Raw genomic sequence first — 230,686 nt, 5'->3', positions numbered from 1 at the left:
GGACAAATCCTGAAACCGGTACAGCTGCCGTCGAACCTGCTCCTGCAGCTCATCCATCGACGAGACCACGAGCCCCCCTCTCAAACAGTCCTGAGCCAACTCTGCGGTTCAGTATCGTAGTCCTGCTCCTCGACAATCTCCTGCCGAGCGACCTCCGCCTCGGTGGGCAGACCGGTACGCGAGAGACCCGCCGCATCCAGGCCCGCTTCCTCCAACTGCTTGCGCAACGCCAGCCCCGCCCGGTTCGCCGTGCGCTGGCACAACCGCAGCACCTCCCCGGCCAACTGTGCCGGATCCCGCCGCAGCTCAGCCGGATCCACCTTGATGGCCAGCGGCAATCCCTGCTCGGTGGTGCGCACGCGGATAGAGCCGCTCAATGTGGCGCCGGTCACGGCAGGCCAATCCTGTTGCCCGGCCTGCGGACTCACGTCCCCCTCTGGCGTCATCGCGAACTCCCTCCCAGTTTGCTTGACGTATCAGTACCACACGGCAAGGCGAACATCCATTCACTTTCATTGAGCCGCACCGCGGTCGACCCGACGGCCCTGGTCAGGGCGCACGCTCTTCCCGGATCGCCTGGATCACCGCGGCCACCCGGCCGTTGATGGCGGCGACCATTCGCTTGGCGTCCGCGGGCGTGGCCACGTACGGCGGCTCGCCACCGATCACGTAGCGGCCGTCGTCCTGCACATCACGCCAATCCAGTTGCCGTGTGGTTATTCCGCGCGGGCCGAACTTGGAGTAACCCTGAACGATCTCGATCGTTCCCATATACGCCATCGGCGCATTCAGGAAAGACAGTGCGCGGCGATCCATCGAATCGACAGAAATGTCGTCGACGATGGATCGACTGTATTCCACGTCATTATTCTGCGGCCCAGCGGAATCCGGTAGCACGACATCTCCCCTGCTACCCGGCTCCGCCTCGGGCAGGGCCGAGACGATGGCATCCGCCAAGGCGATCGGATCGCATTCGGTGACGGTGAATCCGCCACTGTGCAGATAGGTCTCACCCGGAGTCTGCTGGATCAGATAGCCGTAGGTTCCGCGCCGCAGGCCCATCATTCGCACTCGGCCATCGGCACGCTGGCGATCGCGGCCGTCGAATCCATTGACGGTGATCCGCACATCGGGTTCCACCATGGCGTTGGAAAGCAGGTCGAAGGGGTCGGTCCAGCGCGCGTCCAGCTGCTCGAGCACCTCGCGCTTCTCACGCAGGAAGTCGTAGTACATCTCGGTCTTGCTGGTGAACACGAACGGCGCGGGCATCGGCTCGCCGGTCGCCTGTTCCCACAGCACGACGAACTCCAGATCGTCGAAACGCAAGGCAGCGGTCATTTCTCGGCCACCGGGGTGACTGCCTCCGGCACCGCCTCGAAGACCTCCTCGAGGTGCTGGCCGCTCTTGAGGAACTCGGCGCGCTTGTGGTCCTTGCCGCCGCCCTGACCGGCCGCACCGGCGCCGCCCATCGGGGCGCCGGACATACCGGTTCCGGTGCTGGAAGTGGTGGCCGCGGTGGTGGCGAGGCCCGCGCGGGTGGTCGTCGCTTCCGTCTCTGTCTCGGTCTCGGTCGCGACGGTCGCGCGCGGGTAGAGCCGCGCCGCCGGGGTTTCCGGAGTGCTGGGGCTGCCGCCGGTCGGACTGCCGCCCGTGGGAGATCCGCTCGGGGAGCCCGTGTCCGTGGTCGGGAGGGTCGAAGTGGGCAGCGATACGGGCTGCGTGCCGGTCTCGGTCGTCTTCTGGGTGTTCGTCGCGGCCGACACCAGTGACTGGATCAGGCTCGAGCCTTGGGAGGCAACGGATTCCACCAGCTGGGTGCCGTTCTGCGCCAGTGTGGACAGCGCGGACGTGAGCGTGGAGAGGGTGGAATCCGTGGTCGTCGACGGCGTCTGCGTCGTCGTCGGCGACTGAGTGGTGGTGGGCTGCTGGGTGGACGGGGTCTCCGTGGACGGGGTTTCGGTCGACGGAGTTTGTGTGGAAGGTGTTTCGGTGGAAGGGGTTTGGGTTGACGGTGACCCGGACTGGGTGACGCTCGGCGAGCCGGATTTGTCCGGCGTGCCCTGATCCTTGGGCTGCTGGGCACCCGGGGCCGCGGGCTGATCCACCTTCGGGGCCGTCGGCTGCGGTAGGGCGAGGGTCAGGCCGTTGTACTCCATGACACCGGCGACGTAGTAGGCCTCGCAGTCCTGGCGATATTTGGAGACGACCGCCTCGACGCAATCCTGCGGGCTCGCAGCGCCGTAGGTCTTGTCGGCATCGGTGTCGGTGATGATGTAGCGGGTGTTGCGCTTTCCGTCGGTCATCGTGGTGGCCTCGGGCGACTTCTCCTGCTTGGGCATACGAGCCTTGGTCGACTCCAGCCAGCCCTCGGCCTTGTACAGGGCGGATTCGACGTCGCCCATCTTCGAGGTCAAATCGCTTATGCCCGTAGCGACACCGTCCGCGGCGGTCACGGCCTTGCTGCCCGATTCACCCGTCCACGAGTTCCGGAAATGCCCGTCGGTGATGTCCGTCTTGAAGGCGGTGACCGCAGCGGTCAGCTGGTCTTTCATCCACCCCCAGTCGACCGCGAGGTTGCCGGGGACCTTCTCGATGCTCTGGCCGAGCTGGTAGAGGTCGTTCCAGGACTTCGCATACGGGTTCTCCGGCCACGCGGGATGCTGGCCCTTGATATTGAGATCCGAATACGAATACGCCTGTGTCCGCTGCTTGGTGCTGCGGTTGTTGGTGAACTTCTCGACCGGATCCGGCTTCGGCACCTTGCCGCTGAGTTTCGTGTAGTCCGGCTGCGAGGTGACCGCAGCCGCCTTGTCCGGCATCGTCGCGTTCAAGAAGCCCTGCATGGACGTCTCTTCGGCGTTCTTGAACTCCTTGATGGCGGCCTTGAAGGTGTCCGAGAGCGCGGTCACGACGGCCACGTGAGTGGTGAGTGCGTTGGTGAGGTCGGTGTCGAGGCTGCGAAAGCCGTCGGTCCAGGCCCGCCCCGAGTTGAAGATCGTTTCGGGACCGGCGAAATCCTTGATGTTGCGCGACCCCAGAAAGTCCTTCACAGCCAATAGCTGACCGATCAACGTGCTGCAGGTACTGATCGCCTTGGATGCCACCGCAGGCTCGAACGTCAGTTGACCGTTGTCGACCATTCTGAATCCCCCCGACTTCGAACCCCTACGGAATCAGCCCGCGCAGCTGCCGCGGGCGGTCTCATCTTGCCCGACGCCCCATCGGTCCGCCACCGGTCCCCGGTGGTCCGCCAGGCGGACCGCTAGGGTGATGATCAGCGCAGCAGCGGTAAACCACAGCCGCACAGCCGATCCGTTGACCTGCATTCGATGAAGGACAACCGTGGAATTACGCGACGATCCGGCCGAGGGTGAGCGGCAGATCACAAACGAACTGGCCGGAATTCTGACGGACGGCTGGCAGCGGTTGGATGCCGTATTCGCATTCACGGTGAGTGACGAAGCGGCGCAGGTGATCTTGTCCGATGGTGAACGGGTAGTGCCCGCCCGGCCTTCCGCGCGGGTTGTCGAGCTGCTGCGCGCACATCGGCACCAATGCGCCGCGACCGAGAACGGGCCCTGGTGGCGTCTGCTCGTTTCCCTGACGAATACCGGTGAGCAGTCGATCACCTACGACTACGGCACCGAACCGTTTCCCGATGAGCAACTCTTCCCGGCTGCCGCGTATCTGGCGGATCTGCAGGTCTATCCACGCAAGCGTCTGCCCGTCTGGCTGGCCGCGTATGTCGGGCATCAGGGCAGTCAGATCCGCACACCGAGAACTGCTTTCACGCAGGCCCGGGCGGACCTCGCCGACAATATCGGCGCGGTCCCCGTCACCACGCTGCCGCCGCTGTCACGGCTCTGGGCGCGCTGGGCCGCGATCTCCGCCGCGTTCGTGGCGGTGAATTCACCGCGCGGCCCCCGGATCACGACCGCGGTCGGCTGGTTCGAAGGCGCCAAACACAGTGGTGCGACGCTGTATCGGCTGCCGCAGGGACGTGCGGTGCTGTCCGGCGGCGTGTGGGACGCACCGGAGCTGGAGGCGGTGTACAACCACGGTGGCCCGATGCCGAGGTTCTATCGGGGCGCTCCCGAATGGGTGGCGGATCCGGTCCTCAATCCGCGCGCCGGAAGCGGTCTCATGTCGTTCTGCTATTGGTGGGACGGGCAGGGCTGGTATCGAGGGGAATCGCCGGATCCTCCGGCGGTACGGGCCGCGCTGCCCGGCGTGTGGTCCGCGCGCGTCGCGGCCGACGTGATCGGACAGGTCATCGACGCGGAGGGCACGGACGCGGTGGATCTGGTGGCCGCTGCCGAATCCGGTTCGGCCACACGGTCGCTGCTGGTTGACGCGTTGGGCACGGACCGTCCCGAACTCGACGGCGCCTACTATCAACTGCTGCTGGCAGGGGTTGTCGCCGCGGATTCCGCGCGCGCCAGGTGAGTGCACAGCGGTCGTGCTCGAAGAACGATGCGGATATGCTCGCGGCAGATTTCGGGATCGATCATCGAACCGGGGGGTTGGCATGGCGGAAAAGGTCGAAGTCCAGGTGGCCGGGATGCGCACCACCGCAACCGGACTCGAAGGCGTATCGACTCGCATCGACACGATCCTCGCCGCGGTGTCGGCGGCATCGGATTCCCACACCGGTTGCTGGGGCGATGACGAATTCGGCCGACCCTTCGCCGAGGGCGACAGCGGCTACACGAATCGCGATGGGGCACTGCAGGGTGTGCTGAAGGCCAGGGCCGCACGGCTGCGCGAGTACGCGACCGGTCTGCGCGACGGGGCCACCACCCTCGAGACCACCGAGGCGAACAACACCGACAGCTTCGAATCCTGATCGGTGGCCAACGAAGCGGAGAAGGCGCGGTTGGCGGAACTGCTCGACACGGTGCAGAGCGGATTCGCGTCGGTGGCGCGCGCCCAGGAGGAGCGGGCGCGGCTGACCGCCACGGCGCAGGCCGGTGGGCGGCGGGTGACGATCACCGTCAATGCCGACGGTGTGGTGATCAAGACCGAATTCAGTGCTGACGTGGACGATCTGCCCTTCTCCGAGATCGCGACCGCGGTGACCAGTGCGACGCAGCAGGCGGCCGCCGAGGTGCGGCAGAAGTCGCAGGACATCATGAACGCGCTGCGGAGCGAACAGGAACGCCAGCCCGCCATGTCCGAGTTCTTCCCGGCAATGCCCGATATTCGGGAGATGATCCCGACGCCGCCCGAGGTCTCGACCGCGCCCCCGGGGTCGCCCGAGCGGGATGCTCCCGACGGATCCGCGATGGAATTCACCGATGTCGAGGACTGGGAGCACGACGAGCAGGCCCGGAATCGGTCGAATATCGCCGCACCGGAGTGGTGAGCGGCGATGTCTGGATGGACTGCGGGCGGAGACTTCCTGCCGGGTTGGCTCATGCAGGCGCTCAACTTCGGAATGGCCTATCCCAAGGGTGATCAGGACGCGCTGTTCGCGCTCGGTGACTCCTGGAACAAGGCGGCATCCGACCTCGAGGCCCTGGAGCCAGACCTCCGGTCGGTGACCGACAAGGTTCCGCAGTACTACGTCGGTGATGGAGCCACCCAGATCTCCGCGGAGTTCGCGACGCTGTTCGACGGCAAGGATTATTCGATCCAGAAGCTGGTGAGCAATCTTCACTCGCTCGGGCACGACACTCGGTCCACCGCAACGACTATCGAATACACCAAGCTGCAAGAGGAGGCGTTCGCGCTCATAACCCTCGCGACGGTGGCGTCGCTGATGGCGTCGCTGTACGGGGAGGTGCTGGTACCCGCGTATCTCGCGATCGCGCGTGAGGGTCTGGCGGTCTTCGCGGAGACGATGATGAAACAGATTGCGGCACTTGCCAGTCGGGCGGCGCTGGAGTCGCTGGCCAAGCCGTTGTCGAAGGAGATCGCCGTTCCGCTGGCCAAGCGGATCGGTGCGGTGGGGCTGCAGATGGGCAAGGGAGCCATCATCGCCGGGGGGATGGGCGCGGGGCTCGACGCGGGGATCCAGGGGTTGCAGATCGGACTGCACCGTCGCGATGACGGGTTCGACCTGAAGCAGACCTTCACCACCGGATTGGAGTGGGGCGCGGGCGGATTCGTCGGGGCGCCGGCGCACACGCTGGCGGAATCGGTGTTGAAGCGGACGTTGCCGGGGCTGCCATCTCGGTTGGGCGGGTTCGTCTCGGGTAGTGCGGGCGGGGTCGCGGGCGGGCTGGGGATGTACGGGGCCGGGCTGGGTACGCAGTACTACGACAAGGGGAAGTGGAGCGACGTCGACAAGACGTTGCATATGCAGTTGCTCGCGGGTGGGCTGGCGATGGGCGGGCTCGGCGGGTTGAAGGGCGGGGCCAAGCACGGCGAGGTGCCCGTGACCGGTGATCCGGCGAGTTCGATCGCGAAGATCGCGCCTGCGGATACTCAGGTTAAGACGGTGCCGAATGTTGTTCCGGCACATGAGAATCCGGTCGTTTCTAACGAGCCGGGTGGGCGTGGTCAGCATCCGGCGAACACAGACGTCGTGACCGACACCGAACGCCGCGTCGCTCCGGCGAGTTCGACGGTGCCGCACGACACCGCGCCCGCACATACGAATCTGGGCGATCACGGCCATACCGGCGATGCCGGGACCAGAGCTGGCGACACGACCAGTCGAACCGCACCCGCGAACGGCCAGGTCACCGACGCTGCCAACCGGCACAGCGATATTGCGAGCAGAAACGGCGACAACGGCCGGCCCACCGAACCCGGGACCAGGCCGGGCGAAACACGGCCCACCACCGACCAACCGGCCAGGCCCGGCGAGACACGGCCCGTCGGCGACCAACCGGCCAGGCCTGGGCACACCGACCAACCCAACCGCTCCGCCGGACCCGAACGCGCGAGCGAGCCCGCTTCCCTGCGCGATGCCACCCCGGCGAAGCAACCGACCGCCGACAGCCCGGCGCGCCCCGCAGCCACGACGACAGCTCCGGCCGCGAATGTCACTGCGGCAGTGGCAGACAAGCCGCTGACGGGCATCCGGGATATTCGGCCCGCGTCGGTCACCGCACTGCCCGACGTGCGACCGATCGGGCTCGAACCGACTCCACGCGTGGTTGATCCGGTGTCTGCGCCACACAGTTCGGTGCCGACCGTGGACCACGCACCGACGCGGGACATTCCAGCCGATCGGGGTCCGGCAGATCGCTCCCCCACGGACCGCGCCCCCGCCGACCGCGCCCCCGCCGACCGCGCTCCGGCTCCTGCGGATCGGTCGCCCGGGATCGCGCACGAGCCACCCAAACGCGCACCCGAGCCGCAAAGCAAGCACCCGCACGACCCGGGTACCCAACCGGTCAACGGCGACCATCAACCAGCCGCCGATGTGAACCCGCTGGGGTCGGATCACGTTCCCGGGCAGGACAATTCGCCGCCGAACGCACCAGCCGTGATCATCACGACCTCGCACGCCACCCCGGAGCACCCCCAAGAGGTCCGCCGCCGCATCGAAAAGCTCACCGGCGTCGACCCCGAACTCGACAGCTTCAAGGCCCGCGACGAGTTCGAGGACTTCTACAGCGACCAATACTCGGAGGCCGCCAAGCCCACCGAGGTAATGCCTCGCGACAGCGGATCCCCCACCGCCGAACCACTTTACGACGCCCGCCGCTTCACCTACGACAACGACAAGCTCACCGTCCTCACGGTCAAAGTGCATCTCGACGACAGCGGCAAGGTCCCCGAAACCGACCTGCACTCGATCGCCGACTCCCTCCACAAATCCGCCGACCGCACCTTCAACACCGGCGAACACCAACTACTGAGCGGCGACCGCTTCCGAGTCGAACTCGAATTCGTCGACGATCCGGCCGAAGCGCATCTGAGGCTGCCGGTCGAGAACCCGGGCAAGAGTGCGGAACCCGCTGCCCTGAACCGCAATACGCCCTCCGACGCACTTGCCGAACACCTCCGCGACCATCTGGGTCTGCCCAAGGATGATCCGGCGCTGACGGATGTCGACCTTCGGCACATCAGCAATGACATCGCGTTGTCGAACACCGACAACCAGCTCCGGGGGCTGCCGGGTACGCGCGTCGTGGCACCACACGAATTGGGGGTCCTAGAGTCCGCGAAGTTCCAGTGGGATGTGGAAGACGCGCTGCGCGACGGAGACCGGTTCATAGTCGGCGCGGACCCTCGCACCAATCCGTATGGCGAATTGATCAACGACGGTGGACCGTTCACAGACGTACGCCGTTTCAACTGCCTCGACCAGAGCCTCGCCGCGCTGTCCTCGTTTTATGGCGACCCACAGGTCGGTCTACCCCGCTACTTCGACAAGCTTGCCGACGGAACGTTCGATGAACACGGTGAAGCCGGAGGGATCCCCCGCGCCAAGCACTGGCTTGGGGACAATATGCTCGGCTGGAACGTCAAGAGCCAGACTCCGGTTCATGAGCAGTTCAATTGGCTGCACCAGCACATCGAACAACAGGGCGAGCTCTCCGCCGCGCTGGTGATCAACGAATGGCATGCCCGGGACGACTTCGGTAACAAGCTGTACGAGCCGGACGGCACCCCCATAGCCGATGGATCGCACGCGACCGTCATCGTTTACCCCCGCGGGGCGTCAAGCCCGGTGTGGTGGGACCCCCAGTCGAGGACCATGTCGGACCATCCGCCAGCTGATCTGACGCTAGGGTCGGCCTCGCTGTACTTCATGGAAATCGATCCGAACGGAGGTATCTCAGGTGCCGGAGCTGCGCACTCGGGAACAGGTGGAGGAGTACCTCCGACAGGCGGGCCTCATCCCGGAGAACCGAGCAGTCAACATTTATCAGACCGAATTCGCATGGGTCTGCTGGACTCCGATGAACCCGCAGGAACAAGCGATAGCGTTGGAGAGGCCGGGCACCGGGGGCTGCCGGATCGTGGACGCGAGGACGGGAGTGGTGACGGGCTACGGCAGCGCGAGACCCCCGATCCTCTGGGGAGAGATGTACGACCAATCGATTCGGACCGGCCAGCCGATGATCGCAGGCAATCAGATCTACCCGCACCGGTGGAAGCTGACCATCCAGCAGACACGGCAGGACCAGACCGAGATCGAGTACCGAGTGACAGCGGAGTCCCTGACCGAACCGCCGGAACCGACCACGGATCTCCAACTGATCGTGAACAAGGAAACCCACCGGTACCGGACGAACACGGGCGAGATTCCGCCCTCGGCGACCCACGCACTGGGCTGGGTGAACGTCAACCGGCAGAACGGGATCTGGCCGGAACACCTGACCCACGAGTATTAGGGGCCGATGCTCCGACGCCCGGGCATCGACTCGACGATGTGCACGATTTGCACGCCGCTTCGAGCGACAGGCCCGGCGGACCTGCGGGCGAGAACGAACCGCTCGGCTCCCACGACAATCCCCCGAGGCAGACTGCCCACCCCGCAAGTGAATCCGTTCCCGGGCGCTCCCCTGCCGACGAGCACAGGTCCATATCGCCGCATGCATCCAACACCCACCCATCCGATCCGGTCGGACCGCACTCGACCGAAGCGCTTCCCACACAACCCCATTCGTCCGAAGTCGGCTGGGCGCCACACATCGACGACGAATGGTCTCAGAAGACCGCCCACGAGATCTCGGATGCGCTGAAGAGCCGCTGGGGCATCGACACCCAGGGCTTCCACAACCCCGACCTGCATCCAGAGGTCGTACGCGAATTCGCCCGCGCCGTAGACGATATGAAGTCTCGGTACCCGGATGCGAACGTGCCCAAGGTCGTAATCGACAAGCTTCCGGACGAATACCACGCCGCGGCTGAATGGCAGGTCTTGCCCGACGGTCGATACTCCCTCGAAGCGCTGATTCTGAACGAGATCCCCGCCCTCGATCCGGAGTTCATGGCCAGTGAGAGCGCCAGATTGGAGGCCAACGGACACTACGTACCCGGTTCCGGTGACCGCCCCATCCATGCCGCACTCGTGCACGAGTTCGGCCATGTCATCGACATCGAGGGTCAGCGAAGCGCCGAGGATACCGCTCTGGACACCCTGGATCGGTACTACCGATCCACCCGTGGCGAACTGGACAAGGCCGAATACCAGAAATGGCTCGACCAGCTCAGCGACTACAGTTTCGACACCGACGGCCAGCTCGATCCCCCGGAGGCGCTCGCTGAGGCATTCGCGGACGTGGAATTCAATGGCGAAGCCGCGAGTGAGCCTGCCAAGGTGCTGTATTGGCACCTCCTCGACAGCGCGAATGCGCACAGCATCGCTCCAGACGGCTTCCGGCACATCCCTGAAGACGTAATCGCGCGCCCCACCGGTCCGCATGTCGCCGAACCGCTCGAGCCAGTCCACCCACCGTCATTGCAAGACAGGTTCGAAGACCTTCGGTCCCGTGCATCGGAGATCTTCGACGCCCACACGGATCCCGCGCGGGCCGAAGAGCTCGCGACCTTGCGTCAGGAGTTTGCCGACCGATTCGACAGACTCGGCCTTCGTGATCGCGATGCCGGTGTTGCCGTCTGGCAGTCCTTCCTCGAGCACGATCCCACGCTGGCCAAATACCTTGTCGACAACGCCCGGTTTCTCTTGCCGGAAGCAGCCGAGGCATCGCCGGTATCCCCCGCCAACACCGATCCGCACACCGCAGGCTCGGAACCCAAATACTTCCCACGGAAGTCTGAACCCGACAACCCAACATCGGCGGCAGGTCACTCCGCAGAGGGCGCGACTCACAGCGCTCCCCGCAAACCTGACGCCGAAACACCACAGTCGGCAGTCGGCCGCGTCGAACCTGGCGGTGCGCACGAGGTTGAAAACGGCGAACACGGCTATCCGCGGGCGTCACTCGACGACTTGGGCTTCCCGGATGGCGAGGGCATCGCCGACGTCGATCTGCCCGGCTTCGAGCAAGCGTTGACAGTTACGGAACTCGTTCCTACACAGGAGGTTCGGTTCACGCAGCGCAGTATCAGCCGTGAGACATCGGATGGACTTCCCATTCAGGTGCTAGCCGACCGTATGGCCGATGGTGGATGGCGGGGCGGACCGATCCACGCAGTGGTTTCCGAGGACGGCCGTATCACGAGCCTGGACAATCGGCGTCTGACCGCCGCGCAGTTGGCCGGGCTCGATCGGGTACCGACCGCGTTGCATGCGGCGAGCGAGCGGCTGGCAGATTGGCCACACGAATGGGATGAGGATCGACGACAACGCAACCCTCTCCGTGTCGACATCCGCCAGCTTCCCGACGGCACGCTCCGCGTCGGCGGCGACACGGGAGAGATCGTCTATCGACGCGGACAAGTCGCTGAAACTTGGGGTGACATAGCCCTTTTCCGCTCTGCCGAACAGCGGAGTCTGCTGCCCGGTGATCTGGGAGGTTCCGATCAGCGGCCAGTGTTCGCCGCGAAACCAGCACCCACGATCGAAGTCCACCTGGCACCGGCCGATCACCAGATGATCACTGAAGCCGTACACACCGCACGCCCTGAGGCCGATCGAATCCTGGCAGATCTGCACGAAACGCTCGACAGCATCAACCAGGACCTGGGACTCGACCACCATCGAGTCGAGACGCTAGGAGAAGACCACCGAGTCAAGTCGTCGGACTCCCTAGCTCGAAAGTTCGAAACTGAACGGCATTCCGGGGAGACCGCCGACAGCTTCCTCAACCGCGTCAACGACCTGGTGCGCTTCTCGACTCGATTGCCCGAGGGCGAAGGGTATCGCCCCGCACTGGATGCCGTGCTGAGCAGGCTGGAAGAACGTGGATACGAGGTGGTCGACGTCAAGAACTTCTGGAAGGAGGGAAACCGCTATCTCGGATTGAACACCACCCTGAGATCTCCACACGGGCGCGAGTTCGAGCTGCAATTTCCCACCGACACCGCTTGGCGGGCAAACAAACTCACCCACGAACCCTATGAGGTGTTTCGCCGAACCAACGACCCAAGCCCGGAACCGATCGAACGGCGTATCCACTCGTTCTTCGAAATATTGCGCATCAATGAAGAACTCGGCCTCGACGGGATGGTCCCAGCCGGTGTCGAAGAACGTTGGAGCCCCTTGGACTCGAGCCTCGCGAAATGGGTTCGAAAGAACCCTGGACAGTGGCGGCTGTACGAAAGCTGGCTCCAGGAGAACAACCGCGAACTCAGTTGGGTCACAGATCAGTTCGGGCTCGATCTGCACAAGCATCTGCCCGGATACGAACCGTCGACGTTCGCTCACGACATGGAGCCAACCACTTCGCCGCACGGCCCGACAGATGCACCGCCGCAGCCCGGTTCGGCCGAGGCAGGGCCGAAGCCCACGTAGGGCTCGATCTGCGGGAGCACCCTAGACGGCTCGAACCCGGCTATTTGCCGTCGCCGCCTTCTTCCTTAATTTGCCTGACATGGTAATCGTCGTTCCAAGAGACATCCTCATGGTCAGGCGGATCGCCCTTCCAGGAAAAGAACCACTCGATCCAATCCTCCGACGGCAGCTCACTGACTGCCGACCCGTCCACCGCCAGCTGCCTCGAAAAGGCCTCGGCGCTGGCTCGATCCACCATCTCCCAGCGGTCATCATTTCGAAAGTCGCTGGTAAAACCGATGACCCGCCCAGGATCGTACTGCCACATCTGGATTCCCTGCGCCCACACGAGCGCATCCTGCGTCTTATCCGACGTTACGAACATGGTAAAAGGAGGCGAATTCTCGTACTCCGCTTCATAAACCGCGTGGTAATAAAGCAACGCCCACTCCTAATCGCTCAGCGCGAACCGAGCTCAAACCCGGACGGATCCATACGCCTAGACCTTGAAACTCTATCAATGCATCGCGAAGCCCTGTGGCGCCGTCCGACTAGGAGGGTTTCGACCCATCTTCCAGCTCGGCGAGCACGCGATCCCGCTCCGCACGCCGTCGCGCCGCATTGGTGCCGTCCAACTGCTCGGCGAACGCGCGGCGAGCGGCCTCCACAAGCTCATCGGTGACATTCGGCCTGACACGGGCGATCGCCTCCAATGCGGTCATCGTTTCCCTGTCCAACCCTGACCCGCTCAGGAAACCTTTTCCCGCCAGGATCCGCGCCAACGTGAAGTCGAAGCTGCCCCGCAGCTGCTCCTCCGTGAGGCGACCACGCACAGCTGCCCCCTTCCTCCGTCGAATGGATCCAGCATTACATACGGGTGTCCTGGGCGGCAGTTGACGGCGTTGCTCGACGAGCGGCCCCGGCACTCGGGCACAGCAACCGTGATGCACACACCTGCTCGAAGATCGGCGGCCGCATGCGGTCACCACTGCTGCGCGGGTCCAACGTTGCACGGGATGACCTACGCGACTCTTGTCAGCGAGATGCTGTCCATCGTTTGCGTGTCCAGATATGTGCCTGAACCAGCCGATCGACCAGTGCGCGCTCGCAGCCGAGGCCGACGGCGCGCAGATCACCATGGCCGTGGCGGCCAGTGTGGCCACGGATGATGTACTCGGCCGCAAGACATTTGGAGCCCGATACGGCCACCCGACCAGTTCGGGCATTTTCGAGGGTGCAAGCAGGTGCGAAACGGTGGGACATCGTTCAGGAACTGGCTCGCCGAACTGGCTGAGTCTCTGCCCGGCGCAATCGAGCTCCGGCGAGATCTCGGTCTGCCATAGCTGACGCGATCATTCGGAACACGACTTTCGGCGGGGAGCGCGTGACAGTCGTTGGGCCAGCTGGAAATTCGCTCAGCGTGTCACCGAAAGCCTTCTGGCGTGTCTCATTACACGCGAATATCATCGAACATGTGAACGAAACCGCTGCTGACAGCCTCAGCGCCACCGAACTGGTGGCGCGGCTGCGCGCGGTGCACTCGACGATCGCTGTAGCCCAAGCCGAAGAAGTCGAGTTGATGACCGCGCTCTACCGGATGCGCCGCGAACAGCAACTCGAGCGCGGGGTACGCGCCGTCTACGCAGGGGAAGACGCTGCCACCGAAATCGGTGTCGCCCTGCACATTCCGCAACGCACCGCCGACAACCTCATCGCCCTCGGTTTGAGCCTCGAACACCGGTTGCCGTGCACGCGTGAAGCATTCGAAAGCGGCCGGATCGACCTGCCGCGAGTACGGGCCCTGCACGAGGTGTTCCGCAACATCGACCTCGAGCTGGTCGCGGCCCTCGAACCACGCATCGTCGCCTATGCCGAAAACGCCGACCCGTCACGGGTCAAGCGCACTCTGCGCCGCTGGCTGCTGGAAGCAGACCCGGCCGGTCAGGCCGAGCGCCGCAAGACCGCTGAATCCGACCGGTATGTCAACGTCACCGCCGCGGACAACGGCACCGCCGTCCTGGATGCTGTTTTGCCTGCCGCCGACGGCGTGGCCCTCTACGAACGCCTGCGGGAAATGGCGCAAACCCACTGCTGCGCAGCCGATCCCCGCACCAGCAACCAACGCCGCGCCGACGCCCTCATCGCCCTCACCACCGGAACCGGTCAATTGAGTTGCGGCTGCGGCCACCGCGACTGCCCGCGCGCCGGATCTACGGTCGCACCCGCACGCAAAGCGCTTGTGCAGGTGGGTGTTTCGGCTGAAACCTTGGCGGGTCTGGCTGATAACCCTGCTCTGCTGGCCGGTTTCGGTGCCATCGACGCCGACCTGGCACGCAAGCTGGCCCGCCAAGCCCACTTCGACATCATCACCGAGCACCCCACCACCAACCACACACAAACCGGCACCAGCCACACCGGGCACGCCACCACCGACACCCTGGCGCGTTCAACCGGCACCAACTGTGCTGGACAGGCCACGGCCGCCGACCGTTCGGGCTCGACAGGCACCGACCACGGCCAGCGGGCCAACTTCGACAACCCGGCGGACGCGTGCGAGACCCGCTACCGCCCCGGCACCCGCCTGGCCCACCGGATCCGTGCCCTCGACGGCGGCTGCCGCGCCCCCGGATGCGCGATCCCCGCCGCGGCCACCGACATCGACCACCAGGACCGCTTCGACCACCGCTCACCCGAATCCGGTGGCCGCACAGTCGAATCCAACCTCGGCTGTCGGTGCCGACGCCACCACCGCACCAAAACCCTCGCCGACAACGGACTCAACGGATGGCAGGTCATCCACCACCCGGACCGGCGTGTGGAATGGCGCAGCCCTTCGGGCGGTTCGATCACCACCACACCCGAGGGAGCGAAGTTCCTGTTCCCCAACACACCCGTACCGCCGGTCACCGGCGCAGGCATTCCGGAACCGGAACAGGTTGAGCCACTGTTGAATCCGGGCGGAGCGGTCAACGAACTCACCGAACTCCTCCACGTCTACCACCCACCCGCACAACGCCGACACGCACGCAGCACCCGCACCGCCAGGGAATCCGGAACGGCGCAACAGGCGTCGACTATCGATATGCCCGTATCGCGGTACGAGGACCCGGCACCGTTCTGAGATGAGACGCTCGCCTCAACCGTCGAACTAAGACGATATCTGTCCTAGCTGATCTCTAGCGTGGTGTTCGACCACCGATCCGAGACGATGGCATCGTTGTCGCCCCAGACGATTTGCTTGAAATAGCGGTTCATCCTCATGCGTCCCTCCGGTCGTTCACCCCGCACCTGCGCGAGGACAGGCGAACACTAACGCTCCCCAACTATGAAGTGTTGAGTTTTCACAACCGGGGACAGCTATCCGCCAGCCCGCGGTCCGACGACCGCTCTCCACTGTCAGGTGTCAGTGGGTCTCGTTACCGTGCGTCCGGAACGATCTACCGGAAGGTCAGGCGCCTTCCGGGTTTCGCTCGCAATGGGTTTTACCAGCGTTGGTTGGCTTGACCGTTGCACGGGTACGTGACGACCGGTGCCGGGTCAGGGTTTGCCCCTTGGATATCGAGGCAGAAGTCATTCAGATTGCTGTGGATCTCCGCGCCGTTCCGGTACCAGGATTGGTTGGCTTGACCGTTGCACGGGTATGTGACGACCGGTGCCGGATCGGGGTTCGCTCCCTGGATATCGAGGCAGAGGCCATTCATGCCACTACGGATTTGTGCGCCGTCCCAATACCAGGCTTGATTGGACTGACCGTTGCACGGGTATGTGACGACCGGTGCCGGATCAGGGTTCGCCCCTTGGATATCGAGACAGTAACCATTCATGCCACTGCGGATCTGCGGGCCGTCAGCTGACGCCGTCGACGCGACAGTCAATGCGGCAATAGCCGCCAGCAATAGAATGACAGATCTACGAATGCCTTTCAGCACGTTCTTCCCCCTCTAGCTGCAGCCCCAATGGCAGCGTCTCCGGACGGAGGCTAGCACAGCCGCCCGGCGCCGTCTCGGTAGTTCTCCGAGCCAGAGAATTGACGAAACACACTGCTGCGGTGCAGCTTTCATCCTTCGAGCTGTTGATAAGGGAACGCCAAGATTTCGTTAACGCCGCTCCCGCAAAGTGGCCTTGTCAGACGACGAAGGGAAACACAGTGAAGGCACTCGCGAGCACAGCCGTCCTCGGCGGAGTCATTGCGGCGGCGGTCATCGGATTGGCCGGGGCGGCGTCGGCGACGGCGACTCCGGTAGTGAACACCTGGTGTCCACACAGTGAGTTGATGCATCCGACATGGGATGTGAACACCGGGGAACCTGTCATCTGCGTCAACACCGGGATCAGCGGGTACATGTGGGTTGCTGACGCCACCCGCTGATTCCCCACTGTCGCGAATTCACGTGGTGACCTGACGGCATATGACTGTATCCGCGGCACGTCAGAACAGTCAGTTTCGCTCGTCCTCGATGGTGCGGAGGACTCTTTCGATGCAGTCGTCGAGGATCGAGGCGAAGCGGGGTTCGTCTACCGCGAGGGCTTGGGCGGGGTTTTCTACCAGGGCGTAGCGGCCGTCGTCTTCCAGGTCTCGGAAGCGGATCAGGTGGCGGGTTATGCCTCGGGGGCCGTAGGCGGATCTGCCTTGGACTATGTGGATTTCGCCGGCGGTGGTGGCGGGGGTGGTCAGGAATTCTTTGGTTTTGGATAGGTCGGCGCCGGAGTCGGCGGCGATTCTGGAGTGGCCGAAGATGTGGTCCAGGCCTTCTTCTTCGGTTACCAGGGGGATGTCGCCTTGGCGGCCTCGTTCGGCAGAGGGGAGGGCGGCCACTACGGCGGCGGAGAGGAGGGCGGGGTCGCATTCGGTGACCGTGTAGCCGCCTCTGCGCCAGAGGGTTGCGCCTGGGAGTTGGGTTATCACATAGCCTTTGGCGGCTTTGCAGAGGGCACGGACGCGGACCATGGCGCCGGTGCTCCAGCGGTCCTGTTCGTTCCAGCCGTAGGCGGTCAGGTAGAGGTCGGGGTCGGCCATCGCGTCGAATACGGCGCGGAAGTTCGGGCCCAGCTTGTGGCTCAAGGACTCTCGCGCGTTGCGCAGTTCCGCGTCGAAGTCCTCGGCGGTGCGGGTGGCGGAGGTGAACATGAACGGGTCGGGGGGTTCTTCGCCGGACTGGTCCATCCATAGGACGTAGAACTCGGCCTCGCTGAACTGCCAGTCTTCCGTCATTGTTCCGCCACGGGGATGACGGCGGACGGCGTCTCGCCCAGTGCGGCTTCGAGATTCTCTGCGGCACTGAGGTATTCGGGGCGGGTGTATTCCTTCTCCTGGCCCTGCGAGGCCGCGTGCATGGGGGAACCCATCCCGCCCGTGGTGCCGGTGGTGGAGGCGGACGGGGCCAGGCCCGCCTGGTGAATGATCGAGGTGTCGGGGGTGTCGACCGTCGGGACCGAGGAACGCGGGAACAGCTGGGACGCCAACGTCACCGGGGAGTCGGTGGGGATGCCCGCGGTGGGGACGCTCGCCGCAGGGGTCTCGGGGCTGCCGCCGGTGGGCACGTCGGCCGGGGTGGTGGTACTGGGGAGCAGGCCCGCCTCCTGCAACTTCTTCGTCACCAGACTCTGCAAATCCTGACTCTGCGTACCGGTTTGAGTCGTCTGCTGCGACTGCACGGCCGACACGATCGACTGAACGAGGCTCGAGCCTTGCGTAGCAAGGGATTCGACGAACTGGGTGCCGTCCTGCACCAGGGTGCTGATCAACGACGTGATCGTCGACAAGGTGGTGTCCGACGTGGTGGACGGAGTCGTGGTGGACGGGGTCGTCGTCGAAGGCGTTGTGGTGCTGGGGGTTGTCGTCGCCGGAGTGGTCGTGGCGGGCGTGGTCGTGGCGGGCGTAGTCGTGGTGGCCGGAGTGGTCGAACTCGGCTTCTGGGTGCTGACCAGGACCGGATTCTGGCTACCCGGCGACTGCTGCTTGTCCCCCGGCTTCTGATCCCCGGGTGAGGGCTTACCGGTCGAAGGTTGGCCTTGGATAGTCGATTTCGGATCCGAAAGCGCCGGAACAGCACCGCTGGAATCCTTGACGCCCTCGCCGTACCAATCGTCCCAGGCACGCCGCAGATCCCGCATGGCCTGATCGACGGCGGCTTGGGAAAGATGCTGCCCGTTGCCGACCGCACTGTCGTAGGTGTCGCTGATGCTGTTGTGCGGCAGGAAACTCTGCAGCTTCTTCACCCATCCCTCGGTGAAGGCCAGGTTGGCGCTCATGATCTCCATCGAGCTGACCAGCGTCCCCACATTGTCCAGATACTTGTTGACCGCGGTCTTGGCCTGCTTCGCGGAATCCGATGCCCAGACGCCCGCGACAGCGGCACCCTGATAGTCCTGAAGATATTTGTCCGCAGCCGAGTGGAAACCGCTCAACTGCGAGCTCAAAGTCTGACCGGCAACATGCCAGTGCTGCGCGCGAACCGAGAGCATCTCGACCACGTTCTGGCCCTCGATGTACTCCCAGTGATTGTGGAAGTCGTCCCACTCGTACTGGGCACCGGGCTCCGGCTGAATTGTGGACCCCTCCATCACGGTCCCGTTCTTACCGAGCATGGACGTCAGATCGGTCTGCTCCTTGGTGCCAGCGAGCGAGTCGTCATAGTCCTGCTTCGCGGTTCCGGACCACGCGTAGCCCTTGTCGGCTCCGCTCCAGGTGGACGGCCCCCACCCGGGCAACTGCACCGGGGTGACACCTGAGGGAACCGCGAGCCCGGGCTGGCCGGTGGGCGCGGCCAGACCGGGCTGCGCACTCTTCGGCTTACTCAGGCTCTCGAACTTCTGTGACAGTTGCTGGTCGGTGAACAGCGCGGTCGAATTCTGCTCGGTGTGGTCGTACAACTTGCCCGCCGCGATGAAGGACTCACCCATCTCGGTCAGGATGCTCTGATGGCTCGGCAGCACGCTGTGCAGCAGGTTCGTCATCGCGACATTGAATTTCGAGGCCAGCAGCGCACCGGAATTCCGCTGATTCAGTGCGGGCAGATCCTTGTCGGACCCCATGGTGGCAATGGCTTCCCCCACTGTCCTGTACATGTCCGAGCATTGCTGCGCCATCGTGGCCGCCGCGTCATGGTCGAACGAAACCCCCGCACGCGCATCGCTCTTGAGACCAGCTAAGGCATCATCGGCCATCGTCACCCTCCTGAAGATCCCGCTCGCAGCCTAGCCAGTCGGACACCGCAATACCCGCCCGAACTATCGCTACGACATCACAGGGAACGACGACCCGCCGGTCTCAATCGAAATTCACCCGCAACGCGATTGAGCCCCAATGCTCTTCACGTCACCACGAGTAGCACCACGGCGGGCCCAGCGTCAATCCCCGGAAGTGCCGACGCTGGGCGTGAATCACCGAATGCCGCTGGTATCCCAGAGCCTGACCTTCTGATCGTCGCCGCCCGACGCCAGCGTCGAGCCATCCGGTGAGAAGGCGAGCGTGTTCACTGATCCGGAGTGAATGAACCATGGGTAGCCACGCCGGGTCCGCTTGGACACGTCCCACAGCGTGATTCCCCAGTCGCCGGAGCCGTAGTTGTGGGCAGCCGCCAGCGTTCGACTGTCGGGGCTGAATGTCATCACGGGTACCTCCCGCACGCTGTCACTCATCTCGCCGATCTGCTGTCCGGATTTCGGATCCCAGAGCCGCACCATGCCGTCCGAGCCGCCCACCGCGATAGTCGTGCCGTCCGGACTGAACGCCATTGTCCGCGACTGCACCCCCGCGGGCGGTGTCATCATCCTGATTCTGGCACCTGTGCGAACGTCGTACACCTGGGCAGAGGCCTGCAGGGTTACGACCTGCGCACTGTCGGGGGTAAAGGCGACGAGATCAGTGCTTCCGATGAAGCCGTCGATCTGTCCGATGCGCTGTCGAGTGCGCATGTCCCAGAGCCTGATTCCCGCATCGCCCGCGACAGCCACCATCGCACCATCCGGACTGATGGCGATCATGCTCATACTCATCTCGGGATCCGGTACGAGGTCACCGATCTGCGCACCGGTGGTCGGATCGAAGAACTGGAGACACCTCGAAAAGCGGCCGGTGACCATGGTCTTTCCGTCCGGGCTGAAGGCCAGGCCCACCACATCGCTATTGCCCTTGATCTCCCTGATCTCGGTGTGGTTCTTCGTATCCCACAGATCCACCGGGCCCGAAGGCGACACTCCGACCGCCAAGGTCGACCCGTCCGGGGTGAAGGCGAGCCTGGTGACGGGGTCCGAGGCCTGAAGTACGACGGGTGTCGGAGCGGGGTTCGCCGATGGTGTCGGTTTCGACGGCTGAGCACCGGAGTCGTGCAGCGCGAATGGCACAGCGACACCCGCCACCGCGAGCGGCACGGCGACGGCACCGATGGTCAAGAGCCTCCGGCGTCCGAAAGCGTGGGACTTGGGGGCGTTCGCGTCGGCCGTTGGGGCCGCTGATCGCAAGGCCGGGCGGGGATCCACCGGCTCCGGGGCGAAGGGCCGAGCAGTCGACATCGGCTGGGGTGCTGATGTCAGGCTGAGGCCGGTCCCCACTGGACTATGGAGGGAAGCGGCTGCGGCCATGGCGAATTCGGTGCAGCTGGCGAAGCGCGCTTCGCGGCTCTTGGCGGTCGCGCGGGCGATGACCATGTCTAGTTGGGGCGAGGAATCCAGTCGGATGCTGCTGAGCAGCGGGAACGGTTTGGTGAGATGCCCGGCGATTACCTGGCCGGGAGTGCTTCCAGCGAAAGGCGGTTGGCCGGTCAGCAGGGCAAAGAAGGTGCAGGCCAACGAATATTGGTCCGACCGGTGGTCGACTCGGTCGCCCGAGAGTTGCTCCGGGGACGCGTAAGCCAGTGTGGCCGTGACCATTCCGGTTGAAGTGATCTCCGTTGCCGCGTCCAGGAGCCGGGCTATGCCGAAGTCGGTGAGGATCGCTCGTTCCTCGCGGGCGGTGTCGGGGGCGGCGAGGAGGATGTTGGCGGGTTTGACGTCGCGGTGGAGGATGCCTCGGCTGTGGGCGTAGTCGAGGGCGGCGGCGGTTTCGGCGATGATGCGGACGGCTCGGGTTACTCGGACCTGGCGGGGGTCGAGGCGGGAGGTGTCGGTGCCCTGGATGTACTGCATGGCTATCCAGAGTTGGCCCTCGTGGACGCCGCGGTCGTGGATGCCGACGATGTTCGGGTGGTCCAGGCGGGCAATGGCATTGGCCTCCTGGTCGAAGCGGCGGCGCAGGGCGTCGTCGGCGGAGACCTCGGGGGCCAGGAGTTTGAGGGCCACCTGTCGCGGCAGGCGGGGGTGGCGGGCCAGGTAGACGCTGCCCATGCCACCCTGGCCGAGGATGCCGTCGATCGTGTAGTCCGCGAAGACCTGACCTACACACAGACGCACCACGAAACCCCCTCCTGCCGACCAGCAACGCGCCGACAGCTTAACGAGGCGGGACGCCCCGGGCAGCGGTCAGCAGTGGCCGCCGCTGAAGGTGGACAGGTCCACGGTGTCGGCCATCTTCCGGTAGCCGGTGGGGTTGGGGTGCAGGTTGTCGGGGCCCGCGTAGGCGCGGTCCATGGTCGAGGGGTTGGCCGGATCACGCAGGGCCGCATCGAAATCGATGAACGAATCGCTGAGCTGCTGGGTGCGGATCCAGTCGTTGACGCGGATGCGGACCGGGTCGGCGGCGGGCATGGTGAGGATGCCGTCGGTGAGGGCGTTCGAGGCGGGCAGCAGGGTGCCGAGGTGGACGCGCAGGCCCGCGGCGTGCAGGCGGGTGATGAGGGTGGTGTAGGCGGCGACCAGCTGGTCGTACCCGGCGGCGATCGGGATGCCCAGGTCGTTGATGCCCTCCGCGACGATGACATCGGTGACGCCCGCCTGCGAGATGGCGTCGGCGTCGAGGCGATCCAGGCCGCTTGGCCCGAACTCGGGGATGAATCCGCCTGCCTGGACCCGGTTTCCGGAGATTCCGGAGTTCAGGACGGAGACCGGGACACCGGCGTCGTCGAAGCGGCGCTGCAGGAAATCGGTGTAGCGGGCGTTGGTGTCGATCGCCTCGGGGTTCTGCGGGGTGCCGATCACATTGCCGGAGATGTAGCCGTCGGTGATCGAATCGCCGAACGCGACCACGGTGGCGACGTCGGCGGGAGCCTGCACGTCGACACCGGAGGCGATGAGGGCGGCGGTGGTGCTCAGACCGAATGCCGCGCCGTCGGGGTCGGCGGTGTGATCGCCGGTGTCGGGCGGGGTGTAGTAGCTGGTGGCGTCGGCGTTGAAGTGCTCTGTCGGAATCGGTGCGATACCAGCGGCATTGATGCCGACGACGATCGGCTGCCAAGCGGTGAGCGGGAAATCGACCGGGTCGCTGACGATGTCGGCTCCGGGGGCGAGAGTCACGTCCTGCGCGCCGTCGAAGGTCAGGGTGCGCAGCGAATCCGGTTGCACGCCAGCGCCATCGGATCGCAGGGCGACGGTCGCGTGCGCGATGGTCAACGGCAGCGGGCGGAATCGGTTGGTGAGATGCACCCGGACGCTACCGCCACCGCGATGTGGGGTGATGACGATGCGATACGTCTGATCCCCCACCGCCAGCGTCGGCGACAGGTACGGGTCGACCAGGCTGGTGGTATCGCTGGGCGGCGCGAACCAGCTGCCCACCCAGTGCGTGGCACCGCATTCGGCGTGCGCCGCACCGGGCGCACCCCCCAGCAGCGCCGACGCCGATACCGTTGTGACGAGCAAGCTCCGGAGCGCACGCATGCTCCCACCCCTTCCGGATTCTCTCGATAACCGGCTTGCACCGTAAGTCAGCGACGGCGCGTGTGAAGGGGGATTGCGAAAAGGTACGCCCCCACACTTCCGGTGGCCCGGCGGTAGGATCGCCGCGCCAGGCGTGGTCGCAGCGGGCAGCAGGGCCACGGTCACCGGCTCCACGGCGGAGCGGCTGATGCGCGAGGCCACTTTCGCCCTCGTCTGCACCACCCGTGATCCCATCCGGGCCGCCCTCCTGGGCCGTCTCGCTCCCTAGTGCACAGACCAAGATCAGGGAGCTCCCACTGTGAATTTTTGTCCGGATTCCCACGGTGAGAGCTCCTTGATCTTCAGGTGAATGCTGGTGCGGCGGGGTCGGGCTCGATCACTTAGGGTCCGTAGGAGTGAGCAGCTTTCAGCAGGGGCCGGTGGGCGGGGTGCCGGGGCACGGGGGAAATGCCGGGCGGGTGGCCGGGTGGATGCTGGTCGGGGTGGCCGTGCTGGTCGCGGGGGCGGCGGTTCTACCGCTGGCTTCGGCCGGGCGCGGGCAGATCAAGTGGTATTCGTGGCGGATCACCGAGAACCACAGCGCTGTCCCCGGGCAAGCTTTCCTGGGGACCGTCTTCGGGTATGTGCTCGCCGTGCTGCTGGCGGGCATCGCCGGCGCGATGCTGGCCGCAGGGGGCGGGGACCGGCGCAACGGGGTGCGGTGGCTCGGGGCGTTCGCCGCGGGGTTCGGCACCGCGATCGCCGGTGGCGACGTGCTCGCGTTCGCGTCGCCGGGGAACAATGTGTCGCTCGGCCCGGGCTACTGGCTGCTCGCGCTGGCGCTGCCGATATCGCTGGCGGCCTTCGTTATCGGCGTTCGAGCACTGCCGGACAACACCGCGCTGCGGGCTCCCGCGCACGGGCGCGTGACCGACGGGCTGACCGGTGGGTTTCTGCTGTTGGCGTCGATCGTCGGCCTGGTGGCATCGTTTCTCCCGCAGAGTGAGCACTACGGGATGGAGATGACCGTCTGGCACGAGGAGGGATTCGATGCGACGCCACTGCGGGGCATCGTGCTAGCCGTGGCGATCTTCCTCTCGGTGGTGCTGGCGATACTCCTGTTCTCCGGGCTCGGAGTGCGCGATTCACGGGTGCGGATCGCCGGAGGGTTCGTTGCCGCAATGCTTTTCGGGGCGGTGCTGACGCTGATGCTGCCCTCCGGAGACGACAACGGCTGGCTGAATCTCCAGCACGCCACCTCGGGGTTCTGGGTGATGTTGCTGGCTACGCTGGCGTCGATCCCGGCGATCATCGCCAGCGTGGTCGCGAACATCAGCGGGCCACGCACCGGAGTGCCTGGGCCGCAAGGATTTTCAGGGGTGCCGTACGGGCAGCCGCACAGTCCCGCGCCGGGTGGTTACGCACCGGGGGCCCTGGTCGATCCGGCCGCTTCGAATCCGTTCAACCCCACCGTGATCGTGGCCAACCCGTTCGCGCCCGCGCCGTTCGCGGCCGATCCCTCGGCTCCCGGCGTAGAGGTGCCCAATGGGTTCGCGCCCGTCAATGCTCAGAATCCCTTTGCGACGGGCGGCAATCCCCAGGTGGTGGTGAACCCGTTCGCGCACGGTCCGGCGGTGGCGAATCCGTTCGCACCCAACCTTGCTGTGCCGAATCCGTTCGCAGCGAACCCCGCAAACCCGTTCGGGGGCGGTCCGGCAACACCGAACCCCTTCGCGGCCAGTCCGGCGATGCCGAATCCCTTCGCGGCCAACCCCGCAACTCCGAACCCGTTCGCGGTCGATCCCGTCGCGGTCAACCCCGCCGAGCAGACCGTGGTCAACGATCCCGAGCTGCGGATGGCGAAGGTGTACGACGGGCGGGACGGGCAGGGGCGGCCGGTGGTGAATCGGTCACCGCTGGAGGAGAATTCGAGGTCCGCCGTGCTGGCGTATCTGGAATCCGCGCCGATCGTGCTGGCGGCGCGGAGCACCGATCAGGACGAGTTCGTGCCGGGTGATAGGGATGTGCCGTTGACGTTCCGGACCGACGGGGTCTGGGTGTGGGCGGGCGCGGTGCCGCACTATCTGCACAAGCACGGGCTGCCGCCGGAACCGGAATTGGTGGCGCACATCGTGGCTCGCGGGTTCCGGGTCGGCGAGGTCAGTGACGCCGCCAAGGATCGCGCGGTGCGGGCGATCACCACGGGCTAGGTACAGCCCGTGGTGACGACCGGGTCAGAGGTTGGTGAAGTCCGTCGCGTTGCTGGACTCGACCTGACCGAAGGCGTCGGCCTGGCCGCGCACGACCGCAGCCAGCTTGCGTAGTTCGTCGACACCGGACGCGCCCTGCGTGACATACGACGCGCCGACCGCGGTCAGCGTGTCGGCCGCGGTCAGCGAGACCGGGTCCGAGCCCGCGGCGGGCACGGCCAGTGCCGTCCCCTCGCTGCCGAGCGCGGACTCCAGACGGTCGGCCATGGCGTCCAGACTCGCGGCGGCGGCCCGTACCGCGTCCGCGTCGAAACGCACACCGCGCACATTGAATTCGCTCATCGTCCCTCCCTTTCGGGGCATCCTATCGCGTAGACCGGGCCCGCACCGACCAGGTTTCCGGATCGGCCGGTTCGATCACGAAGCCGGACGCGGACCGTTCGTGCCGACCGCACCCACCACCGCCACGCCGGTGTGGCCCAGTTCGCCGACCACCTCGTCGCCGTGTTCGGCGGTGACCAGCTGGGTGCGCACCTCCTCGTCGGCGTCACCGGCTCCGGCACCGGCGGACATGCCCCCGGCACCCATCGGCGGCACCATGCCGCCGCCCATGCCCGAACCGGTGGAGGCGGGCACCACGGTGGGGGTCGTGGATTCGGCGGCCACGGGGGTCGCGCTCATGGCACGCGGACCGGCCGGAGCCAGCGGGGTGGAGATCGTGGGCAGACCGCTCATCGGCATCAGGCCACCACCGGTGAACACGCTCGTATCCGTGGCCGCGGCAACGGGTTCCGCGACCGGCGTGAGCGGTGCCTCCGAGGTCTGGCTGATGGACTGCAACTGCTGGATGGTCTGCGCGCCGGTGCTCGCGGCGGTGCCGAGCGGGGAGATCATGCTCAGCAGCTGCGACACCTGCGACATCGGGTCCACGCCCTTCGGGGCGTCGGTGACCTTCACCTTCTGACCGGCCGCCGTCATGGTCGCGCTGTGCACGGTCATCTCGGTGCGGGTCTTGGCCACCGTGGCGGTCGCCTCCGCACCCGTCTCGGATGCCAGCGACAGCAGGAACGCCTGTCCCGGCGGGGTGGCGATGAACGGGGCGGCCAGCGTGACCCCGGTGACGAACTTGGTGATGATCGCCGACATGGTGGCCGCGCCGGTGGCCACCGAGGCCGCCGCGCCACCCATCACCGTCTTCTGTTGCACGTTCTGGGTTTCCAGCTCGACGGCGTTGCCCTGCGCCGCGGCGCCCTTCTCGGCCGCACCGGTCGCACCGTCGCCCTGCCACGAATTCGAGCCCGCCAGCGACGAGATCGACTGCGCGATCGACATGATCTGCTGCAGCGCGGACGAGACGCCGGAGAGCATGTTCGACGCGTCCAGACCCTGACCCAGCTGGCCGGTGCCGAAGGACGACGCCAGATCGGTGAGCGGCTTGGTGAGCGCGGTCAGATCCAGGGTGGGCAGCGGCGGCAGCTCGGGTAGCGGCGGGAACGCGGGCAGTTGTGGAAGGGCGGGCAGACCCAGGGTGGAGAGGACATCGGCGACGGGGCTGTCGAGCAGGGGTGCGAAAGCCGTGTCCCGCAGGGCATCCGCCACGGTCTGCCCGTCCGGCAGCGAGGGTAGGGCGCCGGGCGACGGGGTGGCCGCGCCCGAATCGAACGGAGTGCTCACAGGTCCTGCGACAGGGAGAGGAAATCGACCCCGGCGGACTCGTCGACCGCCTGGTAGGACGCGGCCGCCTCGTGCGCGGTGACAGCGGTGCCCGCGTGCACGGCGGCCAGCTCGGCCACCGAGGACAGGTGATTGCCCTGCGCGCCAGCGAAACTCAGCAGGAAATCCTGGCCGATCAGACCGAAGACCGGGACCAGACCGACAACCGTGGCAACCTGATCGACCGCGGCGGCACCGGCCACCGTGGTGGCCATGGCGGCAGAAGCGTCTCCGTAACCGCGAATCGCGTCCGGCGTGGCAACGAGGTTGCTCATGAGACTCCCATCCGGAAGATCATTTCGAATCGAACGATACCGAGCGGTGTCTCGCCCGGCATGACAAAGACTGCACCAACCGGCGAACACTGCGGTGAACACCAGATGTTCCGCAGGTTACCGAGGGTGCCCCCAATAACGTTGTCTCACTTACATATTTCATTCGCGCCGGACGGGTCGGCACTATCCGGTCAGATCGGGCGCAACCAGCTGTCCGGTTCGGTCTCGTACTCCTGCTCCTCGACATACTCCTGACGGGTCACCTCCGCCGCCGTCGGCAGACCGGTCAGCGCCAGCAGCTCCGGCGCGAGACCCGCGGCCACCAGCTGCGCGCGACGCTCGATCCCGGCGCGGGCCGCGGACTGACGGCACAGCCGCACGATCTCCGCCGCCAGCAGTTGCGGATCCTCGCGCAGGCGATCGCGATCCACCGAAATCGCCCGGGGCAGGCCCTGTTCCGTAGTGGTCACCACGATCGAACCGGTCCGCGAGGACTGGGTGAACTCGGTGGGGAACGGCAATTGCTCGGAGGTCATCGTGTGCTCCCGCTCACTCGTCTTCGATCGCCAGCAGCACCTCGGCGATATGGGTTTCCAGCGTGGTGATCATCCGGCGACGATCGGCGGGCGCGGCCACCGGCGGATGATCACCGGTCACCACGTAGCGCCCCTCGTCGACCAGATCGCGCCACTGATAGCGATAGCGGGCGATGCCGCGCGGCCCGAAGCGCGAAAGACCCTGCACCACTTCGACGGTGCCCAGACACGCCGCTGGCGTATCGAGGAAATCGACGGCCCGGTGCACGGTCGTGCCCTCCAGCGTCTCGTGCGCCGGGGACAGGCCGAAGTCGTAGTCGACCTCGTCGACGTCCTCGGCCTCGGCCAGCACCAGGTCACCGCCGCGCGCGGCACCGACCTCCGGCAGGGCCGCCACCACCCGCTCGGCGAGCGCGTCCGCGTAGAACTCGGTCAGGGTGAAACCGCTGCTGTGCCTGACGGTTTCACCCGGATGCTGCACCACCAGGTATCCGGCCTCGCCCGAGCGGACCGCCAGCATGCGGATACTGGACGCCGCGGCGAGCCGGTCGCGGCCGTCCCAGCCGCGCACCTCGACCCGGATCTGCGGCCGCAGCAGGGCGGGCAGCACCTCGGCGTAGTCGTCGTCGCGGTGGCGCAGACTCTCCCGCGCGCGAGCCATATTGGCCAGATGGTCGTCCCACCACTGCGTCCGGCTGGCGAAGGTCAGCGGCTGCGGCAGGAACTCCTCACCGAGCTGCTCCCACAGCGCCAGGAACTCCAGATCGGTGAACTTCCAGGTCCGAAGCACCGAATCAGCCCTCCACCACGGGTTTCGCCACGATCGGTGCGGTGCCCATGGCCTCGTCCAGGTATTCGGTCGACTCCAGGGCCTCGAGGCGCTTGTGCTCCTTGCCCTGGTTCCCGTGCCCGCCGGCGCCGTGGCCCATACCGCCGCCCATGCCGCCACCGCCCATCGCGCTCGCCGGACCGGTCGCCAGCCCGGCGCGGGCCACTCCGACGGACTCGGCCTCCAGCTCACCCGCGATGGCGGCGGCACGCGGAAACAGCTTGGCCGGTTGCACGGCATCGAGTTTGGGCCCACCACCACCGCCGCCGACGCCGTTGGCGCCCAGCGGTGTCTTCAGGTCATTGAGCAGGTTGGGCAGCGAGCCGAGCGGAGAATTCTGCAATTGGTTCTGCAGATTCTGCTGGTTCGCCGACTGCGCCGACTGCAAGCCCTGCATGCCGGACTGCATCGCGCTCTGCAACTGGGACAGGCCGGATTGGCTCGAGTCCGAGGAGGACGGGCTGCTCGAACCCTGGTTGGAGCCACCGGAATCCGTGCCGCTCGGGTTCGAACCGTCGGGGTTGGATCCGCCCGGGTTGGAACCGGACGGATTGGAGCCACTCGGGTTGGAGCCGTTCGGATCAGTGCCGCCGGAACCATTGGCCCCGCCAGGAGTTCGGCCGCCACCGCTCGGCGTCGACACGGCCTTGGCATTGAGCAGAGGTATCGCGCTCGCGGACACCGTGCCCTGTGGTCCGCCACCGGTCGGGCCCCCACCGGTCGGGCCGCCCCCGGTGTAGTCGGAGGTCGTCGAACCACCGTTGTCGGTCAACGCGGGAGGCTGCGCGGTCGGGTCGACCAGTTTGGGAATCATGGTGCTGGAGTTGGCGATTCCCGGGATGTACCAGGATTTGAAGGCGGCGACGGCGACCTGGATGACCCGGGTCTCCTCGGCGGAACCGTTCAGCTTGTCGCCGTCCCAGCCGATCGGCATGCCGGCCTTCGTCAGATTCAGCCAACCGGAGGTGTAGAGCAGGTTCTCGGCGATGGCATGCAGATCCGTCGACAGGTCGGCGGCCTGTGCCTCGAAGGCCGCGGCCGCCTTGACCGCGCCGGCGGCGCCCTTGCCGGTCCAGCTGCCGGCGGCGGTCATCTGCTTGATACGGCCGGAGAGCAGCTGGAAATCGGAGCTGATGTGGTCGGCCATCCAACCCCACAGGCCGCTGATATCCGCGATCGGCTGCGGGTTGATGCCCTGACCGACCGCGAGGAACCATTCGGGGTCGTGACCGGTCGGGTCCTCGGAGCCGATGGCATCGGTGTAGCGGCCCGACTTCGCCTGGCTGACGGTCGCCATGTCGCCATTGCCGTTGCCGTCGTTCGGATCCGGGGTCGAGGTGGGCCAGGAGGGAATCTGGGTGGCTCCGGCCAGGGGAATCCCCGTGTTGTCCCAGCGGGCGACGGCGTCGCGCTTGATCGCGTCGAAGGCGGTCGCCGCGTCCTCGTCCTTGGACTTGTACAGCTTGCCCGCGGTCACGAAGGTGTCGCCCATGGCGTTCACCAGATCCAGATAGTGCGCGATGATCGTGCCCATCTGGCCGCCCTGCGCCGCGAACCGGTCACGCAGCGTGAGCGCGGAATGCAGCATCCCGTTGTCGCTGAATCCGGTGTACTGGGTGAGCAAATGGGTGTAGCCCTGCGCCGCGCTCAGGGATGCCGCGCAGTCGGCGGCGTAGGCGGCCGCGTCCCCCGCCACATCCGGCGCGATGGTGAGTCGGCCGTTGTGCGCGTCCTTGGCGGTGTCGAGCCAGGGATCGTAGACCTTGTCACCCATGATGTGCTCCGATCCTGGCCACGCCGGACAGCGTCAGCTGATAGTGGGCGGTGTCCACATCCGCGGTGTCACCGAAGGCCGCCGCGAGCACGGCGGGCGTGACATCGCGGCGCTCGGCGGCAGCGACGAAAGACGTGATGGCGGAACGCTGTTCGGGCGTCGGGGTGCCGGGGATCAACCCGCTGATCACGTCCGCGACGGTGACGGCGGTCCAGATGCCGGGTACGGCGGCGGTCAGCTCCGGTGCGGACGGGGAGTCGCCGCGATGCCAGCGGCCGTGCTCCCACCAGTAGCAGAAGGTCAGCAGGCCACCGGCCGCGCGGGTGTTGAGCACCGGGTTGGCGACCCAGTCCGGAGCGCCCCGGTACAGGTCGGGCAGTGCGGTCTTCCGGCGGTAGGCGGTCGCCAATTCCCTTGCCTCCCAGACGCCTCCGGACAGCACCGCGCGGTCACCGGGCAGCAGATAGAGGGAGGAGCCGGAACGGCGGGAGCCCTCGAACCAGCCGCACGAGGGCAGCACCCGGGGGCCGCGTTCGGAGCCCACCGCGACGAAAGCCGCGGAGACGGCGGTCCAACGCGACCACAGCATCGGAAGATTCGGGAAGTCGTTCTCGGAAACCACCGGGAGACGGTCGGATTCGCGATCGGCGCGGGCCGTCACCGCCGCCAGGCGCGGCGGACGGGACTGGCGGTCGCCGTGGAAGATGTGGGCGGCAAGCCAAACCTGAAGGGTGGCACGGGGATAGACCTCGAGATCCGCCAGATAGTCCTGCGGCGAGAACAACTGGTCGGCGGGGAACGGCTCGTCACCGTAGTCGTGGTCGACAGTCAATTCGCCCGCTGGATTCAGTACCAGCTCCAGTCGCCACCAGGGGCCGTCACCGAGGGTCGCCGACAATGCGCGGTGCTCGACAACGAGATTCAGCACCGCACCCGACGGGATCACCTCGGCGCGGCGCTGCTCGCCGTCGAAGAACGAGACCCGGGACAGGTGGCCGGTCACCGTCACCGCGAACGAGGCGCGCAGCTGCTGCCAGCCCTCGGGCGGCTCGCTGATCAACTCCTGGGCGATGCGATGCACCAGGCGGCGCGCCTGCTCGGCGATCTCGGGTTCCTCGGCGGCCATGGTGAAGCCGACATCGGGATCCGGTGTCTCGGGCACGGCGGTGATGACCGCGGCGGTGACAGCGGGCTCCGGGGTGGCGACGGCCGGAACTGCCTCGGGCGCAGCGGATTCCGCGTTCTGAATCGGATGCACGCTACTCCGCGCGCTCCTGCTGCTCGCGAGCGAGCTTGCGCTGCTCACGTTCTTGGAACCACTTCTCCATGTCCGCCTCCCAGCGGGCGGCATTGCTGCCGTCGAGCTGACCGGCCAGGCCCCGCTTCGCGGCATCGACCAACTCGGGGGTAACGTCCGGGTAGGCCTTGAAGATCGCCCACAGGGCGGTCTGGGTGACGTCGTCGAGCCCGGTCGCGGTGCGCGGACCGTCCCCGGACAGCACGGCTGCCAGCACCTCTTCGAAGTTCTCCCGCAACTCGTCGTCGCTGGGATAGCCGTCGCGCACGTCCGCATCCTCCCTAGTTGGAACCAGATCTCAGCATCACATATGCCGCGTGGCCGGGGAGTGGACGAGATCGTAAAAATGGGCGAACTCACCACGGTCACCCGAAGATTCCCGACCGGCGAACCGGATCGGCGAGCACGTCGCGGATGAGTATTCCGAGGTCCGCATCGCTGGGCACCGGACTGTAGCGCACCTCGCATTGCGGGCGGCCGTCCACGCGCACCACGAAGCGATGGAAGTCCCTGGTGCGCTCCCACACCGCGTCCGCGCCCAGACGATCCACGGGGAAGGCCTGATCGGCGACCCGGAGCACCAGACCGTGCTGGGCATCGCGGTAGAGGACCACCGGCACCCCGTCCATATCGCCGTACACGCCGGACAGCGAACCGCCACCGGCCGGAGCCGCACGCATGGCGCCCGTCGCCGGATCGAGCATGGCGAACTCGCCGAATCCGGAATGCGAACGCAGATACAGATCTCCGCCGCTGGTGGCCGGACCCGTGGCGCGGGGGAAGCGCGGGCGCTGCTTACCGCCGTTGGCCGAACCCGGGGCACCACCGGACGGCCCACCGCCGCCCATCGGCGAACCACCCAGGGGCTGACCGCCCGCGCCACCGGTCGAATCCGTACCGCCAGGCGCGAATCCGCCCGGACCGCCGAACCCACCCGGCGCGGAACCGTAAGGGCTGCCCGGGATATGCGGTGCGCCACCGTTCGGACCGCCACCGGGACCGGTCGGCGAACCGTCCGGCGGTTGCGGCACACCACCATTCGGCCAGGACGGCGTGGGCGGCTGTCCGCCGTTGGGCCACGACGGTGTGGTCGGCTGTCCGCCGTTCCACGGCGTGCCGCTACCGGGGGCTCCCCCGTTCGGCGGCTGCGAACCGACAGGCCAGGTATCGGTTGGAGGGGTCGTCGGTGGAGTCGTCGAGCCCGGCGGCCAGTTGCCTGAGGGCGGGGAGGTTGAGCCCGGCGGGCACGACTCGCCCGGCGGGGACGACGGCGGCGGAATCGTCGGGGGCACGGGCGGCGGAATCGTCGGGGGCGGAATCGTCGGGGGAACCGGCGGCGGCGGAATCGTCGGCGGGGCAATCGGTTTCGGCGTCGGTGCTACCGGCGCGGGGTTCGACGGCGGTGCCGGAACGTGCGGCGCACCGGTCGGTCCCGGTCCCGGTCCCACCGGAGTTTGCGGCGGCGCCGGGGGATGTGGTGGCGCCGGAGGTTGCGGCTGCTCCGGACCGGGCACCAGACCAGCGGGCGGCGTCCACGGATACGGCTGCTGCGACGGCTGCGGCGTGTAGTTCGGGAAGTTGGTCCGCAGGTTGTGCGGCACATTCAGCACATGCGTGCGCTCCCGAGCGAAAGCTCGACGCCGCGCCTCATCATCCGAGACGTCCTCGTCCGGCCCCGCCCCATCGGAACCGGAATCCCCGGCCCGGCCACGCCCACCCGAATCGGCGCCCCCAGCCGAATCGCCACTATCCGGCGACTCACCATCGGCCGACAGGGACTCACCATGAGCGACAACAGGACTACGAGGTGCGACCGGCTCCAGAGGCTCGGAGCCGGAGCCATCCGCGTCATCCGACGAAGCTTCCGGCTCAGATCCACGAACAACAGGCTGCACCGGCGCAACCGGATCCGGCGCCGGCGCCGGTGCCGGGTCGGCGCCGGTCGGGGACGCGGGGCTTTCCATGCCGAAGGCTAGGCGTGGATCCGATGGAGAACTGTTGCCTTGCGGTGGTTTCGGGTCGTCTCCAGCTGGGGGTACGGCGTTCTCCATGCCGAATGCGAGGCGCGGGTCCGGTTGGGAACCGTTGGCTTGCGGGGACTTCGGGTCGTCTCCGGCTGAGGACATGGGGTTCTCCATGCCGAACGCGAGGCGCGGGCCCGGTTGAGAACCGTTGGCTTGCGGGGACTTCGGGCCTTCGGGTGTGGAGTTGCCGATGCCGTATGCGAGACGCGGATCTTGGGGAGAGGTGCTGCCGGGGCCTCGGCCGGTGGGGTGTGAACCGGGGCCGGGGGTTGGGCCGCCGCCACCGCCGCCGTTGGGGCCGGGGGTTGGGCCGGGGCCGGAGGGGTGGGGGCCGGGACCTGGGGTGGAGGGGGTGGGGGGTTTGGGGATGTTCTGGTCTACCCAGGTTACGAGGGCGTCGGCTTGGTGCAGGCGTTCGGCTGCGGTGCGGAGGTCTTGGAAGGCGGTGGAGCTGCCGGGGGCGTTGGCCAGGACTGTTTCGCCCTGGAGGGCGGTCAGGGTGGCGTCGAGATGGGCTGGGGTGAGGTCGGATTCGGCTACTCGGTTGAGGCCGGTTGCGGTGCGGAAGTCCTTGATCGCCTGTTTCAGGGCGGTGTGGGCTTCGGTGCGGGCCTGGGCGGCGGCCTCGTGTGGAGTGACGGCGGCTCGGTCGGCGGCGGACTGGAGGCGATCCGTTTCGGCCGACCAGCGATCGGCAGCGGCCTGCGCTTGGTCGACGCGGTCGACCGCTGCGCGCAGGGCATCCGTGTGGGCAGCGAACTCCTCGGCGCCGGTCGGCTTCGGGGCGGTCATCACCGCGTCGCGTGCCGCCTTCGCCGCGTCGAGTTCCCGCTGCGCGGAGGCGGATTCACGTTGCGCGGTCTCCATCGGAGACTCCGCGGAGCGGGCCCGGGACTGTGCTTCGGCCTGGTGCCGGGCTACCAGGTCCTCGAGCTGGTGCGCCCGCACCGTCGCGTCGTACAGCTTGCTGATTCGATCGGCGGCCGCGGCCTGCTCGGCGGGCGTATGGGCGTGCTGCGCAGCCTCATCCAGCGCGTCGCGGAAGTGCTCCGGCGTCAGATCCGATTCGTTGACGCGTACGCCGCTGGTGGCGGCCTTGCGGTCGGCCAGGGCCTGATCGCGCTCCCGGGTCAGGGTTTCCACCGGAGTCTCGCCGGGCCGGGCACCTGCCAGTACGGCGGCCTCGAGACCCTGCTCGGCGGTTCGCACCCGGGCCTCGACGGCGTTGTACCGGTCCGCGGCCTGCCGGAACTCTTCGGCACGCGCTGTCTGCTCCGCCCGAAGGGGTTCCTCAACAGGAAGATTCGACAGGTGCTCGATGGTGCCGGGGAGTCGCAGCGGCGTCAGGTCCGCGTCGGTGAGCGGACGGCCCGGTGCGTCGTCGAGGTGCGATGCGTGGTCGTCGGGCTGCTGTAGCAGACGCTGCTGCGCGGCCTCACGCTGTTTGAGTGCGGAGTCGAGTTCTGTTCGTGCACTGTCGAGTTCGGACGCGGCTGCTCGGGGTGTAGCGGGGACCGGATCCGGGACGGGCGGCGTGATCGCGTCGTTGTACTGCTCGGCGAGCTGCTTCAACGCCTCGATATCCGCTGCGCGCGTGCGCACTTCGGCGCGCAGCTCGTCGAGCTTCGCCTGGGTCGCCTTGCCGTCCAGGATCTCGTGCGCCTCGATCTTGCCGTCGCGATACTGCTCGTACCGCTTGTGCAGATCGCCCGGCTCCAGACCGAGATCCTGCAGCTGCGACCACAGCGCCGCACCCCGGTGCGGTTCGTCCGAAGTCGGTGCCTCACCCAGGTATTCAGCCAGGAAGCCGCGCAGCTGTGCGGGCCCCTTCGGGTCGTGAATGGGCAGCTCGCCCTCGGCGATGCGCGGGTCCAGCTCCGGATCGAAATGCATCTCCGGGTGGAAGGGATCCACCTTGGCGAGACTCTGCGCATACTCGGCCAGCGCGACAAGCAGTTCCGGCTGCTGCTCCGAACGCCGGACCAGCTCGTCCACCAGGCGCACCACCGCCTTGGTGTCGGTGCGCTCGTGATCCGGCTGCCACACATCTTTTTTCGCGTCGAACTTCTCGCCGAACAACTCCTCGGGCGCGAGGCCGAGCCGTTCCGCGAGCCGCGCCCGGGCCTCCAGCACCTTCGGCTGGTCCAGCTTGCGCAGCGCCTCGGCGTACTTGACCAGGTCCTCCACGGCCTGCAAGCGACGCGCGCTCTTCACGGCCGGGTCGGCCATCGCCACGGCCATCCGCTTCGGAGTGAGCTCGGTCGGGTCGATGTTCAGTCGCTCCGCGAGCTTGTGCAGACGGTCGTTGAGGCCGTAGTAGGACTCGATGGCCTTGGCCGTGCCGATGTAGTCGGCCATGCCCTCGATCTGCCCCGCGCGCAGGGCCAGCTCGTGCTGCATGGCCTTGATCGACCCGTCCAGCGCCGCGGGCGTGATGTCGTCGTGGTAGACGGCCAGCTTCTTGGCCAGATCATTACGCGCGGCGAGCAATTCGTCCACGCTGCGCGGCGGCGGGGCAGGCTCGGCGGGGGTCGCGGTCGGCTCGGTGCGGTGCTCGGCGAGGTGCCACGGTGAACCCGCACCGTCGCGCACCATGGTGACCGGTGTCTTCTCGCCACCGAGATCGAGCTCCTGGAATCGCACCTCGGGAGTCGGCCGATCGAGCACCGACGGACGGCCCTGCGCATCCACGTCGACGTCCTGGAAGGCCAGCCCGAGCCGACCGTCATTGAGTTGACGCCCGATCTCGGGATGCTCGGCGAGGTAACCGGCCAGGACCTCCGCGTGATCGACATCGCCCCTGATCACCGTGAGCCGCGGCGGCTCTCCCGGCATGATGCCGACACCGTCGCCCAGGGCCGCGCCACCGTGCTCCTCGATCCAGCCGCGAGCCACGTCATCGGAGAACTCGACGCCGCGCGCGTCGGATTCGGCACGGGCATGCAGGTAGTCGTCGACGGCATGACCCAGATCGACCATCTGTCGGGCCTGCTCGCGCACCGCCATGCGCAGTTCGGACACCGTGTGCGACAACCGTTCCGGAGTCAGCTCGTCGAGCCCGACACCCAGCAGCTGCGCCCAGTTCGATCGCTCCTCACGGATCTGATCGCGCCGCACGGCCGCCTTGAACAGCCGGCCTTCCTGCGACAGCAACAGCTCCTCGGGCGACTCCACCCGGAACCGCTTCTGCTGCTCCTCACCATTGGTGACGCTCTCCCAGTCGAGCACCGACAACGGCGGGGAGTCGCGTGACAGCAGCCGCAGTGCGCGACCCATCCGGGTCAGCAGGCCGACCTCACGATCCGGATTGTTGCGGAACGCGTCGCTGGCCATCATCTCGCGGAGCATCCGGCCCAGCGGATCGTTGTCGAAGTGGTTGATCTCCCGGAAGTACCGAATGCTCGCGTCTTCGTGGTTGTAGCGGGACGAGGCGTGCAAGAGCGCCTCCACCGCACCCGCCCGGCGCAGCAGCACGTAGTGGGCCGCGTCCAGCCGCTCGCGAACCGCCTTCGGATCCGCCGAGGACAGGTCGAGGTGTTGCCGCGCAGCCTGTTTCAGTACTTCCTTCAGCGCCTGGTCACTCAGGTCCAGCGCATCGGCGTAGGACTTGGGCAGCAGCTCGCGGGGGGTGTCCGGTCCCTTCGGGCCCTCGATGGCGCGCGGCTGCTCGCGCGGGGACAGTTCATTGGAACGGTAGTCCGGGCGTTGCGCCGCACCGGTTTCCAGTTCCGCCGCGTGCAGTTGCCCGTTCATCTCCGCGAGCACCTTCGGATCGACCTCGGTCAGCCACGGCTCGTACTCGCGGGGGGCGCGCTGCCACATCGGCTCCGAGATGCCGCTCGCCTCGTGGACGCGACCCACCCAGCGCTTGAGGAACGGGATGTGCTCCCGCTGCTGCCACATGGCGAGGAGCTCTTTCGCGACACGGAAGGGGTTGCCGTCCGGCTTCTCGTGCAGCTTGACCTCGTGCGGCTGGGGCCCGTGCGGGGCGACGCCGCCGTGCGGGGTGCCCTCGTGCGGCTCGACCTGTGTCCCGAACACGATCTGGTCGTTGTGCAGCAGCACACCCGGCCCCGACAGGACCCTGCCCCAGCCATCGGTGTCCTCACCCGAGCCCGACGGGTACTTCGGGTACGGGTCCTTGAAGCCGGCGCGGATGAAATCCCAGAGACGGCGACGGAACGGCGGACGGGTCTGCTCGGCGGGCTCGGGCCGGTGCTCGCCCGGCAGGGCGGGGCGGGCGGCCGGGTCGAGATGCCGGACACCGTTCTCGTCGGTGCGGACCACGACATGGACGCGATCGCCGTTCGCCTCCAGCACCAGGCGCAGCGGGTCCGACGGGTCGGTGGTGTGGAAGGTGGCGGCCACCAGATCCGCGACATCGGCTGCGCGACGGAGGGTTTCATCTCGCAGTGCGGACAGCGTGGCGTCCCGCAGCTCGGGGGCCAGCAGGTCCGGATCGACGCGCAACAGGCGCGCCCACTCGTCGCGGATCTCCGCCAGTTGAGCGCGCGCCTGTGGATCGGTCGCCGCGTCATGGTGCGCGGATGCGGCGTCCAGAGCCTCGATCGCACCGGCCCGCAACATATTCCGCTGCTGGAGGATGCCCGCGACCTCCGGCAGATGCTCGGGCGCGACCTGCTCGTCGGTCAAACCGAGACGACGGGCGATGTCCGCGCGCAGGTCGTCCAGGGTCATGGCGCGCGGGGTATCGCCCGGCCGCTGCACCGGATCCGACCACGGTTCCAACGGCAGCGCGCCGTGCTCGTCGGGAGACGGGGCCGCCCTGCGCTCCAGCGGAGGACGCTGTGCCGCAGCCTCTTCGACGTTCGCATTGTGCAGACGATCCGCGATGCCCAGCCTGCGGAACTCTTCCTCCTGGGCGCGCAGCACCGCAGGATCGACCTCGCTGCGCCAGTACTCCTTTCCGCCGTAGCGCTCGTCGAGTGAGAGCGGACCGAAATCCTTCGGGTCCTGCATCGGCCTCGGCGTGCGCCCGGCATCGGGATCGCCGAAGAAGCCACGCGCCCTGGCCATCTCGGCCAGTTCCTGCAGCGACGCTATCGGGTCCATGCGTCTGGTGAGCGCTTCACCCACGCCCAGCGCGTCCGCCAGGCGGGCCAGATAGGTCTCCTCCTGCGGACTCCGGGCCTGGGCGTTGTGCTCCAGCGGAGCCTTCATCAGGAAGTCCACCACTGCCCGCAGCGCCCGCGAAGCCTTGGTCGGATTCACCGAGGGAGGCTCTTGCTCAGGCTCGCCCTCACCCGCGCGAGAGATCTCCGCGGTCTGAGTCTCGGCCTCGGACAGGGGAACACCCGCCGCGGCCTCGTTCGGGACCGTCGCTTCCCGGACCGTCGCGGACGCGGTCGCTTCGTGAGCGGGCTCCGACTCGGCGCGCGCCGCCTGCGGGCCGGTGGCCTCGCCCTCCGGGGTGGTGCGCGGACCACCCGGCTTCTCAGCGTCGGGCTGTTGCGGACGGTTTTCCGCAGCGGGCTTCTCGCCACCGGCTTCGGGCTCCGGATCGGGCCGGGCAGCACCGCCGCGCGGCGGTTTCGGGGGCTCCTTACCGCCTGCGCCGGAACCAGCGGGCGCGGGCGGTTCCGGGTCGCCACCGCCCGAATCCGGGCGTGGGCCGGACGGATTCGAGCCCGGTGGCATGGTCTCATCAGGTCGGCCACCCGCCATGTCCCACAGCCAGTCGGCGCGGTCGGCGGAGATCCGCGCCAGCAGATCCGCGTTGTCGGCACGCAGCCGCGCAGCCAGCTCCGCAGGACTACCCGGCACCTCGAAATCAGCCATCTCATGCAGGAACTGCGCGTACCTCGCATCCGACTGCGCCGCCAGATCCGCCTCCGCAGCCCGCTCCCGCTCGTACGCGGCATCCGGATCGTGCGGATCGGCCGGCTGACGCAACAGCGAGCCATCGAGCGAACCAGGCTCGCCACCACCCGAATTCGGCTCCTCAACCGGCCGCACACCCGACTCCTGCGGCGTCTCCGGCTGTTCGAGCACCGGCTGTTCAGGAGTCCCCGGCTTCTCGGGGGCCTCCCCTTGCTCGGACTTCGCCGCCGCGTCCGGCTTCGCCGTCTCCTCAGACCTGGCCGCCTCGTCGGGCTTAGCTGCCTCGTCGGGCTTGGCTGCCTCTTCCGGCTTAGCTGCTTCCTCAGGCTCAGCCGCCTCTTCAGGCTTGGCCGCCTCTACGGGTTTGGCCGCCTCTTCCTGCTTAGCTGCCTCTTCCGGCTTAGCTGCTTCCTCAGGCTTAGCCGCCTCTTCGGGCTTGACCGCTTCTTCAGGAGTCGGCTGGGCTGGGGGCTTGTTTTCGGGAGCGGCTGGGTCGGGGTCGGGGGTGGAGCGGGCTGAGGGGCCGGAGTTGGGTTCGTTCGGGTTGCGGGGGTGGGCGAGGGCGGCGCCGGTGGGGCCGTCTTCGCCTGGGTCGGGGGTGTGGGCGGGGGATGAAGGGTCGGTGGGGTGGGGGATGTTTTGGTCTACCCAGGTGGCCAGGTCGTCGGCGCGGTGGGAACGCTCGGCGGCGGCGCGGAGGTCTTCGAAGGCGGTGGCGCTGCCGGGGCCGTTGACGAGAACTGTTTCGCCCTGGAGGGATTCGAGGGTCTCGTCGAGGCGTTGGGGGGTGAGGTCGGATTCGGCGACGCGGTTGAGGCCGGTGGCGGCTCGGAAGTCCGTGATCGCCTGTTTCAGGGCGGCTCGGGCTTCGTCGCGGGCCTGGGCGGCGGCCTCGTGCGGGGTGACGGCTGCGCGGTCGGCGGCGGACTGGAGGCGATCCGTTTCGGCCGACCAGCGATCGGCGGCGGCCTGCGCCTGGTCGACGCGGTCGACCGCTGCGCGCAGGGCATCCGTGTGGGCGGCGAACTCCTCTGGGCCGACCGGCTTCGGAGCGTTCATCACCGCGTCGCGGTCCGCCTTCGCGGCGTCGAGTTCGGTTTGCGCGGCGGCGGATTCACGCTGGGCGGACTCCAGCGGTGTTTCCGCTGCCCGGGCCCGGGACTGCGCCTCGGCCTCGTGCCGTGCGATCAGGTCATCGAGCAGGTGCACCCGCACCGTCGCCTCGTGCAGGCGAGCTATCCGCGGACCGATCTCCGCGTGCTGCTCCGGTGTGCGGGCATGCTGGGTGGCCTCGTTCAGCGCGTCGCGGAAATGTTCGGGCGTCAGTTCGGATTCGTTGACCCGGAGACCGACCATCGCTCGCTTGCGGCCGCCGATCGCGAATTCCCGTTCGCGGCGCAGGGTATCGAGCGGCGACTCACCAGGGCGCGCCGCCGCCGCGAGAGAACGATCGAGTTCGTGTTCGGCGGCCTGTACCCGAGCTTCGGCCGCATTGTAATTCTCTGCGGCGGCGCGCAATTCGGTGATACGCGCCTCGTGGCTGGAGCGCAGCGCCTCCGGCACGGGCAGGGCCTCGAGGTGCTCGAGCGTGGACGCCAGTCGCCGCGGCGTCAGATCCTCGGGGCGGATCGCCCGGCCGGGCGCACCCTCCAGATGCGGTGCGTGCGCATCCGGTTGCGTAACCCGACCCAGCGCGTAGTCGCGACCGTTGCGGGCACGCTCGAAATCGGCTCGGGCACTGTCGAGTTGGGCTGCGGCCAGCCTCGGACGCGGGGGCGGGAGTTCCGCCTCGACCGGCGCGGTGGCCCGGTTGTACTCCTCCGAGACCTGCTTCAAGGCCTCGATATCGGCTGCGCGCGAACGGACCTCGGCTCGCAGATCGTCGATCGTCTGCTTGGTCTCGGCATCGGTCGGGCGCTCGAACTTCTCGATCTTGCCGTCGAGATAGGCCTCATAGGCCTTGGCCTGCCGGACCGGATCGTCACCGAGCTCGAGACCCTGCAGTCGAGCCCACACCGGACCGTCCTGCGGCGGCTCGTCCACCCGCGGGGCCTCACCCATCAGGTCGGGGTCGAAACCACGCAGCTGACCGGGCGCATCCTTGTCGTAGACGGGCAGTTCACCCTCGACGATGCGCGGATCCGCGGCCGGGTCGAATTGCATGTCATTGTGGAACGGATCGAGATTGCCCAGGCTGCGCGCGTATTCGGTCAGCGCCGCAAGCAGTTCCGGCCGATCCATCGAGCGGTGCAGCAGATCGTTGATCGCGCGCAGTGTCGCCTTGGGATCGGTCGCCTTGGGATCCGGTTCGAACAGATCCGCCTTCTTGTTGTACTTCTCGTCGTACAGATCCTCGGGTGCGACGCCGAGCCGTTCCGCCAGCCGGTTACGGGCGGCCATGGCGGCGTCGGGATCCAGTTTGCCCAGCGCCTTGGCATAATCGAGCAGATCCTCCACCGCCTGCAGGCGACGCACATTGCGCACCCCCGGATCGGCCATGGCCTCGGCCATCCGCTCGGGCGTCAGCGTGCCGGGATCCAATCCGAGCCGGTGCGAAAGCTCCTGCAGCGCCGTGTTGAGATCGTGGAACGCCTCGATCTTGTCGCTGCTGCGGATGTAATCGGCCATGCCCTCGATCTGGGCGGCACGCAGGGCGTTCTCGTGCTGCATGGCCTTGATGGTGTCGGCCAGCTCGGCCGGGGACAGATCATCGCGGTAGACCAGCAGCTTCTTGGCGAGATCGTCACGCGCCGTGCGCAATTCGTCGACCGTGCGCGGCGGGGTGTGCGCCTCGGGTGTCGACGTCGGATGCGGCTCGGACAACTCGGCCACCCGCCACGGCCCGGCCGGATGGTCACGCAACGTGGTGACCGCGACCCGCTCACCGTTCAGATCGAACTCGTGGAAGCGCACCTCGGGGGTCGGCTCCTCGACCACCACCGGGCCGTGCTCATCCAGGGAGACCGTGCGGAAGTCCAGTCGCAGCCGGCCATCCGCGAGCTGATGCCCGATCTCGGGATGCTCGGCCAGGAAATCGGCCAGCACCCGGGCGTGATCGGTGCTGCCGCGAATCACCGTCAGTCGCGGCGGTTCGCCACCGAGGATGCTCACGCTGTCACCCAGCGTCGCGCCGTCGTGCTCCTGCACCCAGGCCCGACCGACGTCCGCGGCGATGCTCTCGGCCGCCGTGCGCACCTGATCGTCAGCATGCACGTAGTCGTCGACAGCGTGGCCGAGATCGACCACCTGATCGGCGTGCTCGCGCACCGCCATGCGCAGCTCGGCCAGGGTGTGCGGCAAGCGCTCCGGCGTCAGTTCGTCCAGGCCGAGACCGAGCATCTGCGCCCAGTTCGACCGCTCCTCACGAATCTGGTCGCGCCGCAACGCCCGATCGAAGAGGATGCCCTCCTTGCGGGTCGACATCTCCTCCGGCGACAGGGAATCGAAGTGCCGGGCCGGATCGCCACCGTTCGGCTTGCTCTCCCACTCGAGCATGGTGACGAGCGGATCGTCCTTGCCGACCAGGCCGAACTTGCGGGCGAGCTTGGTGAGCGCCCACTCCTTGCGCGTCGGATCGCTGTGCACCAGCTCGCGCAGGTAGCGGCCCAGCGGGTCCTTGTCGAAGAAGTTCATCTCGCGGCTGTAGGGAACCAGGCCGTCCTGGAGGTTGTAGCTGCGGGCGGCATCGGCCAGCGCTTCCACCGCACCGGCGCGGCGCATCATCACGTACTTCGCCTCGTCGACCAGCCGGCGCAGCGTGGCCGGTTCGGCCGTCCGCAGGTCGATGCCTTGCCGCGCAGCCTGTTTCAGCACCTCGCGCAGCGCGTCGTCACGGACGTCGAGCTGATCGGCCAGGGTCTTCGGCAGACCGGCGCGCTCGGCGGCCGGATCGCTCGGCGGGGTGGAGTGCGGATCCGGTTGTCCGCCAGCGGCTTCGGCGGGGTGCTCGCCGGAGGTCAACTCCGGCAGCGCCGGACGCTGGGTGACGGCGGCCGGATCCTCACCCGGGGGCAGCGCGGGCTGATGCTGCCCGGTCGGCGGATCCTCGTTCGAGATCCCCGCCGCGGCCAGTTCCGCGGCGACCTTGGCACGAGTGGCCGGATCGACCTCAGTGAGCCACGGCTGGTACTCGCCGCCGTCCCGGGTGCGCCTCGGAACCCATTCCGACACCACATTCGCGATCTTGCCGGTGAGGCGGTTCACCAACGGCAGATATTCGCGCGCCTTCCAGAAGGTCGCGAACTCCTTCGCCAAACGCGACGGGTTGATATCGAGTTCGTGCAGGAAGTCGTTGTGCAGCCACCCACCGATCTCGTGGATGATCTGCTTCTGACCGGTGCCGTCGAGACCCGAACCCGAGGCGTACTTCGGGTACTGGTCGCTGAATCCGCTCCGAATGAAGTTCCACAGCCGTTTTCCGAACGGCAGCAGCACCGGATCAGGCTTGGCCGGAAGCCGGTCCTTGGGCAGCGGCGGACGCTCGGCGGGCTCGAGATGCTTGACCCCGTTCTCGTCGGTGCGCACCGTGACGTGGACGCGCTCGCCGTTGGCCTCCAGCACCAGATGCTGCGGGCCCGACGGGTCGGGGGTGTGGAAGGTCGCAGCCATGAGATCCGCGATATCGGCTGCCCGACGGACTGTTTCGTCACGTAGCGCGGTCAGCGTCGCGTCTCGCAGTTCCGGGGCCAGCAGGTCCGGATCGACGCGCAGCAGACGCGCCCACTCGTCGCGGATCTTCGCCAGCTGTGTGCGCTGGACGGGATCCGTCGCCGCGTCATGGCGGGCGGAGGCCTCGTCGAGGGCCTCGATCGCACCGGCGCGCAACATGTTCCGGTACTGGAGTTCGCCCGCGGTCTCCGGCAGGCGATCGGGTGCGATCTGCTCATCCGACAGGCCCAGCCGCTCGGCGATATCCGCGCGCAGCTCATCGAGGGTCAGGGCGCGCGGCGGATCACCCGGACCGTAGGTGGGATCCGACCACGGCTCGAGCGGCAGACCGGCGTGTTCGTCCGGCGTCCGAGAAGTATTGCCTTCCAACGCCGGTCGGGCGGCTGCCGCTTCTTCGGCCGCAGCGCGATTGAGGCGGTCGTCGAGGCCCAGCTTGCGGAACTCGGCTTCCTGGGCACGCAATACATCCGGATCGACCTCGTTACGCCAGTACTCCTCGCCGCCGTAGCGCTCGTCGAGTGAGAGCGGGCCGAAATCCTCCGGATCTCGCATCGACCTCGGGGTGGCACCGGTGTCCGGATCGCCGAAAAAGCCGCGCGCCCTGGCCATCTCGGCCAGCTCCTGCAACGAGGCCAGCGGGTCCGGACGACCGGACAGCGCATCGTTCATGCCCAGCGCGTCGGCCAGGCGAGCCAGATAGCGCAGCTCCTCCGGAGTGCGCTGATGGGCGTTGTGTTCCAGCGGGGCCTTCGACAGGAAGTCCACCACCGCCCGCAACGTGGGAGACATCTTCGCGGGATCCACCGAGAGCGGGCGTGATTCGCTCGCCGGGGCCTCACCGGCGGGGGTGAGTTCCACCGTCGGGGCCTCCGACGCGGGCACCACGGCGGTCGGAGCCGTGTTCTCCTCCGTAGTCGCGGCCGGATCCGGATCGGGTGCGTGAGCGTTGCGTGCGGTCTGCGGCGTGGTCGCCTCGTTCTCGCCAGCAGGCGTCGACCGCGCTGTGGGCGTGGACTTCTCGCCCGCTGCGGGCTTTCCGCCGTCCGGCTCGTTCCGGGCCGAAGGCGTGGACTTCTCGCCGCCGGTGGACTCGGGATCCGGTTGCGGGTCGCCCGCGCGCGGCGGGGTGGGCGGCTTCTTGCCGTCGTCGCCGCCTCCGCTCGCGGCGGCCGGGGCCTCGCCGGCTTCCGGGGTGGGCGGGTTCGGCTTGCCGCCCTGCGTCGGTTCTTCACCGGCGGAAGCGTTTTCGGCGGTGGGGGTGGCAGCGGACTCGTCCGGGCGGCCGCCTGCCATCTCCCACAGGTAGTCGGCGCGCTCGGCGGAAATACGCGCGAGCAGATCGGCCTGTTCGGCGCGCAGTCGAGCCTCGCGCTCCGCCGGAGTACCCGGGACCTCGTTGTCGGCCAGAGCGTGCAGGTAGCGAGCGTCGTTCGCGTCGGCGCGGGCCGCGATGTCGGCGTGCTCGGCATTCATGCGATCGACCCAGCTGTCCGGATCGTTCGGGTCCGACGCGCGGCGGAAGAGTCGCTCGTCCGGCGACTCCTGTTGCTTGACACCGAGATCCGGTTCGCTGCCGTCGGACGGGTGCGACTGGTGCGACGGATCTTGATCCGCGGCAGGATCGCCGTGGGTGCGCGAATTGTCGCCGGGGGCAGCCTGATCCTTGGACGCGGCGTCATGCGGAGCCTCGGACGGATGCGCGGCCTCCGGGTTCTCGGCGCGCGGCTCGCTTCCTTCGACCGGATCTTGGGTGCCGGTCGGGCTCCGGCCCTCCGCAGGGGCATGACCGGCGACGGGGCTGCCGGAGGCTCGCGAATCGTCGTTGGTGGCAGATGAATTGGGCGACTCCCCAGGTCTTGGCAGCTCGGCTCTGGGGGCCGACTCCGGACCGTGGTTGCCGGGCCGAGCGGTGGAGTCGGTCCGAGGGTTGATCGACGCCAGGTGGTCGTTGAAGGTGTCCACCAGCAATTTGTGCAGCAGCTTGGAGGCGACGCTCGCGTTGTCGCCGTTGAGTTCGACATCGGTGAAGGCCTCGGCCAGCGCCTCCGGGCGATCGAGCAAACCATGCTCGTCGAAGCTGTAGCCGCTGAGCGATTCGCGCACCCAGGAGGTGAAGCCGCCCTTGAGCTTCTGAGCCATGAAGTGATCGAGCAATGCCTCCATCACCTTTTCACGGGCCTTGGCCTCGCTGGTGAAGTCGATGGCGTGCGCGAACTCGTGCACGATCGTCGAATAGACCGGGCGCTCGCCCGAGCCGGGCACCAACTCGCCCTCGCGCACCTTCTGCGAGACCCGTGCCGCAAACGTCTCCGGGTCCAGGGCGAGCTTCTTGTTCAGGACGATCTTGCGGGCCAGCTTGCGTCCCGACGCATCGGTGGTCGGATGCGTCTCGGCGTAGACGTCATTCGGCAGATCGTCGATACGGACCGCCAGCAGCCGCGTGCCCGGGTACTTGTTCATCATGTCGTCGATGCCACGGGCATACTCGCGCAGCACCTCGACATCGATCGAGGAATCGAAGCCGTGCGCCTGGATCCGGTAGAGCTCCCGGAGCTTGTCGGTGATCTGCTGCGCGTCCCGATGCGACCACTCGTCATCGGGTCTGGGCGACCAATCCTGGTGCGGGCCCGCGGAATCCCCGTCACCGCCACCCCACAGCCGCCTGCCGAACCTACGACGAGGCCGAGGACGCTCCTCATCCTGAGGTGACCGGTTACCCGGCTCAGGGGTATCGGTGGCATGACGCGCCGGGCTGCCGTCGTGAGCGGGGGCGGCATCATCGCCGGACGCACGGCGCGCCGCGGGATCCGAATCATGCACGGGCTCAGCGGCATCCGGCTTCACCGCCTGCGGATGCTCCTCGGCGGGCGCTTCGGAACGCGCCGGGCGCGGCCCACCCTCCGGCTCACCGGACCGTGGCGTCTCATCCGGCGACCGCCGCTCGCCGACCTGGCCGTCATCCTTCGGCGCGACCTTGTCACGCGGCGAAACCTCTTCGCGCGCAATGACATCCTCACGCGGCGGCACGGCGTCGCGGGGCGGAACCTCGTCCCGCACCGGGATCTCGTCGCGCGGCTGCGGGCCCTCACGCGGCGGTACCTCATCGCGGGGAGCAACATCATCACGCGGTCGCGCATTGTCCCGACCCGGAACTTCATCACGCGCTGGGATCTCGTCACGCGGAACGACGTCATCACGCGGCAGAACCTCGTCCCGCACCGGGATCTCGTCACGCGGCAGCGGGCCCTCACGCGGCGGTACCTCATCGCGGGGAGCAACATCGTCACGCGCCGCGATTTTGTCCCGCGGGACGACATCATCACGCGGCTGTACGTCATCACGCGGCGGAACCTCATCGCGCGGCGGAACCTCATCGCGCGGAACCACATCATCACGCGGCTGTACGTCATCACGCGGCTGTACGTCATCACGCGGTGCGACGTTGTCGCGCGGCTGTGCGTCATCGCGCGGCTGTGCGTCATCGCGCGGCGAAACCTCTTCTCGCGGTTCGATGTTGTCGTGTGGGTCAGGTGTGGCCGCGGGGTCGTTGGCGGGGGTTCGGGGGTCGTTCGGGGGCTGGTTGTCGGGGTGTTCGGGGGTGGGGGCGTGTTCGTTGGCCGGGGCGGCCTCGGGGGGTAGTTCGGTGGGCGTGGGCTCGGGGCCGGTGGGGCGGGCGATCGCGTCGGCGGGGACGTGGTGGGCGGATTCGGGGTCGGGGCCGAATCTGGTGACCTCGTCGAGGAGGTGCCAGTAGAGGACCTTGGCGGGTTCACTCGCGCGTTCACCGTTGAGTTCGACATCGGTGAAGGCCTCACCCAGCGCCTCGGCCGGATCCAGTGGGCCGCGCTTGTCGAAGGAATAGCCGCTGAGCTGGTGCAGCCACTCCTGGTACTTCGTCTGGAATTCCTGCTCGTCCATGGTGGAGCGGGTGTTCTCGAAGTAGTCGCGCAGGGCGCGCTCGGCGGTGTGCCAGATCTCGTTGCCCTCGGCGTCGAGAGCGTGCGCGAACTCGTGCACGATCGTCGAATACGCCGGGCGCTCACTGGAACCCGGAACCAGATGCCCGCGGTTCTCCGCCTTGACCATCTGGTCGGCGAAGACCTCGGGGTGCGTCGCGTGATACAGGCTCAACGTGATCTCGCCCGCGGCGTGGCGCAGATAGCGTTCCGGGCCCACATACTCACGGCGGGGCCTGTGACTGGCGAAAGTGTCGTGGTCGAGCATCGCCCCGATCCGGACGATCTGCAGCTTTCTGCCGTCCGGATAGCGAGTCAGCATGTCGTCGATGGCACGTGCGAACTCGCGCGCAACCTCGGGGTCGACACCCGGTGTCTCGAAACCCTTCACCTGGAGGCCGATGTCCGACCAGAGCTCGGCGAGCTTCTTCTGCACCTCCTCCGGGCTCAGACCCGACCACATGTCGTCGGGTCGCGACGACCAATCATGCGGAGCCTCAGCGGTACTCGGCTCGGTGTGCGCGGCCGGAGGCTTCGCGGCCTCGGCCGGGCGGGAGGTCGGGTGCTCCACCACGGGATCCAGGGGCACCAGCGGAACAACGCCAGTGGCGGCATCCGCGCCCCAGTTGTCGTCGCCGAAATACTCGGGGCCGTCGCCGTCGTGGGCACCGACCGGATGCTCAGGCTCGGGACCACCGGCGTGTTGAGGCGTGTGCGCCGCATCGCCCGGGTGAGAAGCGTCGGGCCGCTGAGTTTCCGGGCGGACATCCCCGACCTTGGGTTCGCTGGCGTTCGAAAGATCTTCGGGCCGAACATCTTCCGGCCGAACATCCACTGGCTTCCCGCCATCGGGCCGAGCGTCCTCGGGCCGCGCATCCGCTGGCGGGGTGCCGTCCGTCGGCTGCCGGTCCGCGAAGGGAACTTCATCCTGCGGGGTCGCCTCATCCGGAACGCGATCCTGCGGCTTCGCATCATCAGCATGCGGCTCTGCGATGTCACGCGGTTCAGCGTCAAGCGGTTCGGCATCACGGGGTTGCGCATCGCGCGGTTCGGCGTCACGCGGTTCAGCGTCGCGGGGTTCCCCGTCACGCGGTTCAGCGTCGCGGGGTACGGCATCGCGCGGTTCAGCATTGCGCAGTTCGGCATCGCGCGGCTCGGCATCGCGCGGCTCGGCATCGCGGGGTTCCGCATCACGCGGCTCGGGTCTGTCGTCGATCACCTGGTCGTCGGGGTGCGGTTGGGGTGCTGCGGGCTCTTCGTCGAGTGGGCGGGATCGGCCAGTCGCGGGATCGGGGTCGTCGGCGACACCAGCGCGCGGGCGGTCGGGGTGGGGTTCGTCGGGGGCTGCGGGGACGTGTGGCTCGGCGAGGGTGCCGGGGTGGGCGGAGGTGCCGTCGGCGTCGGGAGTGTGGCCGGGCGAATCGGTGGCGCGGTTGTCGGACTGCACGCCGATCGCGGGGTCGTGCGGGGATTCCGTTGTGGTGGTGCCGATTCCGGCCTTGGTGTCGGCGGCACCGGTACGCGCGGGGCCGCTGGCGGCTCGCGTGTCGTCGGATCGACCAGCGCCGGATGCCCGGGTGTCGGCGGCACCGGCACGCGGCGCGGCCGGGTCCGAAACACCCTGGGGCTTGGCCGAATCCAGCCGCGGAGCCTCGGGGGTGCGGGGGGCCGCCGGGGTTCGGGACGCGTCCGGGTTGGCGGTCGTGGGACGCGATTCGGCGGCGGGGGCACGCTGCTCCGCCGGAGCCGCCGCATGATCGGTGCCGCTCGGCGCGACCACCGGCCCCTCGGCCACGAACGGCACCGACGCACGGGAATCCGGTGCGGCGGTGGGCGTGGACGCGTCGGCGGACGGGGCGGGCGAGTGCGAGGGGGCGACGTGGGCGGCACTGCCGTCCGGCGCGGCGCCGGACCCGGTCGGCTCGGCGGCGCCATCGTGGGGTGCGGCCGGATCGGCGGGCGCCACCGGAGGCGGAGCGGACTGGACGTCCGGGGCGGGGTGCGCACTCTCGGCGGGCGCATCTGAAGTAGGTTGCGGCTGCGCCTGCGGCGCGGCCTCCGAGGGCGCGGACGCACTCGCCGGAGACAGCGACGGGTTGGAGCCGGACGAGGATCCCTGCGAGCCCGCCGACGGTGCCGAATCACCGGTATTCACACCGGAATTGCCCGGGCTGGCACCGGTGTTCTGCGGCTGGACCGGCTGCGAATCGCCACCCTGCTGCGGAGCCGCGGGCTGATGGGAATCACCCGCGTTGACACCGGGCTGGGGACCGGCGGGCTGATGCGCGCCGTCCCCGTTGACACCGGGCTGCGAGCCCGCCGGTTGATGAGCGTTGTCTCCAGGCACACCGGACTGCGGGCCTCCAGGCTGCTGAGCCTTGTCCCCCTCGGCATTTCCCGGATCGGGGGCCGCGCCGTGATGAGCGTCATTGCCGGGAGCAGTACCGGTCTCCGGCTCCGACGGCTTGGATGCGTTGTCCCCGTTCGAATTTCCGGGGTCGACACCCGAACGATGACCCGAATCGCCACCGGGGTCGCCGGTCTGCGGATCACCGGGCTGATGACCGGTACCCGTATCACCGGTGTGCTCACCACCGGAGCCGTTCGGATCACCCGCCGGAGTTCCCTCGGGAGCGCCGGAATGCGTTCCGTCGGTTTTGATTCCACCGAGATCGCCCACCCCGGGGTGAGTTCCGTCGCCCGTCGGCAGTTCAGCGACGTGCGGTGTCACCGCCGGACCGTGACCTCCGAAGGCATGCGCCCCAGCATGATTCAGCGACGAGACGACACCCGCGCCGAACCCCGCCGTCAGCATGCGCGGGTCGAACTGGGTGTTCTCCAGATTCTTCACGGCGTCGTTCAGCCCGTGCTGCGCGACATCGAAACCGAACTGGGTGGCGGTGCCGCCGACGAATCCCGCTCCGGCGCCGACCAATCCGGACGTGGCGTGCGTCGCCAACTGGCTGAGCAGACCGGTCATCCCCCGCGCGGCCAATTTGCCGCCCAGCCAGCCGCCGAACGGACCCGCGACCGCACCACCCATACCGGCGCCGACCGCGGTGACCGCCGTCTGCTGCCAGTTGATGCCGCTGCGGTGCCCCTCCAGCACCTGGATCTCCTGCGCACCGAGATCCTGGATCGTCCCGATCGCCATATTGAGAGCGATGTGCCGCAGCAGGAACTTCGCCAGCGCGGGACCGACGAGCTTGGCCATCGCCTTCTCGATCGCGTTCATGGCATCGCGGGCGATGATCCGCACCGCCACCCGCGTGGACGCCACCGCGATGGCCTCTTCCTCGGGCGCGGTCGGCGGAAACACCCACACCGCGATCATTTCCGCCGCCAGCCAGGCCAGCGTCGAATAGAACATGATCTTCGTGTATTGAATCTGGGTGCCCGTGTCGTCCACCGAGCTGCCGACCTGATCGAAATATCCCGCCAGATCGACGATCGAGGTGTTCCCATCGGCGCTGGCCTGGCCGCTGAGCAGGTCGAAGGACTTCGACATCGCCGCGACACCGTCGCCGTCCGGATACGCGGCCAGCGTGGTCGACTTGGCATCGGCGATGGCGTCGAGCAGATTTCGCAGCCCGTCCCCGCCGGTACGCCAGTCCTGGGCCAGGGCCCACATCTGGTCCTCGTTGCCCTGCGGCCACTCCATGCCGACCAGATAGCCCAGGTCTTCCAGCCAGGAGGGAAATTCCATCATGCGGGGCTGGTCACCATCCGGAATCGAGGGCGCCGCCGCGCGGGCTCACCTCTGAACTGCCCGAATCCTTGCGCACCTCACCGCGTTCGGCCGCACCCGGCGGCGCCAGGGAGACCACCGGGGGCGGCGGCGCGACCAACTCCTTGCTCAGATCCGGCATGCCCGGAATCAGATCGTTCAGCTTGGGCAGCCGCTTGCGGTTCTGCGACACCGGCGCCATCAGTTCCGAACTCAGCCGCGCCACCTCGGCGGCGGCCTGCTGCGCGGCCTCGGTGACGGCCTTCGCGATCTCCGGATAGTCGAGATCCTCGATGCCGGAACGGAAACGGGTCTCGATCACCGTGCCGTCGGCATTCACCGTCACCGTGACCCGCTTGCCCCGCACCGTCGCGGACGCGGTCAACGCGGCCCGCTCGTGCTGCAGACGGGAAATGGTCTGCATCTGATCCGCGAAACCCTCGAGGATCGAGTTCAGATCGGCCTGGGCGAATTCATTCGTCACGCGGCGAACTCACTCGAAACCGGTGGCGTTGGTGTGGTCCATGGCGGCCAGCTGATTGGCCGAATCCGTCTGACCCTGAGAGAAATTGGCGAAGGTGCCGGCCATGTTGTTCGCACCGTCGAGAATGTTCGTCTTGCTCGCGAGGTAACCGTTCTTGCCGTTGGCGAACTGGTTACCCATCGAATCGTCACCCCAGCAGTCGCCACGCGCCTCGGCGGAACTCACCAGCGTGTTCACCACCTGCTGGACGCCTTCCCGCACCGCATCCGTCTTGCCTGCCGCCGTACGCAACAGATCCGTGTAGGTCGTCAGCCGATCGGCCATGAGAGAACCACCTCCAGAACTCGGACGCGCAGCGCGGGCACGCCGACCTTTCCAGGCCCGTGCAACCTGACAGTTGCCGGAATATGAACGCAGAGTGCCGATTCGAACCGGACAAGACCGGCACGGTCATTCGTCGTACTCGCCGCGCCATTCCATCTGCTCGATGATCTGCGCGATCGAGCGGGTGAACCGGTCGGTGAACTGCCGGGCGTCCACCGCGACAGCCAGCGGCTCCGGCTGCCCCAAATCGATCAGATAGCGGCCGTCGTCGGCCACGTCCCGCCAGTGCAACACCACCTCGGCGACCCCGCGCGGACCGTACTTGGACCGCCCCTGCGCCAGCCGCAGCATCCCGGCCAGCGTGACCGGCTCGGAAAAGAAAGCGGCCGTGGCCGATCTGTCCGATTCCTCGAAACTGTCGAACGCGCCCGACCCCGACGTCTCCTCCGGATCCGGCGCGGCCGTGTCCACCACGATCGGAATCGAGGTCCGCCGACCGGCCTTCGTGGGCGGCAGCTGCGCCACCAGCAGACCCGGCAGTTCCTCCGGATCACATTCCAGCAGTGTGACATTCCCGCCGTGATCGAACGTCTCGCCCGCCGCCTGCGACACCAGCAGCGCCCGGCGACCCAGCCGCGCACCGTGTATCCGCACCGAGGCGGTCGGATCGTCCGACCGGCCATCGACACTGGCGTGCAACCAGAACCAGACCTCCGGACGCGCCAGCACCTCCATCACGGGCCGGATCTCCGGGCCCAGCTCGGCATCCAGCCGCGCTTGGATCTCGGCGACCTCACGCTCGTAATCGGCCAGCAGCGGAGTACGGCTGAGGTAGGTCAGGGGCGCGGGCAGCGCGCCCTCCAGGTACCGCGTGCACAGCACCTGGAACTCGTCGTCGGTGAACTCCCAGCGGGTCACGACTCGACCACCGGCACCGATGCCTCGAGGGTGTGCGCGAGCATGTCGGCGAAGTCCGGCTCCGGGTATTCGGCTCCGGCGGCGACTGTTTCGGTCGGCGCGCCCAGCACGGGCGAAGTCGCAATCGACGCCTGCCGCACCACGCCGTCGTGGTCCAGACCCGCCCGCACCACGCCACCGTGGTCGATATCGGCGCGCACCACGCCACCGTCGGACAGACCCGAACCGGGGACACCGGAGACCACATCGGGCAGGCCCGCACCGCCGAACAGGTTGGTGAAGGACGGCGGGCCGGTGACCTGGCCGGTGGCCGGGGTCGGCAGCGCAGCACCCGAAGGCGTGGTGGTCGTCGGCGTGGTGGTGGTCGTAGTCGGCGTGGTGTCGACCGGAGTGGTCGTGGTGGCCGGAGCGGCATCCGTGGGCAGGCCGAGCAGCTGCTTCAACTGATTCAGTTTGTCCGGGGACGCCTCGAGCGACGTGAGCGCGGCGGTCACCGTGTCCTGCGGGACCCCGAGCGCCGTCGCCAGCTTCGCGATATCGCCTGTGCTCATGGCGGATTGGACCTGCTGCAACGCCGTGCCCAGCGAGGACAGGCCCTGCACGCCGGTCGACGCCGCGCTGACCAGCGAGCTCAGCGTGCTCGCGAGCGTGGAGAGCGCGTCCGTGCCACCGGAACCCGACGAGCTGGTCTGCGGCACCGAGGCACCGGTGGAGGTGGCGGGCGGATTGGAGCCGGTGGGATTCGTCCCCGTGGGATTGGTGCCGGTCGGGTTCTGCCCGGTGGGATTCGTGCCGGTGGGGTTGGTACCCGGGGGCTTCGTACCGTTCGGGTTGGTGCCGTTCGGATTCGTCCCATTGGGGTTGGTGCCGTTGGGATTCGCACCCGTCGACTCGTCCTTGATCGGCGGGATCTTCGGGGCACCCGAAGCCTTGGCACCACCGGTGTTCGCACCTCCGGTGTTCGCACCACCGGTGTTCGCACCACCGGTGTTCGCACCACCGGTGTTCGCACCACCGGTGTTCGCACCACCGGTGTTCGCACCACCGGTGTTGGCTCCACCGGTGTTCGCACCTCCGGTGTTGGCTCCGCCGGTGTTCGCACCTCCGGTGTTGGCTCCGCCGGTGTTCGCACCACCGGTCTTGTCACCACTGGTGTCGACGGGCGGCTTCTGCACGGGCGCGAGCGGCGCCGGACCCGACACCACCGGGATCGTGCTCGCGGTGTCCTTCATCGGCGTGCAGTAGTAGTCATTGAAATGCCCCTGGTACCAGGGCAATTCGTAGGATGCGTCGCCACCGAGTCCCGTGCTCTCCGGATAGCCCCCGGGCCCGATGTAGTAGCTGCTGACATACGTCGTACTCGCGGACGACGTGTACGGCATGTTATTGCGGGTCTGCACCATCCAGCGCGACGTGTACTCCAACAGCGAACCCGTGGTGCGCATGGCGGCGAGCATCGGCGCGAGACCGGCACAGTAGCTGGTGACCGCGGCCTGCGCGGCCTCGGCGCCGCCCGCCACCGGGCTCTGCCACGAACCGGTCAGCGACTGCACATTGTTGGAGAAGGTGCCGATATTCGACTCGAGCTGATCGGCGAGCCACTTCCAGACGCCGCCCGCCGTAGCGTACGGATCCGGCTTCAGCGACTGGCCCAGGTTGTAGAGCTGCTCCCAGGTCATCGCCTTCGAGTTCTCGACATACACACTGACGCCCTGTTTGACCTGGGTCGCATCACCCTGGGCCTTCTTCAGATCATCCGGGAACTTCACGTCGACCTGGGTATCGGTGGGCGCCTTCTCCGGCGGGGGCAGTTGCAGCCCCACCGATGCCGGTGCGGCAGCGGGCATCTGCAACCCGAGACCGTCGAAACCGGCCGCCGACTTGTGGTCCGCCGCGAGATACGCCTTGCCCGCCGCCTCGAACGTGTCGCCCATATCGGTGAGGATGGCGACGTGGGTGTCGAAGATGTTCAGCAGCGCCGTACCGGACTTGCTGAACTCACTGGCCATGAGATTTCCCGAGGAGAGATCACCGATGGGATCCAGCTGGTCGAGTTTGGCGCCACCGGCCAGGTTCTTCAGATACAGCAGCTGACCGATCAGAGTCGCGCAGTACTGCGCACCCTTCTCGGCGGCACCCGGCTCATAGCTCAGCGCCCCCGTACCGGCCTGCTGCTTCAAACCGGACCAAGCCGAATTGTCTTTGTTCGTGTCAGGTGCCATCGGTAACTACTGCCACTCCGCCCAGTTTTCAGATGTCTGTGCCAGCACACCGTATTGTCGTTAACTCCCGGTGGCGCACAAGGAAATTCGGGGCATGCGCGCAGGTCGGGGGAAGCTCACGGCGGTGTCGCGGCCACGCCGGTGACCCATCTGGGAAGATCGAGCACCATGCGGGTACTGGTGCAGCGGGTGACATCGGCTCAGGTGACGGTCGAGGGCGAGGTGGTCGGGCGGATCGATCCGGCCGGACACGACACGGCCCACGGGCTCGTCGCGCTGGTCGGGGTCACCCACACCGACACCGAAGCCACCGCGAAGGCCCTCGCCGACAAGCTGTTCCGGCTGCGGATCCTCGACGGGGAACGCTCGGCCGCCGATCTCGGCGCACCGATCCTGGTGGTCAGCCAGTTCACGCTCTACGCCGACACCGCCAAGGGGCGGCGGCCGTCATGGAACAACGCCGCGCCCGGGGCGGTGGCCGAACCGCTCGTCGACTCCTTCGCGGCCACACTGCGTGAGCTCGGGGCGACCGTGGCCACGGGGCGGTTCGGGGCGCACATGCAGGTCGAGCTGACCAATGACGGGCCGGTCACCATTCTGCTGGAAGGCTGACGGCCGGATCAGGACTCGACCGGGACCACGCGGTCCAGGACGCGTTCGACCAGGGCGGTGTCGCAGTGCTCCACCACCTCGATGATCCGGGCATCCGCGAGTTGGAAGACGAGACAATAGGTTTGGTGGTACGCCTCGCCTCGGACAGTGGTGCCGTAGCCGCGAGCCTGCACCACCACGCGATCCTCATCGCCCAGGATCAGATCCGCGTACATGCGGTAGCCGCCCTCGAACTGGGTCAGCAGCGGGCGTAGCAGTCCGTGTAGGACAGCGGTTTTCGGTTCCCAGGTGGCAGCCCAGGACCACTCACCGGGGAAGGTCCAGCTGCACTCGTCCGCCAGCGCCTCGGTGAGCGCGGCACCGTTGCCCAGAGCCAGCTCGTCGAAGATCTTCCGGATCGATTCCTTGTTCTCCACAACGCTCATACCTGCGAAATTACGGCTCCGAGAGCCATGCGACCAGCGAAAGTCCCGCATAGCTGGTATCACGGATACGCATGGGAGAGTTCACGATCTCCGGACTGCGGGTGGTCCGGGAAGCGGCGCGCACCGAATCCTTCACGCGTGCGGCCGAGCGGCTCGGATATACGCAGTCGGCGATCTCACGGCAGATCACCCTGATGGAACAGGCGGCGGGGCAGGCACTGTTCGAACGCCGGGCACGCGGGGTGCGACTCACCGCGGCCGGACGCATCGTGGTGCGGCACGCGGACACCGTGCTGGATGTCCTCGACACCGCCCGTGAGGAACTGCGGACGCCCTTGCCGCCCAGCAGGATACGCATCGGCGCGTTCCCGACCGCCAACGCGGCACTGGTGCCACGCGCGATAGCCGCAGCGACACAACGCTATCCGGGCTCGGAAATCACCCTGCGCGAAGGCACCAGCCCCGGACTGCTCAGCGCACTGCGGCGCGGGCGGCTCGATCTCGCGGTGCTCTCGGGCCTCCTCGATCCGCTCGAGGGCGTGAACATTGTTCCGCTGCTGGAGGATTCCCTGTATCTCGCGGTGCCGCTGGGGCATCCGCTGGCCGGACGCGGCGCGGTCACGATTCCCGAACTGCGCGACGAACGCTGGATCACCGGCAGCGACGACTCCCGCACCACCCTGCTGGGTGCGTGGAACACCGCCGGGTGGCAGCCGATCATCGCCTACACGGCACGCGACTGGGCCGCGAAACTCGGCCTCGTCGCGGCCGGACTCGGCGTCACCATCGTGCCGGGGCTGGTCATCAACGCGCTGCCCGCAACGGTTTCCACCGTCCGCATAGACGACCCCGCCGCCATCCGGCCCACCGTGCTGGCCTTCCGGGACGGCGGACCCGACGGCAGCCACCCGTTCACCGAGGCGCTGCGCGACATCGCCGCCCAGCTCACCGCCGAGGCCCGGCAGCGACTGCGGGCATAACCCTATTTGTGCCAGTAGTTTTCGGGACCCGCCTTTTGCTCACCGGCCTGTGCGGCCGGGTCCAGCCATTCGCTGACGGTGGGGTCCCTGGACAGATTGATGTACAGCGAGGTGGTTTCGAACAGGTAGCGGTTGCGCTGGGCGCTGTAGCCGCTGCGTTTCGCCCGGGCCGGATCATTGCCGCAGACATCGGAACCCGCGCCCGTGTGCGGACACCAGGTCGACCAGTCCTGGGTCTGTCCCTTGATCGACTCGTACAGGCGGCTCGCGTCGGCGGCGGTGTTGAAGGCCATCACGTTCACCGACACCAGAATCTTGTTGGAATCGTCCACATACGAGCCCGCCACCTGCTGATCACAGTGGTAGCTCTGCAGCAGGGACCGCACGTTCTGCGACATGTCGGGGGTGATGCAGTCCATCACGCCGCTGGAACGCAGGGTGTAGTTGACGTTCTTGGCATCCCGGAACGATTGCGGCAGTAGGGCACTCGCGGTGAACGGGGTCTTGTCGGTGGCCGCCAGATCGAGTGAAGTCCGGTCGAAGGCCGGGGTAGTGGAAGTTGGCGGGTAGGTGGAGGGGCTGCTGTAGGAGTAGGAGGTGTAGGTCGAATTCGACGACGCGCTGTGGCTATCGGGGTCGGTCACCGACCGCACCCCGAGCACGACGCACACGACGGCGACGATCGCGGCGGCGAAGGCGGCCAGCAGCTTCAGGCTCGAGTTCTGCTGCGGCTCCGATGGTTCCGACCCTCGCGCTTCGGCGCTCACGCCGGTGAACGGCGGAATCGTCGCGCCCTCCCCCAGGGTCGGCGACCCCAGTGACTCGGGCTTCTCCCGAGCGCTCGCTGCCCCGAACAGCGGGAGCACCCCACCCTCCGCCAAGGTCGGAGATCTCGGCGTGTCGGATTCCGTGCTCGGTACCGTCGGCACCGGGCGCTCGTCGAGCAGGGCGAGTGCGTCGGCACGGAAATTGACACCGTCCGGGCTGCCGAAAGCGCCGTTCAGCGCGGCGCGCCACTCACCCGCGATCGGCCGATCCGCGGTGGCCGACGGATCATCGAAGGCCCGCTCGAACAGCGAACGCAGCCACGGGTCCAAACCGCTCGGCAGATCGGACGGCTTCTGCCAGCGTTCATCGACCAGCGCCGGTGCGGAACCGTCCCGAAACAGCGTGCGATACACCAGCATCGCGACACCGAGCCGGTCACTGAACGCGTCGTGACCGGGAACAAGCCCGAAGTGCACCCGCGGATCACGCCAGGCGTCCGCGATCGGACGACGGACCGGAACCGCGCGCGCCGAGCGCAGACCGTCACCGCCGAGCAGATACACGCCCGACCGCGACCAGAGCAGGTTCTGCGGCGCGATATCGCCGTGCACCAGCTCCCGCTGCCCCAGCGCCTCGAACAGCTCACACAGCCGGATCGCCACCGCGACACGGTATTCCGGGCCGATCGGCGGCTCCGCGGAATACAGCTGATCGAGAGTGAGCGGGGTGCCGTCCGGACCCAGGAACTCCGGCGGAATGACCGGCAGGACCACACCGGCCAGACCATCCGGCTGCCAGACGCGATCGATCGGCCAACTGATCGGCACCGTCACCGGGTTCGGCGACTGCTCGGCGGCCAGCACGATCGCGCGACCCGCCTCCGCCGCCTTGCCGACCCACTCCAGTTCCTCGGCATCGGTGAGCGGCAGCGTGTACTGCCGATACAGGCGCTCGCGGCCGTGCCGATCGCGGCAACTGTGCAACCATGAACGACCGTAGGCGGCACTGACGGCATCACCGGCGACGTCGTAGACGTCACCGGACGCACCGGTCACCGAGAAACGCTGCGGGACTTCGACTTCCGGAGCGGTATTCGAGGAGTTCACTGGATACGGGTGCTCACTGCCTGTTCGGATCACGGGCCGGGGTGATCAGCGCCGCCCCGAACCCGAGCACACCGAGTACCAGAATCACGATCGGCCACACCACGCTGGTGGTGAGGATCAGGGCGAGAATGCCCAGGATCAGCGTGAAAGCGCCGAAAGCCAGGCTGCGCGGGTCGCGGTTCATCGGATCACTTTCCACTCTGGAACGACTTCGCCTGGCAGACAGCGCGAATCGACGCGGTCGCGTCGTCCAGCTGCGATTCCTTCACCCAGTGGAAACCGGAACCGGTGTACGCGCCCAGCTTCTTGGCATCGTCACGGACACCCGACTGGTCGTCACCTCGATAGTTGCTCGCGGCGTCCCGCAGATCCTTCACCGGACTGGTGAGCTCCGAACCCGCCTTCTGCACCGCCGACAGCTTGTCGCACAGCTCCGACCGGTCCACCGGCCAGCTGTTCGCGCACGCGATCACGAAGGCGATCACCGCGATGATCGCGAACGCGATATTGAACCCGCGCACCGTCAACCGACGATCGAAGACCTTGCCCGCCGACTCCGGCAGATTCGGCAGCAGCTTGCGCAGAAGATACTGGAACAGCAGGAAATTGGGGAATTTGTCGATGCTCTTGGTGATGCGGATGTCGTCGCGGGCCTCGATGGTCACCTGACCGCCCTTCACCCGGAAACCGCGCAGCTCCGTGAGCGCGAAGGTGTGCTTGTCCGTCCCGGCCTGCGTCGCCGAGAGCCACCACGGGCCGAACTCCAGCCGCTGCCCCGCCCGCAACGTATCGATCGCGGCGCCCGCCTGATACGAAGCGATTGCCTCCACCAGCTGCGGACCCCACTGCTCCGGACAGCAGATGGCCTCCGTCAGCAGCACCTCCTCACCACGCACATCGGTCACCCGATAGTGGTGAGTCGTGCCGGTGTGCACACCATTTCGGGTATGCCGCGTCACCTTCTGCGTGATCTTCGCAATCTCATTGCGCACCACCCGAAGCTGCTGGCCACCCAGCACCACCACCGCGCCGCGCTCGTAGATATCCAGCCGCGCACCGATTTTCCGCCCCAGGTGATGCGTGCGATGCTCCCCCAGCTTGTACTCCGTCGCGGTATCCCCGATGCGCCGCATCAGATCCGGATCATTGCCCACGTCAATGCCGAGACCGGACACTCCCCCTCCTAGCTTCATCCGTTCGCGGCCCACGTTAACGGGAGCGCCGACACTGTGCCAACCGCAAATACGGCTGCCCGCGACCACGATCGAGCGCGGCGGCCGGTTCGAATCAGGACTTCGGCGGCGGAACGAACAGCACGGAGTCGTAGGCGAGCACGTAGACGGTGTGCGACTGCGGATCGACGCCGACGCCGTGCACCGACTCCTTTCCGCAGTCGATCGTGGCGGTGACCGACCCGGTGCGGGTGTCCAGGACCAGCAGCTTCGTCGAACTTTCGAAGACGGTCACATAGGCGGTGTGCGCCACCGGGTCCAACGCGATCGACGAGTAGCCCTTCGCATCGAACGCCCGCACAACGGATTTCGTGGCCGGGTCCACCACCATCACCCTGTCGCCTCCCGTCACGTACACGGTGTGGAACGTCGGATCGACCGCCAGATCGAAGGTGTTGTTCACGTCCTTGCCGACGCCGAAGGAATCGATCACCCGGTTGGTGTCCAACCCCACCGCGACCAAGGTGTCGATGGCGTTCGACGAATTGATGTGCTGTGCCGCGATATACGCGGTCCGGGTGCCGGGATCGATGGCGATGTTCATGGCGTTGGCCCCGATGTCGATCGATGCCACGATGCTCTGGGACTGCGGATCGATCACCGACAGGGTGCTCGCCCCATTGGGGTTCGTCCGGTGCACATCGGTCGACGTTTCGAACCCGTAGAGGTTCACCACGTACACCCGGTGCGAGGCGGAATCGACTGCGACACCCCAGGACTGACGTCCGGTGACCAGCGTTCGCACGATCTGGTTCGACCCGGTGTCGATGATGAACAACGAAGCCTTGTCGGCGCTCGGGCTCGAACCGTCACCACGCCCCACCACATAGAGCCGATGCAGGGTGGGATCGACGGCTACGCCCATCGGATGGTCCGGCAGCGGAATCGTCGCGACCGCTGTGCGATTCGCGGTGTCCACCACCGATACCGACCTGTCCTGCTGATTGCCGACATAGAGGCGACCGGCACCGGCATCGACGGCCGAGTAGTTGAAGTCTCCCGACTTGCCCACCGCAGCAGTCGGATAGCGCGGATGATCGTCACCGCCGCTGGTCACGAAGAAGCCGATCGCCCCGACGGTCACGACCAACGCCGTAACGGCCGCCGCGATGATCCACACCAACCGGGGAACGGCGGCAGAGCCAGTCGACGGCAGAGCAGCCAGTTGCGCCCGAGGAGACGGAACGGCGGGGCGCGGGAGTACCGAAACCGGCTGCGGTGTCACATATCTCAACTGCTGGTTCGCACAGAGCGGCTGAAATGCCTGTCGCACAGCAGGATCAGCGGCCACCTCTCCCGAGAGGTACAGACCGTGCAGGTCGCTCGGGGAGGAGATACCCGCGACCCGCAACACCTCGACCACCGCCGCCACGATGGCCGCGAGCCCCACTGCGGTCACGTCCGCCGCCGAAACCGGTGGGAGCGAACGCGAATCGATCGCGTGGAACACCCCGTCGGTCGTGGCGATCAGCAGCGACACCTCCATCGCCCCCGGACCGAACTCGATGAGCGCCGTCCGCGAACCGGCCGGAGCGATCGCCAGTCCGTCGAACCGCCCGGGCACACCGACTCCCGCCACCGCGATCCCCTCTCACCGGAACTCGCTCGATCGTAACGGGCCGAAACGACCGCACCCGCCCCGTTCGAAAACCGGGGCGGGTGCGGGATGTCTTGCGGGAGAACTACTCCGAACTGTTCCGGAGACTACTCCGGGCGCAGGGTCAGGATGCGCGGACCGTCCTCGGTGACCGCGACCGTGTGCTCCCAGTGCGCGGCGCGGGAACCATCCGTGGTGACGACCGTCCAATCGTCTTCCAGCGTCTTGGTTTCCGTGGTGCCCAGCGTGAGCATCGGCTCGATCGCCAGCACCGAGCCGACCCGCAGCAGCGGGCCCTTGCCGGGCGCGCCCTCATTGGGCAGGAACGGATCCATGTGCATCTCACGGCCGATGGCGTGACCACCGTAACCGTCGACGATGCCGTAGGCGCGGCCGTGCTCGGCCTCCGCGGCATGCGTGCCCAGCTCGATGGCGTGCGAGATGTCGGTGAGCCGGTTGCCGGCGATCATGGCGGCGATACCCGCCTCCATCGACATCTTGGTCGCCTCACTGAGCAGGCGATCCGCCTCGATGATGTTGCCGACGCCGAACGTCCACGCCGAATCACCGTGCCAGCCTTCGAGAATGGCGCCACAGTCGATCGAGACCAGGTCACCCTCGGTGAGCACATCGGCCTTCGACGGGATGCCGTGCACCACACGGTCGTTCACCGACGAGCAGATGGAACCCGGGAACCCGTGATAACCCTTGAACGACGGAATCGCACCCGACTCACGAATGAGCTGCTCGGCGACCTCGTCCAGCTCCAGGGTCGAAACCCCGGGCTTCGCGGCGGCGCGAACCGCCACCAGGGCGCGACCGACGATAGCGCCGGCCGCCGCCATGGCGTCCAGTTCACCGGCGGTGCGGAAGGGCACCACCTTCTTGCTCTTGCGGCCGAAGACCATTCAGCGACCCAGCGCGTGCAGCGCTCGCTCGTTGACCTCGCCGATCTCACCGACACCGTCGACCGCCACGACGTGACCGTCGTAGTGATCCAGCAGCGGCTCGGTCTCCTCGCGGTAGACGCGCATCCGGTTGCGAATGACCTCTTCGGTGTCGTCGCCGCGGCCACGACCCATCAGACGCTCCACCAGGATGTCCTCGGACACCGTGAAGGAGAGCACGGCGTCGAGCTCGTGGCCCGACTCCTTGAGCATCTTCTCCAGGGCCACAGCCTGATCCACGGTGCGCGGGTAGCCGTCGAGCACGAAGCCGTTGACGGCGTCCGGCTCGGCGATACGCGCCTCGACCATGCGGTTGGTCACATCGGAGGGCACCAGATCGCCCGCGTCGAGATACTTCTTCGCTTCGAGACCGAGTGCGGTCTGCTCCGAGATGTTGGTGCGGAACAGGGCTCCGGTGGAGATGTGCGGAACACCGAGCTTTTCGGACAGCAGTTCGGCCTGGGTGCCTTTACCGGCGCCGGGCGGTCCGAGCAGTACGAGTCTCACTTCAGGAACCCTTCGTAGTTACGGTTCATCAATTGGCTCTCGATCTGTTTCACGGTATCGAGGCCGACGCTCACAATGATCAGCACGGAGGTACCACCGAACGGCAGGCTCGACATGCCACCACCGCTGGAACCGATGCCCAGCAACAGGTTCGGCAGCACGGCCACCGCACCCAGGTAGAGCGAGCCGGGCAGCGTGATGCGGCTGAGCACGAAGTTCAGGTAGTCCGCCGTCGGCTTGCCCGGACGGTAACCCGGGATGAACCCGCCGAACTTCTTCATCTCGTCCGCGCGCTCCTCCGGATTGAAGGTGATCGCGACATAGAAGTAGGTGAAGAACACGATGAGCGCGAAGTAGATCGCCACGTAGACCGGGTTCGTCGGGTTCACCAGATACTTCTGGATGTACTCCTGCCACTTGGCGGGGTTACCGGAAGTCTTCTGGGTCAACTGCGCCAACAGGTTCGGCAGATACAGCAGCGACGAGGCGAAGATGACCGGGATGACACCGGCCTGGTTCACCTTCAACGGCAGATAGGTCGAGGACCCGCCGTACATCTTGCGGCCGACCACGCGCTTGGCGTACTGCACCGGAATTCGGCGCTGGCCCTGCTCCACGAAGATGACGCCGACGATCACGACCAGGGCGGCGACGCCGACCAGGACGGTGGTCATCAGGCCGCGGCTGTCGTAGATCTGCTTGCCCTGCGACGGAACTCGCGCCGCGATACCGGCGAAGATCAACAGCGACATGCCGTTACCGATGCCGCGCTCGGTGATCTGCTCGCCGAACCACATGACCATGGCCGCACCAGCGGTCATGACCAGCACGATGATGATCATGCCGAAGATCGAAGAGTCGTCCAGAATGGGCTTCTGGCAGCCTCGCAGCAGCTGACCGCGGGAGGCGAGCGCGACCAGACCGGTCGCCTGCAGCACAGCCAACGCGATAGAGAGATACCGCGTGTACTGGGTCATCTTGTTCTGACCCGATTGGCCTTCTTTGCGCAGTTCCTCGAACCGCGGGATCACGACCGTCAACAGCTGGATGATGATGCTCGCTGTGATGTACGGCATGATGCCGATCGCGAACACCGACAGCTGCAGCAGCGCGCCACCGGAGAAGAGATTGATGAGCTGGTAGATACCGGCGTCGTTACCGCCGTTGACCAGGTTGATGCATTCTTGAACGTTCTTGTAACTGACGCCCGGCGAGGGCAGAGACGCACCGAGCCGGTAGAGCGCGATCAGTCCCAGCGTGAAGAGAATCTTCCGCCGTAAGTCCGGGGTCCGGAAAGCCGACACGAAGGCGGAAAGCACAGATCCTCCTGGCTAACGACATGGGTAAGGCCAGGGATTCAGCGTGGACCCTAGAGCCACGAAACGCCGCACCCATGACAGTGTTTGGCAGACAACACTTGAACTTTAACAGCGACACCGGGCGAGCTCGCGACTCGCCCGGTGCCATTGCTACTTCAGGTTACCGTCCAGCCAGTTCGGTGACAGTGCCACCGGCTGCGGAGATCTTCTCCTTGGCGGATCCGGAGAACTTGTCAGCCGAAACCTGCACGGCGACAGCGATATCGCCCTCGCCGAGCACCTTCACGAGCTCGTTCTTGCGAACGAGACCCTTGGCGACCAGTTCGGCCTTACCGATGGTGCCGCCCTCGGGGAACACCCGGGCGATGTCCGACACGTTCACGACCTGGTACTCGGTGCGGAACGGGTTGGTGAAGCCCTTGAGCTTGGGCAGACGCATGTGAATCGGCATCTGACCGCCCTCGAAGCGGACGGGGACGTTCTTGCGAGCCTTCGTACCCTTGGTACCACGGCCCGCGGTCTTACCCTTGGAACCCTCACCGCGACCCACACGGGTCTTCTCGGTCTTGGATCCCGGGGCAGGACGCAGGTGGTGAATCTTGATGGTCATGCGGAAACCTCCTCAACGACAACGAGGTGGCGCACGACGTTGATCAGGCCGCGGTTCTGCGCGTTGTCGTCACGCAGCACGGTCTGGCGGATACCGCGCAGCCCGAGGGTGCGCAGCGAGTCCCGCTGATTCGACTTGGCGCCGATGCTCGACTTGATCTGGGTGACTTTCAGCTGTGCCATATCAGTGCGCTCCCTGTCCCGCACGCGCACGCAGCATGCCCGCCGGAGCCACATCCTCGATCGGCAGACCGCGACGCGCGGCAACCTCTTCGGGACGCTGCAGCATCTTCAGGGCAGCAACGGTGGCATGCACGACGTTGATGGCGTTGTCGCTACCGAGCGACTTCGCCAGAACATCATGGATACCGGCACATTCGAGCACGGCACGGCACGCGCCACCGGCGATCACACCGGTACCCGGCGAAGCCGGACGCAGCATGACCACACCGGCAGCCGCCTCACCCTGAACCGGGTGCGTGACGGTCGAGCCGATCATCGGAACGCGGAAGAAGTTCTTGCGAGCCTCTTCGACGCCCTTCTGGATGGCCGCGGGAACTTCCTTGGCCTTGCCGTAGCCGACGCCGACCAGACCGTTGCCGTCACCGACGATCACGAGGGCGGTGAAGCTGAAGCGACGACCACCCTTCACGACCTTGGAGACGCGGTTGATCGCGACGACGCGCTCGAGCTGGTTCTTCTCGGCAGCGTTGTCCCGGCGATCGTTACCGCCGCGACGGTCGCGACCGCCACCACGCTGATCGCGGTCGTTGCCGGTACCGGCATTGTTGTTCTGTCCGGCGGGACCGTTGTTTCCGCCGTCACGCCGCTGACGTCCCGGCATCAGACGTTCCCTTCGTTCGCAGAGTTGATCATCAGAACTTCAGCCCACCTTCACGGGCGGCGTCCGCGAGAGCCGCGATACGGCCGTGGTAGTCGTGACCACCACGGTCGAACACGACCGCCTCGACGCCGGCAGCCTTGGCGCGAGCCGCGAGCAGCTCGCCGACCTTGGCACCCTTGGCGGACTTGTCACCATCGTGGGCACGGACATCAGCCTCGATGGAGGACGCGGCGGCAATGGTCTTGCCCACCGAGTCGTCGATCAGCTGAGCGTGCAGGTGACGGGAGGAGCGGTTCACGACGAGGCGCGGACGCTCCGTGGTTCCGACGACCTTCTTCCGCAGGCGGAAGTGGCGACGCGTCTTCGACAGACGACGCGCGGTCGACGCGTCCTTGCCGATCGGCAGGCGCTTGGCCTTCTGGATATCAGTACGTGCCATGGCTTACTTACCCGTCTTTCCGACCTTGCGGCGAACGACCTCGCCGGCGTAGCGGATGCCCTTGCCCTTGTACGGGTCGGGCTTACGCAGGCCGTGGATCACCGCAGCGATCTGGCCGACCTTCTGCTTGTCGATACCCGACACCGAGAACTTGGTCGGGGACTCCACCGCGAAGGTGATGCCCTCGGGGGCGTCGACCGGAACCGCGTGGCTGTAGCCCAGGGCGAACTCGAGGTTCGAGCCCTTGGCGGCGACACGGTAACCGACGCCGAAGATTTCCATCTTCTTCTCGTAGCCCTTGGTCACGCCCTCGATCATGTTGCTGATCAGAGTGCGGGTCAGGCCGTGCAGTGCGCGGTTCTGGCGCTCGTCGTTCGGACGAACGACCTCGAGCTCACCGGATTCGGCGCGGTTGACGAGGATCGGCTCGGCGACCACGTGCGACAGGGTCCCCTTGGAACCCTTCACCGTGATGTTCTGGCCGTCGATGGACACCTCGACACCGGCGGGAACCGGGATCGGCTTCTTACCGATACGCGACATTAGTTCCTACCTCCCTTACCAGACGTAGGCGAGGACTTCTCCGCCCACGCCCTGCTGCTTGGCCTGACGGTCAGTGAGCAGACCAGCGGACGTGGAGATGATCGCCACGCCGAGGCCGCCAAGCACCTTGGGCAGGTTGGTGGACTTCGCGTAAACCCGCAGACCCGGCTTCGACACACGGCGCACACCCTGCAGGGAGCGCTCACGCGAGGGGCCGTACTTCAGGTCGACGATCAGGTTCTTGCCGACAGGCGCGTCTTCGGTGCGGTAGTCGGAGATGTAGCCCTCACGCTTGAGGATCTCGGCGATGTTCACCTTGATCTTCGAGTGCGGTGCCTTCACCTGATCGTGGTACGCCGAGTTGGCGTTGCGCAGACGGGTCAGGAAGTCTGCGATCGGATCAGTCATGGTCATGTGTTTGACCGGTACCTTTCTCGCCGCGGTTCCCATACAGCACCGTCAAATTCGGCGGCAGTGGGCCTACGACAATTCGGGGCGGTCCAGCCGGGAATGCCCGACCGGATTAGCGCTTGTGCTGGAGCAACGCCACACGCGAGACCGCGTGCGGACACAGATGTGCCCGAAGCAACCGGTCTAGTGTAGACAACCCCCAGGTCTGACCCAAATCGGGGTAGCGAACGCCACAGCGCGATCGGCCGCCGCGTTGATTGCGCGGGCGAGGCGGAGCCGACCATAGTGAAGCCCATGGCGGGGAACAGCGGCAACCATCTCGAGGTCAACGTCGACGACGTATCAGCGGCGGCCGACTGGATACAGACATCGGCACAGGACTTCCGCGACACGGTAGAGAAGCTCATGACAGACGTCGGCAGCCTCATGGAGAAGTGGCAGGGCAGCGCCGCGGACACCCATCAGACCGCATGGGACGACTGGGCCTCGGCCGCACGCAACCTCTCGGGCGCACTGGCAGACGACGCGGACGCGCTGCGCGCCGCCGCCAAAACCTTCGACTCCGTCGATTCCGGTTCTGCCACACAGATAAACAGCACAGTCGAAGGACTGAACCTGTGAGCGGCGACTCCGACGGCTACCGCACCGACCTCGGTGAAATGCAGCGACTGATCGATCGGGCCACCCAGATCGAGACGGCGATCGAGCAGCGGCTCGACGACATCGACCAGCGCGTCACCGCACTGCATGTGCAGTGGTCCGGAGTCGCCGCCGAAGCACACGCGGCCGCCCACACCCGCTGGATGACCGCCGCCCGAGACCTCCACCAGGCCCTCACCGATCTGCGCACCGGAACAGACCGCGCACGCACCATCTACTCGAACGTGGTGTCCACCAACCAGAAGATGTGGCCGGCGTGAGTCCAACGGGCACAATCGATGTCGTAGCCGAAGCCTTCAATTCCGCCGCCACGAATTGCGCCAACGCGCACAAGACCGTCACCGAACTCGTCACCACACTGGCCAAGACCCTCGACGACAACTGGGGCTGCGCCGGAACCGACAACACCGGGCACAGCTTCGCCAACAGCTACGACCCCGCAGCGTTCAACGCAGTGGCCTCCGGGTCCGACATCGCCAACGGCCTGGGCAAGCTGTACGACCTGCTGAAGTACACCAGTATCAACCATGCCAACGGAAACACTTCCGCCGCAACAGATCCCAACCTCGCAAACCTCATACCCGCGCCTCTGCCGATTCCCGCTTACGCGACCCCGACGTTCCGCGGCTCATACGGCGGCGACAGCGACGCACCACTGGGTTGGGGACTAATCACTCGCTGGTTGCAAGGTCGGATGTGGCCCAACGGCCATCAAGACGGGCTCGACAACCTCTCCAGCGCTTGGTCGAAGGCCAAAGATGGACTCAATAGCGTCATTCAGGAGCTGAGGGATGCCCGCGGGTTTGTCGGTCAGCAGGTCTCCGACGAGATCCCGCAGATCCTGGCGCAGATCGATCTGGTCATAGGCGATATTACGAACCTCGCCAACCATTGCGAGGTGCTGTCCACAGCGTGCTGGGACTATTCGAAGGCGCTCACTCAAGCACACCACGATATCGAGAAAGCAATGCTCGAGTTCGGCCTCACAGTCGGTGGCGTGGCGATACTCTCGTCGATAATCGGTCCCGAAGGTACCGCCGGGGGCGGGGCGCTGGCTGCGGGCCTCCGCGGCGAGGCCACTGCGGCGCGGGTGATCACTATCGTCGATGCGCTCGCCGACGCAGTAACGGCCAAGAACGTGGCACTGGCAGGAACAGCGCTGGCGGCCGGACGGCTGACCGCCAATTTGCAACCGCTGCTGGACTCCACACCCACCCGATTCAATGCCGACACCCCGCCTGGAAATGGCGGGGATGGGCTGAAACCACCCAGCCGCCCAAGCCATGTTCCAGACGACTGGATTGCACGCAAAGCCGACAACGGTAAGGGCTGGGTGTGGCAGAAGCCCGGGTCCTCTGGAAACGCCAATATATTCCGTGACGCCGACCCTAATGCACGATACCCGAATGGCTATGTGAGATTCTACAACGATCAAGGTCAACCGATAAAGCTCGACGGGAAGCCGGGATCCAACGCGGAAACCCACATACCAAAGAATCCAGACGGAACATACCCGACACCCCAAGGTTGGTGAACATGCTGTTGAAAATTATTGGACAGAAGGTGTCCGAAGTTATCGTAGGATTCACGGTGACCATACGCATGGGCCAATCCTCCGAGTTCGAACTGCAGATCGAAGGAGAAATCGACCTTCGCCTGCCAACCGGCGACATACATCACGTCACGGCCGAGAAATATGCTGACATCCAGCCAGAATTAAATGCGATAGTCGGCTCGGCAGTGCTCGCCGCCGACGCGGACGAAGTCCACGGCCTGGTCATCGATTTTGAATCGGGAAATCGCATCACTATCCCAGTCGACCAAGACTATGAAGCATGGAACGTGACCGGACCTGACGGATACCGAGTTATCAGTCTCCCCGGCGGGGAATTGGCCTTCTGGTCCGCGAAGAACTAAGTGGTATAGATTGACGCCAATAGTCTGATTCGGAACGTCAATCAGCTCTGATGTAGAAGGAAGAACCCATGCACGATCGGCCGATCAGCGCGCGCAACGAGCGCATTCTCAATGCGATCGCGCAGGTCCGAGGTACCGCCGAGACCACGGGCGGAGCGGTGGTGGTGGAAACGGACGTGTACGGGACGATCACCGATCTTCGACTCACGCCTGCCGCGATGGCTGTCGAGGGCAGCAGACTGGCGAGCGCCATTTCGCAGTGCCATCAGACTGCGAAGGGTCGCGCAGAGGCTGAAGCCAACCGGATCTATGCCGAAATGATGGGCGTTTCAGCGCCTTCGGAGCAGGTAGTGGAGTCCGCGCAGTGGGAGCAGCGCGGTTCCGGCGGCACGATCTACGCGGTTTGAGCTCACGCCCGCTTCAGGTTCAGGTGGTGGCCGTCGTCGCTGGCGGTCTCGCGTAGCGAGGTCGAGATCATGCCCGGGGTTCCGGCGATGCCCGGGATGGTGGTGGATGGGCCGTCCGGCAGCCACATCAGGATGTCGGCGCTGACAGTGTGGTCGGCGGCCGGGAACGCGCCGTCGAACTGGACGTCGAAGGTGTGCTCGACGCCGTCGCAGGTGACGGGGAGGTTGTCCTTGTCGCTCCAGTGGACGTTCGTGTTGTTCTTGCTCAGGTGGGCGGTGAGCTTGCCGCCGGATAGTTGCGAGGACGGGCAGCGGTAGGTGAAATGCACTGTAGCCGTGGTTGTTTCGTTCGTTGTGCCGTCCAGGATGATGGCGTGCATATCCTCGGTTCCGTCGCCCGCCTCCGGCGAGTACCAGGGGCGCGCGACCTCCTGCTTGCTACAGGCCGCCGCGACCAGGCAACCGATCGCCACCACGACAACACTGGTGCCACGTTTCGAGATCATTCCGAACCTCCCCCGGCCCCGGAACCTTCGCCGCGACCTCTTCCCGCAGCCACGCTAGCGCCGTGACGCGTCCCGGACCAACCGCAGGTAGGTGGCTCGGGCTGGGGATTTCTCGGCTAATTCGGAACTTACTTGTACGTAGGTGTGATCTGGGGCGCATTCTGGACTGTATGGAAGGAGTTTCCGCAGTTCGAGGAGGTTGATCATGGTCAAGGTGACGGCTGTTGAGCCGAATGGGGAGCACTGGCATCCGCATCCGGGGGATGCGTTGGAGGATCCGGGCGAAGTTCCGGCATTGGTGTTGTGTGCGCTCGGGATCGTGGGGCTGGCGCTGACGATCGTGGCGGCGGCGTCGAGTTCGTGGGGGTGGGCGCTGGTCGGGGGGATCGTGACGGCGGCGCTGTTCGGTGCGGGGCTGTTGCTGATCCGGTTCGAGTATTTCCGCGAGTTCAGGGCGGAGCAGCGTGTTGGGCGCCACGGCCACAATCCACTGGGACCGGGGCAGTGGCGGCCGGGGCAGATCAGCGCGTACCAGGAGCGGCACGGCGTGACGCCCGTCTAGGTGACCGATTCCAGCGAGGAGTAGACGACCACGTTGGAGAGGTAGCTCTTGGCGGTCTGATCGAAATCGCCTCCGCAGGTGACGATTTGGAGGGTTGCGCCACCCCGCGCGCCGAAGACGGTCTGGTCGGGGAACTGCGACTTGAGGTACATGCGGACGTCGGTGACCTTGAAGTGGGCGGTCTTGCCGTCCGCTCGGGCGACGTCGATCATGTCGCCGGGCTTCACCTTCTTGAGTTCGAAGAAGATGCCCTCGCCCTTGTAGGAATCGACGTGGCCGAGGATGACCGCGGAGCCTTCTTCGCCGGGGGCCGGGCCCTTTTGATACCAGCCTGCCTGCTGGTAATCCGCGGGTACCTGGACCGAGCCGTCCGCGTTGAGGCCCACGGAGATCAGTGAGCCGGACGCGTTGATCGAGGCGATCTTGAACGAGGTCGGGGTCGATCGGGTGATCGGAGTTGCGGTCTTGACGGCGGCTGCGGGCTGCACGGCGGCGCTCGTGCTCGGGTTCGCCGCCGGATGGGTGCCGCTCGAGGACGAGCAACCGGTGAGCACGGTCATCCCGATCGCCATCGCCGCAGCTAGCGGAAACCATAGCGGCCGAACAGGTTTCATGGCTCTCGACCCGTTCTCGAATACCGTCTTCACTTCGCGCTCACCTCGTGGGACATCCCGCCCGCACCGGTTTCCGGCGCGCCCTTGGGAATCACGTAGCCGCCCGCGGGCACCTGATCGGTGACCGCCGTCCCACCTGGAATTCCGGTGGTCGCGCCCGCCGGAATGGTCATGCCGTTCACCACGTCGGCACCGGCCGCACCGGCTCCGGCGACGGTCAGGTCGACGCCGCCCAGGCCACCGGTCTGGACACCGCCTCCGACATTCGCGTCGCCGCCGGCCTGTACTCCGCCGTTGGCGTTCCCTCCGGCCTGCACGCCGAGGCCGCCGCCGATACCTACCTGGGCGCCACCACCGAGATTGGTGTTGCCGCCGGCCTGTACGCCACCATTTCCGTTGCCTCCGGCCTGAACTCCGCCGCCGACCTGCACACCCCCTGCGCCGGTGCCGCCAGCTTGCACGCCCCCGTTCCCGCCTGCCTGCACTCCCCCATTGCCGCCCGCTTGGATGCCGCCCCCAAGGTCCCCATTACCTCCGGCCTGAACTCCGAGACCGCCATCGATCCCGGTCTGTGCGCCGCCACCGAGATTGGCGTCTCCCCCGCCCTGTACCCCGGTGTTGCCTTGCGCCCCAGCGTCCCCGTTTCCGCCGACTTGCACTCCGCCACCGGTGTTTCCGTTACCGCCAGCCTGCACACCGCCGCCGGTGTTTGCATTGCCGCCAGCCTGCACGCCGGTGTTCCCGTTACCACCGACCTGCACCCCGCCGCCCGCTTGCACGCCGGTGTTCGCGTTACCCCCGACCTGCAATCCGCCGCCGCCGTCGGCACCCGCGGACACGCTCGGCTGTGCGGACGCGCCCCCGTTCCCCTGGGCCCCGCCATTGGCCTGCCCACCCGCCTGGCCGTTCGCCCCGACATTCACTCCCCCACCGACGGTGAGCCCGTCACCCCCGACCCCGACATTGACGCCCCCGCCGACCTGAAGTCCCGGAGCGTCGGGCGTCGTGGTCGTCGCGGGATCCGCAGCAACCGTCGGGGCGCAGAGCGCCGTCGCGGCCACGAAAACCGCCACAGCGGCGAGTGTTCTTGTCGACATCGATGAATTCACTTCCAAGCGTTGAAGAACCGATGCCTTGCTTTCGCCCAGTTCAGACCGCTCGTTACCCCATACCTGCAGCTAGGGACCTATTCAAACGTCCAGTATCAAACACCCCCGGTTAAGAACTGATAGCCCTAGCGCCCCGCTCAGTGAGATACCCCGAAAACCAAAAGTGGGGCACCCCCAGCCACCGCCAGGCATGCCCCACCGATTTCAGCTACCGCGCAGCGCACCCATCCGCCACCAGATCACCAGGCGCAGAAGGAATCCCGATCGTCGCGATCCCGGCAACGCAGTACCACACGCTGTTCCGATCCTGCTTCAACTGAACATAGAACTTATCCACAGGCCCCCTCTTCGGAAATCCCGGCGAAGCCAAACACCCATACCCCTCGAGCTGATTACTCCCCGAAACCTCCACCCGATCACAGGCAAAAGTCCCACCCTGCGGATACTCGGCACCCGCAGCCCCCGACCACACCACCCCACTACCAACGACCACAGCCCCACCCGCCACCCCGACCAAAACCCGAACCCCACTGCGCCACATACGAATTACCTCCCACAAATACGCACGCCACGAGGACTTCCCCCGCACCAGGAATCCCTTTTGTCCGATTCCACCCACAGCGTATCGAGCCCCACCGACAACCCCGAAGACCTCCAGCAAGGCGCATCCCCCTGGGGGCCTTCAGGTTTGACGAAATCAGTTCACGAACGACACCGGCTCACTCATCAGAGTGCATCCTCACGTTCAGCGCTGCTGCAACAGACAGAACAATTCAGCAGACCCCGCCGCAGAACCGGTCTCGCCGGTCTGGCAGGGCCGATTGGCATCCCGAGTCTCGAGATACAGCGCGTAGTTGTAATCCCCCGTCGCGGAATTCGGCGAGGTGGCGCTACACCGATAGCCCAGCACCGAACCACCCACCCGCCCCTGCCCCGCCCGCTCACACGCGGCACGCGTCGAATACGACCCGGCATCAACAGTGCGAGCAGCCGCAGTCCCCATCGCGAACCCAGAAACAGCGATGCCCGCCAGCACCACCGGAACAAGACGCTTCAATCGATTTCCCTTCCATACCAACCTGATTCAGCGCAGGTGTCGCCGAATCGAGGAACGGTACCAACCCAACCCGAAGCCCGAATCGGACCACCGATCGGTCATCCCCCATCACGGGTTCACGCGTTCACTGGCAGGTTGGTCTCGGCTGCGGTGACGGCGGCCAGGATGTCGACGGGCGGTAATTGCGCTTCTCGAGCAGGATGTCGAAGTCGCCTCGGTTGCCCATCTCGACGAGTTCGGCGAGGGCGGCGGCATATTCGAGCTGCCTCGACTCTTCGATAGAGGCGGTGCCCAGAGCTTCTTCCTCAGACATGTGATCACCTCACGGTCGGCGACGGAAACGCCGAAGGCCCCCGGCGAGTCGAGACTCGTTGGGGGCCTTCGGGTTTTGAAGCTGTCGGCTCCAGAGGAGCGCTAGCTCACCAGGACGACTTGTGGACGCCCGGGAGTTCGCCGCGGTGGGCCATCTCGCGCAGGCAGATGCGGCACAGGCCGAACTTGCGGTAGACGGCGTGGGGGCGGCCGCAGCGCTGGCAGCGGGTGTAGGCGCGCACCGCGAACTTCGGCTTGGCGTTGGCCTTGTTGATCAGAGCCTTCTTAGCCATGGATCAGTTCTCCTTGAACGGGAAGCCGAGGTGCTTGAGCAGAGCGCGACCTTCTTCGTTGTTGGTCGCCGTGGTGACCACGGTGATGTCCATACCGCGGGGGCGGTCGATGCGGTCCACGTCGATCTCGTGGAACATCGACTGCTCCGAGAGGCCGAAGGTGTAGTTGCCGTTGCCGTCGAACTGCTTCGGGGACAGGCCCCGGAAGTCGCGGATACGGGGCAGCGCGATGGAGATCAGGCGATCCAGGAACTCCCACATGCGGTCGCCACGAAGGGTGACCTTCGCGCCGATCGGCATGCCCTCGCGAAGCTTGAACTGCGCGATGGACTTGGTGGCCTTGCGGATCTCGGGCTTCTGGCCGGTGATCAGGGTGAGGTCGGCGACTGCACCGTTGATCAGCTTCGCGTCACGGGCGGCGTCGCCGACACCCATGTTCACGACGACCTTCACGACGCCGGGGATCTGCATCACGTTGGCGTAGTTGAATTCGGTGTTCAGCGCGGGCTTGATTTCCTCGCGGTAGCGAGTCTTCAGCCGGGGCTGGACCTTGTTCTCGGTAGAAGTCATCTCAGATGTCCTTCCCGTTGCGACGGGAGATGCGAACGCGCTTGCCGTTCTCATCGGTGCGGTAGCCGACGCGAGTCGGGTTGCCGTCGGAGTCGACGACCATCACGTTGGAGGCCTGGATAGCGGCTTCCTGGGTGACAATGCCGCCCGAGCTGGCGCCACGCTGGTTCGCGGAATCCGCGACGTGCTTCTTGATCCGGTTGACGCCCTCGACCAGGACCTTGCCGGTCGCCGGGAAGGCCTGAATGACCTTGCCCTTGGCGCCCTTGTCCTTACCCGAGACGACGATGACGGTATCGCCCTTGTGCACCTTCATAAGTCAGAGCACCTCCGGAGCCAGCGACACGATCTTCATGAACTTCTTCTCACGCAGCTCACGGCCGACCGGGCCGAAGATGCGGGTGCCGCGCGGATCGTTGTCCGCCTTGATCAGCACCGCGGCGTTCTCGTCGAACTTGATGTACGAGCCGTCCGGGCGACGACGCTCCTTGACGGTGCGCACGACGACGGCCTTGACGACCTCGCCCTTCTTGACGTTGCCACCGGGGATGGCGTCCTTGACAGTGGCAACGATGATGTCACCGATGCCGGCATAGCGACGCGACGAACCACCGAGAACGCGGATGCAGAGGATCTCCTTGGCACCCGTGTTGTCGGCGACGCGCAGTCGCGACTCTTGCTGAATCACTTCAGCTCCTCCTAGACCTGGACGAAATGCGCGCCGGATTGCCGACCCGACGAGCATGGTCAGTTGCCCTTCAGCTGAGCCGTAATGGCCCGCTCCGCGACATGCACGGGGCAGCGCCTGCCAGCGGTTTCATGAGCATCGAGGATGCTCAACCACTGTGGGTTCGCGGCCGAATTGCGGGCATAGCTCCCGCAGGCAACCGGTCTAGTGTAGCCAAGCCCCAGGTCGGACCCAAATCAGGGTGACCGACGTCCCTCCGCGTGGGTTCAGGAGTTCCTCAGCCGGTTCGATTAGCGTCGGCGCGAGCAACGTCCGAGTAGTACCCGATCATCCGGTAGAGGAGATTCGCGTGACGTCTGGGCACCCTCGTTTGTCAGCGAAAACGACACGTCCCATGGCTCTCGACCGTCGGAAGTTCCTGATCGCGCTGGGGTTGGTGCCCGCGGTCGCGGTACTGCCCGCCTGTTCCAACAACTCGGGCGCGGAGAAGGCACTGACCGGCCCGGACATGTCCGGGTCCGACGCGGCGATCCGGCCGCAGGACGACCTCTACCGGTTCGTCAACGGCAAGTGGCTCACGGAGTATCAGCTGCCGCCGGACAAGGTGTCCTACGGCACCTTCAACGAGGTGGGCGAGCGGGTCGAGCAGCAGCTCAAGGACATCATCGAGGCCATCCACAATCCGAAGTCGGGCACCGACGAGCAGCGCATCCGCGACCTGTACGACGCGCGCATGGACAAGGACGCGATCGAGCAGCTCGGCATGACGCCGCTGCAGGATCTCTTCGACGCCATCGACAAGGCCGCGACCAAGCCGGATCTCGCGCATGTGATGGGCGGGCTCCCGGGGGTCGGGCTGATCGGCCTCGGCATCGGCTCGGACCCCAAGGATTCCAACGCCTATCTGCCGTCGGTGGGGCAGGCCGGGCTGGGCTTGGGCGAGCAGTACTACCGCAAGCCGGAACTGGCCGACAAGTTCGCCGCCTACCGGACCTTCATGCAGCGCATCGCCGCGGGCGCGGGATTCCCCGACCCGACCGCGTACGCCAACCGCGTCGTCGATCTGGAAGCCCGGATCGCGCCGCTGCACTGGGACAACGTGAAGACCCGCGACACCGACGCCGTCATCAACGAGCGCAGCTGGAACGAATTGGTCGCCCTCGGACCGCAATTCGATTGGGATCCGTGGCTCGCGGGCAGCACCGACCGGCCCAAAAATCTCTTCGACAAGCTCAATGTGTCCGAGCCGTCGTTCATCACGGGGGCGGCGGCGCTGTGGGCCGAGGTGGATATCGCGGCCTGGCGCGAATACCTGAAGCTCGGGCTGGTGCGCGGGTTCGCCGCGTATCTTCCCAAGGCCATCGCCGACCCGAACTTCGATTTCCGGGGCAAGGAGATGTCGGGGCTGAAGCAGCGGCCGGAACTGTGGCGCTCGGCCGTGGACACGGTCAACGGCACGGTCGGTGACGCGCTCGGAAAACTGTACGTGGACAAGCACTTTCCGCCCGAGTCGAAGAAGCGCGCGCTGGAGATGGTCGACGATCTGCGTGCGGCGTACAAGGTGAACTTCCAGAATTCGAGCTGGATGTCGCCCGCCACCAAGGACGCGGCGGTCGCCAAACTGGAGAAGATCAACGCCAAGATCGGCTATCCGGACAAGTGGGAGGACTACGCCAAGCTCACCGTGACGCGCGGCAAGCTGATCGAATCCTTGCGCGCCGCAGACGCTTTCGAGACCAAGCGCGGTTTCGATCGGCTCGGGACGCCGGTGGACAAGACCGAGTGGGGCATGTCGCCGCAGACGGTGAACGCCTACTACAACGCCAGCGGCAACGAGATCGTCTTCCCGGCGGCGTTCCTACAGCCGCCGTTCTTCGATCCGGAGGCCGAGCCCGCCGTCAACTTCGGTGCGGGCGGCGCGGTGATCGGCCACGAGATCGGCCACGGATTCGATGACCAGGGCTCGAAATTCGATGGCGACGGCAATCTGAAGGACTGGTGGACGCCGGCGGACAAGGCCGCGTTCAAGGCCAAGACCGATCAGCTCATCGCGCAGTACAACGCGCTGGTGCCGGAGGGTCTGCCCGCTGACCAGCATGTCAACGGCGCGCTGACGGTCGGCGAGAACCTGGCGGATCTGCGCGGGCTGGAGATCTCGTTGGCGGCGTTCGCGATGGCGCAGAAACGCGATGGCGTCGACAATCCCGATTACCTGCCGATGTTCGAGTCGTGGGGCCGGACCTGGCGTACCAAGATGACCGATCAGGCACTGGAGAGCCAGATTTCGGGCGATCCGCATTCGCCCGCGGAGTTCCGGTCCAATCAGGTGGTGCGCAATCTCGACCAGTTCTACAAGACGTACGGGGTGAAGGACGGCGACAAGGAGTATCTGCCGCCGGATCAGCGCGTCACGCTCTGAGTCGCTTTCGGCCCCGCGCGGGGCTGCCATCACCGGTAGCCTCGCGTCGGTATCGCAGTTTCGGGGAGAGGTTGTGCCTGTGGCATCGTCGGGTCGTCCGGCCGGTTTGGACCGTCGTCGTTTTCTGATCGCGCTGGGTCTGGCGCCCGCTATCGCCACGCTGGCCGCCTGCGGTGACGATGCGAAGAACGCGGCGAACTCGGGGCCGCTGTCCGGTCCCGACATGTCGGGTTCCGACGCGGCGGTGCGTCCGCAGGACGATCTGTTCCGCTTCGTCAACGGCAAGTGGCTCAACGAGTATCAGCTGCCGCCGGACAAGACCTCCTTCGGCACCTTCGATGAGGTGAACGATCGGGTGCAGGGGCAGCTGCGGGAGATCATCGACGGCATCAAGGATCCCGCCGCGGGTTCCGAGGAACAGCAGATTCGCGACCTATACGACGCGAAAGTCGATCTGGCGCAGATCGAGAAGCTCGGCCTGACCCCGCTGCAGGATCTGTTCGATCAGATCGACAAGGCCCCGGGTAAGCCGGAGCTGGCGAAGGTGATGGGCGCGCTGCCGATCGGCGGGCTGATCGGGCTGGGCATCGCGGTCGACCGCAAGAATTCGACCGCCTACATCCCCTCGGTCGGGCAGTCGGGGATCGCGCTGGACGAGCAGTACTACCGCAAGCCCGATTACGCGGCGAAGGTCGCCGGATACCGCACCTGTCTCGAGAAGTTCGCGACCGCGGCGGGTTTCCCGGATGCGGCCGGAATGGCCGGGCGCGTGGTCGATCTGGAGACGAAGATCGCCGCGGGCTGGTGGGACAATGTGAAGCTGCGCAATTCCGAGGCCACCTACAACAAGATGTCGTGGAACGACATGGTGGCGCTGGCACCGCAATTCGACTGGGAGCCGTGGCTGGCGGGTTCCACCGACCATCCCAAGCAGTTGTTCGACACGATGCTGGTGGACGAGCCGTCCTATCTCACCCACGCGGGCGGGCTGTGGCACGACGTCGATGTGAACACCTGGCGCGAATATCTGAAGCTGTACCTGGTGCGCACCTACGCGCCGTATCTTCCGCAGACCATCGTCGATGCGAACTTCGAGTTCTTCGGCCGTCAACTGCGTGGTCAGCAGCAGCGCCGCCAGCAGTGGGAGTACGGGGTCTCGGTCGTCGATTCCAGTCTCGGCGAGCAGCTCGGAAAGCTGTACGTGGCCAAGTACTTTCCGCCCGAGGCCAAGAAGCAGGCATTGCAGATGGTCGCCGATCTACAGGAGGCCTACCGCGATAACTTCCGGACCTCCACCTGGATGTCGCAGCCGACCCGCGACCTGGCCATCGCCAAGCTCGCGAAGATGGGCGTGAAGATCGGCTATCCGGACAAGTGGGTGGACTACTCCGGGCTGAAGATCATTCGCGGTCAGCTCATCGGATCCCTGCGCGCCGTCAGCGCTTTCGAGAGCAAGCGGGACATGGATCGGCTCGGCAAGCCGGTCGACAAGACCGAGTGGGGCATGACCCCGCAGACGGTGAACGCCCAGTATTCGCCGGTCAACAATGAGATCTCTTTCCCCGCGGCGTTTCTGCAGCCGCCGTTCTTCGACCCCAAGGCCGAGGCCGCGGTCAACTACGGCGCGGGCGGCGCGGTGATCGGCCACGAGATCGGGCACGGCTTCGACGATCAGGGTTCCAAATACGATGCCGACGGCAACCTGAAGGACTGGTGGCCCGCCGCGGACCGGACCGCGTTCGAGGCCCGCACCAAGAAGCTCGTCGACCAGTACAACGCGCTGGTCCCCGCGGGCCTGGACCCCAGCCATCACGTGGACGGCGAACTCACCCTCGGCGAGAACGTCGCCGACAACCGTGGCCTGCAAATGGCTTTCGCGGCCTACCGCATCAACCAGAAGCGCGCCGGAGTCGACAACCCCGACTTCACCCCGATGCTCGAGGCCTGGGGCCGCAACTGGCGGGAGAAGGCCACCCAGGAAACCACCGAGGCCCAGCTCACCGGAGATGTCCACTCCCCCAGCGAGTTCCGCGCCAACCAGGTGGTCCGCAACCAGGCCGAGTTCTACGCGACCTACGGCACGAAGGACGGCGACAAGCTGTTCCTCGCGGAGGACCAGCGCGCCGTCTTCTGAACCGGCGCAGGGTTGTTCGACGCTACCGAGTCGGGTCGGTCAGTTCGCGGGGTGCGGCCTGGCGCCAGGAGTCGGTGATGATGGCTTCGAGTTCGTCCAGGTCGTCGAGGGCGGAGAGGCGAACTCGGACCCAGGCGTTCATGACTTCGTGCGGAGCTATCCAGAATTTGTCGGGTTCGGCGAGGACGAGTTCGTCGCGGTCGGCGATGGGGCAGCGGACGGCCATGGAGGTTTCGTTCTCGGGCAGGGTGAGGAAGAGCTTGCCGTCGACTCGGAAAACGGGCATCTGCCACTGGAATTGCTCGGTCGTCTTCGCCAGTGCGAGCGCCAGCGCTCGCACGTCGTCACCGCTCACCGTCATGCCGGGATCTTCGCAGCCGGGTCCGACACCCGCGAGCGGGGCCGGTGCTCAGTGCGGGGTGGCCGCGTTGACCAGGGCCGGTTCGAGTTTGGTGAGCAGGTAGGGCAGCGACAGCGCGGTGGGCTGGGTGAGGGCGGTGAGTTCCTGGGTGGTGAGCAGGGTGACGGCGTGCTTGCGGGTGGCGGGGAGGTCGGCGAATCCCGGTAGGCGGCCGTAGGTTTCGTCGAGGCCCGGGGAGTAGGCGGCCAGCAGCAGGTCGGCGTCGAGGCGGGAGAGCTGCTCGGCGGGGAGGGTGAGGCGGCCGGAGGTTCCGCCCTCGTCGACGAGGTGCGCGGGGATGGTCATGCCGAGGCGGGTGAACAGGCTGCCGGAGGGGTCGGCGGGGTCGGTGAGGACCAGTAGGCGGGTGGGGACGGTGAGCCAGGCGTCGACGAAGGTGGCGGATTTCAGGGTCGGGGTGCGCTGGGCGATGCCGTCGATGCGGGCGTTGATCCCCGCGATCAACTGGTCGGCGGCAGCGGGTTTGCGCAGCACCTGGCCGAGGGCGCGCAGTTGGTCCGGCCACGGGGTGACGGGGTCGGCGGTCAGACCGGGAAGCGTAGGGGCGATTTTCGACAGGTCGGCGTAGTGGGTGGCCGCCAGGAAAGGATCGACGAGGATCAGGTCCGGGTGCAGGGCGGTCACCTCGTCGACCAGGTTGCCGCTGGTGGCAAGGGCTTTCGAGGCCGAGAGCGCGGCGGGTTCCCAGGGGGGCGTGCCGGTGCCGGGTCCGGTCATCTCGTCGAGGTAGGCGATCGGTGTCACGTCGAGGGCCTGCGCGGCGTCGAGCCAGCGGCTGCCGAGGGCCACGATGTGGGCCGGGGTGCCGTCCACCGTGGTCTGCCCGAGGGCGTGCGTGACGGTGACGGGTGCGAGGACCGCGGGCGGCGGGGTGGCCGTCCGGTGTTCGCCGGCGCAGCCGGTGAGTCCGAGGATCAGGACTCCGGCGAGTGCCGCGTATGCCGACTTCATCGTGACTCCTTCTGTGACGAGTCTGATTTTTCCGGTATTGCCGCTGGTTGTCGCCGATTCGATTCGATAGGGGGTGGCTAATCGTGCCCTTCATCGGTTAGGTTAGGGTTGCATAAGTTAGAGCCCCGGGGGTTTTGGAACGATGGAGCGTGCGGTGCCGAAGATGTCCACCGTCGAGCGATACCGGCTCGTGGACGAATGGGCCAACGGCGTCGAACTGTACGACGTGCCGTCGGTCTCGTGTCTCATCGACTGCGGCCGGCGTGTGCCCGCGCTGCGGACCGCCGTGCGCTGCGGCGACCACATCCTCACCTATGCCGAACTCTACGAACGACTCGACGGCGGTGTCACCGGACCCGCCGGACCGACCCTCGACGATCTGGCCCGCCTGCTGTGCGCCATCGCCGCGGCCGCGGAAATCGGTGCGGTGCTGGCCGAGCTGGGTCCCGAGGGCGCGGGCCTGAAGCCGGTCGCGGTGGCGGCCGCCGCCGACGACCGCCGGGCCGTGGCCGCCGATCAGCCGTCCTGCCCGATCGACCGGGCCTACGGTTCCGCGGATGTGCGGCTGCTGGCCACCCGCTGGGACACCACCGACGCCGCGGTGGAACTGCTGGCCGCCCTGGCCGACGGCGCGACCCTGGTGCTGAGCACCGCGACCCAGCGCACCGACCCCGCGGCCCTGGCCGAGTTGATCGCGGTCAGCGCGCCCACCCACGTGGTCGCCGACGCCGACACCCTGGCCGCGCTGGCCTTCGTGACCGCGCCCGCGCTGCCGACGGTGCGCCGCTGGGACGTGTTCGGAAACGACTGCCCGGCCGCCCTTTCCGCACTGCTGCGTGACCTGTCGCCGGGTTCGTGCACCGGATTCGCCTACACCGCACCCGAATACGCCGGTGTCGCCGCGCGCGGTCCGCTGGACGGTTCCGGTCGGGTCCGGCCCATCCCGGGCGCGCGTCTGCTGGTGCTGGACGAGGACATGAACCTGGTCGCGCCGGGGCAATCCGGTCGCGTCTACCTCGGGGGCGCGGCGCTGGCTCTCGAACTCGACGGCGCCACCGAGGGTTTCGTCGACGATCCCTTCGTCCCCGACTCCCGGCTGGTCCGTACGGACGCCTTCGGCGGCTGGACCGCCGACGGCTGGCTGGTGCTCGAGGTGATCGAATCCGCTTCGGTCGCCGGGATTCCCACCGCTACGCCGGTGTCCGTCCTGGACGTCGACGGCTACGCCGCCGCCTGACGGTTTCGGGTCGAGGTTCGTGGGAAGAAACCACGGAACCCATTCGATATGTCGTATTCAGGTGATCGACGGGGATATTGTGGAACTCACCCAATGGCTGCCGAGCGCGATGACGCGCCCGGGGTGTCCGCGGGCCTGGTCTCACCGTGTCCGATCCGGCGGTGACGGCCTCATCACAGGTGCTGAAGTCGCTTTCGCCATCGGTATGCGGTTTCCAGGCGTGACACCGACCGGTGCGACGATCATCGAGCGTTCCTAGTCGTAAATACTTCGCGGCTCCGTCGCCTTCGATCTTCCGTGGTTCGGCCACCAGATCGGCGTCCCGATGTCCGGGCACCGATGGTTGTGTCCCTGGAAGGAAGGGCTGTCATGAGCACGGATTTTCCGTTGCCCGTTCCGGCAAGCACCGCAATCGAATTCCCGTCGGTCGAAGGTGACCGGCTCCGTATCGCGATGGTGGTGCCACCGTATTTCGATATCCCGCCGAAGGCGTACGGCGGGGTGGAGGCGGTGGTGGCCGATCTGGTGGACGCGCTGGTGGCGCGCGGTCACCGGGTGACGCTGCTGGGAGCCGGGGTGAACGGCACGGCGGGGGAATTCCAGTCGCTGTGGGATCGTGCGCAGTCCGAGCGGCTGGGTGATCCGTTTCCGGAGGTGTTGCACGCCATGAAGGTCCGGCGCGCGCTGGAGCGGCTGGCGGCGACCGAGGGCCTGGATCTGGTGCACGATCACACCTTCGCGGGCCCGCTGAACATCCCGGTCAGCCGGGAGTTGGGCCTGCCGACGGTGGTGACGGTGCACGGTCCGGTGGACGGCGATCCGTACCACTACTACCGCGAGCTCGGCACCGACGCGCAGCTGGTGGCGATCAGCGATCGGCAGCGTGAGCTGGCTCCGGACCTGAATTGGGCGGGCCGCGTGCACAATGCGCTGCGAGTCGAGGATTGGCCGTTCCAACCGGAGAAGCAGGACTACGCTCTTTTTCTGGGCCGGTTCACCGCGGAGAAGGCGCCGCATCTGGCGGTGTGGGCCGCGCACGAGGCCGGTATCCCGCTGATCTTGGCCGGGAAGTGCGCGGAGCCGCCCGAGGTGAGCTATTTCGAGAGCTCGGTACGGCCCCTGCTCACCGAACGCGATCACATGTTCGGCATGGCCGATGCCGCGGCGAAGCGGGAGTTGTTGTCCAACGCCAAATGTCTGCTGTTCCCGATCCGCTGGGAGGAACCGTTCGGCATGGTGATGATCGAGGCGATGGTGTGCGGGACGCCGGTGGTGGCGTTGCGCGGCGGGGCGGTCAGCGAGGTCATCGTGGACGGGGTCACCGGCCGCATCTGTGACGATCCGGCCGAATTGCCCGCTGCCGTGGCCGAAGTCGCCGGATACGACCCGGAGAAGATGCGTGCGCACGTAGCAGCGCATTTCGGCGCGGACACCCTCGGTCGGGGCTACGAGGACATCTATCGCAGAGTGGTGCGCGCGCATCGCCGCCGCCATGCCGGACGGGTCACCGTGCACGGCTGGAATCCGGCCGCCGCGCTGCCCGCACTGCCGCCGGTGCGTACGGCGGGTGCCGGTCCGGGCCGGACGCCGGTCGCGCCGTCGGGGCGCGCGACAGGCACCGCGTCGAATCGGGTTCGGCCGCATACGCATCCGCCGACCAGCGCGGTTCCCGATTCGGTCGCCGAGCTCGGGGTCGATCCAGACCTCTTGACCGGAGGCGAGGCGATGCCGGGCCGTAAACGTGTGTCCGACAGTGGTTCCACTTCCAAGGCCGTGCCCTCGGGGCGGTCGCCACGGCGAAAGGGTCTTCATGAACAGTGACGCGCCATCCACTCTGAATTCCGGCGAGCCGTCCACCCTGGGCGGTTTCGGCGGGGCGGTGACGCTGGTGGAGGGCAGTACGTTCTGCCTGTCGGATCGGCTGGGGGATGTCGAGCAGGGGACGCCGTACGGGTTGTTCTACCGGGATGCCCGGGTGCTGTCGCGCTGGGAGTTGCGGATGGACGGGCAGCGGCCGGAGCCGCTGTCGGTATTGAGCCCGGAGGCCTTCACCGGCCGGTTCATACTGCGCCGGCCTCCCCGGGCCGGCGCAGCGGATTCGACGGTGCTCATCATCCGGGAACGGCTGGTGGCGGATGGCATGCGCGAGACCATCACGGTGCAGAACCTGGGCCGCGAGACCACGGCGGTGGATCTGCAACTGCTGGTGGACGCGGATTTCGTGGATCTGTTCGCGGTGAAGGAGGGTCGAAGCGGCAACGCCCGGGCCGAGGTGCTGGTCGCGGATCTGGAGTTGGTGCTGCACGATCGTTCCGACCGGTCGCGGGGGCTGGCGGTGTCGTCCTCGGAACCTCCGCTGGTGCTGCCGGGTTCGCTGTCGTGGCGGGCGGTGGTACCGCCGCGCGGCAGCTGGCAGACCGAGATCGTGGCGCAGCCGACGCTGGGCAATCAGCCCATCCACGCACCGCTGCGGCCGGGCGAGCACTACGAGACGAGTGAGCCCAGCCGCAAGATCGCCGCCTGGCGGGATACCGCCACCAAGATCACCTCGGCGGATCCGCTGCTGGCCTCGGTGCTCGAACGCACCGAAAGTGACCTGGGGGCCTTGCAGATTCACGACGACGCGCGGGGCGGACGACCGTTCGTGGCCGCGGGCGCGCCGTGGTTCATGACGCTGTTCGGCCGCGATTCGCTGCTCACCGCGTGGATGGCGCTGCCGATGGATGTCGGCCTGGCGGTGGGCACCCTGCAGCAGCTGGCCGAGATGCAGGGCCAGCGGGTGGATCCCATGACCGAGGAGGAGCCGGGCCGCATCATGCACGAGATGCGGCGCGGGCCCGCCAGCGGGCAGGTGCTCGGTGGTGAGACCTACTACGGAACCATCGATGCCACACCGCTTTTCGTGATGCTGCTGGCGGAGGCGCGGCGCTGGGGCGCGGACGAGGAGTCGGTGCGGGCGCTGCTGCCCGCGGCGGACGCGGCGCTGAACTGGATCGCGGACTACGGCGATCGGGACGGTGACGGGTTCGTGGAGTACCGCCGCGCCACCGATCGCGGGCTGATCAATCAGGGCTGGAAGGACAGTTTCGACGGCATCAACGACGCGCTGGGTCGGCTGCCGGAACCGCCGATCGCCCTGTGCGAGGTGCAGGGCTACGTGTACGCGGCGTTGCGGGCGCGCGCGGATCTGGCGGAGGAGTTCGACGACGCCGCCACGGCCGGGCATCTGCGGGATCGGGCGGCGGAGTTGCGCACCAAGTTCGCGGAGGCGTTCTGGCTGCCCGAAAAGGGTTGGTTCGCCATCGGTTTGGATGGAAACAAGCGTCGCCTGGATGCGCTGAGCAGCAATATCGGGCACTGCCTGTGGTCGGGGATCATTACCGACGAGCATGCGGCGATCGTGATCGCCAACTTGTCGACCGAGGCGATGGACACCGGATTCGGGGTGCGCACACTGGCTTCCGACATGGGCGCGTACAACCCGATGAGCTACCACAATGGTTCGGTGTGGCCGCACGACACCGCGATCGTGGTGGCGGGGCTGCTGCGCTACCGCCATATCCCCGGCGCGCTGGAGTTGGCCACCCGGCTGGGTGAGGGTCTACTGGACGCGGCGGACGCGTTCGGTGGGCGGCTGCCCGAATTGTTCTGTGGTTTCCCGCGTTCGGAGTTTCCGGTGCCGGTCCCCTACCCCACCTCGTGCTCACCGCAGGCGTGGGCGAGTGCGGCGCCGCTGCTGCTGGTGCGCTCGTTCCTGGGGCTGGAACCCGATGTGCCGCACCGGACTTTGACGGTGCTGCCGCATCTGCCGCAGCGGTGGGGGCGGGTGGAGCTGACCGATCTGCGGCTGGGTGGCACGGTCGTGGATCTGGTGGTCTCGGGTGATCACGTGACCGCCTCCAACCTGCCCGATGATTGGCGACTGGTCACGAATTGACGGTGCGCCGCGCCGCGAACGGTTGTTCGCGGCGCGGCCGCTGTCAGCTTTCCGCGGCGGCGCGGTAGCCGCGTACCGCGAGTGCGCCGAATCCGGCGGCCAGGCCCAGTGCCCAGGCGACGGTTTGCAGCAGCGGGGTGGCGACCGGGCCGCCGAGGATGAAGCCGCGCATGGCTTCGATGGCGCAGCTCATCGGCTGGGCGCGGACGATCGGCTGCAGCCAGTCCGGATAGTTCTGCACCGGAACGAATCCCGAGTTGAAGAACATGCCGATGAGCACGACGATCGCGAACAGCTGCACCACCTTGTCACCGATGCGGCTCACGCCCACCAGGATGACCATGGGGGTGAATCCGGCGATGACCAGCACCGGAATGGCGAGCGCGCCGAAGAATCCGGGCCAGCCCTGCTGGAAGCGCAGACCGAGGGCCAGGCCGAGCAGGATCACCGCGAGGGCGACGACCGCGGCGCGCACGCATTCGGCGAGCAGGCGGCCGAGCAGTCCGGCGGAGCGATGGATGGGCAGCACCCAGAAACGGCGCAGCAGTCCGCTCTGGCGTTCGCCGTAGAGGGACAGGCCCGTGCCCATCGCGCCGTACATGGCTCCGGCGATGGCGATCATCGGGACGAAGCCGTAGATGGGGTCGGCGTCGGAGGAGATGCCGAGGGAGCGGTCCAGCACCAGGTCGAACATGAGCAGCAGCAGGATCGGGAGGACCAGGGTGCTGGTCATGACTTCCTGCTGGCGGGACCAGCGCCGCAGCAGGCGTCCGGTTTCGACCAGGGATTGGCTGAGCAGGGAGCCGCGGGCGTGCGGAATTCCATTGTCCCCAGCAGGTTTACCGGTCACTTCGGCTGACTGGACCGGGTTCTCGGCGTTCATGCGCGGCGTCCTTCCGCTCGAATGGCCAGCACCGCGCCCACCGCGAGCAGGCCCACGATCCATCCGGCCGCGACACCGAGTTCGGCCGGATAGCGTCCTTCGGCGAGCCCGCGCAGGGCGGCGGTCACCTGGGACACCGGCTGATTGCGCACCCACGGCTGAATCCAGCCCGGAAAGCCCTGGGCGGGAACGAATCCGGTGGAGGTCATCACCAGCAGCAGCTGCGGCACGAACAGCACGGTCGCGCCGAGCTCGGGATTGCGGGTGGCGGTGCCGAGCGCATCCGCCCCGATCACCACACCCGCCCCGAAGGCCAACGCCACCAGCACGAAGACCAGCGCGGTGACGGGATCGTGGAAGCGAAACCCGAAGAGGCTTCCCACGATCAACGCCCCCGCCAGCGCGGCGACACCACGTACCAGGTTGGCCGACATGCGCGCCGCCACCGGTACCCACGACCGCACCGGCAGCGACCGCAGCCGAGTGGCCATGCCCCCGGCCTGTTCTCGCCCGGCGCGATCACCGGCGAACATGGCGGTGAAGAACATGGCGTACACCGCGATCAACGGCAGCAGGTACTGCGCGAAGTCGATTCCGGCCGCCGACATGGACTTTCGCAGCGGGATATAGAAGCAGATGTAGAACGCGATGGGCGCACCGACCGCCAGGATGACGTCGCCTTCACGCAGCGCGGCCCGAATCCCCCGCTCGCTCAGCGCCCGCCACTGCATTCCGGCTGGAACCCGCACCGGAGCAGTCTCGTTCACGAGTTCACCTCCGAGCTGGTGGCAATCGCGGTGAATCGTCCTGCGGCCCGCACGGTTCCGGCGGATCGCCGAGTGCGCCCGCTCACGCGTTCACCTCGGCCGTCGGCTTGGTGAGTTCGATGAAGACCTCGTCCAGGGAGGGGCGGCGCAGTGCGATGTCGATGAGTTCGATGCCCGCGCCGGTGATTCGGGCGAGGGCCTCGGTGAGGGTGGCCGCACCGTCGGGGGCGGGCAGCGAGACGCGGTCGGCGGAGTCGGGGACGGTGACCTCGCCGAGGCCCGAGAGGGCGGTGGCCAGGCGGGGGACGTCGGCGGCGTCGACGGGCACGACCTCGCAGTAGCTGGAGCCGCTGCGGGCCTTGAGCTGGTCGGCGGTGCCCTCGGCGATGACGGTGCCCTTGTCGACGACGATGATGTTGTCGCTGAGGGCGTCCGCCTCCTCCAGGTACTGGGTGGTGAGCAGGACGGTGACGCCCTGCTGCTTGAGTTCGCGCACCAGCGCCCACAGGCCCTGACGGCTGACCGGGTCCAGGCCGGTGGTGGGTTCGTCGAGGAACACCACGCGCGGGGAGCGCACCAGGCCGCAGGCGATGTCGATGCGACGGCGCATGCCGCCGGAGTACTGGCCGACGCGGCGGTCGGCGGCCTCGGTGAGCGAGAAGCGTTCCAGCAGTTCGTCGGCGCGCACCCGGGCGGCCTTGCGGTGCAGGCCGAGCAGACGGCCGAAGAGCACCAGGTTCTCGCGGCCGGTCAGTACCTCGTCGAGGGCGGCGTACTGGCCGGTGAGCATGATGCTGGCGCGCACCTCGTCGGGTTGGCGGACCACGTCGTAGCCCGCCACCGTGGCGCGGCCCGCGTCGGGCCGGACCAGGGTCGACAGCACCGACACGGTGGTGGTCTTGCCCGCGCCGTTGGGTCCGAGCACGCCGAGCACGCTGCCCGCCGGGGCGCGGAAGCTGATGCCCCGCAGGGCCTTCACCTCCCCGAAGGACTTCTCCACCGCTTCGACGACGATGGCGTCGTCCGGCTGCGGCGCCCGGTTGTCGGTACTCATGGTCGGGTGTTCCCCCTGCACTGGTGTTTTCGGAAGGATCGGGTCAGGCGAGCAGTGAAACCACGTCGTCGAGCGACGCGCCGCCGAGGATGGCGGTGACGGGCAGGTCGCGCTGTAGGTCGGCTTCGATCCGCTTGCGCAGATCGAGGGCTTGCAGGGAGTCCAGGCCGAGGGCGACGAGCGGCAGGGTGCCGTCGATGGTTTCGCCCGCGTCGAGGCCCATGACGAAGCGCAGGGCATCGCGAACCTGTTCGGCGACATCGGGTGTCGGAGTGACCGGTGCCGCCACCGTAGGTGCGGCGACCGATCCGGCAGCGCCGTTGCCAGCAGCCGCCGGTACCACCGATACCGGTGCGGCGCTACCAACGGAAACGCCCGGTAGGGATGCGTTCGACACCGCAGTGGGCGCAGCGGGAACCATTGCGACGGGCTCGTCGGGGAGTTCCGCGAACAGCGGGTCCTGGCCGAAGAGCGCGAAAATGGCGCGCAGCGTGGACCATTCGGCGGCCACGACCACGCGGTTGCCGGTGGCGGCGAAGCCGGTGGTGACGGCGGCGACGGGGTCCATCGGGAGCAGCCCGGTACCGCTGATGCGGGCAATGGCCTCGTCGTGATCCGCGCCGACGGCACGCCACAGACCCCACTGGATCGCGGTGGCGTGAATTCCGTTGCGGCGGTAGCCGGTCGCGGCGGCGTCGAGCATGCGGTTGACCGCCGCGTACACGGCATGGCCGCGGCCGCCGATGGTGGCCGAGAGCGAGGAGCAGGCCAGCACCCGGGCATTCGGAGCGAGCGGCAGGGTGCGAACCAGGCGATCGAAGGCGAGCACCTTGGATTCGGCTGCGGCGAGCACGGTTTCGGCGGTGGGTTCGGCGGCGGCCGCGTCGTAGTCGACGGCGGCGTGCACGAGCAGGGTGACCGGCGCGAGCGCTCCCGCCAGCTCCGTCACCGCCGCGTCGTCGGTGACGTCGCAGCGCCGGATCTCGACGGCCGCGCCGGAATTCGCGAGCTCCCGAACCCGGGCCTGCGCCTCGGCGGAGCCACCGGACCGGCTGATCAGCGTGATCCGCCGCGCACCGGAATGCGCGAACTCCGCGCAGAAGTCCAGGCCGAGTTTCCCTGTCCCGCCGACGATCACGACCTCGGCGAGATCGTCACGGGTCAGCGGCCGATCCTCGGCCTTGCCCGTGTCGATGACCAGCCGCTTGGCGTAGTGCTTGCCGTCCCGCGCGGCGAGCTCCGGCTCCCCGGCGGTGTGCACGGCCCCGATCACCGCCTTCGCCGCGGCCGGAAGCTCCTGTCCGGCTTGCAGATCCACGTGCCGGAACCCGACACCCGGATGCTCGGACGCCAGGCACCGGAAGGCCGCCTGCGCGGCGGCGTGCACCAGATCCGGTGTCTCCCCGTCCAGTACAGCCTCGCCGGCGGCGGTCACCAGCCAGACGTCGCGGACCCCGGTCAGATCCGGTAGCCAGCCGCGCTCAGCGACGAAGTCGGCGGCAGCGGCAACCTGTGCGGCGAGATCCACACTCGCGGAGGCTGCGCCATTCGACGACCCGCCCGCCACCTCGGTCCGCTGTCCGGGCAGCAGGATGACCGCGGTGTCGTAGGTCGCACCGTCGCCGGGGGTGACGACTGTCGCGCCGTGGCGGCCCGCGGCGTGCTCGACAGCGGCGGCGAGGTCGGCGCAGCCGCCAGTGTGGTCGAGGATGGCGAGGGTGCGCGGGGGCACCAGCTTGCGCTTCTCCAGGCGGACCCACCGCTCGGACAGACGCTGCGGCACGGCGATCGGTGCTGCGGCGCTCGAGGTCGAGCCGACCACGGCGGCCGAACCCGGTGCTGCCGAGCCACTTCCGCTCTCGTTGGAGACCGGTGCGCCCGACTGCTGTTCTGCGGTGACGGATGTCGCGGTGGCACGAGTATCCGAGGTCGCGCTGGCGACAGCTCCCGAGCTGGGCACCGCTGTGCCGTCGGGCGCGGCAGGCGCCGCGACGTAGTTGAAGGGGGCCCAGAGCTTCTTCGGAGTGGTCTGCGTGTTGGGGAATTCGAGGAGGGGCAGGCGGACCGTATCGGTGTTCGTGCGCAGCGCATTCCAGGTGAAGCTGCCGTGCAGGACCGCGATCTGGGCCAGGTTGCGGGTGAATTCGCGGAGGTCCTGGGCGGTGCGGCGGGAGGTGCCGATGGTGTGGAAGGCGCGTTTGGGGGTGACGCCGCCGAGGGTTTCCTGCATGGCGAGCATGAGAGCGGGGTGGTCGGCGATTTCGACGAAGATGTCGACGTCACGGTTGGCGGCTTCGGCGATGGCCAGGTCGAAGCGGACGCGGTTGCGCAGGTTCCAGTACCAGTAGCCCGCGACGGGGAGGTCGGGGGTGACGGGTTCGCCGAGGGTCGCACCGAGGCACGGGATTTCGGTGGGGAGGAATTCGGTGTTGTCGAGGGTGTCGCGCAGGGTGGTCTCGAGCTCTTCGCGGAACTTGGAGACGAAGGAGGTGTGCGCGGGGTATTCGACGCGGATCTCCTTGGCGAACTTGCCCTGTGCGGTGAGGGTGGCGACCAGGTCGGAGACTGCGGGGCGTTCGCCGGAGACGGCGAGCACGTGCGCGGAGTTGACGACCGCGAGTTCGGCCCAGCCGGAGTTGCGGGCCAGCAGTGCCTCGCATTCGTCGCGGTCGACGCCGAGGACCGCCATGGCCCACTGGCCGCTCCAGTCGTTCGCCTCTTCCAGCGAGGCGACCAGGTTGGCACGCAGGGTGACCACGCGGATGCCGTCGGCGAGGGAGATGATGCCGGACACCACGGCGGCGGCGATCTCACCCTGTGAATGTCCCACCGTCACATCGGGTTCCACGCCCGCGGCCCGCCACATGGCGGCGAGGCCGAGCATCTGCATGAACAGGGCGGGCTGGACGATGTCGACGCCCTCGTTCGCCTCGCCCTCCTCGTGCAGCAGGTAGGTGAGTGGCGAGATGTCGTGCAGTTCCTGGAATTTCGCGTCGCATTCGTCGACGGCGGCGCGGAAGACCGGGGAGTTGCGGTAGTAGAGCAGGCCCATGCCGGGGCGCTGGCTGCCCTGTCCGGGGAAGACGTAGGCGATGCGCCGGGCGGTCGCCGCGCCGAGCCCGGTGATCACGGCCGGGTGCGGGCGTCCGGCGGCGACGGCGTGCAGCGCGTCGATCAGCTGGTCGCGTTCGCTCACCATGGCCAGGGCCCGATGCCTGCGCGCGCCCCGGGTGCGCTGGAGCATGTCCGCGACCTCGTCGGGGGTGACGGCGGGATGCTGTTCCAGGTACGCGGCCACGGCGGCGGCCTCGCGGGCGAGGGCGTCCGGGGTGTCGGCGGACAGCGGGATCGGCGTGCTGCCGTCGGGAAGTCGGTAGTCAGGCATGGGCTTCCTTCAGTGATGCGGCCTGCACGGACCCGGTCTCGTCGAGTGCGGGCATGGCGAGGACGGCGTGCGCGTTGGTGCCGCTGACGCCGAACGACGACACGGCGGCGTAGCGGACGCCATCGCGCGGTGCCCAGTCGCGGAGTTCGGAGGCCAGCCGCAGTCCGGATCCGTCCCAGTCGACGCGGGTGGTGGGCTGGGCGGCGTGGCGGGTGGGCGGGATCTGCCCGTGCAGGCCGCTGAGCAGCACCTTGATCAGGCCGAGCAGTCCGGCGGCGGCCTGCGCGTGGCCCAGGTTGGATTTGACCGAGCCGAGCAGCGCGTCACTGCCGTCGGTGCGCGGTGCGCCGTAGACCTGTTGCAGCGCGGCCAGTTCCAGAGGGTCACCGACGGCGGTGCCGGTGCCGTGGCCTTCGATCAGATCGACCAGCTCGGGTGCGACGCCGGAGGCGGCGACGGTGGCGCGGATCAGCCGCTCCTGCGCCGAGGTGCTGGGCACCGCGATGGGTGCGCCCTTGCCGTTGTGGTTGACGCGGGAGCCGAGCAGCCGGGCGTAGATCCGATGCCCGAGGCGGCGGGCCCGCGATTCTCGTTCCAGGACAACGACTCCCACGCCTTCGCCCCACAGTGTTCCGGAGGCGTCTTCGGCGTAGGGCCTGCACTGTCCGTCGGCGGCGAGCGCGTTGTTCTTGGAGAATTCGAAGAACGCGCCGGGTGAGCCCATGATGCAGGCGGCACCGGCCAGCGCCCATTCGCATTCGTCGTTGCGAATCCCATTGGCGGCCATGTGCACCGCGGCCAGCGAGGACGCGCAGGCGACATCGACCACGACCGAGGGTCCGGTGAGTCCCAAGCAGTTGGAGATCCGCCCGGCCACCGCGCCGAGGGCCGCGCCACCCGCACGGTAACCGGTGTAGTCGTTGACCTCCGCGCCGTGCGGACCGTATTCGGTGTTGGAAGCGCCCATGTAGCAGCCGATTTCATCGTCACCGAGATCGGACGGGTTGATGCCCGCGTTCTCCAGCGCCCGCCACGCCACCCGCAGCGCCACCCGCTGCTGCGGGTCCATGGCCACGGCCTCACGCGGGGTGATGCCGAAGAACTGCGGATCGAAATCGGCTGCGGTGTCGAGGAATCCGCCCGCGTCGCGCACGGTCCCCCAGCCTTCGGTCTCGGCGAGTCCGAACAGCCGCTCGAGCGGCCAGCCGCGATCGCGCGGGAAAGGTCCCAGCAGGTCGCGGGATTCGGCGAGTGCCGTCCAGTAGTCGGCGAGGGTCTCGACGCCGCCGGGGGCCTCCACGGCCATGCCGACGATGACGATGGGGTCGTCGTGGTTCGTGCTCATCGTGCCACCAGTTCCCGACTCGGATCGGCGGCAATGGTTTCCGCGATGGCGGCGACGTGGTCGTGCAGGTAGAAGTGCCCGCCTTCGAACATGGTCACCTGGAGTTCGTGGTCGGTGTGCGTCTGCCAGCCGTACAGGTCGCCGAGGGTGACGAATTCGTCGTCCTCGCCGCCGAGGGCATGCACGGGAACGTCGAGCACCACGTCCTTCGGGCAGGTGTAGGCGTCGAAGGCGGCGTAGTCGGCCTTCAACGCGGGCAGCGCCATGCGCATGAGTTCACGGTTGGCGAGCACGTCCGCGCCGGTGCCCTGGAGTCCGCCGACGTGATCGAGCAGCTGTTCGTCCTCGGTGGGGTGCGGCGGCATGTCGATCACCCGCCACGGCGCGACCGCGCCGGACACCGCGAGCAGCCGCACCGGGATGCCGGATTCCCGTGCCAGGCGCGCGAATTCGAAGGCGACGACGGAACCCATGCTGTGCCCGAACACGGTGATCGGGGTGCGCCCGTTCTGCGGGGACCGCTCGAATTCGGCGAAGGCCCCGGCCGCGATCTCCGGCACGCTGCCCAGTGCCGCTTCGCGGCCGCGGTCCTGCCGCCCGGGGTACTGGAAGATCGACACGTCGAAGTGCTCGCTGAGCGCCTTGGAGAACGGGCGGTAGGTGGACGCGCCGCCGCCCGCGTGCGGGCAGATCACCAGCGAGGGGCTGCCCGCGGTGCGGGGGCGATGGAATTTGCGGATCCATCCGAGGGTGTTGCTCATGGGTTTTCGCTCCTGATTCTCTGCGGCGCTCACTGCCACATGCGGCGCATGACCAGCAGTCCGTGGTCTTCGTCGTCGATGACCGCGGTGTCGTCGACGGTGCGGTCGGGGTCGGCGGCGATGGCGCGCAGGGTGTCGTGGAAGGCGGCCTCGACGATCTCGGCCTCGGTGGGGTCGAAGGAGTCCTCGGCGTAGAAGACGACCGCTTGCACGCCGTCGGCGGGCAGCAGCGAGTTGGCCGGGAAGATCATCACCAGCAGCGCGTTGTCGGTCGCGCCGCCGCCTTCGAAGGTGACCAGTTCCAGGTTCGCCTGGGCCAGCAGGCTTTCCAGCTCCTCGCGGCCGGGCGGGTAGGACTGGAAGACGAACATGGAGTCGAACAGCTTGCGTACGCCGGTGGCGCGGATGGCGGAGGTGAGTCGGTACTGGTGGAACTCCATGAGTTCGACTCGGCGGCGCTGGATTTCGGCGAGCAGTTCGCGCCAACTGGATGCGCCGCGCAGGCCGACGGCGACCGGGATGGTGTTGGCGAAGCAGCCGATGGCATTGTCGACCTCGTCGAGGTCGGCGGGGCGACCGGAGACGACCTCACCGAAAACGGCTGTCTCCGAACCGGTCACGTAGCGCAGCACATTGGCCCAGGCCAGCTGGCAGACGACGCTGAAGGTGGTGCCGAGTTCGGCCGCCAGCGCGGTGAGCCGGTCGACGACCTCCGGGTCGATGGCGGCGGATCGGCCGGTGGGCACTCCCCCGCCCTCGGGCACCCGGTTGGGGGCGACCAGGCACGGCTGCACGCCGTCGAGGTAGCCGGACCAGGCTGTCTCGGTGGCGGTTTCGCGGTCCTGGGTGAGGCGCAGGAAGTCGGCGAAGGTGTCCGGGCTGCCCAGCGGTGCGGCGGCGCCGTCGCTGAGGTACGCGCCGAAGATCTCCTGCGGCAGCAGCTGTCCGGACCAGCCGTCGGTCAGCAGGTGGTGCGAGGTGAGCACCAGCATGTGGACCGCATCGGGCAGGTGCACGACGGTGGCCCGGGTGAGCGGGCCGCGCGCGAGGTCGAACTGCTCGCCCTGGTCGGTGAGCAGGAAGTCGCGCAGGCGCTCGTCGGCGTCGGGGCGGTCGGCGAAGTCGACCTCGCGGACCTCGACGTCGACGTGGTCGGCGACGATCGCGTACGGCTGTCCGGCGTGCGAGACGGAGATGCGGATGCGCAGGTTCGGGTAGCGGTTGACCACGGTGTCCAGGGCCGTGCGCAGACGCGGCACCTCCAGCGCGCCGCGCACCGCGATCATGGTCTGCACGTTGTAGAAGTCCTTGCCGCCGGACCCGAGCGCGGTGAAGTACAGCCCGGCCTGCATGGGTGCCAGCGGGTGCACGTCGGCGAACGCGCCGTAAAGGGTCTGCCAGCGGTCCAGATCCAGCTGGGTGACCTCGCGGGCGAGCACATCGCTGGGGGTGAAGCGGCGGCTGGAGTCGTCGCGCACGGTTTTCGCGAAGTCGCGCAGGCCACCGGCCCACAGGTCGGCGAATTCGTGGACTTCGGCGTCGGTGAGGATCCCGGCGGGGAAGCGGAAGGAGGCGCGCAGGGTGGCATTGTCGCCGTCGGTGACGGTCACCGTGTTCACGTCCAGGACCGCGGCCACCGGCATGGCCGAGTCGGCGTGACCGCCGAGGTATCCGAATTCCGGTGCGGCTTTCCAGGTTTCGGCCTGTTCGGCGACGGCGAAGCGGCCCATGTAGTTGAAGCTGAGCTGCGGCGCGGGCTGCCCGGCGAGCGCGGTGCGGCCCTCGACGTTCAGCCAGCGCAGCAGTCCCCATCCGATACCCGCGTCGGGCACGGCCAGCAACTGCTCCTTGACCGCCTTCACCGCGTCCACCACGTCCGCCTCGCCGCCCCTCAAAACGGCGAGAGCGACCGGGTAGGCGCTGGTGAACCAGCCGACGGTATTGGCGAGATCGGTTCCGGCGAAGAGGGATTCGACGCGCCCGTGGCGTTCCATGGTCAATGAGACGGTGTCGGCGTCGTTGTCGCGGGAGCGCCGGAAGCGGTGCACGGCGACGGCGAGCGCAGCGACCTGGATGTCGAGGAAGTCGCAGCCGAACGCCTGTGCGCCCGTGGTCATCAGGAACCGGGTGTCCTCGGCGTCCAGCTCGGCGGTGACCTCGTGCAGGGTGGCGATGGTGTCCACGGCCGGGTCGAAGGCGCGGCTGCCCAGCAGCGGATCGCCACTCTCGGCAACGGTCTGCCAGCGCGGCAGCTCCGCGACCAGTTCGTCGCGGTGTGCGGCCTGAATCAGGCTGGTGTTCCACGCTTTCACCGAGGTGCCGGTCTCCGGCTCGAGCGAACCGTCCCGCCAGAACTGGCGCAGGTCGTCGTGCAGGATGCGCCAGGAGACACCGTCCACCACCAGGTGGTGCGCGACCAGCAGCAGGCGGCCGACGGCACGGTCCGGCGTTCGCACCCACACGGCGGCGACCATCCGGCCCGCGGTGGGATCCAGACCCGCACCGGCAGCGTGCAATTGCTGTTGCAGCAGGTCGGGGGTGACGGCCTCCCACTCCTCGTCGGCCACGACGACCTCGAGCAGCTCGACGGCCGGGCGCGGCTCGTCGAGCGCCGGAACGTAGTAGGCGGCAAGGCCTTCCGAACCAGTGGCGTTGCCGACCGGGACTGGTGCGGCATCCTCTGCGCCGTGCTGGGGCACCGGGAGTTCACCCGCAGGGGCCACACCCATCCGGGCGCGCAGCAGCGGATGCCTGACCAGCAGGGCGTCGATGGCGGCGGTGAGGCGTTCGGCGGTGGCGTCGGCCGGGGTGACGATGGTGGTGGCCTGGCTGTAACCCGTGCACTCGCCGACCTTTTCGACCAGCATGGCGGCGATCGGGTTGAGGGGGATCCAGCCGGTGTCGCCGGTGGCGGCCAGGGCGGGTGCGCCGGTGTCGGTGATGGTTTCGGTGGCGGCGGCGATGGCGGCGATGGTGCGGGCGTCGAACAGGGCGCTGGTGGTGATGGTCAGGCCGCGCTTCTTGAGGGCGGAGGCCATGCGGATGGCGGTGATGGAATCGCCGCCGAGGGCGAGGAAGTCGTCGTCGGCCGCCAGGTCCAGATCGTCGGCGAGGCCGAGCACCTGGCGGGTCACCTCGGCGACCAGTTCCTCTGGGCCGGAGCCCAATTCGCGGCCGCGGCCGGTGCTGCCGCCGAGATCGGGCACGGGCAGGGCGCGGCGGTCGAGCTTGCCGTTGGCGGTGAGCGGCAGGGCGGGCAGGCGCACGAAGGCGGCCGGGATCATGTAGTCCGGCAGGCGTTCGGCCAGGTAGGCGCGGATGCGGTCGGCGACGGTGGCCTCGGAGTCGTCGGCGGACTCCGTGTTCGGATCGGCCACGTAGTAGGCGACGAGTACGGAGTCGGTGACCCGGGGCAGTGCGACGGCGGCGGCCGAGCCGATGCCGGGCATGCGGCGCAGCGTGGTGCCGATCTCGCCGAGTTCGATGCGGTGGCCGCGGATCTTCACCTGATCGTCCACGCGGCCCAGGTATTCCAGGCGGCCACGGGAATTCCAGCGCACGATGTCGCCGGTGCGGTACATGCGGGCCCCGGGTTCGGGCGCGAACGGGCAGGCCATGAAGGTGGCGGCACTGAGTCCGGCGCGGTGGTGGTAGCCCTGCGCCAGCTGGACGCCGCCCAGGTACAGCTCGCCGGTGACGCCGGGCGGCACCTGGCGCAGCTGCTCGTCGAGGACGAAGACCGACGAATTCCATTCGGGGACACCGATGAGCGCGGAGCGGATCTCGTCGCCGCCGTGCGCGCCCTCGAAGTCCTCGTGGGTGAGGTCCATGGCGGCTTCGGTCGGGCCGTAGAGGCCCAGGACCTTGCCACCGAAGACGCGGCTGGCCTCTTCGACCAGGGCGGGCGGCACGGATTCGCCGCCGAGGTACACGTAGCGCATGGATTGCAGCCGGATCGGGTCCGGACCGGCGTCGAGGAAGGCGCGGGTCACGCTGGGCACCAGGGACAGCTGAGTCACCCGGTGCCGCTCGATGATTCCGGCCAGGGCCTCCACGTCGGCCTGCCACCACTGCGGGTGCGGCAGCACGGTGGCCGAGCCGGTGCACAGCGCGTTGACGAGCTCGAACACCGAGACGTCGAAGCCGATGGGGGCCTTCTGGAGGATGCGTTCCTCGCCGAAGCCCAGGTAGTCGCGCATCCACTGGACGTGGTTGACGATGGCGCGGTGGTTGATGACCACGCCCTTGGGGCGGCCTGTGGTGCCGGAGGTGTAGAGCAGGTAGGCGGCGTCCAGGGGGTGGATCGGCCGGGTGAGTTCTTCGGCACGGACCGGTGCGCGGTCGGCGGCGGCCAGCTCGGCACGCACCTCGGCGGACGCGAGATCCATTACCGGAATGGCGATTTCGGCCGCAAGGGCTCGCTCGACCGACACCGAGGTGATCAGTAGCCGGGGGTCGGCGTCACCCAGCATGTACTCGATGCGATCGACCGGGTAGCTGGGGTCAGCGGGCACGTACACCGCGCCTGCCCGCAGCACGGCCGCGAACACGACCGGCAGCCATTCACTGCGTTCGGCATAGACGCCGACTCGATCCCCCGTGCGCACACCGCGTTCCAGCAGCATGCGAGTGAGTCCATTTACCCGCGAATCGAATTCGGCATACGCCAGCTCGATGTCCTCGAACACCACGGACACTCGCTCCGGATACCGCTGCGCGGAGTCACGGATCATGGCGTCGACGGTCTCGGCCTCGATGGCCGGGCGGTCACCGAAGGACCAGTCGTCCAGGCGGGCACGGTCGGACGCCGACAGGGTTTCCAGCGCGCCCAGGGTCGCGCCGGGCGCGGCGGCGGCCAGCACCTGGTCGATGTACTCGTGCAGCCGCTCGATGGTGCCGTGATCGAAAAGGTCGGTGCGGTAGGTGATCTGGACGTCGGTGCGATCGTGGTGCATGAAGGTCTCGACGACCAGCGGCAGCAGCGCACCGCCGTTGTCGATGAGTTCCCAGCTGGTGCTCGCGCCCGGCAGCTGCGGGCCGTCGATCTTCTGGTGCAGGAACAGCACCATGGTGTCGAAGAGTTTGGAGCCGACGTGCCCGGTGGCGCGGTTGGCGGCCCGCACGATGCCTTCCTGCGGGAAGTGCTTGTGCCGGAACGCCGCCGTGGTGGTGGTGCGCACCTGGGTGACGAGGTCGGCGAAGGTGGCCGCGCCCGCGCCGGTGAAGCGCAGCGGAATCATGTTGGACAGGTTGCCGATCAGCAGTTCCTGGCCGGACTCCTCGCGGTTGGCGACGGTGGTGCCGACGATGATGTCGCGCTGGCCGGTGGTGGTGCGCAGGGCCAGGTAGTAGGCGGCCAGGAACACCTGGAACGGGGTGGCGTTCAGGTCGGCGGACAGGCGGCGCAGGTTGGCGTCGGCGCGGTCGCCGAGCAGCCGGTCGAAGCGGTCGCCGCGTTCGCTGACGGTGACCGGGCGGCGGTCGTAGGGCAGCTGGAGTTCGGGGACCTCGCCGTCGAACTGGCTCTCCCAGAACGCCGTATCGGTGCCGTGGTCGTCGTCGCGGTAGTGGTCCTGCTCCCATTCGGCGAAGTCGGCGACCTGTAGGCGCAGCGGTTCCACGGTGACCTCGCCGGCGCGGGCCTGCCGGTAGAAGTTCTCGATGTCCGGCGACAGCGCGGGCAGGGTCATGCCGTCCCAGGCGATGTGCTGGATGGTCAGCACAACCACCAGGCGGTCGGGGCGGGTGCGGGCGAACAGCACGCGCAGCGAGGATTCGGTTGAGAGATCGAAGGTTTCGTACGCGGCGGCGCGGGCCAGCTCGGCCAGGATGCGGTCGGCCTCGGCCGGGTCGTGGCCGGTCAGGTCGGTGTCGGTGAGCCGGGGCGGCAGCTGGTCGTGGATGAGCTGGTAGGGATCGCCCTGCTCGTCGTTGTGGTAGGTGGTGCGCAGCACTTCGTGGCGGCGGACCAGGGCCAGGAAGGCGCGGCGCAGGGCGTCGGTGTCGACCTCGCCGTCGAAGGTGAGGGCCAGGCACAGGTTGTAGGCGGCGCTGTCGGGCGAAATCTGCTGGTGCGCCCAGACATAGCGTTGTCCGAAGGACAGGGCGGCGCGGGTGGGGTCACGGCGCACCGGGACGGTGGGAGCCGCGGCCAGGCCCTCCTGCGCGAGCCGGGCCAGCATGGCGGCCTGTAGGTCTTCCAGCGATTTCATGTGTCGAACCAATCCTTGTTGTCGAGAATGCCTTGCGCCGCAGCGTGTTCCGCTGGGTCAGCGGGCGGCCACCGGTTCGGGCAGGGCGATCTCGGCGAGTTCGAGCAGGATCCGGGCCACCTGGTCGAGCCGGTCCGGGGTGGGTTCACCGGCGAGCAGGGCAGCGGTGATGCCGCGCACCGTGCGGCCCTCCAGTACGCCGGTGACGCCGAAGCGTTCCACGGCGAGCAGGCCGCGCAGCTTGGCGGTGAGGGTGGTGGCGAGGATGGAGTCGCCACCGGCGGCGAAGAAATCGGTTGTCGCGCCGAGCTTCTCGATGCCCAGCACCTGGGAGGCGATGTATTCGACGGCGGCTTCGACCGGGGTCGCGGGCGCGGTGTAGGTGTCGTGGGCGGTGTCGTCACCGGCGGCGACCAGGCGGCGGATGGCGGCGCGATCGAGTTTGCCGTTGCCGGTCAACGGGATCGCGGGGGTCAGCTCCAGGATCTCCGGGATCATGTGCGCGGGCAGCAGTGTGCGCAGGCCGTCGAGGACCGAGGACGCGGCGCTGCCGGACAGCGCCGCCTCCCCGGTCGCGGCGACCGCGGCCAGTCGGCCGGAATCGGTCACCAGCGCAACGGCTTCCCGGATGCCCGGCTGGGCGGCGAGTGCGGACTCGACCTCGCCGAGCTCGACCCGGAAGCCGCGGATCTTCACCTGATGGTCGGCGCGGCCCAGGAAGTCGAGGGTGCCGTCGGGCAGGTAGCGGGCCATATCGCCGGTGCGGTACCAGCGGATGCCGTCCACGGTGACGAAGCGGTCGGCGCTGCGCTCCGGGTCGCCGCGGTAGCCGTCGGCCACGCTGACGCCGCCGATCCACAGCTCGCCGGGCACCCAGTCCGGGCAGTCCTCGCCGCGCGAATTGACCACGCGGCAGCGAACATTCGCCATCGGGGTGCCGTAGGGGACGTTGGCCCGGTCGGCCGGGTAGGCGTCGGTGAGCTCGCAGACGGTGGAGTGGATGGCGGTCTCGGTGGTGCCGCCCAGGCCCGCGAAACGCACGCCGGGGACGGTGGTGCGGAAGCGGTGGCCCTGCTGGGATTTCACGCGGTCGCCGCCGGTGATGACGGTGCGCACGGTGCGCAGCTGAGCGGGTGAGGCGGTGTCGAGCAGCATGGTGATCAGGCCGGGGGCGCAGTTCACCACGGTCACACCGGTTTCGGCGATCAGCGTCGACCAGGCGACGGCGTCGCGTTCGACGGCGGCCTCCACGGCGACCACCGCGCCGCCCAGCGACAGCGGGGAGAAGATGTCGAACACCGACAGGTCGAACTCCAGGGCCGACAGGCCGATGGTGTGGTCGTCCGCGCCGAGTTCGAAGTGGGTGATGATGGCGTCGATGGTGTTGGCGGCCGCGCGGTGGCTGACCTCCACGCCCTTGGGTTCGCCGGTCGAGCCGGAGGTGAACAGCACGTAGGCGATCGAGTCGGCGGGGGCGATGTGCGCGGCGTCCAGGCGCGGGCCCGCGACGGCGTCGGCCAGCAGCAGCGGGGTGATCTGCTCGGGGAGTTCCACCGGGGAGTCGGTGAGGATCACGCGTGCGCCGCCGCGCTCGAGGATGCGGTCGCGGCGCAGTTGCGGCTGCTCGGTGCTGATCGGCAGGTAGGTCGCGCCCGCGGCGAGGACACCGAGGACGGCGGGAATCTGCTTGTGGCCCTTGGGGATCATGACCGCGACGGTGTCGCCGGGACGGACTCCGGCGTGCTCGAGCGCCTTCCCCACCGCGAGGGCCTGCGCGGCCAGTTCGCTGTAGCTGAGGGCGGCCACGCGGGTTTCCTCCGCGGCGGTCGCGGCGTCGGCCAGCCAGCGCAGGGCGGGGCGCTGCGGGTGGCGCTTGGCCAGCGCGAAGAAGGCTTCGTGCAGGGTGCGCGGGCCGCCGAGGTCCAGGTCGGTGGCGTTGACGCGGTCGCGGACGGCCTGCTGCGCGGCGGGCAGGGCGATCGACAGGTCGGCGTTCCAGTCCGCGCCGGGTTCGACGAGAGCGTCCAGCAGGGAACGGAATTCGGTGAACATGGCCTCGGCGACGCCCTCGGGCAGGGCGTCGCGGCGAATGTCCCAGTTCACCAGCAGGCCGCCGTTGAGTTCCACGACCTGGGCGTCGAGGTCGACCTGCGGGCCCTGCGAGATGATCCACACCGGTTCGCCGAAGGCGTGCAGGACTCGTTCGGAGAACAGTTCGCCCAGGTCCAGGCCGGAGGTGAACACCACCGACGGGGTGACGGGCGCGCCGCGCAGGCGACCCAGGTCGCGCAGTACGTCGAGGCCCTCATAGACGGAATGTGCTGCGCAGGTGTGCAATTCGCGCTGTAGCCGCTTGGCGCGGGCGACCGTGGATTCGCGGCGGGCGGCGTCCACGTCGACCAGCACCGAATTGGTGAAGTCGCCGACGACCTGGTCGATATCGGCGTGCAGCGGTTCACGGTTGAACAGTGGGACATTGAGCAGGAAGCGCTGCCGTGCCGACCAGCGGGCGATGGCCTCGGCGAAGACGGTGGCCAGCGCGACCGCCGGGGTCACGCCGTGGCCGTGCGCGGCCTGGTGCAGGCGGGCCTTGGCGGCGGGGTCGAACCAGTGGTGCAGGCGGATGCTGGCGGCGGGGTCGCGGCGCTCGGTCTCCGGCAGCACGGGCAGCGCCGGGATGTCGGGCAGGTCGGCCAGTCGCTCGCCCCACCAGCGGCGATCCGCCGAATTGTCGGGCGCGGTCTGCTCTTTCGCGGCCAGGTAGCGGCGGAAGCTGTAGGCCAGCGGCGAGAGGGCGTCGTCGTCGGCCGTGTAGAGGGTGGCCAGGTCCTCGAGGATGCGGCGGTAGCTCTGCGCGTCGGCGGCCAGCATATCCACATCCACGTGCAGGCGGTGGCGGCCGTCGGTGCGGGTGGACAGGGTGATGTCGATGACCTGTCCGGCGGCCACATCCATGCGCTGGTGGCTCTTGGCCTGGCGGATGCGTTCGAGCTCTTCGGCCTCGGAATCGGCTGCGAGGGTGCGGGATTCGAAGACCGGATGCTGCGGCTCGGGCAGGGTGAGCTGGGTGCCGCTGTCGGTGAAGCCGGCCCGCAGCTGCTCGTGGCGGCGCACCAGGCGGGTGACGGCGCGGCGCAGGCGCTCGGAATCCAGGCCGGTGCCGTCGAATTCGACGTAGAGGTGTGCGGCGACGCCACCGAGCGCCTGATCCTGGCGGCGACCCATCCAGTAGGCGTGCTGCATGGTGGCGAGCCCGAATTCCCCGGTGGCAGCCTCGGATCCGCCGTTCGCGGCGCCGCCCTCCGACACGGTGGCGGCGGAGCTCGCCCCACCCTCGACCTGCCCCGCGCCCAGCAGCGCCGCCCAGACACCGAGGGTGGGTTCCAGCGCGAGCGCGGAACTGCGCACCTCGTACCCTTGCTTGCGCCACTTGGCCGAGAGCTGCATGAGCATCATCGAGTGCATTCCCAGGCTCACGAGATCGTCGTTGTCGCCGATCGTTTCGGGGGCCACGTCGAGCGCCGCTGCCACCATGTCGCGAACCTCAGCAATGTCGAGCATCGAACTCCCTCATCAGCGAACCGTCAGCCGTCGGCCTATTCTGTAGGCAAGGCTTGCCTAACCTCAGAGGGATGGTAGCCCATGCCCACCCGCCGGGTACAGCGCTGTGGTTTGGCTAACCTAATCTCCCCACTTCAACCCTCTGACAAGCCACTACGGTGCACGAGAATGGCGCAATCACGCCTCTGCGCACCCGGATAGCCGACAGTTGACTGCCCGGTGTCCACACAGACCACATCCGCGATCTTGACCAGCGCGGCCACCTCACCGTCCGCGAAATGGTCGAGGCTCGGCGCGACAACTTCCTCCACGTACCTGCCGTAGGCGAGATTCATCAACTGATTGATCACCGTCACCGGCCCCTGGTCGTCACCGAAATACATCAGCATCACCAACCACCCACGCTGCTCGGCCAACCCGTGAATACGCGCAACGTCCCGCTGCCACGACTCCCCCGAAACCTCCCGCCGCAGCTTCCACATTTAGGCTTCAGGCTTTTCGCGTAGCAGGTGGCAGGATCCCGCAATGCTGCGGGCGAATTGGCGTTTAGACGCCTCTCGGGGGCGAACATTGCGGGATTCTGCTCGATGACCGGACTTATCGACTCTCACTCGAACCCTGTTCAACAGGGTCGAGAAGGCAAGGGCGATAAACGCTGCGAGGCATACGAACTCGGTCGATGGCCGGGCCTCACTTGGACAGCTCAGAAGCCCGCTAGCCCGAGGACTTTCGCACGGTACACGAGTGCTTCCATTCCCCAGTGGATTCTCGGCATCGACTCGGTCCGCAAGCTTTCGCAAGCCACCCGTATCGCGTGGATCCGGTGTCCTTCCAGCAGCAATCGGTCGAACTCGGCCCGCACCTCGGCAGGCAACGTCGGCCACTCGGCGCGCACTACGCATTCGCTACAGATCTCGGAAAACTCGGCCTTCGAGGAGGTTTGCAGCAGACCGCATTCCAGGCACCGAGCGGAGACATACCGCTCGGAACAGCCGGGACACAGGACCGCAACTCCAGGCTCAGCCGCCTGCCCCGGCGCTCCGCATGTCGGGCAATCGAGTCTCATCGCTTCAGTCTGTCCTACCTGCTGGTCAGATGTCGTGACGCGTGACCACACCCAGCCACGAACGAGTGTCGTCCATACGCCATTCGATCGTCAGCTGACGACGAGTGAAGGCTTGGGCTGCTTCCAACACCGCGGCTTGCGCCTGCTCCGGGCAGTCCAGAGGCCGATCGACTGATCCGCACACGACACCACCGGATTTCAGATGGACGCTTATCTGTGCTCACGCGGTCAGTCCCATGCGCGCCCGCAAACCCATCGAGGAGCTGATGTCACACTCTCGTGTGCTGTCGCGTCATGTTGGTGAACCGGTCCGATCCTGGACCCACTTACAGAACCGAGATCGACATGCATACCGCCTACATCATCGTCACCATCGCCGCTGCCGCCTGGGTCGGATTCTCGGCGGTGTCGCTGCTGCGCCGGGCCGCGTTCGTGGTCGATCCGCTCGTGGAATACGGTGTGCCGCAGTCGTGGTGGAACCCGCTGGGTGTCGCCAAGGCGATCGGCGCGATCGGACTCATCGTCGGACTGTTCGTTCCCGTGATCGGGGTGGCGGCGGCGATCGGCCTGATTCTCTACTTCGCGGGTGCGGTGGTCACCGTGCTGCGGGCCCGCTCGTACAAGACGGTTGCGTTCCCGGTGCTGTACCTGATCCCGGTCGCGGTCGCGCTGGGACTGGGAGTGGCGGCGTAGCTCGCTGACGAACACGATCTCGGCCTGATCCCGCACTACTGCTACGGAATTGGGCTACTGATTCCGGATTGCGGTGGATAGTGCGCGATCAGGCCGGAGGGAATGTCTGAATCGGTTGGCTGCACTCCGGCACGGTATCGGGATGTTGCGGTGAAAGGCCCGGAGCTGAGCTGCTCCGGGCCTTTTGCGTTTGTCAGCCTTGGCACTTGTTGTCGATGACCTTGACGCTGTAGCCACTGTTCTTGACTATGGCGTCGTAGTCCGCCTCGCCGATGGAGCGGCCGAGCCCGACCGAATACGTGCCGCTGCTGTCGTCGATCTTGCCCTGCGAATCCAACTGCAGGCCTTTGGCATACGCGGCGCACCAGCCGGTGGGGATCACGGCGTCGTAGGTGCAGCTCGCGGTCACACCCACGTGGCCGTTGCCGGAACCGGTGTCGATCCAGTGCGCGGGATTCTGGTCACGGCAGTACTGTTCCACCGCGTCCACGGCTTCCTGCTTACTGCCGTGATCGGACGAGGTGTAGGTGTAACCGCCCTCATCGAAGATAACCGCGGTCCACAGGTCTTGAGCCTGGGCAGGCGCAGCGCCCGCGACGCCCACGACAGCAGCTCCGGCAACGGCCAGCCCGATACCAGCGAAACGTGAAATCACTTTTCCCCCTTGATTTTCCCCGCTCACCCGACGGTGAGATTCCCTCCGCGAGGAAGGCTAACGGGTCCGCCGCGCCGCGCCAAGCGAGATTTCGACCACCTGGCAACCAGTCGACTCGCAGAGGGTTCGGAGGCAAGATCGATAGTTATGAGTGGTATCGCCCTGGTTACCGGTGGGAATCGCGGGATCGGGCGGGAGGTCTGTCGGCAGTTGGTCGATCAGGGGTTCACCGTGTTGCTGGGTGCACGGTCGGAGGAGGCCGGGAAGAGGGCGGCTGCGGAGGTGGGGGCCATCTCGGTGCCTTTGGATGTCACCGATGGTGCGAGTGTTGTTGCGGCGGAAGCCGAGGTGCAGTTGCAGCATGGGCGGCTGGATGTGCTGGTCAACAATGCGGCGATCAGTTACGACACCTGGCAGCGGGCGGCGACTGCGGATCTGGATGTGGTGCGGGAAGCCGCGGAGACCAATTTGTACGGGCCCTGGCGAATGGTTCAGGCCTTCTTGCCTTTGCTGCGCAAGAGTTCTCATCCACGGATCGTGAACGTTTCCAGCGAGGCCGCCTCGCTCTCGGGGATGGGTGGCGGGACTCCGGCCTACAACACGACCAAGGTGGGGCTCAATGCGCTCACCCGCATGTTGGCTGCGGAGCTGCGCTCCGATCGCATACTCGTCAACTCGATCTGCCCGGGATGGGTGGCTACCGATATGGGTGGCGCAGGCGGTCGACCTGTGGCCGAGGGGGCGCGCGGAATCGTGTGGGCGGCAACGCTGCCGGACTCCGGACCTACTGGAGGATTCTTCCGCGACGGCCAGCCGCTGCCCTGGTAAACGAATGCAATCGAGGAGACGTAATGAAGTACCTGATCATCGGTGGCACCGGCCGCACCGGTCGGCATGCCGTCGCACAGCTCGGCGAACTCGGGCATGACGTCGTCGTCGGCACCCGCCGTCCCCGCGACGAGCACAGCGTGGCAGTCGATTTGGCGAACCCGCTCGATGCCGGGTTGCTGGACGGATTCGACGGCGTCATCGTGTCGGTCGAGCCGCCCACGGACGACACCGGAGCCGATGCGGTGATGAACGGCGGAGTCGAGCGGCTGGCCGAACTCGCTGCGGCACAGCAGATTCCCGTCGTCCTGCTCTCGCAGATCTACATCACCCGCGCGGCCGAACATCCCGAACTGGCGGGCATCATCCGTGCGCGTGGTGCCGGTGAACAGGCGCTGCGGAACAGCGGTGCTCCGTACACGATCGTGCGGCCGGGATGGCTCACGAATTCCGCCGCAACCGGAGTCCGCCTCGAACAGGGTGATCGCGGTGAAGGCAACGTCAGCCGCGAAACCGTTGCTCAGGCAGCGGTCGCGGCCCTGCTCGAGCCCGAATCCCGTGGCAGGACTTTCGAAATCTACGACGGACCCCTCGCCGATTGGTCCACAGCCTTCACAGGCCTGGCCGCGGACTGATATTCACGGTCGAATGGGCCTATTCCTGCAATCGGACCACCGGACTGTCAGGAAACTGATTCTCGCGCCCAGGGTTTGCAGGAATCGGCCCATTGCTCAAACCGATTACGGGTGGACAGCGAACTCATCGGTGCGGGGTGCGGCAGCCGTCGAGTAGCAGGTCGATGGTGCGGTTCAGCTGGTAGTCCGGGTCGGGCATTTCCGCGCCCGCGCACAGGTCGCCGATCGCGCGCATGAGCTGGTAGGCGGAGACGTCGGCGGTGATCTCACCGGCGTCGCGGCCTGCGGTGAGCAGGCTGTCGAAGACCGGGACCAGACGGTCGAGGAACAGGGTGTGCAGGGCGGTGAAGTTGTCGGGGTCGCTGCGCATCGCGGCGGCCAGGCCGTGCTTGGTGACCAGGAACTCCACGAACAGGTCGACCCAGCGGCGCAGGGCGGTGAACGGGGAGGGCTCCGAGGCCAGCAGGGCGGGACCTGCCTCGGCACAGGCGTCGATCTGGTGGCGGTAGACGGCCGCGACAAGGTCTGCGCGCGTGGGGAAATGGCGGTAGATGGTGCCCATGCCGACGCCCGCCGCCGTGGCGATCTGACGGACCGGCGCGTCCACGCCCTGGGTGACGAACACCGAGGCCGCGACGTCGAGCAGGGTCTGCTCGTTGCGGCGCGCATCGGCACGTTTGGCCGCGGGTACGGCCGGAGTTCGCTCGACCACGGGACGTCCTTTCTCACAACAGCGGTTGCCAAGCGGAACAGCGTTCCGTATATTCGGAACAGTGCTCCGTTTGAGAGTATATCCGCGGTTCTCACGCACGCTCGCAGCCGCCGGGGCACAGCGTTCCTCGCTATTCGAAGGGAAGACCATGCCCGGACCAGACTTTGCACACTCGAGCGCCGTACCCGCGCTGACCACACCGATCATCAGCGTCAAACCCGTTGCGCTGCATACGCCCGAACGCGGCGACGAACTGCAGGTGCGGCTGTCCGCGCCCGCAGTCGGCACCGGCCTGCCGATTGTCGTGCTGGCGCACGGGTACGGCGAGTCGATGTCCGGCTACGACCCGCTCGTCGACTTCTGGGCGGGCAATGGATTCGTCGTCGTACAGCCGACATTCCTCGATTCACGGACGCTCGGACTCACTCCGGCCGACCCGCGCTACCCGGATATCTGGCGGATTCGAGTCCGCGACGTCACCAGGGTGCTCGACGAACTCGATCAGATCCTGGCGGCGATACCGGGGCTCGGTGAACGTGTCGACCGGGAGCGGATCGCCGTCGCCGGACACTCCTGGGGTGGGCAGACCGTCGGCATGCTGCTCGGCGCGCGCGTACTCGACGCGAACGGGCAGCCTGGACCGGATGTGAGCGACGCACGGGTGAAAGCCGGTGTGCTGCTTGCCACTACAGGTATCGGCGGCGGCACCCTGACCCCGTTCGCGGCGGAGAACTTCCCGTTCATGAACCCCGACTTCGACGGGCTGACCACACCGACGCTGGTGGTCGCGGGCGATCACGATCAATCGCACCTCTCGACTCGCGGGCCCGACTGGTTCACCGACGTCTACACCCACAGCCCCGGGGCGGGCAGCCTGCTCACCGTGTTCGGCGGAGATCATTCGCTCGGCGGGATCCACGGGTACAACGCCAAGGACACCACCGATGAGAGCGCTGGTCGGGTCACACTGATCCGGGAAGTCGCCTGGGCCTACCTGCGCAGTGCGCTCGGCATCGACGATACGGCGTGGAAGCAGGTGCAGGACGATCTCGCGCAGGCCACCGAGCCCGTCGGCCGCCTGGACCATAAATAGGCGCGAAAAGCGCTGGCACAGCACCAGGAATGCCGACGGGGCTCGTGGGACCGGATGTCCCACGAGCCCCGATGGCCGCTCCACGCGGCGGCTTCAACACTGGCTGCGGCATTCGGCGTGACGCTGCGGAGAATGTCGAGGAAATCCCAGATCCCGGCTCAGGCGGCGCTGCTGCAAAACCCGCATGCCGCTGGAAACCGCTGCGTCACAAACCAATAGGCAACTCTTCCGGGGAAAATCACTGGGACACGGCCGCCGCACCTGACAACTCGCCTGCGAACTCGGACAGCACTTCCGCCCAGCGTCCCGTACGGGCCGCGACGGCGTTCTCGTCCAGCACGGCCGCGTTCAAATCGAACTGGGCCACCAGCGAGGGCCTGCCGTCGCGCGGGACCACGGCCGTGGTGACATCGACGGTGAAGCGCAGCGGCAGCGAGGGGTGGGCCGCTACGCCGAACTCGCCGGTGAATTCCGACAGCGGGATGGGAGACCATGGGCCACTGCCGAATTGGAGGACGTCGAAGCGGCCCAGGTGGTTGAGGCGCAGTTGGCCGCGGGCCGCGAAGGTGCGGTCCGACAGGTCGGGGCGGGGTGCGCCGGGCTGCCAGGATTCGGCGACCGGGGGCACCAGGACCGTCTCCTCGACCGTGAACCAGCCGACGCGGCGGGTGTCGTCATCGTCCGGGCGGCCGTGGGATTCGCGGGTGATCGCGATCCGTCCTGCCGGGTCGGCGAGATCGGGGAAGACCTTGGCGCAGGCCAGGATCAGGGCGTCCTCGAGTGCGACGTCCGCGTTGGCGCAGCGGGACAGCAGGTCCTCGGTGCGGTCCGGGCCGAGTTCGACAATGTGCTGATGCACGCGGTCGGCACGGTCGGTGGCGGGATCGGTGAGGCGACCCGCCAGCGGTGCGCCGAGGATCTCAGTTCCCGAAGTCACTGCGGGCGTGCCGGATTCGTCGAACGGGGTCTCGTTCAGCGGCGACAGATCCTGATCCAGGCGGCGCAGGTCGTCGACCAGGATCAGCCAGGACACCACATCCACGGCCAGGTGGTGGATGGACAGCAGGAGGCGGGGCTGCGGGCCGGACAGCAGGGTGGCTGCGACCATCCGCCCGGACTCCGGATCGAGGCGGGCGACCGTGGCGGCGAGATCTGCTGCGGCGGAACCGGTTTCACCGCACTCCAACAGCGAGTCGGCGTCCGGAACCTCCGCCACGACCAGGACCGGAGTGCCTGCCGCGTCGGTGGTCAGACGCGAACGCAGTGTCGGGTGTGCGAGGGCGAGTGCCGTCAGCCGGTCGGTGACCGCCTCCGGGGTGACATCGGCGGGCAGCGAAATCACCTGCGACTGCGCAAGATAGCCGTAGTCACCATTGGCGATGATCTCGCGGGCCAGCGCGGTGAGCGGCAGCACGGTTCCGGCCGGGGTGACCGACGCGAGCTCTTCCGCGTCGCCACCCGCTGCCAATTCGTCCAGGCGAGCGGCCAATTCGCGCAGATCGCCCGCCGCCAGCACATCGCGGGCAGCGATGCGGAAACCGGCACCGCGCAGACGAGACACCAGGTCGATGACACCGATGCTGTCGATACCCAGATCGACGAGACTGTCGGTGATCCCGGGGCCCGCACCCGTGCTCAACGCGGCGATGACACCGAGCAGCGTGCGCTCGGTCTCCGTCGCGGGCTCCGCACCGCCCGCACCCGCCACCGGGGCGGTGAGCAGGGCGGTGGCGGCGTGCACGTCCAGTTTGTCGTTGCGGTTCAACGGGATTTCGGCGACCGGGACGATGCGGGTGGGCACCAGGAAGCGCGGCAGACGACGCGACAGGCCCGCCCGCAGGCGCGGCACCGGGACCGCGCTGACAACGAGCGCGCCCAGGCGGGTGCGGCCGTTGTCGGTGTAGGCCAGGACGGCGGCACGCTCGACGCCATCGAGTTCCCGCAGCACCACGGCGGCTTCGTCGGGTTCGACGCGGTAGCCGTTGATCTTGACCTGACTGTCGATGCGGCCCTCGTAGATCACCGTCCCGTCGGTCGCGCGACGCACCAGATCGCCGGTGCGGTAACGCCTTCCATCCGGACCGGCGACGAACGCGGCTGCCGTGGTCGCGGGCCGACCCAGGTAGCCGAGGGCCAGTTGCGGGCCGGACAGGTACAGCTCACCCTGCCCGCCCGGCGGGACCGGACGCAGGCGGTGATCGAGAATCTCGGCGGTCATGCCGTCGAAAGTGCGGCCGATGGTGGGCGAAACATGGTCGTGCACATCGGCCATCAGCGCCTCGACGGTCGCCTCGGTCGGGCCGTAGAAGTTGATGACACGGGTGTCCGGCAGACCCTGCAACCGCCGCCAGGTATCGGGGTCGATCGCCTCACCACCCAGCGCCAGCACCGCCAGCGGGCAGTGTTCGACACCGTCACGCTCGGTGAACAAGCCGAAAGCGATGAGCCGCGGCAACATCGACGGCGAGGTGTCGAAAATATCGATCCCCTGGCCCAGGATGGCGGCCGCGATCTGCTCGGCATCCGTACGGGCCTGCTCGCCCAGCATCACCACGGTGTGGCCGCTGAGCAACGCCACCGTCGGCTGCCAGGCGGCATCGAAACCTGTCGACCAGCCATGACCGATCCGCAGTTGCCTACCCAGCCGCTCGGCGGCGGGAGCGAAGATCCGGCGCTCGTGATTGCCCCAGTGGTTGAGCAGCGCCCGATGCGGCACCACAACGCCCTTTGGACGACCCGTCGTGCCGGAGGTGAAGATGACGTAGAACGGGGTATCTGCCGACGCGGAGCGCGTCACATCCGAGGTATCGGGCCCGAGCCCCTCCACCCCGAGCAGCCGGAGCGTGCCGTCGCCGCTGGTGACACCATGCACGCAGTCCACGCCCTGGGCGCGAACCTGAACCAGCACGTCGACCAGCGACTCGTCGCCGAGAACCAGTCGCGCACCGGAGGTTTCGAGCAGGTAGGCGAGGCGAACGGCGGGCGTGCCCGGATCGACGTGCACCACCAGGCCACCGGCGTGCGCGATGGCGAACGGCGCGTGCAACACCCGGCGGTCACGCGGCAGCACAACAGCCACTGCCTCTCCGGCGTCCAATCCGGCCTGCCGCAGCTGGGCAGCCAAAGTCAGTACGGCCGAACGGAACTCAGCGAAGGACTGCTCCCCTGCACCGTCCACCACCGCGACGGCTTGACCCGCGCGCGCAGCGGCGGCGAGCAGGATATCCGACACCAGCCCGGTCGAAACAACCGGATCCGGCGACGAAGAAGCAGCCTCGATGGACGGCTGATCTACCTGATGCGTCGATGGCGGAGCGGAGGTGAGGGCGGCGGGTTCGTCGTCGAGTAGGACGCTGATGTCGGCGGCGTTGGGGGCAGTGATGATGCGTTCCACCACCGCGAGCATGCGGTGGGCCAGGCGGTCGGGGGTGAAGCGGCGGACCAGGTCCGGGCGGATTTCCACGCGGGTGATGAGTTCGCCGTGCTCGACGACCGGGACGACGGCGATCGGGTAGTGGCTGGGGGAATCGACTCGGCGCGGGAGGAGGCGGGCTCCTCGACCCAGGGGCATGTCGGCGGTTACGCCGCCGAGGGGGGTGTTCTCGAAAACGAGGAGGGTGTCGAAGAGTTGGCTGCCGCCGGTGTGGCGGGTGATCTCGGCTATGCCCAGGTATTCGTGGGAGCGGAGTTGGGCTACCTCGCGTTGCAGGGCGGTGCCGATGTCGGCGGGGGCGCGGTCGTCGAGGCGGACTCGGACCGGGATGGTGGTGACCAGGGCGCCGACCAGGCGGTCGGCGTCGGGGAGGGAGGCGTCGCGGCCGGAGGTGGTTTGACCGTACACCACGTCGTCGCGGCCGGTGAGGCTGGAAAGAACACGGGCCCAAGCCATTTGGAGGACGGTGTTGAGGGTCAAGCCGTGGGCGCGGGCCCAGGCGGTGACGCGGTCGGTTTGCGCGCGGTCGAAGCGGGCCTCGCCCAGGACGGGGATGTCGGCGGGGGCGGGGGACGCGAGCATGGACATGGGGGCGAGGCCGTCGAGGGCGGCGCTCCAGGCGGCGATCGAGGCCTCGGTGTCGCGGGCGGCCAGCCAGGCGGCGTGCGCGCGCAGCGGCGGGGCGGGCGGCAGGGTCGCGCCCGCGCCCGAATGCAGGGCGATCAGGTCGGCGAACAGCAGCGGGATCGACCAGCCGTCGATGATGATGTGGTGCGCGGTGCAGACCAGTTCGTAGGCGTGCTCGCCGACGCGGGCGGCGACCACCCGGAACAGCGGACCGCGATCCAGGTCGATGCGGCGGCGGCCCTCGTCCCAATACAGCTGATGGGCAGCGGCTTCCGGGTCCGGCGCGGCACGCAGGTCGAGTTCGCGCCAGCCGATGCGGCCGCCATCGGTGATCACCAGCACCGGATGCGGCAGGCCGTCGGTGAGCACCGCGCCACCCAGGTGCGGGTAGCGCTCGAGCAGAGCGTCGAACGCGGCACGCAGGCCGGACAGGTCGGTCAGGTCCTCGACCCGCACCGCGAACGTCACCAGATACGGGTCCACCTCGCCGGAGGTGACGCTGACCGAATACAGGCCGCGCTGCAGCGGAGACAGCGCGACCACATCGAGAATCTGCACGCTCACCGGCCGGCGAGCTTCCCGGCCAGGGCGGCCAGCGCGGCGGCGTCGAGCCCGGAGGCCGCAAGCGGCGCGACCTCGGCGGGCGGATCCGCCTGCGGGGCAGGCGCATCCGAGCTCAGGTTCGCGGCCATCTCGTACACGGTCGGGAACTCGAACACCTGCTGCACATCCAGAACGTGACCGCGGTCGGCCAGCACGGTGACGAAGCGCAGCGCGGCCACACTGTCGCCGCCGAGCGCGAAGAAGTTGTCCTCACGACCGACCTCGTCCTCATCGTCCAATTCGAGGATCTCGCGCAGCGCGTCGGCGATGAGCTGCTCGGCCGGAGTCCGCGGGGCACCACCGAGACCGGAGATGGCCAGGTCCAACGACAGCTCGTCGTCATCGGCGAACCAGTCACACGGCTGCACCGGGATATCGGTGCCGAGCGCCACATCCGGTGCGGCCGACCAGGATTCGGCAGTCTCCCGCAGGCGGCGCGCGAACTGCTCGACGGAGTAGCGACGCGACAGCTCCTCGGTCAAGTCGACCGTGACGGTCCAGCCATCAACGGTGGTGACCGCGTCCACGATCAGATCGACACCGTGCGGACGGGCCGCGGCACGCGCGATCTCACGCACCACGCCACCCGGCACGTCCAGTTCCAGCACCGCCGCACGCACCCCGACCAGCACCTGGAACAGACCGCCCTTCGCGGCACCGCCCGGACCGCGCAGCTGATGCGTCAAACGCTCGATGCGGGTGCCCTCATGGGCGTATGCCTCTTCCAGCAGGCCCCGCGTCGCACCGATCAAATCCCACGGCGTGCCGCCGCGAGGCGAATCCACCCGCAGCACGGTGTAATTGGCGAAGTTGCCGAGCACCCGCGACGCGTCGGCGGGCCGACCCGGCGTGGCCAAGCCCAGCGGCACATCGGACGGCGCACCCAGTTCACGCAGGGTATCGGCCACCAGCGCGGTCAGGACCGCCGTGGCACCCGACTGCGATCGACCCGAGGACGTCGACTGCTGCTCCCCGGCGACGACCGCCGCGAGCGAGGTGGCCGAGATCCGAACTACGGCGCGGGCGCTGCGCGGGGTTTGCGGACGCTCACGCAGCGGTAGCAGCTGCTCGGCCAGCCCTTCCAGGCGCTGCTTCCAGAAGGACAGCGAGTCGTCCTCGGCGGCCAGCTGTTTCGTCAGCACCGATGCGAAATCGCGGTACTGCGACAACGATCCGGCTGCGGACAGCGTCGTCGTCGCGGGCCCGAGCGTCACCCCGAACAGTTCGGCGGCCAGCAGGTCCACGGTGTGGTCGTCGGCGGCGACCGGGTGAATCGCGATCGAGAGAATGGCGCGATCCGGCAAGCGGTACAGGCGGATTCGGATCGGGAGGTCGGTGGCCAGGTCGAAGCGGTGACCCGCGTCGGACATGAGGGCCGCGGGCAGGGTCGCTTCGGCGGCTTCCACCGTGTCGACCGCGACCTCCGGGGCCTCGGCCACGCGCTGGTACGGGACCCGGCGGTCGTCGGGGTAGACGGTGCGCAGGATCTCGTGGGCGGACAGGGCCGCGGTGGCGCGCTCGGCCACGCCGTCGGAGAGGGACGCCGGGAACTCCAGGGCCACATAGACATTGGCGGCGGTGGTGCGGGCCAGGCGCTCCGGGAGCAGGGCGGCCTGCTGGGCCGGGGACAGCGGGGCGGCCCGCTCGGCGGAGCGGGTGGGGGCGGCGTGGGTGTCGAGCGTCATGTCGGGAAGTCCTTCCTGGCTACCGGCGACTAGCTGCCGGCGACGTTCGCGAACGTCGGTTCGAGCTTTTCCAGCACGTACGGCACCGACAGCGCCGTGGGCTGATTGATGGCATTGATGGCGACCACGTCGACGAACGCGATGCCGTTGTGGCGCACCGCGGGCAGATCGCCGTACCCGGGCAACTCCTTGAACTTGGCCTCCAGCGCGGGCATCGAACCGCACACCAGCAGGTCGGCGGTGAGATCGCTCAACCGCTCCGGCGACAGCGCCAGGCGGCCACCCGTCGGGGCCTCGGCGACGATCTTGTCCGGCATGGTCAGACCCAGGCGCTCGAACAGCGCGGCCGAACCGTCCTTCGGATCGGCCAGCACCATCAGCTGCGAGGGGCCGGTGAGCATGCAGGTCAGGAAGGTCTTGCCCTTCAAGCCCGGATGCTTCGCGGCGACCGCATCGATCTTGCCGTTCACGTCGGCGAGCACCTTGGCGGCCTCGTCGTCCTTGTGCAGCACCTTGCCCAGCGTGGTCACCTGGTCCTGCCAGGAATCGATCTGCGCGCTGGAGAGCGAATCGATGGTGGGGGCCAGCTTCGAGAACTTCTCGTAGGTGTTCTTGTCCACCATGAACGACGGGCCCAGGATGAGATCCGGTTCCAGCGCGGCGATCTGCTCGGTGTAGTCACCGGTCATGGTGATCTGCTTGGCCGAGTCCGGCAGCTTCGGCTCCCACGGCACCGAGGTGCCCGCGGCCATTCCGGGCACGATGTACCCGACCGGGGTGACACCCAGCGCCAGCGCGGCATCCAGCCACTGCGGGCCCAGCGTCACGATCCGCTTGGGCACGCCGTCGATATGGGTCTCACCCATCACGTGCTTGACGGTGATCGAGCCGGAACCGTTGTCATCGTTGCCGGATCCGCACGCTGCGGTACCGATCACGAGTCCCACGGCCAGCACGCCGAGCCCGGCACGGCGCAGCAGCCCGCGTAGTCGACCTGTACTCATTCGGTTCGCTCCTCGAATCCGGACAGGGACGCCGTCGTCCCCGAAACTGCTGTATCCCGTTGCGGCGCAGCCGCCGTAGCTTCCCGAGGCAGTCGGCTGCCCACGCGGGACGAGACCGCCGACGCCTCCAGGATCGCGGCCAGGCCGCACACCGCCGGGGTGTCGAACACCGCGCGCACATCGAGCTCGAACCCGAACTCCGCGTGGATGCGCGCCACCAGCTGGTTGGCCAGCAGGGAATGACCGCCCAGCTCGAAGAACGAATCGTCCGCACCGACGGTGGCCCGGTCCAGCAGCTGGCCGAACAGGGCCGCGAGGCGAATCTCGGTGCCGGTCACCGGTTCCCGGTACGGGCGGGCCGTGAGGCGGACCGGTGCGGGCAGGGCGCGGCGGTCCAGCTTGCCGTGCTCGGTCAGCGGGATGGCGTCGATGAGCGCGAATGCGGTCGGGACCATGTACTCCGGCAGCGTCGCGGCCGCGTGTGCGCGCACCGAATCCACTTCCAGGGCAGTCGATTCCGGTACCAGATAGGCGGCCAGCACCGGGCCCAGGGAGGTGTCCCCGGACATCGTCACCACGCAGTCGCGGACCTGGGGATGGGTGGCCAGCGCGGCCTGCACCTCACCGAGTTCGACACGGTAGCCGCGCAGTTTGACCTGCTCGTCCGCGCGGCCGACGAATTCCAGCTCACCGGCGAGATTGCGGCGGGCCAGGTCACCGGTGCGGTACAGGCGGGCACCCGGACGGAACGGGTCGGCGACGAAGCGTTCGGCCGTCGCCGCACCGCGCGCCAGGTAGCCGCGCGCCAACTGGGTTCCACCCAAATAGATTTCGCCGATGACACCGGGCGGCACCAGTCGCATGCGAGCGTCGAGCAGATACAGGTCCACATTGCGGTTCGGGCCGCCGATCGGCACGATCCGGCTGCCCTGCGGGCCCCGCACCGGCATGTGGGTGGCGCTGACCACGGCCTCGGTCGGGCCGTAGTGGTTGCGCAGCTCGGCATCCAGGATGCCCGCGAAACGATCGGCGACCTCGCCCAGCAGCGCCTCGCCGCCGACCGGCACGAAACGCAGTGTGCGCCAGTCCTTCACCTGCGGCAGCGACAGGAACGTGCGCAGCAGCGACGGGACCATGTGCAGGACCGTGACGCCGTAGCGGGTCATCAGACCGGCGATGTACGCCAGATCCGAGAAGCCACCGGGACGCGGAATGATCAGGCGCGCACCGAGAGTCAGGGTGACGAAGACATCCAGCAGGGAGGCGTCGAAGCTCACCGACGACGCCTGCAACAGGCGATCCTCGGCGGTCATCCCCCACTGCGCGGTGAATCCGACCAGGTGATCGGCGATCGCGGCATGGGAGACCGGGACGCCCTTGGGACGACCGGTCGAACCCGAGGTGTAGATGACGTAAGCCAGATTGCCGGGCCGCAACGGGCGCAGGCGATCACCGTCGGACGGGTCATGTTCGGGGCGGTCGGCGGCCAGCTCCTCGGCGGCATCCAGCTCCACCCGGCCCAGCACCAGACGCGGTGCGGCATCGGCGATCAGGAAGTCGATGCGCTCGTCCGGGTAGGCCGGATCGATCGGCAGATACGCGGCACCGGCTTTCAGCACCGCGAGCACCGCCACCACGAACTCCACCGAGTTCGACAGCCGCAACGCGACCACGTCCTCGGTGCCGATGCCCCGCCCGATCAGCCAGTGCGCCAGGCGATTCGCGCGCCGATTCAGCTCACCGTAAGTCAGCTCCAGATCCGCGAGGACAGAAGCCGGTGACGACGCGGCCACGCTGGCGTCGGGCGAGGCCGAAGCACCGGAGGCGTTCACCATCTCCACCGCACGGGAATTCGCGGCGGGAGCGACCAGGGCAATCGTGGCGGCGGCCAGGTGGGCGCGCTCCTCGAAGAGGGCGACCAGGGTGGTCGGCGGGAGCGGGGCGCGCTCACCTTCCGAAAGAGTCAGCAGTTCAGCGCGTTCGGCGACGCCGAGCAGGTCGAGTGCGCCCACCGGGGACTGCGGGCGGGCCGTGCCGTCGGCCAGCAGGCGGACGTAGTGGGTCAGCAGGCGGTCGATCAGCTCCGGGGCGAATCGGCCGGAACGGTACTCGGCCTCCAGGTACGCGCCTTCGCCGTCCCGAACCACGGTGAGCCGCAGCGGAACCCGGGGCGCGGTGCTCTCCAGCTCGAGGCGAGCGGCAGCCACACCGTTCAGGGCGGGGCCGGTGGGCGCGCGGCGCACGCCGAAACCCAGGTGCACCAGGTGATCGAGGCCGTCGCGGTCCACGGTGCGGTCGGGATTGACGGCGTGCACGACCCGGTCGATCCCGACCTGTCGGTGCTCGCCAGCGTGGGTCCACGAGTTATCCACAGCCGTCACCAGGTTCGCGAACGGCGGGTCCACAGCCACAGCCGCACGCAGCAGCACGGTATTACCGAAGTAGCCGATCGGCGCACCCGGATGCGCAGGAGTCGAACGCTCGTCACGCGTGGTCACCGGCACCGACACCAGGAAATCCACGGCACCCGTGTACCGGTACACCAGCACGTCGAACGCGGCCAGCAGCACCGAGAACGCGTCGACGCCCCGCTCCCCCGCGAATTCGTCCACCCGCGTGCTCAATTCACGCGGCAACTCCCGCACCGATCGCTGCGACTCGCCGGTCCGGACCGTGGCCGCAACAGACCCGCCGGGCAATTCCAGCGGCTCAGGCAGCGGCGACAGCTCACGCCGCCAGAATTCCAGCTCCGCATCGTCGATCCCGGACTGCCGCGAGCGCTCGGAAGCATCGTCGTTCGGCGCGGACGACCGACTCGCACTGGGCACGGTGGACGCCACCAGCGATTCCACTCCACCGATTCCCTGGGCGAGATCGTCTGCGGCAGACCTGAACTCGTAACCAACCGGATCGCCGGATCCGCCGCTCGGAAGTTCTGCGCCGGTCCACCGTTCGCCGACGGGGAAGTCGAGGTAAGAGCGAGCCGGGGCGGCGGGGAGGTTGCCGTTGTAGGCGGTGGTGAGGTCTCGGGCGAAGATCTGCCAGGATTCTTCGTCCCAGCAGAGGGTGTGGGCTACCAGGGCGAAGACGAATTCGTCGGGGCCGGTGCGGAACAGGGCGAAGCGGATGGGGGGTGCTTCGGCCGGGGTGAAGGGTTCGGCGGTTACTCGGCGGATCAGGACCTCGGCGCGGCGGGCGCGGCGCACGGGGGTCAGGTCGGAGAGGTCGGATTCGCGCCAGTCGGGGGCGGACTCGTGCGAAATCACCTGGTAGGGCTCGCCATTGGCGGTGCCGTAGGTGGTGCGCAGGATGTCGTGGCGGGCCACCACCTCGCCGACGGCGGCGCGCAGCAGGCTCGGGTCCAGCGCGCCGGTCAGGCGGTAGGTGATCGCGATGTGCAGGCTGGTGTCGCCCGGCTCGCGGGTGTGCAGAAACCAGGCCCGCCGCTGCCCGGGGGTCAGGGGGTGCCGCATATCCGCCTCGGTCTCGTCGGCGGCGGTGGACATGCCGCGTCTCATTCGGGCGTATCGGTGAGATAGCCGCCGCGCACGAAGAATTCGGCGCCGTCGCGCTCCACACCGTCGGCGGTGCGCACGCGGGTGATCACCAGGCCGTGATTGTGGCCGCGACGCGGATCCGGACCGCACACCACCGCGCCGCCGCCCTCCTGCACGATCACGCGACCGGCGGTGCCGCCGTAGCGGGCCTCGGACACCTTGGCCGCCAGCACCTCCACGCGCTCACCGCGGTAGTAGGAGAACGCGGCCGGATACGGCTCGGACAGGGCGCGCGCGAAACGCTCCAGGTCGACGGCGTCCCACGACCAGTCGATGCGGCTGTCACGATCCGAACGCTTGTGGAAATAGGTGCGCTCGGCCTTGTTCTGCGGCTTCCACTCGGCGGTGCCGTCGACCAGCGCGCGCAGCGCCTCGTGCACCGCGCCCGGGATCAATTCCATTCCGGCGCGCACCAACTCGGGGCCGGTGGCACCGGCGGGGATCGCCAGTTTGTGCTGCACCAGGATGTCGCCGGTGTCGAGCTGCTCGTCCATGCGGTGCACGGTGAGACCGAATTCCTCGGCTCCGCTGATCAGCGCCCACAGCACCGGGGAGAAGCCGGTGAACTTGGGCAGCAGCGAATCGTGCAGGTTCAGGGTGCCGTGCGGGGGCAGCTTGTACAGCTCCGGCGGCATCCAGGTGTACCAGCTGTTCACCACGATCACATCGGGTTCCGCGCGCTTGACCAGGTCCACGGTCTCGGCGTCGGCCCGCTCGGTGAGATGCACCGGGATGCCGTGCTCACGCGCCAGGTCCTCGACCGAATCGTTGAAGATGGCCTTGTAGGACGACTCGCTGGCCGGATGGGTGACCGCGAGCACCACCTCGTGCTCCGAATCGATCAGAGCCTGAAGGGTTTTCCGCCCCCAGGTCTGGAAGCCGAACGACACGATACGCATGAACCGAACCTCATCTCCTCGAATTAAGGCAAGCCTAACCTACTTGCTAAGCAAGTTGACCCCTACCCCGGCAACCGACCGAGCGGTCTCGCTCACACTCGCCGAGCCACCCGCGACCGGCACCGAGGACAGCACCCGATCCGAGAGTTCGCCCAGGCAGCTGAGATTCGGGAAGCCCGGACCCTGCGTCAGCGCGGCCAGGTTGGGCAGGAACAGCTTCGACTCCAGACCGGAAACAGCCAGGTCATAGCCGATCGTCGCCTCGATGCGAGCCTGCGTCAGCGGGCCGCCCACCGCCAGCTCCAGCAGATCGGCGGCATCGGAATCGAACATCTCCAGGAACCACAGCGGCTGCCCACCCGTCGCGTCCACCACCAGGTCGAAGGTGTGCAGCTGATCCGGACGCGGCGAATTGCGCAGCGTCAGAGCCACACCCGCGCCCTCGTCGGCGACCCGGACCACCCGGCCCTGCAGGTGATGCACGCGGTTGTCGCCCAGCAGGCTCTCCTGCACGCGCACCGAGAAGACGCCGCGATCGGTGCGGCGGATGACATCGCGGCGCTGATCGACGCTGAGCCCGGCCCACTTGCCCGGATCGCTGTAGAGGGAGTTCTCGAAATAGCTCTCACCGCGGGTGTAGAGCGTGGCCATCGGCGAGATCACCGAGACCGTCAGCATCTCGTGGCGCACCAGCTCGTCGAGCGCCGAACCCGCGGTCTCGCCGCCGCCGATCACCGCGACCCGCGAGGAAACGGGCAGTTCGCGGCGGCCCGCCAGCTCCCAGAACGCCTGGATGCTGAGCACTTTCGGGTGCTCGGCCAGCGCACGGGTGCTGCGGCCCGGACCGGTGATCATGAGCTCGTCGGCGTCGATCTGGGTCAGCGCGCCGTCCGCGTCGGTCACCGAGACCAGCCAGCCGTCGGCGGCCGGGGCGATCGAACTCACCCGACCCGCGACCAGATCCAGCTCGATGCGGTGACCCACCCACTGCAGGTACTTCGCCCAGATGTGGTGCTGCGGGCTGGGACGGCCGCGATCGATCCACTCGGCGTATCCACCCTGGTCGACCAGGTAGGAGGGCCAGCTGAAAGCCTGCATGGCGGCGTCGATCTCGCGGTTGCGGCCGCGCGCCCAGGTCGAGTGGTACGGGAAGCCCACATCCTTCTCCGGGCTGGTGCCCAGGCGGTGGCGGCCGTCGGTCCAGCCGCCGCTGGGCAGCCAGTTGCCGCCCACCGCATGGGGTTCGACCACCACCACGCGCGGCGCGGGCAGGCCCAATTCGCGCAGGACGTGCGCTTTCGCGGCTACCGCAAGGGCTTTCGGGCCCGCGCCGACGACCAGAAGTGTCTTCACCGGTTCACACTCACTCTCTCTTGCGATCGCCCGGCGATCGCGTCACAGCTGCGAGATCCACTCCCATGTTTGCATAGGCTTACCTTATATTGCATGGTGTAGCCAGAGCGCCGCACGCGGTCGCACCGTAGAAACGATGGGATGAACACATGCGCAGCACCACCCGAAACAAGCTGGGAGCAGCGGTTATCGCCGCCACCGCGATGTTCGCCGGACTCCAGGCGGCAGTCGTCGCACCGGCCCAGGCCGCCCCGATCACCACGCCCGTGCGCACCGTGCAGCCCGGCCTCGGCGACCTGTCGTCCAAACTGCAGCTGGTGCTGAACCCCGGCGGCAACCGCGCCGCACGCGCCGCCGAACTCGAAGCGGGCGATGCGGGCCTGGGCCTGATGGACCAGATCGGTGGCGTCATCAACACCGTCCCCAGCCTGCGCTGGCAGCTCGCCGGACCGGTGAGCGACAACGGCGACACCCTCACCGCCAACCTGCAGGTCACCGTCGACGGCTACGGCACCTTCCCCAACATCGAGCTGACCTGGCGTCAGATCGACGGCACCTGGAAGCTCACCCGCGACTCCGAGTGCAGCGTCGCGTACTACGCCGGACTCGGCTGCAACATCTGATTTCGCTGTAAAGCACAGCGCCACAACGGCCCCGGAGCACCTGCCCGGGGCCATCGGCGTACCCGGGACAGCTCCGCCCTCGCGTCGGGACCGGGCCCCGATCCAGGCGCGGTACGCGGGGATCGACGGCGACAGACGGGCATGCGAAAGCCCGGACATTCCGTGGGAATGTCCGGGCTGCTTCATGTTTCGGGTCAGGCCGGGGCGTGCTCCAGACGCCAGCCGGAGGCGCGGGTGCGCTCGTTCCAGAAGGCGGCGTAGCGGCCGTCCAGGGCGAGAAGCTCTGCGTGCGTGCCGCGTTCGACGATGCGGCCGGACTCCATGAACAGGATCTGGTCGGCGTGGGCGATGGTGGCCAGGCGGTGCGCCACCACGATCACGGTGCGGTCGCGGGTGAGCTCGTGGATGCCGCGGACCACGACGGCCTCGTTCTGCGGGTCCAGGGCGCTGGTGGCCTCGTCCAGCAGGACGACGGGGGCGTCCTTGAGCAGGGCGCGGGCGATCGAGACACGTTGGCGCTCACCGCCGGAGAGCGCGGCACCGCCCTCACCGACGGTGGTGTCCCAGCCGTCGGGGAGACGATCGACGATCTCGTCCACGCGGGCAGCGGCCGCGGCGCGGCGCACCTGCTCGTCGGTGGCGTCCGGGCGACCGGCGCGGATGTTCTCCAGCACCGAACGGTTGAACAGGTAGACGTTCTGGAAGACCAGCGACACCTGGCCCAGCAGGGTGGGTGACGGCTGCTCGCGAACATCGTTGCCGCTCACCAGGACCCGGCCGGAATCCACATCGTGGAAGCGGGCGGCCAGGCGCAGCACCGTCGACTTGCCCGCACCGCTGGGGCCGACGATCGCGGTGGTGGTGCCCGCGGGGACCGTGAACGACAGGTCCGAGAGGACCTGATCGCCGGTGCGGTAGGCGAAACTCACGTCGTCGAAGACCACCGCCGGAGCGCCCGGGGTCACCTCCGAATCCACCTGCGGCAGCGTGGGTTCCGCCAGCAGCGCGGAGACCCGGTCTGCCGCCGACGTCGCCATCCGCAGCGCGCCGCCCAGCGACGCGGCCTGCGTCAGCGGCTCGATGAAACGCGCCGACACCGCGATCAACGCGATCGCCGCGGCCGCCGAGATCGCACCGCCGGTCACCCGGCCGACCACCAGGTACACCAGCACCAGGAAGATCGCCTGCACGCACAGCGAGAACACGATCAGGCCGGGCACGCTCGCGAACAGCAGGCCCGACACCGCCTTTCGCTGCCGCACCAGCGCGGCGTCCAGAGCCTTGTTGCCCGCGCCGACCGCACCGAAGGACCGCAGCACCGGCTGCACCTGCGAGAACTCCAGCACGCGCGCGTTCGCCTCGGCCGACGCCTCGTGCATCTGCTCATCGGCGGCCGCGTACGAGCGGTTCGCCCACAGGTTCACCACGTACAGCAGCGGCGCGGCCACCAGCATGGCCAGCGAGATCCGCCAATCCACGAACAGCATGCCCACCGCGACACCCAGCGGCACGATCACGCCGGACAGGATGGGACTCAACAGGTATGCGATCAGACGCTGCACCTCACGCACATTGTCGACCGTCAGCCGCGCCAGCTCACCGGCATTGCGGGTCTCGAACCAGCCCAGCGGCAACGCGTTCAGATGATCACCGAGACGGGTCTGCAAACCCTGCTGCATGCCGACACCGATGCGCAGGCCGAAAACCGCCTGGGCATAACCGAATCCGATCACGCCCGCGACCGCCACGGCGAGACCGATCGCCCAGCGCCAGGCCGAGGCGGTATTGCCGTTGAACAGGGCCTGCAACACCGGGACCAGCAGCACGTAGGCGGCGGCCTGGCACAGCGCCTGCAAGACGATCGCGATCAGCAATCGCGGGATCAGCGGCGTGAACTCCGCCGGAACCAGCCCGAAAACCTTGCGAATCATCGAGTTCCCTCCAACACCACGTTCAGCGCGGCCTCGTTCAGATCCCACAGCGACCGGTACAGGCCGTTCTCCGCGAGCAGGGTCGGGTGATCGCCCTGCTCGACGAGAACACCGTTGTCCAGCACAAGGATTCGATCCACGCCGGTGATGGTGTGCAGACGATGCGCGATCACCAGCACGGTGCGGCCGGCGACCAGCGCGGCCAATGCGTCCTGCACCGCCGCCTCGGACTCCGGATCCGCGAACGCGGTGGCCTCGTCCAGCACCAGGACCGGAGTGTCGGCCAGCAGGGTGCGGGCGATCGAAAGCCGTTGCGCCTCACCACCGGACAGGGTGGCATCGACGCCGATCTCGGAGTCGTAGCCGCGCGGCAGGGCCAGAATGCGGTCGTGGATCTGGGCGGCGCGAGCCGCCACCTCCAAGGCCGCGTCATCGGCATCGGGGCGGGCCAGCAGCAGGTTCTCCCGGATGCTGCCGCGAATCAGGCGCACATCCTGGAAGACGAAGCCGACCGTCTTGTACAGCTCGGTGGTGGGGATATCGCGAATATCGCGGCCCCCGATGGTGATCCGGCCCGCCGTCACGTCATAGAAGCGGGGCAGCAGCTTGGCCAGCGTCGACTTACCCGAACCGCTCGGGCCGACCAGCGCGGTGATGGTGCCCGGCGCGAGTTCGAGGTCGACGCCGCGCAGGACGTCATGGTCGGCGCGGTAGGCGAAGGTGACGCCCTCGAACCGCACCTGTCCGACTGCGACATCGGAGCGTTCCGCCCCGGCGTCGGATGCGCGGTCCGGGTCGTGCCCGGCAGCAGCCGTCGCGGATGCCACTCCGGTCGGTGATTCCGCCGACGCACCGGAAACCGTAGCCGCCGCGGGCGATTCGGCGTGCGATCCGCTGACATCCGACTCGAGCCGCTCCGCCGCTGCGGTGCCGGAGTTGGCGGCCGCATCCGACGTCGGTGCGCTGGACGGCAATTCGGGGATGTGCATCAGCTCGGCGAGGCGCAGGGCCGCATCACCAGCTGTGCGCAGGGCCTGTCCGGCGTAGCCGAGGCCCATCAGCGAGCTGCCCAGGCCCAGGCCGACCAGCAGGAACGGGAGGATGTCGAGGGGGTCGATCCAGTGCGCGCCGACGCCGGTCAGGCCCGCCAACACCACCAGGAGCATGACAAAGACCGGGGACAGGGCGGCGTCCGAGATCGACTGGACGGTGATGTAGGGCAGCTTGAAGCGGCGCAGGCTCTCGGTCTGATGCTCGACCGCGTCCTGGAAATCGGTGTGCGCCTTGCCCGCCCGGCCGAACGCGCGCACCACCTGGATGCCGTCCACGAACTCGACGGTGGCCTCGCGGGTGCGCTGCTCGGAGAGGTTGTAGGCCAGAATGCGTTCGCGCCCGGCCTCATCCATCATCACGCGCATGCACAGGATGTAGATGATCAGCGGCACCAGCAGCACCAGGGCCAGCCGCCAGTCGACGGTGAACAGGTAGACCAGGGTGACCAGCGGAATCGTGACGCCGCCGACGAAGTCCAGGCGGGCGTGCGCGACCAGGTAGTGCAGGGCGTCGACATCGTCGTGCAGGTACTTCTTCACCTCCGAGGAGGTGCGAACCCCGAACCAGCCCAACGGAACCCGGGTCAGCTTCTCGGCCAGCAGGCGGCGCAGCGTCAGCTGATAGCCCGCGTCCACGCTGTGCGTCCAGGTCAGCACCACCGCCTGCAGGACCGCGCGGGCCACCAGCACCAGCACCGCGATCAGCAGCAGTCGCCACACCCGGTCGGTGTCCACGGTGGTGTGCAGCAGTTCCCGGCAGGCCGCCACGATGAGCAGGAACGGGACCACCGCGCACACCGACGCCACCGCGTAGATCAGGCTCGCCAGCGACAGGGTCCCGGCCACCGGCGCGAGAATCTCCTTGCGCGCGGCGGCTTCCCGCTGCTTGCGCTCCTTCGCGGCCGCCTTGACCGATGCGGGGTCCCCCTCGGTTTCCGCGACGACCCGCGGATCGGGCTCGACCGCGGACCGCGGCTCGACCTCCACCGTCATCAGAACTCCTCCACCCTCGTCGGACGCACCCCCTTCGCCAGACGGGGGCACCGACAAGATAGGTTAGGCTAACTTTGGCCTTCTGCCTACCTGGTGGAGGAATCTCCGACTATCCGGTGCGCGAACTCAACGCGGCACGGGCGCGGTCAACTTCGAGCCGTCGGCGTTCTGGACCATGCAGGTGGCCCGGCCACCGGACTTGTTCCACTGCGCCTCATTGGCGGGATACAGCACGAAGCTGCGCAGCTTGTCCACACTCGACGAATTGGACAGCAGGTCGCCGAGCTTGTCGGTGCACGCGTCGTCCGCCTTCGACGAGGAGGAGTCGGCCGAACCGGGCCAGCTGCCCGGCATGTGCACCTGGATGATGACTTCGGCATCGTGCGCGGACGTGCACGGCACGATCGTCACCTTGCGAATGTGGGTGTTCTCCTCCACATTCTGGACACAGTCGCCGACCTTCACCGTGTCCACCGAGATCGAGTTCGGGCCATCCGGCTGCGACGTGCGGGTCGCATTGTCCTGCGACAGATCAGTATTCGACGACTTCGTGGCCGCGAGACCAAATGTGGCGAGCCACACCACAACCCATACCGCCGTCAACACCAGGCCCGCGATCGCCAGACCCTTGCCACCCTGATTGCGCGTCTTGATCTGGTTCAACGCGATGATGCCGAACGGAATCGGCAGCAAGCAGGCGCCGCCGAGCAGGCCCAGGACGAACGAGGCGATGGCGAAACCATTGGTGCCCTGCGGCGGACCCGGCTGATACCCGGGCGGGTACTGGCCATAACCAGCGGGCGGGACCTGACCGTAGGCGGGCGGCATCTGGCCGTAGTCGGGCTGACCATAGGCCGGCTGACCCGGTTGCGGATATCCCGGCTGGCCATACTCCGGCTGACCCGGCTGGGGGTAGCCCGGCTGGCCGTACTGTGGCTGACCCGGCTGGCCATAGCCCGGCTGATCCTGTTGCGGGTATCCCGGCTGGCTCTGCCCATACCCCGGCTCGCTCGGCTGTCCCCAAACCGGCTGCCCCTGGCCGTGATCCGGCTGCCCGGGCTGACCCGGGAGGCCCTGTGGTTGATCGTTCGGATGCACGTGACCCCCGTCTTCGGACTCGACCCGGCACACCCGAGTTCTGGGCAACCGTACCTGGCAGTCCGGACAAACCAGAGGATTAGGGTTGTCGGGTGAGACGCAGGCAGCAGCCCCCGCTCCCGAAGCGGCACGGACTCGATCCGGCTCGATTGCGGCTACCCGAAGAAGGCGACTGGGCGACCATTCGCGACCACCTCGTGGAACGCCTGCCGCGGGTCCGGCCCGAACGCATCGACGAACTGCTGCGCGAGGGCGGCATCGTCGACCTCGACGGGCCGATCACCCTCGATACCCCTTATCTACCGGGCGGGGCAGTCTGGTTCCACCGGGATCTGCCCGTGGAATTCGAGGTGCCGTTCCCGATCGAGATCGTGCACCGCGACGAGAACATCCTCATCGTCGACAAACCGCACTTCCTCTCGACCATTCCCCGCGGCCAGCACATCTTGCAGACCGCGCTGGTGAAACTGCGACGCGACCTCGACCTGCCCGACCTGGTCCCCGCGCACCGGCTCGACCGGGTGACCGCCGGACTGGTGATGTTCATCGTGGATCCGGCTCGGCGCGGGGCGTATCAGACCATGTTCCACAACCGCCTGGTCCACAAGGAGTACGAGGCCATCGCGCGCTTCGACCCCGAACTGGAACTGCCGCGCACGGTGATCAGCCGCATCGTCAAGGAACGACAGGTGCTGCGCGCCTACGAAACCGACGGCGAACCGAATGCCGAAACCCTGGTCGAATTGCTGGAACACCGCGACGGCCTGGCCCGCTATCGCCTGCGCCCGCGCACCGGCCGCACCCATCAGATCCGATTGCACATGAACGGCCTGGGCATCCCGATCCTGGGCGACGACTTCTATCCCGAACTCACCGACAAACCCGTCGACGACTACACCCGGCCACTACAGCTGCTGGCCTCCGGCCTCGAATTCGTCGATCCGCTCACCCGCGAACCCCGCCGCTTCGAAACCCGCCGCACCCTGCAGGCCTGGCACGATCCGGATGGCTGGGCCACCGGAAACTGATCGCATAAGGGGTGCAGAGTCAGCGGTATTTACCACATTCGAAGCGGTTTCCAAGAATTCGCTCGTAGACTGGCCGGGATGTCTCGAAACGATAACGGTGCCGTGATCGACGTTCCGGCCGACGCACCGACCACCGGTCACAAGCTGCACGCCTACGTGGACGTGGCGGTTGTCGTTGCCGTCCTGATCGGGACCAACCTCATCGCGCACTTCACCACCGCGTGGGCCAGCATTCTCACCGTGCCCATCTCGGCGCTGATCCTGGTCGCCATGGTGCGGCGGCGCGGGTTGGAGTGGTCCGACCTCGGGCTTTCGCCGCGACAATGGCGGCGCGGGTCGGTGTGGGCGCTGGCCGCGGTGGGGGTGGTGCTGGCGGCGGTGGCCATCGGCGCGGCGCTGCCGATCACGCGGCCGTTCTTCCTGGCCGATCGGTACGCGACCATCTCCGGTGCGCTGATCGCCTCGATGATCGTGATCCCGTTGCAGACGGCCATTCCGGAAGAGCTCGCGTTCCGCGGAGTGCTGCACGGGACGCTCGATCGAGCGGTCGGGGCGCGGGGCGTATTCGCCGCGGGCTCACTGCTTTTCGGGATGTGGCATATCGCCTCGTCGCTCGGGCTGACCAGCGGCAACAAGGGGCTGTCGGGATTTCTCGGGGGTGGGCCCGCGGGGCAGCTGCTCGGGATCGGGCTCGCGGTGATCGCGACCGCGGGGGCCGGAGTGGTGTTCACCTGGCTACGGCGACGCAGCGGGAGCCTACTGGCCCCGATCGCACTGCACTGGGCGGTGAACGGCGCGGGCGCGCTGGCCGCGGCCGTCGTGTGGCACGTGAGCACGCGCTGACAGCTGTCGAAAGACGTTGCGCGACAACGGTGGGGTGGGCCGGCTGACCTGGGAACAGAGGATTATGATCAGCCGGCCCTGGGACGGTTCGGCGGGTCGGGACCGCACCGAACCGAGTCTTCGTGTGGCGCTTACGAACCCAGGAAGCCCAGCGGGCTCGCGCCGCAGGTGGCACTGCCCGTGAGGGTGGGTTCGAGCACATTGACCTTCAACTCCCACGCCGAACCCTGCAGGGTCGACAGGGTGTGGGTGCCCGCGCTGTGCGGGGTCCACTGGATGGTTGCCTGACCGTTGCTCGGGCTGATCGGGCTGCCGCCGATGACCAGGCCGTTGTCGTAGAACCAGGCCTGGAACCAGCTGTCGTAGGTCGCGGTGACCTGGTAGACGCAGCCCATGTAGACATTGCGGGCGTTCACCGACAGACCGGTGGGCACCGCCGAGGCGGTGGACGCGGTCAACGCCGTGGCACAGGCCATCGCCGCCAAGGCGGTGATGCCGACGCCGGCCCGCCGTGCGATGTGCTTGTTCACGGACATGGTCATTCGTAACTCCCTAGGTCTGGACCCGCTCCGATGCGGTCCGGCCGAACTGTATCGGTTGTCCAGTTCAGTCCGTGGCGCTTTCACAGAAATACTGAAACACGTTTCTGTCAGATGCATCGGATACGACGAGACCGGGGCCCGTCCCTCCGCAGAGAAACGGGCCCCGGCCTGCGCAAAAGCATCACCTACGAGCGGGATCACCCAGCGCATCGGTGGACGGCGCCCAGCTCTTGTCCATCGTCACCGGCGGCTCGGCGTCACCACCGTGCCCCGGCCACCAGGCACGGCGGCCGATCAGCGCGGTCACCGCGGGGGTGAAGAACATCGCCATCACGAACGCGGCGATGGCGATACCCACCGAGATCGCGAAACCCATCTCCGAGATCACGGTATTGCCCGCCAGCATCATCGAGGCGAAGGAACCCGCCAGGATGAGACCGGCCGCCGCCACCGTCGGACCCGTGTGCCGCAAGGCCATCGCGGCCGCGGTGTGCGGGTCGTGACCCTCCCGCGCCTCCTCACGCAAACGGGCGACCATGAGGATGTTGTAGTCCGTCCCGAGGGCGACCACGAACAGGTACATGATCAGCGGCAAGGTGAAGATCAGGCCCGAATGTCCTTGCGCGTGCTGGAAAACCAGCACCGCGGAACCCAGCGTCGCGGCGAAACCGAGGAACACCGAGGCCATCAGGTACCAGGGCGCGACCAGACTGCGCAGCAGCAGCGCCAGCACGATCATGATCAGGATCGCGGCCACCGGGAACACCACCGTGTAGTCCCGGTTCATGGCGTGCTGGAAGTCCACGAACACCGAGGTCATACCGCCCACCACCGCGGTGGTGCCCGCCGGAGCGGACGCGTGCGCGGTATCGCGCAGCGGACCCTTGACCGTCTTCAACGCGGCATCCGACTCCGGCGTATCCGACAGCGTGACCTGGTATTCGGCCACCGAGTTGTCCTTCGAGAGCGTCGGCGGCGAAACCTCGCCCACGCCATGGACTCCCGACAGCGCCGACCCGTAACTCGCCAGCACCCCGGGCGACAGCGCGCCATTGTCGTTGCTGCGCAAGTACACCTGCGACGGCTGAGTGCTGCCGGCGGGCATGCCCTTGAGCAGTTCCTTGCCGTACACCGTCGACTCCGAGGTATCCGACGTCGAACCCGAACTCAGATCGAAGGTCGGATTGAAACCCAGCGCGAAAATGCCCAGCACCAGCAGGATTCCGCCGGAAGCCACCGCGAACACCGCGGGCCGCTTGCCCAGCGCACCACCGACCGCCGCGAAACGCGCGCCCGTCGGCTCGTGCTTCCAGGCCTTCGACGGCCAGAACACCTTGGTGCCCAACAGCGAAACGATCGCGGGCACCAGCGTCAGACCCGCCAGCAGCGCCACCGCCACAGCGATCGCCAACGCGATACCCATCGAGCGGAACATGCCCAGCGAGGACAGCGTCAGCGCACCGAAGGCGATGATCACCGCCGCCGCGGCCGAGGTGATCGCCTCACCCACCCGGGTCACCGCGCTGACCACGGCCGTCTTGGCGTCCTCACCCGCGCGCAACCGCTCCCGGAAACGGAACATCAGGAACAGGATGTAGTCGGTGCCGACGCCGTAGAGCACCACCACCAGCAGCGACTCCACCGAACTGTCGATCTTCAGGTCGAAGGCGCTGCTCGCGATCGAAATCAGGCCGTTGGCCAGCAGGGACACACCGCCGATCACGATGATCGGCAGGAACGCGATGATCGGACTGCGGAAGATCACCAGCAGCAGCACCACGATCAGCACCACGGTCGCGACCGCGATGATGGCCAGGCCCTTCTGACTGGAAGCCTGCTGATCCAGCGTCTGGGCGGCGGTGCCGGTGACGCCCGCCTTCAACTCGGTGCCGGAGACCGAGTCCTTCAGCGCGCTGCGCAAGGCCTTGACGGCATCCGTCTGCGCCTTGGCCTGCGGGTCGGTCTGCTTGGTCATCTGGACCGCGACGACCTCGATGGCCCGGCTCCCCGACGGGGGCACCGCCTGGACGCCGAGCACATCCTTGATGTTCTTCTCCGACAGCTTGTTCGCCGCCTGCGCGACCGCGGCCGCGTCGGTGTCGGTCAGCGGGGCGCCGTCGTTGCGCTCGAAGACGATCAGCGCGGCCGGGGTGTTGCTGTTCGGAAAGGCCTTCTGCTGCACGTCCATCGCCTGGACGGATTCGTAGTGCGAAGGCAGGAAGTCGGACTGCTCGGTGGTCGCCGTCAGTTTCGGCGCCGAGAGGACGACCACCACGATGGCTATCAGCCAGGCGGCGATCACCAGCCACGGGAAACGGACGACGAAGCGCCCCAGTCGGGAGAACATGCGGGAGAAGTCCTTTCAGGGTTTCGGCCGCTATTCAGATGTCGAGGAACTGCGCTGTCGGGTTCTCGATCACGTCGGCGACGATCCGGTAGACCTTCGCCGGGATCCGGTCCTGCAGCTCCCCGAGCGAGTCCACGATGTCGAGCGTGTAGTCGCCGTACCCATCCTCACCCAGACCGAGCAGGTCGCGCCATCCCTTAAATCCTTTGGCCCAGTTGGCCATCACCGACAGCTCCGACTCGTCGGAGGTGCGGCGGGCGACGATGTACTCCTCCTTCTTCGCCCGGGCGGCCTGCTTGGTGGCCATCGCGAAGTCGTTCCACTCGATGTAGTGACGGTGCACGGCCAGCTTGCCCTTGCGGGTCTGGTAGACGTGCACGGATTCGCTGCCCTCCTTGGTCATCTGCTGCGCCTCGGCGAGCAGGCGGCCGACGAAACGCTGGGTGCGACCGCCGCCGGGGCCGACGCGGACCTGGATCTCGCGCATGCCGGCGGGCAGGGCGTCGGGGACCAGGTCGGTGACGGGGGCGTCCACGGCGTCCTGGGTTTCGGGATCGTTCGACTTGTCCATTTCGAGGGCCATGGTGAGCTCCAATTCATCAGCGAATGCGCATATAGTCATGCGGATACGACATGGCAACCCGGGTTGATTTCCGTTGCACCGCAAGGGTTTCCGATTGCCTCAGGCGGATTTTCCGTCTTCAGCCACTATAAGTAGACGTATACGTATAGCGCAACCCTGATTCGACCCTGAACTTTCGGCACCGCACTCCCCCGGAATCCCCCTGACCCCGCGAACACCACGGGCCCGCCTCCAGGAGGAGACGGGCCCGTTGCCGACCTACGGATTCAGCGACCGCGACGCTTGGCCGGCTTCTTCGCCGCCGACTGCTTCGAATTCGCGGACGGCTTGCGACCACCCGCCTGCTTGCCGCCACCCTTACCGCCGCTAGCGGACTTGCCACCGGCCGCGCGACTCGACGAATTCTGCTGCCGCGCAGCATGATCTGCCGACTTTCCCGATGGCGAGCGCGAACTGCGCTGCGAACGACCGCGCACCACGCCCACGAACTCCTCCACCAGCTCCGAGGTGTCGTCCTCCGTCCAGACCAGGGCGATCTCGGTCTCGGGGACATCGGTGACCGTCCGATAGACCAGATCCTTGCGCTGATGCAGGCGCGCAAGGGAATGCGGCACGATCGCCGCACCGCTGACCGCCGCCACCAGTTCCATCGTCATGGCGGCATCGTCCAGATCCGAGGCGTCCTGCATCCGCTCATCGGCCAGATCAACGGTCGCCACCTGCTCGAACAGCGCGATGGGGTGATCCTTGGGGACCACCACCACGGGCACCTCGCGATAGAGCGGAATGGCGCTCATGCCACCACGATCAATGGGCAGGCGCACGAAGCACATGTCGACCGTGCCCTCGCGCAGTGCGGACTCCTGCTCCTTCATGGGCACCGGGATCAGGTCGAGGGGAGTGTCCGGGAAACGGTCGGCCCAGATCCGCTCCCACTTGGTGACCGTCACGCCCGGCACGAAACCGACGCGCAGGCGCTCGACGCCGGGATCGGCGTCCGGCCGCGGTTCCGGGGCCGCCGCGATCAGCTCGAGCGCCCGGGTCAGGAGGGCTTCGCCGTCGGCGGTCAGCTCGGTCGGCTGCGCGCCCGGCACGAACAGCTTCGTCCCGAGTTCCTCCTCGAGCTCGATCACCGTGCCGCTCAGCCGCTGCCGCGCGATGCCGAGTTCGCGGGCCGCGCGAGCGAAGTGCAATTCCTGGGCAACCGCCACGAACCAGCGCAGGCGGGTGATATCGATCGACTCCAGGTCCTGACCGCTCATGCGTCCAGGTTATGGCACCGCGCTCACGGTCCTGGCACCCGCGCCCGATACCCTTGATCGGTGAGCCCGGACAAGAACCCTCAGACCATGAAGCCGCTGACCGCGGCCAACAAGCTCGGCATCTACCTGCCGGCAACCCCCGAGGAATTCCGGAACTCGACCGTCACCCGCGCCCAGCTCGAGGCGCTGCGCACCGACCCGCCGCAGTGGCTGATCGACCTGCACGCCAACGGTCCGTTCCCGCGCGACGTGGTGGCCCGCAAACTCGGCATCTCCAACTCCGGGCTGGCCCGCGCCGGCGTCTCCGACTCGCTCACCGCCGAGGAGATCACCGCGCTGCTCGCCGACCCGCCGACATGGCTGGTGCGCGAACGCGAGAACCTGGTCTCGGTCCGCCAGGAGGCCGACCGGGTCAAGGAGAAGGAAGAGACCCGGCGCGCGGCCTCCAACCGCCCGGCCAAGAACCTCTTCGGCGAGAAGTGACACCGGCCGAAGCCTGATAGGCCGCCGGACACGGCAGATACAGCCAGCGGGCCTGCAACGTAAAGCGTTGCAGGCCCGCTGTTTTCGTACTGGTCAGGGGACAACCAACCCTGCCCAGCACCCGCCGTCGCGAAGGCCCGCCCCCGAATCGGAAGCGGGCCTTCGTTTCCCGGCTGATCGGCGCGGTCCCGGTATCGGGCGATCAGTCGAGTTTGTGGATGCTTTTCACCGCGTGAGAGGTCAGGTGAGGTCGCGGCTCAGGGGAAGGTTGATGAAACTGGGCTCGGCGGGGTCCAGGACCAGGTGCTGGGGAGCCAGGCGGCTTTCGAACAGGACGGGTGGGAGCAGGATGCCGCGGGGGAAGTTGCTGGCGTAGACGTCGATTCGGAGACGGTGGCCGGGTTGCAGGACCGCGTTGGTGGCGTTCACGGCGACGTCCAGGACCGTGGGCTGGCCGGGGACCAGGGGTTGACGGTCGTCGAGGGTGAGCTTGTAGGCGGTTTCGGTGTAGTCGCCGTCGGCGTCCTTCTTGCTCTTGTCCTCGTCGACCGCGCGCAGCGAGGCGGTGAGCTGGCCGCCGGTGAGGACCGTCGACTGACCGTCGGGCGCAACGTCGTTCACCGTGACCGACCAGTAGCCGTCGGTGGTGTCGTACATGGTGTTGAGGTGCGCGGTAATGGGGCCGGTGATGGTGGTCGCCTCGGAGACCGGGGCGCTGGTGAAGGTGAGGCCGCCGGTCTCGTGGATGCGGTCGTCCTTGGCACAGAACGGGAGGATCGACAACACGCCGATCGACTCCACGGCGGCGTCACGGGAGCACAGGGCGGTGACGCCGCTCAGCGGTGAAACCGTCAGCTGCGCTTGATCATCGGGCTGCTGCTGGGTGAGCGAACCGTCGTAGACACTGTTCGCGGTGCCGCTGCGAATCGCCGAGAGGTACACGCGGCGGTAGTCCGAAACCTGATGCGCGATGCTGTCGCCGCTCACGAACCAGCCGCCCTGCTGGTAGCTGACCACCGGACCGTACTGGTCGATCCCGTTGTCGACGCCCTCGAGCCACTTGTCGAACCAGGCCATCTGCAGCACGTCCAGCCGGGGCGGGGTGCCCGGATTGCCGAAGCCCGAACCGGGATTGGCGTGGTAGGTGTTGCCCATGATCAGCTTCTTCTGCTCCGGCGGCAGCGAAATCCGGTCGTAGACCATCGAACTCGACGGCGCGAAGATGTCCTGCCAGCCGCCGTAGGCGAAGGTGGGCACCTTGATCCGCTCGGGATGGGTGTCGGTGAAGGCGTTGCGCAGCGGGCTGCCAGGTTGCAGCTGGGTGCGCAGCGGTTCGGGCAGCGTGTTCACGTCGGGGGTCAGGGTCATCAGCATGTAGTCGAAGAACTCGAACGGCGTGCTGATGCGATCCAGCAGCCACTTCATGTCGAGGTGCCCCATCAGGACGCCGACCGGGTCGGGGATGTTCTTGATGACGTCGATCAGGGCGATGTAGAGAGGTGCGAACATCCCCAATCCGCCACCGGGAGCGGCGACATCGCCGATCACGTCGGTGCTGCCCTCGACCGGGAAGATCGCCTTGAGCGCCGGTGGGTTCTCCGCGGCCACCATGTACTGGTTGATGCCCGAGTACGAGATGCCGTTCATCCCGACCTTGCCGTCCGACCACGGCTGCTTCGAGGCCCAGTCGATCGTCTCCACACTGTCCTGCGTCTCCCGGGACTGGAAGAACTGCCAGGTGCCCTGCGAATATCCGGTGCCGCGGGTGTCGACCACGACCTGCGTGTAACCGTGCTGGATCAGCCTGCGGTCGACGCCGAAAGTCCTTGCCGCACCGCCACTGAGGACCCGGGTCAGATCCGTGATGGACTCCAGCGGGGTGCCGGTCAGATCCACCGCGTTCACCAGCTGGATCAACGCGTCCGACAGCCACGGCACCGACAGCGCCACATCGGCCAGCCAGGACGCGAACTTCGTGTACGGGGTGAGGTTGACGATGGTCGGCAGCGGGGTGTCCACCGGGTTGCCGTTGGCGTCGACGGGCCGATACACGTTGGCCTTCAACACCGTTCCGTCGCTCATGGTGATGGGCACGTCGAAGTCGATATGCACCTCGCCCGGATAGCGGCCGGGATAGCGGGCCGCGCCGTCGTGCGTGGACTGCCAGGCGGCGGCCAGGGCGCCGCCGTCGGGCGGGGTGTCGGCGCGGGCTGCGACCGGCGTCACCCACAGTGCGGTCAGGGCCAGCGCGACGGTGAAGACCGCCGTTCCACCCAGGCCGCGACGGACCGTCCTCATCATGTGTCTCCTTTTCCCGCGCCCCACACCGGCCCGGGCTTGTAAACAGTTGCGTACCCATGGTGCACGTTGCCAAAAATCGTCTGAGACATTTGGAAAAGATGAGATTCAGATCACATGACCGCGATCACTATGCTCGATACATGGGATTGGACAACGCCATAGACCGCGGTCGACTGCCTCGGGGCACCCACGGCCTGAACCCCGCGGACGTCATCCACTCCCAGCGCATGCGGATGTACTTCGGCGCGCTCGAGGCCGTCTCCGAACGCGGCTTCCTGAGCACCACCGTCGCCGATATCGTGGCCCGCGCCAACGTCTCCCGGCGCACCTTCTACCAGCAGTTCCGCGGCCGCGACGACTGCTTCACCGCCGCCTTCGAGGCCGCGGTCGACCTGGTCATCGGCTACCTCGACGACAGCGTCCGCGACACCCCGCCCACCGACTGGCGCGCCCTCATCCACACCACGCTGCGCGAATACCTGCGCGTGCTCACCGACAACAGCCCCTGCGCCCGCGCCCTGCACGTCGAATGCCTGGTGGCCGGGCCCATCGTCGCGAACCAGCGGCGCGAGATGAAAACCGTGCTGGCGCAACGCATGCACGCGGCCTTCCGGATCGGACGCGGCGTCGGCGATATCCCGCAGGACATTCCGGACGACGCGTTCGAGGCGCTCATCGGCGCGATCGACGACCGGATCCGCGACTGCCTGCAAGGCCCCGAACCGACCGCCCTCCCCGAACTACTGCCGCACCTGTATCAAATCTCCCTGGCGCTCTTCGGAACTCCCGACTGGCACGCCGGAGAAACCGCCTGAACAGCGCCGACAACGAAGGCCCGCCACCGGAAAGGTAGCGGGCCTTCGAATTTCGGAGCTATGCCACGGGCGTCAGCAGTAGTAGCAGACACCGTTCGCGGGCAGTTCGGTGAAACAGTTGGCACAGACTGCTTTCCGAGCCTCCGGATCGGGCTTGACCGGAGCGACCGCCGACGCGGTGACCACGCGCGGCACGCCGCCGTTGCGTGGGATCAGCGGCGGAATCCCGCCATCGTTGGGAATGTCGGCCCCGTAGGCGGCGTAGCACTGCCAGCGCGCGTACGCGGCATGGACCTCGAGGTCGGTGGGGATGGGCAGATGCGCCAACTCCAGGACGTACTTGTAGCTTTCGCTGACCTTGTGGTTCTGCTTGACGCACAACGCGGTCAGCGGCGGTTCGGCGGAATTGTGGCAGCGCCGCGCCACCTTGCGCAGGATGGCGTCCATCCAGGTGCGGGTGGGTGCGTCGGTCCGGATACCGGACATCTCCTGGACGCGGTCGGCGAGTTCGTTGACGGTGACGAAATATCCATAGCCCGTGGCCGATTCGGCCAGGACCTCATGCGCGGCAAGTGCCCAGGCGACCGCAGCCTCACGGAAGGTCACTGCCTCCCGGTCGCTCGTCCGCCAGGCACCCGAAGAAGTCGTTGCAGCATCCCTCATAGCCCGTACACGCTAACGCTTTCGGCGGGCGACACGCCAATCCCGTTTGGAGATATGGGGTTTCAGTTTCATCACACTTGTCCAGGTCGGAGCATTACCGATCGGTAGCCGCCAACTGACCCGGACAGCAAAGCCCCACAATCCGGACGGCGAAGCCACTCAAACCGAACGGCGAAGCCACGCGATCCAGACAGCAACGAGGGCCCGCCTCCAAATAGGAAGCGGGCCCTCGTGTTACGACTTGCCCGGGTGAGGGGAAGGCTTACTTGGCCTTCTCCAGCACCTCGACCAGACGCCACCGCTTGGTGGCGGACAGCGGACGGGTCTCCATCAGCTGCACGCGGTCACCGACACCGGCGACCTCGTCCTCGTCGTGCGCCTTCACCTTCGAGGTGGTGCGGATGATCTTGCCGTAAAGCTTGTGCTTCACGCGATCTTCCAGCTCGACCACGATGGTCTTGGTCATCTTGTCCGAGACGACGTAGCCGATGCGCACCTTGCGCTGGCCGCGCTCTTCAACCTTGGCCGGCGTCTTGGCCGGGCCCTTTACGTCGCTCATGCGGCGTCTCCCTTGCCTTCAGCAGGACCGGAGGCCAGGCCGAGCTCGCGCTCGCGCATGACCGTGTAGATGCGTGCGATCTCGTGGCGGACCACACGCAGACGGCGGTTGTTGGTCATCTGACCGGTCGCCATCTGGAAGCGCAGGTTGAACAGCTCTTCCTTGCCTTCACGCAGTTTCGCGACGAGCTCTTCTTCAGTAAGCTCACGCAGCTCTGCAGCCGGAGTTCCGGTAGCCATCAGAACTGCTCCTCTCGCGTCACGATCCGGCACTTCATGGGGAGCTTGTGCATCGCGCGGCGCAGGGCCTCACGAGCGGTCTCCTCATTCGGGTAGGACATTTCGAACATGACCCGACCGGGCTTCACGTTCGCGATCCACCACTCCGGCGAACCCTTACCGGAACCCATGCGGGTTTCGGCCGGCTTCTTGGTGAGCGGGCGATCGGGGTAGATGTTGATCCAGATCTTGCCGCCACGCTTGATGTGGCGGGTCATCGCGATACGCGCCGACTCGATCTGGCGGTTGGTCACGTATTCTACTCCAGAGCCTGGATGCCGAACTCACCGAACGTCACCTGGGTGCCGCCCTTGGCCATACCGGAACGGCCCGGGTGATGCTGCTTACGGTGCTTGACCTTGCGAGGCATCAACATAGGTCAGCCCTCCTGGGTCGTCTCTGCCGGAGCTTCCGCGACGGCAGTCGCGGCGCGCCCGGCCTCAGTGCTGGTAGCCGTGGTGCCCTGGGCACCGGAACGACGCGGGCGGCTCGGCCGCTCACGACGCTCGCGACGATCGCCCGACGGAGCGGCGGTCGCGGTGACCTCACGCTTGCCACCGACGATGTCGCCCTTGTAGATCCACACCTTCACGCCGATACGGCCGAAGGTGGTCTTGGCCTCGTACAGGCCGTAGTCGATGTCCGCACGCAGGGTGTGCAGCGGCACGCGACCCTCACGGTAGAACTCCGAGCGCGACATTTCCGCACCGCCGAGGCGGCCCGAGCACTGCACCCGGATGCCCTTGACGTTCGGCGAACGCATGGCCGACTGGATGGCCTTACGCATCGCGCGACGGAACGCCACACGGTTCGACAGCTGCTCGGCGACACCCTGAGCAACGAGCTGCGCATCCGACTCGGGGTTCTTGACCTCGAGGATGTTCAGCTGCACCTGCTTCTTGGTGAGCTTCTCCAGCTCAGCGCGAATGCGATCGGCCTCGGCGCCACGACGGCCGATCACGATGCCCGGACGCGCGGTGTGGATATCCACACGGACGCGATCACGGGTGCGCTCGATCTCGACCTTCGAGATGCCCGCCCGCTCCATGCCGGTGGCGAGGAGCTTGCGGATCTGGACGTCTTCCTTCACGTATTCCGCGTACTGCTTGTCCGCGTACCAACGCGACTTCCAGTCGGTGGTGATACCGAGGCGGAAGCCATGGGGGTTGATTTTCTGTCCCATTTACTTTGCCCCTCCCTTCCGGCGGTTGCGAGTGGCGGCGTTGCTGAGTGAAGGCACGCTCTCGACCTCGATGGTGATGTGGCTGGTGCGCTTGCGAATCCGGAACGCACGGCCCTGGGCCCGCGGCTGGAAACGCTTCATGGTCGCGCCCTCGTCGACGAACGCGGTCGAGATGACCAGCGTCGCCGGGTTCAGGCCGAGGTTGTTCTCCGCGTTGGCGGCGGCCGAGGCCACCACCTTGGCGACCGGCTCGCTCGCCGCCTGCGGCGCGAACTTCAGGATGTTCAGCGCGTCCTGCACGCTGCGGCCACGGACCAGGTCCACGACGCGACGCGCCTTCATCGGCGTCACGCGAACGTGCTTGGCGGTCGCGCGCGCGGTCGGGTTCTGAGTTTCAGTGCTCATCGCCGCTTGCTCTTCCGATCTTCCTTGACGTGGCTCTTGAACGTGCGAGTCGGCGCGAATTCACCGAGCTTGTGTCCAACCATGTTCTCCGACACGAACACCGGCACGTGCTTGCGGCCGTCGTGGACCGAGAACGTGTGACCGATGAAGTCGGGGATGATGGTGGAACGACGCGACCAGGTCTTGATGACCTGCTTCGTGCCCTTCTCGTTCTGAACGTCCACCTTCTTGAGGAGGTGTCCGTCGACGAACGGGCCCTTCTTCAGGCTACGTGGCATCTTTAACCTCCTCCTTAACGCTTCTTGCCGCGGCGGCGGACGATGAGCTTGTCGCTCGGACGGTTGGGCTTACGGGTGCGGCCCTCGGGCTTGCCCCACGGGGAGACCGGGTGGCGACCACCGGAGGTCTTACCCTCACCACCACCGTGCGGGTGGTCGACCGGGTTCATGACCACACCACGGACGGTCGGGCGAACGCCCTTCCACCGCATACGTCCGGCCTTGCCCCAGTTGATGTTCGACTGCTCGGCGTTGCCGACCTCGCCGATGGTGGCGCGGCAGCGCACATCGACGCGACGGATTTCACCCGACGGCATACGCAGGACGGCGTAAGCGCCTTCCTTACCCAGCAGCTGGATGCTCATACCGGCCGCGCGGGCCAGCTTGGCGCCGCCGCCGGGACGCAGCTCCACCGCGTGGATGGTGGTACCGGTCGGGATCGAGCGCAGCGGCAGGTTGTTGCCGGGCTTGATGTCGGCACCGGTGCCGGACTCGATCTTCGTGCCCTGGGCAATGCCCTTGGGCGCGATGATGTATCGCTTCTCGCCGTCGGCGAAGTGCAGCAGCGCGATGTTGGCGGTGCGGTTCGGGTCGTACTCGATGTGAGCGACCTTGGCCGGGATGCCGTCCTTGTCCAGGCGACGGAAGTCGATCAGACGGTAGGCGCGCTTGTGGCCACCACCCTTGTGACGGGTGGTGATGCGACCCTGCGCGTTACGGCCACCGGTCTTGCTCAGCGGACGCAGCAGCGACTTCTCGGGGGTCGTGCGGGTGATCTCGGCGAAATCCGAGACCGAGGCACCGCGGCGACCGGGGGTTGTCGGCTTGTACTTACGAATTGCCATGAGTTCTTCTGCCTTTCTGAAGTCCCCGCCGCTTACGCGACCGGGCCTCCGAAGATCTCGATGGGCTTGCTGTCGGCCGAGATGGTCACGAGCGCGCGCTTGGTGCTCTTACGCGTGCCGTAGCCGAAGCGGGTCCGCTTGCGCTTGCCCTGACGGTTGGCGGTGTTGACGCTGGTCACCTTGACGCCGAAAACCTTCTCGACGGCAATCTTGATCTGCGTCTTGTTGGAGTCCGGGTGCACGATGAAGGTGTAGGTGCCCTCTTCGATCAGTCCGTAGGACTTCTCGGAGATCACCGGCGCCAGCAGAATGTCGCGCGGGTCGGCGATGGTGGTCACTTGCTCTCCTCCTGTGCAGCTTCGGCGGGGCCGTGCACGAAGGCGTTGAGCGCCTCGACCGAGAACACGATCTCGTCCGACTTCAGGACGTCGTAGGTGTTCAGCTGGTCGGGGGCGATCGGGTGCACGCCCTGCAGGTTCGCCACGCTCTTCCACGCGGTGACATCTTCGCGACCCACGACGACCAGGATGTTCTTCCGCTCCGAGAGCTCGGCGAGGAAGGACTTCGCGGACTTGGTCGAGGGAGCCTGTCCCGCAACAAGTTCGGTGATCACGTGGATGCGCGCGTTGCGAGCCCGGTCCGACAGTGCGCCACGCAGCGCGGCGACCTTCATCTTCTTGGGCAGACGCTGGGTGTAGTCGCGCGGCTGCGGGCCGTGGACGGTGCCACCGCCGGCGAACTGCGGCGCACGGGTCGAACCCTGGCGCGCGCGGCCGGTGCCCTTCTGGCGGTACGGCTTCTTGCCACCACCGCGGACTTCACCGCGGGTCTTGGTGGAGTGCGTGCCCTGGCGAGCCGCGGCCTGCTGGGCCACGACGACCTGGTGCATCAGCGCGATGTTCGCGGTGACGTCGAAGATCTCCGCGGGGAGCTCGACGGTGCCCTCGGTCTTGCCGCCAGCGGCCTTGACCGTGAGCGTCAGATTGGTCTTGGTCTCGGTGCTCATGCCCGGGCACCACCCTTCACTGCACTCTTGACGACCACGATGCCGCCGGTGCGGCCCGGGATCGCGCCCTTGATCAGCAGCAGGCCGTTCTCGGCATCCACCTTGTGGACCGAGAGGTTCTGCGTGGTGACACGGTCGTTACCCATCCGGCCGGACATGCGCATGCCCTTGAACACGCGACCCGGGGTGGAGCAACCACCGATGGAGCCCGGACGACGGTGCACAGCCTGCGCACCGTGCGAGGCACCCTGGCCCTTGAAGCCGTGACGCTTCATGGTGCCCGCGAAGCCCTTGCCCTTGGAGGTGCCGGTGACGTCGACGTAGCTGCCCTCTTCGAAGGCCTCCGCGCTGATCTCCTGGCCGACCTCGAAGGCAGACGCGTCAGCGACGCGCAGCTCGGCGATGTGGCGACGGGGGGTGACCCCGGCCTTGGAGAACTGGCCGGAAACCGGCTTGTTCACCTTGCGCGGGTCGATGGCGCCGTAGGCGACCTGGAGGGCGGAATAACCGTCCCGCTCGACCGTGCGAATCTGGGTAACGACGTTCGGGCCCGCCTTGATGACGGTGACGGGAACGACGCGGTTCTTGTCGTCGAAGACCTGGGTCATGCCGAGCTTGGTGCCCAGGATGCCCGCGGCCGGACGAGTCTTGTTGTCAGTCATATTCGAAGTCCCCGTCACTGAATGTTGACGTCGACACTGGCCGGCAGGTCGATGCGCATCAGGGCGTCAACCGTCTTGGGCGTCGGGTCGAGGATGTCGATGAGCCGCTTGTGGGTGCGCATCTCGAAGTGCTCGCGCGAGTCCTTGTACTTGTGCGGCGAACGGATGACGCAGTAGATGTTCTTCTCGGTCGGCAACGGCACGGGCCCGACGACACGGGCACCGGTGCGGGTTACCGTCTCGACGATCTTGCGCGCAGACGCGTCGATCGCCTCATGGTCGTAGGCCTTGAGCCTGATGCGGATCTTCTGTCCCGCCACGCTGAGTGTCCTTTTCTCCGCTTACGTTGTGACCCAGGAGCTTTCGCTCCCGAGACACCCTCATTTGCACAGCCCGAACACACGAAGACGCATCAGCCACCACACGACCGAGGCCCTTGGGCCCGATCCATCGCCGCTGTTCATCTGTCATGGTTCATCCGGTCCACGCGGTCGGGCGTGTCGCTCCGCCGCCCATTCCTCGGCCCGGACCTAAATCCTCAATAGCCTCGGAACAGTGTCCCGGACGCACCCACACCGCAATCAGGCGGGGTGCAAAATTCGGTCTTGCTCACCCAGGACCTGCATGTTTCCGAAGAATCGACGCAACTCCGCCTGGGCAACCCGAATAGTATGCCTCGAGCCCCCGGGGCACTTCAAATCGCCCCCTCCCCCACCCCGGGTACGGATGGCCCTGGTCACACCGTGTCCGAATAGTGGTGGCAGACCCCGGCTGAGTAGCGCGAATCCTGCGGCCTGAGCGCCAGCCTCTGGGTAGGCTCATGAGTATGGCGAAGTTGACTGTCCGGCTGCCGGACGACCTAACCGAAGCGATCAAAGCCGAAGCGGACGGCAATGTCTCCGCGTGGGTGGCGGCAGTCTGCGAGGAAGCGCTCCTCCGAGCTGCTGTGCGCATGGAGTTGGCAGCCGAGCGAAAAACGCCCTCCGCGTTCACATCACACGAGGACCGCGACGCCGAGATGGAGGAGTTTCGACCTTGACCCACACACGTGGCGAAGTCCGCGCCTACCAGGCAATCGGACGGGTGCGAAGTGTTCTGATCGTCAGCGCGGACCCCGTCAACACCGAGGGCGGGTGCATCTGCATCGACGTCACCGACGTCATGCCGATCAGCGAGAACGTCGCCCTGTCGCTCAGCGTCGCCCTGGGAAATGGCCTGTACGCCAAGTGCCTGAACCTCTCCCGCGTCAATCCGGAGAATCTCCGCGAGCTGCTTTTCACCGTCGATGACGACGCGATGTCCAGCATCGATCGGGCCTTGCGGCGCCTATTGAGGCTGTAACCAGCCGTCTCCACGCCGACAGCGGCACCTCGAAGGGCTCCGCTTCCGGTTAACTTACTTTTGAGTAAGATAACCGCATGACGAAAGAGACCGCTACTTATCGCGGGTGGAAGAAGCTTCCCGACAACCGGGTCGGGCACACCCTGTTCTCGCTCGGGATGGTGGCGCGGGTGCCGTACTTCGGCACGGTGCTGCCGAGCGTGGTGCGGCTGGAGCCGGGCCTGTGCGAGGTGACCGCGCCCAAGTGGTTCGGGATTCACAACCATCTCGGGACGTTCCACGCCATCGCGGCGTGCAACCTGGCCGAGGTGGCGATGGGCATGCTGTCGGAGGCCACCGTTCCGGGCACGCACCGCTGGATTCCGAAGGCCATGAACGTGCAGTACCTGGCGAAGGCCAATTCCGGTCTGCGGGCCGTGGCGAAGCTGGCCGAGGTGCCGGACTTCGAGAAGATCACCGAGGGCCAGGAGTTGCTGGTGCCGGTCTCGATCTTCGACAAGACCGGGCTCGAGGTCGTGCACGCGGACATCACCACCTGGGTCACCCCGAAGTAGCCGGCGTCGACGATGGCCGGTCAGGTGCCTACCGGTCGGTCATCAGCGACCTGGAAGTGACTCACCAGCGGACGCGGAGGGACCTCACAGGGTCCGTCAATAGCGTTGCGGCCATGACATTTTCAACAGCTTCCGCGACACCCTCCGAGCCCTCCCCGAAGCGCCGGGGGCCCGCCCGCAGAACCGTGGCGGCGGTGGGGGCGGCGGCGCTGGCCCTCGCGGCCACGCTCGGCCTGGCGGCCTGCGGTTCGTCGAACAGCAGCAGTGCGCCGTCGGCGTCGGCCAGCCCGCAGGCGGGGCCCGGGCATCACACCGGCGGTGAGGGGGCCGGGATGCACGGCGTCGCCGGGAAGATCACCACGGAGGGGGCGGGCTCCTGGATGATCACCAAGAAGGACGGTTCCAACGAAACCGTAACCATCTCCTCCACAACGGAATTCGGCTCCAAGAAGCAGACCGAGACCGCAGCCCAGTTCGCCGTCGGCGACGAGATCATGGTGGTGGGCGACGAGTCCAACGGCACCATCACCGCGACCCGGATCTCCCATGCCCACGAGCGCAACGGTGGCGCGTCCGGCGCTCCGGCCTCCCCCGGCGGCACCGCACCGACCTCACAGGCCGCGTCCGCTCCGACGAAATGACGCGTTCGGGACGGGCCGACGCCCTGCTCCGGCAGCGGCAAGTCTGTTGCCCCGCAACGGACTTGCCGTCCACGGGCCCGACCGCCGCCGACGACCGGATGCGCGCGACCCCGCCCCGACTGCACCGCCGCTGCCGATGACGGCCCCCAACCCTGCCCCGTAGCCCGGACGACGACCGGTGGACCGCCGCGGAATCCGGTGGTGGGCGGTCTGGCGGCAGGTGACATCAACCTGTTTGAATGCGGGTATGAGTGGCCGGGAGGTCGGCGGCGCGGCCGACGTGTGTGTGGTGGGCCTCGGGCCCACGGGCCGGGCACTGGCGCATCGTGCGGCGGTGGCGGGGATGCGGGTGGTGGCGGTGGATCCGCGCCCGGATCGCCTGTGGGGGCCCACGTATTCGTGCTGGGTCGACGAGCTGCCGAAATGGCTCGACCACGGTGCCATCGCGAGCCGGATCGAAGCGCCGGTGGTGTGGACCGACGCCGAACACCGGATTCAACGGCCGTACTGCGTGCTGTCGAAGCAGGGTTTACGGGACGCGCTGCCCTTGGACGACGCCCGGGTGGTCACCGGGCGGGCGCGCACCGTCGAGGCGCATCGGGTGGAGTTGGCCGACGGCAGCGAGGTGCGGGCGGCGACCGTGTTCGACACGCGTGGCCAGGCCGCGCCGGGATCGCGCCGGACCGCCAGCGCACACGGCATTTTCGTCGACGAGGACACCGCCGCACCGATGGTGCGGCCCGGTGAGGGGCTGCTGCTGGACTGGCGGCCCGAGAACGGTGCGGGCCCGGACGAGCCGCCGTCGTTCCTGTACGCGGTGCCGCTCGGCGACGGGACGGTGATCTTCGAGGAGACCAGCCTCGGCCTGCGCGGCGGGATGCCGCAGCACGAGCTGCGGCGGCGCACGGTGAATCGGCTGGCGGCGCACGGGATTCGGCTGCGCGGCGACGAACCCACCGAGGCGGCCCACTATCCGCTGGACGCGGCGGTGCCGAAAGCCGGTCGCGGACAGGTGATTCCGTTCGGCTCGCGCGGCGGCATGATGCATCCGATCACCGGCTACTGTGTCGCGGATTCACTGGCGCTGGTGGACACCGCGCTGGAAGCGGTGGCGCGCGGCGCGGATCCGATCGAGGCGCTGTGGCCGTGGCAGGCGCGCGCGGTGCACTGGATGCGGATGCGCGGCGTCTACGGCCTGGGCCGGTTGACCACCCCGCAGTCGCTGGCCATGTTCGACGCGTTCTTCACCCGCCCACCGCGCCAGCAGCGCGCCCTGCTGTCCGCGCACGACGACTACACCGCCCTGGGCACCGCCCTGTTCATGACGGTCGCCACCACCTGGCCGTTCCGCTGGCGCTACGACCTGGTCGGCTGGACCAACCGAAACCGCTGGGTGGATTGGGATTACGGACTCCCCCGCCTCCCCGAGACTTCAGCGCACAACTGAGAGCCGTATCCGGCCGGACACGCGAGCGGCGGTTGCGGAGCAACCCGATTCTGGACGTACCCGGTGAGTTACCCCGACCGTCACGAAATCAGTGGCGGTGGTTGGCATACGCCAGCCGCTGTCAGACCCAGTTCTCGATCCAGTACTTCCAGATGATCGCGGCGTAGGCCTCCAGTGGCGGCACCTTGATATCGGTGCCCGCCAATGCGGCGGCGGTATGGCGGGAGTCGAAGTGGCAGGCGAATTCGCTGTCCTCGACGACGTCCATCGGGATGCCGACCTGCCGCAGCGCCCAGCCCATGCCGGGCACCCGCAGTGACACGTCGAGGGCCTGCTTGGGCATGACCTCGAGCAGGTGCGGTGCGCCCGCTTCGTCGGCGAACAGGTTGAAGACCTCGGCCACGCTCTGCTCGCGCGGGTCGACGAGGTGGTAGGTGGTGGCGTCGCCGGTGCCGCGGTGCGCGATGTGGTCGAGGGCGCGGGCCACGAAATCGACCGGCACCATATTGGTCTTCCCGAGTTGCGGTGACACCACGGGCAGGATGCGCGGCAGCTGGGCGGCCATGCGCAGCAGCCGGAAGAAGTAGTAGGGGCCGTCGATGCGGTCGATCTCGCCGGTGCGGGAGTGGCCGATGACGATCGAGGGCCGGTAGATCCGCCACGGCACCAGCGTCTGCTCGCGCACCGCCGCTTCGGCTCGCAGCATGCTGCGCTGATACGGGGTGGGCAGCAGCTGTCCGACGTCGGTCATGTCCTCGGTGAACAGTCCGTCCCGGTTGCCTGCCACGCGCGCGGTCGAAACATGGTGCAGCCGTCCGGCTTCCAGCGCGGCCGCGAGTTCGGCGACGCGCCGGGTGCCGCCGCCGTCGGTGCCGGTGTCGCCGGTGACGTCGTAGCCGGCGGCCAGGTGGAAGACATGGTCGATCGAACCGCGGTGCGCCGCAATCCAGTCCGCGTCCACGCCGACGCCGGGCGCGCTCAGATCGCCGCGCACCGGCCGCACGCGATCACGCGCGTCCCAGGTGCGCACGCAGCGGTTGAAGCGCAGCACCGAATCCTCGCCGGGACGCACCAGGACATGGATGTCCCCGCCGCGTTTCAGGAGTTCGGGAATCAGAAATCGACCGATGAACCCAGTGGCCCCGGTGACCAGGTAAGCCATGCGCCAACCTTAACGTGACCCCGGACACATTCTTCGGGGGGCCCGTCGCCGCGTCCGAACCCGGTGTCGCGGGCGGACTCTCGCGATGGCGGCCAGGGTGCGGAAACACCCGGGGCGGCACTCGGATTCGAGTGCCGCCCCGGGTGCATCGGGTCGGGCGTGTCTACGCGCCGGTCTCGGCCGCGTCTACGCGCCGGTCTCGGCGGCCCGCCGATAACCGCGCACCGCCGGGTAGGCGAACAGCACGATGGTGCCGAGCGTCCAGGCGAGGGTCTTCCACAGCGGGTTCAGGATCGGCCCGTCGTAGGCGAGCCCGCGCATGGCGTCGATGGTGGTACTCATCGGCTGGTTGCCGACCACCGTCTGCAGCCAGCGCGGATAGGCGTACACCGGAACGAATCCGGAGTTGAAGAACATCAGCAGGTTGCTGATGATGCCGATCACCGACACCAGCAGGATGCCCTCGGTGAGGGTGGCCAGCGCGGTCACCAGCACCGCGAAGGCGATGCCGAACAGCACCGGCAACGCCACCATGCCGATCGCGGCGGCGGGGCCGAACCAGAATCGGAAGCCCAGGCACACCCCGACGATGAGCACGAAGACCGAGGTGACCAGGACGCGACCGGCCTCGGCCAGCAGTCGTCCGGTGAAGCCCGCGGCCCGGTGCACCGGCATGGTGTAGAACCGGCCGAGCAGTCCGGTGGCCTTCTCGATCTTGAAGCCGAGCGCGCTGATCACCGATCCGGTCATCGCCGCGACCAGCATGACCATCGGCACCTGCCCGTACACGGCGGGCGCGCCGGTGGCCGCGCTGATCGAATTGCCCAGCACCACATGGAACATCAGCAGGGTGAGGGCCGGATAGATCAGCGCCTGCACGGTGGTCGAGGGGTCGCGGGACCAGCCGATCAGCAGCCGCTTGCTCTGCACCAGGCTCTGTTCGGCCCAGACCGACAGCGCGGATTCATTGCGGGACTCGACCTGCGGCAGCGGCTGATGCCCACCCCAGGTGTCGGTGGCGACCTGATCGGTCGTGGTCGCGGTACTCATGCGCGCCTCACACTGGCCCAGATGGCGAACGGGGTGAAGGCCAGGGCGAGACCGCCCAGCCACACCAGGGGAACCCACAGCACATGCCAGGTCACGCCGCCCGCGGCCATGTCCCGCATGGCGAAGGAGAACTGCGAGATGGGCTGATTGCGCACGAACCAGCGAATCCAGCTCGGGAACGCCGCCTCCGGCACGAACCCGCACGACAGCATGCCGAAGATGAGGGTCGGCAGAGTCAGTGCCTGACTGAGTGATTCGGGACTCTTGGTGAGCGAGCCCATGCCGTCCGCGCCGATGGCCAGCACGGTGCCGACCGCGAGGGAGAACAGGCAGAACAGCAGCGTCTGTCCCCAGCCCGCGACGAACCGGAAGCCGATCAGATGCCCCCAGCCGATGGCCGCGAGCAGTGAGGTCACCGACCGCACCAGCCCGGCCGACAGCCGTGAGGACAGCGGTACCAGCGCCCCGATGGGCATGGTCTGCATGCGGGTGTTGAGTCCGGTCATGGCCTCGAACGCCGCCAACTGGGCGTTGGAGAGCATGGTGAACGACATGGTCTGCAGCACGATGATCGGCATGACGAACTGCGCGTAGTCGATGTGCTGGATCTGCATGATGAATTTCAGCGGCAGATAGAAGCCGAGGGTGAACACCAGCGGGGTGACCGCGGCGACGATGAGTTCGCCCTTGGTGGCCATCACCCAGACGACGCGGCCGGTGAGCGCGCGCCACTGCGAGAAAGCGTTGGGGCGAGCCTTGGGGACGTCGGCGAACAGGTCGCGGGCGGCGCTCGCCGCGGCGGCGGTCATGCCTGCGCCTGCGCGTCGGTCTCGCCGGATTCCAGCTGCCGGGTGCCGGAGTGTCCGGTGAGCGAGAGGAACACATCGTCGAGGGAAGGACGACGCAGGCCGATGTCGGCGAGCTTGACCCCGGCGGAGTCCAGGCGCCGCAGCGCCTCGGCGAGGGTGTCGGCCCCGGCCACGGCCGGGATCGAAAGCCGGTCCGCGCCCGCCAGTTCCGTGCGGGCGGCCGGGGGCAGCAGGTCGCCGAGGGCATCGGCGGCCACGATCAGCTGGGTCGGATCGAGCGGCACGATCTCGCAGTAGCTGCCGCCGGTCTTCTCCTTGAGCTCGTCCGCGGTGCCCTCCGCGATGACGGTGCCCTTGTCGATCACGATGATGTTGTCGCTGAGGACGTCGGCTTCCTCGAGGTACTGCGTGGTGAGCAGGACCGTGATGCCCTGGGTCTTGAGCGCGGAGACCAGATCCCAGACGCCCTGCCGGCTGCGCGGGTCGAGGCCGGTGGTGGGTTCGTCGAGGAACACCACCTCGGGCCGGACCACCAGGCCGCAGGCGATGTCGACGCGGCGGCGCATACCGCCGGAGTAGTGCCGTACCGCACGGCGGCCCGCCGCGGTGAGGTCGAACTCCTCGAGCAGGGTGTCGGCGCGCTGCCGGGCGGCCTTGCGGCTCAGACCCATGAGGCGGGCGAACAGTTCCAGGTTCTCGCGACCGGAGAGGTTCTCGTCGAGTGCGGCGTACTGCCCGGTCATCATGATCGAGCGGCGGACGGCCGCGGGGTCCTTGCGGACCTCGTGCCCGGCGATGCGGGCGATGCCGGAGTCCGGGCGCAGCAGGGTCGAGAGCACCTTGACCATGGTGGTCTTACCCGCGCCGTTGGGACCCAGGATGCCGAGCACGCTCCCGCGTTCGGCGGTGAAGCTGATGCCTCGCAGCGCGTGCACCTCGCCGAACGACTTGTGAACGTCTTCGACGTAAACGGCCGGATCGTCGGGTGCTACGGAATCCGGTCTGTCCAAGCTGGGCATCAACTCTCCACTATCGGCTGGTCGGGCAATGGTGCACGCCCCGTGCGGCGGGTCCCCACGGATGATCCGCACCGCCGGCCGTGATGTTACCGGCGAAACTGAAAGGCGCACGTTCCTTTGCCGATGCGGCTATCTCCAAACTGTGCCCTTGGTCACAATCCACCTTACGGATGCATAGCCGCTGATCCAGACCCAGACCGGGCGGTATGCGGCGATTTCGCTACCTTGTCGCATCTGCGCCTCGAACCATAGTCTTGCGAAGACGGGGGAGAGAATTTCAGGCCACGAGAGGTAGACCCATGGCCGAGTCGGCGCAGTCGCGCGCGGATGATTCCGCTCGATCGCGCGCAGCACGTTCCACCACAGCCCGCTCCAAGGTGCTGACATCCTATGATCCGCGCACCGGCGAGGTCGTCGGTGAATACGCCAGCATGGGCGCGGGCGAACTGACCAGAACCGTCAGATCCGCTCGCAGCGCCGAACAATGGTGGGCCGCACTGGGTTTCGACGCCAGAAAACGCTGGCTGCTGGATTGGAAGCGCGCCATCGCGCGTGGCACCCGGGAACTGGTGGAACTGGTCAGCAGCGAGACCGGGAAACCGCGCATCGACGCCGCCATCGAGGTGACGCTGGCGGTGGAGAACCTGGATTGGGTTGCCCGCCACGCGGAACGGCTGCTCAGCCGCACCACGCGGCTGGCCGACCGGTTCCGCCGCGACCCGGCCGGTTCCATCGCGCACCTGCCGCTGGGCGTGGTCGGGGTGCTCGGCCCCTGGAACAATCCCGTTCTGACACCGATGAATTCGATCGCCGGGGCGATGGCCTCGGGCAACGCGGTGGTCTTCAAACCCAGCGAGCTCACCCCCGGGGTGGGGGCCTGGCTGGCCGACAGCTGGAATCACCTGGCCCCGAATCAGCCTGTGCTGCAGGTGGTCACCGGTGACGGCGGGACGGCCGCCGCGCTGTGCCGCGCCCATCTCGACAAGCTGTCCTATGCCGGGTCGGGTGTCGGCGCGCGCGAGATCGCGGGCCTGTGCGCCCAGTCCGGCACGCCGCTGGTCGTCGAGCAGGGCGGGCGCGGCACCATGGTGGTGCAGGTCGACGCCCGGCTCGACAGTGCCGCCGCCGCAGCGGTTTACGGGGCCATGGCCAACTCCGGGCAGCATCCCGCGGGCGTGCGCTGCGTGTACGTCGCGGACTCGGTGTACGAGCCGTTCCTGGAGCTGGTGGCCGATCAGGCGCGCCGGTTGCGGCCGGGCGCGGATCGTCAAGCCTCCTACGGCCCGATGGCGCTCGACACCCAGATCGACGTGGTGCGCAGGCAATTGCGCGATGCCGTCTCGCGCGGCGGGCGGCTGGTGGTCGGGAGTCCGGAGTCGATTCGGGAGCCCTATATCGAGCCGATCGTGCTCACCGATGTGCCGGAGGTCAGCACCGCGATCACCGGTGACGGGGTCGGGCCGCTGCTGGTGGTGAATCGGGTGGCGACCATGGAGGAGGCCGCCGAACGTGTCAATGCGGCTGAAAAGCCGCTGCCCGTATCCGTTTTCACCCGCGATGTCCGCAGTGTTCCGGAATTCGCGGGGCAGCTGCGCACCGAGCTGGTCACGGTGAACGCGGCTCCGGTCTACGGCGTCACCGGTCCGGGCCGCATTCGCGATCCGCAGTCACTGCGCGAGTTCTCGCGTACGCAGACGGTGACCGAGCGGCGCGGCGGCGATCAGATCACGCTGGGCACCTTCGATCGGCATCCGCGGCGGCTGCGGGTGGCGCGCGCGCTGTTCCGGCTGCGCCACCGGGTCTGAACCGCAGCGGGTTTCGAGGGTCAGGCCGTCCCGAGGAGCACGGCGCGCATGAGCGCGCCGACGCGGGCCAGGTTCTCGTTGCGCGCGTCGAAGTGCATCCACCGGCCCACGTCGATCACCTGGGCGATGGCGGCATGCACCCGGAAGCGCGCTTCGACCTGGTCGCCGTCGAGCAGGTTGGCCCACTCCAGCACGTTCTGCCGCTGGATGGAGCGCAGCCGATGCTGTTCGGAGGCGGGCAGATTGGAGAATTCCGCGAAGTAGACGGGCAGGATCTCCGGCATCACGAAGGTCATCCGGGCGAACCGGTCGGCGATGCGGACGGCGGCGTCGGCGCGGCTGGTGGCCTCGGCGAGCGCTTCGTTGTTGCCGATAGCCACCCGTTCGCCGGTGCGGTGGAAGGCGGCGGCGAGCAGATCGGCCTTGCTGGCGAAGTAGCGGTAGACGCTGGAGGCGTTGATGCTCGCGGCCGCGCCGATCTCCTCGATGCTGGCCTCGTGGTAGCCCTGCCGCCCGAAGATCCGAATGGCCTCGGTGAGCAGCTGTTCACGCTTGGAGATGACCGGCAGGCCGCGGATCACCGGGTCGCCGCCGATCGGGCCGGGCGCGGGCGGCAGGTCGGTGCGCAGGATGTCCCAGCAGATCTCGCCGATCAGGTTGACCAGCCGGGTGGTGGACAGCGCGGTGCGGTGCGCGGTGATGCTGCCGATGGCGCTGAGCACGGCGGCGGCGCGCAATTGGGTGTCGGCGGGGTCGGCGGGGTCGGCGTCGGGGTGCAGGTCGGCGATGGGTCCGGCCAGGGTGTCGTGCACCGCGTTGTAGACGACCCGGATGCGGGCGCGGTCCTCGCGTTCGAGGTAGCGGCGCTCCCAGCGGTAGAGGCCGCCCTCGCGGCGGACCTCGATGGTGTACTCGGCGATGCCGCGGATCAGTGCGGTGAGTCGCGGTTCTGGTTCCAGGTCCGGATTGTCGGCGGCCCGGGCGGCGTCGAGCAGCTGCTGGGCACCGCCCTCGGCGGCGGCCACCAGCAGCGCGTACTTGTTGGTGAAGTGGCGGTAGAGGGCCGGGCCGGAAATGCCGACCTCGGCGGCGATCTCGTCGACGCCGACGGGGTGGTAGCCGCGTTCGGCGAAGGCTCGCGCCGCTACTCGCACGATTTGTGCCTTGCGATTCTTGGGGCGGCGGCGGGGACCGGGTTCGCTGTCGGGTCGCCCGGACTCGCCGTCGGACTGCGCGGAGCGGCCGCCGGGTCGCACGGAAGCGAGGGCGGCCTCGCTGCGATCGGCGACCATACGGTTTCTCCTTCTCGACGGCTCCGGCTGTTGACAGTGCCGGACGAACGCCCTTAAGTTAACCACAATTCGCAATACTGAACACATTTTGCGGCATTGCCGCCGCAGATATATCTGGGAGCGCCGATGAGCAATATCGCGACCACACCGGGGTACACCGCGATCGCGGACGGCCGGGTACTGCGCATCACCATCACCAATCCCCGCCGCAAGAACGCTCTCGACTTCGACACCATGGAGGCGCTCGGGGCGACCGTGCGGGCCGCCGCGACGGATCCCGGCGTGCGGGTCATCGTACTGACCGGCGAGGGCGGTGACTTCTGTACCGGCGCGGATCTTTCCACCGCCGAGGCCGACCAGGTCCGGGGCATCACGCCCGAGCAGACCATGGACGCGGCCAACGACATGGTGCGGGCGATAGTGGACTCGCCGCTGCCGATCATCGCCCGGGTGCGCGGTTCGGCGGCCGGGATCGGGGTGGCCATCGCGGTCGCCGCCGATCTGACCTACGCCGCCGAGGACTCCTACCTGCTGCTGGCCTTCATCAATATCGGCCTGATGCCCGATGGCGGCGCGGCCGCACTGGTGGCCGCGGCGGGCGGGCGACCGCTGGCGGCGGAGCTGGCGCTGCTCGGCGAGCGGCTGCCCGCGCGAAAGGCGCTGGAGCACAGCCTGATCGCGGGGGTGTACCCGGTCGAGGAGTTGGACGCCAAGGTCGAGGCGGCCGCGGCCAAGCTGGCGAACGGTCCGCGTCGCGCCCAGGAGCTCACCAAGCGCGCCCTCAATGTCGCGACCCTGGCCACCCTGGACGCGGTGCTCGAGGCGGAGAAGTCCGGTCAGTGTGAGCTGTTGCGCGCCAACGATTTCGCCGAGGGCGCGGCGGCCATGCTCGGCAAGCGCAAAGCTGTGTTCACGGACTGAGCCACCCGAATCCTTACCGACTGAGTCGCAGTGGTCAGCCCTGGCCGGTGACGGTCAGGTAGATGAGCACGATGTTGAGGCCGGTGATGACGGCCGCGACCAGCCAGGCCAGCGCGGTGGTGATGCCGCGATTGACGTTGTCGCCCATGAGTTCCCGATTGCTGGTGAACCGGACCAGTGGGATGAGCGCGAACGGGATGCCGAAGGACAGCACCACCTGCGAGATGATCAGCGCCCGGGTCGGGTCGATGCCGAGGGCGAGCACGATCAGCGCGGGGATCAGGGTGATGACGCGGCGCACGACGAGCGGGATGTGCCGGTGCAGCAGGCCCTGCATGATCATGGCCCCCGCGTACGCGCCGACCGAGGTGGAGGCGAGCCCGGAGGCCAGCAGTCCGACGGCGAGCAGCAGTCCGGCCAGCGGCCCGAGTACTTCGGAGACGGCGGCGTGTGCGCCCTCGATGGTGTCGACGCCGTCGCGGCCGCGCAGGGTGTGGGCGGCCATCAGCAGCATGGCGAGGTTGACCGCGCCCGCGAGCAGCATGGCGAAGCCGACGTCGTAGCGGGTGATGCGCAGCAGCCGGGCGCGGGCCGGGCCGGGTTCGGGGTGGCCGTGGCGGTCGCGGGCCATGCCGGAGTGCAGGTAGACGACGTGCGGCATGACGGTCGCGCCGATCATGGCGGCGGCCAGCAGGACGCTGCCCGCGCCGTCGAAGCGGGGTACCAGTCCGGCGGCGGCGTCGGCGGGTGAGGGCGGTGAGATGAACAGGGACGCAAGGAATCCGACGGCGATGACGCCGAGCAGTCCGGTGATGACGCGTTCGAAAGGCTGTTGCCCGCGCCGGTCCTGGATGAGCAGCAGGCCCATCGACACGATGCCGGTGACGACGCCGCCCGCCAGCAGCGGCAGCTGGAACAGCAGGTTGAGGGCGATGGCCCCACCGACCACCTCGGCGAGATCGGTGGCGACGGCGACGGTTTCGGCCTGTGCCCAGTAGGCCAGCCGGGTGCTGCGGCCGGATTTCTCGCGCACCAGTTCCGGCAGGGACCTGCCGGTGACGAGTCCCGTTTTGGCGGAGAGGAATTGGACGAGTCCGGCCATCACGTTGGCCATCACGATGACCCACACCAGCAGGTAGCCGTACTGGGCTCCGGCGCTGATATTGGAGGCGACGTTGCCGGGATCGACGTAAGCGATGGCGGCGACGAAGGCCGGGCCCAGTAACAGCGTGGCCGAGCGCGCTCGCTGGAACGGGCTGCTGCGATCGGCGACACTGGTACTCACAAGAAAAGTTTAAGGGTTCCCGAACTTTTTGTTTAGTGCAATCGACCGATCTGTGACCGGCCGCATAACGGCAATCGCCCGGCATCTTCGGATGCCGGGCGAGCGCGAGTGATGCCGTCGATCAGATGCCGAGGCCCTGAGCCAGGATCGGCCACGACTTGAGGAACTCGTCGTTCCAGTAGCCCCACGAGTGCGTGCCGGTGGGCGGGAAGTCGTAGGTGGCCGGGATCCCGATGGAGTTGAGCTTGTTCATCAGGTTGTGGCTGCAGAAGTTGGTGCCGGATTCGATGACGCCACCGATGAGGATCTGGTTGGCCAGGCCGTAGCCGCCGGGCAGCGCGTACGGACCGTTGAGCGCGTCGTACTGGCCGGGCAGGCCGCTGCCGGAGGAGATGTAGAGGTTGATGCCGCGCAACTTCTCGGCATTGATGACCGGATCGTGCGCGGCCCACTCGGGCGAGTTCTCGTCGCCGTACATGTTCTCGAGTTTGCCGCCACCCCAGGTCTCGACGGTGAGGCGCATGAACTCGCGGCCGACGGGGTCGGCCATCTGCGCGCAACCGGAGTAGGCGGCGACCGACTTGTAGAGGTCGGGGCGCGCCTCGGCGAGGGTGAGCACGGTGGTGCCGGAGGTGGAGATGCCGGAGATGGCGTTGACGCCGTTGGTGCCGAGCGCGGCGTCGATCAGCGGCGGCAGTTCCTGGCTGAAGAAGGTGGTCCACTTGTTGCGGCCCAGGGTCGCGTCGTCGGTCTGCCAGTCCTGGTAGTAGGACCATTTGCCGCCGATGGGCTGGACCACGTTGACGTTCTTGTCGCCGAGGAAGCCGTTGACGATATTGGTCTTCTTCACCCAGGAGGCGTCGTCCTGGCCGCCGCCCGCGCCGTTGAGCAGGTAGAGGGTGGGGCGCGGTACCGAGGCGTCGGCGGGGCGCTGTACGTCGACCGGATAGGTGGCGTCCATGGCCGCGGAGTAGATGTAGAGCCGGATGTTCCGGTCGTCCTTCATCTCCGCTTTGGTGATCTTGGAGCCGTCCGCCGAGACCGGATCGGCCAGCAGCTTCTTACCCTCGATGATCGGATCGGCGGAGGCGGTGCCGCCACCGACTCCGGTCATCAGACCGGCGAGAACCCCGGTGGCAGCGAGGAAGGCCGCGGCCCGTACCCCACGCCGTGCGTTCCGGACATTTCGACGAATCAATGTGCGCACCTTCATCTCGGGTCGTCCTAAGCCATCTCCGCGACAGGTGACGATGTTACGACGTGGTCGCGGCGCGGCCGCCATCGGGCGGCCGCGCGTCGGGTGTGTCTTTCGGTACCTCTCAGCGCCCGTGCTCGGCGAGACCGCCGAGCGCCTGCACAAATCCTTCGACGAGCTGTTTGACCTGATCCAATTCGAGTACCGCACCGGCGAAGTCGAAACGGGCGATCAGCCCGTCCTGACTGGTGTCGACGGTGACGTCGAGGTACAGATCGTCGGCGACCGGTTCCGGGTAGACCCGGGCCGGGCGCAGGTCACGGTAGCGGAAACCGATGCGGCCCACCGGCAATCCGGCGATCTCGGCGATGGTGTCCGGATTCAGGTGCCGCAGCAGCCCGAATCCCACACCCTGCGACGGCACCTCGCGGGTGTGGTCGCGGATCTGTTCGAGCACGGTCCCGGCGGACGGTCCGCCGGAGCGCACCTCCGCGTAGTCGACGCCGCGCAGGCGCAGCGCGAACGGATAGGCGGTGCTGAACGCGCCGACGGTGCGCAGTCCGGCGGGGTCGCCGGGCAGGCGGCCGTCGGCGACCAGTCGGACCACCGAACCCAGAGTGGCGCGCAGGGATTCGGCGTCGTCGTCGAGCAGGGCGGCGGCCAGTGCGGACAGCAGCACGTCGTCGATGGTGGCCAGGTAGCGCCGGGCGACGGTGTCGACGGCGGCCGCACCCTCCCCGGTGATGGACACCGAGACCCGGCCGCGTCCGGCGGTGCGGCCGATGGTGGCGGCCTCCTCCGGTGCGACGCCCTCGTCGACATCGGCCAATGTCTCGCGCCACCAGTCCAATTCGTCGACGGTGTCGCCGGCGACGGCCTGCTCGGCGAGGGCCCGGGCGATGCCGACCGGGTGCGCGTCCGCGCTGGGCGGGGTGGCGTGGCCACCGGACCAGGAGGCGGTGAGGTCCTCGATGACGGTGCGCCAGGAGGTGTCGTCCACGACCAGGCCGTTGGCGACCACCACCAGTACGGCGGCGGGCAGCTCGCCCTCGGGGTCGGCTGCGGCGGCGGCCGAGTTCTCCACCAGCACGAACCGCATATTGTGCCCCTTCTCGGGGTCCAATTCGGCTGCGGCGGCATGGATCACGGCCTCGATCGGATCGCCGACGGCTTCCACGCCGGGGTCGATCTGCCAGACGGCGGCGGCGCCGCGCGGCTGTTGCGCGGGCACGTCGAGCGCGACGGATTCGCCGTCTCGCCGCAACCGCGCCCACAGCCCGGGATGCCGATCGAGCAGAGTCGCCACCGAACGCCGCACCCGGGTACCGGAGATACCCGCCGCGATGTCGAGGGTGATGGCCCGCACCCACAGCCCGGACGGTTCGAGTTCGAGCAGGCTCACCGCACCCGGCGGCAGCGGCGACACATCCCCGACGGAGCTCAGCCGCGGCGTGGCGGCGCTGCCTGCGGCGGGTTTCATCGGGCGGCGACCCGAATCCGGTTCGGCCGCAGTGGAATCAGCGGCGACGGGGGCGGGCGCACTCGATTCAGGGGAGGCGGGCTCCACCGTTGTCTCGACGACGTCGGGTTCGACGTTGTCGGGCTCCGGGCTCGAATCGGCTTCGGCGGCACCGGAATCCAGCTGGAACGCGATATCCGGTTCGGTGCTGATCGCCCCGTCCGCCCGTTCCGGGTCGCGGAGTTTCACGGCGGCCGCGAGGTCTTCGGGGCGGATGACCGGCAGGACCTGGGTGACGGCCCAGTCGGTGTTGCCCGCGTTGTCGGCGCGGTCGACGAGGGTGGCCAGCAGCGGGCCGATGACCGCGAAGGATTCGGGGGTGGTCATCAGCTGGTGCTTGACCGGGACCAGGTGTTCGGAGATCTGGCCGGTGACGTAGGGACGCCAGTCGGCGGCGTGGTGCGGGTGGTCGTCGTCGCGGCCGAATTCGGCGGCGAAGAGCTCCATCCGGCCGTCGAACACCGAATGCTGGTATTCCGCACCGAGTTCCACCGTGCGGACCGCGCCGCGGTACATGCGCCGCAGTCGTTCCAGGGTGAGGACGGCCAGTTCGCCGGGGATGGCGGCGTGCAGGGCGGAGAGCGCTTCGTCGCTGAGGTCCTGCAGGTCGCCGTCGGGGAAAGCGTCCGCGCCGACACCGAATTCGGCGAACTGGTCGCGCAGCGCGCTGCGGAAGTCGGAGAATTCCGCGCCCGGGTAGGCGTCGAGGACGGCCAGCAGGTCGACGCGGTCGCCGCCGGCCCGCAGTTCGGTGGCGATGGCGTGCGCGAGCACACCGCCGAGCGAGTAGCCGAGCAGCCGGTAGGGGCCCTCAGGCTGGATCTCGCGCATGGCGCGGATGTAGCGGCGGGCGATGTCGCCCACCGATTCCGGCCAGTAGTCGTCCTCGGACAGGGCCGGGGACTGCAGGCCGTAGATCGGCTGGTCGTCGGGCAGGAAGCGGGACAGGCCCGCGTAGCACCAGGACATGCCGACCATGGGCGGCGCGCAGAACAGCGGTGTGCGTTCGCCGGTGGCCCGGATCGGCAGCAGCACCCCGAGGGCCGAGTCGGCGGCCGAGTCGTAGTCGTGCTGGCCGTCGAGCGCGGCCGCGATCCGGGCGCTGAGCCCGGCGACGGTCGGGTCGGTGAAGAACCAGGCGACGATCAGTTCCGCGCCGGTGAGTTTGCGCAGCGTGCTGACGATCTGGGTGGCCAGCAGCGAATTGCCGCCGATGGCGAAGAAGTCGTCGTCCAGGCCGACGCGTTCCAGACCGAGCGTCTCCGCGAACACCCCGGCCACGGTCTCCTCGAGCGGGGTGCTCGGGGCCCGGTATTCGCCCTGGCGCAGTTCGGGTTCCGGCAGCGCCTTGCGGTCGAGTTTGCCGACCGGGGTGAGCGGCAGTTCGTCGAGCACCACGATGGCGGCGGGCACCATGTGCGGCGGCAGGCTGCCGCCCGCGTGTGCGGTGAGCTGCTCGGGGTCCACGGTGTGGCCGGTCCGGCCGAGTACGTAGGACACCAGCACCGTTGCGCCCGCGGCGTTCTTGCGGCCGACGGTGACCGCGAATTCGACGTCGGGGTGGGCGGCGAGCACGGCGTCGATCTCGCCGAGTTCGATGCGGAAGCCGCGCACCTTGACCTGGAAGTCGGAGCGTCCGACGTAGTCGAGCTGCCAGTTCACTTCGGGCACAGCCTGATTGCCGTCGCGTTCGTCGGCGGCGGCGTACCAGCGGACCACGTCGCCGGTGCGGTACATGCGCGCGCCGGGTCCGCCCCACGGGTTGGCGACGAACCGGTCGGCCGAGAGCGCGGCCCGGTTGCGGTAGCCGCGGGCCAGTGCGCCGCCGCTCAGGTAGAGCTCGCCCGCGACGCCCGGCGGCACCGGGTTCAGGCGCGAGTCGAGCACCAGCGCCGACATGCCGTGCACCGGTTTGCCGATGGTGATGTGCGCACCCGGGGTGAGCTGGGCGTAGGTGGAGATGATCGTGGTCTCGGTGGGCCCGTAGGCGTTGTGGTACACGCGTTCCGGGGTCCGCCACTTGGTGACAAGTTCCGGCGGGGTGACGTCGCCGCCGACCGAGACCACTTCCAGCTGCGGCTGATCGGTCGAGTCGAGGGTGCCGAGCACGGCCGGGGTGATGATGGTGTGGGTGACGCTCTCGCGTCGCATGAGGTCGCCGAGTTCGGGGCCGCCGAGGATGTCGCGCGGCACCACGACCAGGGTCGCGCCGATCGAGAACGCGCACACCCATTCCAGCACCGAGGGATCGAAGCTGGGCGAGCAGATGTGCAGCACCCGGTGTTCGGCGTTGAGGCCGTAGAGCTCCACCGCGTAATCGGCCAGCCCGCCGAGCCCGGTGTGGGTCACGGTGACGCCCTTGGGCATTCCGGTGGAACCGGAGGTGTAGATGACGTACGCCGGATGCGCCATGCGCAGCGGCTCGATCCGGTCGGCGTCGGTGACCGGCGCGGAAGACTGTGCGGCGCACAGGGAGTCGACGGCGGCGTCGTCGAGGCACAGCCAGTCGACGGCGGCGGGCAGCGTCTGCGCGAACACCTTGGCGGTGATGCCGACGACCGCGCCGGAGTCGATCACCATGTGCCGCACGCGATCCGGCGGGTAGTTGGGGTCGATGGGCACGTGCGCGCCACCGGCCTTGGCGACCGCGAGCACGGCGGCCACCATTTCGAACGAGCGCGGGAACGCGATGGCGACCAGCTGCTCTGGTCCCACCCCACGGTCGATGAGCACCCGCGCCAGCTGCGAGGAGTAGTCGTCGAGTTCGCCGTAGGTGATGGAGTGCCCGCGGTAGCGGATGGCGACGCGGTCACGCCCGAGGGCGACACCGCGGGTGAGGAGGTCGGGCAGCAGCCCGGTCGCCATCACGTCGTCACCCTGCACGTGGGTCAGCAGGTCGTATTCGCCGGTGTCGAGCAGCGCCAGATCGCCGACGGGGGTCTCCGGTCCGGCGATGACGGCGGCGAGCAGGCGGGTGAACCGCTGCGCGAACACCTCGACGGTGCGGTCGTCGAACAGGTCGCGGGCGAAGGTGAAGGCGGCGTGCAGGCCGCTGCCGTCGGTGCTCTCGCGCAGCGTGAGCGACAGGTCGAACTGCGAGGTCTCGATGCCGGAATCCAGTGCGGCGATCCGCAATCCGGGCAGTTCGAACTCGGTGTCGGGCAGGTTCTGGAACGCCAGCATAACCTGGAACAGCGGGTTGCGGGCGGTGGAGCGCTCCGGGTTGAGCACCTCCACCAGGCGTTCGAACGGCAGGTCGGCGTGTGCGAAGGCCTGCAGGTCGGCTTCCTTGGTCTGCGCGAGCAGTTCGCCGAAGGCGAGGCCGCCGTCGACCTGGCTGCGCAGCACCAGGGTGTTGACGAACATGCCGATGACGTCGTCCAGCGCGGCCTCGCCACGCCCCGCGATCGGGGTGCCGATGGCGATGTCGTCGGTGCCGGACAGGCGAGCCAGGAAGATCGCCAGCGCGGAGTGCACGACCATGAACAGCGTCGCGTTGTGCTCACGCGCCAGTCGGGTCAGACCCTGCTGGATCTCGGTGTCGATGGTGAAGGACACGGTGCCGCCGCGGAAGCTCTGCGTCGGCGGGCGCGGGCGGTCGGCGGGCAGGTTGAGTTCGTCGGGCAGTCCAGCCAGCGCGGTGCGCCAGTAACCGGCCTGCTGCGAGATCAGGCTCTGCTCATCGTCTTCCGCGCCGAGCACGACCCGCTGCCACAGGCTGTAGTCGGCGTACTGGACCGGCAGCGGCGTCCATTCGGGTGCGCCGCCGTGGGTGCGCGCGATGTAGGCGGTCATCAGGTCGCGGGCGAGCGGGCCCATGGACCAGCCGTCGGAGCTGATGTGATGCGCGACCAGCACGATGACGTGCACGGTGGGTTCGACCCGGAAAAGCCGTATCCGCAAGGGGATTTCGCGGGTGACGTCGAATCCGGTGCCGATGATCCCGGCGATCAGCTCGGGAAGCGCTGCGGCGTCGGCGGTTTCGGCGTCGAGCTCCGGCACGGCCTGTTCGACGGGCAGTACCTGCTGGTACGCACCGCCTTCGGCCTCCGGGTACACGGTGCGCAGGGTCTCGTGGCGGGCGACCAGGTCGGCGACCGCGGCGCGCAGGGCGTCGAGGTGCAGTTCGCCGTCCAGGCGCAGCGCCATCGGCAGGTTGTAAGCCGATGCGGCGGTGTCGAACTGGTTGAGGAACCACATCCGCTGCTGCGCCAGCGACAGCGGCACCCGCTCGGGGCGCGGGCCCGCGACCAGCGGCACCCGGCGGCGTCCGCCGCCGACGGTTTCCAGCGCGACGGCCAGTTCGGCGACGGTGCTGGTGTCGAACAGCACCCGCACCGGCACCCGGGCGTCGAGCAGTTCGCCCAGGCGGGCGGTCACCCGGACCGCGCTGAGCGAGTTGCCGCCGAGTTCGAAGAAGTCGTCGTCCGCGCCGATCCGCTCGGTGCCGAGGACCTCGGCGAACACCTCGGCCACGGCCTGTTCGACCGGGGTGGCGGGGGCGCGGAAGGCGCGCGCCTCCAGCTCCGGCACCGGCAGCGCCTTGCGGTCGAGTTTGCCGTTCGCGTTGAGCGGCATGACATCCAGCGACACCAGGACCGCGGGCACCATGTACGACGGCAGCTGCGCGGCCAGGTGCGCGCGCAACGCGGTGTCGTCGACATCGGCCTCGCTGTCGGCGGGGACCACGTAGCCGATGAGCCGGTCGCCGGTGCGCTCGTCGGAGTGCAGCACCACCACGGCCTGTGCCACGGCCGGATGCCCGGTGAGCGCGGACTCGATCTCGCCGAGTTCGATGCGCAGGCCGCGCAGCTTCACCTGGAAGTCGGTGCGGCCCAGGTAGATCAGCGCTCCGTCGGCGTTCCAGCGCACCAGGTCGCCGGTGCGGTACATGCGTTCGCCGCGCCCGAAGGGGTTGGCCACGAAGCGATCCGCGGTCAGATCGGGGCGGCCGACGTAGCCGCGCGCCAGCTGATCGCCCGCCAGGTACAGCTCACCCACAAGTCCGGGGGCGACCGGGTGCAGTCGCGAATCCAGTACGTAGGCACGAGCATTCCACACCGGGCCGCCGATCGGCACCGCGCCGCGCACGTCGTCGGCGACGGCCGAGTAGGTGGCGTGCACGGTGAATTCGGTGGGCCCGTAGAGGTTGTGCAGTGCGGCCGAGCCGACGGCCCGGAAGGCTTCGACGGCGTCGGCGGTGAACGCCTCACCGGCCACCAGCAGCGCCCGCAGCGAGCCCAGTCGCACCGGATCCGCGCTGCCCGCGAAGACCCGCAGCATGGACGGCACGAAGGAGGTCAGCGTGACCTGCTCGGTGGAGATGACGTCGGCCAGGTACAGCGGATCGCGGTGCCCGTCCGGTGCGGCGACCACCATGCGGCCGCCGGTGGCCAAGGGCCCGAACAACTCCCACACCGACACGTCGAAGGTGGCGGGGGTCTTGAACAGCACCACGTCGGCGGGGCCGAGATCGTATTCGCTGGTGATCCAGCGGATCTGGTTGACCGCCGCGGCGTGCGGCACGGCCACGCCCTTGGGGCGGCCGGTGGACCCGGAGGTGAAGATGACGTAGGCGGTGTTGTGCGGGCGCAGCGGCGCCCGGCGTTCCACGTCGATGACCGGATGGTCGGCGTAACCCGCGAGGATGGCGGTGTCGATCTCGAGCACCGGGTGCGCCCCGGCGTCGAAGGCGTCGCGCGAGGTGGTGAGCACGCACACCGGGTGCGCGGTGTCGAGCACGTGCGCGATGCGCTCGTGGGGCTGATCCGGGTCCAGCGGCACGTACGCGCCACCGGCGGCCAGCACCGCGTAGGCGGCGACCACGAAGTCCGGCGAGCGCCGAATGTGCAGAGCCACCAGCGATTCCGGTCCGACCCCGCCCACGATGAGGCGGCGCGCCAGGCGGTGCACGCGGGCGGCGAACTCGGCGTAGGTGAGCCGCTCCCCCTCGTGTACCAGGGCGACGGCGTCGGGGGTGCGCAGCGCCTGCGTCTCGAACAGTGACACCAGGGTGGCGGTGGCCGCGCGCGGCTGCCCGGCCGCCACGTCCACGGCGGTGGCGTTCCAGTCGGCGAGTACCCGCTGGCGTTCGTCGACGGCCAGCAGGTCGAAGTCGCCGAGGGCGCGTTCGGGGTGGGTGGCGACGGCGACCAGGGTGCGGCGGAAGCGTTCGGCCAGCCGGTCCACAGTGTCGGGGTCGAACAGGTCGGTGGCGTAGGTGAGCCCGGCCGAGATCCCCTGTGCCACACCGTCGGCGGTGGTGCGCTCGACCAGGGTGAGGTCCAGGTCGAACTTGGCGACCGGGACGGTGAGGTCCACGTCGGAGACGGTGACGCCGGGCAGCTCGAAGGTGGCCGGGGTCATGTTCTGCAGCGTCATCGACACCTGGAACAGCGGGTGCCGGGCCTGCGAGCGCGGCGGATCCAGCAGTTCCACGATGCGTTCGAACGGCGCGTCGGCGTGCTCGAAGGCGGCCAGGTCGGTCCGGCGCACGACGGCGAGCAGGTCGGAGAAGCTGGCGTTGGGGTCGATCTCGGTGCGCAACACCAGGGTGTTGACGAACATGCCGATCAGATCGTCCAATTCGGCTTCGCCACGACCGGCGACGGGTGCGCCGATGGCGACGTCGCGGGTGCCGCACACCCGGCCCAGCAGTACCGCGAAGCCCGCGTGCAGCACCATGAACAGGGTCGTATTGTGCTGCTGCGCAACCCGGTTGAGGGCGGCGTGCACATGCGGGTCGATGTCGAAGGAGTGCACCGAGCCGCGTCCGGAGGCCACCACCGGCCGGGGCCGGTCGATGGGCAGTTCCAGCTGGTCGGGCAGCCCGGCCAGGGTGGTGCGCCAGTAGTCGAACTGCCGCGCCAGCAGCGAGGCGGGATCGTGTTCGTCGCCGAGGATCTCGCGCTGCCACAGCGCGTAGTCGGCGTACTGCACGGGCAGCGGCGTCCACTGCGGCTGCTGCCCCTGGGTGTGCGCGAAGTAGGCGGTCATCAGGTCGCGGGTCAGCGGCCCGCCGGAGAAGCCGTCGCCGGCGATGTGGTGGACCACGCACACCAGCACGTGCTCCTCGGCGCCCAGTCGCAGCAGTCGCAGTCGCAGCGGCGGGGTCACGGTGACGTCGAAGGGCGCGAACGCCACCTCCGAGACCGCCTGCGCCACTTGGGCTTCGGTGACCTCGATGAGCGGCAGCAGCGGCAGCGCCTCGGGCAGGTCGGCGGCCAGCACCACCTGGTGTCCGACACCACCCTGCTCCGGGTACACGGTGCGCAGCACCTCGTGCCGGGTCACCAGGTCCTGCACGGCGGCACGCAGGGCGGGCACGTCGAGGGGACCGCTGACGCGCAGCGCGATGGGCAGGTTGTAGGTGGCGGCGGAGCTGTCGAAGCGGTTGAGGAACCACATGCGCTGCTGCGCGTAGGACAGCGGCACCAGCTCCGGGCGCGGCATCGGCCGCAGCGGGCCGACCGCCGCGACCGCCTGTGCGGCAGGGTCTTTCGACAGTGCGCCGACCCGGGCCGCCAGTTCGGCGACGGTGGGGGCCTCGAAGATGGCGCGGACCGGCACACGTGCGCCCAGGGCCGCACCGAGGCGGGCGACCACCTGGGTGGCGTTGAGCGAGTTGCCGCCCAGTTCGAAGAAGTCGTCGTCCGCGCCGACGCGTTCGGCGTGCAGGACGGCCGCGAACACCTCTGCCACCGTGCGTTCGGCGGCGGTGGCGGGCTCGCGGTAGTCGCGGGCCTGGAAGTCCGGCACCGGCAGCGCCTTGCGATCCAGCTTGCCGGAAGCGTTGAGCGGCATGGCTTCCAGCCGCACGACGGCGGCGGGCACCATGTAGGAGGGCACGGATTCGCGGGTGTGCGAGAGCAGTTCGGCGTCGGTGACGTCGCCGTCGAGCACCACGTAGGCGACGAGGCGGTCGCCGGTGCTGCCGCGCACCAGGCTCACCGCGGCGCGATGCACCGAGGGATGCGCCAGCAGCACGGTCTCGATCTCGCCGAGCTCGATGCGCTGGCCGCGCAGCTTGACCTGGAAGTCGCTGCGGCCCAGGTATTCCAGGGCGTGCCCGGTTCCGGCGGGGTCGGCGATCCAGCGCACCACGTCGCCGGTCCGGTAGAGCCGCTCGCCACCCTCGTGGGCGACGAAGCGTTCGGCGGTCAGCGCGGGCGCGCCGAGGTAGCCGCGCGCCAATTGCACTCCGGCCACGTACAGTTCACCGGCCGCGCCCGGCGGCACCGGTCGCAGCTGCCGATCCAGCACGTGCACCCGGGTATTGGCGACCGGGCTGCCGATCGGCACCGCGATCCCCCGTGAGTCCCGCGCCGGATGCGCGGTGACCACGGTGGCCTCGGCGGGCCCGTACCAGTTCACCAGTTCGGTATCCGGCAGGGCCGCATCGAATTTCGTGACGCTCTCGGTGGTCAGCGCCTCACCGGCGGCGAACACCCAGCGCAGCGACGGATGCCGCCGGGCCGCGCCGTCGAGGTAGGCGTCGAGCATGGACGGCACGAAATGCACGGCGGTGACCGCGTATTCGTCGATCGTCCGCGCGATGTACTCGGGATCGCGGTGCCCGTCCGGGGTCGCGATCACCACGGCCGCGCCGGTCTGCAACGGCCAGAACAGCTCCCAGGTGGAGATGTCGAAGGTGATCGGCGTCTTGTGCAGCACCACGTCGCCGGGACCGTGCGGGTAGGTGCGCTGCGCCCAGCGGAACTGGTTGGCCATCTGCCGGTGGGTGATCACCACGCCCTTGGGGCGGCCGGTCGATCCGGAGGTGTAGATGATGTACGCGGCATTGCCGGGCAGCACCCGCGCGGGCGCGATCTCGACGAACGATTCCGCACCGGCGAGCGCGTCGACGAAGAACAGCGGTACGCCGGAGGCGGTTTCGAAGTCGTCGGCGGCGCGGGTCAGCACGCACACCGGGGTGGACCCGGCCAGCACGTACTCGTTGCGCTCGGCCGGATGGTCCGGGTCGACGGGCACGTACGCGCCGCCGGAACGCAGCACCGCGTAGACGGCGACCACGAGTTCGATGCTGCGCCGCATGGCAACCGCCACCCGGGATTCCGCGCCGACCCCGCGCAGGGTGAGCTCCTGCGCCAGCCGTCGCGAGCGGGCGTCGAGTTCGGCGTAGGTCAGGGTGACGTCGCCGAAGTGCACGGCCGGGGCGTCCGGGGTGCGCGCCACCTGGGCGTCGAACAGGGTGAGCAGCGTCGAATCATCGAGCAGCTCAGCGACTTCGGTGTCGTTGACGGCCACCAGCTCGGCGCGCTCGGCGTCGAGCAGGGCGTCGATGTCGACGATGCGGGCCGCCGGTGCGGCCGCGATCCGGGCCAGCAGCGCGGCCAGCCGGTCCGCGATGGCCTGTGCCGCCTCGGTGTCGAACAGATCGCGCAGGTACTTCACGCCGAAACGCAGCGCGCTGCCGTGCGGCTGCACCATGACGGTGAGCGGGTAGTGGGTGCCGTTGACGGCGGACGCGCCGAGAATGCCCGCACCGTCGATGGGCGCGGCGGCGTCGTCGAGGGATTCCTCGTCCACCGGGAAGGACGCGAACACCACCAGCGAGTCGAAAAGCCCTTCGACTCCGGCGATCTCCTGGATCTCCCCCAGCCCGACGTGATGGTGATCGAGCAGCGCGGCCTGCTCGTCCTGCAACTCGCGCAGCACATCGGTGACCCGGTCACCGGCGCGCAGCCGCACCCGCACCGGAATGGCGTTGAGGAACAGGCCGATCATGGTCTCGATGCCGTCGAGCTGCGGCGGGCGACCGGAGACGGTAGCACCGAAGACCACGTCGTCGCGGTCGGTGCTGCGCCCGATGAGCAGACCCCACGCGGCCTGCACCACGGTATTGAGGGTGACCCCGGCGTCGGCGGCCACCCGCGACAGCACCGCGGTGTCGGCGGCGCTCACGTCGAAGTGGATTTCGCCGATGCCCGAAGAGATTTCACGCGAACGGTCGACGGCGGCCAGCGGCGTCGGCTCGGTGAATCCGGTCAGCGCCTCACGCCAGGCTTCCCGCGCGGCGCTGTGATCGCGCGCGCCCAGCCAGGCCAGGTAGTCGCGGTAGGGCCGCACCGCCGGGATCTTGGCGGCGTCGCCACCGGCGGCGTACAGCAGCAGCATGTCCTGCACCAGCAGCGGCATCGACCAGCCGTCGATGAGGATGTGGTGACTGGTGATACAGAACCGGTAGCGGTCGGTCGCCGTGCGGTACAGCGTCATTCGCAGCAGCGGTCCGGCGCTCATGTCGAAGTGCCGGGCCACGTCGAAGGCCATCAGCCGATCGGTCTCGGCGACCGCCTGCTCGAACTCACGATCGCTGAGATCCAGGTACTGCCAGGGCAGTTCGACATCGTTCAGCACGACCTGCACGGCGTTGCCGTCGCTGTCCTCGCTGAACACCGCGCGCAGGTTGACGTGCCGATCCAGCATGGCCTGGGCGGCGGCGTGCACGGTGGGCACGTCGATCTCACCGGCCAGGTCGATGGCGAACTGCACCATGTAGGCGTCGACCGAGGATTCGGCCAGCCGTGCGTGGAACAGCATGCCCGACTGCAACGGGGTCAGCGGCCACACCTCGGCCAGGTTCGGGTACTGCTCACGCAGCGCCGCCTCGTCCGCGGCGCTCAGTTCCACCAGCGGTCCGGTGGCGAGTTCGACTGCGGCATCGCCCTCTTCGACCGCGATGGCCAGTTCGGCCAGCGCGGCGACGGTGCGGGCGGTGAACATCTCCTTGGGCTTGAAGCCCAGGCCGCGGGCGCGCGCCCGGGACACGATCTGGATGGCGGTGATGCTGTCCACGCCCAGGCTGAAGAAGTCGTCGTCGAGCCCGACCCGGTCCAGGTGCAGCACCTCGGCGATCACCTCGGCGACGGCCACCTGCGCCGGAGTCTGCGGCGCGCGGTAGGCGGTCACCTCGAGTTCGGGTTCGGGCAGTGCGCGCCGGTCCAGCTTGCCCGCCGGGGTCAGCGGAATCTCGTCCAGCACAACGATGGTGGCGGGCACCATGTGCGCGGGCAGGGTGCGCTCGGCGAGCCCGGTCAGCGCGGCGACGTCGATGCTCGCGCCGGGCGCGGCGTGCACGTAGGACACCAGCGCGGTGGCGCGGCCGTTGACCTCGTGGCCGACGGTGACCGCGAAATCGACGGTGTCGTCGCCGCCGAGCACGGCGTCGATCTCGCCCAGCTCGATGCGCAGGCCACGGATCTTGACCTGGAAGTCGTTGCGGCCCAGGTACTCCACTTCCCCGGCGGCGGTGCGTCGTACCAGGTCACCGGTGCGGTAGAGCCGGGAACCGTTGTCGTCGAACGGGTTCGCCACGAACCGCGCGGCGGTGAGCTCGCGGCGGCCGTGGTAGCCGCGCGCCAGCAGCGCACCGGCGACGTACAGTTCGCCGGTCGCACCGGGCGGCACCGGGCTGAGCTTCTCGTCCAGAATGTATTCGGTGGCACCACGAATGGCCGCGCCGATGTTCACCGGCCGCTCGTCGGTCAGCGGGTCGGAGATATTGGTGGCGATGGTGGCCTCGGTCGGACCGTAGGCATTGAAGAAGCGCCGGGTGCCCGCGTCGTTCGCCGACCAGCGGCGGACCAGATCGTCGGAGACCGCCTCGCCGCCGCCGATGATCACCTCCATCGCGGACAACTGCGCCGGGTCCAGCGACGCCAGCACCGACGGGGTGATCAGGCCGTGCGTGACCTGCTCGCGGGCGATCAGACCACCCAGATCCTCACCGCCGTAGACCTCCGGCACGGTGACCACCAGGGTCGCCGCCGCACCGAGCGCCATCAGCAGTTCCATGATCGAGGCGTCGAAGGACGGGGTGGCCACGTGCAGCACCCGCGACTCCGGGGTGATGGCGAAGCGTTCGCGCATCTCCTCGGTGAGGGCGGCCAGGCCGGTGTGGGTGACGACGACGCCCTTGGGCAGACCGGTGGAACCGGAGGTGTAGATGGCGTACGCGGGGTGCTCGGCGCGCAGCGGTCGCACCCGGTCGGCATTGGTGACCGGTTCGGCGGAGTAACTCGCTGCGACGGCCGCGGATTCGTCGCTGTCGACTTCGATCCAGGTCACGGTGTTGGGCAGCCCCGCGCGGGCGGCCGAAACGGTCAGGCCGAGAACGGCATTCGAGTCCGTCACCATGTGCGCGACCCGGTCGGCCGGGTAATTGGGGTCGACGGGCACGAAACCCGCGCCGGTCTTGGCCACCGCCCAGACCGCCACCACGGACTCCACCGAGCGCCTGATCCCGACCGCGACCAGATCCTCCGGGCCGATGCCGCGGGCGATCAGCAGCCGCGCCAGCCGGGTGGAGCGGTCGTCGAGTTCGGCGTAGCCGAGCGCGGACAGCGTCGTGTCGGCGTCCGCCAGGCGCACCGCCGTGCCACCCGGGTTGGCCTCGACGGCCGTCGCCATCAGCTGCGGGAGGGTGGGCACATGAGGTCCGCGCCTGGTTCGAGTGGGGCGAACGCGAGCCGTGCGGGTCATGAAGCTGTCCTCATCCTGTCTGTAAACCTCGTCTGCCGCCGTGCCGCCCCCCGAATTCATCGAGTGCGGCCCGGCGGCGTGTTACTCGGCCCGGCTCGATCGGCGGTGGCCTACAAGTCGGGCAGGGCTACCTCGATGACTCCCGACCAGGTCGCCGGTAGTGCCGCGGCATCGACGACGACCGCCGAGAGGTCCTCCAACGCGCCCGGATCGATCTCACCCAGGCGATCATGCGCCGCGAACAGGTGGGTGACCCATTCGTCGGCGAGCGCGTCGGTGAGCCCCGTTCCGGGGTTCGGCAACACCATCGATGCGCCGACAGTACCGGCGGCCACCGATTCGATCAGAGCGAGCGGGTGATCGACCGCACCCAATTGGAAGGTGCGGGCCTCGAAAGTCAGCTCGGAATCGGCGCGCACACCCTCGACCAGGACCGCGAGCCGGTCGTAGCTGAGCGGGGCCGAACCGGGTGCGGCGAAGGCGGTGTCCTCACCGCGCAGGGCCCGGGTCCGGTGCGCGTAGGTGACCGGACGCGCGGATTCGGCGGCGATCTCCGCGATCACGGCGGGATCGTCGAGCGAGAGCCAATCCAGGCCCGCGATCGGGGCGGCGACCCCGGCCGTGAGACCGACCTTCACGTCCAGCCCGGTCGGCGGCAGCGCCTCGACGGCCGTCAGCGGCACCAGCGCCGCGCCCGCCTTCAGCACCGCCCAGGTGGCCACGATCTGCTCGACGCCGCGATCCAGTCGCACCGCCACGCCCGCACCGGGACCGCAGCCGCGGCCGATCAGCACCCGGGCCAGCCGCGAGGAGCGGGCGTCGAGTTCGCTGTAGGACAGCGACTCCTCGCCCCACACCAGCGCGGGACCGTCCGGATCGTCCTCGACCACGGCCGAGAGCGACTGCGGCAGCGCAGTGCCGCGCGCGACCGCGGCGGGCGGCGGGGTGACCGAATTCGCCTGCGCGCGTTCGCGTTCGACGGCATCCAGAATATCGATGTCACCGACCGGGATGTGCGGGTCGGCGGCCACCGCGGTCAGGATGCGGGTCAGCCTGCGCCCCAGCGCAACCATCGTCTCCTCGTCGAAGAGCTCGGTGGCGTAGGCGAAGACGAAGGCCAGCTCGCCGGGGGTGCCGTCGACGGTGTAGAGCTGGTCGACGCCGATCTGCAGATCGAACTTGGCGGTGGTGAGCTCAGCGTCCACGGCCGACACGGTGAGACCGGGCAGCTCGAGTTCGGGAGTCTCGGTGTTCTGCAGCGCCAGCACCACCTGCAGCAGCGGATTGGCCGCGCCGCGACCGGGAGCCGCGACCTCGGACACCCGCTCGAACGGGATGTCGGCGTGCGCGAACGCCGACAGGTCGGTCTCGCGGGCGCGCTCGACCAGATCGTCGAAGGAACCGTTGGTGTCGACCGCCGTGCGCAGGGTCAGCGTGTTGACGAACATGCCGACCAGATCGTCCAGCGCGCGTTCGCCACGGCCCGCGATCGGCGTGCCGACGGTGATGTCGGCGCTGCCGGACATGCGGGCCAGCAGGGCGGCGACGGCGGCGTGCACGACCATGAACAGGGATGCGTTGTGGCGGCGCGCGATTCGGTTCAGTCCGGCGTGGACGTCCGCGCCGACGGTGAAATCGACGAGGGCTCCGGCCATGGACGCGACCGGCGGGCGCGGGTGATCCAGGGGCAGCAGGGTGCTGCCCGAGAGCCCGGCGAGCTGTTCGCGCCAGTAGGCCAATTGCTGTGCGGCGACCGAGTTCTCGTCGTCGTCGGTGCCGATGATGCCGTGCTGCCAGAGCGCGAAGTCCGCGTACTGCACCTGAAGTGGCGCCCAGCCGGGGTTCTCCCCTGCCGTGCGCGCCAGGTACGCGGTCATCAGGTCGCGGGCCAGCGGTGCCAGTGAGGCGCCGTCGGCGGCGATGTGATGGGCGACCAGGATCAGCAGGTAGTCGTCGGGCGCGTCACCGGTGAGCAGTCGCAGTCGCACCGGAATACGCTGCGCCACATCGAATCCGGTGAAGATCATCTCCTGCACCCGGCCGCCGATGTCGTCGGCGCGCTCCAGCTCGAGACCGTTGGGCAGCGCGTCGGCGACCGACAGCACGTCCTGGTACGGCGCGCCGCCGGGCCCGTTCTCCGGGTAGCGGGTGCGCAGCACCTCGTGGCGAGCCACCACGTCCTCGGCGGCCTGCGCCAGCGCGTGCGTGTCGAGGCTGCCGGTGAGGCGGATGACCATCGGGATGTTGTAAGCCGGTGAGCCGGTGTCGAATTGGTTGAGCACCCACATGCGCTGCTGTGCCAGCGACAGCGGCGGGTGCGCCGGACGCTCGCCCGCCACCAGCGACGGGCGGCTACCGGTGGCGGTGCCCGGCACGATGCGGGCGGCCAGCGCCGCGACCCCGGCGGTCTCGAACAGTTCCCGCACCGAGACGGTGGCCTCCAGGGCCTCGTTGATGCGGGAGACCGCGCGGGTGGCGATCAGCGAATTGCCGCCCAGATCGAAGAAGTCGTCGTCCGCGCCCACCCGGTCCAGGCCGAGCAGGTCGGCGAAGACCCCGGCCACGATCTCCTCGATCGGCGTCGAGGGGGCACGGAAACGCTTGACCTCGAACACCGGCGCGGGCAGCGCCCTGCGGTCCAGCTTGCCGGAGGCATTGAGCGGGAACTCGTCGAGCACCAGCACGGCGGCGGGCACCATGTAGGCCGGAAGCGCCTGCGCCAGTGCGGACTTCACGGCCTCGGGGTCGACCTCGACACCGGATTCCCGGACCGCGTAACCGACCAGCTGATCGCCGGTGTGCGCGTCGGCGCGCACCACCACGACGGACTGGGCCACGCCGGGCTGGGCGAGCAGGGCGGCTTCGATCTCACCGAGTTCGATGCGCAGACCACGCAGCTTCACCTGGAAATCGGTGCGGCCCAGGTATTCCACCTCACCCGCAGCATTCCACTTCACGAGATCACCGGTGCGATACATGCGTTCGCCGTCACCGAACGGGTCGGCCACGAAGCGATCAGCGGTCAGATCCGGACGCGCCACATACCCGCTCGCGAGCTGATCACCCGCGAGGTACAGCTCGCCAGCGACACCCGGGGCGACGGGGTGCAGACGCGAATCCAGCACGTAGAGCTGGGTATTGAACACCGGACGGCCGATCGGCACCGACACCGTGTCCGCGTCCACCACCTCGTGGAAGGTGACGTCGACCGCGGCCTCGGTCGGACCGTACAGATTGTGCAACCGCGCCCCGGTCAGCTCACGCAGCTTCTGCGCGGTCGGCGCGGGCAACGCCTCACCCGAGGCGAACACCTGCCGCAAACGCAAACGATCCGACACCTGATCCTCGCCGAGCGCGGCCACGAACACCGCCAGCATCGACGGCACGAAATGCGCTGTCGTGACACCGTGTTCGGCGATCACCTGCGCCAGATACACCGGATCGCGATGCCCGTCCGGCTTCGCCACCACCAGCGCGGCACCGGTCTGCAACGGCCAGAAGAACTCCCACACCGACACATCGAACGTCGCCGGAGTCTTCTGCAAGACAACATCATCGGCACCGAGCCGATACTCGGCCTGCATCCACACCAGACGATTCACGATCGCCTTGTGCGACACCGCGACACCCTTGGGCCGACCGGTCGAACCCGACGTGAAGATCACGTAGGCGGTATTGGCCGCCTGCAACGGCGCGACCCGCTCGAGGTCGGTGATCCGCGCACCGCTGTGCCGGTGCAGCGCAACGCCTTCGAGCTGCTCGACCAGCAGCACCGACACATCGCGGCCGTCCGCGCCGAAGCCGTCGCGCTCGGTGGTCAGCACCACCCGCGGGCGGGCGGTGTCGAGGATGTGGCCGATGCGGTCACCCGGCTGATCCGGATCCAGCGGCACGTAGGCCGCGCCCGCCTTGACCACCGCGTACATGGCGACGACCAGCTCGACCGACCGCCGCATCGCCAGTGCGACAAGCGATTCCGGTCCCGCGCCGTAGCCGTTGCCCATGAGCTCGCGGGCCAGGCGGTTGGCGCGCTCGTCGAGTTCGCGGTAGCTGAGCCGCTCACCCTCGAAGACCAGCGCGGTCGCGTCGGGGGTGGCGGCGGCCTGTGCCTCGAACAGTGACACCAGGGTCGGTTCGACGCCGGGCAGCCCGACGGCGGTCGCGATGTCGAAGCCGGTGGCGTTCCAGTCCGACAGCACCCGCTGCCGGTCGGCCGGGGCCAGCAGGTCGATATCGCCGACCGGCACGTCCGCGTGCGCGGTGACCTCGGCCAGCAGCCGCTGGAAGCGGTGCGCGAATCCGGCGACCGTGTCCGCGTCGAAAAGGTCGAGCGCGTAGGAGAATTCGGCGGCCAGCCCGTCGGCGTCGCCGTGCTCGTCGTGCGATTCCTGCATGGTCAGCTGCAGGTCGAACTTGGCGAACGGGATCTGCAGATCCGCGCCCGCGACGGTCAGCCCCGGCAGTTCCAGCCGGGTCGGGGCCATGTTCTGGAAGGCCAGCATGACCTGGAACAGCGGGTTGCGGGCCTGCGAGCGGATCGGATCGATGAGCTCGACCAAGCGCTCGAACGGCACGTCGGCGCGACCGAAGGCATTGGCGTCCTTCTCTCGCACCTGCCACAGCAGCTGATCGAAATCGGCCGCCGGGTCGACGTCGGTGCGCAACACCAGGGTGTTGACGAACATGCCGATGAGGTCGTCCAATTCGGCCGCGCCGCGTCCCGCCACCGGAGTGCCGATGGCGATGTCGCGGCTGCCCGAGAGTCCGGACAGCAGCAGCGCCAGCGCCGAGTGCACCACCATGAACAGCGTGGTGTTGCGGGTCTCGGCGAAACGCCGTGCGGCCGCGTAGATCTCGTCGTCGATGCGGAAGGCGTGGTTGCCGCCGCGGAAGGAGGCGACCGGCGGGCGCGGGCGGTCGAACGGCAGCACCAGCTCGTCGGGCAGGTCGGCGAGGGCTTCGCGCCAGAACGAGATCTGCTGCGCCAGCAGCGAGTCCGCGTCCTCTTCGCGTCCGAGGGTGGCGCGCTGCCACACCGCGTAGTCGGCGTACTGCACCGGCAGCGGCGTCCACTGCGGTTCCGCACCCTGTGCGCGCTGGGCGTAGGCGGTGACCAGGTCGCGGGTGAGCGGGCCCATGGAGACGCCGTCGGTGGCGATGTGGTGCACGGCGGCGACGAACACGTACTCGTCGGCGGCGATCCGCAACAGCCGCAGGCGAATCGGCGGGGTGACGGTGGCGTCGAAGCCCGCGCCGATCACCTCGGCGACCCGGGCGGGCACGTCGGCGGCGGCGATGTCGAGCACCGGAAGTTCCGGCACCGCACGCGGATCGGAGATCGCGAGCACCTGCTGGTAGCCCTCGCCGTCCACCTCGGGGTAGATGGTGCGCAGCACCTCGTGGCGGGCGACCAAGTCGCGGGCGGCCGCACGCAGCGCCTCGATTTCGACGGCACCGCGCAGCCGCACCGCGACCGGGATGTTGTCCACGGCGCTGTCCGGATCGAAGCGGTTGAGGAACCACATGCGCTGCTGCGCGAACGACAGCGGCACCCGCTCGGGGCGCGCCAGGCTGCCGAGCGCCGGACCGCTGGCCGGAGTGGAATCGCCCGCCAGCCGCTGTGCCAGACCCGCGACGGTGGAGTCCTCGAACAGCAGATAGACCGGAACCCGCACACCGAGCGCGGTACCGATGCGGGCCGCGAGCTGCGCGGCCAGCAGCGAGTTGCCGCCGAGCTCGAAGAAGTCGTCGTCCGCGCCGACCCGGGCATCGGAATCATCGGGCAGCAGCAACGTCGCGAACAGTTCGGCGATGGCGATCTCGGCCGGGGTCGAGGGGGCGCGGAACTCGCGGGCCGCGAACACCGGTTCCGGCAGCGCCTCGCGGTCCAGCTTGCCGACCGGGGTCAGCGGGATCTCGTCGAGCACCACGATCGCGGTCGGCACCATGTAGGCGGGCAGCGACTCCCCCACGTGCGCAGCCAGTCCCGCGGTGTCGAGGGTCGCGCCGGGGCGCGGCAGCACATAGGAGACCAGCGCGGTGGTGCCCGAGGGCAGCGTCTTGCCCAGCGTCGCAGCGTAATCCACGTCGGCGTGCGCGGTGAGCGCGTTGTCGATCTCGCCCAGTTCGATGCGCAGGCCCCGGATCTTGACCTGGAAGTCGGAGCGGCCCAGGTACTCGATCACGCCGTTCTCGTTGCGGCGCACCAGGTCACCGGTCCGGTACAGGCGCGCGCCGGGCGTGCCGGACACCGGTCCGAAGGGGCTGGCGACGAACCGCTCGGCGGTCAGCGCGGGCCGCCGGTGGTAGCCCTCGGCGAGCGCGGGACCCGACAGGTACAGCTCGCCGACGACACCGTCGGGCACCGGCTGCAACCGGGTGTCCAGCACGAACGCGCCCACCCCGGGCACGGCCGAACCGATCACGACCGGTGCGCCGGGCAGCAGCGGCGCGGTGCTGGTGGCCAGGATGGTGGCCTCGGTCGGACCGTAGCCGTTGTAGAACGAGCGGGTCGGAGTTGCCCAGCGGGCCACCAGTTCCGGACCGAACTTGTCACCGGCGACCACCACGGTCCGCAGCGCGTCCAGTCCGGCCGGATCGACCGATTCCAGCGCGCCCGGCGTGATCAGCACATGGCTGACCTCCTCGCGCGCGAGGAGTTCCGCGAGCTCGACCCCGCCGAACACGCCCGCGGGCGCGACGACCAGGGTGGCTCCGGCCGTGAAGGCCAGCAGCAGTTCCAGCACCGAGACGTCGAAGCTGGGCGAGCACACGTGCAGCACGCGGGAATCCGCGGTGACCCCGTAGTGCTCGCGTTCGGCGGCGGCCAGCCCGGCCAGGCCGGTGTGGGTGACCACCACGCCCTTGGGCTTGCCGGTGGAACCGGAGGTGTAGATGACGTACGCGGGATGCTGCTCGGTGAGCGGGCGCACCCGGTCGGCGTAGGAGATGGGGTGCGCGGGCTGCGCGGCCAGTCGCCGCGCCAGCGCCGGATCGTCGAGTTCGATCCACTCCGCACCGGCGGCGGCGTCGAGGTTCGGGCGGTACGCGGCGACAGTCAGGCCCAGCACCGCGCCCGAATCGGTCAGCAGGTGCTCGATGCGGTCGGCCGGATACGCCGGGTCCACCGGGACGTAGGCCGCGCCGGTCTTGGCGACGGCCCAGACCGCCAGCACCGATTCGATGGATCGGGTGATGCCGATGGCGACCATGTCGCCGGGCCCGATGTCGCGCCCGATCAGCTCACGCGCCAGCCGTGAGGACTGCTCGTCCAACTCGCGGTAGGTGATCTCGCGCTGGCCGGTTTCGGTGCCGGTGGGGTTGAACCGCACCGCGACCGAGTCGGCCGCGGCCTCGACCGCGGCGGTGAGAAGCTGCCCGAAAAGCAGGCTGCCGGACCGACGCCGACGATTACCGCGAGCTGTACGGCGGGCAGTATCCATTCGAGTGCATTCACCTCTCGGGTCGATCGGGTCCGCGCGCCGAAGACCTTCGGCCAACCCAGTTTCGAAAAGCAGAAGAGCGGACTCGGGCAATCATATCCGGGCCCGAGAGGGCTCGATAACGGTCAAGCGCTCTGACTATCGATGACCACGGCCCAGCGTTGCACTATGTGAGTTGAGCCACAGCTCGCGGGCGCACCCGTGCCACCACCCCGAAGATGGCCCCCCACCTGGAAATCAACCCGCTTGGGTCACAGCCAGCCGCGGCGGGTGGCCTGCACACCGGCCTGGAATCGGGTGCTCGCGCCGAGCCGCTCCAGCAGACTCGCGGTGCGCCGCACCACGGTTCGACGCGACAGCCCGAGCCGCCGCGCGATGGTGTCGTCGGTCGCGCCCATGCTCATCAACGTCAGGATGGCCTTGTCGCGCTCGTCGAGGGCCTCGGCCGGATTGACCGAGATGGGGGTGGCCATCTGCCACAGTGCGCCGAACGTCTTCACCAGCAGATCCAGCGTCGGCGACGCGCCGACGCGCACCCCCATCGGATCGCCGCGGCGTTCGTCGGTGTGCAGCACCAGCACCGCGCGCCGGTCGTCGGCGACGATCAGCTTCATCGGCGGGTCCGGCAGCGTACGCGCTTGCGCGCCAACGGCATTGGTGGCCAGCACGTGCCGAAGCCGCTCCGGATCCTGGTAGATGGTCTCCTGGTACAGCGTCTGGTAGTCGATGCCCGCGGTGATGCGCGAGGTCTTCAGCTCGAACATCCGCTCCTCGGTCTCCACATCGGAGAGGAACGGGCCGCGCTCCACCACCTTCACGCAGGTGTGCGCGGTGTGCTGCAGGTCCTCGAAATCGGCCAGCAGTTGGCGTCGTTCGTAGACGGCCACCACCGCGCCGTCGGCATCGGTGGTGCGCCGCACCGAGCGGAAGGTCTCACCCAGGCGCGCGGCGGCCGACTGCATGCGCAGCAGATCCTGGCTGCGGCGTCGAGTCTCGGCCTCCGACAAGGCTTCCGGCGCGTGCGCGTCCCAGCGCACCACGCCCTTGCCGTCGGTGAGCCGCACCACGGCCTCGAGCTGACCGAGGGCCTCGAGCGCCGACTCGGCGGCGCGCGGCGGCACGTTCAGGCGCTCGGCCACTTCGAGCAGCGTCGAGCGCGGATGCTGTACCAGCATCGCGAAGGTTCGCCCGAGCAGCGAGGCCGGGTCGAAGAGGTCGTCCAGTGTGGTCGTCACCGCGCCCACCGGCAGCCGCCGGTCCGGAAATCGTCCGGGCGAAGGGGCCGGTGAACGCTCTACTGGTCCGGGCCCCACTGCTGCTGCATGATTACGCCCTTGCTGGCCAGCCATGGCAGCGGATCCATCTTGTGATCGGCGGCGTCCCAGATCTCCAGGTGCAGGTGGGGGCCTGTGGAGTCGCCGCGGTTGCCTACTGAGGCGATGACATCGCCGGTGTTGACCCGCTGTCCGGTGGTCACGTACATGTCGTTGACGTGGCCGTAGACAGCGGTGGTGCCGTCGTCCTGCTTGACGCGCACCCAGAGGCCGAAGCCCGAGGCGGGGCCGGCGTCGATCACCGTGCCGCCCATCACCGAGTGGATCGGCGCGCCGATCGGATCGGCGAAGTCGATGCCGTAATGCATGGCGCCCCAGCGCATTCCGAAGCCGGAGGTGAGCGCGCCGTCGACCGGCTTGACCACGGCCGCCTGCGGGGCGGGGGTGACCGTCTGCTGCAGCTGCTTGAGCGCGGCCTCGGCCTGCGCGAGCGGACCGGACACCTCGGGCGGCAGGTTCTGCAGGCCGAACGGGGTCGGGGCGGCGGGGGTGGGGGCCGCCGCGGCCACGGGCTGCGCCTGCGGGGCCGCGTCGGCGACGGGGGCCGCGGGCTGCTTGGCTTCCTTCAGCTCGGCGGCGGTGTCCTTGACCGCGGCGTGGTCCTCGCCGATGGTCACCTTGGAGTCGTGGTTGGGGAGCAGGGGCGCGGCATGAGCGAGGGCGGGAACCAGCTGGGTCGCGGTGCCGATCAGGGCTCCGGCGGCGACAGCGGCTCCGGCGGCGGTCTTCACGCGGCCCGCGGTATGGGATTCGGCCCGGTGGCGGGTGCGAGCTACGGTGCCGGCACGGGCACCGGAATCACCAAGCAAATCCATAACAGAGACGGAGTTCGAGGTAGTTCGGTGGTGCGGCAAAGCTCGTCCTAGCGTTCGGTGGGTCCGGTAACGATTCGGCATCGCTGTGACGGAAACTGTACTCGTCTGTGACCAATTCGCAACCTTTTGTGCGATAACGCCTGGTCGCACTTTCGAACCCTTGATCACAAAAGGTAACCGAAAGCGCACACTGGTGGGATGGTTCTCGACGAGCTGGGTACCCCGATTGTTCTCGCCCCCATGGCCGGTGGGCCTTCCACACCCGAATTGGCGGCCGCCGTCTCCGAGGCCGGCGGGCTCGGATTCGTGGCCGCCGGATATCTCCCCGCCGCCGAACTGGCCGCCCGCGTGAAGAGCACGCGCGCGCTCACGGCCGCGACGTTCGGCGTGAATCTCTTCTATCCGTCCACCCCGAGTCCGACCGATCGGTTCCTTACCTATGTGGACGATCTCGGCCGCGAATTCCCGGTCGGCGAACCCCGCTACGACAGCGACGACTGGGACGCCAAACTGACACTGCTCGAATCCGACCCGGTCGCGGTGGTGTCGACCACCTTCGGCTGCCCGTCGCCCGCCGAGATCACCCGGCTGCACGTGGTGGGCACCGAGGTGTGGGTGACGATCACGACCGTCGCCGAGGCCCGCGCGGCCGCCGCGGCGGGCGCGGACGTGCTGATCGCGCAGGGGTCGGAGGCGGGCGGCCATCGCGGCAGCTTCGTCGACGATCCGACCGAGGACACCGCCGATCCGCTCACCCTGCTGGCGCTGCTGCAACTGGTCCGCGAGGCGGTGGTGGTCCCGGTGGTTGCGGCGGGCGGGATCGCGACCGGTGCCGGGATCGCCGCGGCCCTGGCCGCCGGTGCCGCGGCCGCCCAGCTGGGCACCGCGTTCCTGCGCTGCCCCGAGGCGGGCACCGCGCCGTTCATCCGCGCCGCGATCACCGCCGACACCCCCACCATGCTCACCCGCGCCTTCACCGGTCGCCGAGCGCGCGGCCTGCGCAACCGATTCATGCTGGAGCACACCGATGCCCCGGTCGCCTACCCCGAGATCCATTACGCCACCGGCCCTTTGCGGGCGGCCGCGCGAGCGGCGGGCAATGCCGAGGAAGTGAATCTCTGGGCAGGTCAGGCCCATTCGCTGGCGGCCGAGCTACCGGCGGGCGAGCTGGTCCGCAGGCTGTCGGCGGATACGAAAAGCGCACTGGAACGGGCACTTTCACTGCGAATCCAGGGTTATTGACAACGCTGGTCGTTTAGACTCGAAAAAGCACCTTCCGCCATCCCATGAGGAGAGCGATATGTCACTCGACGTACCCAACGCACTACTCGAGCGAGCCGAACGCGGTGAAGTGAGCGACGCAGAGTTCGTCGAATGCGTCCGCAATTCGCTGCCCTACGCCTACGAGGTCGTCAGCCGGGTAGCCGCCGATTTACGTTCCGGCACAGCGGAATACGCCGACAACACCATCCCGCCCCCGGACGAGACGGCCCGCGGCCAACTGCTCCGCGCGATGGCCTCGGACTCCATCCGCGGCGGCCTGGAACGCCACTTCGGCGTGAAACTCGCCTTCCAGAACTGCCACCGGGTAGCCGCCTTCCCCCTCGCCGCTGTAGGCGGCGAAACCTACTCCACCTTCATCTCCACCCGAGCCCAACTCCTCAACCAGAGCCCGGAACTCCGCAACTGCTGAGCCGAAACCAGCAGGGTGCGACCGGAATCCCGGTCGCACCCTGCTGTCCGGACCTTCCTATCGACGCCGGAAGCGGCGGAAGTCCCGCACGGCCAGCCAGCCGAACACCACCAGCGGCGCGGCAAACAAGATCATCATGACGACGATCAGCCCGATCTCGGAGCTCACGCTCTTCTCCCGCTCGGTGATCGAGATGTCGATCCCCGCGGCGGTCATCAGCCCGAAGAACAGAATCAGCGCGGCCAGCAGGATCCACCACAGCACCCGGCCGACCCCGATTCGCCTGCGCGGCTGGGGATTTCCGACTCCGGGCACTGCTGCGCCTGCTGTCCAGGCCGACTGCGGCGTATACACCTGAAGATTCGGATTCGGCTGCCATCCGCCTGGGGCGGCGGGCGCGGGGGACACGAACGGCGCGCCCGGGGAATCGAACCGCTGCGGCGGCGGGGTCGGCGGCCGGTAGCCCTGGTCGTAGCGCACCGGTGGTTGTCCGCCCTCCCATTTCGCGGTCGGCGCGGCCGGGGCGACGACGGGCCACGGGGTATGCCCGGCCTGCAACGCAGCCCGGGCGGCTGCGGCCAATTCGCCCGCACTGGCGTACCGGTGGGCGGGCCCCTTGGCCATGCCACGCGCGATCACCGAATCCAGGGCGGCGGGAATGGCCGCACTGTGTGTGCTGACCCGGGGCGGCTCGGCGGTGAGGTGAGCCGCCATCTGCTGCACCGGATCGGTCTGCGCGAACGGCCTTGCGCCGGTCAGGCATTCGAACAGCAGACAGGCCAGCGAATAGACATCGGAGCGCAGATCCTCGCCGCCGGAATATCTTTCGGGAGCCATGTAGGCCCAGGTGCCCACCGCCACACCAGTGGCGGTCAGCGTGGATTGTCCGGAGGCTCGGGCGATACCGAAGTCGATCAGGTACGCGTAGCCGTTCGGCAGGGTCAGCACGTTGGAGGGCTTCACATCTCGATGCACGAGCCCCGCATGGTGCGCGATGTCCAGGGCCGCGGCGATCTGGCAGACCAGATCGACCGCGCGTTCCGGAGTGAGCGCGCCGCTGTCGTGCAGGACATCACTCAGGTCCGTGCCTTCGACCAATTCCATGTCGATGTACAGGCGGCCGTCGAGTTCGCCGAAGGCATGAATCGGCACGACGTGCTGCCCGCGTAGCCGCGCGGCCAGCCGCGCCTCCCGCTCGAACCGCCGCCGATACTCCTGGTCGACCGCGAGTTCCGCGGGCAGGAGTTTCAGCGCGATCTCGCGCTCCAGTCTGGTGTCCTCGGCACGCCAGACCTCTCCCATGCCGCCGCGGCCGAGCAACTCGACCAGCCGATAGTGGCCGACTCGGGTATCCCCCGACACGCTGCCCTCCTGTGTTCCGAACATCATGCGCGACCCGAAAACCTATTTCCGCAGGCCGAATCGACGAATATCCCGCACCGCCAGCCAGCACAGCACCACGAACGGCACGTCGAAGAAGACGTTGACCAGGACCGCGACGGCCACACCCGGGAATCCACGGGTGAAGATGTCGTGCACACCGAGGAAGGTGAACGTGCCGAATATCAACAGCAGCAACGGCAGGCACACCCACCAGGTGATCCGCCCCGGGCCGATGCGGGGGCCGGCAGCGGCCCGCGGGAAACCACCGGACGGCTGGCCGTATGAGCCCGCCTTCGCGTACGGCGCATAGGTTCCGGCGTGCGCCTGCGGCCCCGAGTAGGCCGAATTCGGTGGTGGCGCGGCGACACCGAAACCGTGCGGTGCCGCGCTCTGTTGCCATCCGGTCGGAGTGACCGGCAGTGCGGCGGGCGGCGGCGTGTAGGGATTCGGATCTCGGGAGGCTGCCGGGAACGGTGTCATCGAGGTCGGGTTCGGGCCATAGGGTGTCGGGCTCTGTCCCGGATATCCGGGGCCGTAGCCGTAGGGTGGCTGTCCGCCATCCCATTTCGTGGTCGGCGGGGCCGGTATCGACGGTGCGGTTCGCACGGCGGGCCGCCCCTCCAGCGCCGCCCGCGCGGCCAGGGCCAGGGTGCCGGCACTCGGGTAGCGATGCTGCGGTTCCTTGGCCATTCCCTTGGCGATCACGGTGTCGAGGGCGGCGGGCACGGCCGGACGCTGGGCGCTGGCCCGGGGCGGGTCGGCGGTGAGGTGGGCCGCCATCTGCTGCACCGGATCGGTCTGCGCGAACGGCTTTGCACCGGTGAGGCATTCGAACAGCAGGCAGGCCAGGGAGTAGATGTCGGACCGGAGATCCTCGGTGCCCGAGTATCTTTCGGGGGCCATGTAGGCCCAGGTCCCGACCGCGACACCGGTGGCGGTCAGGGTGGATTGTCCGGTACCGCGGGCGATGCCGAAGTCGATCAGGTAGGCATAGCCGCTGGGCAGCGTCAGGACATTGGAAGGCTTCACATCTCGATGCACGAGCCCCGCGCGGTGGGCGATATCGAGTGCCTCGGCCACCTGGGCGACCAGGTCGACCGCACGCTCCGGGGTGAGCGCTCCGGTCTCGTTCAGGACCTTGCCCAGGTCGGAACCCTCGACGAGTTCCATGTCGATGTACAGGCGGCCGTCGAGTTCGCCGAAGGCGTGAATCGGGACCACATGCTGCCCGCGCAACCGGGCCGCCGACCGCGCCTCCCGTTCGAACCGACGCCGGTAGTCCTGATCGGCGGCGAGCTCGGAGGGCAGCAGTTTGAGTGCGACTTCCCGCTCCAGCTTGGTGTCCTCGGCCAGCCAGACCTGACCCATCCCGCCGCGACCCAGCAGCCTGACCAGTCGATAGTGGCCGAGATATCCCTCCCCCGACACCTGTGTTCTCCCTAACCTCCGCCCGACGCGCGTGCCCAGCATACGACCACCAACCCCCTTGCGGCAGCGCATCATCGCTGCCGACCATGGACCGGGAACGGCAAGATCAGGGAGTCGTCACAGTGGGGAACCGCACCGAATTTCACGGTGGGGAGCTCCGCGGTCCCGCCGGGTGATTCGAGGCCCGAGTGAGTTAGCGAATAATTCGCCGAATGGTTGGCGGGGGTGCTGGTGTCGGGGCGGGGATTGCGGCAGCATGCCGCGCATGTCGTCGAATCGCCTGAATCCGCCCGGCGCTGTTCCCGATACGGGGGTGCCCGGGGCCTTGGCCGCGTCCATGAGCATGGCCGAGCAGCACGAGTGGCATCGCCGCTATCTGCGGAGTCGGCCGGTGTCGCGGCGGAACTTCCTGCGGGGGTCGGCGGCGGCTGCGGCGGTGGGGGCGGCGGGGGTGTCGCCGTTCGGTAGCCGGGCGTATGCCGATCAGGCGCAGTTGGGGGTGGCGGGGCGGCACGTCGGGTTCGGGGCCGATGCGGCGGGGCAGTTGCGGTTCTCGGGGCAGCTGTCGCGGAATCCGCAGGGCACCAGGGTTTTTCTCGATCACGGGCCGACGCCGGTGCTGGGCGGGACCGTCGAGGCGCAGGTGCGGAACCTGGTGACGCAGATTCCGTCGAGCGACGGCGGGGTGCTGGCGGCCGAGCAGTTCTACGCGCACGCACCGGTGGACGGGCTGGCGGGGCGGGTCCCGCATTTCTATCGGTGGCGCACCGATGACGGGTTCACCAGCGATATTCGCGCGGCCGCGCCCGCCATGCCCAGTGTCCGCAGCGCGGTGCTGCCGTTCCGATTCACCATGATGGGTGATCAGGGCACCGACGAAACCCCCACGCAGCCGCCCGGATTGGCCCCGGGCGACTACGACGACCGGTACTACAAGCCCGACAACGATCCGGGAGCCCCGCACGCCGGCAACATCATGCGCCAGATCTGCGCGAGCAAACCGGACTTCCACGTGCTGGCGGGCGATATCGCGTACGCGGATCCCTCAGGGGCGGGCAAGAATCCGCAGTTCGTGCCGTCCGGCGGGCAGGTGACCGACGGGTTCGACAAGTTCAATCCGTATGTGTGGGACGTGTACTTCGGGGCCATCGAGGCCAGCGCGTCGGTGACGCCGTGGATGTTCGCGACCGGCAACCACGATATGGAGGCCGCCTACGACACCCACGGCTACGGCGGGCATCTCGCGCGCCTGGACCTGCCCGGCAACGGTCCCGCGGGCTGCCCGTCGGCCTACTCCTTCACCTACGGCAATGTGGCGGTGCTGTCACTCGACGCCAACGACATCTCCTACGAGATCAAGGCCAACACCGGCTATTCCGGTGGCGCGCAGACCGGTTGGGCCGAGCGCACGCTGGCCGGATACCGCGCGGACCCGAACATCGACTTCCTGGTCTGCTTCTTCCACCACTGCGCGTACTCCACCACCGATTCGCACGCCAGCGACGGCGGCGTCCGCGACGCCTGGTGCGCACTGTTCGACCGGTACCGGGTGGACCTGGTGCTACAGGGCCACAATCACATCTTCGAGCGCACCGACCCGATCCGCGCGAACGCCATGACCAAAGCGGCCCCGGACAATTCGATCGTCTACCCGGAGACCGACGGCACCGTCTACTACACGGTCGGCGGTGGCGGCCGCCCGCGCTACGGCTTCCAGCCCGGCTCGCCGGAAACCTACCGTGGCAACGAGGTCGCCGACACCACCGTCCCCAACAGCTACGTGTGGACCGCCGACGGCGGCAAACAGGACGAGGCCGCCCCGTGGTCGCGAGTCCGCTTCCGCAACTATTCCTTCCTGCGCGTCGATGTCCGCCCCGGCTTCTTCGCCAGCGAGATGGACGTGGTCGCGGTGGACGAGTACGGCCGCGAATTCGACCGGCTCACCTACCGCCGTCAGGTCCGGGCCTGAACCGTTCCGCTTGACCGCCGCTCCCCGGTGCGATCGAATGCACCACGCCGCACCGTGTTTCCGATGCGGCACCGCATTTCCAGCACCGAGGAGCACCCGTGGCCAGCGACCAGCCCGCCGACACCTTCGCCCTGTGGGACCGCGACGGTGACGGCCGCATCTCCGCGGACGACATCCTCTCCGGCATCACCGCCCTCGGCCTGGAGATCGACGCGGAGGCGGTCGAACGGCTGGTGGCCGCCGCCGACACCGACGGCGACTGGCTGATCTCGCGCGCCGAATTCGAGGCCGCCCGCCTGGGCCGCGATCCCGAGATCACAGATGTCGACGCCGCTTTCGACACCTTCGACGTCAACCACAACGAGCTCATCGAACTCGTCGAACTCGAATCGCTGCTGCGCACCTGCCCGGGCCTGTCCGACGAATCCGCCGAAACCCTGCTGACCGCAGCCGATCTCGACGGCGACGGCTTCCTGTCCCGCGCCGAGTTCGCCGCGCTGCTGTCCCGCCTGGCCGAGTAGCGGCTCAGACCTCCTGAAGTTTGCGCTTGAGCACCTTGCCCGTGGGATTGCGTGGGAGCTCGTCGAGGAAGACGACCTCGCGCGGCACCTTGTAGCGGGCCAGGTTCTCCTTCACGAACTCCTTGATCTCCACCTCGGTGAAGGTCCGCCCGTCGTGGACGACGACGAACGCCTTGAGCCGAGCGCCGAACTGCTCGTCCGCGACGCCGATGACCGCGGCCTCCCGCACGGCGGGATGGGTGTAGAGCAGTTCCTCGACCTCGACCGGGAAGACGTTCTCGCCACCGGAGACGATCATGTCGTCGTCGCGACCGTCGATGAAAAGCCTTCCGGCACTGTCGAAATGGCCGACGTCGCCGGAGGACATCAGCCCGCGGATGATCTCCTTGTGCCCGCCGCCGGTGTACCCCTCGAACTGAATGGTGTTGCCGACGAAGATGCGCCCGACCGCACCGGCCGGCACCCGACGACCCCGCTCGTCGAGGATCTCCACCCGCGACCCGAGTACCGGCGAACCCACGCAACCCGGCTCGTCCGCCAGATCCGCCGGGGTGGCGATGGTGGCGTAGGCGACCTCGGTGGACCCGTACAGGTTGTAGACGACGGGCCCGAAGGCGGCGGTCACCTCGCGGCAGAGTTGCGCGCCCAGTTGGGAACCGGCCACGAACACGATGCGCAGCGCGGACAGATCACGCCCGGTCAGCGCCCGGCCGCCGAGGTCCATCATGCGGTTGAGCATGACCGGCACCACGATCATGGTGCTGGCCCCGTGTTCGGCCACGCTGTCGATGGCGGCCTGCGGGTCGAAGCGGCGGCGGATGACCAGCGTGGAGCCGAAGCCGAGAGTCAGCATGGCGCAGGCGAATCCGAGGGTGTGGAACATGGGCGCGCAGCATTCGGTCACCTCGTTCACCCGGAACGGGACCTTGGACAGCAGACCGCCCAGCGACAGCAGCGATTTCGGCTCCGCCCGCGGCGCGCCCTTGGGCGTGCCGGTGGTGCCGCTGGTCAGCAGGATGATCTTGGGTTCGGCCCCGGGCGCGGGCGGTGACGCGGGTGAGCCGGTGCCGATGAGGAATTCGAGGCTGTCCTCGCGCGGCTCGTCGGTCCAGGCGCGGTAGGTGCCGCGGCGCGGGCTCACCTCGGCCAGCATGTGCGCGTACTCGTCGTCGTAGACGAGCAGATCGGTGCCCTCGCGGGTGGCGACGTCCCGGATCTGGGGAGCCGCGAAATCGGTGTTCAGCAGGATGATCTTGGCCCCGCACTTGGCGGCGGCGAAGATGGCGTCGAGCAGCCCGCGATGATTGCGCGCCAGGATGGCCACGCCTTCACGGGGTTTGAGCCCGCGCTCGCGCCAGGCATTGGCCAGCCGATTGGACCGGTCCTCGAGCTGCGCGAAGGTGAGCTCACCGAGCTCGTCGATCACCGCGACCCGCCCGCTGTAGCGCGCGGCCGAAAGCCGTAGCGCCGCAGCCAGCGTCCCGTACCGCACCATGGCCGTGGCCGCCGACACCAACACCGCGGGCGATTCCACCCGGGCCAGCCCCGCACCGAACGCCAGCCGCGCCGACTCCGCCTCCAGGTAAGCCCGCTCCCCCACCGACCTGATCAACCCGAATGTCACCCGGACCTCCTCGTCCACCCCATGTGCGGGCATCCGCCCACAAACCAACGTTACGGACGAGTCCTCGCGAGCGGAACCTCTCGGCGAGGTTCGCACCCCACCGATCGCGAAAAACTGCCCGCCCACCCCGTTCCGACATGGAAAGAGGCAGGCGGGCAGGTGTTTTCAGGACAGCGTGGTGACCGCGAGCGCGCCGTCGGCGTACTGCGCACGCAGCCGCTTCTTGTCGAACTTGCCGACGCTGGTCTTGGGCACCTCCTCGATGAAGGCCCAGTGCTCCGGCAGCTGCCACTTGGCGAACTTGCCGGCCAGGAAGTCGCGCAGCTCCTCCGGCTTGGCCTCGGTGCCCTCCTTCAGCACGACGGCGACCAGCGGGCGCTCGTCCCACTTCTCGTCCGGCACGCCGATCACCGCCGCCTCGGCGACCGCCGGATGCCCGACCACCGCGTTCTCCAGATCCACCGACGAAATCCATTCGCCGCCGGACTTGATCACGTCCTTGGACCGGTCCACCAGGGTCAGGTAGCCGTTGGCGCTGATCTTGCCGACGTCACCGGTGCGCAGCCAGCCGTCGTCGAACTTGTCCGGGTCGACCTCGGAACCCGAAGGCGAGTAGTAGGACCCGGTGATCCACGGTCCCTTGACCTCCAGCTCACCCAGCGCCACACCGTCATTGGGCACCACGGCCCCGTCGTCGCCGACCAGTCGCGCCTGCACACCGGCCGGGAAACGACCCTGCGTGTAGCGGTAGGACCAGGCCTCGTCGCCCTCGGTCCCGGCGGGCGGGTGCGCCACCGAGCCCAGCGGGGAGGTCTCGGTCATGCCCCACGCGTGCAGCAGCGTCACGCCGTGGCGCTCCTGGAAGGCCTGCATCATCGACGGCGGCACGGCCGCACCGCCGACCACACAGGTGCGCAGGTGCGAGATGTCCTGCGGCTGTGCCTGCAGCCCGGCCAGCACGCCACCCCAGATGGTGGGCACGGCGGCGGCGAAGGTCGGCTTGACCTCGGCCATCATCTCCAGCAGCGGCGCGGGCTGCAGGAAGCGGTCGGGCATGAGCACGTTCGCGCCGGACATCAGCGCGGCGTACGGGATGCCCCAGGCGTTGGCGTGGAACAGCGGCACGATGGCCAGCACGGTGTCGGCGGCGGTGAAGCCCATGCCGTTGGGCGAGATCACCTGCATGGCGTGCAGCCAGTTGGACCGGTGCGAGTAGACGACGCCCTTGGGGTCGCCGGTGGTGCCGGAGGTGTAGCACATGCCCGCGGCCGAACGCTCGTCGATCACCGGGAAGTCGTAGGTATCCGGTTGCGCCGCAAGCAGTTCCGCGTACGAGTGCACGGTGACGCCCTCGGGCGCCTCCAGCGCGGCCGCGTCGCCGTTGGCCACGATGACGTGGCGCACCGTCGTCAGGTTGGGCAGGTACTGGGCGAACATCGGCAGCAGCGAACCGTCGACGATGACCACCTGGTCCTCGGCGTGGTTGGCCACGTACACCAGCTGCTCCGGGAACAACCGGATGTTCAGCGCGTGCAGCACCGCGCCCATCGCGGGCACCGCGATGTAGGCGACCATGTGCTCGTTGTTGTTCCACATGAAGGTGCCGACCCGATCGCCCACACCGATGCCGAGGTCACGCAGGGCATTGGCGAGGCGGGCGGCATCCTGGCCGACCTCCCGGTAGGTCTGGGTGCGTATCCCGCTGCCGGTCCAGGTGGAGACGTAGCTGTCGCCCTGGAAGGTGGATGCGTACCGCAGCAGTGTCGCCAGCGACAACTGCTCGTCCTGCATGGTGCTCAACATTTCCCAACCGCTCCTTGCATGTGCTTACACGAGAGTGAACTGAGTCACGTCTCGGCAGGATAGCCGAAAACGGACACGCGCTGCCGGGCCCCCGGGTCGAGCGCGGACTCTCCACAACCGGAGTTCGGCACGCGTGTGACGACAAGCTGCGGGCGGCAAACCCCACCTTCGCCGCCCGCAGCCACTGTCGCCGACCGTCCGCCGCCCAACACGACGACCAGCCGGCTCCGCAATCCTGATCGGCGTCGATGCGCCACGACACCCCCTGCGGCGCCGCAGAATAACCAATCACCAACCAGGACAAGCAAATTGGAGCAAGATCTTCCGTGAATATAGGTAGTACGACGTACAACTGTCCAGTCGAGACCGGCGTTCGCAGGTCAGATGGGTTCACTGACCCGGACAGTGCGCCGTGAGGGATGCCGGTCGAGCCGACCCCGGGCCGGATTCGCCGACAACATGCGCGCGTGGCCGAAAATATCGATTCACTGACCGGCGTTCTCTGGATGACCAGCGCCGATGCCCCTACCGTTGCTGATATGACGCGAGAACCGTCCATCCTGATCATCGGCGCCGGCTTCGCCGGGCTGGGCATGGCGCTGGAGTTGCAGCGCCACGGGTTGTCGAACTTCACAATCCTGGAGAAGGCCGCCGACCTCGGCGGAGTGTGGCGCGAGAACACCTACCCGGGCGCGGCCTGCGATGTGCCGTCCCCGCTGTACTCGTGGTCGTTCGAGCCGAAATCCGATTGGCCGCGCCGGTTTTCGCATCAGCACGACATCCACGAGTACATGCGCACGGTCGCCGAGAAGCACGAGCTGCCCGCGCACATCCGCTTCGGCACCGAGGTGCTCGACGCCGAATTCGACGAAGCCACCGGGAAATGGCGGGTGCACACCGCCGACGGCGTCACCCACGTCGCCGACGTCCTGATCCCCGCCGTCGGGCAACTCTCCCGGCCCGCGCTGCCCAACCTGCCCGGCATCGACTCGTTCACCGGCGCGGCATTCCACTCGGCCGAATGGGATCACTCGGTCGATCTCACCGGTAAGCGGGTGGCGTGCATCGGCACGGGAGCCAGTGCCATTCAATACATTCCGGCGATCCAGCCGCAGGTCGCACAGCTGACGCTGTTCCAGCGTTCGGCCGCCTGGGTGCTGCCCAAGTTCGACACCGAATACACGCCGCTGCATCACGCGCTGTTCCAGCGGATTCCGCTGACGCGACTGGCGGAGCGCTTCGCCATCTGGACGTTCTTCGAAGTAATGGCGTTGGCGCTGACCGATATTCCGGCGATCAAGTCGCCGGTGATCGCGATCGCCGACCGGCATCGACGTGAGCAGATCCCCGATGAGGCGTTGCGCGCCAAGCTGACTCCCGATTACGCCGCGGGCTGCAAGCGCGGGTTGTTCTCCAATGAGTACTTCCCCGCCCTCGCGCAGGACAATGTGAGCGTCGAGACCACGGCCATCGAAGCCGTGACAGCCAATGGGATTCGCACCGCCGACGGTGTCGAGCACCCGGTGGATGTAATCGTCTACGGCACCGGATTCAAGGGCACCGAGTTCCTCGCGCCGATGAATATCTATGGGCTGCAAGGCCGCAAGCTGACCGACGAGTGGACGCCGGAGGGTGCGCGCGCGTTCCTCGGCATGTCGGTGCCCGGTTTCCCGAACCTGTTCATGATGTACGGCCCGAACACCAATGTGGGTTCGGGTTCGATCATCTACATGCTGGAGTCGCAGTCGCGCTACATCCGCCAGGTGGTCGAGTATCTGGCCGACCGGCCCGGCCGGTTCCTGGCCGCGCGCCCCGCGGCCGAGCAGGCGTGGGACGACTGGTTGCAACGCCGCTTGAAGGACACGCCCTGGAACTTCTGCTCCAGCTGGTATCGCAACGCGTCCGGGCGGATCACCAACAACTGGCCCGGTGCGACGGCGCTGTTCCGTTGGAAGACAAATACATTCGAGCCCGGCGACTACGAGCAGGGGCAGGCCGCGCGGGAGCGGTGACCCGCTGCGACGGTTGATCGGCGGCACGCTACGGGCCCTTGACTCGGAACCCCAACTGTCTGAGACTGTTCCCAGTCCGGCGCTAGATCGTCTGAGACGCAGACGGCTCGTCCGGGTCCGATCTTCGGAGGGTCCCAATGCTGTCGACCACCGCCGCCATCCCCGTCGAGACCCTGCCCGAGCGCACCGGCCGCTGGGCCCGCGAATGGGTGGAGTGGGCCAAGGTGCCGCTGCTCCCGGCGGGCACCCGGGTCGGCCGCGTCTACGACATCGTCGGCCCCCGCAACCTGTTCGGCGAGGATTCGCTGTTCATCAATCTCGGCTACTGGCGCGACAATCCGGCCAGCCTCGACGAGGCCAGCCGCGACCTGGCCCGCCTGGTCGCTCGCGAGGCGAACCTCGGCCCCGCCGACATCCAGCTCGATGTCGGATTCGGTTACGGCGACCAGGATTTCCTGTGGGCCCGCGAATTCGGCCCGAAGCAGATCATCGGCATGAACATCGCCACCGAGCAGATCGAGATCGCCACCCGCCGCGCCGCCGAACTGGGCCTGTCCGACCGCATCCGCTTCGAATACGGCTCCGCCGTCGACCTCCCGCGCCCCGACGCCTCCTGCACCAAGGTCACCGCCCTGGAGTCGGCCTTCCACTTCCCCTCCCGCGCAAAGTTTTTCGCCGAAGCACATCGAGTCCTGGAACCCGGCGGCAAACTGGTCACCGCCGACATCACCGCCCGCCCGAACCCGGTCACCGACCTGGCCCTGTCCACCCAGGATCTCCCCGGCCGCACCCCGGACCGCGACGTAATGGACCTGCACCGCTACCGAAAAGCCCTCCTGGCAACGGGTTTCACCGACGTGACCGTCTACTCCATCCGCCGCGACGTCTACGAACCGTTGGCCCGCTACCTCGGCAAACGCCTACGCGACCCCGACATGCGCCGCGTCAACCCCCTACTGCGCGCCACCTTCAGCCGCCCCGGCCTGCTGGCCTGGGGCCCCTGGGCCGACTACATCATCGCCACCGCCACCAAGGCATGAATCCGAACACCGCGCCGCCCACATGACCCCCGAACGAGCCCGCCACACCCTCACCCACCCCCACTGACCCGCACCTCCCCAACAGATGCGGCCCCGACACCCCCCACCGGGTAGACTCCCCGACGACCACCCGGTCCCCCATCCGACCGGCGGTCAAGCCCTCGTAGCTCAGGGGATAGAGCACCGCTCTCCTAAAGCGGGTGTCGCAGGTTCGAATCCTGCCGAGGGCACAGGCAGGAAGCCTCATTCCACAGGTCAGGTTTGTTCCCCAAAGCGCAAGGGCCGCTGGTACGGTCGGTCCCAGTTCCAGGGTTCGACAAGTCAGCGGAACAGCGCGCCGACTGTTCGTAGCAACTCGGGCAGGTCGCTGACGTGCCCCGCTACCGGGCCCAGTCCAGACTCCGGTATCCAATGAACCAAATCCGGCACCGCGACTCCGATCGTGTCGGTACCGGCGGCGTCTCGATATCGGACACGATGCACACCGGTGAAGTCTTCCGGCACCACACCGGGCACCACCCGACACACCACTGCGCGCCCCTTCTTCGCGGCGAGATACCGCGGACCTGACAGCACGACAACGTAGGCCGTCACCGGTCCGGCGTCGAGGCGGGGCCGAATCTCACCTTGCTGCACGGGCGACCTGCTCTACGGCGGCCTTCTCTGCCGCCAGCCATCCATCGTCGATGCCGAGCAGGGCGTCAACCTGCTTGGACTGCTCCCACATTTGCCGTTCGAGTTTGTCCTCGATCGCTTCGAGGACAAACTGCGACACGTTGCCGCCCGCCGCTGCCCGTAGGCGCGCATCGAGTTCGTCGGGCACCTTCACCGACAAGTTCTGACTCATACAGTGCAGACTACCTCCGGTAGCACCGAAAGTAGCACCAAAGTGCGTCGGGGGCTGGAGAAAGCCAACCTGAATCCGACGTTCAAAACCCGGCCGCCGACCATGCAATACCAGGTGTAGTGCTCCAGCCGTGAGCGGGTCGGAACCGGCACGAATTGATCTGCGACGCAGTCTTATCGGCCGACGAGGCCGCGCACATCCCACAGCCACACACCGTCCACCCGCTCGGCTGGAAAACCCACCAGTTGATCCACGGTGCGGTGCAGGACATCACTGTCGGTGGGCAGGACGAGCACATCGGCGTGCCAGTAACGCAGGTCCGAGATGGCCTGATCGCGCAGGGCCTGGTCGATGACCGGGACCGTGTTGAACATCCGGACCAGGGTGAGCAGGTTGCCGGTGGGCCGGGCGACGGCACCGTAGTGAACCGCTTTGTCCGCGCCGCTCGGACCGACGAAGTAGCCACCCACGAGCGGGAAGCTGAAGTCGGCGTCGACCTGCCACCGCAGCGCGACCGCGTCGACCGCGGTGGATGGCGGCACGATCATCACGGATCCGTGCGAAACATACTGTCGCACAGTGCCATCGGCGAAGAAGGCGGGTGTCGGGGTACGTTTCACCACGGGCAGCATGGTCGGTGCGAGGGGCAGCAGCGCGAAGGCCAGCACGCCGAACCAGGCCACGGGCCGCCACCTGGTGGTGGAGGTACGCCACTGTTCTATCGCCCGCTGGGTGCCCAGGGTCAGGATTATCGCGATAGCCGGAACGGCCGCCATGGTGAACCGTGATTCGATGATCCCGTTCAGCGGCGAGACCCACCCGAATATCAGCCACGGCATGGGCACCATATGGAGTTTGCCGCCGAAGGACAGCACCACGCCCAAGGACAACACCGTGAACACCACGATGACGGTCAGGGCGGCCCGCACCACGCGCTCACGCCGCAGGAACCAGGCGGTCACGGCGACGAGCAGCAGTAGCGGCCAGCCGAAGTAGGAATTGTGCTCGGTCGGATTGATGCTCACATCCGGGCCGAACGAGATCATGCTGCCTACCGATTGCGACGAGAACTGGAACGGCGCGAGGATGTCATTGCCCACCCGGCCGCGTCCGATGAATCGATACGACTGCGGTCCGAAGAACTGCCACCACAGCGGAATCGCGGTGAGTGTCAGCGTGATCAGCGCCGCCAGCAGTATGGGCCGCGCGATCGCACGCAGTGTGCGCAGGATGGCGCGCCGGGTGCCGAGGTAGATCAGGGCAAAGACGGCGAAGGCCAGGGCGAAGATCAGCAGCGGCTCTTCACCGAGCGAGATCTGTAGCGCGACCAGCAGGCCCAGCACGATGGAATCGCGCGGTCGCGGCGCTGTGCCCAGCTCCGGAGCGTCGTTCGCGTGCCGCGCCATCTTGATGATCCGCATCGCGATGAACGGAAGCACTGCCAGCACAACGAAATTCGGGTGGGCATTGCCGTGGGAGATCATGGCGGGCGCGAACCCGCAGAACAATCCACCAAGTGCCGCAGCGAATTGGGAGGTCACCAGCTCGCGCGAGAAGACCAGATACCAGGCGAACGCGGTGCCGGACAAGCCGAGGGTGAGCGCCGATACGAAGGTGACGGCGGGCCCGAACAGCAGGGTGACCGGCGTGAACGGTATGCCGAAACCGTATGTGAGGGTATTGGCCATCAGGTTCACGCCGTCGGGATAGTTCTCCAGCGACGTGCTGAAAATACCCTCGAAGTGGGTGATGTTGTGCGCCGTGAGGGCGAAGAGCCACTCGAACAGGGTTTGGTCCTGATCGCTCTTGATCAGGTAACTGTCACGGGGGCGCAGCCACAGCCGGGAAAGCACGAAAACCGCCAGCGACAAATAACCACCGGCAACGATGAGATCTGTACGCGCTGAGCGCACTCGCTGTGCCGGTAATCGAGGCCGACCGCGCTCGGGACGAACTTCGTTCAGTGTGTTCAGGTCCGGATCCGCGACCTCCGATCGGTCCTTTACGGTCCGCTCGGTTACCCACCCCAGTGCCACGAAAAACCTCTCAACCCCAACGATCACGAGCAGCCGTCACGGTACCCCGGCTCGCCCGTGACCACGCCGCCGAGCGGTTCCCGGGTGGATTTTTTCCGCCAGACGTTCGTCTATAGCCGCCAGTCTGGTGATGGACTACATCATTTCGACGTCCGATCCGTCATGTTTGTCCCGGGCGGCGTTGCTCGATGGTCAGCCCTCTGAAAACGACTGTTCGTGGCGTCGCCACGGTTCGGTGAGGAAGGCAGACAATGGGATTGACGTCCATCCGTTCGTCCGGGTGGTGGTTGCGCGGTATCGCGGTGGCTTTCACGGCCGCATCGGTGATCGCGGCGGGACCGCGGGCATTGGCGGATCCTGCCGCGGATGCGCCCGCCGAGACCGCGCCGACAGTGGCGACCGGGCCTGCCGACCCGCAGTACCTATTGCAGAACATGGCAACGCTGCTGATGGGGTATCAGCGTGACCTCCCCAATCCGGCCGAGCAGCAGTACTGGTGGCAACAGTTGGCCACCTTGCCCGGTCGTGCGGGCGTCAATCTGGCGACCATGCTCGACCCGGCCCAGTATCAGGGGACCGACGGCCAGGACCGATTGCGCGACACCCTGCAGAAGCTCATCGATATGACCGTGCACCAGATCCCGACCATCGCGGGTGCGGGACTGCTGCCGGTGAATCGGCTGTTCGTTCCGAACTGGAGTCACAACGGGCAGTGGGGTTCTCCCGAGGACAACGCCCTCGAGGTCGACTCACCCGCCCACAGCGCGGGCAATGTCGGGTTGACCGGGCAGTTCCGCTATCCGTGTGTGCGCGCCGAAGGTGATGTCTGGTACCAGAACGAGGACGGCGTCTGCGTTTCCGGTGACACACCCGGCGCGGTCTTCAAGACCGGCACCGCCCGCAAGATCCAGATCATCGACTCGCGCGGGCTGCGGATGGCCGCGACCCTCTGGTACCCCGAGGGCGCACTCGACCCCGGCAATACCGAGAAGTACCCGATGACCGTCTTCACCAACGGCGCCGCGGTACCGCAGTCGGCGTACTACGCCTGGACCGAGACCGCCGTGACGCGCGGCTATATCGGCCTGACCTACGACGAGGCCGGACAGGGCGCCAGCGACGGCACCGTCCTGGACCAGGAAATCCCGTTCAACGTCCCCTATTGCGCGTCCTCCGGCATCTGCCGCGACGTCGAGGACGTGATGCGCTGGGTGTTCAACGACGACATCGGAAACGCGCCGACCACCGAATCGTTCCTGGGCGACACGTCCGATCCGGTCAATTTCTGGAATACCGTGCACATTCCGCGCATCGGCAAGCTGTACGACCCCGCCTATGCCCCCGAGGGCGACAATATCCGCAATCCCGCACTGGATCTGGTCGATCTGGATCGAGTCGGTGTCTGGTCGCAGTCGCAGGGCTCGCTGGGGCTGACGCACTATCTGAAGGATGTCGGCGAGGGCAAGGGCATGGATGGCCGCCCGCTTCCGAAACCGGCTGCCGCCGTGGTCATGTCGGCCCTGTCACCGGTCTTCAATTCCATTGTGCCGACGCAGATCCAGACCGCCGACATCGATATCCCCGGTATGACGATCGCGGGCATCACCGGGCTCAACAACTTCAATTTCGGTGGCGCCAATATCGGTCTGAACCTCACCGACGGTCCACTGGGTGACAAGGCCTGGTACGACTGGCTGCGCCGCCACGGCAGCGGAAACGCCGCACTGCAGACGCTGACCCTGCTGGGCGGCAGCCACGGCGACACCGCGAACATCGATTTCATCGTGCCGCAGGCCACCTACTCGGTGGCGGTGTCGGTGAACTACGCGGTCGACTGGATGGACTGCCATGTCCAACAGGACGACTCGGCCTGCGGGCGGGTAACCCAGGCCGACCCGCACCTGTCGAAATCGGTGGCGAGCGAGATCGCCCCCGACGGCACGGCCGGACCCAGCTACTGCATGAACACCCCGACCGAGCAGTCACTGGAAACCGCGGCCTTCGGCCCGATCAAGGACCTGCTGAACAAGATCTACGGCGAGGACCCACCAGCACCCTGCGTTCCCGCGAGCGGAGACATTCCACTGCACCCGTAATGACAGGCCGATACCGGGTACGAGCACACGGTGAGACCGCTCAGCAGATTCTACATTTTGACGTAGCGGGCCATCGCGAAACTGTAGAGGCCGTAGGTGATGATGCCCAGCCCCGCGACGACGAGGAGGACCGCGCCGAAGGGTTGTGCGCCAAGCGTTTTGAACGCGCCGTCGAGGCCGGTGGCACGGTTCGGCTGGGATTGATTGGCGGCGAGGATTATCAACAGTCCGGCGGCGGCGATGGCCAGGCCCTTCGCGAGGTATCCGATCGTGCCGAGCCAACGCACGAAATCGCTGGTGATGCCCTTTAAATCCGTCAGGAAGTGCTGGCTGATCCCCTTGTAGACGTGGTAGCCGCCGATGGCGATGATGATCAGCCCACCCGCGACGAGGCCCACCGTGCCCGTGGTGGTGTGCATGAGGCGCGCGGTGAGGCCCGCGCTCTGCGCGCCGCTGGATTTGCCCCGGCCGCGGGCGAATCCCAACGCGGACAACGCGAATGCGAAGTAGACCACTGCCACGCAGAAGGCCTTGAGGCGGTCGAGGACTTCGACCTTCTTGCTGTCGGCGTCGGGATGGGACGAGCTGCCGAACGCTGTTTCGGCCAGCCGCCACAGTGCCATCACCAGGAATGCGGCCACAGCTGTCCAGAGGGCGAGGATGCCACCAGGCTTGGCAGCCAGCTCCGCCATGGCGCCGGACTGGTCGGCGGTGCCGCCCGCACCGCCGAAAGCGATGCGGATGGCGAGATAGCCGATGATCAGATGCACGATGCCGCTCATGACGAAGCCGGCCCGGGCGAAGTGCTCGAAGACGCGGTTCTGCGCGATCCGCCCCGCGATGGACGACGAGTTGCCGGAGGACGCCGAGGACGACTCGGCGGGGAATGCCTGAGAACGGTTGGCGTCAGCCATGATTCCTTCGTCGTACACGTTCGAGGACGGTCGACTCGGCGACGGTCAGAAGCAATCGCGGCGCCGAAGCGTCCGCGACCGTCCGTCCGGGTCGTAGAACATCCGATACAGCGGGGTTGCCCAAGCCAGGGTTGCCCGGCCCAGCCGAGGTGAATCATGGAGCCGCAACCGGCCCGGTGGTCGCGGCCCCTGTTCACCCCCGGCGTACCAGTGCGCGAGGCACGCGGCACTGTCGGCGAACGCGGTGAACGCGGTGCGGGGATCGACGAGGTCGGCGTCGGCGTCGCGGGCTCGGCCGAGGTGTTCGCGCGCCAGTTCCAGTCGCAGGTCGCGGGCGAAGACACGGGCCTGGTCCCCGAATCGACTCACCGACAACGGGATTCGCGGGTCGGCGGCGTCGTCCACTATCGCGCAGGTCAGCTCCGAGTCATGGGTCCATGATCTGCGGTTGAGATTGCCCGAGCCGACCGAAGCCCAGATATCGTCAATGACGGACACCTTGGCATGGACGTAAACCGGTGTGCCCGAATCATTTTCGATGTCGTAGCTAGCAACGCGGTCGCCGCCGGCGGCGCGAATATGGTCGAGTGCGCGTTGCTGGCCGACCAGATCGGGCGGCTGCGACAGTCGTCCGTCCTGGTCGGGAACTCGCGGCAGCACCGCGATGAGACGCAATCCGGGATTTGCGCGCAATGCTGCGGCGAAACAGGCGGCGACCTCCACCGACCACAAGTATTGATCCTCCACGTAGATGAGCGTGTGGGCCCGCGCGAGAACCTTCTCGTAGGCTCGGGCGATGCTGCGTTCACCCTCGGGAGCGAAGGGGTACCGGGCGGCGCGCCGATACGGATACGTCCGCAGCACCTGCACGGTGTGTGAGCCTCGCGGGCGCGGATCGGGCAGCTGCGCGGGGAGCGCTTCGGGCCTGGTGTCCTCACGCCGCAGCGCATCGATGGTGCGGTCGAACGGGTTTCGGATCAGCGGCGCGGGATCCTCCCACCGTTCCCGGAACACCGTTTCGATATCACCGACAGCGGGTCCGCGGATCGCGAGCTGGATGTCGTGCCAAGGCGGGCGCGGGCCGTACGCCGCAGCGAACGGCTGTGGCTGATTGTCGCCGTGGTGGTCGCCGTCATCGCGGCGACTGTGGCACAGGTCGATGCCACCGACGAACGCGATATCGAGCTGCGGCCGGCCGGGATGGCGGAGCACCATGAATTTCTGATGGTGCGATCCGCCCAGGCGCACCCGCATATCGCGCAGGCACTCTCCGCCCGCGGCCTCGATCTCTTCGCCGAGGTGACGGTTCTGCTGCTCACTGAACGCGAACGCGTCCAGGTGCGAACGCCAGACCAGGCCCTTGACCACCACTCCGCGAGTAGCGGCCGCGCACAACAGGTTCGAGATATCGATGCCGTGCGGGCTCATCGCCTGGTCCGGATCGCCACGCCAGTCGGTGAACAGCAGCAGATCTCCGGCGCGCAGCAACTGCACACATCGCACGAGCTCGGCGAAATACGACACCCCGTGTACCAGCGGACGGACCTCGTTACCCGTGGTCCACGCGGCGCCATCCGGGTGGCGCCGATCCAGCCTGGTCGCACGATTGCCGCGTTCAGCGGCACTGAGCAGCCAATCTGCCACGCGCACCCGGACCTCCGATGAGTCGGTTCGATACCCGGTTACGGACTCGGTTGCGGCACGTCGACGTGGCAGTCAGCGACCTTCGGGTTCATCCCGAGATAGTTGAGGGGTCCGGCGACGATGGTTTCCGCGATGGTTCCGGTGCTCGCGCAGTTGGTGGGTGCGCTGTCGTAGTAGTGGCGTTGCCCCGCGGCGATGGCGCCGATGATCAGCCACACGAATACCAGCACCGTGACGATGCCCGCGATCCCCATGCCCGAGCGACTACCGCCGCGCGTCCTTCGATTTTCGTTTGCGTAGGTTCTCATTGTCTAGCTCCAGAGTTGAATGCTTTAGTGCCGGTGCCGGTTTCAGTAGTAGTGACGGCGTCCGCCGACGGCGTGCCCGGCCATCCCGGCCAGCATGAGCGCCACCCCGATGACCAGGACGATGACTCCGACGGTGACGAGCAGTAGACGCCGCCCACACCGCCATGTCAACACTGTAGACCTACGGACATGACCTACAGTCATTATGATCCAGGATCCGTCAAGATCGAGCCCGGACGTCTCGGCGCCTTCCGGGACTCCACCGCAGCCTGGTTCTTTGTATGATTCGTTGCGGGGCGGATCGGATTTCGATGTGCCGGTAGAGCTTTGGGTGGGGAGACATCGATGTCGCCGGAATATCCTCCGTCACGGGACATTTGGTCGCAGGACACCGACGTGTTCGAGCCGATTCGGGGGGATTATCTGCCGCCGCAGGGACAGCGGGGGCGGTCGATGGGTCGGGCCGTGGCGATCGGGCTGGCCGCGGCGGTTGTGGGTGGGGCGGCGACCGTCGGGGGGTTGTATTTCGCCGGGGTCATCGGCGACAAAGACAAGTCTGCTGCCGTCGCGACCAGTGTCGCTCCGGCCGCCATTCCCGCATCACCGTCGACGAGTACCGCTGCGGTGTCGGGATACGTGCCGATCGTAGAGCCGAACTCCAAGGACAAGCAGGCGGCGAAGCGGCAGCCGGGCGCCGGAACCTGTTCCGCCACAGCATCTTCAACCGCGGATATGGAACACTGCTACGACCTGCAGACCGAGGATGTCGACGCGCAGATCGATGTCGCGCAGAAAGCGAAGTTCGATCAGGCGACCGCCACCGATCGGCAGGCGATTCTCGATGACGACAGCGCCTGGCTGACGGCCCGGCCCACCGTGTGCGGTGCGATGCCGAAGACCGGCGGCACCATCGATGGAATCAACTTTGCCGCTTGCACTTTGACCGAGTCGCAGGCGCGGCTGATCGCAGCCGAGGGAACGAATGCCCCCGCCGTGAAATTGCCTCTGCTCACTCCGAAGCATGTCGTGGAAACCGGCACGTACACGACCCCGAAGGGCAGCCGCATCTCGGTTGTGGAGAAGTCGGAGGTGCAGGCGGGCGCGACCACGTGCTGGACGGTCATCGGCGGCTACGCCGGATTCACCGTCAACACAGACCAATTCACCTACGCCACCCCCTCGGGCACCATCACCGGCACACCCAGCGACCCCACCGATTCGAATGGACACCGGGTCGACACCGGCGAGTTGTACAAATTCTGCCTCCGCTACCCCGACGCCCTCCCCGACCTCGATGGCGGCAACATGACCTACTCCCCTGGCTCCCCAGCCGCATTGTGGTCGGTCAAGAACAAGTAGCCCAACCTGGCCGACATGACCGCCGCCGGCACCAGAGCCACGACAGTCGAGCGCAAGTGCGGTGACAGCTGCGGTGCGCACACTCGGTTCATGAAGACAACAGCAATGACAGCGACCACGACGTTCGAGACCGGGGTGGTTCGGGCCAGTGACGGTACGCGGATCGGGTATCGGCGGATCGGGAGCGGGCCCGCGGTGATTCTGGTGCACGGGGCGATGATGACCTCGAAGGGGTTCGAAACCCTGGCCACCGAGTTGTCCACAGAGTTCACGGTGTATCTGCCCGACCGGCGAGGCCGTGGCATGAGCGGGCCGTTCGGTCCGGGGTACGGCATCCGGACCGAGATCGACGATATCGCGGTGCTGCTGCGGGAAACGGGTGCGCACAATGTGTTCGGGCTGAGTGCGGGCGCGACCTTCGCGTTGCACGCGGCGCGAGCCCTGCCGCAGATCACCAAGCTCGCCGTCTACGATCCGCCGCTGGCTGATGCCGACGGTGTTTCACCGCTGGGCTGGCTGGACCGCTACGAGCACGAAATGAACTACCACAGGCCAGCTTCGGCGTTCGTGACCGTCGCCAAGGGCACCGGCGACACCGGCAGTGTCATCGCCAACATCCCCCGATTCCTGCTGACGCCCCTGATGGCGGTCATGCTGCGGCTGGACAAGGGCGAAGACGACGAGCCGCTGCGTAACCTGCTGCCCACCATGCGATATGACGCCGGTGCTGTCGAAACCGTGATCAACGACAAGGATTTCGGTGGATTACGTTGCGACACCCTGCTGCTCGGCGGCGAGAAGAGCATCGGCTACCTGCGCACCGCGCAGGACACCCTGGAATCCCTGATCCCGAACGCGCGCCGCGTCACGCTGCCGGGCGTCGGCCATCTGGCGGCTCTCAACGACGAGAAGCCCGAGCTGGTCGCAGCCGAACTGCGCAGCTTCTTCCGGTGACCGAATCGGCAGTGACCGATGCCGACTGTTGAAAGCCTTGCCCATCGGGGCTTTCAACAGTCGGAGCGCGATCGGCTACGGGTTGTAGATCTCTACATACGCGTTCGTGGCGACGGCGAGAATGCCTGGGCCCATGCCGGTGCAGGCGGCGGTGATGCGCTCGCCCGACGGGGTGAAGGGATAGCTGAGGATGCGGTACGGGCCGATCGCGTAGAGCGGGAAAGGGCCGCTGGCGTAGAGGCCCACGCAGTCGAGGTGGAGTACGTAGTTGCTGCCGCCGTCGGGCGCGCAGACCGCGGAGGCGTCGACGATGCCCCTGGTGACGGCGCAATCCTGAGGTGCGGCGTTGGCGGTGCCGGATCCGGTGACCGCGGTGAGAGCGAATCCCGAAACACCCACGGCGGCAATCAAAGCGGCGGAGCTCAACGATTTGCGCATGAAAATCCCTCCGATATGTGATTGATCGGGCGGTTCCCAACACCCGCCTCGCACAGTCACCCTATGGGTGCAGCGAATTCCACGCTATCGGTTAGTTGTCCGGTTGGGCGCGAATGCCGGGTCAGCCGCCGAGCAGGGCGCGCAGCGATCCGCCGAGCATTCCCGAGGTCAGGGCGGTGAGGGAGTCGGGAGCCAGCACGGTTTCGGGGACCGATCGGGTGTCGCAGCCGGTGGGGATTTCGGCGGAATCGGCGCGGGATTGCAGCCAGGCGAGCGCACCGGGTGAGCCCAGGCCCCATTCGAGGGTGTGGCCGGAGACCGGGAGGGTCAGTTGCTCGCGGCGGTAGGTGACGGGGGTGCCGCTGTCGCAGTAGGTGGAGACGAGGGTGTCGACGCCGCCGATGGTGCTGATCTCGTCGCTGATCGCGTTGTAGACGTAGAGCGGAGCGGTGGGCGTCTCGGCCCCGAGTTGCGCGGCGTCGATGGCGGCGCTGATCACCGGGTCGGCCAGCACCTCGTCCAGCGAGGCGGTCATGTAGTGGGTGGCGTCGAAACCTATGTTGGACAGCAGGTTCTGAGGCGTGCAGGCGGAGACCGCGGCGGCGATCTTCTGCTGCCCGGCCGGAGTCAGGTAGCGGTCGAGGGCGGCGGTGAACTCCGGCGCGCCCTGCATCATGCCCATGAGGGCGATCGGCACCAGCGCGCCGCCGATGGGAGTGCCGTTGGCGGAACGCAATCCGGCGCGGAAGTCGCCGACCGGCGCACCGAGCGCGGCGGCGATCAGATTCAGTTCGGGGGCGTAGCGCGGCTGCTCCTGCGCGGCCCAGCCGGAGGCGATGCCGCCGCCGGAGTAGCCCCACAGCATGGCGCGGGTGTCCGCCCCGGAAAGCCCGGTGGGCGTGAAGTTCTCGGCGGCGCGCAGTCCGTCGAGCACGACGTAGCCCGGTTCGCGCGGGGTGAGGAAGTGATTGTCGACGCCGCCGTAGTCGGGCACCGACACCGCCCAGCCGCGCGCCAGCGCCGCGGCCACCATCGGTGACTCGTTGGCCATGGTGGTCAGGTCGATGCTCGGCTGCGAGAGGTCGAGCCAGGGCACGCGCCCCTGCTGCAACGCCTGTGACGGCATGCATTGCGGCGCAATGGAGTCGGTCATGTTCTGGAAGGACAGCACGGCGGACGGATTGGCATTGTCCGCCGACTTCAACACCGTGGTCACGGCACTGTAGGGCTGCCCGTCGGCGTCGGTGGTGCGGTAGAGCAACTGCCAGGCCGACACCCGCATGGGCAGCGCCTGGAAGAAGCTGGGTTCGATCTCCCGGGTACGCAGGATCGTGCCCGGCGCGGCGTCCGCGAGGTCGGCGGGCGGCTGGTAGAACGCGTCGGAGTCGTCGGGGGTGGCGGTCGCGATCGGTGTCGTGACGCCGCCGAGCACGAACGCGGCCGTCAGCAGCGTCAGCGCCGTGCCGCACCCGCGCCGCCACCTGCCGAACATGTTTCCCGAATAACGGTCTTCGCCCACCTGCGGCATGGTTCGCCCCTCCCATTCGGGACCGAACGATAACAGGTTCCAGTATTGGCGGTCCGGAATTCGCGGTATCGGTCAGAGCCGGGCCAGCGTGGCTGGCCTCCAAGTCTTCGAGGTTGAGAGCCACCCGGGTGCGGCAGAGTTTTCATGTGCCGTTCACCTCTGGCAAATATTGCGCGACTTAGGTTTCCACTATGAGGGAATCGCTGCGTGTGGGGTCGGTCGCCGAACTGATGGCCTTGTTGGCCAGCTGCGAAGACGCCTGGGACATGCCGGATCGAAGTGGGGATCCGGTCGACATCCTCGACCACGACCGGCAGTGCGCGGAATTGCTGCGCGAGCGGTTTCCGGAAGACGAGGAACTTCAGGTCGCGGGGCTGGCGCACGATATCGGGCATGTGCTGGTGCCTGGCGATGACGGCGGGCACGGCGTGAATGGCGCGAACGCGGTTCGGGAGCTGCTGGGTGAGCGGGTGGCGCGGCTCATCGAATTGCATGTGACGGCGAAAAGGTATCTGGCGGCTACGGATTCGGTGCATGCGGCGGCGCTGTCGGCGTCGAGTCAGCGGACGCTGGTGGCGCAGGGTGGGCCGATGACGGCCGCGGAGATCGCGGTGTTCGAGGCGGATCCGGATTTCGACGCCGCGATCGCGCTGCGCAAGGCGGATGACGCGGGCAAGGTGGTGGGGCTCGTGGTGCAGCCCCTTCCCACCTGGCGTCCGGTCATCGAGCGGGTGGCGGGCCCGCGGTTCTGATCGGGGGGCCGGAATGCCGTGCGGGCTCGAAGGCTCGTGCGAGACTGGCGGTATGGCCGATGCGACGCCGCCCGGATATCACTCGGTGACACCGCGCATGGTGGTGGACGACCCGGTGGCCGTGGTCTCGTTCCTGCGCACCGTGTTCGGCGCGGCAGGGACGGCCGAGCCAGGTCGTCCCGCCGAAGTTCGGATCGGTGACTCGCTGGTGATGATCTCGGAAACCGGTGCGCGGGAGGCGTTTCCGGCTTTCCTGTACATCTATGTCGAGGACGTGGCGCCCACCTTCCAGCGGGCGCTGGACGCGGGTGCCGTCGCGCTCGAACCGCCCTTCGACACACCGTACGGGGATCGACGGGCCATGGTGCGCGACCGGTTCGGGAACGTCTATCAGATCGCGAGTCGCGGGTAAGGCACGTTGTTCGCGCCGAGGGCGTGGCTGTGCGCGGGGTGGTGCACGGTCGGGCGGGTCGAGGTGGGGAACGACTGGCCGATCAGCCAGGCCACGGTGAATATCGCGACCAGGATCAGGGCGAAGGCGGTGGCCTTCAGTAGGGGTTCGAGGGGGTCGGCCTCGTTCACGCCTGGGCCAGTTCGTATCCGGCGTCGTCGACGGCGGCGCGGATGAGGTCGACGGAATCGGCGGCGGCGCCGGTGACGGTCACCTGGCCGGCTTCGACGTTCACCTCGACGGTGTCGATGCCGTCGATGGCGGTCAGGGCCTTGGTGACGGCGCCAGCGCAGTGGCCGCAGGTCATGCCCTGCACGGTGTAGACGATCTCACTCATGTCGTGTCCCTTCGGATTTCTTCGATGATTGCCCGACCGCCGGAGCATGTCACGAAAGTCATGCTCCGGCAGCCGGTCCGGTGTCGTGGTCAGCAGGCCCGCTGGTCGAGCAGGCCGGGGCGGTCCTGCCGATCGAGGAGTTCGATCAGCGATTCCCGGGCGCGGGCCACGCGCGAGCGGATGGTGCCCACCGGGCAGCCGACCGCCTGCGCCGCCTCCAGGTAGGAGAGGCCGAGTACCTGGGTGAGGACGAAGGCCTCACGGCGGTCCTCGGGCAGCCCGCGCAGCAGCTCGGTGATGGCCAATTCCTCCGGGAAATCGGCACAGTCGCGTTCGTGGCGACTGTCGATGGCGGACTGCCAGTCTCCCGACGCCGATTTGGGGCGCGCGGACGCGCTGCGGATGCGGTCCACCACGACTCGGCGGGCGATGGACAGCAGCCAGGTGCGCGCCGAGGATCGCCCGGCGAACGACGGCAGGCTGCGCAGTGCGCGCAGGAAGGTCTCCTGCGTCAGATCGTCCGCGGACTGGGTGTCGGTGAGGTGCGCGACGAAACGCCAGACATCGCGCTGCGTCGCGCGGATGAACGCCTCGAGGGCGCGGCGGTCGCCGCGTCCGGCCGACAGGGCCAGCGCGGTGAGTTCGTCCACTTCACGAGTGGCGGGCAGGGGTGAGGACCGCTGCCCGGTGGACAGCGGCACGGTGATGGAATGCATTGCCAGGCCTTCGGTAGAAGACGCCACGCCGGCGTGGCGTCGGCAAGGTTCGGCCGTCACTCGGGGGTGACGTACCGCGGGCAAGACGGTCGATCAGTCACCGGCGCACCGCAATTGGGTGGCCGGTCGCGGATGCGCACGACCGCGGCATCACGACCCGACCTGGGTGGCGGATCGTCGTGCCGGGTAACGCATCGGCCGGTGCCGCGAGGTCACCGGCGGGAACTGTTCAGACCCCGAAGGCGAATGCGGGCGGGCCACGCCGGGCGAGCACATGCCGCAGCACATCCTGCGGCGCGATCCGGACCCGGACGTGTGCGGGCCGGGCGATGGGGGCGTCAGCGGCACGGCCGACATGGAAGACGGCCAGCAGCGGCGCGAAAACCCGGGCGTGCAGCGCGCGCAGCAGCGCGAACAGGGCCCGCTCGCCCCACCACAGCCACAGGCCGCAGCAGGTCGCGGCGAGGCAGTGCGCGGCGGCCATCGACGGCGAGTTCACCATCGATGGCGCGGCGCCGTGGCCGCCGTGCGCGCTGTGCCCGTTGGCGACGGGCGCGAGCCCGAACCACAGGTGCAGGATCAGCTGCATGGCGGACAGACCGCCGATGATGGCGGTCGCGCCCCACTGCCGGTCGGCGAAAACCCATGCCACGGTGGCGGTTCCCAGCGCGGCGGGCAGCAGGGTGGAGAACGAGAGCGGATGACCGGAAATCAGGCTGTGCCCGGCCGCGGACAGTGCGACGGCGATCACGGCGAAGATCGCCGCGCGCACGGCGCGAGTCACGGGGGTCACGGCTGGATCGGTCATGGCATCCGACATCGTCGCATCTGAGGGGTAAGTCCTTCGGAGGCGGGGCTTCTCACCGCAGCCGCAAGCTGTTGGAGATGACGAACAGGGAGGACAGGGCCATGGCGGCCGCGGCGGCGAGCGGATCGAGCAGGCCGCCGACCGCGAACGGGATGGAGATCAGGTTGTAGCCGAGCGCCCAGATCATATTGCCGCGGATGGTTTCCGCGGTCGCCCTGGCCAGTGCGATCGAGGCCGGGACCGCCGCGAGGTCGTCGCCGACCAGCACCATGTCCGATGCCGCGATCGCGGCATCGGCCCCGCCGGAGAGTGCGATGCCGAGGTCGGCGGCGGCCAGCGCGGGGCCGTCGTTCACGCCGTCGCCGACCATGGCCACCCCGTATCCGAGTTCCCGCAGCCCGCGGATCACCTCGACCTTGTCCTCGGGCAGCAGACCGGCGTGCACGTCGGTGATGCCGGTGCGGTCGGCGACCGCCTGTGCCGCATAGGGATTGTCGCCGGTGAGCAGGACCGTGTGCAGGCCCTGCCGGTGCAGTTCGGCGATCGCGCCCGCAGCGCTGTCGCGCACCCGGTCGTCGTGGTCGGCACCGTGGGTGAGGGTGCCGGTCTTGTCGAACAGGACGATGTCGATCCGCCCGGCGCGTTCGAGGGCGGCCTCGTCGCCGATGAGGATGCCGGTGCGGGCGCCTCGGCCGACCGCGGCGAGCAGTGCGGCGGGGGTGGCGAGGCCGAGGGCGCACGGGCAGGCGACCACCAGCACGGCGATCCCGGCGGTGACCGCCCGCGCGGGTGTGGCTCCGGCGACCAGCCAGCCGGTGGTGGTGACGGCGGCGATCAGCAGGACGGCCGGGACGAAGCGGGTCACCAGCCGATCCGCCAGTCGCCGTAGTTCACTGCGTCCCGTCAGCCCGGGTTCGAGCACTCGGGTCGGGCCCGCCGAGACAAGGGTGTCGGCTCGGCTCGCGGCCTCGATGATCAACCGGCCCTCCCGCACCACGGTCCCGGCCGACACCGCCGTGCCCGCACGCAGGGGCGTGCTGCCGGATTCACCGGTGAGGGTGGCGAGATCCACGCTCGCTTCCCCGTCGATGACGAGCCCGTCGGCGACGATCATCTCGCCCGACCGTACGAGGAAGCGCTGTCCTTCCTCGATGTCACCCAAGGGAATCCGCTGGCGCTGACCCGAATCATTTACTACTACAACTGTTTTGACGTCTGCCTCGGCGAGCGTTCCAACTGCCGCAGCCGTGCGCAGCGATACCCGCCGCTCGATCCACCGGCCCGACAGCACGAGCACGGTGATCCCGGCCGCGGTCGCCAGGAACCCGATATCGCTTCCGAGCGCCGCACGCCATCCGAGACCCGGATCGACCGAGCCGGATTCGAACAGCGCCACCACCGCCCACCCTGTCGCGACCGTGATCCCCAGCGAGACAAGGGTGTCCATCGTCACCGTCCGATGCCGCGCACCACGCAGCGCGGCCGCGTGCAGGGGCCAGGCCGCCCACGTGACGATGGGTAGCGCGCACAGAATGGGGATCGACTGCCAACCGGGAAATCGCGTCGACGGCACGAGAACGAAACTCAGCGAGGTCACCGCCAGCAGCACGGCCAGCGGAACAGCCAGGGCCAGCCGACGACCGAGCGACCGCAACCGCGAACTCTCCGCCGCCAGCACCTCGGCATGCGCGCCCGAATTAGCCTCGGCAGCAAAGTATCCCGCGCCCTCCACCGCCCTGCACAGCTCCTCCACGTCGCAACCCTCGGGAGCGTCGATGGTGGCCGTGCGGGCCAGCAGATTCACCGACGCCGTCACATCGGCGATCGCCTCCAACCGTGCCTCGACCCTGGAAGCACAAGCAGCACAGGTCATTCCGTCGATGACCAGCGTCACCCGCCGCAGCACGGGCGGATCAGCCCGGGGAAACCGATACACCGTGGCGGTCACACCGACTCCGAACCGCCGAGGCCCGCAATCACCCGCAACGGCAGCCGTCCGGGAACCGCACGCGGCGGCAAGATCCGCTGAGGCACCCGGACCGGGCGCGATACGGCGGGTGCACGGAACAGCGACAGCGCGAGTTGCGCGGACAGGGACAAGCCCGCGACCAGGATGCCGGCGAGGAGCATGGCAGGCAGCCCGAATCCGGCTGATCCGGTGAGCAATCCGATCTCCACGGCAAGTGCGGCATGCACCAGGTTCGGCAGCCGCGCCGGGCGACGGCGGCCGCGCGACGGATTGTCGGAGGGTGGCACGGGCTGATTCATGATGGTGTCGGACAGGTCGGGATACCCGGTCAACTCCTGAGTCGCGGGTACCGGGCCGGTCTGCGGTGTGACCAGGCCTGCCAGGGTCGACCAGGTGTGGCAGGCGGGGCATTCGTCGAGGTGCTGTTGCAGGCGGGGGGTGGGGATGCCGCTGGGTTCACCGTCGATTCGCGCCGAAATGGCCTCGCGGGCCGTATCGCACCTCATGGTGGATCAGTCGGATGGGAGGGGGGTTGGGTTCCCGGGCGGGGCGCGGTTATGGTTCCCGGCGTGTTGGACCGGATCAAGCCGTCGTGCCGTCGGCGCAGGGCTGCGCGCTGGGTGACGATGCTGGTCGCGACCGGTGTCACGGCGCTCGCCCCGGGGGTCTCGGCCGCCGAGACCGCGACCGGGTGCTGGGTGATGGACGTGCCGGTCTATGCCGAAGCACGCGATTCGATGGCTGCTGGAACGCAATTGGACGCAACGGTGCGGATCGTCAATGGCTGCTCGCATCCGGTGGTGTTGACCCTGCGGTCCGGGCGCACGGTGACCGGTGATGACGGCGCACCGGCCTGGTCGCCGCTCGTGGATGCGGCGGGGTCGGCCCGCTTCGACCGCGAGCAGGTGACCGTTGAACCGGGCGGCAGCGAAGTGGTGGGGGTCACGGTGTCGGCCGCCTCGGATGCGGAGCCCGGTGATCACCCGCTGGCCGTGAGTGCGGCAGAGGCCGACGCACCGGCGAATCCTGTTCGCTGGCAGTCGATTCCGCTGCGCGTGGACGGCGAGCAGCGGCAGCGGGTCGAGATCGGCGATATCGCCGCCGCGTATCACTCGCGGTTGAATCCCTTCGCGCCCGGCAGCGCCGATATCGCGTTCACCGTGGCCAATACCGGCACCGCCACGATCAGCGGGCAGGTGCTGGCGGGGCTGGGTGGGCTCTACAGTCTGCGAGCCGACGCCGACTTCGCGCACGCGCCCACCGTGGTCCTGGTGCCCGGTGCGATCTATCGCGGTTCGGTCCGCATCGACCGGGTCTGGCCCGCAGTGCGATTCGATGCCCAGGTGGGTTTCCGGCCCACGGCGATCAGCGGATCCCCCGTGGACTACGCCACCCCGGCCGTGCAGAACGAGCGCACGCTCTGGGCGCTGCCGGTCGGCCAGATCCTGGTCGCGATCCTGCTCGGCACCACGCTGTTCGTGCTCGCCCTCGCCCGCCGCGACCGCCACCTGCGCCGCGCCCGAATTCCCGCGACCACCGACTGAGCCGGACCCGCCTGCGAAACCGCGGGTGCCGTGGGAACCGAATACCTCTCGGTCGCGACTACTGGTGTGGCGGGCCGGGACCTGGCTCGGCGTCATCGGGATCGCGGAGGGTGTCGTTTGTTCACACGTACCTTGTCGAGAGTCGCGCTCAGTGCGCTGCTGCTCGCCGGATCGGGGCTGCTGGCAGCCTGCGGATCCGATCACGCGGCCTCGGGTGGGCAGGCACAGGACGGTGCTGCCGGATATCCGGTGACCGTCGACAATTGCGGGTTTCAGCAGACGTTCGACAAGCCGCCGTCGCGGGTGCTGCTGCTACAGGGCGCTTCCGTCGGTGAAGTGGAGACGTTCCTGCTGCTCGGTCTGGGCGACAAGATCGTGGCCAATGCGCAGTACTACGGGGTTTCGGATATCCCGGGGATGGCGCAGCGCGTCGACTCGCTGCCCAAGGGCGGTTTGAAGCTGAACGCGTCGGCCGATGTGCCCGCCGAGCAGGCGCTGGCATTGCAACCGGATCTGGTGGTGTCCACCTGGTCGGGCGGCTTCGATCCGAAGTTCGGGTTCGCGAGCCGGGACATGTTGCAGCAGGCCGGGATTCGGTCGCTGGTCAATCCGGTGAACTGCTCCTACGGTAAGCCGAAGGACGTGACGGCCGCCGAGCGCGACGCGTACACCGCGGCGTCGACCACCTCGTCGCTGGACTTCATCACATTGGTAGGGCGCATCTTCGGGGTGCCGGACCGGGCCCGCGAGCTCGTCGACCAGCTGCGGGTGCGCATGGATGCCGTGGCGCAGAAGGTGAACGGGCAGCCGAAGAGCAAGATGCTGATCGCGTTCCCCGATATGGGCATGATGAACGCCAACGGTCTGCCCGCGGTGTTCTCGGGCAATATCTACGACTCGGTGGTGCGGGCCGCGGGCGGGGAACCCGCGTTCCCCAATGGCGGCTGGGATCTGACCTCGAATCTGAGCGCCGAGCAACTGGCGGCCGCACCGGTCGACGTGCTGGTGATCGGCGCGTATCGGCCGGGTGAGGACCTGGATGCGGAGGCGGCCAAGCTGTTCGCCGCCTATCCGCAGTGGAACGCGTCCAAATCCAAGTCCTACGTGAAGGTTTCCGATGGGATCTACCTCGGCCCGGCCAATGCCGACGCGATCGAGCAGATCGCCCGCGTCGCCCACCCCGCCGCGTTCTGACCGCCGCTGGGCGCGCTCGGGGCGACTGAGCCCGGCGGTGCTGTTGCCGCTGGGCGGGATCGCGCTGGTGCTGGCGTGCCTGGCCGGTGTCACGGTCGGCTCGGTGCATGTCCCGGTCGTCGCGGTGTGGGACACGCTGCGCTTCCATCTCCTGCACTTCGGTCCGCCGCCGGACGCGCTGCCCGCAATGATCGTGTGGCAGTTGCGGATTCCGCGCGTGGCCGCGGCGATCGTGGTGGGCGCGGCGCTGTCGATGGCGGGTGCGGTGCTCCAGGGCATGGTGCGCAATCCGCTGGCCGACCCGTTCGTGATCGGGGTGTCGTCGGGGGCGGGACTGGCCGCGGTGGCCGTCATGTCCTCGGCGTCGGCGCTGTGGATTCGCAACCTCGGGGTGCCCGTCGCCGGTTTCGTGGGTGCGATGGCGACGCTGGTGCTGGTGCTGATCTTCGCGCAGCATCGTGGCCGGTTCACCGGGGCGCGCATCGTGCTCGCGGGTGTTGCTGTAGGCCAGGTGGCTTCGGCCGCAACGAGTCTCATCCAATTGCATTCCGAACCGGCGGAGATCCGCGGCATCCTGTTCTGGATGATGGGCAGTGTGGCCGGGGCCGATCTGGCGGCGCTGCGCCTGCCCGCCGCGGCGGCGCTGGCCTGCATGGTGTGGCTGCTGGTGCAGGCGCGCGGGCTCAACGCGCTCTCGATGGGCGATGACGACGCGGTCGCGCTGGGCGTGGACGTGAACCGGCTGCGGTTGCAGCTCATCGTGATCGTCGCGGTGCTGACCGGATTGTCGGTGAGCATCGCGGGCGGCGTCGGCTTCGTCGGGCTGATCATCCCGCATATCGCGCGCTTCGCGACGGGCGCGGATTACCGTCGGCTGCTGCCGGTTTCGGCATTGCTGGGTGCGGTGTTCCTGGTGCTCATCGATCTGGCCGCGCGGGCGCTGGACTCGCCGAACGAGTACCCGCTGACGATTTTCACCGCCGCGCTGGGCGGGCCGTTCTTTCTGTGGCTGCTCAAGCGGAGCCGGTCGGGAGGCACCGTATGACTCAGGCGGACAACAGTTCTCGCAACTCCGGTGGCTCGGCGGTGACCGTGACCGGGTTGCGGGTGGACATCGACGGAACCACCATCGTCGATGCCGTGCACATGGCGGCGGCTCCGGGGTCGGTCACCGCGATCGTGGGCCCGAACGGGTCCGGCAAGTCGACGCTGCTGCGGGCGGTGTACCGATCCGGGCGGCCGACTGCGGGCACCGTGCTGATCGGCGGGCACGATGTGTGGCGGACGCCGGTGAAAGCGATGGCGCGCGAGCGGGCCGTGGTCACCCAACACCAAGGCGAGGCAGCGGATTTCACGGTCGGCGAGATCGTGGCGATGGGTCGTTCCCCCCATCAGCGCTACCTCGCGCCGGACTCGCGGCGCGATCGCGAGATCGTGGTCGAGGCCATGGAGCGGGTGGGTGTGGCCGGTTTCGCCGATCGGGACTTCGCCGGGCTCTCGGGCGGCGAGCGGCAACGCGTGCTGCTGGCGCGGGCGCTGGCGCAGCGGGCCCCCGTGATCCTGCTCGACGAGCCGACCAATCACCTGGACATTCACGCTCAGCTGGCGCTGCTACAGCTGCTGCGTGAGCTGGACGCGACGATCGTGCTGGCCATCCACGACATCGGGCAGGCGCTCGCGTATGCCGATCATGTGGTGGTGTTGCGGGCGGGCACAGTGGTGGCGGCGGGTGAGCCGGGCACGGTGATCACTCCGGAACTGCTGCGTGAGGTGTTCCAGGTGTCGGCGTGCGTCATCGAGAATCCGCTCACCGGGCGGCCACACATCATTGTCGGCCTGCCGGATGAAAAGGCCACGGCCGCAGTGGATATCGCCGATTCCGCGCGGGCGTGAGCGATAACACACAATTCTCCGCGGCGACGGGAACCCGGGGCGGGTGTCGTCCGACTGATCCTCTGAGTCGGCAGGCGAGGGGCCGGCCCAGAGGTGAGGAAATGCCATGTCTGTTGGCGGTCGCTGGTACGGCGGGCGTAATCGGCGGCCCGGGGCAGGGGACGCCGAATCGGATTCGAACTGGCCGCGAATTTCGGTCGTCATTCCAATTCTGAACGAGGCCGACAACCTTCGTCAGGTGCTGCCGACCATTCCGGCCGGATACGAGATCATCGCCGTGGACGGCGGCTCCCGGGACGAATCCATGGCGGTCGTGGCCGAACTGCGACCCGAGGCGACCCGGCTGCGGCAAACCCGCTGGGGCAAGGGCAATGCGCTGTCCTGCGGGTTCGCCGCCGCCACCGGCGACGTCATCGTCATGTTCGACGCCGACGGGTCCGCCGACGCCCGGGAGATCGACGCCTTCGTCGCCACCCTCATGACGGGAGCCGATTTCGCCAAGGGCACCCGGTTCGCGCCCGGCGGCGGCAGCGTCGATATCACCGCGCTGCGGCGGCTCGGGAACAGCGGATTGACCGCGCTCGCGAATCGGCTGTTCGGCATGCATTTCACCGATTTGTGCTACGGCTACAACGCATTCTGGCGCGATATCCTGCCGCTGCTGGCGCTCCCGGATTGTGAACCGGCCGATGCCGGGACGCGGTGGGGGGATGGCTTCGAAATCGAGACCGTCATCAATTGCCGGGTCGCGAATGCGGGGCTCGTGATTCGCGAGGTGCCCAGTCATGAACAGCACCGGCTGCACGGGCCGAGCAATCTGAATGCCTGGCGAGACGGGCGGCGGGTGCTGACCACGCTGATCCACGAATGGCGCGCTCGCGACCGGACGGTTCGGCTTTCCTCTGCCGCAAGGCATTTCACGCCCGCGCCGCAACCCACACGGCCCGTCGCGGACCGGCATATTCCGACTTTGCGCGCACCCCATGGTCATCGGGACGCGGTGTGAGCGAACTGCCATCGATCTCGGTGATCGTGTGCACGTACTCCGATCGACGCTGGGAGTTGTTCCGCGCCTGCGTCACCGAGGTGTGCGCGCAGGCGGCGGAGTCGGATGCCCAGGTGGTCGTGGTCGTCGATCACAACGAGGAACTGCGTGCTCGATGCGCCGCCCGCTTCCCCGACGTGACCGTCGTGGCCAACCGGGAATCGCGCGGGCTGTCCGGGGCACGGAATACCGGTGTCGCCGAATCCAACGGGGATGTCGTGGTTTTCATCGATGACGACGCGGTGCCGCGGGGCGGCTGGCTGACGTCGATGCGTGCGGCATTCGCGGACACCGCACTGCTGGGCGCGGGCGGAGAGGTGCACCCCGCGTGGCCGAAAGGCGTGCGGCCGGTGTGGTTGCCGCCGGAATTCGACTGGGCGATCGGCTGCGACTACGCGGGCATGGCCGCACTGGGTGCGGAGATCCGCAACCCGATCGGCGCGAACATGGCTCTGCGGCGCGACGTCGTTGTCCGGGCCGGTGGATTCCGCGCTGTACTCGGCCGGGTCGGTGGAACCCCGGCCGGATGTGAGGAGACGGATCTCGCCATACGCATGAAAGCACTTGCACCACGGGGAATCATCCGCCGAATCGCCGAAGCTCCCGTCGATCACCACGTCGATGCCGACCGCTGCCGCGGCCGCTACCTGATTCGCCGCTGTTATGCCGAAGGCGGCTCGAAAGCGGTCCTGATGCGCCTCGAGGGAGCCGGGCCCGCGATGTCCGCCGAGGCAGACCACGCGATGATCGCCATCCCCCGCGCGATCGGCCGGGAACTGGCCGCGGCATTGAATGGCGACCGCACCGCCACACGCCGAATCCTCTGGACCGTACTGGGATTGACTGCCGCGATCCTCGGTTGGATACGCGGAATGTTCCGCCCGCGCCCGCAGGCGGGAACAGACGACGGTATAGCCCGCGATCAATCACGTTCGACAGCCGCTGGTTTCGCTGCCGTGCGGCTTGGCCGGCAGTCCCCGTCGCAAGACTGGCCTGCCGTGCGAGTCGGTGTTTCCGTGGTGCTCTGCACTCTCGGGCGGGCCGCCACGTTGCCCGCTGCCGTGCGGTCTGTGTTGGTCGAGCAAGCTTGGCCTGCAACCGAAGTGCTGGTGGTGGACAACGACCCGACGTCCGGAGCGGCGCGTCGTGCGTTGACGGGATTCGATGATCCGCGGCTACGGGTGGTGGCCGAGACGAGGCGGGGCGTGTCATATGCCCGCAACGCCGGGGTCGCTGCGGCCGTCGCGCCGGTGGTCGCCTTCATCGATGACGACGTGATCGCGGAACCCGATTGGGTGCGGCGGATCGCCGAGGTGTTTCAGGCCGATCCGGACGGCGAGATCGCCTGTGTGACAGGCCTGGTCGTGCCCGCTGATCTGGACCTGGCGACGCATCGCTGGTTCGAGGCGAGTTCCGGGTTCGGACGCGGGGACACGGTGATGGTGTGGGAGCGCGAAGGCCACGGTGAGCTGCTGACTCGACTGCGGGCGCACGAACCGCTCGCGGTGCCGGGGCGGCGGGGGCCGGCGTATCCGGTGGCGGGCAGTGAGTTCGGGTCGGGGAACAATATGGCGCTGCGGCGGGAGTGGCTGGTGCGGGCGGGCGGGTTCGACACCGCGCTCGGGACCGGCAGTCCGGCGCGGGGCGGCGAGGACCTGGACATGTTCCGGCGCACCATTCTGGACGGTGGCGCGATCGTGTATCAGCCCGCCGCCACGGTTCGGCATCACCACCGCGACACCCCCGCGCAGCTGCGGCGGCAGATGTACGACTACGGCGTCGGCATGTGCGCGAGCGTCGTTCGCTACGCGACCACCGATACCGCCGCGCTGCTGCGGGTGCTGCGCGTCCTGCCCGGTGGCCTGCGGCTGCTGGTGGATCCGCGCTCGGCCAAGAACTCCGGCAAGACTCCCGACTATCCCCGTGCGCTGACCTACATCGAACTCGCCGGATACCTCACCGGGCCGGTTCATCTGGTGCGCAGCCACCTCACCCGGGCCCGGCGGGAGCGCATCGGGTGATCCGGCTCGACTCCCCCGGCCGGACCCGGGCTTCCCACCGGCCGCGATACCCGCTGCCCCCGATCGCGGTGCTCACGGCGTCCGCAATCGCTTGCGCGGCAACCCTGATGGCCATCGCGGACTGTGGCGGTCCACTCCGCTTCGCCGCCGTCCTGGCCATGTTCTGCTGCGCGCCGGGCCTGCCGCTCATCGCCCTGATCCGCCTGCCCAGCCTGCCGATCACGCTGATCCTGGGCATCAGCACCTCCTGGGCGACCTGGCTGCTGCTCGCCCTCGCCCAGATCACCTCCGCACACTGGCTGCCGATCCCGTGTGCGCTCCTGATCTCGACGATCACCGTCGCCGCCACCCTCGCCTACCTCACTCCTCGACTGCGCGGGGAATGGAAAGTCCAGCGGCCGTGGCTGATTCAGCGCCTCCGGGGCCGCGGCCATGATGACGACACGGCACCTCCGTCTGAGCACACGGTCGCCATCGGACGACGGACTCGCCGCAAGAGCTTGCGACCGTTGCCCGCGTCCGGTGGCATGGCATCGGGTCCGACGCTGGGTGGGTCGGCCATCGGCCGGTCCGGGGCAGGTGTGCGACAGCTCGGCATCGGTGCCGCGTATGGAATGCGCTGGACGCGAAGCCGATTCGTGACGTTGACCGGGCTCGGGGTGGCGGCCGGGCTGCTGTGGTGGGAGTCGCGGGTCGTCGATCTCGATGCGGCCGGGGCGTATGGGCTTGTCGGGGTGCTGACTTGGCGGATGCCTGTCGCGCTGGTGTTGATCGCCGGGGTGTTCGCGTGCGCGCTGGCTCGGCGGCGGGTCGACGGGGTGAGCGCCGCCGGGGCGGTGGCGCTGCTGGTGTGCGGGCTGTATCAGCTGGTCAGCGTGGCGGATGGGAGCGCGGTCGTCGGGACCGGGTTCGTGCATGTGGGGTTCGTCGATTACCTCGGGGCCGCGCATCGGTTGCCGCCGAGCGTGGACGCCCGGTTCAGTTGGTCGGGGTTCTTCGATGCGGCAGCGTTGATCGTGCGGCTGGCGGGGTTGCCGGATGCGGGGCCGCTGCTGCTGTGGGCTCCGGCGGTGATCACCGGGTTCGCGACGCTGCCGCTGTTCGTGATCGCGCGCATCGTGACCGGGTCGCAGCGGCTGGCCTGGGTGAGCCTGGCGATCTATGTGTGCGGCAACTGGTTTCAGCAGGACTACTTCGCGCCGCAGGCCATCGCGATCGTCATGCACTTCAGCATGGTGGCGGTGCTGCTGTGGCTGCTGCGCGGCGGTGGAACACCAGCGCTGAGCGGCGGGTGGGTGCAGCGGCTGTCGGCACTGCCGGTGCGGGTTCCGGGGTTGCCGGACGGGGTCGGTCGAACGCAGGCGCTGGCACTGGAATTCGTGCTGCTGTTCATCGGTGCCGCCACTGTGGTCAGTCATCAGCTGACCCCGGTGTTCACCATCGCCACCCTGACCCTGCTGGCCCTGGTCGGCTGTCTGCGGCAGCGCGGGCTGCCGGTGGCACTGGGCATCGTGTTCACGCTGTGGCTCAGCTATGGCGCGCCGGACTATTGGACCGGTCACCTGCATGTGCTGCTCAGTGATCTGGGCCGGGTGGGCAGGTCGCTGCAGTCGGGGGTGAGCGACCGGGTGACCGGCGATCCGACCTATCAGCGCATGCAGTTGGTGCGCATCGGGTGGTCGGGCGGACTGGCCGTGCTGGCCGCGATCGGACTGCTGCTGCATCGGCATTCGCGGTTCGCGCTCGCGGCGCTGGCGCTGTTCGCGGCACCGTTCACGCTGATCGTGGCGCAGAGTTACGGCGGCGAGATCGTGCTGCGCTGCTTCTTCTACGCGCTGCCGATCATGGCTCCGCTGGCCGCGCTCTGCCTGCACCGATTGTTCGGGTGGGCATACGGATTCGCGCGGCGGACGACCTCGGCGGCATGTCCGCGGCGGCGGCGTGGTGTAGCCGCCGCACTGTTGACGCCCGCGGTACTGGTGGCCGCGGTGCTCGGGCTCACCACACGCGGCCTGAATACCGCCTTCGAACGCAATCCCGCCGATGTCGCGGCGGCGGCCCGCGACCTGCTGCGTCGAATTCCCGACGGCGCCAGCGTGATTCCGCCCAACGGTGAAGGCGTGCTGCAAATGGCGCGGCTCACCACCGTCGCGCGGCCGCAGAACGGGAAGTGTGCCGAATGGACCATCGCCTGCGTCGACACCTTTGACGCCGACTACGTCTTCCTCAGCACCACTCAGCAGGCGGCGCTGCGACTCCAATGGGGCATGCCGCCGGGCTCGCTGTGGACCTTCGCCGACGAACTGGCCCGGCAGGGCCGCTACCGCATCGTGCAGCGCACCGATCACGTGATCGTGCTGGAACGCCAGCGACAGGAGCAATGACCTTGTGGAACTTCGTGATCGGCCCCGCCGGCGCGGTGATGTTCGCACTCGCGCTGGGACTGCTGGCCCTGTCCACGGTGCTGCGGGAGCGCTCGGTGCCGCGCACCGGGACCACCGACCGGCTGGCCACCGCTCGGCCGGTGCTGCACGGGCTGGCCTTCGCCGCCGTCGTGCTCGGGCTGAGTGCGACGGCCGTGCGCATGGGGACCATGGCATGAGCCGACGACTGTCCCGCCGCCCGGTGCTCGGCGCGCTGCTGCTGGCGGTGGCGCTGCTGTGCTGCGCGGGTATCGCACAGTGCGCGCGCGGCACCGCGGCCGACGGCGTGTCCGGGGTGGCGGCCCCGCGCGGCGACCTGCCCGGTTGGCGGCAGGTGTTCGTCGACGACTTCACCGGCGATCAACTCTCCGAATCCGATTGGGGCCGCTACAGCGGCAAACCCGGTGGCGATCCGGCCAGTTTCTGGCTGCCGTCGCACACCGTGGTGCGCGACGGCATGCTCACGCTGCGGGGTTATCGGGAGTTCGGCCGCATGGTGACCGGCGGGGTCGGGATGTGGCCGCGCCCGCAGACCTACGGCAAGTGGGAGGTGCGCCTGCGCGCCGACCCCAGCGACGACGTCACCTTCCACCTGCTGCTGTGGCCACGCGACGAGATCTGGCCGCCCGAGATCGACTTCGCCGAGAACTTCGGCGGCGCGCGGGATTACGTCGACGGGTTCCTGCACTGGACCGACTCCGGCGGGCGGCGCAAGGCCCAGCAGGCGGTTCGGGCCGACTTCAGTCGGTGGAACACCGTCGGCGTCGAATGGCTGCCCGGCATGGTGCGCTACACGCTCAACGGCCAGGTGTGGGGCGTCGAGACCGGCGATCGCGTTCCGAACACTCCTATGTGGCTGGCTCTGCAGACCCAGTCCGGCGGGTGCGCCAAGGCTGTCGAATACGGGGTCGCGCCGTGCCCGTGGGTGGGTACGCCCGACCACACCGAGATCCAGATCGATTGGGTCAGCGTCTACGCGCCGGCCTTTCCCATGGCGGGCAAGTGAATCCGCCCCCTACTCGTCCTGTCCGCCGAAAGACCGTTCGGTCCTCGGCAGCTCGAAATGAAACGAATGAGGCAAGAATGACCCGAGGTTCCCTACACCGCCGTGCACTCGTCGCGGTGGCGGCGACGTTCGCCCTACTGGCCGCGGCCGGTACGGCATCCGCCACGGTGAACAGCACCAGCATCGTGGTGGATGCCAAGCAGCGCACCATCACCGCGATGCTGTCGGACAATACGATTCGCGGCGTCGCGCCGCTGGACCGCAATCCGCTGACTCGGCAGTGGCTGCACGACGGCAAGGCGGAGTTCAGCGTCGACGGCGACAAGGCCGAGGAATTCACCGGGTACATCAAGATCGGGTACCTGGTGGGGTATCCGGCGACGTTCGGTGGTCGGATCAAACTCAGTTACAGCACACCGTCTTTCGGGTTCAACCTCACCGACAATATTCCGGGGCTGGGGTTCAACGGGAGCCTGATTCCGACGGTGACCGGTGAGCTGGAGGTCGGGTTCGGGCCGGGCGTCAAGTCCGTGGAGGTGGCGTCCGGGAAGATCAGCGGGAAGAACGGGTTCATCAGCATCGTGAACGCGATCGCCACGGTGACCGGGGTGGTCGGACCGGCCACCGTGCAGCCGTACGTCACCGTGGTCAGCGATTCCGGCGACACGGTGACCACGCTCGGGCCTACCAGCGACGTCTGATCTCGACGGGGGCCAGGCATGCGCCGCAGCAACGAATCATGGATTCTGCTGCGGCGCTGTCAGGGCGGTGTGCACATGCCCGGCAAGCTCCCACAGCACCGGCCCCTCCCTGACCACGTCCATGTGCGCGCCGGACACGGTGACCACGGGGAAGTCGCCGAGTACGCGTCGCCAGCCCTCCACTTGGTGTTCGGTGTCCGCGGTGACCACCGCCAGCGCACGGCACGACCGTGGGCGCAGCCGGTGACGGTTCTGCACCCGTAATCCGATCTGGTAGAACAGCTCCTGCCGTCTGCCGATGTCATGATCGGCCAGGCCTGCGCGAAACATGCTTGCGTACAGCATGATCCGTGCGGTTATTGCCGCCTCTGCGGTAGAGCTGGCTTGCTCCGGGGGCCGAATGGACAGCCCGAGATTGCGTGCGGTGGCGGTGGGCAGGGTGGCGTCCAGCAGCACCACCAGCGCGACCTCTCCCCCGCCACGTTCCAGTTCGGCAGCGACCTCGGCTGCGGCCACCCCGCCCATCGAATGCCCGAGCAGGTAGTAGGGACCGGCGGGCTGCACCGCGCGGATCGCCCGAACCGCGTGCCGCACCAGTGATTTCATCCGGTAGTGCGGCAGGCCGCGGCGCTCCAGCCCGCGCTGACACACCGCGTACAGCGTGACGTCGGGCAACCGGTTGGCCAGGGGCACGAACGACCAGGAACTGCCGCCCGAACCGGGCAGGCAGAACAGCCTGATGCGCTCGTTCCCCGGCACGGCGGCGCTGCCGATGCGCACCGCGCCCCGGGTTCCGGTGGCGTACTCGCGCCGGTCCGTCTCCTCCAGCCGAACAGCCAAGGCCGCCACGGTATCCGCGCTCGCCAAGTCTGCGATCGACAGCCGGATGCCGAAACGCTGCTGCACCGCGTCCCGCAGCTCGACCATCTGGAGCGAACTGCCGCCCAGCTCGCTGAAGCTGTCATCGGGGCGAATATCGTCGAGATCCAGTACCTCCCGCCACACCTCGGTGACAGCCGTCTCGGTTCCGGGGGCCGCGTTCCTGCTCATCTCCGCCTCAACACTCGTGCGTACAGTCCGGGAAAGCTCTTCAACACCAGTGCGGCAGCCGCGATCCGCGGCTGCCCGGCGCACACCGTCAGCACCAGCCCGCGCACACCGATCCGGTCCCGCGCGGAGCGCACAGCCTGCTGCGCGAGCTCACTCGCGGCCGGGGATCCGCTCTGCGCCCGGATGGCCAGGTTCGCCAGCGGCAACACCGATTCACGAAACACGAAGGCCGCGAACACAGCTGGGGCGGGCCGGTATCCGGCCGCGCGCGCCCGCTCTCGCACCCGGTCGGGCAATTCCAGCAATTGCAATGTCACCGGGTCGAAGGATTTCGACGCCGACGCGGCATGCTGGCGATAGCGGTACGGCGCGGCCGCCACCAATCCGATCGACCTGGCCCGCAACGAGAGTGCGAGCATGGCCGCCATGTCCTCGTAGCGGCGCACCTCATCCCACGGCCGTTCACCAAGGATCGCGCGACGAAACAGCTTCGTAGTGGGATACGCCCGCACCACACCGGACAGCAGCAAGCCCGCGAACTCCTCCCCTGCGACCTCGATGTGTGGTGGCGTGGGTTCGTCGATGCCCAACACCTGTCCATCGGACGCGATGAGGGTTGTCCTACACGCCATGAAGTCGTGCTCACCCAGCGCCGCGCAAAGGATTTCGAGCGCATCGTCCGCGACCGTGTCATCGGCGTCCACGAACCACACCAGCTCGGCGGTGACCACCCCCAGTCCCTGATTCCGCGCCGCACCCGCCCCAACTCGCTCGTCGATCCGCACCAGGATGCCGGGCAGTCCCACTGCCGCCAGGGCCGCCATCCCCAGATCGGCTCCGCCATCGGTGGATCCATCATCGACGATCACCACACGCGTGGGCGGACGCGTCTGCCGACCCAGTGCCGCGACGCATTCGGCGATGAACTCGGCGCAATTGTGCAGCGGGACAACCACATCGACAGACATCGCCTCAACGCGCGCCACGCCGCCGTCGGGCAAGGCGCACGCGAGATCCGCATTCACAGCCACCGGAGGCATCTCGGCTGCGGGCAGGTCCGAATGAACCGGCGCGGGCGGGTATGACGGCACGCCCGGGCGTACTTCTCGGAGCATTGACCGGATCGGACCGAGGACGGCCACCACGACAGTCAATTCCACTGTGACATACGCGATTCCAACGGCGGTTATGCCGAAGACCGGCAGCAGTTGCCAGGTTGCGGCGATTACAGCCAAGGCACTGAGGCCCTGCACCAGCAGCAGATGGTCGAGGCGGCGTAGGACTCGGGACAAGCCTGCGAAGAGGTAGGCGGGGATCATCAGCGGCTGCATGACGGCCATCAGAAGCAGCAGCGGGCGGGCTGTCGGGTAGTCGCGCCCGAGTAGTCGCAGGGCGACCGGGGCGGCGAGGGCGAGGGCGGCTGCTCCGGCGAGGGCTACCAGCGTCAGCAGGCGGGTTTGGCGGCGGATCAGGTCGGGGAGGTCCTCGGGGCGGGCAGCCGCACGAGCCACGAAGGGGCCGTTGATGACCGAGAGCAGCAGGGCGACGCCCGACACCAGGGTCCAGGCGACGCCGAAGTACGCGGCCTGTTCCACGCCGAGGCGGGTCACCACCAGTAGCGTCACCACGAACGAGGACAGGGCGTTGATCAGCACGATGCCGTAGAGGGAGAAGCATTCCCGCACCAGCTCACGCCATGGGGGCACGGGGCGGGCCTGCGCCTCGAACAGGCGGCCCAAACCGCCTGCGCCGGTGGCGATCACGTACTGGGCTGCGGCCACCGCGATCGCCGCGGGGATCACCCAGGCGAGCAGGACCGCGTTCATGCCGAGGGCGGTGGTGCCGACGAGCATGAGCAGGGCGAGTTTCGCGAGCGCGTGGAAGATGTTCTTGGCGGCGGCCCAGCGGCCGCGCAGCAGGCCGACCAGCACCGAATCCTGGAGGGCGAACGCGCCGACGATCACCACCGCGATCACGAACAGGGCCATGTCGCAGGCATTGTCGAAGAGCAAGTGCCGCGGCGCGATCAGTAGGTAGGCGGTGGCCAGCAAGGCGGCGACCAGGGCGACGGCGGCGTGGGTGCGGAAGATCACGCGCGGTCCGGAGCGGCCCGCCGCCGGCAGGAAGCGTTCGAAGAACGGGCCCATGCTGAAGTTCGAGACCGCGGCGATGGTGGTGGCCGCCATGATCAGGGTGCTGGAGCGGCCGACCAGGGCGACCGGGAGGCGGTGCGCCGCCCAGGCCCAGAACACCAGTCCGAGAGCGCCATTGACCGCGCTCGACGCCATCAGCGCCCCGGCGTCGGCGACGAAGCGGCGCGGCGGCGCGGTATTCACCTGACTCACAAAGAATGTCGCTCTCGAACCCAGCGGTGCAACCGCGTGCGATGACGGGTCGGGCGGGAACGGACGTCGAAGTCCTCGAGGGGCGCGGGCGGCAGCGTAGCACGACGGCGCACCCCGCCCGGGCCCGCGAAACCGCTCGCGGCGTTCG

At 68.0% G+C, this 230,686-nt stretch carries 171 protein-coding genes, 1 tRNA gene and 4 pseudogenes (1 of these 176 only partly in view); 59 read left to right on the top strand and 117 right to left on the bottom strand.

Translation table 11 applies throughout. From position 1 onward, the window contains the following. From OG300_RS36930 to OG300_RS36915, 4 genes are all read right to left on the bottom strand, one after another. Positions 1-69, bottom strand: partial view of a YbaB/EbfC family nucleoid-associated protein gene (locus OG300_RS36930; protein WP_405489176.1) — the 5' portion only. Its footprint begins 231 nt before the window's first position; 69 of the gene's 300 nt are visible here — the first part of the coding sequence; it begins with the start codon at positions 67-69; its stop codon lies off the left edge, out of view. 11 nt (positions 70-80) lie between these two features. Further along, complete coding sequence (locus OG300_RS36925; RefSeq protein WP_405489174.1) at positions 81-446, bottom strand: hypothetical protein; 366 nt, start codon at positions 444-446, stop codon at positions 81-83. Positions 447-549: 103 nt separating this feature from the next. Further along, positions 550-1,338: an ESX secretion-associated protein EspG gene (locus OG300_RS36920; RefSeq protein ID WP_405489172.1), complete on the bottom strand. Its 789-nt coding sequence runs from the start codon at positions 1,336-1,338 to the stop codon at positions 550-552. Beyond that, positions 1,335-3,140 (bottom strand): hypothetical protein, encoded by a 1,806-nt coding sequence (locus tag OG300_RS36915; RefSeq protein WP_405489170.1) that lies wholly within the window; start codon positions 3,138-3,140, stop codon positions 1,335-1,337. Before OG300_RS36915 ends, OG300_RS36920 begins: the two co-directional genes overlap by 4 nt. 202 nt (positions 3,141-3,342) lie before the next feature. Here OG300_RS36915 and OG300_RS36910 point away from each other — a divergent pair, with 202 nt between their 5' ends. The 4 genes from OG300_RS36910 to OG300_RS36895 all read left to right on the top strand — a co-directional run bounded on the left by OG300_RS36910 (position 3,343) and on the right by OG300_RS36895 (position 12,322). Then, entirely contained in the window at positions 3,343-4,446 is a 1,104-nt protein-coding gene (locus OG300_RS36910) for a hypothetical protein (RefSeq protein ID WP_405489168.1), read from the top strand. 82 nt (positions 4,447-4,528) lie between these two features. Then, the gene (locus tag OG300_RS36905; protein ID WP_405489166.1) at positions 4,529-4,846 is read left to right on the top strand and encodes a hypothetical protein; all 318 of its coding nucleotides are present in this window, start codon (positions 4,529-4,531) and stop codon (positions 4,844-4,846) included. 3 nt (positions 4,847-4,849) lie between these two features. Then, on the top strand, positions 4,850-5,365 hold the full coding sequence (locus tag OG300_RS36900; protein ID WP_405489164.1) for a YbaB/EbfC family nucleoid-associated protein: 516 nt from the start codon (positions 4,850-4,852) through the stop codon (positions 5,363-5,365). A gap of 51 nt (positions 5,366-5,416) precedes the next feature. Further along, positions 5,417-12,322 (top strand): toxin glutamine deamidase domain-containing protein, encoded by a 6,906-nt coding sequence (locus OG300_RS36895; RefSeq protein ID WP_405489162.1) that lies wholly within the window; start codon positions 5,417-5,419, stop codon positions 12,320-12,322. Between the two features lie 40 nt (positions 12,323-12,362). On the opposite strand, the gene OG300_RS36890 is transcribed toward OG300_RS36895, so the two are convergent. Together OG300_RS36890 and OG300_RS36885 are read right to left on the bottom strand one after the other, a co-directional pair. Further along, positions 12,363-12,743: a hypothetical protein gene (locus OG300_RS36890; protein WP_405489160.1), complete on the bottom strand. Its 381-nt coding sequence runs from the start codon at positions 12,741-12,743 to the stop codon at positions 12,363-12,365. A gap of 109 nt (positions 12,744-12,852) precedes the next feature. Continuing rightward, positions 12,853-13,134: a hypothetical protein gene (locus tag OG300_RS36885; protein ID WP_405489158.1), complete on the bottom strand. Its 282-nt coding sequence runs from the start codon at positions 13,132-13,134 to the stop codon at positions 12,853-12,855. A gap of 641 nt (positions 13,135-13,775) precedes the next feature. Here OG300_RS36885 and OG300_RS36880 point away from each other — a divergent pair. Further along, positions 13,776-15,422, top strand: a complete 1,647-nt coding sequence (locus tag OG300_RS36880) for a DUF222 domain-containing protein (protein ID WP_405489156.1) — start codon at positions 13,776-13,778, stop codon at positions 15,420-15,422. A gap of 361 nt (positions 15,423-15,783) precedes the next feature. Here the strand turns inward: OG300_RS36880 and OG300_RS36875 are convergent, their stop codons facing one another. After that, positions 15,784-16,230 (bottom strand): RICIN domain-containing protein, encoded by a 447-nt coding sequence (locus OG300_RS36875; protein ID WP_405489154.1) that lies wholly within the window; start codon positions 16,228-16,230, stop codon positions 15,784-15,786. 218 nt (positions 16,231-16,448) lie between these two features. Between OG300_RS36875 and OG300_RS36870 the strand changes: the two genes are divergently transcribed. Next, positions 16,449-16,670, top strand: a complete 222-nt coding sequence (locus tag OG300_RS36870) for a hypothetical protein (RefSeq protein ID WP_405489152.1) — start codon at positions 16,449-16,451, stop codon at positions 16,668-16,670. A gap of 69 nt (positions 16,671-16,739) precedes the next feature. Here OG300_RS36870 and OG300_RS36865 read toward each other — a convergent pair whose 3' ends face one another. The 4 genes from OG300_RS36865 to OG300_RS36850 all read right to left on the bottom strand — a co-directional run bounded on the left by OG300_RS36865 (position 16,740) and on the right by OG300_RS36850 (position 23,053). Further along, positions 16,740-17,513, bottom strand: a complete 774-nt coding sequence (locus tag OG300_RS36865; RefSeq protein WP_405489150.1) for an ESX secretion-associated protein EspG — start codon at positions 17,511-17,513, stop codon at positions 16,740-16,742. Next, entirely contained in the window at positions 17,510-19,468 is a 1,959-nt protein-coding gene (locus OG300_RS36860) for a hypothetical protein (RefSeq protein ID WP_405489148.1), read from the bottom strand. Before OG300_RS36860 ends, OG300_RS36865 begins: the two co-directional genes overlap by 4 nt. Positions 19,469-19,684: 216 nt before the next feature. Further along, positions 19,685-21,691, bottom strand: coding sequence for a WD40 repeat domain-containing serine/threonine protein kinase (locus OG300_RS36855; protein WP_405489146.1), 2,007 nt, complete (start codon positions 21,689-21,691; stop codon positions 19,685-19,687). A 69-nt stretch (positions 21,692-21,760) separates the two neighbouring features. After that, positions 21,761-23,053 carry a GDSL-type esterase/lipase family protein gene (locus OG300_RS36850; RefSeq protein ID WP_405489144.1) on the bottom strand — a complete coding sequence of 431 codons (1,293 nt, stop codon included), beginning with the start codon at positions 23,051-23,053 and terminating at the stop codon, positions 21,761-21,763. A gap of 133 nt (positions 23,054-23,186) precedes the next feature. Here OG300_RS36850 and OG300_RS36845 point away from each other — a divergent pair, with 133 nt between their 5' ends. Both OG300_RS36845 and OG300_RS36840 read left to right on the top strand, forming a co-directional pair. Further along, the gene (locus OG300_RS36845; protein ID WP_405489142.1) at positions 23,187-23,321 is read left to right on the top strand and encodes a hypothetical protein; all 135 of its coding nucleotides are present in this window, start codon (positions 23,187-23,189) and stop codon (positions 23,319-23,321) included. A gap of 127 nt (positions 23,322-23,448) precedes the next feature. Further along, positions 23,449-25,242: a hypothetical protein gene (locus OG300_RS36840; RefSeq protein WP_405489140.1), complete on the top strand. Its 1,794-nt coding sequence runs from the start codon at positions 23,449-23,451 to the stop codon at positions 25,240-25,242. Between the two features lie 24 nt (positions 25,243-25,266). Here the strand turns inward: OG300_RS36840 and OG300_RS36835 are convergent, their stop codons facing one another. From OG300_RS36835 to OG300_RS36775, 13 genes are all read right to left on the bottom strand, one after another. Then, positions 25,267-25,584 (bottom strand): PE family protein, encoded by a 318-nt coding sequence (locus OG300_RS36835; protein ID WP_405489138.1) that lies wholly within the window; start codon positions 25,582-25,584, stop codon positions 25,267-25,269. A 75-nt stretch (positions 25,585-25,659) separates the two neighbouring features. Continuing rightward, entirely contained in the window at positions 25,660-26,916 is a 1,257-nt protein-coding gene (locus OG300_RS36830; RefSeq protein ID WP_405489136.1) for a hypothetical protein, read from the bottom strand. Further along, a complete protein-coding gene (locus OG300_RS36825; RefSeq protein WP_405489134.1) occupies positions 26,913-27,230 on the bottom strand; it encodes a type VII secretion target in 318 nt (105 codons plus the stop codon). Before OG300_RS36825 ends, OG300_RS36830 begins: the two co-directional genes overlap by 4 nt. Positions 27,231-27,421: 191 nt before the next feature. Continuing rightward, positions 27,422-27,766: a hypothetical protein gene (locus OG300_RS36820; protein ID WP_405489132.1), complete on the bottom strand. Its 345-nt coding sequence runs from the start codon at positions 27,764-27,766 to the stop codon at positions 27,422-27,424. Positions 27,767-27,779: 13 nt separating this feature from the next. Further along, complete coding sequence (locus OG300_RS36815; protein WP_405489130.1) at positions 27,780-28,556, bottom strand: ESX secretion-associated protein EspG; 777 nt, start codon at positions 28,554-28,556, stop codon at positions 27,780-27,782. A 4-nt stretch (positions 28,557-28,560) separates the two neighbouring features. Next, the gene (locus OG300_RS36810) at positions 28,561-30,369 is read right to left on the bottom strand and encodes a hypothetical protein (RefSeq protein WP_405489128.1); all 1,809 of its coding nucleotides are present in this window, start codon (positions 30,367-30,369) and stop codon (positions 28,561-28,563) included. Beyond that, entirely contained in the window at positions 30,362-31,627 is a 1,266-nt protein-coding gene (locus OG300_RS36805; protein WP_405489126.1) for a hypothetical protein, read from the bottom strand. The genes OG300_RS36810 and OG300_RS36805 overlap by 8 nt, the downstream gene beginning before the upstream one ends. 1 nt (position 31,628) lies before the next feature. Next, on the bottom strand, positions 31,629-31,934 hold the full coding sequence (locus tag OG300_RS36800; protein WP_405489124.1) for a hypothetical protein: 306 nt from the start codon (positions 31,932-31,934) through the stop codon (positions 31,629-31,631). Positions 31,935-32,031: 97 nt separating this feature from the next. Next, positions 32,032-51,864, bottom strand: coding sequence for a hypothetical protein (locus OG300_RS36795; protein WP_405489122.1), 19,833 nt, complete (start codon positions 51,862-51,864; stop codon positions 32,032-32,034). 10 nt (positions 51,865-51,874) lie between these two features. Next, positions 51,875-52,366, bottom strand: a complete 492-nt coding sequence (locus OG300_RS36790) for a YbaB/EbfC family nucleoid-associated protein (RefSeq protein ID WP_405489120.1) — start codon at positions 52,364-52,366, stop codon at positions 51,875-51,877. 9 nt (positions 52,367-52,375) lie between these two features. After that, positions 52,376-52,690, bottom strand: coding sequence for a hypothetical protein (locus OG300_RS36785; protein ID WP_405489118.1), 315 nt, complete (start codon positions 52,688-52,690; stop codon positions 52,376-52,378). Between the two features lie 126 nt (positions 52,691-52,816). After that, a complete protein-coding gene (locus OG300_RS36780; RefSeq protein ID WP_405489116.1) occupies positions 52,817-53,608 on the bottom strand; it encodes an ESX secretion-associated protein EspG in 792 nt (263 codons plus the stop codon). Beyond that, positions 53,605-55,830 carry a hypothetical protein gene (locus OG300_RS36775; RefSeq protein ID WP_405489114.1) on the bottom strand — a complete coding sequence of 742 codons (2,226 nt, stop codon included), beginning with the start codon at positions 55,828-55,830 and terminating at the stop codon, positions 53,605-53,607. The genes OG300_RS36780 and OG300_RS36775 overlap by 4 nt, the downstream gene beginning before the upstream one ends. Positions 55,831-55,998: 168 nt before the next feature. Here OG300_RS36775 and dtd point away from each other — a divergent pair, with 168 nt between their 5' ends. Continuing rightward, a complete protein-coding gene (dtd, locus tag OG300_RS36770) occupies positions 55,999-56,442 on the top strand; it encodes a D-aminoacyl-tRNA deacylase (protein ID WP_405489112.1) in 444 nt (147 codons plus the stop codon). Between the two features lie 8 nt (positions 56,443-56,450). Here the strand turns inward: dtd and OG300_RS36765 are convergent, their stop codons facing one another. Next, positions 56,451-56,867, bottom strand: coding sequence for a nuclear transport factor 2 family protein (locus tag OG300_RS36765; protein WP_405489109.1), 417 nt, complete (start codon positions 56,865-56,867; stop codon positions 56,451-56,453). Positions 56,868-56,938: 71 nt separating this feature from the next. Here OG300_RS36765 and OG300_RS36760 point away from each other — a divergent pair, with 71 nt between their 5' ends. Continuing rightward, positions 56,939-57,847 carry a LysR family transcriptional regulator gene (locus OG300_RS36760; RefSeq protein WP_405489107.1) on the top strand — a complete coding sequence of 303 codons (909 nt, stop codon included), beginning with the start codon at positions 56,939-56,941 and terminating at the stop codon, positions 57,845-57,847. 2 nt (positions 57,848-57,849) lie between these two features. Here the strand turns inward: OG300_RS36760 and OG300_RS36755 are convergent, their stop codons facing one another. The 13 genes from OG300_RS36755 to rpsH form a co-directional block, all read right to left on the bottom strand. Further along, the gene (locus tag OG300_RS36755) at positions 57,850-59,670 is read right to left on the bottom strand and encodes a hypothetical protein (protein ID WP_405489105.1); all 1,821 of its coding nucleotides are present in this window, start codon (positions 59,668-59,670) and stop codon (positions 57,850-57,852) included. 64 nt (positions 59,671-59,734) lie between these two features. Further along, positions 59,735-59,905 (bottom strand): hypothetical protein, encoded by a 171-nt coding sequence (locus tag OG300_RS36750; protein ID WP_405489103.1) that lies wholly within the window; start codon positions 59,903-59,905, stop codon positions 59,735-59,737. A gap of 4 nt (positions 59,906-59,909) precedes the next feature. Next, positions 59,910-60,896: a DUF6585 family protein gene (locus OG300_RS36745; protein ID WP_405489101.1), complete on the bottom strand. Its 987-nt coding sequence runs from the start codon at positions 60,894-60,896 to the stop codon at positions 59,910-59,912. Positions 60,897-61,008: 112 nt separating this feature from the next. Beyond that, positions 61,009-62,532 carry a YncE family protein gene (locus OG300_RS36740; RefSeq protein ID WP_405489099.1) on the bottom strand — a complete coding sequence of 508 codons (1,524 nt, stop codon included), beginning with the start codon at positions 62,530-62,532 and terminating at the stop codon, positions 61,009-61,011. A gap of 125 nt (positions 62,533-62,657) precedes the next feature. After that, on the bottom strand, positions 62,658-63,458 hold the full coding sequence (gene map, locus OG300_RS36735) for a type I methionyl aminopeptidase (RefSeq protein ID WP_405489097.1): 801 nt from the start codon (positions 63,456-63,458) through the stop codon (positions 62,658-62,660). Further along, complete coding sequence (locus OG300_RS36730; RefSeq protein WP_405489096.1) at positions 63,459-64,004, bottom strand: adenylate kinase; 546 nt, start codon at positions 64,002-64,004, stop codon at positions 63,459-63,461. Next, entirely contained in the window at positions 64,001-65,323 is a 1,323-nt protein-coding gene (gene secY / locus OG300_RS36725; RefSeq protein ID WP_405489094.1) for a preprotein translocase subunit SecY, read from the bottom strand. The genes OG300_RS36730 and secY overlap by 4 nt, the downstream gene beginning before the upstream one ends. A gap of 160 nt (positions 65,324-65,483) precedes the next feature. After that, positions 65,484-65,933 (bottom strand): 50S ribosomal protein L15, encoded by a 450-nt coding sequence (gene rplO, locus OG300_RS36720; protein WP_405489092.1) that lies wholly within the window; start codon positions 65,931-65,933, stop codon positions 65,484-65,486. Continuing rightward, the gene (gene rpmD / locus OG300_RS36715) at positions 65,930-66,115 is read right to left on the bottom strand and encodes a 50S ribosomal protein L30 (RefSeq protein WP_405489090.1); all 186 of its coding nucleotides are present in this window, start codon (positions 66,113-66,115) and stop codon (positions 65,930-65,932) included. Before rpmD ends, rplO begins: the two co-directional genes overlap by 4 nt. 1 nt (position 66,116) lies before the next feature. After that, positions 66,117-66,776 carry a 30S ribosomal protein S5 gene (rpsE, locus tag OG300_RS36710; RefSeq protein WP_405489088.1) on the bottom strand — a complete coding sequence of 220 codons (660 nt, stop codon included), beginning with the start codon at positions 66,774-66,776 and terminating at the stop codon, positions 66,117-66,119. Between the two features lie 31 nt (positions 66,777-66,807). Continuing rightward, complete coding sequence (gene rplR, locus OG300_RS36705; protein ID WP_405489086.1) at positions 66,808-67,215, bottom strand: 50S ribosomal protein L18; 408 nt, start codon at positions 67,213-67,215, stop codon at positions 66,808-66,810. A gap of 3 nt (positions 67,216-67,218) precedes the next feature. After that, positions 67,219-67,758, bottom strand: coding sequence for a 50S ribosomal protein L6 (gene rplF, locus OG300_RS36700; protein WP_405489084.1), 540 nt, complete (start codon positions 67,756-67,758; stop codon positions 67,219-67,221). A gap of 15 nt (positions 67,759-67,773) precedes the next feature. Then, a complete protein-coding gene (gene rpsH, locus OG300_RS36695; RefSeq protein WP_405489082.1) occupies positions 67,774-68,172 on the bottom strand; it encodes a 30S ribosomal protein S8 in 399 nt (132 codons plus the stop codon). Between the two features lie 291 nt (positions 68,173-68,463). Here rpsH and OG300_RS36690 point away from each other — a divergent pair, with 291 nt between their 5' ends. From OG300_RS36690 to OG300_RS36670, 5 genes are all read left to right on the top strand, one after another. After that, positions 68,464-68,790: a WXG100 family type VII secretion target gene (locus OG300_RS36690; RefSeq protein ID WP_405489080.1), complete on the top strand. Its 327-nt coding sequence runs from the start codon at positions 68,464-68,466 to the stop codon at positions 68,788-68,790. Then, positions 68,787-69,089 (top strand): WXG100 family type VII secretion target, encoded by a 303-nt coding sequence (locus tag OG300_RS36685; RefSeq protein ID WP_405489078.1) that lies wholly within the window; start codon positions 68,787-68,789, stop codon positions 69,087-69,089. Before OG300_RS36690 ends, OG300_RS36685 begins: the two co-directional genes overlap by 4 nt. After that, positions 69,086-70,363 (top strand): hypothetical protein, encoded by a 1,278-nt coding sequence (locus OG300_RS36680; RefSeq protein WP_405489076.1) that lies wholly within the window; start codon positions 69,086-69,088, stop codon positions 70,361-70,363. Before OG300_RS36685 ends, OG300_RS36680 begins: the two co-directional genes overlap by 4 nt. A gap of 2 nt (positions 70,364-70,365) precedes the next feature. Next, a complete protein-coding gene (locus OG300_RS36675; RefSeq protein WP_405489074.1) occupies positions 70,366-70,746 on the top strand; it encodes a DUF6188 family protein in 381 nt (126 codons plus the stop codon). Between the two features lie 68 nt (positions 70,747-70,814). Next, a complete protein-coding gene (locus OG300_RS36670; RefSeq protein ID WP_405489072.1) occupies positions 70,815-71,153 on the top strand; it encodes a YbaB/EbfC family nucleoid-associated protein in 339 nt (112 codons plus the stop codon). Between the two features lie 2 nt (positions 71,154-71,155). On the opposite strand, the gene OG300_RS36665 is transcribed toward OG300_RS36670, so the two are convergent. Further along, on the bottom strand, positions 71,156-71,659 hold the full coding sequence (locus OG300_RS36665) for a hypothetical protein (protein ID WP_405489070.1): 504 nt from the start codon (positions 71,657-71,659) through the stop codon (positions 71,156-71,158). A gap of 205 nt (positions 71,660-71,864) precedes the next feature. Here OG300_RS36665 and OG300_RS36660 point away from each other — a divergent pair, with 205 nt between their 5' ends. Further along, positions 71,865-72,221 (top strand): hypothetical protein, encoded by a 357-nt coding sequence (locus OG300_RS36660; protein ID WP_405489068.1) that lies wholly within the window; start codon positions 71,865-71,867, stop codon positions 72,219-72,221. Here OG300_RS36660 and OG300_RS36655 read toward each other — a convergent pair. The 7 genes from OG300_RS36655 to rplN form a co-directional block, all read right to left on the bottom strand. Continuing rightward, the gene (locus OG300_RS36655; protein WP_405489066.1) at positions 72,218-72,793 is read right to left on the bottom strand and encodes a class F sortase; all 576 of its coding nucleotides are present in this window, start codon (positions 72,791-72,793) and stop codon (positions 72,218-72,220) included. The genes OG300_RS36660 and OG300_RS36655 overlap by 4 nt on opposite strands. A gap of 71 nt (positions 72,794-72,864) precedes the next feature. Then, positions 72,865-73,932 carry a hypothetical protein gene (locus tag OG300_RS36650; protein ID WP_405489064.1) on the bottom strand — a complete coding sequence of 356 codons (1,068 nt, stop codon included), beginning with the start codon at positions 73,930-73,932 and terminating at the stop codon, positions 72,865-72,867. A 1,193-nt stretch (positions 73,933-75,125) separates the two neighbouring features. Beyond that, complete coding sequence (locus tag OG300_RS36645; RefSeq protein WP_405489062.1) at positions 75,126-75,314, bottom strand: hypothetical protein; 189 nt, start codon at positions 75,312-75,314, stop codon at positions 75,126-75,128. 106 nt (positions 75,315-75,420) lie between these two features. Beyond that, a complete protein-coding gene (locus OG300_RS36640; protein WP_405489060.1) occupies positions 75,421-75,606 on the bottom strand; it encodes a type Z 30S ribosomal protein S14 in 186 nt (61 codons plus the stop codon). 3 nt (positions 75,607-75,609) lie between these two features. After that, positions 75,610-76,176, bottom strand: coding sequence for a 50S ribosomal protein L5 (gene rplE, locus OG300_RS36635; RefSeq protein ID WP_405489058.1), 567 nt, complete (start codon positions 76,174-76,176; stop codon positions 75,610-75,612). Between the two features lies 1 nt (position 76,177). Further along, entirely contained in the window at positions 76,178-76,492 is a 315-nt protein-coding gene (rplX, locus tag OG300_RS36630) for a 50S ribosomal protein L24 (RefSeq protein WP_405489056.1), read from the bottom strand. A 3-nt stretch (positions 76,493-76,495) separates the two neighbouring features. Further along, complete coding sequence (gene rplN, locus OG300_RS36625; protein ID WP_400359192.1) at positions 76,496-76,864, bottom strand: 50S ribosomal protein L14; 369 nt, start codon at positions 76,862-76,864, stop codon at positions 76,496-76,498. A gap of 394 nt (positions 76,865-77,258) precedes the next feature. Between rplN and OG300_RS36620 the strand changes: the two genes are divergently transcribed. Together OG300_RS36620 and OG300_RS36615 are read left to right on the top strand one after the other, a co-directional pair. Continuing rightward, entirely contained in the window at positions 77,259-79,283 is a 2,025-nt protein-coding gene (locus OG300_RS36620; protein WP_405489054.1) for a M13 family metallopeptidase, read from the top strand. 79 nt (positions 79,284-79,362) lie between these two features. Then, entirely contained in the window at positions 79,363-81,417 is a 2,055-nt protein-coding gene (locus tag OG300_RS36615) for a M13 family metallopeptidase (protein ID WP_405489052.1), read from the top strand. 22 nt (positions 81,418-81,439) lie between these two features. Here the strand turns inward: OG300_RS36615 and OG300_RS36610 are convergent, their stop codons facing one another. Both OG300_RS36610 and OG300_RS36605 read right to left on the bottom strand, forming a co-directional pair. Beyond that, positions 81,440-81,778, bottom strand: a complete 339-nt coding sequence (locus OG300_RS36610; RefSeq protein ID WP_405489050.1) for an MmcQ/YjbR family DNA-binding protein — start codon at positions 81,776-81,778, stop codon at positions 81,440-81,442. Between the two features lie 48 nt (positions 81,779-81,826). Beyond that, positions 81,827-82,789 (bottom strand): ABC transporter substrate-binding protein, encoded by a 963-nt coding sequence (locus tag OG300_RS36605; RefSeq protein WP_405489048.1) that lies wholly within the window; start codon positions 82,787-82,789, stop codon positions 81,827-81,829. Between the two features lie 163 nt (positions 82,790-82,952). Here OG300_RS36605 and OG300_RS36600 point away from each other — a divergent pair, with 163 nt between their 5' ends. From OG300_RS36600 to OG300_RS36590, 3 genes and pseudogenes are all read left to right on the top strand, one after another. Next, on the top strand, positions 82,953-84,026 hold the full coding sequence (locus OG300_RS36600; protein WP_405498818.1) for an AMP-binding protein: 1,074 nt from the start codon (positions 82,953-82,955) through the stop codon (positions 84,024-84,026). Between the two features lie 453 nt (positions 84,027-84,479). Continuing rightward, positions 84,480-85,511, top strand: a pseudogene (locus OG300_RS36595) (glycosyltransferase family 4 protein); the annotation flags it as partial. Positions 85,512-85,836: 325 nt separating this feature from the next. Further along, complete coding sequence (locus tag OG300_RS36590) at positions 85,837-87,963, top strand: glycogen debranching N-terminal domain-containing protein (RefSeq protein ID WP_405489046.1); 2,127 nt, start codon at positions 85,837-85,839, stop codon at positions 87,961-87,963. Between the two features lie 43 nt (positions 87,964-88,006). On the opposite strand, the gene OG300_RS36585 is transcribed toward OG300_RS36590, so the two are convergent. The 9 genes from OG300_RS36585 to OG300_RS36545 form a co-directional block, all read right to left on the bottom strand. Further along, entirely contained in the window at positions 88,007-88,846 is an 840-nt protein-coding gene (locus OG300_RS36585; RefSeq protein WP_405489044.1) for an ABC transporter permease, read from the bottom strand. After that, positions 88,843-89,613, bottom strand: coding sequence for an ABC transporter permease (locus tag OG300_RS36580; RefSeq protein WP_405489042.1), 771 nt, complete (start codon positions 89,611-89,613; stop codon positions 88,843-88,845). Before OG300_RS36580 ends, OG300_RS36585 begins: the two co-directional genes overlap by 4 nt. 82 nt (positions 89,614-89,695) lie before the next feature. Beyond that, complete coding sequence (locus tag OG300_RS36575; protein ID WP_405489040.1) at positions 89,696-90,667, bottom strand: ATP-binding cassette domain-containing protein; 972 nt, start codon at positions 90,665-90,667, stop codon at positions 89,696-89,698. Between the two features lie 43 nt (positions 90,668-90,710). Beyond that, positions 90,711-94,052: a nocobactin polyketide synthase NbtC gene (nbtC, locus tag OG300_RS36570; RefSeq protein WP_405489038.1), complete on the bottom strand. Its 3,342-nt coding sequence runs from the start codon at positions 94,050-94,052 to the stop codon at positions 90,711-90,713. After that, positions 94,045-95,397: a polyketide synthase gene (locus OG300_RS36565; RefSeq protein WP_405489036.1), complete on the bottom strand. Its 1,353-nt coding sequence runs from the start codon at positions 95,395-95,397 to the stop codon at positions 94,045-94,047. Before OG300_RS36565 ends, nbtC begins: the two co-directional genes overlap by 8 nt. Next, positions 95,394-96,158 (bottom strand): thioesterase II family protein, encoded by a 765-nt coding sequence (locus OG300_RS36560; RefSeq protein WP_405489034.1) that lies wholly within the window; start codon positions 96,156-96,158, stop codon positions 95,394-95,396. The genes OG300_RS36565 and OG300_RS36560 overlap by 4 nt, the downstream gene beginning before the upstream one ends. A gap of 29 nt (positions 96,159-96,187) precedes the next feature. Continuing rightward, positions 96,188-102,370: an amino acid adenylation domain-containing protein gene (locus tag OG300_RS36555; protein WP_405489032.1), complete on the bottom strand. Its 6,183-nt coding sequence runs from the start codon at positions 102,368-102,370 to the stop codon at positions 96,188-96,190. Between the two features lie 57 nt (positions 102,371-102,427). Further along, entirely contained in the window at positions 102,428-105,931 is a 3,504-nt protein-coding gene (locus tag OG300_RS36550; RefSeq protein ID WP_405489030.1) for an amino acid adenylation domain-containing protein, read from the bottom strand. A gap of 134 nt (positions 105,932-106,065) precedes the next feature. Continuing rightward, positions 106,066-106,347: a hypothetical protein gene (locus OG300_RS36545; protein WP_405489028.1), complete on the bottom strand. Its 282-nt coding sequence runs from the start codon at positions 106,345-106,347 to the stop codon at positions 106,066-106,068. 995 nt (positions 106,348-107,342) lie between these two features. Here OG300_RS36545 and OG300_RS36540 point away from each other — a divergent pair. Beyond that, positions 107,343-107,690 carry a DoxX family protein gene (locus OG300_RS36540; RefSeq protein ID WP_405489026.1) on the top strand — a complete coding sequence of 116 codons (348 nt, stop codon included), beginning with the start codon at positions 107,343-107,345 and terminating at the stop codon, positions 107,688-107,690. Between the two features lie 193 nt (positions 107,691-107,883). Here OG300_RS36540 and OG300_RS36535 read toward each other — a convergent pair whose 3' ends face one another. Beyond that, positions 107,884-108,345, bottom strand: coding sequence for a hypothetical protein (locus OG300_RS36535; protein WP_405489024.1), 462 nt, complete (start codon positions 108,343-108,345; stop codon positions 107,884-107,886). Positions 108,346-108,492: 147 nt separating this feature from the next. Here OG300_RS36535 and OG300_RS36530 point away from each other — a divergent pair, with 147 nt between their 5' ends. Further along, complete coding sequence (locus OG300_RS36530) at positions 108,493-109,173, top strand: SDR family oxidoreductase (protein WP_405489022.1); 681 nt, start codon at positions 108,493-108,495, stop codon at positions 109,171-109,173. A gap of 23 nt (positions 109,174-109,196) precedes the next feature. Beyond that, on the top strand, positions 109,197-109,808 hold the full coding sequence (locus OG300_RS36525) for an SDR family oxidoreductase (protein ID WP_405489020.1): 612 nt from the start codon (positions 109,197-109,199) through the stop codon (positions 109,806-109,808). 124 nt (positions 109,809-109,932) lie between these two features. On the opposite strand, the gene OG300_RS36520 is transcribed toward OG300_RS36525, so the two are convergent. Then, positions 109,933-110,520 (bottom strand): TetR/AcrR family transcriptional regulator, encoded by a 588-nt coding sequence (locus OG300_RS36520; RefSeq protein WP_405489018.1) that lies wholly within the window; start codon positions 110,518-110,520, stop codon positions 109,933-109,935. Positions 110,521-110,668: 148 nt separating this feature from the next. On the opposite strand from OG300_RS36520, the gene OG300_RS36515 reads away from it, so the two are divergent. After that, on the top strand, positions 110,669-111,613 hold the full coding sequence (locus OG300_RS36515) for an alpha/beta hydrolase family protein (RefSeq protein ID WP_405489016.1): 945 nt from the start codon (positions 110,669-110,671) through the stop codon (positions 111,611-111,613). A 238-nt stretch (positions 111,614-111,851) separates the two neighbouring features. Here OG300_RS36515 and OG300_RS36510 read toward each other — a convergent pair whose 3' ends face one another. The 7 genes and pseudogenes from OG300_RS36510 to OG300_RS36480 all read right to left on the bottom strand — a co-directional run bounded on the left by OG300_RS36510 (position 111,852) and on the right by OG300_RS36480 (position 124,774). Further along, positions 111,852-116,237 carry a non-ribosomal peptide synthetase gene (locus OG300_RS36510; protein WP_405489014.1) on the bottom strand — a complete coding sequence of 1,462 codons (4,386 nt, stop codon included), beginning with the start codon at positions 116,235-116,237 and terminating at the stop codon, positions 111,852-111,854. After that, entirely contained in the window at positions 116,234-117,961 is a 1,728-nt protein-coding gene (locus tag OG300_RS36505; protein WP_405489012.1) for a condensation domain-containing protein, read from the bottom strand. The genes OG300_RS36510 and OG300_RS36505 overlap by 4 nt, the downstream gene beginning before the upstream one ends. A gap of 29 nt (positions 117,962-117,990) precedes the next feature. Then, a complete protein-coding gene (locus tag OG300_RS36500; protein WP_405489010.1) occupies positions 117,991-118,965 on the bottom strand; it encodes an ABC transporter substrate-binding protein in 975 nt (324 codons plus the stop codon). Positions 118,966-119,102: 137 nt separating this feature from the next. Further along, positions 119,103-121,721 (bottom strand): annotated as a pseudogene (locus OG300_RS36495) (non-ribosomal peptide synthetase); the annotation flags it as partial. A gap of 216 nt (positions 121,722-121,937) precedes the next feature. After that, positions 121,938-122,438 (bottom strand): annotated as a pseudogene (locus OG300_RS36490) (condensation domain-containing protein); the annotation flags it as partial. A 41-nt stretch (positions 122,439-122,479) separates the two neighbouring features. Continuing rightward, complete coding sequence (locus OG300_RS36485) at positions 122,480-123,421, bottom strand: methionyl-tRNA formyltransferase (RefSeq protein WP_405489008.1); 942 nt, start codon at positions 123,419-123,421, stop codon at positions 122,480-122,482. 39 nt (positions 123,422-123,460) lie between these two features. Continuing rightward, on the bottom strand, positions 123,461-124,774 hold the full coding sequence (locus OG300_RS36480; RefSeq protein WP_405489006.1) for a SidA/IucD/PvdA family monooxygenase: 1,314 nt from the start codon (positions 124,772-124,774) through the stop codon (positions 123,461-123,463). Positions 124,775-124,923: 149 nt separating this feature from the next. On the opposite strand from OG300_RS36480, the gene OG300_RS36475 reads away from it, so the two are divergent. Further along, positions 124,924-125,397: a hypothetical protein gene (locus OG300_RS36475; protein WP_405489004.1), complete on the top strand. Its 474-nt coding sequence runs from the start codon at positions 124,924-124,926 to the stop codon at positions 125,395-125,397. A gap of 194 nt (positions 125,398-125,591) precedes the next feature. Here the strand turns inward: OG300_RS36475 and OG300_RS36470 are convergent, their stop codons facing one another. From OG300_RS36470 to OG300_RS36460, 3 genes are all read right to left on the bottom strand, one after another. Then, a complete protein-coding gene (locus OG300_RS36470; protein WP_405489002.1) occupies positions 125,592-127,328 on the bottom strand; it encodes an ABC transporter ATP-binding protein in 1,737 nt (578 codons plus the stop codon). Continuing rightward, entirely contained in the window at positions 127,325-129,373 is a 2,049-nt protein-coding gene (locus tag OG300_RS36465) for an ABC transporter ATP-binding protein (protein ID WP_405489000.1), read from the bottom strand. The genes OG300_RS36470 and OG300_RS36465 overlap by 4 nt, the downstream gene beginning before the upstream one ends. Before the next feature lie 126 nt (positions 129,374-129,499). After that, a complete protein-coding gene (locus OG300_RS36460; protein ID WP_405488998.1) occupies positions 129,500-130,471 on the bottom strand; it encodes a DUF4190 domain-containing protein in 972 nt (323 codons plus the stop codon). A gap of 92 nt (positions 130,472-130,563) precedes the next feature. Between OG300_RS36460 and OG300_RS36455 the strand changes: the two genes are divergently transcribed. Together OG300_RS36455 and OG300_RS36450 are read left to right on the top strand one after the other, a co-directional pair. Further along, positions 130,564-131,499 (top strand): pseudouridine synthase, encoded by a 936-nt coding sequence (locus tag OG300_RS36455; protein WP_405488996.1) that lies wholly within the window; start codon positions 130,564-130,566, stop codon positions 131,497-131,499. Between the two features lie 78 nt (positions 131,500-131,577). Further along, entirely contained in the window at positions 131,578-132,342 is a 765-nt protein-coding gene (locus OG300_RS36450; RefSeq protein WP_405488994.1) for a CPBP family intramembrane glutamic endopeptidase, read from the top strand. Positions 132,343-132,473: 131 nt separating this feature from the next. Here the strand turns inward: OG300_RS36450 and OG300_RS36445 are convergent, their stop codons facing one another. The 4 genes from OG300_RS36445 to OG300_RS36430 all read right to left on the bottom strand — a co-directional run bounded on the left by OG300_RS36445 (position 132,474) and on the right by OG300_RS36430 (position 137,076). Then, the gene (locus tag OG300_RS36445; protein WP_405488992.1) at positions 132,474-132,884 is read right to left on the bottom strand and encodes a hypothetical protein; all 411 of its coding nucleotides are present in this window, start codon (positions 132,882-132,884) and stop codon (positions 132,474-132,476) included. Positions 132,885-133,065: 181 nt separating this feature from the next. After that, positions 133,066-135,231 (bottom strand): MMPL family transporter, encoded by a 2,166-nt coding sequence (locus tag OG300_RS36440; RefSeq protein ID WP_405488990.1) that lies wholly within the window; start codon positions 135,229-135,231, stop codon positions 133,066-133,068. A 34-nt stretch (positions 135,232-135,265) separates the two neighbouring features. Beyond that, positions 135,266-135,853, bottom strand: a complete 588-nt coding sequence (locus OG300_RS36435; protein WP_405488988.1) for an EXLDI protein — start codon at positions 135,851-135,853, stop codon at positions 135,266-135,268. A gap of 227 nt (positions 135,854-136,080) precedes the next feature. Further along, positions 136,081-137,076, bottom strand: a complete 996-nt coding sequence (locus tag OG300_RS36430) for a LysR family transcriptional regulator (protein ID WP_405488986.1) — start codon at positions 137,074-137,076, stop codon at positions 136,081-136,083. A gap of 60 nt (positions 137,077-137,136) precedes the next feature. Between OG300_RS36430 and OG300_RS36425 the strand changes: the two genes are divergently transcribed. Beyond that, positions 137,137-137,559: a DUF5997 family protein gene (locus OG300_RS36425; RefSeq protein ID WP_405488984.1), complete on the top strand. Its 423-nt coding sequence runs from the start codon at positions 137,137-137,139 to the stop codon at positions 137,557-137,559. Between the two features lie 240 nt (positions 137,560-137,799). Here the strand turns inward: OG300_RS36425 and OG300_RS36420 are convergent, their stop codons facing one another. Next, positions 137,800-139,860 carry a CocE/NonD family hydrolase gene (locus tag OG300_RS36420; RefSeq protein WP_405488982.1) on the bottom strand — a complete coding sequence of 687 codons (2,061 nt, stop codon included), beginning with the start codon at positions 139,858-139,860 and terminating at the stop codon, positions 137,800-137,802. Between the two features lie 140 nt (positions 139,861-140,000). On the opposite strand from OG300_RS36420, the gene OG300_RS36415 reads away from it, so the two are divergent. After that, on the top strand, positions 140,001-140,675 hold the full coding sequence (locus tag OG300_RS36415) for a TetR/AcrR family transcriptional regulator (RefSeq protein WP_405488981.1): 675 nt from the start codon (positions 140,001-140,003) through the stop codon (positions 140,673-140,675). Positions 140,676-140,747: 72 nt separating this feature from the next. On the opposite strand, the gene OG300_RS36410 is transcribed toward OG300_RS36415, so the two are convergent. The 12 genes and pseudogenes from OG300_RS36410 to rpsJ all read right to left on the bottom strand — a co-directional run bounded on the left by OG300_RS36410 (position 140,748) and on the right by rpsJ (position 146,874). Continuing rightward, positions 140,748-141,281: a hypothetical protein gene (locus OG300_RS36410; protein ID WP_405488979.1), complete on the bottom strand. Its 534-nt coding sequence runs from the start codon at positions 141,279-141,281 to the stop codon at positions 140,748-140,750. A gap of 319 nt (positions 141,282-141,600) precedes the next feature. Beyond that, a complete protein-coding gene (gene rpsQ / locus OG300_RS36405) occupies positions 141,601-141,897 on the bottom strand; it encodes a 30S ribosomal protein S17 (protein ID WP_405488977.1) in 297 nt (98 codons plus the stop codon). Next, a complete protein-coding gene (gene rpmC / locus OG300_RS36400) occupies positions 141,894-142,136 on the bottom strand; it encodes a 50S ribosomal protein L29 (protein WP_405488975.1) in 243 nt (80 codons plus the stop codon). Before rpmC ends, rpsQ begins: the two co-directional genes overlap by 4 nt. Then, positions 142,136-142,551: pseudogene (gene rplP, locus OG300_RS36395) on the bottom strand (50S ribosomal protein L16). The gene rpmC and the pseudogene rplP overlap by 1 nt, the downstream one beginning before the upstream one ends. Positions 142,552-142,554: 3 nt before the next feature. After that, a complete protein-coding gene (rpsC, locus tag OG300_RS36390) occupies positions 142,555-143,358 on the bottom strand; it encodes a 30S ribosomal protein S3 (RefSeq protein WP_405488973.1) in 804 nt (267 codons plus the stop codon). Then, complete coding sequence (gene rplV / locus OG300_RS36385) at positions 143,359-143,763, bottom strand: 50S ribosomal protein L22 (protein ID WP_405488971.1); 405 nt, start codon at positions 143,761-143,763, stop codon at positions 143,359-143,361. Further along, positions 143,760-144,041 (bottom strand): 30S ribosomal protein S19, encoded by a 282-nt coding sequence (rpsS, locus tag OG300_RS36380; RefSeq protein WP_040804204.1) that lies wholly within the window; start codon positions 144,039-144,041, stop codon positions 143,760-143,762. Before rpsS ends, rplV begins: the two co-directional genes overlap by 4 nt. 14 nt (positions 144,042-144,055) lie before the next feature. Next, positions 144,056-144,886, bottom strand: a complete 831-nt coding sequence (rplB, locus tag OG300_RS36375) for a 50S ribosomal protein L2 (RefSeq protein ID WP_405488969.1) — start codon at positions 144,884-144,886, stop codon at positions 144,056-144,058. Between the two features lie 32 nt (positions 144,887-144,918). Next, positions 144,919-145,224 carry a 50S ribosomal protein L23 gene (rplW, locus tag OG300_RS36370; protein WP_067712168.1) on the bottom strand — a complete coding sequence of 102 codons (306 nt, stop codon included), beginning with the start codon at positions 145,222-145,224 and terminating at the stop codon, positions 144,919-144,921. Continuing rightward, the gene (gene rplD / locus OG300_RS36365) at positions 145,221-145,892 is read right to left on the bottom strand and encodes a 50S ribosomal protein L4 (RefSeq protein WP_405488966.1); all 672 of its coding nucleotides are present in this window, start codon (positions 145,890-145,892) and stop codon (positions 145,221-145,223) included. Before rplD ends, rplW begins: the two co-directional genes overlap by 4 nt. Beyond that, positions 145,889-146,554: a 50S ribosomal protein L3 gene (gene rplC / locus OG300_RS36360; RefSeq protein ID WP_405488964.1), complete on the bottom strand. Its 666-nt coding sequence runs from the start codon at positions 146,552-146,554 to the stop codon at positions 145,889-145,891. Before rplC ends, rplD begins: the two co-directional genes overlap by 4 nt. Positions 146,555-146,568: 14 nt before the next feature. Then, positions 146,569-146,874, bottom strand: a complete 306-nt coding sequence (gene rpsJ / locus OG300_RS36355; RefSeq protein WP_040804197.1) for a 30S ribosomal protein S10 — start codon at positions 146,872-146,874, stop codon at positions 146,569-146,571. Positions 146,875-147,380: 506 nt separating this feature from the next. Between rpsJ and OG300_RS36350 the strand changes: the two genes are divergently transcribed. The 5 genes from OG300_RS36350 to OG300_RS36330 all read left to right on the top strand — a co-directional run bounded on the left by OG300_RS36350 (position 147,381) and on the right by OG300_RS36330 (position 150,537). Beyond that, on the top strand, positions 147,381-147,593 hold the full coding sequence (locus OG300_RS36350; RefSeq protein ID WP_405488962.1) for a hypothetical protein: 213 nt from the start codon (positions 147,381-147,383) through the stop codon (positions 147,591-147,593). Next, positions 147,590-147,895: a type II toxin-antitoxin system PemK/MazF family toxin gene (locus OG300_RS36345; protein WP_405488960.1), complete on the top strand. Its 306-nt coding sequence runs from the start codon at positions 147,590-147,592 to the stop codon at positions 147,893-147,895. Before OG300_RS36350 ends, OG300_RS36345 begins: the two co-directional genes overlap by 4 nt. A gap of 77 nt (positions 147,896-147,972) precedes the next feature. Beyond that, complete coding sequence (locus tag OG300_RS36340; RefSeq protein WP_405488958.1) at positions 147,973-148,449, top strand: hotdog fold domain-containing protein; 477 nt, start codon at positions 147,973-147,975, stop codon at positions 148,447-148,449. Between the two features lie 113 nt (positions 148,450-148,562). Continuing rightward, the gene (locus tag OG300_RS36335; RefSeq protein ID WP_405488956.1) at positions 148,563-149,090 is read left to right on the top strand and encodes a DUF5666 domain-containing protein; all 528 of its coding nucleotides are present in this window, start codon (positions 148,563-148,565) and stop codon (positions 149,088-149,090) included. A gap of 247 nt (positions 149,091-149,337) precedes the next feature. Beyond that, positions 149,338-150,537, top strand: coding sequence for a lycopene cyclase family protein (locus tag OG300_RS36330; RefSeq protein ID WP_405488954.1), 1,200 nt, complete (start codon positions 149,338-149,340; stop codon positions 150,535-150,537). Positions 150,538-150,658: 121 nt separating this feature from the next. On the opposite strand, the gene OG300_RS36325 is transcribed toward OG300_RS36330, so the two are convergent. The 4 genes from OG300_RS36325 to OG300_RS36310 all read right to left on the bottom strand — a co-directional run bounded on the left by OG300_RS36325 (position 150,659) and on the right by OG300_RS36310 (position 154,577). Further along, the gene (locus OG300_RS36325; RefSeq protein ID WP_405488952.1) at positions 150,659-151,699 is read right to left on the bottom strand and encodes an SDR family oxidoreductase; all 1,041 of its coding nucleotides are present in this window, start codon (positions 151,697-151,699) and stop codon (positions 150,659-150,661) included. Positions 151,700-151,885: 186 nt separating this feature from the next. Further along, positions 151,886-152,749: an ABC transporter permease gene (locus OG300_RS36320; protein ID WP_405488950.1), complete on the bottom strand. Its 864-nt coding sequence runs from the start codon at positions 152,747-152,749 to the stop codon at positions 151,886-151,888. Next, positions 152,746-153,558 carry an ABC transporter permease gene (locus OG300_RS36315; RefSeq protein ID WP_405488948.1) on the bottom strand — a complete coding sequence of 271 codons (813 nt, stop codon included), beginning with the start codon at positions 153,556-153,558 and terminating at the stop codon, positions 152,746-152,748. Before OG300_RS36315 ends, OG300_RS36320 begins: the two co-directional genes overlap by 4 nt. Then, positions 153,555-154,577 carry an ATP-binding cassette domain-containing protein gene (locus OG300_RS36310; protein ID WP_405488946.1) on the bottom strand — a complete coding sequence of 341 codons (1,023 nt, stop codon included), beginning with the start codon at positions 154,575-154,577 and terminating at the stop codon, positions 153,555-153,557. The genes OG300_RS36315 and OG300_RS36310 overlap by 4 nt, the downstream gene beginning before the upstream one ends. 377 nt (positions 154,578-154,954) lie before the next feature. On the opposite strand from OG300_RS36310, the gene OG300_RS36305 reads away from it, so the two are divergent. After that, a complete protein-coding gene (locus OG300_RS36305; protein WP_405488944.1) occupies positions 154,955-156,382 on the top strand; it encodes an aldehyde dehydrogenase family protein in 1,428 nt (475 codons plus the stop codon). 20 nt (positions 156,383-156,402) lie between these two features. Here the strand turns inward: OG300_RS36305 and OG300_RS36300 are convergent, their stop codons facing one another. After that, entirely contained in the window at positions 156,403-157,674 is a 1,272-nt protein-coding gene (locus OG300_RS36300) for a TetR/AcrR family transcriptional regulator (RefSeq protein WP_405488942.1), read from the bottom strand. A gap of 126 nt (positions 157,675-157,800) precedes the next feature. On the opposite strand from OG300_RS36300, the gene OG300_RS36295 reads away from it, so the two are divergent. Continuing rightward, complete coding sequence (locus OG300_RS36295; RefSeq protein ID WP_405488940.1) at positions 157,801-158,595, top strand: enoyl-CoA hydratase-related protein; 795 nt, start codon at positions 157,801-157,803, stop codon at positions 158,593-158,595. A gap of 34 nt (positions 158,596-158,629) precedes the next feature. Here the strand turns inward: OG300_RS36295 and OG300_RS36290 are convergent, their stop codons facing one another. The 6 genes from OG300_RS36290 to OG300_RS36265 form a co-directional block, all read right to left on the bottom strand. Further along, the gene (locus OG300_RS36290; RefSeq protein ID WP_405488938.1) at positions 158,630-159,880 is read right to left on the bottom strand and encodes an Nramp family divalent metal transporter; all 1,251 of its coding nucleotides are present in this window, start codon (positions 159,878-159,880) and stop codon (positions 158,630-158,632) included. A gap of 121 nt (positions 159,881-160,001) precedes the next feature. After that, complete coding sequence (locus tag OG300_RS36285; protein ID WP_405498817.1) at positions 160,002-160,994, bottom strand: alpha/beta hydrolase; 993 nt, start codon at positions 160,992-160,994, stop codon at positions 160,002-160,004. Between the two features lie 205 nt (positions 160,995-161,199). Beyond that, positions 161,200-175,155, bottom strand: coding sequence for an amino acid adenylation domain-containing protein (locus tag OG300_RS36280; protein ID WP_405488936.1), 13,956 nt, complete (start codon positions 175,153-175,155; stop codon positions 161,200-161,202). 50 nt (positions 175,156-175,205) lie between these two features. Then, positions 175,206-182,537, bottom strand: coding sequence for an amino acid adenylation domain-containing protein (locus OG300_RS36275; RefSeq protein WP_405488934.1), 7,332 nt, complete (start codon positions 182,535-182,537; stop codon positions 175,206-175,208). 251 nt (positions 182,538-182,788) lie between these two features. Then, complete coding sequence (locus OG300_RS36270; protein WP_405488932.1) at positions 182,789-183,772, bottom strand: LuxR C-terminal-related transcriptional regulator; 984 nt, start codon at positions 183,770-183,772, stop codon at positions 182,789-182,791. Between the two features lie 59 nt (positions 183,773-183,831). Then, complete coding sequence (locus tag OG300_RS36265) at positions 183,832-184,686, bottom strand: M23 family metallopeptidase (RefSeq protein WP_405488930.1); 855 nt, start codon at positions 184,684-184,686, stop codon at positions 183,832-183,834. A gap of 198 nt (positions 184,687-184,884) precedes the next feature. Between OG300_RS36265 and OG300_RS36260 the strand changes: the two genes are divergently transcribed. Both OG300_RS36260 and OG300_RS36255 read left to right on the top strand, forming a co-directional pair. Continuing rightward, positions 184,885-185,928, top strand: coding sequence for a nitronate monooxygenase (locus OG300_RS36260; protein WP_405488928.1), 1,044 nt, complete (start codon positions 184,885-184,887; stop codon positions 185,926-185,928). Between the two features lie 58 nt (positions 185,929-185,986). Next, on the top strand, positions 185,987-186,379 hold the full coding sequence (locus OG300_RS36255; protein WP_405488926.1) for an SCO5389 family protein: 393 nt from the start codon (positions 185,987-185,989) through the stop codon (positions 186,377-186,379). Between the two features lie 57 nt (positions 186,380-186,436). Here OG300_RS36255 and OG300_RS36250 read toward each other — a convergent pair whose 3' ends face one another. Next, positions 186,437-187,768, bottom strand: a complete 1,332-nt coding sequence (locus tag OG300_RS36250; protein WP_405488924.1) for a protein kinase domain-containing protein — start codon at positions 187,766-187,768, stop codon at positions 186,437-186,439. Positions 187,769-187,783: 15 nt separating this feature from the next. Then, on the bottom strand, positions 187,784-189,190 hold the full coding sequence (locus tag OG300_RS36245; protein ID WP_405488922.1) for a protein kinase domain-containing protein: 1,407 nt from the start codon (positions 189,188-189,190) through the stop codon (positions 187,784-187,786). Between the two features lie 265 nt (positions 189,191-189,455). Between OG300_RS36245 and OG300_RS36240 the strand changes: the two genes are divergently transcribed. Further along, positions 189,456-191,159: a metallophosphoesterase gene (locus OG300_RS36240; RefSeq protein ID WP_405488920.1), complete on the top strand. Its 1,704-nt coding sequence runs from the start codon at positions 189,456-189,458 to the stop codon at positions 191,157-191,159. Between the two features lie 98 nt (positions 191,160-191,257). Further along, positions 191,258-191,680 (top strand): EF-hand domain-containing protein, encoded by a 423-nt coding sequence (locus OG300_RS36235; RefSeq protein WP_405488918.1) that lies wholly within the window; start codon positions 191,258-191,260, stop codon positions 191,678-191,680. Positions 191,681-191,684: 4 nt separating this feature from the next. On the opposite strand, the gene OG300_RS36230 is transcribed toward OG300_RS36235, so the two are convergent. Together OG300_RS36230 and OG300_RS36225 are read right to left on the bottom strand one after the other, a co-directional pair. After that, entirely contained in the window at positions 191,685-193,304 is a 1,620-nt protein-coding gene (locus OG300_RS36230) for an acyl-CoA synthetase (RefSeq protein ID WP_405488916.1), read from the bottom strand. 165 nt (positions 193,305-193,469) lie between these two features. Next, on the bottom strand, positions 193,470-195,107 hold the full coding sequence (locus tag OG300_RS36225; protein WP_405488914.1) for a long-chain fatty acid--CoA ligase: 1,638 nt from the start codon (positions 195,105-195,107) through the stop codon (positions 193,470-193,472). Between the two features lie 539 nt (positions 195,108-195,646). On the opposite strand from OG300_RS36225, the gene OG300_RS36220 reads away from it, so the two are divergent. The 3 genes from OG300_RS36220 (at position 195,647) to OG300_RS36210 (ending at position 198,389) form a co-directional block, all read left to right on the top strand. Further along, a complete protein-coding gene (locus OG300_RS36220) occupies positions 195,647-197,119 on the top strand; it encodes a flavin-containing monooxygenase (RefSeq protein WP_405488912.1) in 1,473 nt (490 codons plus the stop codon). A gap of 137 nt (positions 197,120-197,256) precedes the next feature. Continuing rightward, on the top strand, positions 197,257-198,159 hold the full coding sequence (locus OG300_RS36215; RefSeq protein WP_405488910.1) for an SAM-dependent methyltransferase: 903 nt from the start codon (positions 197,257-197,259) through the stop codon (positions 198,157-198,159). 157 nt (positions 198,160-198,316) lie between these two features. After that, positions 198,317-198,389, top strand: a tRNA-Arg gene (locus OG300_RS36210). 392 nt (positions 198,390-198,781) lie between these two features. Here OG300_RS36210 and OG300_RS36205 read toward each other — a convergent pair. Further along, positions 198,782-199,006, bottom strand: coding sequence for a hypothetical protein (locus tag OG300_RS36205; RefSeq protein ID WP_405488908.1), 225 nt, complete (start codon positions 199,004-199,006; stop codon positions 198,782-198,784). 173 nt (positions 199,007-199,179) lie between these two features. Then, positions 199,180-200,859 (bottom strand): glycosyl transferase, encoded by a 1,680-nt coding sequence (locus OG300_RS36200; protein WP_405488906.1) that lies wholly within the window; start codon positions 200,857-200,859, stop codon positions 199,180-199,182. Positions 200,860-201,293: 434 nt separating this feature from the next. Here OG300_RS36200 and OG300_RS36195 point away from each other — a divergent pair, with 434 nt between their 5' ends. Next, positions 201,294-203,138 (top strand): hypothetical protein, encoded by a 1,845-nt coding sequence (locus OG300_RS36195; RefSeq protein ID WP_405488904.1) that lies wholly within the window; start codon positions 201,294-201,296, stop codon positions 203,136-203,138. A 50-nt stretch (positions 203,139-203,188) separates the two neighbouring features. On the opposite strand, the gene OG300_RS36190 is transcribed toward OG300_RS36195, so the two are convergent. The 4 genes from OG300_RS36190 to OG300_RS36175 form a co-directional block, all read right to left on the bottom strand. After that, entirely contained in the window at positions 203,189-204,052 is an 864-nt protein-coding gene (locus OG300_RS36190; protein WP_405488902.1) for a DUF1206 domain-containing protein, read from the bottom strand. A 45-nt stretch (positions 204,053-204,097) separates the two neighbouring features. Further along, positions 204,098-205,702 carry a phospholipase D-like domain-containing protein gene (locus OG300_RS36185; protein ID WP_405488900.1) on the bottom strand — a complete coding sequence of 535 codons (1,605 nt, stop codon included), beginning with the start codon at positions 205,700-205,702 and terminating at the stop codon, positions 204,098-204,100. A gap of 32 nt (positions 205,703-205,734) precedes the next feature. Continuing rightward, positions 205,735-205,950 (bottom strand): hypothetical protein, encoded by a 216-nt coding sequence (locus OG300_RS36180; protein ID WP_405488898.1) that lies wholly within the window; start codon positions 205,948-205,950, stop codon positions 205,735-205,737. 96 nt (positions 205,951-206,046) lie between these two features. Further along, a complete protein-coding gene (locus tag OG300_RS36175; RefSeq protein WP_405488896.1) occupies positions 206,047-206,208 on the bottom strand; it encodes a DUF6131 family protein in 162 nt (53 codons plus the stop codon). 192 nt (positions 206,209-206,400) lie between these two features. Between OG300_RS36175 and OG300_RS36170 the strand changes: the two genes are divergently transcribed. Together OG300_RS36170 and OG300_RS36165 are read left to right on the top strand one after the other, a co-directional pair. Then, positions 206,401-207,363 carry a lysozyme inhibitor LprI family protein gene (locus tag OG300_RS36170; protein WP_405488894.1) on the top strand — a complete coding sequence of 321 codons (963 nt, stop codon included), beginning with the start codon at positions 206,401-206,403 and terminating at the stop codon, positions 207,361-207,363. A 90-nt stretch (positions 207,364-207,453) separates the two neighbouring features. Further along, positions 207,454-208,317, top strand: coding sequence for an alpha/beta fold hydrolase (locus OG300_RS36165; protein ID WP_405488892.1), 864 nt, complete (start codon positions 207,454-207,456; stop codon positions 208,315-208,317). A 75-nt stretch (positions 208,318-208,392) separates the two neighbouring features. Here the strand turns inward: OG300_RS36165 and OG300_RS36160 are convergent, their stop codons facing one another. Together OG300_RS36160 and OG300_RS36155 are read right to left on the bottom strand one after the other, a co-directional pair. Next, positions 208,393-208,755 (bottom strand): hypothetical protein, encoded by a 363-nt coding sequence (locus tag OG300_RS36160; protein WP_405488890.1) that lies wholly within the window; start codon positions 208,753-208,755, stop codon positions 208,393-208,395. A 121-nt stretch (positions 208,756-208,876) separates the two neighbouring features. Beyond that, positions 208,877-210,274 (bottom strand): lipase family protein, encoded by a 1,398-nt coding sequence (locus tag OG300_RS36155; RefSeq protein ID WP_405488888.1) that lies wholly within the window; start codon positions 210,272-210,274, stop codon positions 208,877-208,879. 200 nt (positions 210,275-210,474) lie between these two features. Here OG300_RS36155 and OG300_RS36150 point away from each other — a divergent pair, with 200 nt between their 5' ends. Both OG300_RS36150 and OG300_RS36145 read left to right on the top strand, forming a co-directional pair. Then, complete coding sequence (locus OG300_RS36150) at positions 210,475-211,035, top strand: HD domain-containing protein (protein WP_405488886.1); 561 nt, start codon at positions 210,475-210,477, stop codon at positions 211,033-211,035. 52 nt (positions 211,036-211,087) lie between these two features. Then, positions 211,088-211,447, top strand: coding sequence for a VOC family protein (locus tag OG300_RS36145; protein ID WP_405488884.1), 360 nt, complete (start codon positions 211,088-211,090; stop codon positions 211,445-211,447). Here the strand turns inward: OG300_RS36145 and OG300_RS36140 are convergent. From OG300_RS36140 to OG300_RS36115, 6 genes are all read right to left on the bottom strand, one after another. Next, positions 211,426-211,617, bottom strand: coding sequence for a hypothetical protein (locus tag OG300_RS36140; RefSeq protein WP_405488882.1), 192 nt, complete (start codon positions 211,615-211,617; stop codon positions 211,426-211,428). The two genes, OG300_RS36145 and OG300_RS36140, sit on opposite strands and share 22 nt — an antisense overlap. Further along, complete coding sequence (locus tag OG300_RS36135; RefSeq protein ID WP_405488880.1) at positions 211,614-211,823, bottom strand: heavy-metal-associated domain-containing protein; 210 nt, start codon at positions 211,821-211,823, stop codon at positions 211,614-211,616. Before OG300_RS36135 ends, OG300_RS36140 begins: the two co-directional genes overlap by 4 nt. An 89-nt stretch (positions 211,824-211,912) precedes the next feature. Beyond that, a complete protein-coding gene (locus OG300_RS36130) occupies positions 211,913-212,539 on the bottom strand; it encodes a sigma-70 family RNA polymerase sigma factor (protein ID WP_405488878.1) in 627 nt (208 codons plus the stop codon). Positions 212,540-212,768: 229 nt separating this feature from the next. Next, positions 212,769-213,347, bottom strand: coding sequence for a hypothetical protein (locus OG300_RS36125; protein WP_405488876.1), 579 nt, complete (start codon positions 213,345-213,347; stop codon positions 212,769-212,771). Between the two features lie 52 nt (positions 213,348-213,399). Continuing rightward, entirely contained in the window at positions 213,400-215,295 is a 1,896-nt protein-coding gene (locus OG300_RS36120) for a heavy metal translocating P-type ATPase (RefSeq protein WP_405488874.1), read from the bottom strand. Then, on the bottom strand, positions 215,292-215,822 hold the full coding sequence (locus OG300_RS36115; protein ID WP_405488872.1) for a zf-HC2 domain-containing protein: 531 nt from the start codon (positions 215,820-215,822) through the stop codon (positions 215,292-215,294). Before OG300_RS36115 ends, OG300_RS36120 begins: the two co-directional genes overlap by 4 nt. A 63-nt stretch (positions 215,823-215,885) precedes the next feature. Between OG300_RS36115 and OG300_RS36110 the strand changes: the two genes are divergently transcribed. From OG300_RS36110 to OG300_RS36065, 10 genes are all read left to right on the top strand, one after another. After that, complete coding sequence (locus tag OG300_RS36110; RefSeq protein ID WP_405488870.1) at positions 215,886-216,860, top strand: hypothetical protein; 975 nt, start codon at positions 215,886-215,888, stop codon at positions 216,858-216,860. Between the two features lie 117 nt (positions 216,861-216,977). Next, positions 216,978-218,054, top strand: coding sequence for an ABC transporter substrate-binding protein (locus OG300_RS36105; RefSeq protein ID WP_405488868.1), 1,077 nt, complete (start codon positions 216,978-216,980; stop codon positions 218,052-218,054). A 37-nt stretch (positions 218,055-218,091) separates the two neighbouring features. After that, on the top strand, positions 218,092-219,099 hold the full coding sequence (locus OG300_RS36100) for a FecCD family ABC transporter permease (protein WP_405488866.1): 1,008 nt from the start codon (positions 218,092-218,094) through the stop codon (positions 219,097-219,099). Further along, on the top strand, positions 219,096-219,947 hold the full coding sequence (locus OG300_RS36095; RefSeq protein WP_405488864.1) for an ABC transporter ATP-binding protein: 852 nt from the start codon (positions 219,096-219,098) through the stop codon (positions 219,945-219,947). The genes OG300_RS36100 and OG300_RS36095 overlap by 4 nt, the downstream gene beginning before the upstream one ends. Before the next feature lie 106 nt (positions 219,948-220,053). Further along, on the top strand, positions 220,054-220,953 hold the full coding sequence (locus OG300_RS36090; protein WP_405488862.1) for a glycosyltransferase family 2 protein: 900 nt from the start codon (positions 220,054-220,056) through the stop codon (positions 220,951-220,953). Further along, entirely contained in the window at positions 220,950-223,013 is a 2,064-nt protein-coding gene (locus OG300_RS36085; RefSeq protein WP_405488860.1) for a glycosyltransferase family 2 protein, read from the top strand. Before OG300_RS36090 ends, OG300_RS36085 begins: the two co-directional genes overlap by 4 nt. A 107-nt stretch (positions 223,014-223,120) precedes the next feature. Then, a complete protein-coding gene (locus OG300_RS36080; RefSeq protein ID WP_405488858.1) occupies positions 223,121-225,397 on the top strand; it encodes a hypothetical protein in 2,277 nt (758 codons plus the stop codon). Continuing rightward, positions 225,394-225,615, top strand: a complete 222-nt coding sequence (locus OG300_RS36075) for a hypothetical protein (protein WP_405488856.1) — start codon at positions 225,394-225,396, stop codon at positions 225,613-225,615. The genes OG300_RS36080 and OG300_RS36075 overlap by 4 nt, the downstream gene beginning before the upstream one ends. After that, positions 225,612-226,442, top strand: coding sequence for a glycoside hydrolase family 16 protein (locus OG300_RS36070; RefSeq protein ID WP_405488854.1), 831 nt, complete (start codon positions 225,612-225,614; stop codon positions 226,440-226,442). The genes OG300_RS36075 and OG300_RS36070 overlap by 4 nt, the downstream gene beginning before the upstream one ends. A gap of 77 nt (positions 226,443-226,519) precedes the next feature. Continuing rightward, positions 226,520-227,143 (top strand): MspA family porin, encoded by a 624-nt coding sequence (locus tag OG300_RS36065; RefSeq protein ID WP_405488852.1) that lies wholly within the window; start codon positions 226,520-226,522, stop codon positions 227,141-227,143. 36 nt (positions 227,144-227,179) lie between these two features. Here OG300_RS36065 and OG300_RS36060 read toward each other — a convergent pair whose 3' ends face one another. Both OG300_RS36060 and OG300_RS36055 read right to left on the bottom strand, forming a co-directional pair. Then, complete coding sequence (locus OG300_RS36060; RefSeq protein WP_405488850.1) at positions 227,180-228,193, bottom strand: alpha/beta fold hydrolase; 1,014 nt, start codon at positions 228,191-228,193, stop codon at positions 227,180-227,182. Beyond that, the gene (locus OG300_RS36055; RefSeq protein WP_405488848.1) at positions 228,190-230,538 is read right to left on the bottom strand and encodes a glycosyltransferase; all 2,349 of its coding nucleotides are present in this window, start codon (positions 230,536-230,538) and stop codon (positions 228,190-228,192) included. The genes OG300_RS36060 and OG300_RS36055 overlap by 4 nt, the downstream gene beginning before the upstream one ends. Between the last annotated feature and the right edge of the window lie 148 nt (positions 230,539-230,686).

The sequence above is a fragment of the Nocardia sp. NBC_00511 genome, assembly GCF_045161165.1.
In the GTDB taxonomy this organism is placed as follows: domain Bacteria; phylum Actinomycetota; class Actinomycetes; order Mycobacteriales; family Mycobacteriaceae; genus Nocardia.
This window is presented reverse-complemented; position numbering and strand designations above follow the sequence as displayed.

What these genes read in the sequence shown, in the direction of transcription:
- OG300_RS36415 (WP_405488981.1), top strand. Translation starts at nt 140,001, where the DNA reads ATGGGATTGGACAACGCCATAGACCGCGGTCGACTGCCTCGGGGCACC.
- OG300_RS36515 (WP_405489016.1), top strand. Translation starts at nt 110,669, where the DNA reads ATGCCCGGACCAGACTTTGCACACTCGAGCGCCGTACCCGCGCTGACC.
- OG300_RS36080 (WP_405488858.1), top strand. Translation starts at nt 223,121, where the DNA reads ATGGCCATCGCGGACTGTGGCGGTCCACTCCGCTTCGCCGCCGTCCTG.
- rplF (WP_405489084.1), bottom strand. Translation starts at nt 67,758, where the DNA reads ATGTCGCGTATCGGTAAGAAGCCGATCCCGGTTCCCGCCGGTGTCGAG.
- OG300_RS36285 (WP_405498817.1), bottom strand. Translation starts at nt 160,994, where the DNA reads ATGACCGGAGTCGGTGGCGGCACCGCCTCCGCCGATCCGATCATCGAG.
- OG300_RS36095 (WP_405488864.1), top strand. Translation starts at nt 219,096, where the DNA reads ATGACTCAGGCGGACAACAGTTCTCGCAACTCCGGTGGCTCGGCGGTG.
- rplB (WP_405488969.1), bottom strand. Translation starts at nt 144,886, where the DNA reads ATGGCAATTCGTAAGTACAAGCCGACAACCCCCGGTCGCCGCGGTGCC.
- OG300_RS36610 (WP_405489050.1), bottom strand. Translation starts at nt 81,778, where the DNA reads ATGACGGTGAGCGGTGACGACGTGCGAGCGCTGGCGCTCGCACTGGCG.
- OG300_RS36925 (WP_405489174.1), bottom strand. Translation starts at nt 446, where the DNA reads ATGACGCCAGAGGGGGACGTGAGTCCGCAGGCCGGGCAACAGGATTGG.
- OG300_RS36810 (WP_405489128.1), bottom strand. Translation starts at nt 30,369, where the DNA reads ATGGGTGACAAGGTCTACGATCCCTGGCTCGACACCGCCAAGGACGCG.
- OG300_RS36175 (WP_405488896.1), bottom strand. Translation starts at nt 206,208, where the DNA reads ATGACTGTAGGTCATGTCCGTAGGTCTACAGTGTTGACATGGCGGTGT.
- OG300_RS36620 (WP_405489054.1), top strand. Translation starts at nt 77,259, where the DNA reads ATGGCTCTCGACCGTCGGAAGTTCCTGATCGCGCTGGGGTTGGTGCCC.
- OG300_RS36335 (WP_405488956.1), top strand. Translation starts at nt 148,563, where the DNA reads ATGACATTTTCAACAGCTTCCGCGACACCCTCCGAGCCCTCCCCGAAG.
- OG300_RS36315 (WP_405488948.1), bottom strand. Translation starts at nt 153,558, where the DNA reads ATGACCGCCGCCGCGGCGAGCGCCGCCCGCGACCTGTTCGCCGACGTC.
- OG300_RS36260 (WP_405488928.1), top strand. Translation starts at nt 184,885, where the DNA reads ATGGTTCTCGACGAGCTGGGTACCCCGATTGTTCTCGCCCCCATGGCC.
- OG300_RS36160 (WP_405488890.1), bottom strand. Translation starts at nt 208,755, where the DNA reads ATGCGCAAATCGTTGAGCTCCGCCGCTTTGATTGCCGCCGTGGGTGTT.
- OG300_RS36835 (WP_405489138.1), bottom strand. Translation starts at nt 25,584, where the DNA reads ATGAGCGAATTCAATGTGCGCGGTGTGCGTTTCGACGCGGACGCGGTA.
- OG300_RS36670 (WP_405489072.1), top strand. Translation starts at nt 70,815, where the DNA reads ATGCACGATCGGCCGATCAGCGCGCGCAACGAGCGCATTCTCAATGCG.
- OG300_RS36915 (WP_405489170.1), bottom strand. Translation starts at nt 3,140, where the DNA reads ATGGTCGACAACGGTCAACTGACGTTCGAGCCTGCGGTGGCATCCAAG.
- rplD (WP_405488966.1), bottom strand. Translation starts at nt 145,892, where the DNA reads ATGAGCACCGAGACCAAGACCAATCTGACGCTCACGGTCAAGGCCGCT.
- rpsE (WP_405489088.1), bottom strand. Translation starts at nt 66,776, where the DNA reads ATGCCGGGACGTCAGCGGCGTGACGGCGGAAACAACGGTCCCGCCGGA.
- OG300_RS36350 (WP_405488962.1), top strand. Translation starts at nt 147,381, where the DNA reads ATGGCGAAGTTGACTGTCCGGCTGCCGGACGACCTAACCGAAGCGATC.
- OG300_RS36470 (WP_405489002.1), bottom strand. Translation starts at nt 127,328, where the DNA reads ATGATTCGCAAGGTTTTCGGGCTGGTTCCGGCGGAGTTCACGCCGCTG.
- OG300_RS36450 (WP_405488994.1), top strand. Translation starts at nt 131,578, where the DNA reads ATGTCTCGAAACGATAACGGTGCCGTGATCGACGTTCCGGCCGACGCA.
- OG300_RS36310 (WP_405488946.1), bottom strand. Translation starts at nt 154,577, where the DNA reads ATGCCCAGCTTGGACAGACCGGATTCCGTAGCACCCGACGATCCGGCC.
- OG300_RS36265 (WP_405488930.1), bottom strand. Translation starts at nt 184,686, where the DNA reads ATGGATTTGCTTGGTGATTCCGGTGCCCGTGCCGGCACCGTAGCTCGC.
- rpmD (WP_405489090.1), bottom strand. Translation starts at nt 66,115, where the DNA reads ATGGCACAGCTGAAAGTCACCCAGATCAAGTCGAGCATCGGCGCCAAG.
- OG300_RS36060 (WP_405488850.1), bottom strand. Translation starts at nt 228,193, where the DNA reads ATGAGCAGGAACGCGGCCCCCGGAACCGAGACGGCTGTCACCGAGGTG.
- rpmC (WP_405488975.1), bottom strand. Translation starts at nt 142,136, where the DNA reads ATGGCTACCGGAACTCCGGCTGCAGAGCTGCGTGAGCTTACTGAAGAA.
- OG300_RS36760 (WP_405489107.1), top strand. Translation starts at nt 56,939, where the DNA reads ATGGGAGAGTTCACGATCTCCGGACTGCGGGTGGTCCGGGAAGCGGCG.
- OG300_RS36530 (WP_405489022.1), top strand. Translation starts at nt 108,493, where the DNA reads ATGAGTGGTATCGCCCTGGTTACCGGTGGGAATCGCGGGATCGGGCGG.
- rplE (WP_405489058.1), bottom strand. Translation starts at nt 76,176, where the DNA reads ATGACTTCTACCGAGAACAAGGTCCAGCCCCGGCTGAAGACTCGCTAC.
- rpsC (WP_405488973.1), bottom strand. Translation starts at nt 143,358, where the DNA reads ATGGGACAGAAAATCAACCCCCATGGCTTCCGCCTCGGTATCACCACC.
- OG300_RS36295 (WP_405488940.1), top strand. Translation starts at nt 157,801, where the DNA reads ATGAGCAATATCGCGACCACACCGGGGTACACCGCGATCGCGGACGGC.
- OG300_RS36465 (WP_405489000.1), bottom strand. Translation starts at nt 129,373, where the DNA reads ATGACGGTGGAGGTCGAGCCGCGGTCCGCGGTCGAGCCCGATCCGCGG.
- OG300_RS36750 (WP_405489103.1), bottom strand. Translation starts at nt 59,905, where the DNA reads ATGAACCGCGACCCGCGCAGCCTGGCTTTCGGCGCTTTCACGCTGATC.
- OG300_RS36125 (WP_405488876.1), bottom strand. Translation starts at nt 213,347, where the DNA reads ATGACCGATCCAGCCGTGACCCCCGTGACTCGCGCCGTGCGCGCGGCG.
- OG300_RS36795 (WP_405489122.1), bottom strand. Translation starts at nt 51,864, where the DNA reads ATGATGGAATTTCCCTCCTGGCTGGAAGACCTGGGCTATCTGGTCGGC.
- rplV (WP_405488971.1), bottom strand. Translation starts at nt 143,763, where the DNA reads ATGAGCACTGAAACTCAGAACCCGACCGCGCGCGCGACCGCCAAGCAC.
- OG300_RS36220 (WP_405488912.1), top strand. Translation starts at nt 195,647, where the DNA reads ATGACGCGAGAACCGTCCATCCTGATCATCGGCGCCGGCTTCGCCGGG.
- rpsH (WP_405489082.1), bottom strand. Translation starts at nt 68,172, where the DNA reads ATGACCATGACTGATCCGATCGCAGACTTCCTGACCCGTCTGCGCAAC.
- OG300_RS36435 (WP_405488988.1), bottom strand. Translation starts at nt 135,853, where the DNA reads ATGACTATATGCGCATTCGCTGATGAATTGGAGCTCACCATGGCCCTC.
- OG300_RS36565 (WP_405489036.1), bottom strand. Translation starts at nt 95,397, where the DNA reads ATGAGCACGAACCACGACGACCCCATCGTCATCGTCGGCATGGCCGTG.
- OG300_RS36590 (WP_405489046.1), top strand. Translation starts at nt 85,837, where the DNA reads ATGAACAGTGACGCGCCATCCACTCTGAATTCCGGCGAGCCGTCCACC.
- rpsS (WP_040804204.1), bottom strand. Translation starts at nt 144,041, where the DNA reads ATGCCACGTAGCCTGAAGAAGGGCCCGTTCGTCGACGGACACCTCCTC.
- OG300_RS36690 (WP_405489080.1), top strand. Translation starts at nt 68,464, where the DNA reads ATGGCGGGGAACAGCGGCAACCATCTCGAGGTCAACGTCGACGACGTA.
- rplX (WP_405489056.1), bottom strand. Translation starts at nt 76,492, where the DNA reads ATGAAGGTGCACAAGGGCGATACCGTCATCGTCGTCTCGGGTAAGGAC.
- OG300_RS36550 (WP_405489030.1), bottom strand. Translation starts at nt 105,931, where the DNA reads ATGCTCGACATTGCTGAGGTTCGCGACATGGTGGCAGCGGCGCTCGAC.
- OG300_RS36555 (WP_405489032.1), bottom strand. Translation starts at nt 102,370, where the DNA reads ATGAAATCGCTGGAAGACCTACAGGCCGCCATGCTGGCCCGGCTCGCG.
- rplR (WP_405489086.1), bottom strand. Translation starts at nt 67,215, where the DNA reads ATGGCACGTACTGATATCCAGAAGGCCAAGCGCCTGCCGATCGGCAAG.
- OG300_RS36075 (WP_405488856.1), top strand. Translation starts at nt 225,394, where the DNA reads ATGACCTTGTGGAACTTCGTGATCGGCCCCGCCGGCGCGGTGATGTTC.
- OG300_RS36090 (WP_405488862.1), top strand. Translation starts at nt 220,054, where the DNA reads ATGTCTGTTGGCGGTCGCTGGTACGGCGGGCGTAATCGGCGGCCCGGG.
- OG300_RS36340 (WP_405488958.1), top strand. Translation starts at nt 147,973, where the DNA reads ATGACGAAAGAGACCGCTACTTATCGCGGGTGGAAGAAGCTTCCCGAC.
- OG300_RS36485 (WP_405489008.1), bottom strand. Translation starts at nt 123,421, where the DNA reads ATGCGTATCGTGTCGTTCGGCTTCCAGACCTGGGGGCGGAAAACCCTT.
- OG300_RS36825 (WP_405489134.1), bottom strand. Translation starts at nt 27,230, where the DNA reads ATGAGCAACCTCGTTGCCACGCCGGACGCGATTCGCGGTTACGGAGAC.
- OG300_RS36775 (WP_405489114.1), bottom strand. Translation starts at nt 55,830, where the DNA reads ATGGCACCTGACACGAACAAAGACAATTCGGCTTGGTCCGGTTTGAAG.
- OG300_RS36330 (WP_405488954.1), top strand. Translation starts at nt 149,338, where the DNA reads ATGAGTGGCCGGGAGGTCGGCGGCGCGGCCGACGTGTGTGTGGTGGGC.
- OG300_RS36440 (WP_405488990.1), bottom strand. Translation starts at nt 135,231, where the DNA reads ATGTTCTCCCGACTGGGGCGCTTCGTCGTCCGTTTCCCGTGGCTGGTG.
- OG300_RS36505 (WP_405489012.1), bottom strand. Translation starts at nt 117,961, where the DNA reads ATGACGCTCGACACCCACGCCGCCCCCACCCGCTCCGCCGAGCGGGCC.
- OG300_RS36180 (WP_405488898.1), bottom strand. Translation starts at nt 205,950, where the DNA reads ATGGGGATCGCGGGCATCGTCACGGTGCTGGTATTCGTGTGGCTGATC.
- OG300_RS36225 (WP_405488914.1), bottom strand. Translation starts at nt 195,107, where the DNA reads ATGTTGAGCACCATGCAGGACGAGCAGTTGTCGCTGGCGACACTGCTG.
- dtd (WP_405489112.1), top strand. Translation starts at nt 55,999, where the DNA reads ATGCGGGTACTGGTGCAGCGGGTGACATCGGCTCAGGTGACGGTCGAG.
- OG300_RS36920 (WP_405489172.1), bottom strand. Translation starts at nt 1,338, where the DNA reads ATGACCGCTGCCTTGCGTTTCGACGATCTGGAGTTCGTCGTGCTGTGG.
- OG300_RS36325 (WP_405488952.1), bottom strand. Translation starts at nt 151,699, where the DNA reads ATGGCTTACCTGGTCACCGGGGCCACTGGGTTCATCGGTCGATTTCTG.
- OG300_RS36540 (WP_405489026.1), top strand. Translation starts at nt 107,343, where the DNA reads ATGCATACCGCCTACATCATCGTCACCATCGCCGCTGCCGCCTGGGTC.
- OG300_RS36525 (WP_405489020.1), top strand. Translation starts at nt 109,197, where the DNA reads ATGAAGTACCTGATCATCGGTGGCACCGGCCGCACCGGTCGGCATGCC.
- OG300_RS36195 (WP_405488904.1), top strand. Translation starts at nt 201,294, where the DNA reads ATGGGATTGACGTCCATCCGTTCGTCCGGGTGGTGGTTGCGCGGTATC.
- OG300_RS36820 (WP_405489132.1), bottom strand. Translation starts at nt 27,766, where the DNA reads ATGACCTCCGAGCAATTGCCGTTCCCCACCGAGTTCACCCAGTCCTCG.
- OG300_RS36850 (WP_405489144.1), bottom strand. Translation starts at nt 23,053, where the DNA reads ATGCGTGCGCTCCGGAGCTTGCTCGTCACAACGGTATCGGCGTCGGCG.
- OG300_RS36130 (WP_405488878.1), bottom strand. Translation starts at nt 212,539, where the DNA reads ATGCATTCCATCACCGTGCCGCTGTCCACCGGGCAGCGGTCCTCACCC.
- OG300_RS36070 (WP_405488854.1), top strand. Translation starts at nt 225,612, where the DNA reads ATGAGCCGACGACTGTCCCGCCGCCCGGTGCTCGGCGCGCTGCTGCTG.
- OG300_RS36145 (WP_405488884.1), top strand. Translation starts at nt 211,088, where the DNA reads ATGGCCGATGCGACGCCGCCCGGATATCACTCGGTGACACCGCGCATG.
- OG300_RS36645 (WP_405489062.1), bottom strand. Translation starts at nt 75,314, where the DNA reads ATGTCTGAGGAAGAAGCTCTGGGCACCGCCTCTATCGAAGAGTCGAGG.
- OG300_RS36785 (WP_405489118.1), bottom strand. Translation starts at nt 52,690, where the DNA reads ATGGCCGATCGGCTGACGACCTACACGGATCTGTTGCGTACGGCGGCA.
- OG300_RS36585 (WP_405489044.1), bottom strand. Translation starts at nt 88,846, where the DNA reads ATGAACGCCGAGAACCCGGTCCAGTCAGCCGAAGTGACCGGTAAACCT.
- OG300_RS36115 (WP_405488872.1), bottom strand. Translation starts at nt 215,822, where the DNA reads ATGAGGTGCGATACGGCCCGCGAGGCCATTTCGGCGCGAATCGACGGT.
- OG300_RS36575 (WP_405489040.1), bottom strand. Translation starts at nt 90,667, where the DNA reads ATGAGTACCGACAACCGGGCGCCGCAGCCGGACGACGCCATCGTCGTC.
- OG300_RS36675 (WP_405489074.1), top strand. Translation starts at nt 70,366, where the DNA reads ATGCTGTTGAAAATTATTGGACAGAAGGTGTCCGAAGTTATCGTAGGA.
- OG300_RS36065 (WP_405488852.1), top strand. Translation starts at nt 226,520, where the DNA reads ATGACCCGAGGTTCCCTACACCGCCGTGCACTCGTCGCGGTGGCGGCG.
- OG300_RS36865 (WP_405489150.1), bottom strand. Translation starts at nt 17,513, where the DNA reads ATGACGGAAGACTGGCAGTTCAGCGAGGCCGAGTTCTACGTCCTATGG.
- OG300_RS36280 (WP_405488936.1), bottom strand. Translation starts at nt 175,155, where the DNA reads ATGAATTCGGGGGGCGGCACGGCGGCAGACGAGGTTTACAGACAGGAT.
- OG300_RS36215 (WP_405488910.1), top strand. Translation starts at nt 197,257, where the DNA reads ATGCTGTCGACCACCGCCGCCATCCCCGTCGAGACCCTGCCCGAGCGC.
- OG300_RS36650 (WP_405489064.1), bottom strand. Translation starts at nt 73,932, where the DNA reads ATGTCGACAAGAACACTCGCCGCTGTGGCGGTTTTCGTGGCCGCGACG.
- rplC (WP_405488964.1), bottom strand. Translation starts at nt 146,554, where the DNA reads ATGACTGACAACAAGACTCGTCCGGCCGCGGGCATCCTGGGCACCAAG.
- OG300_RS36895 (WP_405489162.1), top strand. Translation starts at nt 5,417, where the DNA reads ATGCAGGCGCTCAACTTCGGAATGGCCTATCCCAAGGGTGATCAGGAC.
- OG300_RS36600 (WP_405498818.1), top strand. Translation starts at nt 82,953, where the DNA reads ATGTCCACCGTCGAGCGATACCGGCTCGTGGACGAATGGGCCAACGGC.
- rpsQ (WP_405488977.1), bottom strand. Translation starts at nt 141,897, where the DNA reads ATGAGCGACGTAAAGGGCCCGGCCAAGACGCCGGCCAAGGTTGAAGAG.
- OG300_RS36605 (WP_405489048.1), bottom strand. Translation starts at nt 82,789, where the DNA reads ATGAAGTCGGCATACGCGGCACTCGCCGGAGTCCTGATCCTCGGACTC.
- OG300_RS36150 (WP_405488886.1), top strand. Translation starts at nt 210,475, where the DNA reads ATGAGGGAATCGCTGCGTGTGGGGTCGGTCGCCGAACTGATGGCCTTG.
- OG300_RS36240 (WP_405488920.1), top strand. Translation starts at nt 189,456, where the DNA reads ATGTCGTCGAATCGCCTGAATCCGCCCGGCGCTGTTCCCGATACGGGG.
- OG300_RS36905 (WP_405489166.1), top strand. Translation starts at nt 4,529, where the DNA reads ATGGCGGAAAAGGTCGAAGTCCAGGTGGCCGGGATGCGCACCACCGCA.
- OG300_RS36500 (WP_405489010.1), bottom strand. Translation starts at nt 118,965, where the DNA reads ATGAGTACAGGTCGACTACGCGGGCTGCTGCGCCGTGCCGGGCTCGGC.
- OG300_RS36860 (WP_405489148.1), bottom strand. Translation starts at nt 19,468, where the DNA reads ATGGCCGATGATGCCTTAGCTGGTCTCAAGAGCGATGCGCGTGCGGGG.
- OG300_RS36190 (WP_405488902.1), bottom strand. Translation starts at nt 204,052, where the DNA reads ATGGCTGACGCCAACCGTTCTCAGGCATTCCCCGCCGAGTCGTCCTCG.
- OG300_RS36275 (WP_405488934.1), bottom strand. Translation starts at nt 182,537, where the DNA reads ATGGATACTGCCCGCCGTACAGCTCGCGGTAATCGTCGGCGTCGGTCC.
- OG300_RS36135 (WP_405488880.1), bottom strand. Translation starts at nt 211,823, where the DNA reads ATGAGTGAGATCGTCTACACCGTGCAGGGCATGACCTGCGGCCACTGC.
- OG300_RS36165 (WP_405488892.1), top strand. Translation starts at nt 207,454, where the DNA reads ATGAAGACAACAGCAATGACAGCGACCACGACGTTCGAGACCGGGGTG.
- OG300_RS36300 (WP_405488942.1), bottom strand. Translation starts at nt 157,674, where the DNA reads ATGGTCGCCGATCGCAGCGAGGCCGCCCTCGCTTCCGTGCGACCCGGC.
- OG300_RS36445 (WP_405488992.1), bottom strand. Translation starts at nt 132,884, where the DNA reads ATGACCATGTCCGTGAACAAGCACATCGCACGGCGGGCCGGCGTCGGC.
- OG300_RS36475 (WP_405489004.1), top strand. Translation starts at nt 124,924, where the DNA reads ATGCGCAGCACCACCCGAAACAAGCTGGGAGCAGCGGTTATCGCCGCC.
- OG300_RS36420 (WP_405488982.1), bottom strand. Translation starts at nt 139,860, where the DNA reads ATGATGAGGACGGTCCGTCGCGGCCTGGGTGGAACGGCGGTCTTCACC.
- OG300_RS36765 (WP_405489109.1), bottom strand. Translation starts at nt 56,867, where the DNA reads ATGAGCGTTGTGGAGAACAAGGAATCGATCCGGAAGATCTTCGACGAG.
- OG300_RS36320 (WP_405488950.1), bottom strand. Translation starts at nt 152,749, where the DNA reads ATGAGTACCGCGACCACGACCGATCAGGTCGCCACCGACACCTGGGGT.
- OG300_RS36660 (WP_405489068.1), top strand. Translation starts at nt 71,865, where the DNA reads ATGGTCAAGGTGACGGCTGTTGAGCCGAATGGGGAGCACTGGCATCCG.
- OG300_RS36665 (WP_405489070.1), bottom strand. Translation starts at nt 71,659, where the DNA reads ATGATCTCGAAACGTGGCACCAGTGTTGTCGTGGTGGCGATCGGTTGC.
- map (WP_405489097.1), bottom strand. Translation starts at nt 63,458, where the DNA reads ATGGTCTTCGGCCGCAAGAGCAAGAAGGTGGTGCCCTTCCGCACCGCC.
- OG300_RS36205 (WP_405488908.1), bottom strand. Translation starts at nt 199,006, where the DNA reads ATGAGTCAGAACTTGTCGGTGAAGGTGCCCGACGAACTCGATGCGCGC.
- OG300_RS36255 (WP_405488926.1), top strand. Translation starts at nt 185,987, where the DNA reads ATGTCACTCGACGTACCCAACGCACTACTCGAGCGAGCCGAACGCGGT.
- OG300_RS36560 (WP_405489034.1), bottom strand. Translation starts at nt 96,158, where the DNA reads ATGAGCAACACCCTCGGATGGATCCGCAAATTCCATCGCCCCCGCACC.
- rplO (WP_405489092.1), bottom strand. Translation starts at nt 65,933, where the DNA reads ATGACCATCAAGATTCACCACCTGCGTCCTGCCCCGGGATCCAAGACC.
- OG300_RS36640 (WP_405489060.1), bottom strand. Translation starts at nt 75,606, where the DNA reads ATGGCTAAGAAGGCTCTGATCAACAAGGCCAACGCCAAGCCGAAGTTC.
- OG300_RS36655 (WP_405489066.1), bottom strand. Translation starts at nt 72,793, where the DNA reads ATGGCGATCGGGATGACCGTGCTCACCGGTTGCTCGTCCTCGAGCGGC.
- nbtC (WP_405489038.1), bottom strand. Translation starts at nt 94,052, where the DNA reads ATGCCTGACTACCGACTTCCCGACGGCAGCACGCCGATCCCGCTGTCC.
- OG300_RS36430 (WP_405488986.1), bottom strand. Translation starts at nt 137,076, where the DNA reads ATGAGCGGTCAGGACCTGGAGTCGATCGATATCACCCGCCTGCGCTGG.
- OG300_RS36250 (WP_405488924.1), bottom strand. Translation starts at nt 187,768, where the DNA reads ATGATGTTCGGAACACAGGAGGGCAGCGTGTCGGGGGATACCCGAGTC.